Source organism: Streptomyces sp. NBC_00009 (genome assembly GCF_045040855.1).
GTDB classification, from domain to species: domain Bacteria; phylum Actinomycetota; class Actinomycetes; order Streptomycetales; family Streptomycetaceae; genus Streptomyces; species Streptomyces aureus.
The window spans coordinates 2469115-2698055 of sequence record NZ_CP108312.1 but is presented as its reverse complement, the minus strand read 5'-3'; the positions used below and the strand labels follow the sequence as shown (position 1 = coordinate 2698055).

Sequence of the window (228941 nt, the reverse complement as noted above, 5' to 3'; positions counted from 1 at the left end):
TGTACAGGGTGACGGTGATGCCGATCGTCGCGAGCGACTGGTTGAGCTCGCGGCCGCCCGAGGTCCGCAGCGGCTTCGCGTTGATCCGCTTCAGCAGCGCGGCGATCTTCCGGGACCCCTGATCCGGGTCCTGGCCGGTGGACTTGAGGTAGTTGTCGAGGGCCCGCTGGAAGCCCCTCGTCTGGTTCTCGGCGTGGCCCACGGTGTCCGCGGCCGGGTCGACCACGGCGTCCAGGACGAGCCTTCCCACCTTGCCGGGGAACAAGTGCGCGTACACACCGCCCAGTTGGGTCCCGTACGAGACGCCCATGTAGCGCAGCTTGTCGTCGCCGAGCGCCTGGCGCGCCAGGTCCATGTCGCGGGCTGTCTCGTCCGTCGACACGTGCCCGAGCAGCTTGCCGGCCTGCCGGGCGCAGCCCGCGCCGAAGTCGGCGGCGTCCTTGAAGTACGCCCGCTCCTCGGCGGGGGTGTCCGGCGTGAGGTCGACGGACTCGGCGGCCTGGATCGCCTTGTCGTCGCGGCAGCGCACTCCCTCACTCGCGCCGACGCCGCGCGGGTCGAAGCTCACCAGGTCGTAGCGCTCGCGCAGCTTCGCGTAGTCCGGTGCGAAGGCGGGCAGCATCGAGACCCCGGAGCCGCCCGGGCCGCCGAAGTTGAACAGGAGCGAGCCGGAACGTCCGCTCCCGCCCGTTGACCTGGCGCGGATGAGGGCGACGCCGATGGTCTCCCCGTCCGGCTTCGCGTAGTCGAGGGGCGCCTTCAGCGTCGCGCACTGCCAGTCGGAGCCGGGTGCGGGGCCGTCGTCGGTGGCCTTGCAGCGGCCCCAGTCGAGCCGCTGAGACGTGAGCGCGGCGGGCAGCGCGGGCAGCGTGCCGGCGCGGCCGGCCTTGTCCGAGCCTGGCGGTGACGACGGCGAGGGCGGCGACGAGCGCGGTGGCTGCGTGCGCCCCTTCCCCTCGCCGTGCCCGGCCTTGTCTCCCGGCCCGCCGCAGCCCGCGGCGGCACCGGCCACCAGCAGCCCCGCGGCCAGCAGCGCGAACGAACGAACATGACGCGACACAGGCACCCCCCTGGCGATCCCCCTCGCCTGCCTCCGATCCGAAGACAGCCAGACCATCCTAGGCAGCGCCACTGACAATCACCTGCGCCAGCGCGTCATCGACAACCGGGCGCGCGAGCCGAACGCACGTACCCCAGCCGCTACTTGCAGACCGAGCCCGCCGTCGGCATCGTCCCGTTCAGCAGATAGCCGTCCACAGCGCCTCGCACACACTTGTTCCCGCTGTCGTACGCGCCGTGGCCCTGGCCCTCGTATGTGAGTTCCACCCCGACACCCTTGCCGAGCGCGTCGACCATCTTCCTCGCACCTTCGTACGGGGTGGCCGGGTCGCCCGTGTTGCCCACGACGAGGATCGGCGCCGAGCCGGGCGCGCTCACGTCGGGGTGGTCCGCGGCGCCGGGGACCGCCCAGTCCGTGCAGCTGAGCATGCCCCATGCGAGGTAGTCGCCGAACAGGGGAGAGGCGGCGCGGAACTCGGGGAGCTTCGACTTGACGTATGCCGGCGTGTAGCGGGGCTTGTCGTCGGCGCAGTTGACGGAGATGTTGGCCGCTTGGATGTTGCTGTACGTGCCGTCCTCGTTACGGCCGTTCATGGAGTCCGAAAGCAGCATGAGGATCCTGCCGTCGCCCTCGTAGGCCTGGGCGAGGCCCTCGGTGAGGTACTCCCAGAAATCCTTGGAGTACAGCGACTGCGCGATGCCGCTCGTCGCGGCGGTCTGCGTCAGGTCGCGCGGGAAGACCCCGGGGATCGGCTTGGAGTCCAGGTCCTTGAGCAGCTTCGCGATCTTGGCCTTGACCTGCTCGGGGGTGTCGCCGACCGGGCAGTCCTCGACCTTGGAGGTGCAGTCCTTCGCGTAGTTGTCGAGGGCGAGCTGGAAGCCCTTGGCCTGGCCGAGCGAGCCCTCCTCAGAGTTCTGGGTGGGGTCGACGACACCGTCGAAGACGGCGCGGCCCACGTTCTTGGGGAACAAGTGGGCGTACACGCCACCCAGTTCGGTGCCGTACGAAATCCCGAAGTAGTGCAGCTCGTTGTCGCCGAGCACCTGCCACATCAGGTCCATGTCGCGCGCCGCATCCGTCGTCGCAACGTGCGGGATGACCTTCCCGGAGTTCTTCTCGCAGGCGTCGTTGAACTGGGTGATGTTGCCTACGAGCTCCTTCGTCTCGGCGGAGTTGTCGGGCATCGAGTCCTGCTGGAAGTACTTGTCGAGCTGCTTGTCGTTCTCGCACTCCACGCCGTCGCTGCGGCCGACGCCGCGCGGGTCGAAACTCACCAGGTCGTAGCGGGTGCGCAGCTTCGCGTACTCGTTCCCGAACGCGGGCAGCGTGGTGACTCCGGAGCCGCCCGGTCCGCCGAAGTTGAAGATGAGCGATCCGATGCGCTTGTCCTCGGCGCCGGAGGACTTGGCGCGGATGAGCGCGAGGCCGATCGTGTCGCCCTTGGGCTTGTCCCAGTCGAGGGGCACCTTCATGGTGGCGCACTGCCAGGTGGCGCCGCCGGGCAGTGGGGACGGCGCGGGGCCGCCGCCCTCCGACTCCGAGGGCGGGGGGCAGTCCTTCCAGCTGAGGGTCTGGGACGTCAGGTCCACGTCCTTGGAGTCGCTGCCGCAGGCCGCGAGGGCGGAGGTCATGAGGAGGGCGGCGGCGGCCAGGGCAGCGGCACGCGGCCGGGACGGATTGGGCATGAACCCATCCTGCGGCGACGGCTCACGGGGCGCTCGGGGCGGGGGCCGTGCGGGTGAGCGACGGCGGCTACGGGGGAGGGCTCTCCGAAGAGCCCTTCCGGAAACGCGTCCTTACGGGGAGCCCTTCCGGAAACGCGTCCCTACAGGGAGCGCTCCCGGAAACGTGCTCCTACAGGGAGCCCTTCCGGGAGAGGTGGTTGAAGAAGAGCCAGCCCGGCAGCACCGGGACCCACAGCGTCAGGAGCCGGTAGAGCAGCACGGCCGGGGCCGCGACCTCCTTGGGCAGTCCGACCGCGATGAGGCCGACCGTCAGGGTCGCCTCGACCGCGCCCACACCGCCCGGCGTCGGCGCGGCGGAACCGAGCGCGTTGCCCGCGAGGAAGACGACCGCGACGCTGGCCAGGCTGAGCGTCGTCGACTCGTCCCCGAAAGCGCGGATCGACGCGTCCAGGCACATCACGAAGCAGGCCGTCAGGAGGAGCATGCCGCCGATGCCGGTGATCAGCTTCTGAGGCCGCTGGAGTACGTCCAGCATGCGCGGTACGACGCCGGCGAACAGGGACCGTACGCGCGTGACGACGAACTTCCGCAGGAACGGGATCGACGTGACCACGAGCACGAGGACCGCGACGGTCAGCAGGCCCGCGATGACGGTCCGGGACGGCGACAGGGACGGGGTCTTCTCCGTCCCGGTCAGATAGCCGAAGGTCAGCAGCATCATGATGTGAGCGCCCAGGCCGAAGAGCTGGGAGGCGCCGACACTGGCCACCGCGAGCCCGGGGCGCACGCCCGCGCGTTGCAGGAAGCGGGTGTTGAGCGCCACACCGCCGACGGCGGCCGGTGCCACGATCTTCACGAACGAACCGGCGACCTGGGCGGCGACCGTACGCAGGAACGGCACCCGCTCCGGCACGAAGCCGAGCAGGCTCATCGCGGCGGCGAAGTAGCTCAGCGCAGAGAACAGGACGGCGGCGGCGACCCAGCCCCACTGGGCCTGGTCGAACAGCGTGCCGAACTCGATGTGGGTGAGCTGCGACAGCAGGAAGTACGCGCCGATGGCGCCCGCGATGAAGCTCACGAGGGTGCGCGGTTTGACGCGCTCCAGGCGGGCCGGTTCGACGGGTGCCTGCGGCCGGATGCGGAGCACCTGGTGGCGGATCTGGGTGAGGAGGTCCTCCTCGCGCGCTTCGTCCAGGGCCTCGTCGATGGCCTTCTTCTCGGCCTGTCGCTCGGCTTTCTCGGTCTGCCGTTCGACCTTCGCGGAGGTCTTGGCCGACGGGGGCGTGATCCGCTCGGCGACCGTCTTCGTAGCGGGCGTTTCCTCGGTGGCCCTCTCCGTAGGCGTCGATTCCTCGGCGGGAGAGGGCTCGGCAAGGGAGGCCTCGTCCAGGCGGGCCTGCTTCGCCCTGCGCGACGCCTCGAGCACGGCCTCGCGCTCGCGTTCGGAACGCTCCCTGCCGAGCTTGCGCAGTGTCGAGCGCGTCGTACGGCTCAGGGCGATGGGCTGGAGCAGCGGCAGGCAGTCGGCGATCGCGTCGGGGCCGAGCACTCCCACGGCGGACGCCACCGCACGCTCGGCGCCCACACGAAGGCCCAGCGTGGCCAGGAGCTGCGCGATGTCCATGCGCAGGATCAGATCGCCGGACGCGATCTCGCCGCCGCGCAGATCCGTCAGGATCACCGTGCCGGAACGATCCACCAGAATCGCGTCGCCGGTGAGCCGCCGATGGGCGATACGCCGCGACTGGAGCGCCTGCACCTGGTGCCAGGTGTCGCGCAGCAGCTCGTCGGTGATCTCCTCGTCCGGCACCGAGTCCAGCGAACGGCCGCCCGTGTGCTCGTACACGAGCATCACCGCGTCGGGGCCGAGCTCGGACGTCGCGATCAGCTTCGGTGCGTTGGCCCCGGCCGCGATCGCCGCGTACGCGAGGAGCGCCTCCTGCTCCAGCGCCTGGCGCAGGGACTGGAGGCTGCGACCCGTGGTGATCCCGCGCAGCGTCAGTCGGCGCCACACGCGGTAGAAGAAGCCCTGCGCCTGCTGTTCTCGGTCGACGATGGTGACGTCGAGAGGGGGGCCGTCCTCCAGGGTGACGAAGTAGCGCCGCCCCCTGTCGCCGTTCTCCGTAGCGCCCTCGTGTGCCTCTTCGCGGGCCGCGCTCACCGGGTGGAAGCCGACGTGCCGCAGGCCGGCGAGGAGCGTCTGGCCGGTGGGCCGCACATTCGGCGAACCGACCGCGTAGAGCGTGCCGTAGGCGACCGTCCAGCCGATGAGGACCGTCAGGATGATCGAGAACGGGGTCGTGTAGCCGGTGACCAGCATCGCGAACGCGTCGAGCAGCAGCACCACCCACAGCACCACGCGCCAGCGTGGTCTGCGGGACATCCCCACGGCCGTCATATAGGCGATGACGGGCGCCAGATAGCCGTGCACCGGATCGGTCAGCGCGTGGATGTCGCCCGGCGACGGGCGGGTGAGCGCCTCCTGGATCGACGACGGGGCGCCCTGGGCGACCCACAGGTCCGTCGCGAGCGTCACCCCGTGCGCGAGGACGGCCGCGAGAACACCGTCGGCGATCCGCAGCCCGTCGCGTTTGATCAGCCGCTCGATCGCGAAGGCGACCGGGACGAGGAGAATCGCGATGCTCGACGCGAGCCCCGCGAACTTGATCATGAGGTCGGGAGCGGCGCCCGTGCCCTTGCTGATGTCCTGCTGAAGACCCGAGGTCGTGCCGTGGGCGAAGGCGGCGATCGACAGGAGTACGGCGATCGCGAGAACGCCCACCAGGAGACGCATCAGGTCGGAGGGGCGGTGCACGCGCGCGGGGAGCAGTGGTTCGTCGCCGTCCACCCGCTCGGAGTGCGCGTCGGCGTCGATGCACGCCGGGTCGACGAGAGGGACCTCGGTCCGCTCGGGCCCGGCCCCCGCGGTCTTCTCGGGCGCGGCCTCCGCGGCCTCCGCGGCCTTCTCGGGCGCGGCAGCCAGGGGCGCCTCGGCCGGCTTGCCCAGGCGTTCGGTCACGGGGGAGTGGTCGGCCTCTTCACCGTCCGGGCGCGCCGAAGCCCCAGAGGTGCCCTCCGCCTTATCGGGATGCACGCCCTGCTGCTCCGTCGTTTCTTCTTGATCTCGTATCACCGGTCACCGCCCGCACGATGGTGGCACGTCCCACTGACACAGGGGGGCATCAGGGTGCGATGCGGGGGAGCAAAGTATCCCGCAATCGCGGATTCGTGCTTCTTCATGCGCCTCTCCACGCCCCGTGGCCGGGCCGTCACAGTGTCGGTGGGGTGCGGCAGGATGGGCCGGATGAGCGAGGAGAGCGGTGCGGCGGGAGAGCTGCCGGAGTACGCGGAGCGGGTGCTCGAGGTCGCGGACCTGATCCCGCCCGGACGCGTCATGACCTACGGGGACGTCGCCGAATGGCTCGGGGAGGGCGGCCCGCGCCAGGTCGGCCGCGTGATGGCCCTCTACGGGGGAGCCGTTCCGTGGTGGCGCGTCGTGCGCTCGGACGGCGTGCTGCTGCCCGGCCACGAACTGGACGCCATGGCGCACTACCGCGCGGAGAGCACCCCCCTTCGCGAGGCCTCCCGCTCGTCCGAGGGACACATCCCGCGCCTCGACATGAGGCACGCGCGATGGGACGGCGAGGAACGCGCGGAATCTCACACCTGACAGCCTCCGCCATCGCGTCCCCGCACGAGCGGCCTGCGGCCCGTACGGGGGAAACGGGGCGAGAGGGGCACTTCGCCGCCATCGCGTACGTTCGTGAATCGCGGCACACCCGTGCCGCACGGGACCCGGGGGACCCGGCGGAAGCCCGGCTTCCGCCACACTCGACGGCGTAGCGTCGACGGCGCGCACCTCCCTCACCCCGCAGCCACCGCCCCGCTCGGACGGTCGGCCGCCTCCCCGTCACCCCAGCACACCCACCAGGACCAGCGATCCACGTGAGCTCCTCTTCCTCCACCCGGAACCTGTCGCACCGCCAGGTACGACAGGGGACCCCCGGCGCGTACCGACTGGTGCGTACCCCGCCGGCCCCGGTGGACCCCCCTCGTCTGGACGCACGGCAGCGCGCGGTGGTTGACCACGTGCACGGCCCGCTGCTCGTCCTCGCGGGACCGGGCACGGGCAAGACGACCACGCTCGTCGAGGCCGTCGCCGCACGCATCGCCAAAGGCACCGACCCCGAGCGCATCCTGGTCCTCACCTTCAGCCGCAAGGCAGCCGTCGAACTCCGCGACCGCATGGCCCTGCGCATCGGCGCCGCCCATGCACCACAGGCCACCACGTTCCACTCGTTCTGCTACGCCCTCGTCCGCGCCCACCAGGACGCCGGCCTGTTCGCGGAACCCCTGCGCCTGCTGTCCGGACCCGAACAGGACGTCGCCGTACGCGAACTGCTCGCCGGCCAGATCGACCTGGAGCAGGTCGGCCTCGCCCACGTCCGCTGGCCCGACGAACTGCGGGCCTGCCTGACCACCCGAGGCTTCGCCGACGAGGTACGCGCCGTCCTCGCCCGCAGCCGCGAACTGGGCCTCGGACCGGCCGCACTCGACGCCTTCGCCCGCCGCATCGGCCGCCCCGACTGGAAGGCCGCCGCCACCTTCCTCGCCGATTACCTCGACGTCCTCGACCTGCACGGAGTCCTCGACTACGCCGAACTCGTCCACCGCGCGGTCCTCCTCGCCCACCGCAGCCCCGTCGCCGACGAACTCGCCACGCGCTACGACGCCGTGTTCGTCGACGAGTACCAGGACACCGACCCGGCGCAGGTGCGGCTGCTGCACGCCCTCGCGGGCGACGGCCGCACCCTGCTCGCCTTCGGAGACCCCGACCAGTCGATCTACACGTTCCGCGGCGCCGACGTGAACGGCATCCTCGAATTCCCCGACCAGTTCCCCCGCGCCGACAAAAGCCCCGCCCCCGTAGAGGTCCTCACGACGTCCCGCCGCTCCGGAGCACACCTCCTGGACGCCACCCGCCGCATCACCCGGCGCATGCCCCTGACCCGGCTGCCCGCCGACAAGGTCCGCGCCCACCGCGAGCTGACCCCCGCGCGGGACGGCGGCCGCGTCGAGGCCTACACGTACCCGACCTCCGGCACCGAACTCGACAACATCGCGGACATCCTGCGCCGCGCCCACCTCGAGGACGGCATCCCCTGGAACGACATGGCCGTCCTCGTCCGCGCCGGAACCCGCTCCATCCCCGCGATCCGCCGCACCCTCACCGCCGCGGGCGTCCCCCTCGACATCGACGGCGACGACCTGCCCCTGCGCCACGAACCGGCCGTCACGCCCCTGCTGACCGCGCTCAGGGCCGTCGCCCTCAGCGTCGCGCAGGACACCCCCGAACCCGACGACGACCAGGACCGGGAACCGCCCGTCTGGCTCGACACCGAGACCGCCCTCACCCTCCTCGCCTCACCCCTCGCCGGCATGGACGCCGCCGACCTGCGCCGCCTCGGCCGCGCCCTGCGCGAGGAGGAACGCGCCGCCGGCAACCACCTGCCGCCGCCCTCCGACGAACTCCTCGCACGCGCCCTGGCCCAGCCCGAACGCCTCACCGCCCACGACCCCGCCCACGCCCGCGGCGCCCAGCGCCTCGGCGCACTGCTGCGCGCGGCCCGCGAAACCCTCACCTGCGGAGGCACCGCCGAGGAAGCGCTCTGGCAGCTGTGGAACGGCACCTCCTGGCCCCAGCGCCTGGAACGCGCTGCCCGCCGCGGCGGCGCCGCAGGACGCAACGCGGACCGCGACCTCGACGCCGTATGCGCCCTGTTCGCGACCGCCTCCCGCGCCGAGGAACGCACCGGAGGCCGCGGCGCCCTCAACTTCCTCGAAGAGGTCGAAGCCCAGGACATCGCCGCCGACACCCTCGCCGGACGCGCCGTACGCCCCGACGCCGTACGCCTCATGACCGCCCACCGCTCCAAGGGCCTCGAATGGCGCCTCGTCGTCGTCGCCGGCGTACAGGAAGGCCTGTGGCCCGACCTGCGCCGCCGCGGCTCCCTCCTCGAGGCCGACCGCATCGGACGCGACGGCCTCGCCGAACCCCTCACCCCCGGAGCGCTCCTCTCCGAAGAGCGCCGCCTGTTCTACGTGGCCACCACGCGCGCGCGTGAACGCCTCGTCGTCACCGCGGTCAAGGCACCCGCCGACGACGGTGACCAGCCGTCCCGCTTCCTCACCGAACTCGGCGTCGACCCCCAGGACGTCACCGGCCGCCCGCGCCGCCCCCTGTCCGTCGCCGCGCTCGTCGCCGAACTGCGCGCCACGACCGTCGACCCCCGCGCCTCCGACACGCTGCGCGACGCCGCCGCCCGCCGCCTCGCCCGCCTCGCCGCCCTCACCGACGACGACGGACGCCCCCTCGTGCCGTCCGCGCACCCCTACCGCTGGTGGGGCATGGACGACCCCACCGAGAGCAGGATCCCCCTGCGCGACCGCGACCAGCCCGTCGTGCTCTCCGGAAGCGCCCTCGACCAGCTCGCCAACACCTGCTCCCTGCAGTGGTTCCTCGGCCGTGAGGTCAAGGCCGACGCCCCCGCCACCGCCGCCCAGGGCTTCGGGAACGTCGTCCACGTCCTCGCCGACGAGGTCGCCTCCGGACGCACCCCCGCCGACCTCGCCGTCCTCATGGAACGCCTCGACTCGGTCTGGGACGCCCTTGCCTTCGACGCCCCCTGGAAGTCGGCCCAGGAGAAGGAGCACGCGCGCGTGGCGCTCGAACGCTTCCTCCGCTGGCACGTCGACTCCGGCCGCGTGCGCACCCCCGTAGCCAGCGAACACGCCTTCGACGTCACCCTCGAAGCGGGCTCCTACGAAGTACGCATCCGTGGCTCCATGGACCGCGTCGAACGCGACACCGAAGGCCGCGCCTACGTAGTCGACTTCAAGACCGGCAAGCAGGCCCCCTCCGCCGCCGACGTCGCCCGCCACCCCCAGCTCGCCGTGTACCAGCTCGCCGTCCGCGAGGGCGCCGTCGACGAACCCTTCGACGGCGAACGCCCCGAACCCGGCGGCGCCGAACTCGTCCAGCTGCGCCAGGGCGCCGCCAAGAAGGACGGCGGCGACACCCTCCCCAAGGTGCAGGCACAGCAGCCCCTGGAAGGGGAGTGGGTCGGCGACCTCCTCGCCACCGCCGCAGGCAAGGTCCTCGACGAACGCTTCTCGCCCACCACCGGACAGCACTGCACCCACTGCGCGTTCCGCGCCTCGTGCAGCGCCCGCCCCGAGGGCAAGCACGTAGTGGAGTGATCCCTGTTTGCCGCATTCGTGGCGCACGGAGTGACGTACGCCTCCGCGGCGCCGGATCGGTCCGGTGCTGTCAGTGGGGCCGGTTAGCCTCGATGAGGTGACCACACGCCTCACCGACCCCGAGCAGCTCAAGGAGCTCCTCGGGATCCCGTTCACCCCGGAGCAGACGGCCTGCATCACCGCGCCGCCCGCCCCGCAGGTGATCGTGGCCGGAGCCGGCTCCGGCAAGACGACGGTCATGGCCGCCCGCGTCGTATGGCTCGTCGGCACCGGCCAGGTCGCCCCGGAACAGGTCCTCGGCCTCACCTTCACCAACAAGGCCGCCGGCGAACTCGCCGAGCGCGTCCGCAAGGCACTGATCAAGGCAGGCGTCACCGATCCCGACGCCATCGACCCGGACAACCCCCCGGGCGAGCCCGTGATCTCCACGTACCACGCCTTCGCCGGCCGCCTCCTGACCGACCACGGCCTGCGCATCGGCCTCGAACCCACCGCACGCCTCCTCGCCGACGCCACCCGCTTCCAGCTCGCCGCCCGCGTCCTGCGCGAGGCCCCCGGCCCCTACCCGGCCCTCACCCGCTCCTTCGCCGACCTCGTCAGCGACCTCCTCACCCTCGACGGCGAGCTCGCCGAACACCTCGTCCAGCCCGACGAACTGCGCGCCTACGACACCCGCCTCCTGCACACCCTCGAAGGCCGCAAACTCACCAACGCCGACCTGCGCAAGGTCCCCGAGGCCGCCGCCGCCCGCCTCGACCTCACCGGCCTCGTCACCCGGTACCGCGAAGCCAAGCGCGCCCGCGACCTCCTCGACTTCGGCGACCAGATCGCCCTCTCCGCCACCCTCGCCCGCACCCGCCCCGAGGCCGGCGCCATCCTCCGCGACGAGTTCCGCGTCGTCCTCCTCGACGAGTACCAGGACACCTCCGTCGCCCAGCGGATCCTCCTGGCCGGCCTCTTCGGAGCGGGCACCGGCCACCCCGTGACCGCCGTCGGCGACCCCTGCCAGGCGATCTACGGCTGGCGCGGCGCCTCCGTCGCCAACCTCGACGACTTCCCCGAACACTTCGCCGACAGCGGCGGCCGCCCCGCCACCCGCTTCTCCCTCAGCGAGAACCGCCGCAGCGGCGGCCGCCTCCTCGAACTCGCCAACGGTCTCGCCCAGCCGCTGCGCGCACTCCACGCGGGCGTGGAAGCCCTGCGCCCCGCCCCCGGCGCCGAACGCGACGGCATCGTCCGCTGCGCCCTCCTGCGCACCCACGCCGAGGAGATCGACTGGCTCGGCGACTCCCTCGCCCACCTCGTACGCACCGGCACCGCCCCCGGCGAGATCGCAGTCCTGTGCCGCACCGCGACCGACTTCGCCGCCATCCAGGGCGCCCTCGTCGCACGCGACATCCCCGTAGAGGTCGTCGGCCTCTCCGGCCTCCTCCACCTCCCCGAGGTCGCCGACCTGGTCGCTGTCTGCGAAGTCCTCCAGGACCCCGGCGCCAACGCCTCACTGGTCCGCCTCCTGACCGGCCCCCGCTGGCGCATCGGCCCCCGCGACCTCGCCCTCCTCGGCCGCCGCGCCCGCCTCCTCGTCGCCCATGCGCGCGGGGGCGACGACGACCCCGACCGCCGCCTCGCCGAAGCCGTCGAGGGGGTCGACCCCTCCGAAGTGATATCGCTCGCCGACGCCCTCGACACGTTCCTGGAAACCCCCCTCGACGAACCGGGCGACGACAGGCTGCCCTTCTCACCCGAGGCACGCGTACGTTTCGCGCGCCTCGCCACCGAGCTGCGCGACCTGCGCCGCTCACTCGCCGACCCGCTGATGGACGTACTCCACCGCGTCCTCGCCGTCACCGGCCTCGAAGTCGAACTCGCCGCCTCACCGCACGCCCTGGCCGCCCGCCGCCGCGAAACCCTCTCCAACTTCCTCGACATCGCCGCCTCGTTCGCCGCGAACGACAGCTCCGCGACCCTCCTCGCCTTCCTCGGCTTCCTGCGCACCGCCGCCCAGTACGAAAAGGGCCTCGACAACGCGCTGCCCGGCGGAGAGAACACCGTGAAGGTGCTCACCGCCCACAAGTCCAAGGGCCTGGAATGGGACGTCGTCGCCGTCCCCGGCCTCGTCACCGGGACGTTCCCCAGCGCCCAGGGCCGCGAGAAATGGACCGCCCAGAGCAAGGTCCTGCCGCACGAACTGCGCGGCGACGCCGCCACACTGCCCGACATCGAAGCGTGGGACTCCAAGGGCATGAAGGCCTTCCACGAAGAGATGAAGGAACACCAGCGCACCGAGGAACTCCGCCTCGGCTACGTCACGTACACCCGCCCCCGCACCCTCCTCCTCGGCTCGGGCCACTGGTGGGGCCCCGCCCAGAAGAAGCCCCGCGGCCCCTCCGACTTCCTCCAGGCGCTGTACGACCACTGCGCCGCCGGACACGGGGAGATCGACGCCTGGGCCGACGAACCGGAGGAGGACGAGGAGAACCCCGCGCTCCAGGAGGCATCCGCCGAGCACGCGTGGCCGCTCCCGCTCGACGACGAGGCCATGGCGCGCCGCCGCGCGGCTGCGGCCACGGTGCTGGCCCACCTCGAAACCCCGGCCGACGCCGACGCCCACTCCCATGAGATGGGCCACCCGGCCACGTACACCGACCCGGACTGGCCGGCCCCGCCGGACGAAGAGGCCCTCTATGAAGGCGAGCCCCCCTACGAAGACGGGCCCCTCTACGGAGACGAGCCTCTTGGAGACGAGCCTCTTTATGAAGGGGGCGATTTCGTCAGCTCACCGGAGGATGGCCCCGGACCGGACTGGGATGAGTGGGACGACTGGGACGCGCTGCCCCACGAACGCCCCACGCTCCCGCACCCGACCGGCCTCCCCGCACACGAGCAGCCCGCGGCCGATGCCCCGCACAACGACGCGCACCCACACCCACACCCGGACGACGCCCGACCCATGCGCGGCGCCCCGCACAAGCCCGCGCGCAACGCCCCGCACACGCCCACGGACGCGCACCCCCTGGGCGCCATCCCGCACCCCACCACGCCCCAGGACGCCGACACCCGCCCCCACCCCGACCCGGCACCCACCAGCACCGCCCCAACCGTCCCCCCGGAGCGCCACCGGCCAACTCCGGAGGAGACCCGCACACTCGCCTCCTGGGACCGCGACCTCGACGCCCTCACCGGCGAACTCCTGCGCTCCCGCCAGGCCGTCCGCGACGTCCCCCTCCCCACCACACTCACCGCCTCCCAGCTCCTGCGCCTGGCCGCCGACCCCGACGGCTTCGCCCAGGACCTGGCCCGCCCCATGCCTCGCCCGCCCCAGCCCGCCGCCCGCCGCGGCACCCGCTTCCACGCCTGGGTCGAATCCCGCTTCGAAGAGCTCCGCCTGCCCATGCTCGACCCCGAAGAGCTCCCCGGCAGCGAGGCCGACATCGCCGACGAACGCGACCTCGAAGCCCTCAAGGAAGCCTTCGACAGCACGCCCTACGCCCACCGCACCCCCCACCGCGTCGAAACGCCCTTCCAGCTCGCCATCGCCGGCCGCGTCATCCGCGGCCGCATCGACGCCGTCTACAAAGAAGGCGAAGGCGACGACACCACGTACGAGATCGTCGACTGGAAGACCACCCGCGGCCGCACCGCCGACCCCCTCCAGCTCGCCGTCTACCGACTCGCCTGGGCCGAGCAGCACGGCCTCGCGCCCGAGGCCGTCAAGGCGACGTTCGTCTACGTACGCGACGGCGAAACCGTCACCCCCCGCGACCTCCCCGGACGCGCCGAACTGGAACGCCTCCTCCTCGAAGACCCCACCCCCGGCCCCGGCGACCGGAGAGCACCGGAACCACCGCACGAGCACGCCCCGGCGGACGGATAGGCTCGGGACCATGAGCAAGCCCGTTGACAACGCCGTCAGCACCGTCCGTGCGTACATCGAGACCCACCACGACGCGTTCCTCCAGGACCTCGCCGAGTGGCTCCGAATCCCGTCCGTGTCGGCCCAGCCCGACCACGCACCCGACGTACGCCGCAGCGCCGACTGGCTCGCCGCGAAACTCCGGGAGACCGGCTTCCCGACCACCGAGATCTGGGAGACACCCGGCGCCCCCGCCGTCTTTGCCGACTGGCCCTCCGACGACCCGCACGCCCCCACCGTCCTCGTTTACGGGCACCACGACGTCCAGCCCGCAGCCCGCGAGGACGGCTGGAACACCGACCCCTTCGAACCCGTCGTCATCGGAAAGCGCCTCCACGCGCGCGGAGCAGCCGACGACAAGGGACAGGTGTTCTTCCACACACTCGGCGTCCGCGCCCACCTCGCCGCCACCGGCCGCACCACCCCCGCCGTCCACCTCAAGCTCCTCGTGGAGGGCGAAGAGGAATCCGGCTCCCCCCACTTCCGCGCGCTCGTCGAGCAGCACAGGGACCGCCTCACCGCAGACGCCGTGATCGTCTCCGACACCGGCATGTGGTCCGAGGACACCCCCACCGTCTGCACCGGAATGCGCGGCCTCGCCGACTGCGAGATCGAACTCCACGGCCCCGACCAGGACATCCACTCCGGATCCTTCGGCGGCGCCGTACCCAACCCCGCCACCGCCGCCGCGCGCCTCGTCGCAGCCCTCCACGACGACCACGCGCGCGTGGCCGTCCCCGGCTTCTACGACGGCATCACCCCCCTCACCGACCGCGAACGGGAACTCTTCGCCGAGCTCCCCTTCGACGAAGCCCAATGGCTGCGCACCGCCAAGTCGCACGCCACTCACGGAGAGGCCGGCCACACCACCCTCGAACGGATCTGGGCCCGCCCCACCGCCGAGGTCAACGGCATCGGAGGCGGCTACCAAGGCCCCGGCGGCAAAACCATCGTCCCCTCCTCAGCCACGCTGAAGCTGTCCTTCCGCCTCGTCGCCGGACAGGACCCCGACCACGTGGAAAAGGCCGTCACCGACTGGGTCGCCCAACAGCTCCCCGCCGGCATCCGCCACACCATCACCTTCGGCGCCGCCACCCGCCCCTGCCTCACCCCCCTCGACCACCCCGCCCTCCAGTCCGTCGTCCGCGCCATGAACCTCGCCTTCGACCAGAAGATCCGCTTCACGCGCGAAGGAGGCTCCGGCCCCGCCGCCGACCTCCAGGACGTCCTCGACGCACCCGTCCTCTTCCTCGGCATCTCCGTCCCCTCCGACGGCTGGCACGCCCCCAACGAGAAAGTCGAACTCGACCTCCTCAAAAAGGGCGTCGAAACAGCCGCCCACCTGTGGGGCGACCTCGCGGAGAACTGGCGCGATGCACACTGAGCCACCCCACCCGCCACACCCCGCACCCGCCCAGCCGAACCGTCCCGCCGAAACACCCATTCCACCGGGGGAGTTGGAAGCACCCGTGACCACCTGGACCGACCGCACAGCCGACCGTCCGCTCTCGCTCTCCGCACCCAGCGGCATCGACCGCGCCGCACACCACCGCCTCGACGAGGCCTGGCTCGCCGCAGCCTGGAGCCACCCCACCACCCGCGTCTTCGTGGTCTCCGGCGGACAGGTCCTCATCGACGAGACGCCGGACGGCGCCACCGAACTGGTCATGACCCCGTCCTTCGAAGCGCCCCTCACCGAAGCCCACCGCTACTTCCTGGGCACCGACGACGACGGCGTCAGCTACTTCGCCCTCCAGAAGGACACCCTCCCCGGCCGCATCGACCAGTCCGCGCGCCCCGCCGGCCTGCGCGAAGCCGGACTCCTCCTGTCCCCCCGGGACGCCGGCCTCATGGTGCACGCCGTCGCCCTCGAGAACTGGCAGCGACTGCACCGCTTCTGCTCCCGCTGCGGCGAACGCACCGTCATCGCCGCCGCGGGCCACATCCGCCGCTGCCAGGCCTGCGGAGCCGAGCACTACCCCCGCACCGACCCCGCAGTGATCATGCTCGTCACGGACGACGAGGACCGCGCACTCCTCGGCCGCCAGGTCCACTGGCCCGAAGGCCGCTTCTCCACCCTCGCCGGCTTCGTCGAACCCGGAGAGTCCATCGAGCAGTCCGTACGTCGCGAAGTCTTCGAAGAAGCCGGCGTCGTCGTCGGCCCCGACGTCGAATACGTCGCCAGCCAGCCCTGGCCGTTCCCCTCCAGCCTCATGCTCGGCTTCATGGCCCGCGCCACCTCGTCCGAGATCAACGTCGACGGCGAAGAAATCCACGAAGCCCGCTGGTTCTCCCGCGAAGACCTGCGCGCCGCATTCGAGTCCGGAGAGGTCATGCCCCCCTACGGAATCTCGATCGCGGCCCGCCTCATCGAACTCTGGTACGGCAAGCCCCTCCCCAAGCCCGGCGACGCCGTATAAGCCCCGCCCTGATCAGATCTGACTGGCCTGACCGGGCGCCCAACCCCGATCAGGCCAGTCAAAGGCATCCGCTTGGACGGGCCGCATGACCGAGCTGAACAGGACTGCCGAGCCCCAAGGGCTCGAACGCGTGAACGCGAAGTCACCAGGAATGCAGAAGACCCCCGCCGAAGCAGGGGCCAGTCCGTATGAAGGAGCGATCAGGCAGCGCCGCCGAGCGCCTGCTTGACCTGCGCCAGGCTCGGGTTCGTCATGACGACCTCAGCCCCACCGTTCGCGGGAACAATCTGAACGGTCGGAACCGTCTGGTTTCCGCCGTTCGCCTTCTCGACGAACGCCGCCGAATCCGGGTCGTGCTCGATGTTGACCTCGTTGTACTCGATGCCCTCGCGGTCCATCTGGCCCTTCAGCCGACGGCAGTAGCCGCACCACGTCGTGCTGTACATCGTCACAGTCCCCGGCATGTTCCTCATGCTCCTTCACGGCTCGGAATGCTTGTTCGCACTGAGTCGAACGTAAGCGACCCGGCCACCATTCCCGACCCCGCCCGAGCCCCCACCACCGCCCGCGCATGACGCCCATCACACCCGCAGACGTGACACGCACCGCATTAATACGACTGCACCCGCCCCCTGTGGACAACGCGACGCACCCGCCCCCACCGACCTGGCAGCATGGCGGGGTGACAGCAGCAACGCACTCCACCCTCTTCCCGCAGGTTCCGGACACGGCCGACGCGGTGCTCGACGGGCTCGACCCCGAACAGCGCGCCGTCGCCACCGCCCTGCACGGACCGGTGTGCGTCCTCGCCGGCGCGGGCACAGGCAAAACCCGCGCCATCACCCACCGCATCGCCTACGGCGTCCGCTCGGGCATCCTCCAGCCCAACAGCATCCTCGCCGTCACCTTCACCAACCGCGCAGCAGGCGAAATGCGCGGCCGCCTCCGCCACCTCGGCGCCGGCGGAGTCCAGGCCCGCACCTTCCACGCCGCAGCCCTGCGCCAGCTCCAGTTCTTCTGGCCCAAAGCAGTCGGCGGCGAGCTGCCCCGCATCGTCGACCGCAAGATCCAACTCGTCGCCGACGCGGCCGCCGCCTGCCGCATCCGCCTCGAGCGCGGCGAGCTCCGCGACGTCACGGCCGAAATCGAGTGGTCCAAAGTCACCCAGACCGTCCCCGCCGACTACGCCGCAGCAGCCGCCAAAACCGGACGCCTCACCCCCCGCAACAACGCCGAGACCGCCCAGATCTACGCCACCTACGAAACGCTCAAGCGCGACCGCACCCTCATCGACTTCGAAGACGTCCTCCTGCTCACCGTCGGCATCCTCCAGGACCGTCACGACATCGCCGAACAGGTCCGCTCCCAGTACCAGCACTTCGTGGTCGACGAATACCAGGACGTCAGCCCCCTCCAACAGCGACTCCTCGAACTCTGGCTCGGTGACCGCGACAACCTCTGCGTCGTCGGCGACGCCAGCCAGACCATCTACTCCTTCACCGGCGCCACCCCCGACCACCTCCTCAACTTCCGCACCCGCCACCCCAACGCCACCGTCGTCAAACTCGTCCGCGACTACCGCTCCACCCCCCAGGTCGTCCACCTCGCCAACACCCTCCTCTCCCACGCCCGAGGCCGCGCCGCCGAACACCGCCTCGAACTCATCTCCCAACGGGACCGAGGACCAGAACCCGCCTACACGGACTACGCCGACGAACCCACCGAAGCCGAAGGCACCGCCCGCCGCATCCGCGCCCTCATCGACAACGGCGTCTCCGCCGGCGAGATCGCCATCCTGTTCCGCACCAACGGACAGTCCGAGATCTACGAGCAAGCCCTCGCCGACGCAGGCATCCCCTACCAGCTCCGCGGCGCAGAACGCTTCTTCGAACGCGCGGAAGTACGCAAAGCCGGCCACGCCCTCCGCAGCGCCGCCCGCTTCGGAAACAACGACTCCCTCCTCGACGACGCCGTCGACCTGCCCTCCCAGGTCCGCGCCGTCCTCTCCGGCGAAGGCTGGACCAGCCAACCCCCCGACGGCTCCGGAGCCGTCCGCGAACGCTGGGAATCCCTCGCCGCCCTCGTACGCCTCGCCGAAGACTTCGCCCGCGCCAAACCCACCGCCACCCTCAACGACCTCGTCACCGAACTCGACGAACGCGCCGCCGCCCAGCACGCACCCACCGTCGAAGGCGTCACCCTCGCCTCCCTGCACGCCGCCAAGGGCCTCGAATGGGACGCCGTCTTCCTCGTCGGCCTCGCCGAAGGCATGATGCCGATCACGTACGCCAAGACCGACGAACAGATCGAGGAAGAACGCCGCCTCCTCTACGTCGGCGTCACCCGGGCCCGCCACCACCTCAGCCTGTCCTGGGCCCTCTCCCGCTCACCCGGCGGCCGCCCCAACCGCCGCCCCAGCCGCTTCCTCGACGGCATCCGGCCAGGCACCTCAGGAGCCACGGCCCGCAACACGAGCACCGGACAAGGCGGCATCGAACACGGCACACCGACGACGCCCCGCACCACCACCGGACCCGTCCGACGCCGCACCGCCCGAACCGTCGCCCGCTGCCACGTCTGCGGACGCACCCTCACCGACGCCGGCGAGATGAAACTCATGCGCTGCGAGGACTGCCCCTCCGACATGGACGAGGGCCTCTACGAGCGACTCCGCGACTGGCGCGCCGACCAGGCACAACAGCTCGGACAGCCCGCCTTCTGCGTCTTCACCGACAAGACCCTCGTCGCCATCGCCGAAGCCATGCCCGAAGACGCGGCCCAACTCGCCCGCATCCCCGGCGTCGGCATGCGCAAGCTCAACCGGTTCGGTACCGACGTGCTCACCATCTGCGCAGGTGGGGCCCCGGATGCGGGCGTTGGAGGAGTCGACGAGGACGACTGATGCAAACTCGTCGAAAAAATAGTTTGCGCATGCCCCAGCAATCCCCATAGGTTCTTAAGCACGGGAACAGCGCCTCTTCTCCGAGGCACTGGTTCCGTGCTGTACTAAAGCCGTCGGACCGGTTCACACCGGTCCCAGAGACGCCGAGAGGAGGCGAATTCCAGTGATCAGCATCAACGCCAGCTTCATCAGCACCGCCAAAATGACCGATCGCTCGGTCGTCGCTTCCTGCCTGCTCGGTTTCTCGAACCTGGGCACCGGTGCGTCCGGCATTCCCGCCGCCCGTCCGGAGTCCTTCCTGTCTCTCGCCGACCTTCCCGTCCGTGAGAGCAATGAGCGACCGACCAAGGCACCGGAAGCAGTAGCAACGGCACAGGCCCAGGCCTATGCCTTTGCGGCGGCCGGTGCCGGATCCCGGAAGCAGACGACGCACCACCACACGATGTGGGCCTTCCGTGGGCTCGAACCCTGGAGTGATCCAGCCTGATCTTCGATCAGGCCGGCGCCTTCAGGGCCGCGGAACCCCACCCGGGATCCGCGGCCCTTCTGTTTTGCCCGCACGGGACAACAGAACGAAGGGGCCTCGGGACAAGAAAAGACCCGGTACCACCGCCACCCGGCCCACAGGCCGGAACGACCAGACGAGGAAGACAACACCGTGCAACTCGAAGCGCACGCCCCGTCAGTACCGCCTTCAGACACTCTCCCCCCGCCCGGTCTCACGGAGGACTCCACCTTGAACCCCCTGACTGCGCTCACCGCGCTCGACGACGCCATCGAGAACCTCGGCGTACCCGTCCCCTGCCGTGCCTACGACCCCGAGGTCTTCTTCGCGGAGTCGCCGGCGGACGTCGAGTACGCCAAGTCCCTCTGCCGCACCTGCCCGCTCGTCGAGGCCTGCCTCGCCGGCGCCAAGGAGCGGCGTGAGCCCTGGGGCGTCTGGGGCGGCGAGCTGTTCGTCCAGGGCGTCGTCGTAGCCCGGAAGCGGCCGCGTGGCCGCCCGCGCAAGAACCCGGTCGCGGCATGAACGCACGAGGAACGATCGACCGCCCCCTGACGCACGACCCCCAGAAGCAGGCCCCGATGAAGCCGTCCACCAGCGAGCCCACCGGCTCTGCGACCCCAGACTTCACCACCACCGACGCGAACGACTCGCGCCAGAACAGGACCCGAGAGATGCAACTCATCCCAGAAGCGCTGGCTCGTGCGCATATGCACGAGCAGCTGCGCTCCGCCGAGGCCGAACGCCGCGCACTGCGCCTGGCAACGGCCCGCCGGATGCAGCGCCGCGCCGAGCGCGCATCACTGCGCGCCCGCCGCGCGCTCGCCATGGCGGTCATGCAGTGACCCACCCCGCGGGGGCCGATCCACAACGGACCGGCCCCCGCGGTGCGTTGCGCCACACCCTCGGAAGACGGAGATATCGTCACCACGTGACGTCTCATCCTGACGGCGACTCAGCGCAGCGACCCGAGCCCGAACCCGGCACCATCGTGTGCGCCCTCTGCGGCACCACTGCCCAGGGCACCCCGCCGACCTGGACCTACTCAGTGGAGAACGGGACCGGTCGGCACTACTGCGACCGCTGCGCCCGAGAGAACCTGCGGGCTATTGAGGGGCGGCTCGATTCGGAGTGGTGGTGAGCTTCGGCCGGACATTCCTTGGGGGGGCTTCCCTCCCCCCGCCCCCTCCCCACCCCACCCCACCCCGCCCCCAATTTTTGATCACGCCTCAGCAGCCGAGGCACCCTCGGTTGTTCCCGCGCTCGCGGCTGCTTCCGCGGCTATGTCTTCGACCGTGCCGACGGCCGTGCCCTCGACCGCGTCGTCGGTTGTGCTGCCGGTCGCGCCCTCGATCGTGCCGTGAGCCGTGGCGCCTGCCGTCTCGTCAACCCGCTCCTCGTCCGCCGCCAGGAAACCCGGTAGCCACCTCTCCAGTTCGTCCCGTAGCCGTACCGTCGCGCCGAGTTGGCACAGGACTCCGATGGTGCTGAGGGTCACGCGATGTATCAGGAGGTAGGAGGGCGGCAGGTTCAGCTGCTTGCCGAGCTGGTGGGCGGGGGAGCGGAGGTCGGCGATGCGTGCGGCCTGGCTGCGCATCCAGCCGCGGGTGAAGGTGAATTCGTCGACCAGGGCCGGCTCGATGATCGGCAGCAGGTACTCGAGCACCGCGTCGGGTTCGAGGTCGATCGTCTCCTTGACGAAGCCCTCTGCGCGCAGCAGTTCGTAGACCGCTTCCGCGTTGCCCGCCAGAGTCATACGCAGTGAGGTGCCGATGGTTTCGGGGAGGCCGCCGGGGAGCCGGTCCACGGTGCCGAAGTCGAGGACTCCCAGTTGCCAGCCGTTCTTCTCGTCGGGCAGCAGCCGGAAGTTTCCCGGGTGCGGATCGGCGTGGAGCAGGCTGGTGCGGGCCGGGCCCGAGAACAGGAAGCGGGCGAGGAGCTGTCCTGCCCGGTCCCGTTGTTCGTCGGTGCCGTCGATGATCACCTCGGAGAGCGGGGTTCCGTCTATCCATTCGGTGATGAGGACCTGGTCGCACTGGTGCACCACGTCGGGTACGTGCACATCGGGATCGTCGGCGAACTCTTCCGCGCAGGCCCGCTGGGCCTGTGCCTCCAGCCCGTAGTCGAGTTCCTCGGACACCCGGTCGCGTAGTTCCGTGATGAGCGGCTTGATGTCCATGCCGGGGATCAAGGGGCCGAGGAGGCGGGCGAAGCGGCCGAGTTGGTTCAGGTCGGAGAGCAGGGCCTCGCCGGCTCCCGGGTACTGCACCTTGACGGCGACCTCGCGGCCGTCGTGCCAGATGGCGCGGTGGACCTGCCCTATCGATGCGGCTGCCGCGGGCTTGTCCTCGAACTCCAGGAAGTTCTCCGGCCAGTCGTCGCCGAGCCGTTCCGCGAGGACGGCGTGGACCGTCCTGGTGGGCATCGGGGGCGCGGCTTCCTGGAGTTTGGTGAGCGCGGCGCGGTACGGGCCTGCGACCTCCTCGGGGAGGGCGGATTCGAAGACGGACATGGCCTGCCCGAACTTCATGGCGCCGCCCTTGAGCTCACCGAGAACCTTGAAGAGCTGGTCCGCCGTGCGCTGTTGCAGTTCCCGCCCGACGATCTCGGCCGACTTCCCGCCGATGCGTTTGCCGAGGCCCCAGGTCGCGCGCCCGGCGAAGCCGAGTGGCAGCGCGGCCAGTTTGGCGGTACGGGTTACCGCCTTCCGGGGAAGATCAGACATGCGCCCCTCCAAGTCCCAGCCTGCCGTGCCGCCAGTGGCGGTTACCCGGCCATTGTGTCGTGCTGCTCTCCACCCTCGGAGGTCTGCTCCCCCTTACTTCTCCCACCTGCTCCGCATGAGCAGTCTGGATGCGCCCATACCGGGCGGGCATGCCAGTCGAGTCCGGGAGTCGACGCCTCCCAGCGCGCGCCGGTGCTGGACGGCAGTTCGCCGTCGAGGAAGGCCAGTGCGTGTGCTGCCGTGAGTCCGGCGACGGCCGTGGCGAGCGCCAGGTCGCATGCGGGTACCTGGAGTTGACGTCCGGAACGCCATTGGGCGAGCAGCCGGGGCCAGGTCGGGTCGCGGTCCGTGCGGTCCAGCGAGAGGCAGCCGGCGCAGGCGGTGCCGCCGGGCAGTACCAAGGGGCCCACGACTCCGGTGGCCTCGACCACTCCGGCGTAGAGGTGGGGCGTGCCCGAGGCGATGAGTTCTTCGGCGGCCAGAGGGTCGGGGGTGTGGGCGGACAGACCGTCGCGCGGGGCGATGATCACGAGGGAGAGGGCCGGTTCCTCGGCTGGGGGCAGGGCTTGGATCTCTGAGGGGGATTGGGGCTGGGCTTGGGATGGGGGTGGGCCGGAGCGGCGGTCGGGGCGGGGTGGGCGGTCGGGTGCGGCCTTGCGTACGGCTCGGTACGCGGCCGTGTCGCGGCGTTCTCCGACGGATTCGACGGGGAGTCCGCCCGGGGCGACGTCCCACGGTTCGACGCAGCCTCCGTCGCGCACGTCGACGTGGCCGACGCCGGCGGCGGACAGGACGGACGCGATGACGGTCCCGACGCGGCCGGTTCCCCGGACCTGGATCCGCATGCTGCGGCGGGCCGCCAACTTCCTTGCTCCCGCAGCTGGTTCGGGGGACAAGACGGTGAGGGCCGCGAGGTCGGGGCGGAGTCGGTCGAGGACTCCTTGGCGCTTGCGGAGCGCGTCGAATGCTGGTCCGCCGCCGGTGGCGTCGTCGAGCAGTCCGGCCCTGGTCAGCCGATGGAGCAGGGCGTCGACATGACCGTCGGGCAGTCCCATCCGGCGGCCTTCGTCGCGCAGAAGGGCCACGCCGCGGGTTCCGTCGAGGAGGGTGAGGAAGGTGCCGGTCGCGGTGTCGACCGGGCCGAGTACGACGGCGTGAGCGGGTGCCACGCCGAACTGGACGGTATTGAGGTCGCGCCAGCCGCGTCGCAGCGCCGGTTTCAGGATCGGGTGCATGGCTGTCGGATGCATGGCTGTAGGCGGTGAAGTGCCCATCTGTTCCCCCGTGATGTGCCTGTGTTCTCGCTCTGGTGGTCAAGTTGATGAGGTTGGTGAACCTGGTGAAGTTGGTGACGTGACCGTGGTCCCGAATTCGGGTGGCGTCTCGGTCGATTGCCAGGATGCACGGCGGGGGGAATCCGTGTGAAAAGTTATCCACAGGGGGTGGGTGTTAGTCGTATAAATCGCGCGGGAGGGGTGCGGGGCCGCACCGAAGACTCCCGGAGGCGGGACTTCCCCTATGTGCAGCGGGTAACGTCGGGGCGTGCCCGCCGACCCACTGCACCGTGCCACGAACACGCAGCGCAGCACGACCAGTCCGCCGCCGAGCGGCCCGAGGGCGAGCGCGGTAGAGGTCCGCAGAAGCGCCCGGCGGCGCCGGACGGTCTCCGCGTATCGCGAGGGTGACCGGACCGTCGTCCTCATTCCGGCCCGCATGTCGGAGGCCGAGGAGAAGCGCTGGGTCAACGTCATGCTCGACAAGCTGGCCGCGCAGGAGAGCAAGCGGGTCCTGGGGGACGCGGAGCTCGCCGAGCGGGCGGAGCGGCTGTCCGAGCAGTGTTTCGAGGGCCGGGCCCGCCCCACGTCCGTGCGCTGGGTGACGAATCAGAACACGCGTTGGGGGTCGTGCACGCCGTCCGAGGGCAGTATCCGGCTGTCGCACCGGCTGCAGGGCATGCCGGAGTACGTCGTCGACTACGTACTCGTACACGAGTTGGCGCATCTGCTGGTGCCGGGGCACGGGCCGCGGTTCTGGCGTCTCCTTGAGGCGTATCCGCGCACGGAGCGGGCGCGGGGCTATCTCGAGGGTGTCGTCGCGGCCGACCGGCTGCCGCACCTGCCGGCCGCTCGCGAAGAGTGACCGCAGAGGAATGACCGCAGAGGAGTGAACGTCCAGGCCTGACCGTCCGTCGCCCCTTCGCTGATTCCGCCCGCCACGTGCGCGTTGTGTACCAGGGCTGTACCGGCCGCCGCCGCTGTCAGCGTTAGCGGTTAGCCTGACGCGACGTATTCACCTTCGGGATGGGGGACGGTCGTTACGCATGGCCAGGGAATTCCAACGCGGCCACAAGGCCAGGATCAGTGACCTCACCGCGGGCACCGATCTGTACGTAGGCGTGCAGATCACGGGGCCCGGGCTGACCTTCGACATCAGCTGCTTCGGACTTGACGCCGACGAACGGCTCTCGGACGACCGGTATTTCGTCTTCTTCAACCAGCCGAAATCGCCCGAGGAGTCGATTCAGCTTCTCGGTGCGCAGGCCGGCGACAGTGAGTCCTTCCGCGTCACCCTCGACCGGATCCCGGCGAACATCCAGAAGCTCTCGTTCACCGCGACGATCGACGGTGCGGGGCAGATGTCGCAGATCGCCCCCGGATACGTACGGATCGTCGCGGGCGGCGAAGAGGTCGCCCGCTATTCGTTCAACGGCACGGAGTTCTCGACCGAACGTGCCGTCATGCTGGGCGACTTCTACCTGAAGGACGTCTGGCGGTTCGCGGCCGTCGGGCAGGGGTTCGACGGTGGACTCGACGCGCTGCTGAAGAACTTCGGCGGTGAGGTCGCCGAGGAGGAGCCCGCCGCCGCGCCGCCGCAGCAGCAGTCCGGTGCGCCGTCGTTCGCGCCGCCCGCGCAGGCCACGGCGCCACCCGCGTTCGGCACGCCCGCGACGCCCGCGCCCGCCCAGCAGGGCTACGCGCCGCCGCAGGGAGCCACGCCGCCGCCCGCGCCCGCCCCGGCCCCGCCGTCGGTGCACGCCGCGCCGACGATCATCGCGCCGCTGGCCACACCGCCCGGCGCCATGCAGCCGCCGGCCGCGCCCACCCCGCACGCGCCGCCCATCGGACAGGTGCCCGGTCAGACCGCGCCCCCGGGCTACGGTCAGCCGACCGCGCCTCCCGGCTACGGGCAGCAGCCCCAGGCGCCGACCCCGCCCCCGGGCTACGGTCAGCCGACCCCGCCTCCCGGCTACGGGCAGCAGCCGCCCGGTCAGTTCCCCGGCCAGCAGGGCGCTCCGTCGCCGTACGGCGCACCTCAGGGTGTGCCGCAGGGCGGAGGTGCTCCCGGTGTTGCCGCCGCGCTCTCGGCGTTCCGCGAGGCGCCCACCGGTCAGCGGTGGACCCTGCAGAACAAGAAGCTGATCCGCGTCGACCTCGGCGCCAGCGACCAGCCGGTGCTCGCCCGTCAGGGCAGCATGGTGCTCTACCAGGGCAAGGTCGAGTTCAGCTACAAGGGCGCGGGCTTCGCCGGCCGGATCGTGGGCAACGCGACCGGCCAGGAGATGCAGCTGATGCGCTGCACCGGCCGCGGCCAGGTCTTCCTCGCGGAAGAGGCCACACATCTGCACCCCATCGAGCTCCAGGGCGACGCGATCTGCGTATCCGCGGAGAACGTGCTGGCGTTCGACGAGAGCCTCCAGCACGAGGTGCGCCGGATCGAGGGGCACGGCATTCCCGGCGGCGCCCTGTTCGTCATGCAGTTCCAGGGCACGGGCACGGTCGTCGTCAAGACGCACGGCACGCCCGTCGTGCTGCCCGTGACGCCGACGACGTTCGCCGACTGCAACGCGGTCGTCGCCTGGTCGGCCGCCGCGCAGGCGATCGTGTCCAGCCAGGTGCGCATGCGCTACAACGCCTACCCGGGACACAGCGGGGAGAGCGTGAACCTCCAGTTCCGGGGTGCGCCAGGGAACTTCATCGTCGTCCAGCCGTTTGAGGTCTGAGGGAGCCCGTCATGAACCAGCCGCTCGCGGGCTACGCCCCGACCCCGGTAGCCGCCCGCATGGAGAACCACGGCGCCAACATGCTCAAGGTCGCCATGCAGACCGGCAACGACCTCCTCGCGCGCGTGGGCTCGATGGTCGCCTACGAAGGGTTCGTCCAGTACGAGCCCAACCCGCCCGCCGTCCGCCAGATCGCCCGCGACTGGATCACCGGCGAGGGCGCGCCCCTGATGAAGGCCACCGGAGACGGCATCCTCTACCTCGCCGACTACGGCGCCGAGATCGTCGTCATCAACCTCGGCGGCGACTCGATCTCGGTGAACGGCACGAACCTGCTCGCCTTCGACGCGCACCTCCAGTGGGGCGTCGAGCGCGTCAAGGGCCTCGCCAAGTTCGCCGGCCAGGGCCTGTGGAACATCAAGATCTCCGGGCAGGGCTATGTCGCCCTCACGTCCCGGGGTACCCCCATCGTCGTCGACTGCGGCCGCGGCGAGGACGAGACGTACGTCGACCCGGACGCGCTGATCGCCTGGTCCCCGAACCTCAAGGTGAAGGGCAAGCGCAGCTTCAAGGCCGGCTCGCTCATCGGGCGCGGCAGCGGCGAGGCCTACCAGATGGGTTTCTCCGGGGAAGGCATTGTCGTCGTACAGCCCAGTGAGGACAGCACCGACCGCCTCCGAGTCCGGGGCTGAGGGGGAACGGAACACCATGCAGAGCCCGCTTTTCGCGCACTCCGAGCAGCAGACCCAGGAGCGCTACGCCGTCCAGAACCCGCAGCTGCTGCGGGTCACCCTGGAAGGCCACGACGACATCCTCGCCCGCAAGGGCGCCATGGTCGCCTACCAGGGGCTTGTCGAGTTCGACGGCGAGATCCAGACCTCCGGTCAGCGGCGCGCCCGTGCCAACACCGGTGAGGGCCTCGACCTGATGCGCTGCCACGGGCAGGGCACCGTCTACCTCGCCAACCTCGCCCAGTACATCCACGTGGTGGAGGTCGAGCAGGACGGTCTGACCGTGGACAGCAGTTACGTCCTCGCGCTCGACTCCTCGCTCAGCTACCAGGTCGTCGCCGTCGACAGCCAGTACGGCATCTCCGGCTCCGGCAAGTACCAGCTCAACATCACCGGGCGCGGCAAGGTCGCCCTGATGACGTCCGGGCAGCCGCTGATGCTCCAGGTCACCCCGGACCGTTACGTCAACGCCGACGCGGACGCGATCGTCGCCTGGTCCAACGGCCTGCGCGTGCAGATGCAGGCCCAGACGCACTCCTCCGGAGTGTGGCGGCGCCGCGGCAACACGGGCGAGGGCTGGGAGCTCAGCTTCATGGGCCAGGGCTACGCCCTCGTGCAGCCCAGCGAGCTGCTGCCCCCGCAGAACGCGGTGATCGGCCAGGGCCTCGGTGCCCAGTACGGCATGGGCCAGCAGGGCGCCCGCGGCCAGAACCAGGGCAACGTCTGGAGCTGACCCCGAAGGACGACCATGAGGCATGTGTAAGGGGCGGCCACCGTAGTGGCCGCCCCTTACACATGCCCGCTCACAGTCGGGCGCGCGTCGCCTCCACCAGGCGCACGACGGACTCGTCCGCCACGTCCGCGACCTGGTCGTACGGGAACCAGCGCAGATCGAGCGACTCGTCACTGATGGCGGCCACCGCGTCGGCGGGAGCGAGAGCCGCGTACTGCGTGTCGAGATGCCGCGTGCACGGTCCCGGGATGGGATGCCGGTCGAGCCGCACGGGGCCGCCCGGCAGGAGCGTAAGTCCAGGGATGCCGGACTCCTCGGTCGCCTCCCGCAGCGCGGCGTCGGCGAGCGTCAGGTCACCCGGCTCGCAGTGGCCGCCCATCTGCAGCCACATCTGGAGCTTTTTGTGCAGCGTCAGCAGCACCCGCCCGCGGGACGGGTCGACGACCAGTGCGCTGGCCGTCAGATGCCCGTCCGTGCAGGCCTTCCACATGCCGTCCTCGGGATGGGCCGAGAGGTGGTCCAGGTACGCCTGGCGCAGCTCGGGCTGGCCCTCGTAGGCCTTCAGTACGAGGACCGCGTCGTCGTGCAGCGTCACTTGCCCTCGTCGTCCTTGGAGCCGTCCGCGGGACCGTCGCCCTTGGAGTCGTCCTCCTTGGAGAGGCTCGGCTTGTCCAGGCCGCCGCGCGCCGCCTCTCCGAGCATCTTGTCGATCTCGGAGAAGTCCAGCTGCTCGCGGTGCACGAAGCCGTCCGGGTCGTCGAGGTCCGAGGCGGTCGGCAGCATGTCCGGGTGCGCCCACAGGCCGTCGCGCCCGTCCACACCGCGCGCGTCCGTCAGCGAGGCCCACAGCCGCGAGGCGTCCCGCAGACGGCGCGGACGCAGCTCCAGGCCGATCAGCGTGGCGAACGTCTGCTCGGCGGGGCCACCGGTCGCCCGGCGGCGGCGCAGCGTCTCACGGAGCGCGTCGGCCGACGACAGGCGCGGTTTCGCGGCCGCGTGGACCACGGCGTCGACCCAGCCCTCGACGAGCGCGAGAGCGGTCTCCAGGCGGGCCAGGGCGGCCTTCTGCTCCGGAGTGTCCTCCGGCTGGAACATGCCCTGCTGAAGGGCCTCCTGCAGCTGCTCCGGGTTCTGCGGGTCGAGCTGGCCGACCGCGTCCTCCAGCTTCGCCGTGTCGACCTTGATGCCGCGCGCATACCCCTCGACCGCGCCGAACAGGTGCGAGCGCAGCCACGGCACGTGCGAGAAGAGCCGCTGGTGGGCGGCCTCGCGCAGCGCCAGGTAGAGCCGCACCTCCTCCTTGGGGATGCCGAGGTCCTTGCCGAACGCCTCGATGTTCACCGGCAGGAGCGCCGCCTTGCCGGCCGGGCCGAGCGGCAGACCGATGTCGGTCGAGCCGACGACCTCGCCCGCGAGGACGCCCACGGCCTGCCCGATCTGCGAGCCGAACATGGCGCCGCCCATGGAGCGCATCATCCCGATGAGCGGGCCGGCCATGGCCTGCATCTCCTCGGGAAGGACGTCGCCCATGGCCAGGCCGACACGCTCGGCGACCGGGTCGACGAGTTCCTTCCACACCGGGAGGGTCGCCTCGACCCACTCGGCGCGACTCCACGCCACCGCGGACCCGGCGCCCGACGGCAGCGACGTCGCGTCATCGAGCCACAGGTCGGCGAGGCGCACGGCCTCCTCGACCTGCGAGCGTTCGGCGGGGCCGACACTCGCGTCCTTGGTGCCGTCGGCGGTGCCCTGGGAGACCGTCTGACGGGCGATGTCCTTGGCCATCTCCCAGTTCACCGGGCCGCCCTCGTACGAGAGCATCTGGCCGAGCTGCTGGAAGGCGGCTCCCAGGTCATTGGGGTTCAGGGAACCGAACATCGCGGCGAACGGGTTGTCCCCGCCGCCCGCGCCGGGCAGTCCTCCGAAACCGAAGGGGTTGGCAGGGCCCTGACCGCCACCGCCCTGCTGATCCTTCTTCTTGCCCTCGTCGCCGTCGTCCGGCTCCTCCGGCGGAAGGCCGAATCCGAATGGGGTGTCACTCACGGGATTCCTCGGCTGGTAAGGCCACCGGTTCTGTCCCGGCGGCGTTTGCCCGACTACACACCCAGCGTAGACACCGTGGCGCGATCGGGCCTCGGTGCTCCGCCGACTCATGGCCTGCGGCAGGATGGATGCCTCCTGGTACGTACGCGTCGTACACGTACGTACTGAATACAACCGCTGGAGACGCCCGGTGAGTTCCCCAGATCCACAGGTTCGCGCAGCGCGAAACCCTTCGACCAGTTCCGGGGGGCGCGGTCCTGTCGTCGCCGTCACCGGTGCCGCCTCCGGCGTCGGCGCGCTCCTTACCGAGCGCCTCGCCGCATCCGACGAGATCAAGCAGGTCCTGGCCATCGACGAGCGGCGCGGCGAGTGCGCGTCCGCGACCTGGCACATCCTTGACGTGCGCGACCCGGCGATCGCCGAGAAGCTGCGCGGCGCGGACGTCGTCGTGCACCTCGCGCTCGACCTCGACCTGGAGACCGACCCCGCCGCCCGTACGGCGTACAACGTGCGTGGCACCCAGACGGTGCTCACCGCCGCGGCCGCCGCCGGCGTCCACCGTGTCGTCCTGTGCACCTCGGCGATGGTCTACGGAGCGCTCGAGGACAACGAACTGCCGCTCTCCGAAGACGCCGAACTGCGGGCGACCGCGGAGGCCACCGGCGTCGGCGACCTCCTGGAGGTCGAGCGGCTTGCCCGACGCGCACCGCGCGCCCACCCGGGACTCAACGTGACCGTGGTCCGCCCCGCCACCCTCGTCGGCGGCACTGACACCGCCCTGACCAGGTACTTCGAGTCGCCACGGCTCCTCGTCGTGGCGGGATCCCGGCCCGCCTGGCAGTTCTGCCACGTCGAGGACCTGTGCAGCGCCCTGGAGTACGCCGTCCTGGAGCAGGTCGAAGGGGAACTCGCCGTCGGCTGCGACGGCTGGCTGGAGCAGGAGGAGGTCGAGGAGCTCAGCGGGATCCGCCGCATGGAGCTGCCCTCGGCGGTCGCCCTGGGCGCCGCGGCCAGGCTTCACCGGATCGGGCTCACCCCGTCTCCCGCCGGCGACCTCGCGTACACGATGTACCCCTGGGTGGTCAGCGTGAGCCGGCTGCACGACGCAGGATGGCGCCCCCAGTGGACCAACGAGGAGGTCCTCGCCGAACTCCTCGAAGAGGTCGCCGGACGGCACACCGTCGCGGGCCGCCGCCTCGGACGCAAGGACGCGACCGCCGCCGGAGCGGCCGGAGCCACCGTCGCCCTGCTCGGCGCGGCCGCCGTCGTGCGCCGGGCCCGCAAGGCCAGGCGCAGGATCTGACGGCCCGCCCCTGCCGGCTCCCGGACCGGCTCCCCCTGTAGGAGGCTCCAACCCACTACGCGCGCGTGCCGGTGGAAAGCGCTATTCCGTGCCGGTGGCCGCGTACGGCACGATGGCCTCATGGCACGCACCACGAATGACCACCCCGGAGAGCAGTCGGCGCAGGACCCCATCCGGCTCATCGCGATCCGAGACACGCCCTTGTCCGTGGACGAGGTGTTCCGGGCCGTCGGGGAGGACGCGGCGGGCGGTACGGCGCTGTTCGTGGGGACGGTGCGCAATCACGACGGCGGCGCCGACGTCGACGCGCTCGGGTACTCGTGCCACCCCTCCGCCGAGGCCGAGATGCGGACCGTCGCCGAGAAGGTCGTCGCCCAGTTCCCGGTGCGCGCGCTCGCGGCCGTCCACCGGGTGGGCGATCTGGCGGTCGGCGATATCGCGGTCGTCGTCGCCGTGTCCTGCCCGCACCGCGGCGAGGCCTTCGAGGCCTGCCGCAAGCTGATCGACGACCTCAAGCACGAGGTGCCCATCTGGAAGCACCAGAAGTTCTCGGACGGCACCGAGGAGTGGGTCGGCGCCTGCTGACCTCCCGGACCCCGGCCACGTTCACCGCGTTCGCCCACACGGGCGGTTCCGGTTGCGTAACCGCACCCCTGCGGCGAGCGTTGACGCAGCGGATGGTTAATCTGCTGATCAGTCAGTTGTAGTGGCTCATGGGGTCGGAGGTCCGGTATGGCGGCGCTCTTGTGGCTGCTCATTCCGCTTGTCGCAGCGGTCGGCGCCGGTTTGTGGGGCAGCTGGGCCGCACGGAACCGCAGGACCGGCGACGTGACGGAACTCAACGGGTACGCCCGCTTCCGCGAGGCCATGGAACGCACACACACCGGGACGGAAACGGATCCCCTCGCCCCGGCTGCCGGCTCGCTGCCCGGGGTCGAGTCCCGGACGGACGCCCCAGCGGTGCACTGACAGACCGGTCCCGTACTGTCGTTCCATGCCACGCCGCACCGCGACGATGCTCGCCTCGACCCTGATGCTGATCGCGCTGCTCTGCGCGGGAGTGCTCATCAAAGTTCCGTACGCGGAGATGACCCCGGGACCGACGGTCAACACGCTCGGGGACCACGACGGCGAGCCGGTGCTCCAGATCTCCGGCCGCAAGACGTACCCGACGAGCGGGCACCTCAACATGACGACGGTCCGGGTCACGAGCGCCGACTACAACATGAACCTCGTCTCGGCGGTCTACGGCTGGCTCGCACACGACAGCATCGTCGTACCGCACGCCACGCTCTACCCCGACGGCAAGACCGAGCAGCAGTCCTCGCAGGAGAACGCCGAGGAGTTCAGCCAGTCCCAGGAGAGCGCCAAGGTCGCCGCCCTGAACGAGCTGAAGATCCCCGTGAAGTCCTGGGTGATCGTCCAGTCGGTCATCAAGGGCAGCCCTTCCGAGGGACGGCTGCACGCCGGTGACGTGATCAAGGCCGTCGACGGCACCAAGGTCGAGAAGCCGGCCGACGTCGCGAAGCTCGTCACCCAGCACAAGCCGGGCGAGGACGTCTCCTTCACGATCGTGCCCGTCAAGGACGCGGCCGCCGCCGAGAAGGAGGGCAAGCAGGCCACCCGCACGCGGAACGTCACGGTCACCACGGAAAAGGCCAAGGACGGCCGCGCGATCGTCGGCATCCAGGCCGGCACCGATCACACGTTCCCGTTCGCCATCGACATCAAGCTCGCCGACGTCGGCGGCCCCAGCGCCGGACTGATGTTTGCGCTCGGCATTGTCGACAAGCTGACGCCCGAGGACCTCACCGGCGGCAAGTTCGTGGCCGGCACGGGCACCATCGACGACGACGGCAAGGTCGGCCCGATCGGCGGCATCCAGATGAAGACCGTCGGCGCCCGCGGCAAGGGCGCGCGCTACTTCCTGACCCCGAAGGACAACTGCGCCGAGGCGGCCAAGGACGTCCCGGGCGGACTCACCCTCGTCAAGGTCAACACCATCGACGACGCGATGAACGCTCTCAAGGACATCCGTTCGGGCAACACCGCCGACCTGCCGAAGTGCACGGTCAAGGGGTGACAAGAGGTTCATGAAGGGGGCGCCGCACACCGTGCGGCGCCCCCTTTCGTGCGGTGAGGGCGTTACTCCGCGAACGTCGCCGCGAGGGCCTCGGCCAGGCCCGGGACCAGGTCCGACCCGGTGAGGACCTCGGTGGGGGAGTCCTTCTCGCGCAGGCGCAGCGCCGACTCGCGCGCGCCGTCACGCAGCACCGCGACCGTCATCCGGACCTCCTGACGGCCCGGGTGCTTCGCCACCCACTCGGCGAGCTCCGCCTCACCGAGCCCCTCCGGAACGGACGCCTCCGCGGACGGCGGCAGCATCATCCGCTCCACCGTCAGGGCGCAGCCGACGACCGCGTCGGGCCAGGCGATGGTGCCGAGGAACTCGTCGAGCGGCTTGTCGGCGGGCACCTCGTCCTGCTCGATCGGGGTGAAGGCCGCGGCCTCCTGCTCGCCGTCCAGGCCGAGCTGGGCCGCGAGGCCGGGTTCCTGGGCCCGCAGACGGGCGGTGTCGACGAGGGCGAAGAGGCGGGCGGGCTGGTCCCAGCCGAGGCCGGAGGCGTACTCGTCGATCTCGAGTACGGCCCGGGTGAGCGGGCTGGCTGCCATGGGAGTGTTGGACATGGTCACAATCCTGCCTCGTTAGTACCCGGAACCGGGAACTGAGTAAAGCGTGAGTAAGTTGCATAGGTGATGGGTCCGCGATCACGGGGGCCTGACCGATCGATTTCGAACTTTTCGAGGTGCGCACCTTGGCTTTCCAGATGCCGGACCGCGGCGGAGGCCCGACGGGGCCACGGATGAGAGTGGGCCGACCGTCCCGGCGAGTCCGTTCCCTGCTCATGACGCTCGGCGTCCTTGCCGCACTGGGCATGGCGTTCGTCATGTTCGCAGGGTTCTGGACCGACTGGCTCTGGTACCGATCGGTCAACTACTCGTCCGTCTTCACGACCACCCTGTGGACGAAGATCGGGCTGTTCTTCGTCTTCGGACTGCTGATGGCGATCGCCGTCGGACTGAACGTCTGGCTCGCGCACCGGCTGCGGCCCCCGCTGAGCGCCATGTCGATGGAGCAGCAGAGCCTCGACCGGTACCGCATGAGCATCGCGCCCTACAAGAAGTGGCTGCTGGTCGGCATCACGGCGCTGGTCGGCCTCATCGCGGGCGCCTCCGCCGCCACCCAGTGGCGTACGTGGCTGATGTGGGTGAACGGCGTGCCGTTCCACCAGAAGGACCCCCAGTTCCACCTCGACGTGGCCTTCTACGCGTTCGACCTGCCGTGGTACCGGTTCCTGCTCGGCTTCGGCTTCGCGGCGACGATCCTCTCCCTGATCGCGGCCGCGCTGACCCACTACCTGTACGGCGGGCTGCGCATCACCAGCCCGGGCGCGCGCGCCACCGCCGCGGCCACCGGCCATCTCTCCGTGCTGCTCGGCGTGTTCGTGGCCCTCAAGGCGGTCGCCTACTGGCTCGACCGGTACGGGCTCGCGGTGAAGTCCAGCGACTTCAAGGCCACGGACAACTGGACGGGCCTGCGGTACGTCGACGCGAACGCGTATCTGCCCGCCAAGACCATCCTGTTCTGCATCGCCGCGATCTGCGCCGTGCTGTTCTTCGCGACGCTGTGGCGGCGCACCTGGCAGCTGCCCGTCATCGGCTTCGGCCTGATGGTGCTCTCCGCGATCCTGATCGGCGGCCTGTACCCGGCCATCGTCCAGAAGTTCCAGGTCCAGCCGAACGAGCAGTCCAAGGAAGCCCCGTACATCGAGAAGAACATCGAGGCGACCCGCAAGGCGTACGGGATCGCCGGGGTGTCCCCGGTGGACTACACCGGCAAGGGCACGGTCAAGGACTCCAAGAAGCAGCGCACGGACGCCGACTCGGCGGCCAGCTACCGGGTCAACGATCCGAACGTGGTCTCGCCGACGTTCCAGCAGCTGGAGCAGGAGCGGAAGTACTACCAGTTCCCGAAGACCCTCGACGTCGACCGCTACAAGGGCCAGGACACCGTCATCGGCCTGCGCGAGCTCAACCTCGCGGGCGTCGAGAAGCGGAACTGGATCAACGACCACTTCACCTACACGCACGGCTTCGGAGCGGTCGCGGCCAAGGGCACGCAGACCGACCCGGACTCCCCGGGCGCACCCCTGTTCACCGAGTCGGGCCTGCCCGCCGGCGGCACCCTGGGCTCGTACCAGCAGCGGATCTACTACGGCGAGAAGACGCGCCAGTACTCGATCGTCGGCGGGCCCCAGAAGGAGCTCGACTACGAGCAGGACGACGGCACCCAGAAGACCACGAGCTACAGCGGCAAGGGCGGCGTCGGACTCTCCAACCCGATCACCCGTGCCGCGTACGCGGTGTCCTTCAGCGAGCCGCAGATCCTGTACTCGGGAGCCATCGGCGACGGCTCGAAGATCCTGTACAACCGCACGCCCAAGGAGCGCGTCGAGGCGGTCGCCCCCTGGCTGACCATCGACGGCGACGCGTACCCGGCGATCGTCAAGGGCAAGATCAAGTGGGTCGTCGACGCGTACACGACGTCGAACGGATACCCGTACGCGTCCCGTACGACGCTCGGTGACACGACGGCCGACTCCCTCAACGAGGGCGACAACCAGCGCGCCGTGGTGGCCCAGCAGAACCAGGTCAACTACATCCGCAACTCGGTGAAGGCCACCGTCGACGCCTACGACGGCACGGTGAAGCTGTACACGTGGGACGACAAGGACCCGGTCCTCAAGACCTGGAAGAAGGCGTTCCCCGGCACGGTCGAGCCCAAGAGCGCGATCCCGCAGGAGCTCAAGGACCATCTGCGGTACCCGCAGGACATGTTCAAGGTGCAGCGCGAGCTGCTGTCCCTGTACCACGTCACGGACTCCGACCAGTTCTACAACGCGTCCGACGCGTGGCAGGTCCCGAACGACCCGACGAAGAGGGACAACAGCGCGGTCCCGCCGTACTACCTGTCCATGAAGATGCCGGGCCAGAGCGACCAGCAGTTCTCGCTGACGACGACGTTCACCCCGAGCGGGCGCCCCAACCTGCGCGCGTTCATGGCGGTCGACGCCGATGCCACCAGCAAGGACTACGGCACGATAAGACTGCTGCGGGTCACCGAGGACAAGGTCTACGGCCCGGAACAGGTGCAGAACAAGCTCAACTCCCTGTCGTCCGTGGCGAACTTCGTCCGCGACATGAAGGGCGCCGACTCGACGGTCCTGTACGGCAATCTGCTGACGGTGCCGCTCGACAAGGGCTTCCTGTACGTCGAGCCGATCTACGCACAGGGGCGCAACGCGGAGTATCCGCTGCTGCGCAAGGTCGCGGTCTCCTACGGCGACAGAACCGGATTCGCCGACAACCTCGGGGACGCCCTGAACCAGGCGTTCGGCGTGGACGGCGCGCAGCCGGCCGAGCCGGAGAAGCCCGGTGGCGACACCACGAAGCCATCGGAGAACTCCACCGTCAAGGAAGCCCTCGCGGACGCCGAGAAGGCCTTCGAGGAGGGCCAGGCCGCCATGAAGAAGGGCGACCTGCACGCCTACGCCGACGCGCAGGACAAGCTGGAGGAGGCCCTCCAGCGCGCCGAGAAGGCACAGTCCGCGGCCGACAAGGCGGCCGGCGACGGCAAGGGTGCGGACAAGAGCGCCGACAAGTCCAGCGACAAGAGCGCTGATCAGAGCGCCGACAAGGACAGTGGGGGCTCGAGCAGCTGAGCGAAGACCCACCTCGCGCCGTGGTACGGTTTGAACACAACGGCGCGGGGTGGAGCAGCTCGGTAGCTCGCTGGGCTCATAACCCAGAGGTCGCAGGTTCAAATCCTGTCCCCGCTACTGAAGACGAAGGCCCGGATCCTGATCTTTCAGGATCCGGGCCTTCGTCGTGTGCGCGGGAACCGTCTGTACGTGCGAAGCGTGCCTCTCCCGGGGGTAGTTGAGGTTTTTGTGTTTCACTTATCTCTCTGTGGGCATGTCGACAAAACGCTGTAGTGACCTCACTGGCTGCGGTATACCAGGTGTACCCAGGTTGCAGGTGGTGCGACGATGGACGTTATGGGGGACAAGGCAACTCTGTTGGAGACAGGGCGGTTTGTGCAGTCGGCCGACCGGGAGGAACCCGGGGCGGCCGCCGAGGAAGCACGCCATCGGCCGGCCGCCGAGTCCGGCGACGTCGAGGCGATGAGTGTCCTCGGGGCCATGCTGCTGCGCCGCGGTGACCTCGACGGAGCCGAGCCCCAGCTGCGCGCTGCCACCGCCGCGGGCGACCGCGCCGCCGCCAACAACCTCGGCGTCCTGCTGCACCAGCGCGGATACGCGGACGAGGCCGCCGGCTGGTGGCGCATCGCCGCCGTCGCCGGATCCGCCCCCGCCGCGCACGCGCTCGGCCGCCACCACCGCGAGCGCGGCGACGAGCCCGCCGCCGAGTACTGGCTGCGGCAGTCCGCCGAACAGGGCCACGCCCTCGGCGCGTACGCGCTCGCCGACCTCCTCGAACACCGCAGCGATGTCGGCGCCGAGCGCTGGATGCGCGCCGCCGCCGAGCACGGCCACCGCGAGGCCGCCTACCGGCTCGCCCGCACCCTCGACCGGCGCGCCGCACAGGAGCGCCCCGAGGGAGCGCTCCGTGGTGCGCCCGCGCCCGACGACGACAGCGGCGCCCCCGGCGACGCGACCGCGACCGGCGCCCGCAGGAAGCTGCCCGCGGCCGCGGAGGCCGAGCAGTGGTACCGGCAGGCCGCCGCGCGCGGACACCGCCGGGCCGCCCTGCACCTCGGCGCGATCCTGGAGAAGCGCGGCGAGCTCAAGGAGGCCGGCCGCTGGTACCTGAACTCCGCGAAGGACGGCGAGCCCCGCGCCGCCTGCGCGCTCGGCTTCCTGCTGCGCGACGCCGGTGACGAGGAGAGCGCCGGGGTCTGGTGGCTGCGCGCCGCCCAGGAGGGCGACGGCAACGCGGCCAACGCGCTCGGCGCCCTGCACGCCCAGCGCGGCGAGACCCAGACCGCCGAGCGCTGGTACCGCGCGGCCATGGACGCGGGCGACATCAACGGCGCGTACAACCTCGGCCTGCTCTGCGCCGAGCAGGGCCGCACCGCGCAGGCCGACCAGTGGTACCGGCGTGCCGCGTACGCGGGCCACCGCGAGGCGGCGAACGCGCTGGCCGTGCTGCTCCTCCAGGGCGGCGACGCGGCGGGCGCCGAACCGTGGTTCTCCAAGGCCGCCGAGGCGGGCAGTGTGGACGCCGCCTTCAACCTCGGCATCCTGTACGCGGGCCGGGACGACGAGGGCGCCGCCCTCCAGTGGTACGAGCGGGCCGCGGCGGGCGGGCACACCGAGGCCGCGCTCCAGGCCGGGATCGCCCGGCTGCGCGACGGCGACGAGCGGGACGCCGAGCGGCATCTGCGGTGCGCCGCCGGCGGGGGCAGCGCGGAGGGCGCGTACCGCCTGGCCACGGTGCTCGACGCGCGGCAGCCCCCGGTCGGGCCCCCCGCGCTCGGCGAGTGCGTCAGTGAGCGCGCCGAGTGCGAGGAGTGGTACGAGCGGGCCGCCGAGCAGGGGCACCGGCGCGCGCAGGTGCGCGTGGGGATGCTGGCCGCGGCGCGGGGCGATATCGTCCGCGCGGCGCGCTGGTACCGCGAGGCCGCGGAGGCGGGCTCGCGCAACGGTGCGTTCAACCTCGGGCTGCTGCTCGCCCGCGAGGGGAGCGAGCCGGAGGCCGCGCTGTGGTGGACGCGGGCGGCCGACGCCGGGCACGGGCGCGCGGCGCTGCGGCTCGCGCTGTTGTGCGCGCGCCGCGGCGACCTTGTCGAGGGGCAGCGGTGGGCGCACCGGGCCGTGGAGCTCGGTCCCGCCGAGGTGTCCGAGCGGGCCGGGCGGCTGCGGGACGCACTGCGGTCGGAGCTGTCCGCGTAGCGGAGGCATCTGGTAGCGGAGGCATCTGAGGGTGCAGCACAGGCCCGTCCGGGCTGTGCTGCACCCCGGTTCTCCCCCCTGTTCCGCCCCTTTTCGCCCGCGCAGGCCAGGCGCCGGAAGGGATTTGCGCTGGTCGGGGGCGCTCGCGTAGAGTCGTGTTTACCGACGCGGGGTGGAGCAGCTCGGTAGCTCGCTGGGCTCATAACCCAGAGGTCGCAGGTTCAAATCCTGTCCCCGCTACTGAAGGCCTGAGGCCCGGAACCATTGGTTCCGGGCCTCAGCTCTGTTTCCGGCCGGGTGAGCCGGCGTTACGGCTTGTGGCCCACCGCCTCCCCGTACAGCGCCCGGTCCACGACCTTGTCCTCCGGCAGCGGGTCCCCCTTGGAGACGCCAGCCGCGCGGTACGCGGCCTGGAGCCGGTCCGTCGTGCCCGCCCTGATCTCCCAGTCCATCCGCAGCGGCGGCGTCGACTCCAGTACGGCCTTGTCGGTCTTCAGGAGCCCGGCGAGGTCGGTGACGAACGCCGGGTCCTTCTTGTAGTCGCCCGCGAAGTACGTGTTGACCGTGCGGATGTACGCGCGCAGCAACGCGACCCCGGCGTCCGGGTCCTCCTCGAGGAGCTTCGGGCCGAACAGGAGACCGCCGAGGGGTTCGCCGAGCGGCTGGCCGCCGAGGAACGCGTACCGCTTGTCGCCGTCGACCTTGCGCCATACCGGGTCGAGCAGCCAGGCCGAGTCGACCCCGCCGTTCTGGAGCGCGGTCAGGACGTCGGCCGAGCCGAGCTGCTGGAACTGGATCTTGTCGAGGCCGCCGCCGTGCTTCTTCAGCGCCTTGTCCATGGGGTACGAGATGACCGAGCCCTTGCCGATCATCGTGCCGAGCCTGCGTCCCGCCATCGGGACGTGGTCCGGGCTCTGCCCCTTCTTCAGGCGCACCCACATACCGCTCTTGGACTTCGGGTCCGGGGAGAAGTTCCCGGCGACCCACTTGATGTCGAAGCCGCCGCTGATGCCGTTCATCACCGCGGCCTCGGGCGCCGCCCACTGCGCATCGATGTCTCCCTTGGCCAGCAGCGGGAGCGCGTCCGGGGTCGGCAGGACCTTCAGGGTGACGTCGAGACCCTCCTTCTTGAACTCGCCCTTCTGCACGGCCAGTTCGAGCGGGGCCACGTACTCGGCGCTCAGGGTGCCGGTCGCGATGGTGAGCTTGCGGGTCTTCGCGAGCTTCACCGGGGCCGGGGCGCCCTTGTCGCAGCGGGCGGGTGCGCGGTCGGCGGCCAGGTCCGACGGATCGGTCCAGCCGGTCGTCCCGCAGCCCGCCACCGCCTTGACCGTGCGGGGCTTCGCGGCCGTGTCCGACGAGGAGTTGCTGTTGTCCCCGCAGCCGGCCGAGGCGAGCAGGGCGCCGGTCAGGAGCAGGGTCGTACAGACGAGTCTGGTGCGCATGGATTCTCCGTACGGGAAGGGGCGGTGGAGGTCAGGACTGGCCGCGGCCGCGGTCGCGCGGCGCCCACGGGGTGAGCAGCCGGCCCGCGATGCGCACCAGTTCGGAGAAGACGACGCCGAGCACGGCGACACAGACGATGCCGACGAACATCACGTCGTTCTGGAAGAGGGCGCGGGCGTCGAAGATCAGGTGGCCGAGGCCGTTCGTGGCCGCGATCTGCTCGGAGGCGACGATCACGAGGACCGCGACGCCCGCGGCGATGCGGGCGCCGACCAGGACCGCGGGCAGCGACGCGGGAAGCAGGACGTGCCGGAACATCTGCCACGGCGAGGCGCCGAAGACCTGGCCGGCGTCCCGGTGGCCGGAGGGGACGGCGAGCACCGCCGCCATCGTCGAGATCCAGACGAAGAAGAAGACGGTCGTGGCGACCAGCGCGATCTGCGGGCCCTCACCGAGGCCGAACATGTTCAGGAAGATCGGCAGCAGGGCCAGCTTCGGGACGACGTAGAGCGCGTCCAGCATCGGTTCGAGGGCGGCGCGGACGACGGAGAGCGAGCCCATCAGGAGGCCGAGGGCGTATCCGGTGACGGTGCCGATCGCGTATCCGGCGAGTACGCGCTTGAGGGTGGCCCACACGTCCGGCCACAGGTCGCCGTCCGCGGCGCGGTGCCAGCCGTCGACGAGGATCGTGGACGGCGCCGGGTAGACGCGGTCGTCGATCCACGCCTGGGTGGCGGCGAGCTGCCACAGCAGGACCAGGACGAGAGGGACGGCGACGGCGAGCGAGAGTTCGAGGGCGCGGCGCCTGCGGTGGGTGCGGGCGGGGTGCAGCTCCTGTGGGCCCGGCCGTCTGACCAGGAGCGTCGTGTCTTCCTTCGGGGCGGTCGTCGTCATGCCGGGACCACCTCGTCGCGCCGTACCTCGCCCCGCAGCAGATCCCACAACTCGCCCTTCAGGGCGGTGAATTCGGGCGTCGAGCGGATGTCGCCGGTGCGCGGCCGGGCGAACGGCGGGCGGCGCTCGGCGATGATGCGGCCCGGCCGGGCCGACATCACGAGGACGCGGTCGCCCAGCACGATCGCTTCTTCCAGGCTGTGGGTGATGAAGAGGGTGGTGGTGCGGGTGGTCTGGGTGAGGTCGAGGAGCTCGTCCTGGAGGATCGTGCGCAGCTGGGCGTCGAGGGCCGCGAACGGCTCGTCCATGAGGAGGATCTCGGGCTCCACGGCGAGCGCGCGGGCGATGGCGACGCGCTGGCGCATGCCGCCGGACAGCGCGGACGGATAGGCGTCCGCGAAGTCGGCGAGGCCCATGCGGGTGAGCCAGTCGGTGGCGCGGGCGTCGGCCTCCCGGCGGGGGACCTTCTGGATGTCGAGGCCGAAGCGGACGTTGGCCAGGACCGTCTTCCAGTCGTAGATCCCGTAGTCCTGGAAGATCATCGCGGCCGGGCGGGCGCTGTCGGTGCGGATGGCCAGCTCGCCGGCGGTCGGGCGCAGCAGGCCGGCGGCGATGCGCAGGAGGGTGGACTTCCCGCAGCCGGAGGGGCCGACCACGCAGGTGAACTCGCCGGGGGCGATGGTGAGGTCGACAGGGCCGAGGGCCGCCACCGTGCGGTGGCCTCGGCCGAAGGACCGGGTGAGCGTACGGGCCTGGAGTTTGGGGTGCGGATCTCCCACGGTTTCCCTCCCGGGGTGCGGTGGAGGTGGGCGCCGCCGACGATATGACGGGTCGTCAGATTGGGGAAGGGGGCGGGTTGTTGAGATACGTACCAAAGGGGTGTGCGAGAGGGGCAAGCGAAGAGGGCCCGCACCGTTCGGTGCGGGCCCTCTTCGGAGGAGTCGTGTGCGCTACGCCGTCGCGCAGTTCGGGCAGACGCCCCGGTACGTCACCTCGACGTCCGAGACCGTGAAGCCGAAGCGTTCGGAGTCGGGGAGGTCGGTGAGCGGGTTGCCGCTCGGGTGGACGTCGCGGATCGCGCCGCACCGGGCGCAGACCAGGTGCTGGTGCGGGCGGTGCGCGTTCGGGTCGTAGCGCTTGGCGCGCTTGTCCGTGGCGACCTCGATGACCTCACCGAGGGAGACCATCTCGCCGAGCGTGTTGTACACGGTCGCCCGGGAGATCTCGGGGAGCTTGGTGACGGCGCGCGCATGCACCTCGTCGGCCGTCAGGTGTACATGGTCCCCGTCGAGGACCTCGGCCACGACGCGCCGCTGTGCGGTCATGCGCCAGCCGCGTCCGCGCAGTCGTTCCAGCAGGTCACTCATGAGGGCCAGCCTAACAGGCGAGGGGACCAGGTCCCGAACGGGTGTGACTTTGGAAGCCCACTTGACTTAGACATTGTCCATTGTAGGATCGGAAACGGCTTTGGCCAAGGGACAGGACTTGCAGCAGATGAGGGCGCGGCAACAGCCGCTCCAGTGGAGCCGGTGCTTGCACCGGGGCAGGAGGCGCACGTGACGTCGCAGGGACCGCTCACCACGGAGGCCGGCGCGCCGGTCGCCGACAACCAGAACAGCGAGACCGCGGGCGTCGGCGGGCCTGTACTGGTCCAGGACCAGGCGCTGCTCGAGAAGCTCGCGCACTTCAACCGCGAGCGCATCCCGGAGCGCATCGTGCACGCCCGCGGCGCCGGTGCGTACGGCACGTTCACGCTGACCCGGGACGTCTCGCAGTGGACGCGGGCCAAGTTCCTCTCCGAGGTCGGCAAGCAGACCGAGACGTTCCTGCGGTTCTCCACCGTCGCCGGCAGCCTCGGCTCCGCGGACGCCGTGCGTGACCCCCGCGGCTTTGCGCTGAAGTTCTACACCGAGGAGGGGAACTATGACCTCGTCGGCAACAACACCCCGGTGTTCTTCATCAAGGACGCCATCAAGTTCCCCGACTTCATCCACACGCAGAAGCGCGACCCCTACACGGGCTCGCAGGAGGCCGACAACGTGTGGGACTTCTGGGGCCTGAGCCCGGAGTCGACGCACCAGGTCACCTGGCTCTTCGGCGACCGCGGCATCCCGGCGACGCTGCGCCACATGAACGGGTACGGCTCGCACACGTACCAGTGGAACAACGAGGCCGGCGAGGTCTTCTGGGTCAAGTACCACTTCAAGACCGACCAGGGGATCAAGAGCCTCACGGCCGACGAGGCCGCGAAGCTCGCCGGTGAGGACCCGGACTCGCACCAGCGCGACCTGCGCGAGGCCATCGAGCGCGGCGAGTTCCCGTCCTGGACCGTGCAGGTGCAGATCATGCCGGCGGCCGACGCGGCGAACTACCGCTTCAACCCGTTCGACCTCACCAAGGTGTGGCCGCACGAGGACTACCCGGCGATCGAGATCGGCAAGCTGGAGCTCAACCGCAACCCGGAGAACATCTTCGCCGAGGTCGAGCAGTCCATCTTCAGCCCCGCGCACTTCGTGCCGGGCATCGGCCCCTCGCCCGACAAGATGCTCCAGGGCCGCCTCTTCGCGTACGGCGACGCGCACCGCTACCGCGTCGGCATCAACGCCGACCACCTGCCGGTGAACCGTCCGCACGCCACCGAGGCGCGCACCAACTCCCGTGACGGCTTCCTGTACGACGGCCGCCACAAGGGCGGGAAGAACTACGAGCCGAACTCCTTCGGCGGCCCGTTCCAGACGGACCGGCCGCTGTGGGTGTCGACGCCGGTCACCGGCGGCACCGGCAACCACGAGGCTCCCTCGCACGTCGAGGACGACGACTTCGTGCAGGCGGGCAACCTCTACCGCCTGATGTCCGAGGACGAGAAGGCCCGTCTGATCGAGAACCTCGCGGGCAACATCGCGGGCGTCTCCCGCGACGACATCGCCGAGCGCGCGATCGGCAACTTCCGCCAGGCGGACGGTGACTTCGGCAAGCGCCTCGAGGCCGCGGTCCAGGCCCTTCGCGGCTGACCGGGACGCTTGACGCAGGCAGAGGGCCGGCTCCCTTCGGGGGCCGGCCCTCTTGTGTGGCGAAGGCGAGGTCCTAGCTCACCAGCGTCGTCGAGTGGCGGCGGGCCGGGGCCCAGCAGCGGATGATGTCGCGGACCGACACGATGCCCACCGGCTCATGGTCGTCGAGCACGATCAGATGGCGGAACCCGCCGTGCGTCATGGCCTCGGCGGCCTCCAGGAGCGTCCACGCCGGGGCGGCGAAGACGACGTCGGTCGTGGTGTGGGTGCCGGCGATCTCGTGGTCCGGGTTCTGGCCGAGGCCGAGTGAGTTGAGGATGTCGCGCTCGGTCAGAATGCCGATTCCGCAGGTGTCGGGGTCGAGGACGACCGCCGCGCCGACGCGGCGCTCGGACATCAGCCGGGCCGACCTGCGCAGCGTGTGGGTGGGGCCGATGGTGAGGACCATCGTGCTCATGGCGTCGCGGACGAGCATGGGCGTGAGCCACCTCCTTGGTGAATCCGCGACCTCCGGGATGCCGAAGGATTGCCTCCGGTCCCGACCTGGAGAACGGATTCACAAGTTCACAAGTGGGGGACTCTCAGAGTCGCAGCCGTTCGGGCCGTCAACAAGGGGGCGCGGAAGGTCCGTTGCGCCGCTACGGTGCTTCCGCACGCCGTAGCGGCGCGACGCTCACGTCTGCAGGTAGCTCAGCAGCTCGCCGTGGAGCAGGCCGTTCGACGCCGCCGCGTTGCCGCTGTGCGGGCCGTGGCGCCCGTCGAGGCCGGTGAAGACGCCGCCCGCCTCCGTCACGATGATCGCGTTCGCCGCCATGTCCCACAGGGAGAGCTCCGGCTCCGCCGCCATGTCGACCGAGCCCTCGGCGACCATCATGTACGGCCAGAAGTCGCCGTAACCGCGCGTGCGCCACACCGCGCGCGTGAGGTCGAGGAAGCCGTCGAGCCGGCCCTGCTCCTCCCAGCCGCTCAGCGAGGAGTAGGCGAAGGACGCGTCCGCGAGGCGCCCGACCTTCGAGACGTGCAGGCGCGAGGCCGACGTCAGGCTGCGGCCCGTGTAGGCGCCCGCGCCCTTCGCCGCCCACCAGCGGCGGCCGAGCGCCGGCGCGGAGACGACGCCGACCACTGGCTGGTAGCCGCCCTCGCCCGCCTCCATCAGCGAGATGAGCGTCGCCCAGACCGGCACGCCGCGCACATAGTTCTTGGTGCCGTCGATCGGGTCGACGACCCAGCGGCGCGGGCCCGTGCCCTCGATCCCGTACTCCTCGCCGAGGATCGCGTCCCGTGGCCGTGCCCGCTTGAGCTGACCGCGGATGAGCTCCTCCGCGGCCTTGTCGGCCTCGCTCACCGGTGTCATGTCCGGCTTGGTCTCGACTTTCAGGTCGAGGGCCTTGAACCGGTCCATGGTCGCCGCGTCGGCGGCGTCCGCGAGGACGTGGGCGAGACGCAGATCATCGTGATAGTCGGGCATGAGTGAACAGTATCGATCGAGGTCGGTCCGGGGCCACAGGGCGCCCGGCCCGGCGGCCCGCGAGGGCTATTGACAGGGCACACGGGCGCGTCAACCCTGGCGGTTGAGCCGCTACGGCGTGGGGAGGCGACGATGCCCACAGCGCGGGAGTCCTTGCTCGACGCGGCCGGTACGGCGCTGGCCGGGCGCCCTTGGCCCCTGGTGCGGATGATCGACGTGGCGGCCGTCGCCGGGGTGTCCCGGCAGACCCTCTACAACGAGTTCGGTACCAAGGACGGGCTCGCGCGAGCCCTGGTCCGGCGCGAGGCGGACGCCTATCTGGCCGGCGTCGACCGGGCCCTGAAGGAGGCCGGGATCGAGGCCGTCGCCGAGTGGACCGTCACCGCGGCCCGCTCCAGCGCACTCGTACGGGCCGTGCTCACCGGCTGCTGGGGCGAGCGGTTGCCCGCCCCGGTGCCCGGCGGGGTGCCCTCGTCGTCCACCGTGCCCGCACAGCGGCGGGCCGACGGGCCGCTCCCTGGTCCCGGCGACCTGGTGAAGCTGGTCCGCGAGCGGGCCGCGGCCGCGCTCCGTTCGGCGGGGCGACCGAGGGCGGAGGCGGACCAGCTGGCCCGCGACTGCGAACTGGCCGTCCGGCTCGCCCTGTCCTGTCTGCTCGCCCCGCCGGGCGACGGTGGGGTGGGGCGCCTCTTGAGGGAGGCGCTGCCGCACCGGCGCCGGGACGCCACCGCCTGAAGTGACATGCGCGGTGAGCTACTTGAGCCAGCCGATCTTCGTGTAGTCGCTGCTGGCGAGGCCGTCGGCGCCGAAGTTCGCGAGGCTTGAGCGGACCGCGACGATCTGCGGCCGCTGGTACAGCTCGATGGAGTGGCCGAGCTTCCACAGCTCCTTGTCGGCCTCGTTGTAGAGCTTGTTCGCCTCGGTGGTGTCGGTGGTCCGCTGGGCCTTCTTCAGCAGACCGTCGATCTTCGGGGAGCCGATGGAGCCGTAGTTCTGGAAGAGGTTCTTGCCCTGCGGCTGGACGAAGGTCGGGACGACGACGCTCTTGAAGACGGCGTCGACGTTGCGGAAGCTCGTCAGGTCGAAGTTGCCGGTGTTCACGAACTTCGGGAAGTAGTCGTTCGCCGGGACCTTCTTCAGCGTGACCTTGATGCCGACGGCCGCCAGCTGCTGCTGCACCAGCTCCGCCTGGTCCACCTGGGCCGACGAACTGCCCGCGCTCAGCGTGTACTCGAGCGTGAGGTCCTTGCCGCCCTTGGTACGCGTCTTCCCCTCACCGGCCGACTTCCAGCCGGCCTCGTCGAGCAGCTTGTTCGCCCTCTCGGGGTCGTACTTCCCGTACTCGCCCGAGTTGTTCCGGTAGCCCTCCTGGTTGGGCATGAACAAGTGGTTGTCGAGCGGCTTCAGTTCGAAGGAGAGGTCCTTGCTGAAGGCGGCGTTGATGCCCTTGCGGTCGATCGCGTTGCCGAGCGCCTGGCGCACCCGGACGTCCTTCAGCGGGCCGTGCGCGCCGTTGAGCGCGATGTGCACCTCGTCCCAGCGCGCGCCGCGCCGGATGTCCGTGCCGCTCGACTTCACGAGGCGCTTGTAGTCCTCGGGCAGCAGCGCGGTGGCGGAGTCGATCTCCTTGTTGAGGTATGCCTCGGTGGTCGCGGTGAAGTCGACGATCCGGTAGACGACGGAGTCCAGCTTGGGCTTGGGGCCCCACCAGGCCGGGTCCGGCACGATGGTGATCGTCTGGGCCGTCTTGTCGATGTTCTTGATCTTGAAGGCGTTCCCGGTGACCGGGACCTTCTGCGTCCACCCCTTGTTGAACTTCTCCGGGGTGTCGATGTACGCCGCCGGGTACAGAGGGTCGAAGAGGTTCTGCCACTCCGCGTACGGCTTGTCGAAGGTGATCCTGACGCCGTGCTCGTCCTTGCCCTGCTCGACCTTGGATATCTGCTCGTAGCCGTCGGTGACGGCCGCCTCGTAGTCCTTGTCCGACCCGCTCAGGGCCTTCCACTGGGCCTGGAAGTCCTTCCAGCTCAGCGGCTTTCCGTCGGACCACTTGGCCTTCGGGTTCAGCTCGTACTCCACGACCTGGGGGTCGGTGGAGACGACCTTCGCCGAGACCAGGAAGTTCGGGTTGACGTGCTGGGCGCCCTTGGCGTCGTTGTCGAACAGGTCGGGCAGCACGGCCGCGTCGACCTCCTGGGCGTCGCCCATGAAGCCGTCGGGGGTGTTCCAGTTGAAGTTGGCGGGCCAGGTCGACAGGCCCATCTTCAGCGTCCCGCCCTGCCGGAGGTCGCTCACCGGATGCGCGTTGATGTCCTGACCGTCCACCGCCGGCGCGGCCTTCTTCCGTACCGGCTTGTCGTCGTCGGACGACCCGCAGCCCGCCAGCACCAGGGTGGCCGACAGGGCTGCGGCGACGGCGGTGACGGTGGATCTGCGCATGGCTCTTCCTTCGGTCCGGGCTGCGGCGGCGGAGCGGCCGCATGTCAGCCGAGACCGTAGACCCGCGGGAGTTGACGGCGGAAGAGTGCGGCGACCTTGACATGTGCTCTTCACAAAACAGCAACAACCCGCGATCATGCTGGAGTTGAAAGCCGATGACCTGCATCGATGGCAGCCGATGAGGTGAGCCGGGCAAGGTCCCCAGTTGTCATCGAGTGTGTTTCAGCGAGAGTTCGGCGCAATCCGCGAAGAGGGCAGGCACGGTGTCGGCATATCTGGCCAAGCGGCTCGGCTATTACGCGGTCCTGCTGCTCGTCGGCATCTGCCTGTCCTACCTGATCGCCTCGCTCGCGCTCGACCCGCGCGCGTACTACGAGGGCCGCCAGCCGCCCCTGTCGCCCTCGGCGGTCGACCACCACCTCACCGCGATGGGCGTCAACGACCACAAGCCGCTCCTCGAACGGTTCCTGGCCTGGGCCGGGCACGCCGTGCGCGGCGATCTCGGGCAGACCATCGACGGGTCGTCCGTCGCCGCCGAGTTCGGCCGGCGGATCGGGGTGAGCCTGCGCCTGCTGCTGCTCGGCACGATCGCCGGCACGGTGCTCGGAGTGATCGCCGGGGCGTGGACGGCGGTGCGCCAGTACCGGCTGTCCGACCGGGCCCTGACCCTCGCGTCGTTCGCGCTGCTCTCGACCCCGGTCTTCCTGCTGGCCGTACTGCTCAAGATCGGCGCCATCTGGTTCAACCAGCGGACCGGGACCGAGCTCATCCAGTTCACGGGCGAGAAGAGCCCGGGTGTCGACTCCGGCTTCTGGGCCGTCCTGAAGGACCGCTCGGTGCACCTGCTGCTGCCGACGATCTCCATCGCCCTCGGCGCCATCGCCGGGTACAGCCGCTACCAGCGCTCCGCCATGCTCGACGTGCTCGGCGCCGACTATCTGCGCACGGCGCAGGCGAAGGGGCTGACCCGGCGCACGGTGCTGCTCCGGCACGGGCTGCGCACGGCCCTCATCCCCATGTCCACGTTCTTCAGCTACGGCTTCCTCGCCCTGTTCACGGGCGCCACCTTCACCGAGACGATCTTCGGCTGGCACGGCATGGGCGAGTGGTTCGTCTCCTCCATCGGCAAGAACGACGTCAACTCCGTCGTCGCCGTCAATGTCTTCGCCGCCGTGGTCGTGCTGCTGTCCGGCTTCCTCGCCGACGCCCTGCACGCCGCACTCGACCCGCGCGTCCGGCGCGCCTGACGCCCGAGGACGTCCCCTGCCATGACCACCACCGCCAGCGCCGTGCTCGACCCGGTGCCCTCGGCCGTACGCCCCCGGGGCCGGGCCGGCGTCGTCGCACGCCGCTTCCTGGGCCACCGTGGCGCCCTCGCCGGGGCGACGGTCCTGCTGCTGCTCGTCGCCCTCGCCGTGCTCGGCCCATACCTCGCCGGGTGGACGTACAGCAAGGTCGACTACACGGCGCTGCGCGAGGGCCCGTCGGCCGACCACTGGTGGGGCACCAACCGCATCGGTCAGGACGTCTTCGCGCAGACCGTGCGCGGGCTCCAGAAGTCCCTGGTGATCGGGGTTCTGGTGGCCCTGTTCTCGACAGGGCTCGCGGCGCTCGTGGGCGCGTGCGCCGGGTATTTCGGCGGCTGGGCGGACCGGGCGCTGATGTTCGTCGTCGACCTGCTCCTCGTCTTCCCCTCGTTCCTCATCATCGCGATCGTCTCGCCGCGGCTGCGGGGCGGCGGCTGGTTCGCGTTCGTGGGACTGCTGGCCGTCTTCGGCTGGATGATCACCGCGCGGGTGGTGCGCTCGATGGCCGTGTCCCTCAAGGAACGCGAATTCGTGCGCGCCGCCCGCTACATGGGCGTCGGACCCTTCCGGATCATCTGGCGGCACGTCCTGCCCAACGTGGTGTCGTTCCTGATCATCGACGCCACGATCGCGGTCGGCGGCGCGGTGATGAGCGAGACCGCGCTGTCGTACTTCGGGTTCGGCGTGCAGGCGCCCGACGTCTCGTTGGGGACCCTGATCGCCTCGTCGACGGGCGCCGCCATCACCTACCCCTGGATGTTCTTCTTCCCCGCCGGGCTCCTGATCGTCTTCGTGCTCGCGGTGAACCTGGTGGGGGACGGGCTGCGCGACGCGTTCGATCCGACGAGCCCGACCCGTACGAGGAAGGGTGCGCGCCGTGCTGCTTGAGGTGTCCGGGCTCCAGGTCGACTTCGACGGGAAGCCTGCGGTACGCGGCGTGGACCTGGCGCTGGAGCGGGGAGAGGTCCTCGGCCTGGTGGGCGAGTCGGGGTCGGGGAAGTCCGCGACCGCGCTGGCTCTCCTCGGCCTGCTGCCCGCCGGCGCCGCCGTCCGTGGATCGGTGCGGCTCGACGGGCAGGAGCTGGTCGGTGCGTCCGACCGGGATCTCTCGCGGGTGCGCGGCAGCCGGATCGGGATGGTGTTCCAGGACCCCCTGTCGGCCTTCACGCCCGTGTACCGGATCGGGGACCAGATAGCCGAGGCCGTGCGGGCCCACCAGAACGTGTCCAGGGAAGCGGCGCGAGCACGCGCCGTCGAGCTGCTCGACCTCGTAGGGATCCCGGAACCGGCCGCGCGCGCCGACGCCTTCCCGCACGAGTTCTCCGGGGGCATGCGCCAGCGGGCCATGATCGCGATGGCCATGGCCAACGACCCCGACGTCATCGTGGCCGACGAGCCGACGACGGCGCTCGACGTGACGATCCAGGCGCAGGTGCTCGACGTACTGCGTACGGCTCAGCGGGAGACGGGTGCGGCCGTCGTGCTGGTCAGCCATGACCTGGGGGTCATCGCGGGGATGGCCGACCGGGTGGCTGTGATGTACGCGGGCCGTGTGGTCGAGAGCGGGCCCGTGGACGACGTGTTCCGGGACGCCCGGATGCCCTACACGCTGGGGCTGATGGGGGCAGTGCCGCGGCTCGACGGGGCGGCGGATGTGCTGGTGCCCGTGCCGGGGGCGCCGCCAGGGGCCGGGGAGTTGGGCGGAAGGTGTGCGTTTGCGCCCAGGTGCCCCTTGGCGGTGGAGGCGTGTCTGAGCGAGGTGCCTCCACTACGGGCCGCTGCGGGTTCGGCGGCGCCTCACCTTGCCGCCTGTGTGTGCGCCGACGAGGTCGGCGGGCTCACCCCACAAGACGTCTTCCCCGTGCCCGGGATCGCCGATCGCGGTGAACGCCCGGTGGGGGAAGCCGTGTTGAAGGTGCGCGGGCTTGCCAAGACGTTTCCCGTGTTCAAGGGGAGCGCCTTCAGGCGGCGGGTCGGGAGCGTCTACGCCGTCGACGGGGTGGACCTCGACATCCGCGGCGGAGAGACCCTCGCGCTCGTGGGCGAGTCCGGGTCGGGGAAGTCCACCACGCTCTTCGAACTCCTCGAACTGGCACGGCCCGAGGCCGGGGACGTCGAGCTGTTCGGGCAGTCCGTGGGCGGGCTCGGGAAGGCGGGGCGGGCGGCGTTGCGGCGGCGCGTGCAGATCGTGTTCCAGGACCCGATGGCCTCCCTGGATCCCAGGATGCCGGTCGGCGACATCATCAGCGAGCCGCTGCGCGCCCAGGGCGCGGACCGGGCGGCGATCGCGCGCCGGATCCCCGTGCTCCTGGAACAGGTCGGCCTCGACCCCGCCCACGCGGAGCGCTTTCCGCACGAGTTCTCCGGCGGCCAGCGCCAGCGCGTCGGGATCGCGCGGGCCCTGTCCGTCGAGCCGGAGCTGCTCGTCCTGGACGAACCCGTCTCCGCGCTCGACGTCTCCGTACAGGCAGGCGTCCTCAACCTGCTCCAGCGGCTCAAGGCGGAACTCGGCCTCGCCTACCTCTTCGTCTCGCACGACCTGTCCGTCGTACGGCACATCGCGGACCGTGTGAGCGTCGTGTACCTGGGGCGGACCGTCGAGTCCGGGCCCGTGGCCGATGTCTTCGAGGGGCCTCTGCACCCTTACACCCAGGCCCTGTTGTCCGCGGTGCCGCTGCCCGACCCCGAGCGGGAGCGGGCGCGGCAGCGGGACCGGATCCTGCTCGCCGGTGATCCGCCGAGCCCGACGCGGCGCTACGAAGGATGCCGTTTCCGGGCGCGCTGCCCCGTCTACGCGGACCTCGACGGGGTCGGCAAGGAACGCTGCGAGCGCGAGGTGCCCGCGAGCCCGGTGGCCGGGAAGCAGAGCGCTGCCTGTCACTTCCCGCGCGTACGGGACGTCGTGTGAGCGGGGCGGCTCAGTGCGCCGAGCCCGACAGCTGAAGCCCGATCACACCGACGATCACGAGCGAGATCGAGACGAGCTTGAGGGTGGAGACCAGGTCGTCGAGGAAGACCATGCCGTAGATCGCGGTGCCCGCAGCGCCGATGCCTGTCCACACCGCGTACGCGGGACCCACGTCGAGCTTGCGCAGGGCGAGCGTGAGGAGGCCGAAGCTGCCGAGGGCGAAGCACGAGAACGCGATCGTCGGCCAGAGCCGGGTGAAGCCGTGCGAGAGCTTCAGGCAGACCGCGAAGCCGGTCTCGAGAATCCCCGCCACGATGACCAGCAGCCACGCCATGTGCTTGCCTCCAGCATCTTCGACTTCCGTGACCGCTTCGTACGGTTTCGATCTTGCGTCCGGCTTGGTGCGATTATGCACTTACCGTCGCGGGGCGGTCGCAAACAACGCTGAGGTCAGTCGCCCTCGCGTCGCTCCCTCGTGGCGAGCAGCCGCCGCAGTGAGTACAGACGCGCGGGATCGGCGTGTCCCTGAGCGACCCACTCGTCGAGCGCGCAGTCCGGCTCGTCGTGGCTGCACGCGCGCGGACAGTTCTCCGTGCCCGGCTCCAGGTCGGGGAAGGCGTGGATGACGCGGGACGGGTCGACGTAGTGCAGTCCGAAGGAGCGCACGCCCGGGGTGTCGATCACCCAGCCGTTGTCGTCGGGCAGCGGCAGCGCGAGCGCGGACGTCGTGGTGTGCCGGCCGCGGCCCGTGACCGCGTTGACATGGCCCGTCGTACGCCGGCTGCCCTTCGGTACCAGCGCGTTCACCAGCGTCGTCTTGCCGACGCCGGAGTGGCCGACGAACACGGTGATCTTGCCGTCGAGCTGCTCGCGCACCCGGGCGACCGCCGCCCCGCTCTCCAGCTCGTCCCGGCTGGTGACGACATAGGGGACGCCCAGCGCCCCGTACATCTCCAGGAGTTTGTCCGGCGGGTCGAGGTCCGACTTGGTCAGGACGAGGAGCGGGTCGAGGCCGCTGTCGTACGCGGCGACGAGGCAGCGGTCGATCATGCGCGGGCGCGGCTCGGGGTCCGCGAGGGCGGTGACTATGGCGAGCTGGTCGGCGTTCGCGACGACCACGCGCTCGTACGGGTCGTCGTCGTCCGCCGTGCGGCGCAGCACGGAGGTGCGCTCCCCGATGCGGACGATGCGCGCGAGGGTGTCCTTCTTGCCGGACAGATCCCCGACGACGGAGACCTGGTCGCCGACCACGGCCGCCTTGCGGCCCAGCTCGCGGGCCTTCATCGCGGTGACGGGGATGTCGTCGATGAGGACGGTGAGGCGGCCCCGGTCCACGGTCAGGACCATGCCGTCAGCGGCGTCCTCGTGCTTCGGGCGGATGTTCGTGCGCGGGCGGTTGCCCTTGCGGTTGGGACGGACGCGGATGTCGTCCTCGTCGGGGTTCTTGCCGTAGCGGCGCATGATCTCGATCCGCCCGTCAGTTCCCCAGCATCCCGGCCCACAGGTCGGGGAAGTCGGGCAGGGTCTTGGCGGTCGTCCCCACGTTCTCGATCTCCACGCCCGGCACGGCGAGGCCGATGATCGCGCCCGCGGTGGCCATGCGGTGGTCGTCGTACGTGTGGAAGGTCCCGCCGTGCAGGCGGCGCGGCCGGATGTGCAGGCCGTCGGCGGTCTCGGTAACGTCGCCGCCGAGCTCGTTGATCTCCTTGGTGAGCGCGGCCAGGCGGTCCGTCTCGTGCAGACGCAGGTGCGCCACGCCCCGCAGCGTGGAGGGGGAGTCGGCGAGGGCCGCGACGGCCGCGATGCCGGGCGTCAGTTCCCCGACCTCGCTCAGGTCCACGTCGATGCCGTGGACAGAGCCGGAACCGGTGAACTCGAGCCCCTGCTCGGTCAGTTCGCAGGAGCCGCCCATCAGCGTGAAGATCTCGCGCAGCCGGTCGCCGGGCTGCGTCGTGCGCTCCGGCCAGTCGGGGACGATGACCTTGCCGCCGGTGACGAGGGCCGCGGCCAGGAACGGCTGGGCGTTCGACAGGTCGGGCTCCACCGTCAGATCGCGGCCGAGCAGGGCGCCCGACGTGACCCGCCAGACGTTCGGCTCGCCGCCGGACTCCGGGGTGTCGACCTGGGCGCCGACCGTGCGCAGCATGTCGACGGTCATCCGGATGTGCGGCATCGAGGGCAGCGGGCCGCCGACGTGGCGCACCTCCACCCCCTGGTTGAAGCGCGGCGCGGACAGCAGGAGGGCGCTGACGAACTGCGACGAGGAGGACGCGTCGATCTCGACCCGGCCGCCGTCGAGGGCGCCGCTGCCGTGCACGGTCATCGGGAGCGAGCCGCGGCTGTCGTCGTCGATCCGGGCGCCGAGCACGCGCAGCGCGTCGATCACGCCGTTCAGCGGCCGCTCGTACGAACGGGGGTCGCCGTCGAAGCGCACCGGGCCGTCGGCCAGCGCCGCGACCGGGGGCAGGAAGCGCATCACCGTACCGGCGTTGCCCACGTCCACCGTGGCCGGGCCGCGCAGCCCCGAGGGGATCACGCGCCAGGCCTCGCCGGAACCGTCCGGGCCCACGCCCTCCTCGATGCCGACGCCCATGGCGCGCAGGGAGGCCGCCATCAGGAGCGTGTCGCGCGAGCGCAGCGGGCGGCGCAGCCAGCCGGGCTCGGCGGCGAGCGCGGCCAGGACGAGCGCGCGGTTGGTGACCGACTTCGACCCCGGCACATGGACCGTCGCGAAGACGGGGCCGCTCGCGTGCGGGGCGGGCCAGAGAGAGGTGTGCGCGGGGATTTCGGTCATGCCTTTACTTTAGTGGGCTCAGGCGATCGGGCCGGATCACGAGCCCCCACCCGGGGACGCGGCCGCTCACAGGCCGAGCAGCCAGCGGCCCCCGCCGAGCAGTGAGCACAGTGAGACGGCGTGGAAGAAGAACAGCCACATCCCGGCCGGCACGTGCGTGAGCCGCGACAGCTGGTCCGCGTCCGAGTCACCGGCCCCGCCCCGCCTGCGCTTGCTCTGCAGTTCGAACGCGGGCCGTACGCCGCCCAGGAGCAGGAACCACACGACGACGTACGCGAACGCGGCCTGCACCTGCGGTCCCGCCAGCCAGGACACGAGCACGAAGGTGCCGCCGGTCAGGATCACGGTCAGCGCGCCGTACGCGTTCCTGATCATCACGAGCAGCGCCACGAGCAGGGCCGTCGCCAGCCACAGGAGGGCCGTGATGTGTCCTGCGGCGAGCAGCGCGGCGCCGCCGAGCCCGAGGAGCGGGGGAGCGGTGTAGCCGGCGGCCGCGGTCAGGATCATGCCGAGGCCCGACGGCTTGCCGCGGCTGACGGTGAGGCCGCTGGTGTCGGAGTGGAGCCTGATGCCGTCGAGACGGCGCCCGCTGACCAGGGCCACGATGCCGTGCCCGCCCTCGTGGGCGATGGTGATCGCGTTGCGGGAGAGCCGCCATATAGCGTGCGGGACGACCGCGGCGAGCGCGACCGCCGCTGTGGCGAACACCACCCACTGGTCGGGGTCGGACTGGCTGCCGAAGACCCGGTCCCACAGGTCGGCGGCGCCGGTACTCGCGGTGACGTACATGGTTGGAGCGGCTCCCTCTGGCGGGCCAGTATCTGGCACTGTGGCACGTATGTGCGGACGGTATGCATCGAGTCGTAGGCCCGAGGATCTCGCAGGAATCTTTGAGGTCGAAAAGTGGGAGCCCGAGGAGACCCTCGTGCCCGACTACAACGTGGCCCCGACCAAGGAGGTCTACGCGGTACTCGACCGCCCTGTGAAGGACGCAGAGGACCCGGCTCCGGTTCGCCAGCTGCGCACTCTCAAGTGGGGCCTCGTGCCGTCGTGGTCGAAGACCCCCGAGGGCGGCGCCCGGATGATCAACGCCCGCGCCGAGACGGTGTCCGAGAAGCCCTCGTACCGCCGCGCCTTCTCGAGCCGCCGCTGCATCCTGCCCGCGGACGGCTACTACGAGTGGGTCACCGGGGTCGGCGAGCGTGATCTGGAGGTCGAGGGCAAGAAGAAGCGGCCGCGCAAGCAGCCCTACTTCGTCACGCCCGCCGACGGCTCCGTCTTCGCGATGGCGGGCCTGTACGAGTTCTGGCGCGACCGCACCCTGCCCGACGAGCACCCCCTCGCCTGGTGGGTGACCTGCACCGTCATCACCACCGAGGCGGAGACCGCGCCGCTCGCCGTCGCGCCCGACGAGGGGCCCCGCTCGCTCTCCGACATCCACCCCCGGATGCCGCTCATGCTCACGCCGGACCGGTGGGACGCCTGGCTCGACCCGGCCCGCACCGACGCCGACGACCTGAAGTCCCTGCTCGCGCCGCCGCCGGAGGGCCTGATGCGGGCGTACCCCGTGTCGACGTCGGTCAGCAACGTGCGCAACAACGGGCCGGAGCTGCTCAAGGAGCTGGAGGGGCCCGAGGAGGGCACACTCTTCTGACGTGACCAAGAACGTGACCAAGAACACGACCACGAGCGCCGCCGGGCCCGCCGCGAAGACCGAGATCGTCGAGACCGGCGCAGGTGAGGCCCGCATCACCTGGCATCCGGCCCCCGCGAAGAAGGCCCGGCTCGTCCTGGCCCTCAGCCATGGCGCCGGTGGCGGCATCGAGGCGCGTGACCTGAAGGCCGTCGCCGCCGAGCTGCCCGCCCACGGTGTGACCGTCGCCCTCGTCGAGCAGCCGTGGCGGGTGGCCGGTAAGAAGGTGGCACCCGCACCGAAGACCCTGGACGTCGGCTGGCGCGGGGTGTGGCCCGCCCTGGAGCAGCCGGGGCTGCCGGTCGTCTCGGGCGGGCGCAGCGCGGGCGCGCGCGTGGCGTGCCGCACGGCGCAGGAGCTCGGCGCGGCCGCGGTCCTCGCCCTGAGCTTCCCGCTCCACCCGCCGGGCCGCCCCGAGAAGTCCCGCGCCGACGAACTGCTCGGCGCCGGGGTCCCCACCCTCGTCGTCCAGGGCGGCAACGACCCCTTCGGGAAGCCCGCCGAATTCCCCGGCTCCACCGCGTACGAGCTCGTCGAAATCCCTTACGGGGACCACGGATTCGCGGTGCCGAAGCGGGCGGACATCGGCCAGGACGAGGCCCTCGCGCTCATCGTGGACGCCGTCGTGAAGTGGGCCGGATCACTCGCGTGACCCCCGGGAATGTTGCGGCCCGGACGTCTGTTGTCCGGAACAGACGGTACGAGAGTGCTGTCGAAGACGTGCGAGAAGTCACGAATTGTCACGAGTGCTGACGAAAGGAAGTCCGCCGCATGGGTTCGACCATCTGCCCGAGCCGCAGCAGCGCCGCTGACCTGGAGTGGAGCGTGCTGCACGCGGCGAAGAGCGCCCCCATTCGGACGGCGGGCGGACAGGATCGCCAGGCCGCTCCGACCGAGGGTCGTCTATTCTCCGATTCGAGTGGGGTCTCCTTCGGCCCCGCCACGTCGTTGGAGGAGGTGGGTCCGGTCACTGGCACCGACGCAGGGACCGAACACGGGCAGGCGGAAGAGCCCGAGGAGACCGCCGCGGAGCGCAGTCTGCGCTTCGAGCGTGACGCGCTCACGTTCCTCGACCAGATGTACTCGGCCGCGCTGCGCATGACGCGGAACCCGGCCGACGCCGAGGACCTGGTGCAGGAGACCTACGCGAAGGCGTACGCGTCGTTCCACCAGTTCCGCGAGGGCACGAACCTCAAGGCGTGGCTGTACCGCATTCTCACGAACACCTTCATCAACTCGTACCGCAAGAAGCAGCGCGAGCCCCAGCGCAGTGCCGCCGAGGAGATTGAGGACTGGCAGCTGGCGCGCGCCGAGTCGCACATGTCGACCGGCCTGCGTTCCGCCGAGTCGCAGGCGCTCGACCACCTGCCCGACTCGGACGTGAAGTCGGCGCTCCAGGCGATCCCCGAGGAGTTCCGCATCGCGGTCTATCTCGCCGACGTAGAGGGCTTTGCGTACAAGGAGATCGCGGACATCATGGGGACACCCATCGGGACGGTGATGTCCCGCCTCCACCGGGGCCGTCGCCAGCTGCGCGGCATGCTCGAGGACTACGCCCGCGACCGCGGACTGGTCCCGGCCGGCGCCGGAGAGTCGAACGAAGCGAAAGGCTCGGGCTCATGAGCTGCGGAGAGCCGCACGAGACGGATTGCAGTGAAGTCCTCGACCATCTCTACGAGTTCCTCGATCACGAGATGCCGGACAGCGACTGCACGAAGTTCGAGACGCACTTCGAGGAGTGCTCTCCGTGCCTCGAGAAGTACGGCCTTGAGCAGGCCGTGAAGAAGCTGGTCAAGCGGTGCTGCGGCCAGGACGACGTACCGAGCGACCTGCGGTCGAAGGTCATGGGCCGCATCGACCTGATCCGGTCGGGGCAGGCCGTGCCCGACCAGGACGTGACGGCGTCGGCTCCCAAGCTGCGGGAAGCCTGAGACTGCGGCCGCGAGGCCGAGCGGTGATGAGCGGGACGTGACGGCGATACGTCACGTCCCGCCGCCGTTCCCCGCCCCCGTCACCCGAATGTGCTAATCCGCCATCGGGTGGCCCGGGGAATCCTCGCGATGCCGCCCGCGCGCCCTGCCCACCGCTCTATTCTCCGGAACCTGAAGCGGGATCACGGGGAGGGGGGTCGGTATGCGCACGGTTCCGCCAGTGGCCCTCGGCTATGTCCTGTGCGCGGCCGGCGGCGCCCTCGCGTGCCTGGCACCCGCCGCGGGTCCGGCCACACCGTGGCCCGCCGTCGGACTCCTCGCCGTCCTCTACACGGGATGCGAACACGCGGGCCAGTGCCGCGTGATCGGGCGGCGCGTCCCCCAGGGCATGGGCACCTTCTTCCCCGTCCTGCTCGCCGGAGCGTTCCTCCTGCCGCCCGCGGCGGCCGCACTCGTCGCCGTGCCCGGCGCGCTCGTCGCCAGGACGGACCGGCGCCCGGCCGGCCTGCGCCGCGTCTGGCGCGCCGCGCAGCTCGCCCTCGCCACCTGGGCCGCCGCCCGCGTCCACGGAGCGCTCGGCGGCACCGCGGCCGTGTCCGCGCCCCACTTCCCCTACGCGCTGGTGCCCGCAGGAGCGGCCGTCCTGGTCTTCTGCGCCGCCCTCGCCCTGCTCGACGGCGGCATCCTCGCCACCGCCGAACGCGTCCCGCTGCGCGCCGCCTGGCGCGGCCTCTTCCCGCGCGCCCTCGGGCCCGTCGCCGTGCACGGCCTCGCGGGCCTCATGATGGCCGTCCTGTGGCGCAGCCCGTACGGCCCCTTCGCCGCGCTTCTCGTGCTGCTGCCGATGTACATCTCCTGCTGGGTGTTCGCCCAGTACCACCGCGAGCGCGCCGCCCACCAGGAGACGATCCGGGCCCTCGTGCAGGCCGTCGACATCAAGGACGGATACACGCGCGGTCACAGCGAGCGGGTCGGCCAGGCGTCCATGATGATCGCCCGCGAACTCGGCATGGCGGACGAGCGCGCCGAGGTCCTGCGGTTCGCCGGGATCCTGCACGACGTCGGCAAACTCGGCGTACCGACCCGCCTGTTGCGCAAGGACGGCCCGCTGACGCCCGAGGAGCGGCGCATCATCGAACTGCACCCCGAGTACGGGCACGAGATGGTGCGCGGGATCGGGTTCCTGGGGGAGGCGCGGGCGGCGATCCTGCATCACCACGAGCGGATGGACGGCAGCGGGTACCCCTACGGGCTCACGGGGGCGCAGATCCCGGAGTTCGCGCGGGTCGTGGCGGTGGCGGACGCGTTCGACGCGATGACGTCCACGCGGTCCTACTCGCGGGCCCGGCCCGTCGACGTCGCGCTCGCCGAACTGTCCCGGTGTGCGGGCGCGCAGTTCGACCCGCAGATGGTCGGCGCGCTGGTGCGGGCGCTCGGGCGGCACGGCTGGCACCCCGCCGTGACCGCGGACGAGGCCGCCGCACAGGTGCCCGGGCCCCGCGTCGCGCGGCGGGCGGCCTCGCGGTGACGTGGACGCGGTCCCCGGGTCCGGGAAGCGGCCGGGCGCGCACCACGGTCGCGGCCGTCCGGGGCCTCGCCGTCGTGCTCACCGCCGTCTCCCTCGGCGGCACCCTCTGGGACGGCATCGAGGAACCCGGGACGGCGCTCGCCTTCGGCGTGCTCATCGCCGTCGGTGAACTCGCCCGCTGGGGGGCACCCGGAGGGGACCGGGAGCCCGCGCCTCTGGGGTCCGCCGGCGCGCTCGCGTACGCACTCCTCGGGGAGACGGCGGGACAGGCGACGCATCACGGAGCGCTCCAGGTCGTCGCCGTCTGCGTCGCGGCCGCGCTCGTCGGCTCCGTACCGCACCTCGCGCTCGGGCACGGCCCGTCCGCCGACCACATGGCGCGGCGCGTCCTGACCGTCGCCTTCGCCGCCGTCTGCTTCCAACCCCTGTACAACCAGGGCAGGTTCGGTGCCTGGCTCGGTGACGGCGCGGCCTACGCGCTGCTGCTCGTCGGGCTGCTCGTCCTGACCGCGCTGTGCGACGCCGTCCTCGCCGCGGCCATGGCGCACGCCCGTACCGGCTGGCCGTTCGGGCCGCTGCTCAGGGACGAGCTGCGCGCCATGATCGGCATCGGCTCCGCGGTGGGCGCCACCGGCGCCGTCATCGCCCTCGCCGTGGCCGTCGCCGGACTGTGGGCGCTGCCCGTCTTCTGCCTGCCCCTCCTGCTGACCCAGCTCGCGTTCCGCCGGTACGCCGCCGTGCGGACCACGTACCGGCAGACGATCACCTCGCTGGCCCGCGCCACCGAGATCGCCGGCTACACGCCCCAGGGCCATGCCCTGCGCGTCGCAGCGCTCAGCCGCGCCGTCGGCCGTGAGCTGGGACTCTCCGAGCCCGACCTCACCGTCCTGGAGTACGCGGCCCTCATGCACGACATCGGGCAGCTGTCCCTCGTCGACCCGGTGACCGACGGCGCCACCGCCGCCCTGCCCGCCCAGGAGCAGCGCCGCATCGCGCTGCTCGGCGGGGCCGTCGTGCGCCAGACGGGCGTGGACGCGGAGGTCGCCGTCGTCGTCGAGCGCCAGGCCGACCCCTACCGTGAGCAGCCCCTCACCGCGCGCATCGTCCGCACCGCCAACGCATACGACGAGATGGCCCGGGGAGAAGGCCCCCAGGGCCCCCTCACCGCCCTGGAGCGACTGCGTCTGGCCACGGGGCGCGACTACCAGCCCGATGTGGTGGAATCCCTGGCCAGGGTCGTGTCGAGGGGCGGGGTGACCCTGCCCCCGGCTGGGTAACCCATGGGTAATGAGCGGCTGTCCGGCCGTACGTGGTTGGATGCGAAGAAGAGGATGTCCGGGGGGCTCGGGCCCCGGCCGTGCTCCTTGGGGGAAGGCCCCCCGAGGGCACTGTCCCCCGGACCGACAGGCGGGAATGCAGGCGGGAATCGTGAGGATCTTCGGCAAGGGACGGCACCGGCCCTCCGCCTCATGGCGGCAGGCCACCGATCGGGCGTTCACGCTCATCGGCGACGGCCGGTACGAGGACGCCGGGGCCCTGCTCACCCGGGCCGCCGACCTCGAGCCGTGGCTGTCCGAGTCCTGGTTCAACCTCGCGCTGCTGCACAAGTTCCGGCACGACTGGGAGCAGGCGCGGGCCGCGGGCCTGCGCGCGGTGGCCCTCCTGGACCGCGAGGGCGGCGCCCCCGACTGGTGGAACGTGGGCATCGCGGCCACCGCCCTGCAGGACTGGCCGCTCGCGCGGCGGGCCTGGCAGGCGTACGGACTGAAGGTGCCGGGCGGCGCCACGGCCGCCGGTGAGCCGACCGGCATGGACCTGGGCAGTGCCGCCGTGCGTCTTTCGCCGGAGGGTGAGGCCGAGGTGGTGTGGGGGCGCAGGCTCGACCCCGCCCGCATGGAGGTCCTGTCCATCCCGCTGCCGTCCTCCGGGCGCCGCTGGGGCGAGGTCGTGCTGCACGACGGCGTGCCCCACGGGGAGCGGACGACGGCCGCCGGGTACTCGTACCCCGTCTTCGACGAGATCGAGCTGTGGGCCCCCTCGCCCGTCCCGACCTGGGTCGTCCTCCTGGAGGCGGCGACCGAGGACGACCGGGACGCCCTGGAGCAGCTCGCCTCCGACGCCGGTTTCGCCGCCGAGGACTGGTCGTCCTCCGTGCGGCTGCTGTGCCGGATGTGCTCCGAGTCGCGGATGCCGTCCGACGAGGGCGACGGCCGGCACCTGGACCCGCACGACCACAGCGAGCCCGGACATCCCGGGCCGCTCGGCCACCGCACGGACGGCCAGCTGTGGGTGCCCGAGCGCGAGTGCGGTGTCGCTGCGCCCGCGTCGCTCGTGCGGGGGCTGCTCGACGGCTGGGTCGCGGACAGCCCGGACTCCAGGGACTGGCGGGACCTTGAAGAGGTCTGCTGAGCGGTCCCCGTAGGCTGTACCCCGGAAAATTTGTCGCAGCAGGTACCGGAAGGCGTACGTCGGACATGGCGCAGCAGGACACCGAGCACGAGCACGCCGGAGTGCTCCCCGTGGACGACGAGGGCTTCGTCCTCGACACCGAGGACAACGCCGCCCGCGAGGAGGCCGCCGTCGCGCGCGGCACGTCGCGGCCGATCACCGTCGTCGGGAACCCCGTCCTGCACAAGGAGTGCAAGGACGTCACCGAGTTCGGCGACGAGCTCGCGCAGCTGGTCGACGACATGTTCGCCAGCCAGCGCACCGCGGAGGGCGTGGGCCTCGCCGCCAACCAGATCGGCGTCGACCTGAAGGTCTTCGTCTACGACTGCCCGGACGACGACGGTGCGCGCCACACCGGCGTGGTCTGCAACCCCGTGCTCCAGGAGCTGCCCGCGGACCAGCGCCGCCTCGACGACTCGAACGAGGGCTGCCTGTCCGTGCCGACGGCGTACGCGCCGCTCGCGCGTCCCGACTACGCGGTGGTGACCGGGCAGGACGAGAAGGGCAACCCGATCAAGGTCCGCGGCACCGGCTACTTCGCGCGCTGCCTCCAGCACGAGACGGACCATCTGTACGGGTACCTGTACATCGACCGCCTCTCCAAGCGCGAGCGCAAGGACGCCCTGAAGCAGATGGCCGAGGGCACCCCGCGCTACGAGGTCGTCCCCAACGACTGAGCGGGAAGGGCCCGTTGGGGCCCGAGCGCACCGAGTGACACACGAGCGGCGTCCGGCCGGATTTCCAACTGACCGGGCGCCGCTCGCGTGTTCGGGGCCCGGACCGCCCCGGCGGTCAGGTGTGCGAACCGGGCCGGCCGCAGATGATCCAGAATCAGTCACCTAAGGGGACTTTTCCGGCGCGTGGGGGTAGTGAGGGGAGCAAATCCGTTCCCAGAACGGTCAGTTGTAGTGCTGAATAGAAAGTGCGGGGATACGCAACGGCGCGCGCCCGGCACAGGACAGGGGCGCACGCCACCAGGCGGCTGAGAGGGGTTTGTTCGTGCCTGCTTTCTCACACAGCACTTCACGGACTCGGGTGCTGACACAGACACAGACACAGACGCAGACAGCGGTCCCACCGGCGCTGGCACTACCGGTGATCGAGGAGGCGTTTCCTCGCAACCTGCATCCGTATTGGCCAAAGCTTCAGGAGAAGACGCGGTCCTGGCTGCTCCAAAAGCGGCTCATGCCGGCCGACAAGGTGGAGAAATATGCCGATGGCCTTTGCTACACCGACCTCATGGCGGGCTACTACATAGGAGCCCCCGACGACCTCCTCTCCGCGATTTGCGACTACAGCGCGTGGTTCTTCGTCTGGGACGACCGCCACGACCGCGACGTGATCCACGGCCGGGCCGGTGCCTGGCAACGCCTCGCGGTCCAGCTCCACGCGGCACTCGAGGCGCCCCAGCTCCATCTGCACCACAAGGACCCGCTCGTGGCCGCGTTCGCCGACAGCATCGTCCGGCTGAACGGCTCCCTCACCCGTTCATGGAACGCCCGGTTCGCCCGCCACTTCCACGTGGTGATCGACGCATACGACCAGGAATTCCGGAACCGGACCTCGGGATCGGTGCCCACGGTCGAGGAGTACATCGAACTCCGAAGGAACACCTTCGCGCACTGGATATGGCTCGATCTCCTCGAGCCGACCGCGCAGTACGAGCTCCCGAAATGGGTGCTCGAAAGCCCCGCATACCGGCGGGCCGCGCTCGCGTGCCAGGATTTCGCGGCCTGGTACAACGACCTCTGCTCGCTGCCCAAGGAACTCGCGGGCGATGAACTCCACAACCTCGGGATAAGCCTCATCCAGCACGAGGGACTTTCCCTCGAAGAGGCCGTGGAAGAAGTCCGCCGAAGGGTCCGCGGATGCATTTCCGAATTCCTGGAAGCCGAGCCCGAAGTTCTGCGGATGGCGGACGAGGCGGCCGACGGGACTTTAGCGGGTGAGAGCCTCGCAGTGGCACTCAGGTCGTGCGTCTCCAATATGCGGAACTGGTTCAGTTCCGTGTACTGGTTCCACCACGAGTCGGGTCGCTATCAGGTGGACAGCTGGGACGACCGCGCCACTCCTCCGTACATCAGCGACCAGGCAGGTGACGAATGACCGTCGAATCGGCAGAATCCTCGGTTCCGGCCGTCGCGGAGCCCGGTGAGCGGCGCACACCGCCGTACGCCGGCGGCGGCGCGCCCCTTCTCGGGCACGCCTGGAACCTCGTGCGCGACCCCCTCGCCTTCGTCGCGGGACTGCGAGGCGACGGCGACCTGGTCCGCCTCAGGCTCGGCCCGAAGACGGCGTACGCGGTCTGCGACCCCGACCTCGTGGCCGCGCTCCTCAAGAGCCCCGACTACATGGTCGGCGGCCCCCTGTGGGAGACCCTCGGAGTCCTCCTCGGCAAGGGCGTGGCGACCAGCAACGGCCCCATGCACCGGCGCCAGCGGCGCACCATCCAGCCCGCGTTCAGGACCGACCGCATCGCCGACCACGCGACCGTGATGGAGGAGGAGGCGCGCGCCATGGCGGCGCGCTGGAAGCCCGGCGACACGGTCGACATCGGCGCCGAGGTGTTCCGCACCGCGGTCCGCATCGTCGCCCGCTCCGTCCTGCACGTCGACTCGGTCGACGAGCGCGCCGACCGGCTCGGCTCCTCGCTGCACACGGTCTTCAGCGGCCTGTACCGGCGCATGGTCCTGTCCGTCGGACCCTTCTACCGGCTGCCACTTCCGGCCAATCGCCGTTTCGAACGGGCGTTGGCCGATTTGCATCGGCTGGTGGACGAGATCATTGCCGAGCGTCGCGCATCCGGCGTCAATCCGGGTGATCTGCTCGCGGCATTGCTCGGCGCCGAGGACGAGAATGGCGAAACGGTCGGCGAGCAGGAGGTGCACGACCAAGTCGTCTCCCTCGTCGTGGCCGGCGCGGAGAATGTCGCGTCGACCCTCACGTGGACGTTCCAGCTCCTCGCGGAACACCCCGAGCAGGAAAGCCGGTTGCACGAGGAGGTTGAATCCGTGACGGATGGCCGCCCCGTCGCATTCGCCGACCTCAAGGGCCTAATCCACACGCGCAATGTCATCACGGAGGCGATGCGCATACGGCCCGCCGTATGGATATTGACGCGGCAGGCCGCCGTCGATACCGAGCTCGGCGGCTATCACATTCCGGCCGGTGCGGACATCGTCTACAGCCCGTATGCGATGCAGCGCGATCCGCGGTCCTTCCGTGACCATCTGGAGTTCGACCCCGACCGCTGGCTTCCGGAACGCGCCGCGGAAAGCCGGCAGAGCGCGATGATGCCGTTCAGCGTCGGCAACCGGAAGTGCCCCGGCGATCACTTCAGCATGGCCGAACTGGCCATCATCCTGGCCACGGTGACGCCCCGCTGGCGGCTGGTTCCGGTCGCGGAGACGGACAGCACGGCCCGCATCGGGATCACGCTCCAGCCCAAGCGGGCGCTGCTGCGGGTGGAGGCGCGCTGACCCGGAGACCCGGCTTTCCGGGGGCTGCTACCGGCCCCCGGAAAACCGGGAGCGGTACGTCAACGGGCTGCTGATACTGGCGCGATGAGCAGATACGTAGGGGTAGTGGTCATCGCCAGATGGGCTCAGGAGGTGATGGAGCCACTGACCCGTCCCGATGACGAGCGCGAGTGGCACCAGTGCTTCACCCCCGCCGAGGTGGGCATGTCGGACGCTTGGACCATCGAGTTCACGCGCCACAACTGGGATGGACTTCTCGCCCACCTGGAGTCCCTGCCCTGGCCGAACCCCGAGTCGGTGCAGGTGCTCATCGGCGGCGAGGACGACGATTGCTTCGGCCTGTGGATGATGTACGGCGGCAGGCTCGTCGAGGTCCCGCTGCCGCACACCCGGCGCGACCCTGACGGCCACGACGTCACCGGCTGGCTCACGCGGACCGACAGCTCGCCCGCGGAGCGCTGACGGCGGCGCGCACCCGGAACGTCCGCCGGAAGGCGTTCGGCGTCGTGCCCAGCGCCTTCATGAACTGATGCCGCATCGCCGCCGCGTTGCCGAAGCCGGTGCGGCCGGCGATCGACTCCACCGTCTCGTCCGTCTGCTCCAGCAACTCCTGGGCCAGCAGCACCCGTTGGCGAAGCAGCCAGCGGTACGGCGTCGTGCCCGTCTCCTGCTGGAAGCGGCGTGCGAAGGTGCGCGGCGACATATGGGCGCGCGCCGCGAGCTCCTCGACCGTGAGCGCCTCGTCCAGATGGGCCTCCATCCAGGCCAGTACGCCCCCCACGGTGTCGCAGGGAGTGACGGGGAGCGGCCGCTCCACGTACTGCGCCTGGCCGCCGTCGCGGTGCGGTGGGACCACCATGCGGCGGGCGATGGCGTTGGCGACCTCGGCGCCGTGCTCCGTGCGGACGATGTGCAGACAGGCGTCGATGCCGGCGGCGGTGCCCGCCGAGGTGATGACCGGCCCCTCGTCCACGTACAGGACGTCGGGGTCGACGCGGGTGCGCGGATACCGGACCGCGAGCTCGGCTGCGTAGCGCCAGTGCACCGCGCACCGCCGCCCGTCGAGCAGCCCGGCCGCGCCGAGCACGAAGACGCCCGAGCAGACGCTGAGCACCCGGGCGCCCCGGTCCACGGCCCGGCGCAGCGCGTCGAGAAGCTCGGGCGGATAGCTGTCCCGCATGCTCGCGGCCGGCACCGCGATGAGGTCGGCCTCCTCCAGGCGCTCCAGGCCGTGCGGCGTGGAGACGGTGAAGCCCGCGTGGGTCGAGAGGGTCGGCCCGTCGGCGGACGCCACCGCGAAGTCGTACACCGGCAGCCCCTCGTCCCCGCGGTCGAGGCCGAACACCTCGCAGACCACGCCGAGTTCGAAGGGGTGCACACCGTCGAGCAGCACTGCGGCCACGTTCTTCAGCATGGAGTCCAGTGTGCCGCAGAGTTGGCAGTAATTCGAGGGTCAGTGACAGTCCTGCCACTGCCGCGTGGGCCCGGGCGGCGGGAGAGTAGAGGACATGAACACAGCGATGAACTACCTCACCGTCCTGATCGTCTTCGTCCTCCTCGCCGCCCCGTCCCTCTACGGGATGGCCCACGACCGCCGGATCGACCGGGAGATCCGGCAGGCCCGGCGGAACGCCCCACACCCGTCCCGCCGAACCGATTTCACGACCGTCGCCTAGAGGCCCCGGCCTAGAAGTCCTCGTCGAACCCGACCGAGCCCTCGACCGCGACCTGGTACGCCGACGGCCTGCGCTCGAAGAAGTTCGTCAGCTCCTGGACGCCCTGGAGCTCCATGAAGGAGAAGGGGTTCTCCGAGCCGTAGACCGGGGCGAAGCCGAGGCGCTGGAGGCGCTGGTCGGCGACGCACTCCAGGTACTGGCGCATCGAGTCGGTGTTCATGCCGGGCAGGCCGTCACCGCACAGGTCGCGGCCGAACTGGAGCTCCGCCTCGACGGCCTCCCTCATCATGTCGGTGACCTGCCGCTGGAGTTCGTCGTCGAAGAGGTCCGGCTCCTCCTTGCGGACGGTGTCGACGACCTCGAACGCGAAGTTCATGTGCATGGTCTCGTCGCGGAACACCCAGTTGGTGCCGGTCGCCAGGCCGTGCAGCAGGCCGCGCGAGCGGAACCAGTAGACGTACGCGAAGGCGCCGTAGAAGAACAGGCCCTCGATGCAGGCCGCGAAGCAGATCAGGTTGAGCAGGAAGCGGCGGCGGTCGGCCTTCGTCTCCAGGCGCTCGATCTTCTCGACGGAGTCCATCCACTTGAAGCAGAACTGCGCCTTCTCGCGGATGGAGGGGATCTCCTCGACCGCGTCGAACGCGGCCGCCCGGTCCTCCGGGTTGGGCAGATACGTGTCCAGGAGCGTCAAGTAGAACTGGACGTGCACGGCCTCCTCGAACAGCTGGCGCGACAGGTACAGGCGCGCCTCGGGGGAGTTGATGTGCTTGTACAGCGTCAGGACCAGGTTGTTCGAGACGATCGAGTCACCCGTCGCGAAGAACGCGACCAGGCGGCCGATCATGTGCTGCTCGCCCGGCGACAGCTTCGCGAGGTCGGCGACGTCCGAGTGGAGGTCGACCTCCTCGACGGTCCAGGTGTTCTTGATCGCGTCCCGGTAGCGCTCGTAGAAGTCCGGGTAGCGCATGGGGCGCAGGGTCAGTTCGAAGCCCGGGTCGAGCAGGTTCTTCTCGGTCTTGTCGGTCGGGGTGGACATTACTGGCATGCCTCGCAGGACTCGGGGTTTTCGAGGGAGCAGGCGACGGCCTCGGGGTCGGCGGCCTGCTGTACGGGAATGGGGGCGGCGGACGCCGCGCGGGCGATCCGCGTCGCCGGGCGCGAGCGCAGGTAGTACGTCGTCTTCAGACCCGACTTCCAGGCGTACGCGTACATCGACGAGAGCTTGCCGATGGTGGGCGTCTCCAGGAACAGGTTCAGCGACTGCGCCTGGTCGAGGAACGGCGTACGGGCCGCCGCCATGTCGATGAGGCCGCGCTGCGGGATCTCCCACGCCGTGCGGTACAGCTCGCGCACCTCGGCCGGGATCCAGCCGAAGCCCTGCACGGAGCCGCTGGACTCGCGCAGCGCCTCGCGGGTCTGCGCGTCCCACACGCCGAGCCGCTTGAGCTCCTGGACCAGATAGGAGTTGACCTGGAGGAACTCGCCGGACAGTGTCTCGCGCTTGAACAGGTTGGAGACCTGCGGCTCGATGCACTCGTAGACGCCCGCGATGGAGGCGATCGTGGCGGTGGGCGCGATGGCGAGGAGCAGGGAGTTGCGCATGCCGGTGGCGGCGATGCGCTCGCGCAGCGCGGCCCAGCGCTCCGGCCAGGTCAGCTCGACGCCGTAGTGGTCGGGGTGCAGCACACCGCGCGCGGTGCGGGTCTTCTCCCAGGCGGGGAGCGGGCCGTTGCGCTCGGCGAGGTCGGCGGACGCCTCGTACGCGGCGAGCATGATGCGCTCGGCGATCCGCGTGGACAGGGCCTTCGCCTCGGGGGAGTCGAAGGGCAGCTTCAGCTGGAAGAAGACGTCCTGGAGGCCCATCGCGCCGAGGCCCACCGGGCGCCACTTGGCGTTGGAGCGGCCGGCCTGCTCGCTCGGGTAGAAGTTGATGTCGACGACGCGGTCGAGGAACGTGACGGCCGTGCGGACGGTCTCGTCGAGGCGCTCCCAGTCGATCTCCCCGCCGCCGGCTCCCTGCCGCACGAAGGCGCCGAGGTTGACCGAGCCCAGGTTGCAGACCGCGGTCTCGCCGTCGTCCGTGACCTCGAGGATCTCGGTGCACAGGTTCGACGAGTGGACGACGTTGCCGCGCTCTGCCGTCTGGTTGGCGGTGCGGTTGGCGGCGTCCTTGAAGGTCAGCCAGCCGTTGCCGGTCTGCGCCAGGGTGCGCATCATGCGGCCGTACAGCTCGCGGGCCGGCATCGTCTTCTGCGCGAGCCCGGCGGCCTCCGCCGCGCGGTACGCGGTGTCGAACTCCTCGCCCCACAGGTCGACGAGGTCGGGCACGTCGGACGGCGAGAAGAGCGACCAGGTGCCGTCGTCGGCGACGCGGCGCATGAACTCGTCCGGGATCCAGTGCGCGAGGTTGAGGTTGTGGGTGCGCCGGGCGTCCTCGCCGGTGTTGTCCCGCAGCTCCAGGAACTCCTCGATGTCGGAGTGCCACGTCTCCAGGTAGACGGCCGCGGCGCCCTTGCGCCGGCCGCCCTGGTTCACGGCCGCGACGGACGCGTCGAGGGTCTTCAGGAACGGCACGATGCCGTTGGAGTGCCCGTTCGTACCGCGGATCAGCGAACCGCGCGAGCGGATCCGCGAGTACGAGAGTCCGATGCCGCCCGCGTGCTTGGAGAGCCGCGCGACCTGGTGGTAGCGGTCGTAGATGGAGTCCAGCTCGTCGAGGGGCGAGTCGAGGAGGTAGCAGGACGACATCTGCGGGTGGCGGGTGCCGGAGTTGAAGAGCGTCGGTGACGACGGCAGATAGTCGAGGCGGCTCATCAGGCGGTACAGGGAGGCGACTTCGTCGAGCGCGCGGACCGAGGCGTCCTCGGCGAGGCCGCATGCGACGCGCAGCATGAAGTGCTGCGGGGTCTCGACGACCTGCCGGGTGATCGGGTGGCGCAGCAGATAGCGGCTGTGCAGGGTGCGCAGTCCGAAGTAGCCGAAGCGGTCGTCGGCGCCCTCGGTGACGGAGGCGGTGACGAGCGCGTCGAGGCGCTCGGCGTGCAGCGTCACGAAGTCGTACGTACGGTCGGCGATCAGGCCCTCGCGGTGGCCCACCGCGACGGACTCGGAGAACGAGGTGACGCCCTGCGACGCGGCCTCGTCGGCGATGCTGATCGTCAGGAGCCTGGCGGCGAGACGCGAGTACGCCGGGTCGTCGGAGATGAGGCCTGCGGCGGCCTCGGTGGCGAGGGAGCGCAGTTCGGCGGTGACGCCGGAGTCCGCCACCGCGGACCTGCCGCGCAGCGCGGCGGCGGCGACCTTGCCCGGGTCGGTGTCCGGGAGGTCGGCGGTCAGTTCGGTCAGGGTGCGCAGCAGCGCGGTTCCCGGAGCGTCGTGCTGCTCGGGGTTCCCTGCCAGCTCTGAGGCCGGTTCGGCGGGCGCGATGGTCACGTGGGGCTCTCCCTCGCTCGGCTCTGGGCCTGACGGGGAGGAGGGCACGGGGGCATGGCGGGGCCCGCGTCACCGGCCCACTCCACGAGACCCGGACGTCGTCATCCCGGGCCGGACGGCTCGGGCAGGCTGTCGACAGGTCTTCGGACTCTCGTATGCGTGCATACGTACACCGTTGCGGGACAGTTCCGGAATTGCACCGGATTCCCCTGCGGGACAGCGAGCACGAGCATACATCTTGTGCCGGCCTTGGATGACAGCCCCACATCTTGTGTCGACCAGGGTTGCGGCCGAACTGGTGGCCTAGCAGGGGGAAGTGCGGGTGCGAGGCCGGGGAGCGGGCTGTGCCGCCGTACTGCTGATGCTGCTCGCCGGGTGCGGGAACGGCGGGACGGTGGGGACGGGGAGTCCGGGCAGCGGGGCGAGGGTGGGAGCAAGAAGCCGTCGGCAAGGGCCTCTACGGAGCCTCGTGAACCCCCGAGTACGGCAACGGGCCGCCGGAGGGATCCGGCGGCCCGTTGCCGTACTCGGGGGGAAGTCGGGTCAGTGCCCGCCGGTTCCCGCCGTCGCCTCCGGCAGCTTCTTCAGGACGCCCGGGTCGCCGGCGTCCGCCGTGTAGTCCGCCGCGGACGTCTCGTCGACGCCCTCAGGGGCCTTCAGCGCCTTCAGGACGAAGGTGAGGACCACCGTGACCACCACGTTCATGACGAACGCCGTGAGGCCGATGTAGCCGATCTCGCCGATGCCCGGGATCTCCTTGGCGCTGCCGCCGAAGTGCTTCTGCGTCGGCGACGCGACCCCGTACGCGGCGAGCGTGCCGTAGACCATGCCGACCGCCCAGCCGGCGAGCAGCGCCCAGCGGTGGAACCAGCGCGTGAACAGGCCGCCGACGAGGGCCGGCATGGTCTGGAGGATCCAGATGCCGCCCAGGAGCTGGAAGTTGATCGCGACGGTCTTGTCCATGGTGAGGACGAAGGCGAGCGCGCCGACCTTCACGAGCAGCGACACCAGCTTGGAGACCTTGGTCTCCTGCTCGGGCGTCGCGTCCGGCTTGATGAAGTCCTTGTAGATGTTGCGCGTGAACAGGTTCGCCGCGGCGATGGACATGATCGCGGCGGGCACGAGCGCGCCGATGCCGATGGCCGCGAACGCGACGCCCGTGAACCAGTCGGGGAACATGTTCTCGAACAGCTGCGGGATCGCCAGCTGCCCGTTCTGCACCTTGATCCCGGCCGCGATCGCCATGAAGCCGAGCAGCGCGAGCAGGCCCAGCATCAGGGAGTACAGGGGCAGGATGGTGGTGTTGCGGCGGATCACGTTGCGGCTGCGCGAGGACAGCGTCGCCGTGATCGAGTGCGGGTACATGAAGAGCGCCAGCGCCGAGCCGAGGGCCAGCGTCGCGTACGTCCACTGCCCGGCCGGTGCCGGGGCGAGCGATCCGACCGGCTTGCCCGTCGCCGGGTTGGGCGTCGCGAACTTCTCGTTCGCCGCGTGGAAGATGGCGTCGAAGCCGCCCAGCTTGATCGGGATGTAGATGATCGCGACGGCGATGACGAGGTAGATCAGGCCGTCCTTGACGAACGCGATCAGGGCGGGGGCGCGCAGACCCGACGAGTACGTGTACGCGGCGAGCACCGCGAACGCGATGAGCAGCGGCAGGTCCTTGATGAACCAGTTGGTCGACTCGTCGCCGCCGACGCCCATGACGTCCAGGACGGCCTGGATGCCGACGAGTTGGAGCGCGATGTACGGCATCGTGGCGAGGATGCCGGTGACGGCGACGGCGAGGGACAGGCCCTTGGAGCCGAAGCGGCCGCGCACGAAGTCGGAGGTCGTCACATAGCCGTGCTTGTGCGACACCGACCACAGACGCGGCAGGAAGGTGAAGATCAGCGGGTAGACGAGGATCGTGTAGGGCACGGCGAAGAAGCCGGAGGCACCGGCCGCGTAGATCGCCGCCGGGACGGCCACGAAGGTGTACGCGGTGTAGAGGTCGCCGCCGAGCAGGAACCAGGTGACCCAGGTGCCGAACGACCGTCCGCCCAGGCCCCATTCGTCGAGGCTCTGCTCGTTGTCGGACCTGCGCCAGCGCGCGGCCAGGAAGCCCATGACCGTGACGGCGATGAAGAAGAAGATGAAGACGCCGAGTGCGACGCCGTTGACTCCGCCGTTCATGCCTGCCCACCCGTCTTCCGGGCGCGCTGGTCACGCTGCCACAGCTTGTACGCGATCATCGTCAGCGCCGTGGAGATGACGACCCACAGCATCTGGTACCAGTAGAAGAACGGAATACCGATGAAGGCCGGGTCGACCTTCGCGTAGGAGCCGACCCAGAGCATCGCCACGAACGGCGCGACGAGGCACAGGGCAATGACCACTCGCACCGGTGTGACCACCGGCCGTTTCACTTCAGGCACATCCGACATACGGCGGTCCGTCCCCTCGCTGATCCCGCTTATCTCATGCTTAACGTGGCGGAAATCTAGGCGACGATCTCGTCGTATGGAACCCCCGTCCGGATAACGGACAATGTGTGGGCCGACATGCCGTTCATGTGCCGACTCGTCGGTCGGCACAAGCGGATTCGCGTACGACGCCCGTCAGTCCGTCGGACGCTTGAGGCGGGCCACGAACTTGTAGCGGTCGCCCCGGTACACCGAGCGCACCCACTCGACGGGCTGCCCCGTGCCGTCCAGGGAGTGCCGCGACAGCATCAGCATGGGCAGGCCCACGTCCGTGCCGAGCAGGCCCGCCTCGCGCGGGGTGGCCAGGGACGTCTCGATGGTCTCCTCGGCCTCGGCCAGGCGCACGCCGTAGACCTCGGCCAGCGCCGTGTACAGGGACGTGTACTTGACCAGGGAGCGGCGCAGCGCGGGGAAGCGCTTGGCCGACAGATGCGTCGTCTCGATGGCCATCGGCTCGCCGCTCGCGAGGCGGAGCCGCTCGATGCGCAGGACGCGGCCGCCCGCCGTGATGTCGAGGAGCCCGGCGAGGGTGTCGTCGGCGGTGACGTAGCCGATGTCCAGGAGCTGCGACGTGGGTTCCAGGCCCTGGGCGCGCATGTCCTCGGTGTACGAGGTCAGTTGCAGCGCCTGCGAGACCTTGGGCTTGGCGACGAACGTCCCCTTGCCCTGGATGCGCTCGAGCCGGCCCTCGACGACCAGTTCCTGAAGGGCCTGGCGCACGGTCGTGCGGGAGGTGTCGAACTCGGCGGCGAGGGTGCGCTCGGGCGGGACCGGGGTGCCCGGGGGCAGCGTCTCGGTCATGTCCAGCAAGTGCCGCTTCAGGCGGTAGTACTTGGGCACACGCGCGGTGCGGCCCGCTGCGGGTGCCTCCGCCGTCGTGGCGCCGCCCGCATCGGTTCCGCTGCTGCCCGCATGGGTGCCCATGGTCCGCCTTCCCGGCTCCTGTGGTGCTGCCGTCACCGGCTCCTCCGTCTGTCGCGGCTCACATCGTGGCACGGCCCTCCCTGGGGTAGCCGTGCTCCCTCAGGTGTCGGTCCGATAACGGACGTGACAGCCCTTCTTATACACCCTTGACACCCCTAAAGGTCTAGGCCAAGCTCCGGGTACTGGTCTACACCATTAAAGACCAGGTCCCAGTCCCACGTGCAGTACCACGTCGAGTTTGTTGTGTTCGTCGTATCCGTCGTCGTGGGCGGGGGGGTTGCTGGCATCCCTGAGGAGGGTGACGTGAAGCGCAGGCTCATTGCGGCTATCGGTGTCGCGGGCATGTTGGTTTCGATCGCGGCTTGTGGCAGTGGTGATGACGGCGGCAAGGACAAGAAGGCCGGCGCCGACGGCTACAAGGGCCAGACGCTGACCGTGTGGGCCATGGACGGCTCGACGCCGGACACCTGGCAGAAGGACGTCACGGCGGCCTTCGAGAAGAAGACCGGCGCGAAGCTGAAGATCGAGATCCAGCAGTGGAACGGCATCCAGCAGAAACTGACCACCGCCCTGTCCGAGGAGAACCCGCCGGACGTCTTCGAGGTCGGCAACACGCAGACCCCCGCCTACGCAAAGACCGGCGGCCTCGCCGACCTCTCCGACCTCAAGTCCTCGGTCGGCGCCGACTGGGCCGAGTCGATGAACAAGTCCGCGGTCTCGGACGGCAAGCAGTACGCCGCCCCGTGGTTCGTCGTGAACCGCGTCGTCATCTACAACAAGAAGATCTGGGCCGACGCCGGCATCAAGGACACCCCCAAGACGCGCGACGAGTTCTACAAGGACCTCGAGACCATCGGCAAGAAGACGGACGCCGAGCCGATCTACCTGCCCGGTCAGAACTGGTACCACTTCGTCGGCCTGACCATCGGTGAGGGCGCCGAACTCGTCAAGAAGGACGGCGACAAGTACGTCTCCAACCTGGGTGACCCCAAGGTCGCCGCCGCCATGGAGACGTACAAGAAGTTCCAGGCCCTGTCCAAGGCCCCCAAGGACAAGGACGAGGCCACCCCGCAGCAGGCCGAGGTCTTCGCCAAGGGCAAGACCGGCTCCTTCATCGGCATGGGCTGGGAGTCCGCCCTCGCCATCAAGGCCAACCCGAAGATCGAGAAGGAGATCGGCTACTTCACCGTCCCGGGTGCCACGGCCGACAAGCCCGAGGGTGTCTTCCTCGGCGGCTCCAACCTCGCCGTCGCCGCGGGCAGCAAGAAGCAGGACCTCGCCAAGGAGTTCCTGAAGCTCGCGCTCTCCGACAAGTTCGAGGGCCAGCTCGCCAAGGAAGGCGGCGTGATCCCCAACAAGGAGGCGCTGCAGTCCAACCTCAAGGGCAACGCGGCCGCCGAGGCCGCCGCTCCCGCCGCGGCCGGCGGCGGCACCACCCCGCTGATCCCGGAGTGGGCCCCGGTCGAGAACGCGCCCAACCCGATCAAGACCTACATGACCGCGGTGCTGAAGGGTAAGTCCCCGGCCGCCGCCGCCAAGCAGGTCGAGGCCGAGTTCAACAAGCGCCTCTCGCAGAAGCAGTAAGGCAGCAACAGGCCCCGCCGGGTCGGAGAGCTACACGCTCTCTCCGCCCCGGCGGGGTTAGGTCCTGTCAGGCCCAGAAAAGAGATGGCGAGCATGACCGTGCAGACCGAACGGCCGCCCTCCGGTCCGGCGGAGGTCCGACAAGCGGACGGCGGGGGATCCGGCGGACCGAGAAAGCAGGCCCGCGCACGGGCCGGGGCCCTCGCGCCCTATCTGCTGCTGTTTCCCGCGGTCGCGGCCACCGTGCTGCTCCTCGGCTGGCCGCTGCTCAAGGACGGGCTCCTGTCGTTCCAGAACCTCAACATGGGGCAGCTGATCCAGCATGTCACCGAGTGGAACGGCTTCGACAACTACCAAGAGGTGCTGGCCAGTTCCGACTTCTGGCGGGTGACCGGACGCTCCATCGTCTTCACCCTCGTCAACGCCGTCCTGATCATGGTGATCGGCACCCTCGTCGGCCTGCTCCTCGCCCGGCTCGGCAAGCGCATGCGTGTCCTGCTCCTCGTCGGGCTCGTGCTCGCCTGGGCGATGCCCGTCGTCGCCGCGACCACCGTCTACCAGTGGCTGTTCGCGGAGCGATTCGGTGTCGTCAACTGGGTCCTCGACAAGCTCGGCTGGCACTCCATGGCCGACTACAGCTGGACCGGCAGCCAGATGTCGACGTTCTTCGTCGTCACCGTGCTGATCGTCTGGATGTCGATCCCGTTCGTCGCGATCAACCTCTACGCCGCGACGACCACCATCCCCAAGGAGCTCTACGAAGCCGCGTCCCTCGACGGCGCCGGCCCCTGGAAGAGCTTCCTCTCGGTCACCCTGCCGTATCTGCGGCCCTTCCTCTACGCGACGACGTTCCTCGAGATCATCTGGGTCTTCAAGGCATTCGTCCAGGTCTTCACGATCAACGGCGGCGGCCCCGACCGGCTCACGGAGATCCTGCCCGTGTACGCGTACATCGAGGGCGTCGGCAACCAGCACTTCGGCATGGGCGCGGCGATCGCCGTCCTGACGATCCTGATCCTGCTCGTGCTGACCGCCTACTACCTCCGGATCGTGCTCAAGCAAGAGGAGGACGAGCTGTGAAGCGCTCTGCTTCGTCGACGTTCCGCCGGGCCTGGCCCAATGTGACGGCCGTGATCCTGTTCATCGGCTTCGTCTTCCCCGTCTACTGGATGTTCGCCACGGCGCTCAAGCCGACCGGCGACATCATCAGCGAGAACCCCGTCTGGTTCCCGACCGACATCACGTTCGAGCACTTCAGGACGGCGTTCGGCGCCGACAACTTCTGGACGCTGGTGCGCAACTCGGTCACCGTGACCGTGCTCGCCGTCGTCTTCTCGCTGGTCATCGGCCTGGCCGCGTCGTTCGCCCTCGCGCGGATGCGGTTCAAGGGCCGCCGCGGTTTCATCATCGGGTTCATGCTGGCCCAGATGGCGCCGTGGGAAGTCATGGTCATCGCGATCTACATGATCGTGCGCGACGCGTCGATGCTGAACAGCCTCGTCCCGCTGACCCTCTTCTACATGGTGATGATCCTGCCCTTCACCCTCCTCACGCTGCGCGGCTTCGTCGCCGCCGTGCCCAGGGAGCTGGAGGAGTCCGCGATGGTCGACGGCTGCACCCGCATGCAGGCCTTCCGCAGGGTGATCCTGCCGCTGCTCGCGCCCGGCCTGATGTCGACCTCGATGTTCGGCTTCATCACCGCCTGGAACGAGTTCCCGATGGTCCTCGTCCTCAACAAGTCGCCCGAGGCGCAGACGCTGCCGCTGTGGCTCTCCAGTTTCCAGACCGCCTTCGGCGACGACTGGGGTGCGACCATGGCCGCGTCCTCGCTCTTCGCGATCCCGATCCTGATCCTCTTCGTCTTCCTGCAGCGCAGGGCCGTCAGCGGCCTCACCGACGGCGCCGTGAAGGGATAACACCGCCAGATGACGACACTCACCGCACGCGGCACCGACACCCTCACCCGTGACGCGCTCACCGTCCTCCAGCCCGGCTTCACCGGCACCAGCGCCCCCGACTGGCTGCTGCGCCGGCTCGGCGAAGGCCTCGCCTCCGTCGGCCTGTTCGGCCGCAACATCGCCTCGCCCGAGCAACTCGCCGCCCTGACCGCCCAGTTGCGCGCCGAGCGCGACGACGTCCTGGTCGCCATCGACGAGGAGGGCGGTGACGTCACCCGCCTGGAGGTACGCTCCGGCTCCTCGTTCCCCGGCAACCACGCCCTGGGCGCCGTCGACGACGTGGAGCTCACCCGGTCCGTCGCCGCCGAACTCGGCCGCCGCCTCGCCGCCTGCGGCGTCAACCTCAACTGGGCCCCGTCCGCGGACGTCAACTCCAACCCGGCCAACCCCGTCATCGGCGTACGGTCCTTCGGCGCCGACACCGGCCTCGTCTCCCGCCACACCGCTGCCTACGTCACCGGGCTCCAGTCCGCGGGCGTCGCCGCCTGCACCAAGCACTTCCCGGGCCACGGCGACACCGCCGTCGACTCGCACCACGACATGCCCCGCATCGACGTGGGCCTCGACGTGCTCCACGAGCGTGAACTCGCGCCGTTCCGCGCGGCGATCGCGGCCGGCACGCGCGCGGTGATGAGCGCCCACATCCTCGTCCCCGCCCTGGACCCGGACCGCCCCGCCACCCTCTCGCGCCGCATCCTGACCGGCCTGCTCCGCGAGGAACTGGGTTACGAGGGGCTGATCGTCACCGACGGCATGGAGATGCAGGCCATCTCCGCCACGTACGGCATCGAGCGCGGCAGCGTCCTCGCCATCGCGGCCGGCGCCGACGCCATCTGTGTCGGCGGCGGGCTCGCCGACGACGACACGGTCCTGCGACTGCGCGACGCTCTCGTCGCCGCGGTGCACGCGGGCGACCTGCCCGAGGAGCGGCTCGCCGACGCCGCGGCCAGGGTGCGTTCGCTCGCCCGATGGACCTCGGAGCCGGGCGCGGCCGAGCACCCGGGGGGCGCGCCCGACTCCGGGATCGGACTGGTCGCGGCGCGGCGGGCGGTGACCGTCACGCGCGGTGAGCACGCGGCCCCCGTCACCGAGGCGCCGTACGTCGCCGCCTTCACGCCCGTCGCCAACATCGCGGTCGGCGACGAGACGCCGTGGGGCGTCGCCGCCGAACTGGAGCGGCTCCTGCCCGGCACGGAGACCGGCAGCTTCTCCGGCGCGGACGCGGGCGCCGCCGCCCTGGCCGCGGCGGGGGAGCGGCGCATCGTGGCCGTGGTCCGCGACGCCCACCGCCACGCGTGGATGGCTCAGTCGCTGGACACGCTCCTCGCGGCCCGCCCCGACACGGTCGTGGTCGAGATGGGCGTACCGCAGGCGCCGCCGCAGGGCGCCCTGCATGTGGCGACACACGGAGCGGCCCGGGTGTGCGGTCTGGCTGCCGCCGAGGCCATCACCGGTAAGTGACCTGCCCACAAACCACCGACGGCCCGCAGACGCACGAAAACGCCGGCCACCCCAACACGGGGTGGCCGGCACGCGAGTTCAGGTCGCCCCTACAGCCCCTGCCAAGCGGGCTTGTTCGCGTACGTGTGCCGGAAGTACTCGGAGAGCTTGAGCTTCGACGCCGCCCCCTCGTCGACGACAACCGTCGCGTGCGGGTGCAGCTGAAGCGCCGACGCCGGCACCACGGAGGCCACCGGCCCCTCGACGGTCGCGGCCACGGCGTCCGCCTTGCCCTCGCCGGTGGCGAGCAGCACCAGATGCCGCGCCTCCAGGATCGTGCCGATGCCCTGCGTGATGACGTGGCGCGGCACCTGGCCGAGGTCGCCGTCGAAGAAGCGCGCGTTGTCCGCGATGGTCTGCTGCGTCAGCGTCTTGATCCGCGTACGGGAGGCGATCGACGAGCACGGCTCGTTGAACCCGATGTGTCCATCGGTGCCGATGCCGAGCAGCTGGAGGTCCACACCGCCGGCGGCAGCGAGCGCCTTGTCGTACGCCTCGCAGGCCGCCTGCACGTCCTCGGCGCTGCCGTCGGGGCCCATGAAGGAGCCCTCGCTCAGGCCGAGCGGCTCGACGACCTCGCGCAGCACGGTCGCCCGGTAGGACTCGGGGTGTCCGGTCGGCAGTCCCACGTACTCGTCGAGCTGGGCGATACGGGCCTTCGACGCGTCGACCTCGCCGCCGCCGACCTTGGCCGCCAGCGCCTCGTAGATGGGCAGCGGGGTCGAGCCGGTGGCCACGCCGAGCAGGGCGTCGGGCTTGCGGCGCAGCAGCTGGGCCATCGCCTCGGCGATGAGCTCGCCGCCTGCCTTGGCGTCCGGGACGATCACAACTTCCACGCTGGGCCTGCCGATCTGGTCGAGGGTGTGATGCTGGGCGTGTGGTATAGACCAATCTAGCAGAGGCGGCCCGGCCGGTCACGGGGCGTACGCCCGCCGTCCGACCATGCTCGGCGCTCCCCGTGCCGACGGCACCTCGAAGCCGGCGCGCCCGAACCGACTCGGCCGGGCGCGCGCCCGCGTCAGCCGCCAGAGTGGAAGGAAGCGTGCACAGGAGGAGCCCGGCCGGCCCCGCCCGCCGCACCCGCGACCGCCCCTGTGGAGGAGTCCGCATGACCGCCACCCCATCGGCCCCGAAGAGCGAGCAGCCGGGCCGGATCATGGCCCGCGAGATGGCCGAGCAGCCCGCGGTGCTGCGCCGCCTCCTGGACGCCGGCGCTCCCCGCATCCACGAGGTGGCCCGCCTGATCGCGGCGCAGGCACCCCGCTTCGTCCTGCTCACCGCCCGCGGCACCTCCGACAACGCCGCCCTCTACGCGAAGTACCTGCTGGAGATCCAGCTCGGGATGCCCTGCGGCCTGGCCTCCATGTCCACCACGACGGCGTACGGCGCCCGGCCCGACCTGCGCGACGTCCTGGCCGTCACCGTCAGTCAGTCGGGCGGCTCGCCCGACCTGGTGGCCTCCACGAAGGCGGCCCGCGCGGCCGGCGCGATCACCCTCGCGGTGACCAACAACCCGGACTCGCCGCTCGCCGCCGTCTCCGAGTATCACATCGACATCATGGCGGGCCCCGAGAAGGCGCTCCCGGCCACGAAGACGTACACCGCGTCCCTGCTCGCGCTCTACCTCTTCGTCGAGGGCCTGCGCGGCGGCGACGGCTCGCCCGCCAGGGTGCTGCCCGGCCTCGCCCAGCAGCTCCTGGACCGCCAGGACGAGGTGCGCACCCTCGCCTCCCGCTACCGCTTCGCGGACCGCATGGTGATCACCTCGCGCGGCTACGGCTATCCGACCGCCAAGGAGGCCGCCCTCAAACTCATGGAGACCAGCTACATCCCGGCCCTGTCCTACTCCGGCGCCGACCTGCTGCACGGCCCCCTCGCCATGGTCGACAACATCTCGCCGGTCATCGCCGTCGTCACGGACGGCCAGGGCGGCAGCATGCTCCAGCCCGTGCTCGACCGGCTGCGCGGCCGCGGCGCCGACCTCGTCGTCATCGGCCCCAAGGCCCAGGTGGACCAGGCGTCGGCCGGGTTCGTCCTGCCGACCGAGGGCGTCGCGGAGGAGGTCCAGCCGGTCCTGGAGATCATCCCGCTCCAGCTCCTCGCGTACGAGGTCACCATCGCCCGCGGCCAGGACCCGGACGCCCCGAGGGCGCTGGCGAAGGTGACGGAGACGCACTGACTCCCAACCGTCTTCTCTAGCGCCCGCTCTTCTCTAGCGCCCGCTATAGAATTCGCGGATGGCGACCAAGCAGCGCGGACGGCCCCGCTCCTTCGACCGGGACGCCGCCCTGGAGAAGGCGATGCGCGCCTTCTGGGAACACGGCTACGAGGCGACGACGGTCGCCGACCTCACCCGGGCCATGGACATCGGCGCCCCCAGCCTCTACGCGGCTTTCGGCGACAAGAAGACGCTGTTCGACGAGGTCGTCAGGTTCTACAGCGCCGCGCACGCCTCGTTCGGGGAGCGCGCCTGCGCCGAGGAACCCACGGCCCGCGCCGCGCTGGCCCGCCTGCTCCACGAGGCCGCGGCCGCGTTCACGCGCCCCGGCCTGCCGCACGGCTGCCTGGTCGTCCACGCGGCGACCAACTGCACCACACCCGGGATCGAGGACGCCCTGCGCGGCCGGCGGCAGGCGGATATCGCCGCTTTCGAGACCCGAATCCGGGCGGGTATCGCGGAAGGGGAGCTTCCACCCGACACGGACGCGGCGGCTCTGGCACGCTATGTAGGGGCGGTCTTCCAGGGGATGTCCCAGCAGGCCCGCGACGGCGCGAGCCGGAGCGATCTCGAGTCACTCGCCGGCCTGGCGATGGCGGCCTGGCCCGCGGCCGTGAAAGCGGATACGAAGAGACAACAACAAACATCGTCCAACGCGTAGACATGACAGAATGGTCTAGTCCACAATGCGATGGTAAAGCCTCCGCCCTCCCCGCACAGGAGGACGGACCGAGGAGCCGGCGCTCTCTGCCCTGACTGCGGCGGGTCCTCACATGGCCGACGGGACCGCACACCCGACGGCTGTTGCAACTCCGGGCTGCGGTGCCGGGAGGGCTGAGGGTCCCTCCCAGGCGCCGCGGCCCGCGGGTGTCCCAGGGCCTGGCGTCACATTCCCGTCTGCCCGGCGGTGTCTGGCACGCACTCCCCCAAGCTCTCGGCTTCGCTCGAGCAGGGGGGACCCCCATGCGGCGTTGCCGCAAAGTCCTAGTAGCTCCGCTACGAGGACTCTCCGGCGCCTTGCGATCGCACGCACCAGACACCGCCGGGCCCGCCCTTCGGGCGGACGACGGGAATGTGACGCCAGGCCCTGGGGGCCGAACCCGCCAGGTACCCTCGGCTCCGTGCCCTCCATGAACGACCTCGTACGCCAGCACACGGCCCTCGGTGACTCCGACCTCGAGTGGCTGCATCTGCTGGTCTCGGAGTGGCAGCTGCTCTCCGACCTCTCCTTCGCCGACCTCGTGCTGTGGGTCCCCACGCTCGACGGCACCCGCTACGTCTCCGTGGCACAGATGCGGCCCAACACCGGCCCCACCTCGTACCAGGACGACATGGTCGGCCATCTCGTCCCGCGCGGCCGCCGCCCCCTCCTGGACGCCGCCCTCGACGAGGGCCGCATCGTCCGCGAGGGCGACCCCGAGTGGCGCGAGGAGGTCCCGGTACGGGTCGAGTCCATCCCCGTACGCAGGGAAGGGCGCGTCCTCGGCGTGATCGCCCGCAACACGAACCTGCTCACGGTCCGTACCCCCTCCCGCCTCGAACTGACCTATCTCCAGTCGGCCTCCGACCTCGCCCAGATGATCGCGGCCGGGTCCTTCCCGTTCCCGGGCCAGCAGGTCGACATGGACGCTTCCCCGCGCGTCGGCGACGGCCTCATCCGCCTCGACGCGGACGGAGTCGTCCAGTACGCGTCGCCGAACGCGCTCTCCGCGTACCACCGGCTCGGCTTCTCCGCCGACCTGGTCGGGCACCACCTCGGCCGGACGACGGCCGAGCTCGCCCCGTCGCGCGGCCCGGTGGACGAGGCGCTCGCCAAGGTGGCCAGCGGCTGGGCACCGCGCGAGTTCGAGATCGAGGGGGAGGAGGGGTCGATCCAGCTCCGCGCGATCCCCCTCAAGCCCAAGGGCACCCGCATCGGTTCCCTCGTCCTCCTGCGCGACGTCACCGAACTGCGCCGCCGCGAGCGGGAGTTGATCACCAAGGACGCGACCATCCGGGAGATCCACCACCGGGTGAAGAACAACCTCCAGACCGTCGCCGCCCTGCTGCGCCTCCAGGCCCGCCGCATCGACTCCGACAGCGGCCGCGAGGCCCTGGAGGAAGCGGTGCGCCGCGTCGGCTCCATCGCCATCGTCCACGAGACGCTCTCCCAGAACCTGGACGAGCGCGTGGAGTTCGACGAGATCGCCGACCGGGTGCTCGCCATGGTCGCGGAGATCTCACCGGGCGTGGTCACGGGCCGGCGCACCGGCCGCTTCGGCATCCTGGACGCCGAGGTCGCCACCCCGCTGTCGATGGTCCTCACCGAGGTCCTGCAGAACGCCCTGGAACACGGATTCCGTCAGGGCGACACCGGCACGGTCGAGGTCTCCGCGGTGCGCGGCGGCACCACCAAGGACGCCCGCCTGCTGATCACCGTCACCGACGACGGCGTGGGCCTGCCCGAGGGCTTCGACCCGAAGCGCGCCGGCAACCTGGGCCTGCAGATCGTACGCACCCTGGTCGAGGGCGAGTTGAGCGGATCGTTCGACATGGTCCCGGCACCCGGCCGCGGCACACGGGTCGTCCTCGACATCCCGGTGACCGCCGACAAGTAGCCGGCCCGGCGCCGGGGGCGCCGCGCCGGAAAACCGACACAGCCGCAAACGCCAGTGAGCCCCGGACCGTTGGGTCCGGGGCTCACTGTTCGCGTTGCCCGGGTCTACATCCCGGGCGGAGCCTGGGTGGAGCATCGGGGGTACTGCGCGCTGCGGCTCGGGGGCGGGAGTTGCGTACTCGCTGTACGCGCCGCCGGGCTCAGGCTCGTGGGGGGCGTGGGCGTCAGGCGCTGGCCTGGCGAGCACGGTTGCGGGCGGCGCGACGCTTCATTGCGCGGCGCTCGTCCTCGCTGAGGCCACCCCAGACGCCGGAGTCCTGGCCGGACTCGAGCGCCCACTGCAGGCACTGCTCCATGACGGGGCAGCGGCGGCAGACGGCCTTGGCTTCCTCGATCTGCAGCAGCGCAGGACCGGTGTTGCCGATGGGGAAGAAGAGCTCGGGGTCTTCCTCGCGGCAAACGGCGTTGTGACGCCAGTCCATGGCTGCTACCTCTCTGGTTATTACGTGCGGGTTGCTTGTGAATGTGAACGCTTTCACGAATCCCCCGACAACGGAAGGGACTTTCGTCACATCTGCGACGATGTCCTGTGTGTTGAGGAGGGGGTTCGGGCTCTCTGTGGGGCCGATGTTGCGGGCCGTCCCGAGCGCCATGTAGAGATTCGCAAACCTCGGCGGCGGATACAACCCCTTCAGGAAAGTTTTTTTTGATTCCTCGGTGTCGGCTAGGTCACAGCCGTACTTCCATGGGGTGGATCCTGGCCCAAACGTTCGAGATAAAGGACTTTGGGCTCTTCCACTCACACAATCACACGCAGTGCACGGCGTACGCCTGTGAACGTCACGCTCGTTCGCAGCCCCAGGTGGTCACCGTCCATCTGGAGGGGCAGGGGGACCTTCGATTGCAAGGTGAAGTCGGTCAGGTCGTGCAGGGTCACGGCGTTCTTCCCGTGGGGTCCCCGGTCGGGTGACGAGGTGAGCAACTGGGTGCCGTAACGGGCCACCGAAGGGGCGGACAATTTCTTGAGTCCGAGCACGTCAAGGCCGGTGTCGAAGGACGCCTGAGGGGACGCGTAGAGCGGCCTGTTCCCCAGATATGACCATGGGGAGGTATTGCAGACTATGGACAGGACCAGATCGGTGACGGGGTCCTCACCCGGCCGGTCCAGTGTGATCGCGCCGTGCCGGCGGTCGTGCTCGCCGAGGAACTGGCGTACGACCTGACGCAAATAGAGCGCGTGTGTCGATCGCTTTCCGCGTTCGCGCTGCTGTTCGACCCGGCCGATGACGCCTCCGTCGAACCCGAGACCGGCACAGAACGTGAACCACCGGGACGGGGCGGCCTCGTCCGCCGTGCCCGGCGTGCCGCCCGCGCGGCCGAGACCCACCGTGCGCTCCCGGCCCTCGCGCAGAGCGTCGAGCAGGGCGCCCGTCGCCTCCACCGCGTCGTTCGGCAGGCCGAGGGCGCGGGCGAAGACATTGGTGGAGCCGCCGGGGACGACGGCGAGGCGGGGGAGTCGGTCCGGGTTGGGGCCGTGGTGCAGCAGGCCGTTCACGACCTCGTTGACCGTGCCGTCGCCGCCGAGGGCCACGACCAGCTCGATGTCCTTGCTCTCCGCGGCCTGCCGGCCGAGGTCCCTGGCGTGCCCGCGGTACTCCGTGGTGATCGCCTCGAGCTTCATCTCGCTCGCGAGCGCGTGGATCAGTACGTCACGCGTGCGCGCACTGGTGGTGGTTGCCGCCGGATTGACCACAAGAAGTGCACGCATGCGAAGCAGGGTACCTACCGGGTGGTACTCGGCCCAGACCGAGGTAGGAGTCGGGTAAGAAACCGGGGTCCCGCGGGCCCCACCCGGGGCGGCCGGGAGATACGGGCCGAGGGCTACCCTGCTTGGGTGACCTCAGAGCAGAACCCCAGCCCCGAAGACGCCGCGACCATCGACGACGGCCCGCGCCCCGGGCGGCTGACCGCGGCCGCCGCGCTGGCCGGTCTCGAGGGGGCCGCCCTGCTCGTCGGCGGCGTCTCCATGCTCGTCATGGGCCTCGCGGGTCACCCCGACAACCCCGAGCAGGCCGTGACCGGCGGTGTCACGCTCGCCGTCCTCGCGCTGCTGCCGCTGATCGCGGCGCGCGGGCTGCTGAAGCGGCGCAGCTGGAGCCGGGGGCCCGCGATCATTACGCAGATCATGGCGCTGCCGGTCGCCTACACGCTGCTCCAGGCCGACAGCGTGATGATCCCGGGCGGGATCGCGCTCGCCGTCGTCGCGGTGACGGCGCTGGTGCTCCTGGTGAACCCGGCCACGACCCGGGCGCTCGGCATCACGACCCCGGGCGCCGCGGGCGACGTACCGGGCCAGAAGTAGCCGGCCCGTACGTCTCGGGTCTCACCTCGGGGCTCACTCCTCGGGGCTCACTCCTCGACGAGGAGCTTCTCGCGCAGCTGGGCCAGGGTGCGGGCCAGCAGGCGCGAGACGTGCATCTGGGAGATGCCGACCTCCTGCGCGATCTGCGACTGCGTCATGTTCCCGAAGAAGCGAAGAAGCAGGATCCGCTTCTCGCGCGGCGGCAGGTCCTCCAGGAGCGGCTTGAGGGACTCGCGGTACTCGACGCCCTCCAGCGCCTCGTCCTCGGATCCCAGTGTGTCCGCCACGGCAGGCGACTCGTCGTCCGTGTCCGGGACGTCCAGGGACAGCGTGGAGTACGCGTTGGCCGACTCCAGGCCTTCCAGGACCTCCTCCTCCGAGATCGCCAGCTTCTCGGCGAGCTCGTGGACCGTGGGGGAGCGGCCGTGCAGCTGGGACAGCTCGGCCGTCGCCGTCGTCAGCGCGAGACGCAACTCCTGAAGACGCCGCGGGACGCGCACCGCCCAGCCCTTGTCGCGGAAGTGCCGCTTGATCTCACCGACGACCGTCGGCGTCGCGTACGTGGAGAACTCCACGCCGCGCTCCGGGTCGAAGCGGTCCACCGACTTGATCAGGCCGATCGTGGCGACCTGGGTCAGGTCGTCGAGCGGCTCGCCGCGGTTGCGGAAGCGGCGGGCCAGGTGCTCGACGAGCGGCAGATGCATGCGGACCAGCTGATTGCGCAGGTCTGCGTACTCCGGGCTGCCGTCCGTCAGGGTGCGCAGCTCGACGAACATCAGCCGTGCGCCGCTGCGGTCCCGCGGATCGTGCGTGCGCTGCTGGTCACCGTGTCGCTCGTGCTCGCTCATCCATCCCGCCCGTCGCGCGTCCGGTCCTGCGGAGATCTTCTCCCCGCCGGCCGGCTCTGCCTGCTCCGACGCATCGGCCACCGCCGGCGGACCCGGCCGTTCGAGGTCCGCGGGGTCCTCCGGGTGCGGCCGGGCCTGCTGTTCGGGGATGCCGTCGGCAAGCCGCCGCATCCCGTCCCCGCCGTCGGCCGGGAGGTCCTGTGTGCCGTGCTTCTCGTCCCGCACCGGCCCGTCCCCGTTCGTCACGCCGGCCCGGGACCCGCGCCGCGCTGTTTGTAGAGGCTGATCGAGACGGTGTTGTCGTCGGCGACCGTGGAGTCCACCTTGCCCGCGAGGGCCGACAGCACAGTCCAGGCGAAGGTGTCGCGCTCCGGGGCACGGCCGTCGGTGGTGGGCGCCGAGACCGTCACCTCCAGCGAGTCGTCGACGAGCCGGAAGACGCAGCTGAGCACCGAGCCGGGCACGGCCTGCTGGAGCAGGATCGCGCACGCCTCGTCGACCGCGATGCGGAGGTCCTCGATCTCGTCGAGGGTGAAGTCCAAACGCGCCGCGAGGCCGGCCGTGGCCGTCCGCAGCACCGACAGGTAGGCACCCGCAGCCGGCAGCCGGACTTCTACGAAGTCCTGATTCCCGGGCTCGCCTGCGATCTGGGACACCCTCACCTCCATGGTGGTACAAGCACTTTCGGGCTCCGGAGGGTACGTCCCCCGGGTGACGCGCTATGTGTTCAGCGGTGACGCTACCGCGCGCCCAAGTCTTCTGTCCCGGGGACCCCCGGCCCGTTGGTGTCACTCATAGTAAGCCTATGAGTACGGACAGTGGCTAGAGGGTGTGCGGGCTCAATTGGAAAGAGCGGGCGCCGGGTTGACGTACCCAGGCCTCGCACGGTCGAACCGCAAACCGGCGCGGTCCTCAGACGAGCAGGCTGTCCACGAAGCACCAGCGCCAGCTCTCGCCGGGCTCGAACGTCCGGATCACCGCGTGGCCCGACTCCTTGAAGTGCTGCGTCGCGTGCTTCATGGGCGAGGAGTCGCAGCAGCCCACATGCCCGCATTCCAGACAGAGCCGCAGCTGCACCGGGTGGCTGCCGGCCGCGAGGCACTCCAGACAGGTGTCGCTCAGGGGCGCGGGTTCGGGGTGAGGCAGCGCGTCGACGTGCGGGCACTCGTTCATGATGGCCAGGTTACGACGGGCGGCGGCGTGGCGGATGGCGGAGGGACGGGCTGATGGACGTATTGCCCCTGGTGGCACTGATCGCGGCGAGCGCGGCGGTCGCGGGGGCCGCGCGCCGGACCCCGGTCCCCGCGCCGCTGCTGCTCGTCGCGGTCGGACTCGTGGCGTCGTACCTGCCCGGGGTGCCGCAGTACACGCTCGACCCGCACATCGTGCTGCCGCTCATCCTGCCGCCGCTGCTGCACACCGCGGCCCTGGAGAGCTCGTACCTCGACCTGCGGGCCAATGTCAGGCCGGTCGCGCTGCTCTCCGTCGGGTACGTGCTGTTCGCGACCGTCGCCGTCGGCTGGCTCGCGTACGAGCTGATCCCCGATCTGCCGCTGACGGCCGCGCTGGTCCTGGGTGCGGTGATCGCCCCGCCGGACGCGGTCGCCGCGACGGCCATCGCGCGCAAGGTGGGGCTGCCCGCGCGGATCACGACGATCCTCCAGGGCGAGTCCCTGGTGAACGACGCCACCGCGATCACCGCCTACAAGGTGGCGCTCGCCGCCGCGGTCGGGGAGGGCGCGAGCTGGGCGGGCGGGATCAGGGAGTTCCTGGTGGCGTCGGTCGGCGGCGTCGGCGTCGGCCTGGTCCTGATGGTGCCGCTGCACTGGCTGCGGACGCACCTGAAGGAGGCGATCCTCCAGAACACGCTCTCCCTGCTCATCCCGTTCGTCGCCTACGCGGCCGCCGAGCAGGTCGGCGCCTCCGGAGTGCTCGCCGTGGTCACGGTCGGCCTCTACCTGGGGCACCGCTCCTGGCAGGTCGACTTCGAGACACGGCTCCAGGAGGCCGCCGTGTGGAAGGTGGTCGCCTTCATCCTGGAGTCGGCGGTCTTCGCGCTCATCGGACTCCAGCTGCCCTTCGTCCTGAAGGACCTCGGCGAGTACAGCGTCGGGGAGGCCCTCGGGTACGCCGTCGCGGTCTTCGTGCTCGTCGTGGTGATGCGCTTCGTGTGGTCGTATCCGGCCACCTATCTGCCCTGGTGGCTGTCGGCGCGGATCAGGGAGCGGGAACGGGACACCGACTGGCGGCGGCCGCTCGTGGTGAGCTGGGCCGGCATGCGCGGCGTCGTGTCGCTCGCGATCGCCTTCTCGATCCCTTTGTACGTCGACGACGGGAGCCGTTTCCCCGCTCGCAACCTGGTCCTGTTCCTGACGTTCACGACCGTGATCGGCACCCTCGTCGTGCAGGGGCTCTCGCTGCCCTGGCTGATCAGGATCCTGAAGCTTCCGGGACGCGACACGCAGGCCGAGACGCTCGCCGAGGCGCAGGCGCAGAACGCCGCCTCGCGGGCCGCCGAGGAGCGCGTGAACGAGCTGATGGAGGACGAGCGCAACTGTCTGCCCGAGCCCCTGGAGGACCGGCTGCGGACCGTCCTGGAGCGCCGCCGCAACTCCGTGTGGGAGCGGCTCGGCCACGCCAATCCGGTGACGGGGGAGTCCGCCGACGACACCTATCGCCGGCTCACGCGGGAGGCCATCGCGGCCGAGCGCGAGGTCTTCGTACGGATGCGGGACGAGCGGCGGATCGACGACGAGATGATGCGCACGCTGCTGCGCAAGCTCGACCTGGAGGAGGCGGCGGCCTACCGGGAGGTCGGCGACTGACCGGCCGCTACGGAGAGGGCGTTCCCGTGACGACGGCCATGAGCCGGGTGCCCGGCGCGAACGCGCCCTCCTCGGTGAGGGTGAGCAGCCCGTACAGGAGTTTGGCCACGTAGAGGCGCTCGACGGGCAGGCCGTGACGCTGCTCGAAGTCCTCGGCGAAGGCGAGGAGGGCGGTGGTGGTGCGGCCGTAGCCGCCGCAGTGGAAGCGCTCGTCCAGGGACCAGTCGCCCCGCGGACCGCCGAACGCCGCCTCCTGGAGGGTGCGTATCTCGTCGCCGAGGAAGCCGCCCTTCAGGACGGGTATGCCGAGCGCTCGCTGCCCCTCGCCGAGCCCGGCGGCGAGTCCGGCGAGCGTGCCGCCCGTGCCGCAGGCGACGCCCACCACGCCGGCGGCGCCTTGCAGTTCCTGCCCGAGCTCCGCGCAGCCGCGGACGGCCTCGGCGTTGCTGCCGCCCTCCGGGACGACGTAGGGCGTGTTTCTGTCACCGTCGGGCGGCGCCACCTCGCGCAGGATGCGCGCGAGTGTGGCCGGATCCCGCTTCTCCCGGTACGTCGTCCGGTCGACGAAGTGCAGGCGCATGCCGTCGTCCGCGCAGCGCGCGAGAGAGGCATTCAGGGGCTGCCCCGCGAGCTCCTGGCCCCGGACGACGCCGATGGTCCGCAGGCCCAGGAGGCGGCCCGCGGCCGCCGTGGCGCGCAGGTGGTTGGAGTAGGCACCGCCGAACGTGAGCAGCGTGCCGTGGCCCGCGGCGGTTGCCGCTGCCAGGTTCGGTGCCAGCTTGCGCCACTTGTTGCCGGGCAGGTCGGGGTGGATGAGGTCGTCGCGCTTGAGCAGGAGCCGCACCCCGTGACGGTGGAACCGGTCGTCGGCGACCGGCTCCACCGGCGAGGGCAGCCGGGGGTGCAGGAGCGGGCGCGGGAGGTGCGGGGTCACCTGCTCATTGTGCAAGCGGGAGGGCGCGGGCCGCGTGCGAAGGGTGGCTGCTAGAGCCGGTCGCGGATGCGCCCCCGCATGGAGGCCATCGTGAAGCCGCGCGGGTCGACCTTGCCCGGCTGCCACTCCAGGTGGCCGATCACCGAGCGCTCCGTCCAGCCGTGATGGCGGCACACCGCGCCCGCCGCCCTCTCGATGGCCTCCAGCTGTGCGGCGGGCCAGGGGTCCTCGCCGTCGCCGAGGTTCTCGCACTCGAAGCCGTAGAAGTGGCGGTTGCCGTCCGTGTTCGCCTCGTTGTCGTGGGGCAGCGCCTCCTCCGCGATGACCGCCCGCAGCACGTCGTCGTCGCCGAGACCCGCGTGGTTGGCCCGGCCGTAGCCGACGAGGTGGACGCGGCCGTCCTTCGTGATGACGCCGTGGCACAACGGCCCCGGCAGGTCCGCGCGCCCCTTCCGGCAGAGGTCGACGGTCTGCTTGCTGCCGGACGTCACGGTGTGGTGGATCATCACGCCGTTCACCGGGCCCCAGGGTCCCTTGTGGTTGCGGTTGTGGTGTCTCCAGTCGCCGACCTCGACCACCGTCAGGCCTTCGCGCCTGAGGGCGTCCAGGAAGCTGCTCGCGGACATGGGTGGGGCCATGGCCGCCTCCTTCGCGGGGTGCGACGGAAGCGGGGCGCGTCCGTCTCGTACGCCGCTTGTACCCGAACCGGCTCACCGGGACTACTTGTTCGCATCACGTGCGAGCCGTTCCGGTCATCGCGGGCTGTTCCGGGCAGGGAGAAGTGCAGGCGCGCAGGCCTACGTGCCTACGTGCGGTCGGGTGGGAGGCGGTGCGGCGGCCTCAGCTCTGCAGGAAGCCGTCCCCGTGTTCCGCGACGTGGTGCTCCAGGGCTCCGAGCGCGGCCTGGGTCGCCTCGGGGGTGCCCGTGCCCTTCCGCTCCGCGTAGTAGGCGGCGCCCAGCTTCTTCAGGAGGTCGCCGCCCGCCCGCTGGGCCTGCACCTCGTCCAGCTTCTGCTTGCCCTGCGTGAGCCCTCGCTGCGCCTGCTCCTTGGCGCGGTCCAGGAAGCCTGTCATTGCTGTCTCCTGTCATCAGTGCCTCGGTGTACCGGTTGAACGGCCGCCGGGATCTTGAAGTTCCGCCGTCCGGAAGTTCCCTACCCGGAAAAACGGGCATCGTGCCCCGTCCACTCTCACCCAACCCCGCTCGTTTGTGTAATGGCGCGGCCACAGTGCGTGCTGGAAGTCTTGTCGCCGCAGGTCAGTTCTTGATCGGGAGGCATAGCCCATGTCGGTAGGCGAAGAAGTCCGCACGGAGCAGGCAGGGCCGCAGCAGAGTCTCGGCACATCCGCCGCGCGGAATCTGGCCACCACCACCAAGTCCGCGCCACAGATGCAGGAGATCAGCTCCCGGTGGCTGCTGCGGATGCTGCCCTGGGTGAACGTGCAGGGCGGCACGTACCGGGTGAACCGGCGGCTCAGCTACTCGGTCGGCGACGGACGCGTGACGTTCGTGAAGACCGGAGACCAGGTGCGGGTCATCCCCGCGGAGCTCGGCGAACTGCCGGTGCTGCGGGACTACGGGGACCAGGAGGTGCTCGAGGAGCTCGCGGTGCGGTGCCGGCAGCGGGAGTACGCGCCGGGTGAGCTGCTCGCCTCGTTCGGCAGCTCCGCGGACGAGGTGTTCCTGCTGGCCCACGGCAAGGTCGAGAAGATCGGCACCGGCCCCTACGGGGACGACGCGGTCCTCGGGGTCCTGGCCGACGGGGCGTACTTCGGCGAGCAGGCGCTGCTCGACCCGGAGGCCATCTGGGAGTACACGGCGCGCGCCGTGACCGCGTGCACCGTGCTCGCGCTGCCCCGCCAGGACCTGGAGCAGGTCGCGGAGCGCTCCGAGAGCCTCGCCGGGCACCTGGGAGCGCTGCGGTCCATCCCGGAGCAGCGGGCGAACAAGTTCGGCGAGAAGCAGATCGACGTCTCCGCCGGTCACGTCGGCGAGGCGGTCCTCCCGGGTACGTACGTCGACTACGACGCGGCGCCCCGCGAGTACGAGCTGAGCGTCGCCCAGACCGTCCTGCGCATCCACTCGCGCGTGGCGGACCTGTACAACCAGCCGATGAACCAGACGGAGCACCAGCTCCGGCTCACCGTCGAGGCGTTGAAGGAGCGCCAGGAGCACGAGCTCATCAACAACCGGGAGTTCGGCCTGCTCAACAACTGCGAGTACGAGCAGCGGCTCCAGCCGCACGACGGCGTGCCCGGCCCGGACGACATGGACGAGCTGCTCAGCCGCCGCCGGGGATCGAAGCTGTTCCTCGCCCACCCGCGCGCCATCGCCGCGTTCGGGCGCGAGTGCAACAAGCGGGGGCTCGTCCCGGAGTCCATCGACGTGGGGGGCAACCGCATCCCGACCTGGCGCGGGGTGCCGATCTTCCCGAGCAACAAGATCCCCGTGTCCGACGCGCGCACGACGTCGATCATCTGCATGCGTACCGGCGAGGAGGAGCAGGGCGTCATCGGCCTCCAGCAGGCGGGCATCCCGGACGAGATCGAGCCGAGCCTGTCGGTGCGGTTCATGGGCATCAGCGAGCAGGCGATCATCTCGTACCTGGTGACGACGTACTACTCGGCTGCGGTGCTCGTGCCGGACGCGCTCGGCGTCCTGGAGAACGTCGAGATCGGCAGGTGGCGTTGAAGCTCAAGACACACACGAAGCAGTCCATAGCGCCGCAGCAGCAAGGGGGACCGGGCGGACGGGACGCAGAGGTGGCCGTGGACGGCCAGGAAGCGGCGGTGATCCTGGCGCAGGCGAGGGCGCAGGTCGACCCGGAGCTGCGCAGGGCCGTGGAGACCCTGCCCACGTCGCTGCGCCGCATCGCGCGCTACCACTTCGGGTGGGAGCAGGCGGACGGCACCGCGGCCGCGGGGCACGCGGGCAAGGCCATCAGGCCGGCGCTCGTCCTCGCCGCGGTACGGGCGCTGGGGGGCGCTCCGGAGCTAGCGGTACGGGCGGCGGCGGCCGTGGAACTCGTCCACAACTTCACACTCCTGCACGACGACGTCATGGACCGGGACACCACGCGCAGGCACCGGCCGACCGCGTGGACCGTCTTCGGGGACGCCGACGCGATCCTGGCGGGCGACGCGCTCCAGGCGCTCGGGCAGCGGCTGCTCGCCGAGGACCCGCACCCGGCGGCCCGCCCGGCGGCGGCCCGGATCGCGGCCTGTGTGATGGAGCTGTGCGAGGGCCAGGTCACCGATGTCGCCCTGGAGAGGCGCGAACCGGACCAGGTCACGCTGGACGAGTGCCTCGTCATGGCGGAGGCGAAGACGGGCGCGCTGCTCGGCTGCGCCTGCGCGGTCGGAGGGCTGTACGCGGGGGCTGGGGAGGAGGAGGTCGCGGCCCTCGACGGGTTCGGCAGACAGGCCGGGCTCGCGTTCCAGCTGATCGACGACGTCATAGGGATCTGGGGGGATCCGGCCCGTACGGGCAAGGCGGCGGGCGCCGATCTCGCGGTGCGCAAGAAGTCGCTGCCGGTGGTGGCGGCGCTGGCCTCGGGTACGCCCGAAGCCGGTGAACTGGCCGCGCTCTACGGGGTGGTGGGACCGGAGGACGGCCCGCCGAAGGAGGGGGAGCTGGAGGCCATGGCGCTGGTCGTCGAGCGCGCCGGGGGGCGCGACTGGGCGCAGCTGCACGCGGCGGACCGAATGTCCCGGGCGGTGCACCAGCTGTCCAGGGCGGTCCCGGCGCCGGAGGCCGCGGACGGACTGCTGTCGCTGGCGGAGTTCGTGACGCGGCGTAGCCACTAGGGGGAATCCACCAGCAGGGGAGGGGAGGGGAGTTGAGCTGACGGCGGGCCCCGCGCTCCGGGAGGAGCGCGGGGCCCGTACGCGCGTGCGGAACCGATCGCCTAGGCTGCAGCGGGCCGGCGCGTGGCGGCCGACCGGCGCAGGGACACGGCCCGTTGAGGCGGGCCGCGACGTGACGTGAGGGGGCGGGGTCATGGGCGTGGCGATCAGGAGGGCCACGGAGGGCGATCGGGCTGACCTTGTGCGGCTGCTCGACGAGGCGTTCATGGACGACCCGGTGAGCGGCTGGGTCTTCCCTGGCCTGGCGCACCGGCGCCGCAGGCACGCCGGACTCATGGCGGCCTTCATCGACATCTCGCTGAGCGAGGGATATGTCGACATCACCGAGGACGGCGCCGCGGCCGCGCTCTGGCTGTCGGTGCCCGCCCGGCCGCGCGGGACGGGCGGCCCGGACGAGGGCGACGACGGCCCTGCGCAGCTGCGCGCCGCCGTGGACCCGGACAACGAACGGGTCGAGGAGATCGGCCGGTTGACCGCCGGGATCCACCCGCGCGAGCGCGCGCACGAATACCTGTGGATGATCGCCGTGGACCCGGCGCGACAGGGTCAGGGCCTCGGCACCGCGCTGATGGAGCCCGTCCTCGACCGCTGCGACCGCGAGGGCGTGGCGTCGTATCTGGAGGCGAGCAGCGACCGTAGCCGTGTGCTGTACGAGCGGCTCGGCTTCGCGTGCACCGGCAGCGGGATCGCGCTGCCGGACGGGCCGACGATGTGGCCCATGTGGCGGGATCCGCAGGTGAGTTGAGCCCTGGCCATCAGGGTGGCGGCGGCTACTCCTGCGGCACGATCGTGCGGACGATCCGGTCCATGAGCCCCTCGGGGACGCTCACGCCGGGCACGGCGCCGTCCAGCATCCCCGGCATCGTCAGGTGTTCCAGGATGAGCCCCAGCGTGGCGAGGTAGAGCACGGTCACCGTCTCCGCGCCGCCGGGGAGTCCGGATTCGGTGTGGAACGAGATGCCGAAGTCCAGGTCGCCGCGGAGCGATTTCATGAGGGACGCCCGCAGTTCGGGCCTGCGCCCCGCCTCCAGGCGCATCTCCATCATGGCCAGATAGCCGGTGCGGTCGCGCTGGGCGCGGCCCAGCAGATCGTGCATGAACGCGGCGACCAGCTCGCGGTCCCGCGGCCGCTGAAGGAGTTCCGCGACCACCGCCGGGTCCGGGGCCAGCCGCTCGTGCAGCCATGCGTCGATCTGGTGCAGCAGGTCGTCCCGGCTGGTGAAGTAGTTCGACGACGTGCCCGTGGGGACGGCCGCCGCCGCGTCCACCGCGCGGAAGGTCAGGCCGCGCGCGCCCTCGGCCGCGAGCACTTCCACCGCGGCGTTCACCAGGGCCACCCTGCGCTCCGCGTTCCGCGCCATCTGTGTGCTCCTTCTGACCGGAGATCCGGAAACCCACCGAACCGGATTCCCGAATCCTCTTGTAACCACTACAGATGAAGCACTATAACTGAAGTTGTTCGAGCGGGTCAGGGAGCCGAAACGGCACAACGGCCCGCCCGAACGCCCTTGTCACCTGCGGAAAGAGACCCACTTGCGAAAGCTCACGTACTTCGTCGCCGTGTCGATCGACGGTTTCATCGGCGGTCCCGACGGAGACGCGAACGCCTTCATGCCCTTCGTGAACGAGGAGTTCCTCGAGTTCCTCACGACCGAGTACCCCGAGACCATCTCGGCGGAGGGCCGGCGGATGCTCGGCCTGGAGCACCTGGCCAACAAGCGGTTCGACACCGTCATCCAGGGCCGGGCCAGCTATCAGCTCGGCCTCGACGCCGGGATGACCAGCCCGTACGGGCACCTGCGCGAGTACGTCGCGGCGCGCTCGATCGAGAAGTCCCCCGACCCGAACGTGGAGATCGTCGCCGATGACGTCGTCGGCAAGGTCCGCGAACTGAAGGCGGAGGACGGCGAGTTCGGCATCTGGCTGTGCGGCGGCGCGACGCTCGCCGGTGTGCTTGCCGACGAGGTGGACGAGCTGGTGATCAAGACGTACCCGCTGGTGTTCGGCTCGGGCATGCCGATGTTCGGGTCCGGCTTCGCGATCGGCGAGTTCGCCCTGGAGGAGAACCGGACGTTCGGCAACGGGGTGATCGTGCGGACGTACAGCAGGAAGAGGCAGGGCCTCCCCGGCTAGAATTTTTCTCCGGGCGGTGTCGAGAACGCTGCTGCCGCTCCGACGTCTCCAGTGAAGCCGCCCGCGCCCGGCGGGCGGCTTGGCCGAAGGAGCGCAGAGCCATGAAGTACCTGATGATGGTGACCGGCACCCAGCTCGACTACGAGGCCATGGCGGGCAAGGCGTCCGAGGGCAATCCGGCCTGGGGCGAGAAGGACATCCAGACGATGTTCGCCCACATGCAGAAGATCAACGACGACCTCGCCGAGACCGGCGAGATGCTCGCCGGCGAAGGTCTGGCGGAGCCCGCGAAGACCCGGTTCGTCACGCCGGACGTGCAGGGGCGGCCCGTCGTCAGTGACGGCCCCTACGGGGAGACGAAGGAACTGCTCGCCGGTTTCTGGATCCTCGAGTGCGAGAACCTCGACCGGGTCACCGAGATCGCCAAGCGCGTGGCCGAGTGCCCCGCCCCCGCCGGCGCACCCGCCCGCCCCGTCGTGATCCGCCCCATCCTGGACAGCGGTGGCGACCTTTGCTGACCGCGTCGACCGAGGACCTGCTGCGCCGCCACGCGCCGCAGGTCCTCGGCGCGCTGGTCCGCCGCTACGGACACTTCGACGCCGCCGAGGACGCCGTGCAGGAGGCGCTGCTCGCCGCCGCACGCCAGTGGCCCGACGCCGGGGTGCCCGACAACCCGCGAGGCTGGCTCATCAAGGTCGCGTCCCGCCGCCTCGTCGACACCCTGCGCAGTGACGACGCGCGGCGCAGGCGCGAGGAGGCGGACGCCGCGCTCACCCCGCGCGACGCGTTCACGGCCCCGCCGCCCGGCGAGAGCCGCGCCCCCTCCGAGGACGACACCCTCACCCTGCTCTACCTGTGCTGCCACCCGGAGCTGACGCCCGCCGCCCAGGTCGCCCTCACCCTGCGCGCCGTCGGCGGCCTCACGACCGCCGAGATCGCCCGCGCCCACCTAGTCCCCGAGCCGACGATGGCGCAGCGCATCAGCCGCGCCAAGCAGCGCGTACGCGGCGTGCGGTTCCGCCTGCCCGAGGACTGGCGCGAGCGGCTGCCCGCCGTGCTCCAGATCCTCTACCTGATCTTCAACGAGGGGTATACGGCCACGTCGGGGCCCCAGTTGCAGCGCGCCGACCTGGCCCGCGAGGCGATCCGGCTGACCCGGGCCGTGCGGGCGCTGCTGCCCGGCGACGGCGAGGTCGCGGGGCTGCTCGCCCTCATGCTGCTGACCGACGCGCGCCGCGCCGCCCGCACCGACGCGGCGGGCGAACTGGTCCGACTCGACGAACAGGACCGCACCCTGTGGGACCGCGCCGAGATCGACGAAGGCGTCGCACTGGTCACCCTCGCCCTCCCGCGCGGACCGGTCGGCCCGTATCAACTCCAGGCGGCGATCGCAGCGTTGCACGACGAGGCAGACAGTGCCGAGGACACCGACTGGCCGCAGATTCTCGCCCTCTACGACCTGCTCGTGCGGGTCGTGCCCGAGGGGGAGGTGATGGCCGCGCTCGGCCGGGCCGTCGCCGTCGCCATGGTGCACGGTCCCGAGGCGGGCCTGACGGAGACGGACAAGCTGGCGGACGCCCTCGGCGGGCACCACCGGCTCGCTGCCGTCCGGGGCCACCTCCTGGAGCTGGCCGGGGACCGCGACGCAGCGCGGGCGGCCTATCAGGAGGCGGCGGGCGGCACGCTCAGCCGCCCGGAGCAGCGCTACCTCCAGCTGCGGGCGGCCCGGCTCGGCTGAGGCGGGCCGCGTCGGCCGATGGGCGATACCGGCCCGAGCGATCAGCTCGTAGTTTGGTGCGCATGACCGAACTCCTGCACATCACCGAGCGCTCCCTGTGGGACGCGGCCCGCGCGTCCGGCGCCTACGAGATGTCCACGCGCGGCAAGACCCTCGCCGAGGAGGGCTTCATCCACTGCTCGCTGGCGCACCAGGTCCAGAAGGTCGCCGACTTCCTGTACGGCGGGTACGACGGGCCCGACGAGCTGGTGGTGCTGGTCATCGACAGCGAGCGGGTGCCCGTGCCGGTCAGGTTCGAGGCGCCGGAGCCGGGTGCCGACGAATTCCCGCACATCTACGGGCCGTTGCCGGTCGAGGCCGTCACCGAGGTGCGGGTCTGGGGCGGCGGGCAGGTCCGCTAAGGTCCCCTCGGTCCGCCCGTCAGTCGGACGGGCGTTCGGATCCGGGGGCGGCTCGCCCCCGGACGGGGACGGGCCGGTGCGAGCCGGCCGAGGGGGTTCGGTGCGCGTACGGCGAGGGGGCGGCCCTGTGGGGGTCGCGGCGGCGATGGCGGTGGTCCTGCTGGCGGGGTGCGACGGTGCGCCGTCCGGCGGGCGGTGGACGGCGGACGGAGTCCCGATCGTCCGCGAGGCGAAGGACGTGCCCGAACTGCCTCTGCACCGTTACCAGTTCACCGCCGAGAACGACGAGGCGTACGGCACGCTCGAGCGCGCCCGGACCCTCCTCGCCCAGCGGTGCATGCGCGACTTCGGCTTCGCCGACTTCCCGCGCGACCCGAAGAGCCCGAATCCCGGCGCCTTGGCCATCGTGGCCGTGAACCAGGATCCCGCGGGGGAGTTCGACCTGGAGAAGGCGCGGCGCTGGGGGTACGGCTGGGACCCGAAGCGGGACGTCGATGTCGAGCCCGGGGGCCGTCGTATGACGGTCGACGAGTCGTACGTCTACTGGGGGCGCCGGACGGGCGGGAGGCCGACGATCCTCGGCAAACGGGTCCCCGAGGAGGGCTGCCTGGGCCGCGCGGACAAGCGCCTCTACCGCGGCGTGCGAGACCTGCGCCGCACGTGGGCGTACGTCTCGCAGCGGGAGGTCGTCCTGGAGAAGGCGGCCATGAAGGACGAGCGGATGCGGCGCGTGCTCAAGGCCTGGTCGCAGTGCGTCGTGGACAAGGGGCTCAAGCGGTACGCCACCCCCGACGACGCCTTCCGTGACAAGGCGTGGAAGCGCGACGACGGTGGCAACACCTCGCATTCGCGGCGCGAGCTGAACACGGCCGTCGCCGACGTCGAGTGCAAGCGCGAGCACAACACGGCCGGGGTGTGGTGGTCCGTGCTGTCCGGGGAGCAGCGGGCCGACCTCGCGGGCCACAGGTCCGCGTACGAGTCGGTGCGGCGGGGCCAGGAGACGGTGCGGGACAACATGCGCGAGGTGCTCGTCACCATGTAACGGGACTGTGGTTCCCTTAAGGCTCTCCACTCTGCTACGTTTGGCGTGCCTTAACGGGAACATGGAACCATTTAAGGAGTGCCCCATGTCGGCGCCCACGCAGACCGCCCCCGCCCCGGCCGTCGCACCATCCCCGCGCATGACGGCCCGCCAGAAGCTCGTCCTCACTCTTCTCCTCGGCGCCCAGTTCATGATCGCCGTGGACTTCTCGATCCTGAACGTCGCGCTGCCCGTCGTCGGCGAAGGGCTCGGCTTCTCGCTCTCCCGTCTCCAGTGGATCGCCACGGCGTTCGCGCTCGCCGCCGCGGGGTTCACGCTCCTCTTCGGCCGCGTGGCCGACCTCGTGGGCCGCAAGCGGCTGTTCCTCGCCGGCATGGCGGTCCTCGGCGCCTCGTCCCTCCTGGGCGGCCTCGCCACCTCGCCCGAAGTCCTGCTCGTGGCACGGGTGTTGCAGGGACTCGCGACCGCGGCCGTCACCCCGGCCGGACTCGCCCTCCTGACCACCGCCTTCAAGGAGGGGCCGCTGCGCGAACGCGCCCTCGGCCTCAACGGCGCCCTGATGTCCGCCGGGTTCACCGCGGGCGCCATCCTCGGCGGGCTCCTCACCGACCTGCTCTCCTGGCGCTGGGCCTTCTTCGTCAACGTCCCCGTCGCCGCCCTCGTCCTCGCCCTCGCCCCGTCCGTCATCACCGACTCGCGCCCGGACCGCCGCCCGCGCCTCGACGTACCGGGCGCCGCAACCGTCACCGGCGGACTCCTGCTCCTCGTCTACGGGCTCACGCAGGCCGGCGAGACCGGCTGGGGCGCCCCCGCGACCCTGGCCGCGCTCCTTTCCGGAGCCGCGCTCCTCGTCGCCTTCCGGTTCGTCGAGAAGCGGGCCGCCGCGCCCCTCGTCCCGCTCCACATCCTCAAGCGGCGCACCGTGATCTGGGGCAACGCGGCCGGGCTCATCGCCTTCGTCACCGAGACGTCCCTCGTCTTCCTGCTCACGCTCTACCTCCAGGAAGTCCTCGGCTACTCGCCGCTCGCGACCGGGCTCGCCTTCGGCGTCCTCGGGCTCGGCACCGTGATCGGCGGCACGCTCGGCGGCCGCGCCGTCGGACGCCTCGGCAACCGGTCCGCGATCGTCGTCGGCGGCGCCGTCCAGGCCGTCGCGACGCTCGCCCTGGTGGCGCTCGGCACGTCGGGGGCCTGGATCTGGCTGCTCCTCGCGGCCACGTTCGTCGGGGGCGTCGGCAACATGCTGGTGATCGTCGGCTTCATGGTGACGGCCACGTCCGGGCTGCCCGACGAGGAGCAGGGCCTCGCCACCGGCCTCGCGACCATGACCCAGCAGGTCGGCATCACCCTGGGCATCCCGGTGATGAGCGCGATCGCCACGGCCCGCATGGGCGGGGCGAGCGGTCCGGACGCGGTCCTGTCCGGCGTCTCCACGGCCGTACTCGTCAACTCCCTCCTGGTGGCCGCGGGTTCGGCGCTCGCCGCACTGTTCCTCGCACCCCGGCGACCGCGTGACAGGGCGGACGCCTGAGCCTCCGGCCCTGCATGATGGGGCCATGTCCGACCACACGGAGAACGCAGCCGCAGCACCGGCCCTCCCGGTGGCCGTCGACCAGGACGCGCTCCTCGCCCTCGCCGACGGCCACCACGCGCGCGCCGTACGCCCGTTGGGCAGCGGTGAGCACGGCGGTCACCTCGTCAAGACGTACGCCATCGAGGCGCCGGGGCGCGCGGTGACGGAGCGGGACGTCGCCGCGGTCATGCCGCTCGTCGACGCCCACCTGACGCTCGGCGCCGTCCGGGGCTCGCTCGGACTCGCCGTGGTCCTGCTGCACGCCGGGGGAGACGGGGACTACGTCCTCGTCCACACCTGGATCGAGGGCCACATGTCCGACCTCGCGGTCTTCACCGGGCCCGCGGGCCACCCGGAACTGCTGCGGCCCGGCCGCACCGGCCTCGCCCCCTGCGTCTGGGAGGCGGCCGTACTCGCCCACGAGCGCACCGCGTTCACCCGCCACGTCCTCGACGGCGCAGGCCCCCTCGCGGACCGCCTCGCCGCCTGGTCCGGGGACGTCACGAAGGAGGACGCCCGGTGACCGACGCACAGGTGAGCGTGCGGCACACCCGCCCCGGCGACCTGCATGGACGCCGTGGAACGACGGGGCGATCCGCTTCTACCGGCGCCTGGGCGCCCGCGAGAAGGACAAGCTCCGCTTCAGCCGGCCGTCCTCCTCAGCCCCCGTCGGCCAGTAGCCCCCGCAGCGAGTCCGCCATCGCCGCCACGAACGTGTCCCGTGTGCCCGCGTCGACCAGATCCAGGGACAGATACGGATTGAGGTCCTCCAGCTCGACCAGGAGCAGCTCGCCCTCCGGCGTGCGGCACGCGTCCACGCGCTGGATGCCGTGACCGATGGTGTTCCAGTCGACGAACTTCTGCGCGAACTCCCGGTCCGCGTCAGTGGGTTCGTACCGTTCGAGGACCCACCGCTCGTCCGGCCGGGGCGCGTACAGGGCGTACTGGAGAGTGCGGTCGACGAAGTAGAACGACACCTCGTACCGGAAGCGGATCCGCGGCTGGACGAGGATGCCGTCGAACTCCAGGCCGGGCAGCGCCTCGCGGCCGACGAACGCCAGACCGATGGAGTCGGCGCCGAGCAGCGGCTTGACCACGTACTCGTCCGCTTCGGGCAGCAGAGGGAGATCGGCCGCGCGGGAGACCGTCGGGATGACGGGATAACCGGCCGCGGTCAGGTCGAGCAGATACCCCTTGCCCGCCATGTCGGCCTTCCCGGACAGCGCGTTGTAGACCCGCACCCCGCGCGCGAGCGCCTGCTCACGGAACGCGTCGTAGGCGGCCTGGTAGTGCAGCACGGGCCCGCTGTTGCGCACGACGACCGCGTCGAAGCCGTCCATCAGCGCGGCGGCGTCCAGCGGATGGCACAGCGCCACGTCGAAGTCCTCGCGCAGCCGCGCCGAGAGGGCTATGTCCTCGTCGCAGTAGCGGCGGCCACGGGCCGGGTACGCGAGATCGGTGACGTAGAGGATGCGGGGGCGACGCGAGTGGTCCATCCGGGCGACGCTACCCGAGCGGGCCGAAGACGCCGACAGCACCCGGCTCCGCGCGGACGCCGGGTGCTGTCGGACAGGTGACGCGAAGGCGTCAGGCCTTCTTGGTCTCCCAGAAGATCTTGTCGATCTGGGCGATGTAGTCCAGAGCCTTCTGGCCCGTCGCCGGGTCGTTCGACGCCTTGGCGGCCGAGAGGGCCTTCAGGGTGTCGTTGACCAGCTGGCTGAGCTCCGGGTACTTCTCGAAGTGCGGGGGCTTGAAGTAGTCGCTCCACAGCACCGACACGTGGTGCTTGGCGAGCTCGGCGCGCTGCTCCTTGATGATGATGGCGCGCGTCTGGAACTGCGGGTCGTCGTTGGCGGCCATCTTGTCCTGGACGGCCTTGACCGACTCCGCCTCGATGCGGGCCTGGGCCGGGTCGTACACGCCGCAGGGCAGGTCGCAGTGCGCGCTGGCCTTCACCTTGGGGGCAAACAGGCGGGAAAGCATGTAGCTGTCCTTCCTCGTGATCGTCTTCTCAGGTGGGACATTACTCCGTGGCAGAGGGGTTTTCTCGGGTGCCCCCATGGGCTTAGGACAAAAGTCCAGGGCCAGACTGGGACTGGTGGAGGATGGGACCGCAGGACCGGCGGGCGGAACCGGGGAGGATGTCTGATGCCTGAGACGGCAGAGGAGACGCGGGAGGCCAGGGTGCCGTTTCAAATCATCGAGGTGGACGGGCCGTCCATGGTGCCCACGCTGTATCCCGGCGACTGGATGCTCGTGCAGCACGGCGCCCGGGTACGGCCGGGGGACGTGGTCATCCTGCGGCACCCCTTCCAGCAGGATCTGCTCGTGGTGAAGCGGATCTCCGGGCGGCGGGACGGGGGTTGGTGGGTGCTCGGCGACAACCCCGACGCCGGCGGCGACAGCGAGGTGTACGGGGCGGTGCCCGACGACCTCGTGCTCGCCAAGGTGCGCGGGCGCCTGCGCCGCCGCAAGCCGTGGGTGGAGGGCGAGCGTCAGCGGTCCGTGATGGCCGTGGCCTCGTGGGCCTTCTCGGCGCTGCGCCCCGTGCTGTCCGACCGGTCCGCCTCGGCGCGCTTGCGGGCGCGGTAGGCGGCGACGTTGGCGCGGGTCGCGCAGCGGTCCGAGCAGTAGCGCCGGGAGCGGTTCGTCGACGTGTCCAGATAGGCGTTGCGGCACGGCGACGCCTCGCACAGGCCGAGGCGGTCCACGCCGTACTCCGTGAGATGGAAGGCGAGGCCCATCGCGGCGATCGCCGCGTATCCCGCTGTCGCGTTCGACGGGTGGTCCGCGAGGTGCATGTGCCACAACGGGCGGTCGTCGTCGTCCCGGTGGTCGTGCCCGGAGATCTGCGGGCTCACCGGGAACTCCAGGAGGAGCGAGTTCAGGAGGTCGACCGCGAGCGTCTCGTCGCCGCCGTCCGCCGCCTCGAACACCGAGCGCAGGCGCGCCCGTACGCCGCGGAAGCGGGTCAGGTCGGCGTCCGTGGCGCGCCGGGCCGCCGACTGGTTCGCGCCGAACAGGTCGCGCACGGCCTCGACCGTGGTCAGGGAGTCCTTGCCACGCCCCGGCTCCTCGCTGTTGACCAGACGTACGGCGTAGTCCGAGTAATAGGCCAGTTCCACTTGTAGTCCTTACCGGGGCGGTCTATCTTCGTCAGTGACGGGAGTAATGGCTGCTCTTGCTTCGAGGGTATTACGTACGGGAGGGTTCTCGATGACGGGATCTACGGAAACCGCCGGAGTCACCGCCGACTGGCGCGCCTGGCAGGACAGCTGGGACCGGCAGCAGGAGTGGTACATGCCCGACCGCGAGGAGCGGCTGCGGGTCATGCTCGACATGGTGGAGGCCTTCGCCGGGCCCACGCCGCGCGTGCTCGACCTCGCGTGCGGTACGGGAAGTATTACGGACCGGCTCCTGAAGAGGTTCCCCGGAGCCGCCAGTGTCGGCGTCGACCTCGACCCCGCGCTGCTCGCCATCGCCGAGGGCACCTTCGCGGGCGACGACCGCGTCACCTTCGTGACCGCCGACCTCAAGGACCCGCACTGGGCCGCGCGGCTGCCGCACACCTCGTACGACGCCGTCCTCACCGCCACCGCCCTGCACTGGCTGCACAACGAACCGCTCGCCACCCTCTACGGACAGATCGCCGGCCTCGTCCGCGACGGCGGTGTCTTCATGAACGCCGACCACATGATCGACGACACCACGCCCCGGATCAACGCCGCCGAACGCGCCCACCGCCACGCGCAGATGGACCGCGCCAAGACGTCCGGCGCGCTCGACTGGGCCGAGTGGTGGGCCCTCGCCGCCAAGGACCCGGTACTCGCCGGACCCACCGCGAAGCGCTTCGAGATCTACGGGGAGCACGCCGACGGCGAGACCCCGTCGGCCGACTGGCACGCCCGCACCCTGCGCGCCGCCGGGTTCGCCGAGGCCCGCCCCGTGTGGCGCTCGCCCTCGGACGCACTGGTGCTCGCGGTCAAGTAGCCCCGCGCATGCGGAAGGGGGCGGTGCGGACTCCACGTCCGTACCGCCCCCTCCGTCTGCCCGTCTGCGTGTGCGGAGCTACAGCACCTTCGACAGGAAGGACTGCGTGCGCTCGTGCTGCGGGTTCGTCAGGACGTCGCGCGGGTGGCCCGACTCGACGACCACGCCGCCGTCCATGAAGACGAGGCTGTCGCCGACCTCGCGCGCGAAGCCCATCTCGTGCGTGACGACGATCATCGTCATGCCGGACTCGGCGAGGTCACGCATGACGTCGAGGACGTCGCCGACGAGCTCCGGGTCGAGGGCCGACGTCGGCTCGTCGAAGAGCATCAGCTTCGGGTCCATCGCGAGGGCCCGGGCGATGGCGACGCGCTGCTGCTGGCCGCCGGACAGCTGCGAGGGGTAGTTCCCCGCCTTGTCGGCGAGACCCACGCGCTCCAGGAGCTCACCCGCCCGCTGCCGCGCCTGCGACCGGGACTGGCGCTTGACCTGGACCGGCGCCTCCATGACGTTCTCGAGAGCCGTCAGGTGCGGGAAGAGGTTGAAGCGCTGGAACACCATGCCGATGTCCCGGCGCTTGAGCGCGACCTCGCTGTCCTTCAGCTCATAGAGCTTGTCGCCCTTCTGCCGGTAGCCGACCAGTTCGCCGTCGACGTAGAGCCGGCCGGCGTTGATCTGCTCCAGGTGGTTGATGCACCGCAGGAAGGTCGACTTGCCGGAGCCGGAGGGGCCGATGAGGCAGAAGACCTCGCCCTCCTTGACCTCCAGGTCGATGCCCTTGAGGACCTCGACGTTGCCGAAGGACTTGTGGACGCCTTCGGACTTCACCATGGCGGTCATGCCGTGACCCCATTACGGTTCGAGAGCGACAGCAGGTTCGCCTTGATCTTCTGGAACGGTGTCGGGGGAAGCGAGCGGCTGGAGCCGCGGGCGTAGTAACGCTCCAGGTAGTACTGGCCGACGCTCAGGATCGACGTCATGATCAGGTACCAGGCGGCGGCGAGGAAGAGCATTTCCACCGGGGAGCCGGAGGTCTGGCCGATGTCCTGGGCGTACTTCAGTAGTTCGTAGTACTGGACCGCAGAGACCAGCGAGGTCGTCTTCAGCATGTTGATGACCTCGTTGCCCGTGGGCGGCACGATCACGCGCATCGCCTGCGGGATCACGATCCGGCGCAGGGTTTTGGCGTGGCTCATGCCGAGGGCGTGCGAGGCCTCCGTCTGGCCCTCGTCGACCGAGAGCAGGCCGGCGCGGCAGATCTCCGCCATGTAGGCGGCCTCGTTCAGGCCGAGTCCGAGCAGCGCCGTCAGGAACGGCGTCATGAAGCTGGACCAGTAGTCCTTGTAGATCGGTCCGAGATTGATGTACTCGAAGACCAGGCCCAGGTTGAACCAGACGAACAGCTGGACCAGGACCGGCGTACCGCGGAAGAACCAGATGTAGAACCAGGCGATCGATGAGGTCACGGGGTTCTTCGACAGGCGCATCACGGCGAGCAGGACGCCTCCGACTACGCCGATCGTCATGGACAGGGCGGTCAGCAGCAATGTCTGGCCGACGCCCTTCATGATGCGCTGATCAAAGAAGTAGTCCGGGACCGCGCCCCAGTTGATCTTGCCCTGGGCGAATGCGTAGACGATCGCGGCGAGGGCGGCGATCGCGACGACGGCGGCCACATAGCGGCCGTAGTGCCGGACCGGGATGGCCTTGATGGCCTCGGGGCCCGCCTTGGGCGGCGGCGGGACGTCCTCGGGCCCGTCCGTCTTGTCGATGTCAACAGACACGGGTGTTGCCTTTCAAACGGCTGGGTGACGAAAGGGACGCGGTCACTTGCCGCCGTTGACGGTGGCTTCCTTGACCGCGCCGGCCTCGACGCCCCACTTAGCGATGATCTTCTCGTACTCGCCGTTCTTGATGACGGCGTCGAGCGCCGCATTCAGGGCGTCCCGCAGCTGGGTGTTGCCCTTGGCGACCGCGATGCCGTACGGGGCGGCCTCGACCTGGTCACCGACGATCTCGAAGTCCTTGCCGCCGCCCGAGGTCTTCACCGCGTACGCGGCGACCGGGAAGTCGGAGGAGCCGGCGTCGGCGCCGCCCGAACGCAGTCGGGTCTGGGCCTGCTGGTCGTTGTCGAAGGCCTCGATGGAGAGCTTCTTGCCGGAGGGGCACTTCTTCGCCTCCGCCTTGGCCAGGTCGTGCGAGACCGTGCCGCGCTGGACGACGACCTTCTTGCCGCACAGGTCGGACCAGGTCTTGATGCCCTGGGTCTTGCCCTTCGGCGTGTAGATCGAGACGCCCGCGTTGAAGTAGTCCACGAAGTCGACGCCCTCGCCGACCTTCTTGCCGGTGTCGGAGTCGACACCGTTCTGCCGGTCCTTGGTGTCCGTCATGGCCGACATCGCGATGTCGTAGCGCTTGGAGCGCAGACCCGTGATGAGGGTGTCGAACGTGCCGTTCTGGAACTCGAACTTCACGCCGAGCTGCTTGCCCATGGCGGCCGCGAGGTCGGGGTCGATACCCGCCGTGTTGCCGGACTTGTCCTTGAACTCGACCGGCGCGTACGCGATGTCCGAACCGACCATGATGACGCCCTTGTCGCGGATCTCCTTGGGGAGCTTGCTCGCGAGCGGGGCGCCCTTGGTGGAGTCGGCGGGCGCGTTCTTGTCCTTGGTCTGGTCACCGCAGCCGGACAGCAGCAGAGTGCCGGCGACCGCGATCGCGCCGACCACGGCAATCCGGGACTTCGCGGACTTCGCAGCGGTCGAACGACGGGTGGTGCTTGCGGTCATTTCTGGTTCCTCCGGCAGGGTGAGGGAGTAGCCGATGCAGAGATCCGGCACACACCTTCGAGTGTCGCGACCTCGTGTGATTACGGCATCTTGCCATTCGGACCCGGCCATTCAGGGCCCCTGCTATGTCAAAATCGGATAACGGGTTACCCCCGTACCGCTCCCGGACCCCGACAGGTCGGTACATCCCGCCAACGGGCGAGCGAATATCTGCGGCGACAGCGCCGTCCGGCCGGAAGATCTGCGGCCCCACGGCTCGCGTCTCACCATGTGAGCGACGCTCCATCGGCTTTGAGCTCGGCTTGAGGTCCGGCCCCTAATATCCGGATCCTCGGCTATGAGTCATGTCACCGCGCTGTGATCGATCACAAATGGACTCGTCCGGGGTGGCGTCCGTCAGGTAAGAAGGTTCTTTACACCCCTCATCCGGGGCTCAGGGCGCGCGTGCGGCGCGCCCATCGCGTACTGACCCGTACGAGTGCAAGACACCCGACATGTGGGTCATACGCGGTGCCCGCCCGTTCCTCAACCAGGAGCGGACCCACCCTCAACTGATGATTAAGACTTAAGGGGTCATACAAGTGGCAGCGGAGATCGTCAATCCTCGCAGCGACGCCGGTTCCGGCCAGGCCAGTGCGGGCCAGGCGCATACCGGCAACGAAAGCACCGAAGAGCCCTTCGATCCGGCCTTCGCACTGCACCGAGGCGGCAAGATGGCCGTGCAGGCCACCGTGCCGGTGCGTAACAAGGACGACCTGTCCCTGGCGTACACGCCGGGCGTCGCGAAGGTCTGCTCCGCGATCGCGGAGAATCCCGAGCTCGTCCACGACTACACGTGGAAGTCGTCCGTCGTGGCCGTCGTCACCGACGGCACCGCGGTGCTCGGCCTCGGGGACATCGGTCCCGAGGCGTCCCTCCCGGTGATGGAGGGCAAAGCGATCCTGTTCAAGCAGTTCGGCGGCGTCGACGCGGTGCCGATCGCGCTCGGCACGACCGACACGGACGAGATCATCGAGACCGTCGTCCGCCTCGCTCCCTCGTTCGGCGGTGTGAACCTCGAGGACATCTCGGCGCCGCGCTGCTTCGAGATCGAGCGCAGGCTCCAGGAGCGGCTCGACATCCCGGTCTTCCACGACGACCAGCACGGCACCGCCGTGGTCACGCTGGCGGCGCTGAAGAACGCGGCCAAGCTCAGCGGGCGCACGCTGGGCGAGCTGCGCGCCGTGATCTCGGGCGCCGGTGCGGCCGGTGTCGCCATCGCCAAGTTCCTCCTCGAGGCGGGGCTCGGCGACGTGGCGGTCGCGGACCGCAAGGGCATCGTCAGCCGGGACCGCGAGGACCTCACGGACGTCAAGCGCGAGCTGGCCGAGCTCACCAACAAGGCCAACATCACGGGTTCGCTCGAGACCGCGCTCGCCGGCGCGGACGTCTTCATCGGCGTCTCCGGCGGTACGGTCCCGGAGCCCGCGGTCGCCTCGATGGCGCCCGGCGCCTTCGTCTTCGCGATGGCCAACCCGAACCCCGAGGTTCACCCGGACGTGGCCCACAAGTACGCGGCGGTCGTCGCGACCGGGCGCTCCGACTACCCGAACCAGATCAACAACGTCCTCGCCTTCCCCGGCATCTTCGCCGGTGCGCTCCAGGTGCGGGCGTCGCGGATCACCGAGGGCATGAAGATCGCGGCTGCGGACGCGCTCGCCGACGTGGTCGGTGACGACCTGGACGCCGGGTACGTCATCCCCTCGCCGTTCGACGAGCGGGTCGCTCCCGCGGTGACCGCGGCCGTCGCCGCCGCCGCGCGCGCCGAGGGTGTCGCCCGACGCTGACCACGCCGCAGGCCCCGACCGCGCCCCGTGCGCCACGGATCGACTCCGTGGGGCGCGGGGCGCGGCGCGTGTCACAGCCCTACGGTGTTCCGCACGGCACCCGGCGGACCTAGGGTCAAGGTCATGTTCGCTGCCTACGCCGCCCGAATCGACCGTGACCAGCCGCTGAACGGCCTTGAGTTGGGGGATCGCCCGGCCCCCGAGGCCCGCCCCGGCTGGACGACCGTGAACGTCAAGGCCGCCTCCCTCAACCACCATGACCTGTGGTCCCTGCGCGGGGTCGGACTCGGTGAGGACAAGCTCCCGATGATCCTCGGCTGCGACGCGGCCGGGATCGACCAGGACGGCAACGAGGTCGTCCTGCACTCCGTCATCGGCCAGGCCGGTTACGGGGTCGGGCCCCGGGAGGGCCGGTCCATCCTCACCGAGAAGTACCAGGGCACCTTCGCCGAGCAGGTGACCGTGCCCGAGTGGAACGTACTGCCCAAGCCGAAGGAGCTCAGCTTCGAGGAGGCGGCCTGCCTGCCGACCGCGTGGCTGACGGCGTACCGGATGCTGTTCACCAACGCCGGTGTGCGGCCCGGTGACTCCGTGCTCGTGCAGGGCGCCGGCGGCGGGGTCGCCACGGCCGCGATCGTCCTCGGCAAGGCGGCCGGTCTCAAGGTCTTCGCGACCAGCCGCGACGAGGCCAAGCGCAAGCGCGCCCTGGAGCTCGGCGCCGTCGAGGCCGTGGAGTCGGGTGCGCGGCTGCCGCAGCGCGTGGACGCCGTCATCGAGACGGTCGGCGCGGCCACCTGGTCGCACTCCATCAAGTCGCTCAAGCCCGGCGGCACGGTCGTCATCTCCGGCGCCACCAGCGGCGACCGTCCCTCGCACGCCGAGCTGACCCGCGTCTTCTTCCTGGAGCTGAAGATCGTCGGCTCGACGATGGGCTCGAAGGACGAGCTGGAGGACCTGCTGTCCTTCTGCGCGGCCACCGGCGTGCGCCCGGTAATCGACGAGACCCTCCCGCTGGACCGCGCCCGCGAGGGCTTCGAGCGGATGGAGGCCGGCGGTCAGTTCGGCAAGATCGTGCTGACGGTCTGACCCAGGCGCACCTTGTCTGACCTTGCTGGATCCTGCCTGACCTTGGGATCTGTGAGGGTCGGGGGCGGTGCCCCTCGACCCTCCCCGCCCCCGGCCGTCGCGCGGGTCAGCCCTTGGGTGTCCGCAGGGACGCCCCGATGTGCGCCGCCGCCTCCGACAACCGGCGCCGGGCCTCGCGGAGTTGATCCTCCGTCACCCCGTGGTCCCTGGCCGTGTCGCGGATGTCGTCGCGGAAGCGGTCGAGGAGGCGGTCCAGATCACGGGCCGGGTCGCCGGTCGAGTCCTCATGGCTCCACGACGGCAGATACTCCGCGGGGATGTCGCCATGGGTGACCCGCACCTCGGGCCCGGCGCCGTCCGAACGGGCCGCGCCGCCCGCCTCCTTGCCGAAGTGCTTGCCCAAGTCGCCGAACTCCTTGGCCAGTTCGGTCAGGCCCTCCCGGACCCCCGTGGGCCAGTCGCCCTGCGCGAAGTGGTCCTGGACCTGGTCCTGCACCCGCTTCGCCAGACGCTGCACCTGCTCCTGCGCCTGCTCGCGCGCCTGCTCCTGCGCCTCCTTGGCCTGCCGTCGCGCCCGCTGGGCCTCCTCGCGGGCCCGGCGGCTCTCGTCCTTCGCACGCCGTGCCTGCTCCTTCCACTCCTGCCGGGCGCGGCGCAGCTCCTCCTTGGCCGCGCGCCACGCCTCCTTGTCCCCGAAGTCCTGGAAGTCACCGAACGCGCCCGGCCGCTCGCTCTTGCGCGTGGTCGTCCCCGACCCGTTCCTCGCCTCCGAGGCGGCCGCGCGCATCTCTCGGCGCAGATCGCCCGCCGCGCCCCGCACGTCGTCCCGGATCTCGGCGGCGAGCTCCGCCACGGACTCGCGGATCTCCAGCTCCAGGTCGGCCAGCTCACCGCTGCGGTCGGCCAGCTCGGCGCGGCCCGCGTCGGTGATCGAATAGACCTTTCTGCCGCCCTCCGTGGTGTGCGTGACCAGCCCTTCGGCCTCCAGCTTCGCCAGGCGCGGGTACACCGTGCCCGCCGAGGGCGCGTACAGGCCCTGGAAGCGCTCCTCCAGGAGCCGGATCACCTCGTACCCGTGGCGCGGGGCCTCGTCGAGCAGCTTCAGGAGGTACAGGCGCAGGCGGCCGTGGGCGAAGACGGGGGGCATGTCAGAGCACCTTCTTGTCGGCCGGGCCGCCGGCGGCGGCGTCAGGGGCGGTGGGGGAGTCGGCGGCGGGGGAGTGCTCGACGGGGGCGTCCGCGGCGGGAGTATGGGCGTCGTCCTCTGCCAGAGGTCGCCGCAGGAGCGCGATCGATCCGGAGACCGTCGTCGCCTTCAGCTTTCCGCGGCCCGTGCCGAGCCTGCCCGTGATGCTCTTGGCGCCCCAGTGGCCGCCGACCCGCAGATCCTCGAAGGCGTTCGACACGGATCCGCTCGCCGTGTTCGCCTCGACCTCCGCGTCCGCGGGGTGCGGGAGGCGGATCGCGATCTCGCCCGAGACGCTCGTCAGGTTCACATCTGTCGCCCGGTCGGCCGGGTCGAGGTCCACGATCATCGAGCCGCTCACCGAGTCGGCCCGCACGGAGGGGCCCGCGCCCTCGACGACGGTCAGGTCCCCGGAGACGGAGTTGAAGCGCAGATCCCCTGTCACCGCCTGGGCCTCGACATTCCCGGAGACCGTGTCCGTGCGCACATCGCCCGCGACGCCGACCAGTGTCGTGTCGCCGGTGACGCCCTTGACCTCCGTACGCCCCTGTATCCCGGACACGACCGCGCCGGCGCCGACGACGCCGACCTCGACTCCGGTACCTGCCGGGACCGCCAGGGACACGACCGCGCTGCGGCGCCAGCCCTTGGGGTCGAGCCACTTGAGGAAGCCCTTCCAGGGCAGATCGTCGTACGCGACGGTCAGCACGCCGTCCGCCAGGGTCACCTGGAGCGGTGGGCCTTCGATCCCGGACACCTCCAGGCGGGCGGAACCTTCGTCGGTGCCCACGACGTTCACCGTTCCGTTGACGATGCGTACGTGGAGCGTCGTCACGGGCTCGTCGAAGGCGAGCTTCTGCGGCTCTGCCACGGACCACTCGGGCATGGTGCGACCTCCTCGGCGGGACGGATCGGGAGCGGACGCGTTGTATCGCACCCTTGCGAGACACGATATATCGCGGATACGGAAAGTCAAGACAGTCGCGACTCGATTCCGTCGTATCGGTCACCTCGCACAGGGGCATTCATGGGCCAAACCCCACAAACTGACCTAGCGTTGAGTCCATGCCGTCCGACGCCACCGCCGACTCCGCCGGCACCCCCGCCCCGCAGGCCAGGGCCGCGGGAGCGCTGCTGCTGTGTCGCGCCGACCCCGCCACCGTCGGTCCCGCCGCCCAGCTCCTGCGCGAACGCATGCTCCTCGCCCAGGCGGGACCCGACTGGAGCGTCCTGGTCCCCGAGGGCAAGCCCTGGCTGCACGGCGGCGAACGGGTCGACAGCGTCCTCGCGGGCTGGGCCGCGGCCCTCGCCGTCAGCGCCCCCTGGCCGGTGCTCGCCCTGTGGTGGGACGCCGAACACAGCGGCTACACCCTCGCCTCGGGGTTCCGCCGCCCCGTCGGCTACGTATGGCTGGCGAACGGCACACCCGTCGGCGAGGACGAAGCGACGCGCACGTTCGCCGCGCGCCTCGGCCTCGACCCGGTCCTGGACATGCAGTCCCTGGAGGAGCTCACACGGTCCGACAGCGGGGCGGACGCCCGTGCCCGTCTGCTCGGCCTGCTCGCCGTCCTCACGCGCGCGGGGCTGATCCTCCCGGCCGGTCTGACCCCCGGCGAGCCCGCCGACCGGCTGCGCGAGGTCGCGCGCGTGCAGCCCGGCGCCGAACACATCGAGTGGTCCGGCTGGCGCGACGCCGTCCGCGCGGAACTCGACGTCGTCGAACGCAGCGCCATCGGACCCTGGCTGCGCGGCCCCACGGCGCGCACAGCGGCGGCGGTCCAGCTCGCCGTGGGCATCCCGCTCACCGTGTGGGGCCTGCGCCGGCGCGGCATTGGCCGGGCGGCCGCGGGCGCGCTCCTCGTCGTACACGGCGCGCTCGGCCTCGCCTACGACCGGCTGCGCGCCTGGGACTGAGGTCTGCTCCCGGGACGGGGCCTGCTACTCGTCGTCATCCTCGTCGTCGAGCCGTGCCAGCCATGTCGCCAGCCGCTCGACCGGCACCTCGAAATCCGGGTTCAGGTCGACGAACGTGCGCAGCTGCTCGGCGAGCCACTCGAAGGTGACCTCCTCCTCGCCGCGCCGCTTCTCCAGTTCCTCGATGCCGCGGTCGGTGAAGTACATGGGCCAGTCGCTCCTGGGGTGATACGGACGTGGGGCCCGGAACAACGTTCCGGGCCCCACAATCGTACGTACGAGGTCAGGCTGCTCAGGCCTCGAAGACCTCGCGCACCAGCTGCTCCTGCTCCGCCTGGTGACGCTTCGCCGAGCCGACCGCCGGGGACGAGCTGTGCGGCCGCGAGATGCGGCGCAGGCGCTCACCGTGCGGGACGTCGGCGCCGACCGCCAGGTCCAGGTGGTCGATCAGGTTGAGGGCGATGAAGGGCCACGCGCCCTGGTTCGCCGGCTCCTCCTGGGCCCACAGGTACTTCTCGGCGTTCGGGTACTTGGAGATCTCCGCCTGGAGCTCGGCACCCGGCAGCGGGTACAGGCGCTCGAGGCGGATGATCGCCGTTTCGGCAGCCGCAGCGTCCGTGACGCCGCGCTTCTTCCGCTCGGCCTCGAGGTCGTAGTAGACCTTGCCCGCGCAGAAGACGACCTTGCGGACCGCGGCCGGGTCCACCGTGCTGTCGCCGATGACGGGACGGAAGCCGCCCGTCGTGAACTCCTCCGCCTTCGACGCGGCGGCCTTGAGACGCAGCATCGACTTCGGCGTGAAGACCACCAGCGGCTTGTGGTGCGGGTTGTGCACCTGCCACCGCAGGAGGTGGAAGTAGTTCGACGGGAGCGTCGGCATGGCGACCGTCATGTTGTTCTGCGCGCACAGCTGGAGGAAGCGCTCCGGGCGGGCGGACGAGTGGTCCGGGCCCTGGCCCTCGTAGCCGTGCGGCAGGAGCAGCGTGACGCCGGAGGTCTGGCCCCACTTCTGCTCGGCGGCCGAGATGTACTCGTCCACCACCGTCTGCGCGCCGTTGACGAAGTCGCCGAACTGCGCCTCCCACATCACGAGCGACTCGGGACGGGCCAGCGAGTAGCCGTACTCGAAGCCCATGACCGCGTACTCGGAGAGCAGGGAGTCGTAGACGTTGTAACGCGCCTGGTCGTCCGAGAGGTACAGCAGCGGGGTGAAGTCCTCGCCCGTCTCACGGTCGATCAGGACCCCGTGGCGCTGGCCGAACGTGCCGCGGCGCGAGTCCTGGCCCGAGAGGCGCACCGGGGTGCCCTCGAGGAGCAGGGAGCCGATGGCGAGCGTCTCGCCCATGCCCCAGTCGATCGTGCCGTCCTCGATCATCGCCGCGCGGCGCTGCAGCTGCGGCAGCAGACGCGGGTGGACGGTGACGCGGTCGGGGATGTTGACCTGCGACTCGGCGATCCGCTTCACGGTCTCCTGGGAGATCGCGGTGCTGACGGCGACCGGGAACTCGGCCTGCGGGTCGACCGCGGGGGCCGGGGCCGGAAGCGACGTGGCCTCGCGGACCTCGGCGAACACCTTCTCCAGCTGCCCCTGGAAGTCCTGCAGGGCCTGCTCGGCCTCTTCCAGGGTGATGTCGCCACGACCGATGAGGGACTCGGTGTAGAGCTTGCGCACCGAGCGCTTCTTGTCGATCAGGTCGTACATCAGCGGCTGTGTGAACGCCGGGTTGTCCGACTCGTTGTGACCGCGGCGGCGGTAGCAGATCAGGTCGATGACGACGTCCTTGTTGAACGCCTGGCGGAACTCGAAGGCCAGTCGGGCAACGCGGACGACGGCCTCGGGGTCGTCGCCGTTCACGTGGAAGATCGGCGCCTCGATCATGCGGGCCACGTCCGTGGCGTACATGGAGGAGCGCGACGACTCCGGGGCGGCGGTGAAGCCGACCTGGTTGTTGATGACGATGTGGACCGTGCCGCCCGTGCGGTAGCCGCGCAGCTGCGACATGTTGAGCGTCTCGGCGACCACACCCTGGCCAGCGAAGGCCGCGTCACCGTGCAGGGCGACCGGCAGGACCGTGAAGTCCGTGCCGCCCTTGTTGATGATGTCCTGCTTGGCGCGGACGATGCCCTCGATGACCGGGTCGACCGTCTCCAGGTGGGACGGGTTCGCGGCCAGCGAGACCTTGATCTGCTCGCCGTCCAGGCCGGTGAAGGTGCCCTGGGCGCCCAGGTGGTACTTCACGTCGCCGGAGCCGTGCATCGACTTCGGGTCGAGGTTGCCCTCGAACTCGCGGAAGATCTGCGCGTACGACTTGCCGACGATGTTCGCCAGGACGTTCAGGCGGCCGCGGTGGGCCATGCCGATGACGACCTCGTCGAGGCGCGACTCGGCGGCGGAGTCGATGACCGCGTCGAGCAGCGGGATGACGGACTCGCCGCCCTCCAGGGAGAAGCGCTTCTGGCCGACGTACTTCGTCTGCAGGAACGTCTCGAACGCCTCGGCCGCGTTCAGCCGGCGCAGGATGCGCAGCTGCTCCTCGCGCTCCGGCTTGGTGTGCGGGCGCTCGACGCGGTCCTGGAGCCACTTGCGCTGCTTCGGGTCCTGGATGTGCATGTACTCGATGCCGGTGGTGCGGCAGTACGAGTCACGCAGGACGCCGAGGATGTCGCGCAGCTTCATCATCGACTTGCCGGCGAAGCCGCCGACCGCGAACTCGCGCTCCAGGTCCCACAGGGTGAGGCCGTGCTCGGCGATGTCCAGGTCGGGGTGCTTGCGCTGGCGGTACTCCAGCGGGTCGGTGTCGGCCATGACGTGGCCGCGGACCCGGAAGGAGTGGATCAGCTCGAAGACGCGGGCGGCCTTCGTGACGTCGTCGTCGTGCGAGGCGTCGATGTCCTTGAACCAGCGGACCGGCTCGTAGGGGATGCGCAGCGCCTTGAAGATCTCGTCGTAGAACTCGCCCTCGCCGAGGAGGAGGTTCGCCACGACGCGCAGGAACTCGCCGGAGGCGGCGCCCTGGATGACCCGGTGGTCGTAGGTCGACGTGAGCGTCATGACCTTCGAGATGCCGAGCTTGTTCAGGGTGTCCTGGGACGTGCCCTGGAACTCCGCGGGGTAGTCCATCGAGCCGACGCCCATGATGACCGACTGTCCGGGCATCAGACGCGGCACGGAGTGGACGGTGCCGAGGCCGCCGGGGTTGGTCAGCGAGACCGTGACACCGGTGAAGTCGTCCATGCCGAGCTTGCCGTCGCGGGCGCGGCGGACGATGTCCTCGTAGGCCTGCCAGAACTCGAAGAAGTTCAGCGTCTCGGCCTTCTTGATGCCCGCGACGACCAGCTGGCGGTCGCCGTTGGGCTTCACCAGGTCGATGGCGAGGCCGAAGTTCACGTGCTCCGGCTTGACCAGCGTCGGCTTGCCGTCCTTCTCCGCGAAGGAGTAGTTCATCGACGGCATGGCCTTGATGGCCTGCACCATCGCGTAGCCGATGAGGTGGGTGAAGGAGATCTTCCCGCCCCGGGCGCGCTTCAGGTGGTTGTTGATGACGATGCGGTTGTCGAACAGCAGCTTCACCGGGACCGCGCGCACGGACGTCGCCGTGGGGACCTCGATGGAGGCGTTCATGTTCTTCGCGACGGCGGCGCTCGGGCCGCGCAGCGTCACGAACTCGGGGCCGCCGACGGCCTCGGTCGCGGGCTGCGCCTTGGCGGGAGCGGGGGCCTTCACGGCAGCGGCGGCCGGCTTCGCGGGCGCCGCGGCGGCGGGCTTGGCCACCGGGGCGGCCGGAGCCGCCTTGGCCGGAGCCGGAGCCGGAGCTGCGGCCGGAGCCGGGGCTGCCGGGGCCGGGGCTGCCGGGGCCGGGGCTGCCGGAGCGGCGGGCGCCGCGGCAGTGCCCGCAGCCCCCGCGGCTGCGGTACCGGCGGTGCCGGGACCGGAACCCTGTGCGGGGGCTCCGGTCGTCGGCTGGGCCGGGGCACCCGGCTTGTAGTCGGCGAAGAAGTCCCACCAGGCTCGGTCAACCGAATTCGGGTCCTGGAGGTACTGCTGATAGATCTCGTCGACGAGCCACTCATTGGGACCGAAAGCGGCGGCAGGGCTCTTGCCCTGCCCCTCTTGGTCGGTCGAGGTGCTCGAGTTACTGGGGGACTGTGGCGACACGGCGGTAACCGCCCTCTTCCGCTTCTCACAAGGTGATGGACAGCGGGAATAAAGGCTACGCCTCCAACACCGGGACTTGCAGACCGGGCCGGTCATCCGTCGCGTAAGTCACACCGGAAGCCGTGTTTCGGCGCTGGAAATGGCGGGAAACAAGCGGGGTTCCGGTTCACCTTGGGTACGTCCTTGTACGAGTGCGGCCCATCGGCCCGCACCCCGTGACGAATGGCACGGCGATCTTGTGCTTCCGGTTCGAACCCTACGTCAACTCTGAGCTCGGGGCAGGCCCGGAAGAGTGACCTGGATCCGGCAGCCGCGAGCCGATTCGGCCACGCCGATCCGGCCGCCGTGCAGGTCCACGGCCCACCGGGCGATGGCGAGGCCGAGACCGGTGCCGCCGTCGCTGCCGGGGCCGTGCGCGGCGCCCTTCACATGGCCGCCCCGGTTGAAGCGCTCGAAGACGCGGTGCCACTCGGAGCGGGGGATGCCGGGGCCCTCGTCGAGGACCTCCAGATCGAGCGACTCCGGATAGAGGCCGCGCCGTGCGAGCACGGTCACCCGGCCGTGCGGCGGGCTGTGTTTCACGGCGTTGTCGATGAGGTTGGCCACCACCTGGTGGATCCGCTCGGGGTCCGCGTGCGCGGTCAGCTCGGGCGGGGACACGTCCAGGTGCAGATGCACGTCCGTACGCGTGTGGGTGCCGGAGCCCGAGGCGATGCCGGCGCGCTGCGAGGCGACCATGTTGGCCTCCTTCAGAACGCCCGACAGATAGGGCCATACCTCGAAGCGGCGCGCCTTGAGCGGGACCACGCCGTTGTCGAGCCGCGAGAGGTCGAGCAGCGTCTCGACCAGCCGGCCCAGGCGCTCGGTCTGTTTCAGGGCGGTGCGCATGGTCTCGGGGTCGGCGGCCGAGACCCCGTCCACGACGTTCTCCAGGACGGCGCGCAGGCCCGCGATCGGGGTGCGCAGCTCGTGCGAGACGTTCGCCACGAGCTCCTTGCGCTGCTGGTCCTGGGCCTCCAGGTCGTCGGCCATGCGGTTGATGGTCGCGGCCAGGTCGCCCAGCTCGTCGCGCCGGTCGGCGCCACGGACCCGGCGCGTGTAGTCGCCGTGCGAGATGGAGCGGGCGACGGTGTTCATCTCGTCGAGCGGCGCGGTCAGCGAGTGCGCCACGAACTGGGTGATGAGGAGCGTCGCGATGACCGAGAAGACCGTGATGAAACGGAGCTCGGTCTGAGTGCGGACGGCGACCATCAGCAGTCCGGTCGTGATGAACACCGAGACGACGACCAGCGTGCCGAGCTTGGTCTTGATGGAGAACGGCCGCAGACCGCCCTGCACCCAGTGGCCCGCGAGGGGCCGGGCGGCCGGGGGAGCGCCGGGCGGGAGGCCCGGCGGCCCAGGCTCGTACCCGTCCGAGTCCCGTACGTCGGATGCGCCGCCGCTGCCGGTCATGGCGTCGGCGTCTCCAGCGCGTAGCCCACACCGTGGACGGTGCGGATCCGCTCGGCGCCGATCTTCCGGCGCAGCGCCTTGATGTGGCTGTCGACGGTCCGGGTGCCCGACGCGTCCGCCCAGTCCCACACCTCGGCGAGCAGCTGCTCACGCGAGAGGACGGCGCGGGGCGTGTTGGCCAGGCAGACCAGGAGGTCGAACTCCGTGGGCGTCAGATGGACGTCCTCGGAGCGCACCCGCACCCGGCGCTGTGCGTGGTCGATCTCCAGCTCGCCGAGCCGCAGGATGCCGCTCCTGGGCGTGGCCGCCGCGAGCGCCGCGCGCTCGACCCTCCGCAGCAGGACGTGCACGCGCGCCGCGAGCTCCCGCATCGAGAAGGGCTTCGTCATGTAGTCGTCGGCACCCACGCCGAGCCCGACGAGCATGTCCGTCTCGTCGTCGCGCGCCGTGAGCATCATCACCGGCACCGGCCGCTGCGCCTGCACACGGCGGCAGACCTCGAGCCCGTCGAAGCCGGGCAGCATGATGTCGAGGATCAGCAGGTCCGGCTGCCATGCCTCGGCCGTGTCGACCGCCGCCGGACCGTCCTGTGCCGTTTGCACGAGGAATCCCTCGGCACGCAGCCGCGCGGCGATGGCGTCGACGATCGTGGGGTCGTCCTCGACCACCAGGACCCGTCGCTGGGCACCCGGCGTCGCCGTGCTGCCATTGTGGGAGGTGTGTGTCTGCTCCATCGCCCCGCCCCTGAATGCGCACATCCGTGTGCGCTTGACGCTTGAATGATCTGGGTTTCGGCAGTCAGCGTACGGGGAGTTACCGCGAGTCGGCTACGCAGGCCTGACCCCGAGATGTACGACGTCCGGAACGCCCCGGACAACCGGGATCTCTTCGGTGCGGACCGACTGGAATCCGGCATTCCGCAAGGTTCCTTCAAAATTTGCGGAGGGCTGTGCGGACCACACGGCGAGCACGCCACCAGGCGTGAGTCGCGCCCGGCAGGCCGCAAGACCTACCGGTGAGTAGAGATTGTCATTACCCTCCGTTACCGTCCAGCCGGGGCCGTTGTCGATATCGAGGCACAGTGCGTCGTACGTCTCGGTCGATTCCTGGACGTACGAGACAAGGTCCGCCTCCACAATCTCCGTGCGCGGATCGGCGAGCGCTGACCGTGACAACTCGGACAGCGGGCCCTCCCGGTGCCAGTCGACGATCGCCGGCTCGCGCTCGACGACGGCGATGCGGCCCCAGCGGGAATTCGCAGCCGCGTGCGTGAGGGAGAATCCGACACCGAGTCCGCCGATGAGAATTCCGGGCGCCGGGCGGTCGTCGAGAGCGTCGAGCGCCGCGTCGACCAGCAGGCGCTCGGAGCGGCCGTCGGACGTGTCCATCAGGAAGCAGCCGTTGGCGATGATCTGGAGCAGCGCGCCGTGGCGCCGCAGTACGACCTCTCCGAAAGGCCCTTCGCGCCGGTCGAGGACGACGGGGGCGGTGTGGTCGGTGTCGTACGGGATGGGGTACGAGGTGGACATGGCGTCCATCCTGCCGCAACCGGCGCGACGCCTGGCCGTCCCTGGAAACGGAGTTGGGGACGCTCGTGCGCGGGTCCTGGGGATCGTGTCCCACGTGACGTCGGTCATGGACAGCGCGGTGCGGGTCGCGAAGTGTGGGCCGGGCCGGAATGGGAAGGGTGCCGCAGGTGGAGCGTGGCGTGACGGTCGAGGCCGACGGGGCGGATGTTACTTCGGGGACTGTTTCCTCGAGGACTGTTTCTTCGGGGACGCTGCCTGAGGCTTCGCGCCCCCTGCTCGATGCCGTCCCGGCTCAGCCGGCGGCCTGTGACATGACGCCTGCCGCTCCCGGATCCGTGACCGGCGAGCGCACCCCGCCCGAGACCGCCGGCCCCCGTCGCCCGATGCGCCCCTGGCGGTTGCTGCCGACGCCCACGGGGACGCCGTTCACCTTCGTCTACGCCGCCGTGCTCGTCGGCACGTCCCTGTTCGCGCTGTTCGCCGACCCCGGCGTCGTCGCGTCCGCGCTGCGGGGTTCCAGCACCGACGTGGCGCACCTCGCGCACGCGCCCGTGTTCGTGCTGGTCGCCAGTGCGCTGTGGATCGCCGGCGGGATCACGTCCCCGTTCGCGATCGGCTTCCTGGTCGTCCTCACGGCCCTGGAGCGCCGGATCGGCGGCCGGCGCACCGCCGGTGTCTTCGTCCTCGGCCACACCGTGGCGACGCTCGCCACCGAGGTGCCTGTCGGGCTCTCCGTGATGGCCGGGCATCTGCCCGAGAGCTCGCTGCACCGCCTCGACTACGGGATCAGCTTCGGCGTGGCCGCGAGCATCGGGGCGCTCGCCGGTCTCCTCACGCCCTGGCTGCGCTGGGCCGCGCTCGCCGTCGTCGGCGGAATGATGGTCGAGGACCTCATCGCGTTCGCGGACCCGATGACGAGCTGGGGTCACCTCATGGCGCTGGCCATCGGCGTCGGGACCTGGCCGCTGGTGCGCCGGTGGCGCCGCGCACCGGGACCGTCCGCAGTCTGACGCGTCACCCATCCCCCGGCCGCCCCATGGTCGTACACGTCACACACCCCCTCTGAGCTGCGACTTTCCCCTGCCCATCCACTGATCGCCGAGAGCGAACAGAGCCGGGGGAACATTCGGAGGCTCACGTGCATTGAGTCTCCATAGCTCAACTTGACTGCTTAAGGGGAGATCATGGCATCGACGTCCACACCGCTCACCCTGCCCGTGCTGCCGCTCGACGACGAGGTCGTGCTGCCCGGAATGGTGGTGCCCCTCGACCTCAACGACAACGACGTACGCGCCGCGGTGGAGGCCGCCCAGGCGGCGGCCCGTTCCAGCGGATCTGTGGGCGGCAGCAAGCCGAAGGTGCTTCTTGTTCCCCGGATCGACGGCACGTACGCGAACACCGGCGTGCTCGGCACCGTCGAGCAGGTGGGCCGGCTCGCCGACGGCGACCCCGGCGCCCTGATCCGCGGCCGCAGCCGCGTGCGGATCGGCGCGGGCACGACCGGCCCCGGCGCCGCCCTGTGGGTGGAGGGCCTCGCGGTCGAGGAGACCGTGCCGGAGCCGCTGCCCGGCTCCGTGACCGAGCTGGTCACCGAATACAAGGCACTCGCCACGAACTGGCTGAAGAAGCGTGGCGCCTGGCAGGTCGTGGACCGCGTCCAGCAGATCGACGACGTCTCCGCGCTCGCCGACAACTCCGGCTACTCGCCCTTCCTGAGCACCCCGCAGAAGGTGGAGCTTCTGGAGACTGCCGACCCGGTCGCCCGGCTCAAGCTGGCCACCGAGCAGCTGCGCGAGCACCTCGCCGAGCAGGACGTGGCCGAATCCATCGCCAAGGACGTGCAGGAAGGCGTCGACAAGCAGCAGCGCGAGTTCCTGCTGCGGCGCCAGCTGGACGCCGTACGCAAGGAGCTGCGTGAGCTGAACGGCGAGATCGGCAAGGACGCTGCCGAGGAGTCCGACGACTACCGCACGCGGGTCGAGGCCGCCGACCTTCCCGAGAAGGTCCGCGAGGCCGCGCTCAAGGAGGTCGAGAAGCTGGAGCGGTCCAGCGACCAGTCCCCCGAGGGCTCGTGGATCCGCACCTGGCTCGACACGGTCCTCGAACTGCCGTGGAACGAGCGCACCGAGGACGAGTACGACATCCAGGGCGCGCAGCGCGTCCTGGACGCCGAGCACTCCGGCCTGGAGGACGTGAAGGAACGCATCACCGAGTACCTGGCGGTGCGCAAGCGGCGCTCCGAGCGCGGGCTCGGCGTCGTCGGCGGCCGCAGGGGCGGCGCGGTCCTCGCGCTCGTCGGCCCGCCCGGCGTCGGCAAGACCTCGCTCGGCGAGTCCGTGGCGCACGCCATGGGCCGCAAGTTCGTCCGCGTCGCCCTCGGTGGCGTACGGGACGAGGCGGAGATCCGCGGACACCGGCGTACGTACGTGGGTGCTCTGCCGGGCCGCATCGTGCGCGCGATCAAGGAGGCCGGGTCGATGAACCCGGTCGTGCTGCTGGACGAGATCGACAAGGTGGGGTCCGACTTCCGGGGCGACCCGGCGGCCGCCCTGCTCGAAGTCCTCGACCCGGCGCAGAACCACACGTTCCGCGACCACTACCTGGAGGTCGAACTCGACCTCAGCGACGTCGTGTTCCTCGCGACGGCGAACGTCCTGGAGGCCATCCCGGAGGCCCTGCTCGACCGTATGGAGCTGGTCCGCCTCGACGGCTACACCGAGGACGAGAAGGTCGTCATCGCCCGCGACCACCTGCTCCCGCGCCAGCTGGAGCGGGCCGGTCTCGATAAGGATGAGGTCACCCTCGGCGAGAGCGCGCTGCGCAAGCTCGCGGGGGAGTACACGCGGGAAGCCGGCGTGCGCAACCTGGAGCGGTCCGTCGCACGGCTGCTGAGGAAGGTCGCGGCCCAGCACGAACTGGGCGAGCGCGAGCTGCCGTTCACCGTCGAGGACACCGACCTGCGGAGCCTCATCGGGCGTCCGCACCACGTGCCCGAGGCGGCGCAGGACCCGGCCGAGCGCCGTACGGCGGTGCCGGGCGTGGCCACCGGACTCGCGGTCACCGGAGCGGGCGGCGACGTCCTCTACGTGGAGGCGTCCCTCGCCGACCCGGAGACGGGCGCGGCCGGCCTGACCCTGACCGGTCAGCTCGGTGACGTGATGAAGGAGTCCGCGCAGATCGCGCTCTCCTTCCTGCGCTCGCACGGAGCCGAACTGGAGCTGCCCGTCGCCGACCTGAAGGACCGGGGCGTGCACATCCACTTCCCGGCGGGCGCGGTGCCGAAGGACGGTCCGAGCGCGGGTGTCACCATGACGACCGCTCTCGCGTCGCTGCTCAGCGGGCGCCAGGTCCGTACGGACGTGGCGATGACCGGTGAGGTGTCGCTGACCGGGCGCGTGCTGCCGATCGGTGGCGTCAAGCAGAAGCTGCTCGCCGCGCACCGGGCCGGCATCACCACGGTCGTCATCCCGAAGCGGAACGAGGCGGACCTGGACGACGTCCCCGCCGAGGTCCTGGAGAAGCTGGACGTGCACCCGGTGACGGATGTGCGGCAGGTGCTCGAACTGGCACTGGCGCCGGCCGCCCTGGAGGTTCCGGTCGCGGCGTGACGACTGTGTCCTTCAGCGGGCTCCGCCCACTGGGGCCGGATGACGAAGGCCCGGGTCCCCTCACGGGGCCCGGGCCTTCCGCGTCCTTCGGACCGGACGCGAGCATGGTGAGCAACTCCCGGTCCTCGTCCGAGATCTGACGAGCCCGCGCGAGGGCGCCCTGCGCGACCTCAACGACGGCGCCACCATGTCGAAGAACTTCGTGAAGCGGGACCGCCCGGCGGGCAGCTGCTGACCTCCCCCCGCACGAGCGGCCGGATCCCTGGGGGAGTCCGGCCGCTCTTCGCTCGCTCGCAGACTCAGCCGTTGGCCAGCGCCTGGAGCCTGTCGTAGGCGCCGTTGAACTTGCTGTGGTCGCCGACCGTCGGGCCGGACGACGTGTACTGCCACATCGTGTAGAAGCCCCAGCCGGCCGGGAGCGTGCCCGGGTCGGTGTTGTAGCGGGCGATCCAGAGCGGGTTGGTCGCCCCGAACGCGCTGGAGTTGCCGGTGCACTCGGTCCACCAGCTCGTCGCCGTGTAGATGACGGCGTCACGGCCCGTGCGGGCCTTGTACTGGTTCACGAAGTCACGGATCCAGCTGACCATCCCGGCCGCGGTCTTGCCGTAGCAGGACGCGCCGTACGGGTTCCACTCGATGTCGAGCGCGCCCGGCAGGGTCCTGCCGTCCTTGGACCAGCCGCCGCCGTGGTCCACGAAGTAGTTGGCCTGGGCGGCGCCGGTCGTCGTGTCCGGGGTCGCGAAGTGGTACGCGCCGCGGATCATGCCCACGTTGTAGGAGCCGTTGTACTGCTGCGCGAAGTACGGGTTGGTGTAGTACGTGCCCTCCGTGGCCTTGACGTAGGCCCACTTCACGCCGCTGTTCCAGAGCGTCGACCAGGCCACGTTGCCGTTGTGGCTGCTGGTGTCCACGCCCTCGGTCTGGACCGCCTTGTTGTCGGTGGGCAGACCGCCTTGACCGTCGTGCTCGGCGACGCCCATGCCCATCGTGGCGGAGCCACGGGCGGGGACGTCGGCAGCCTGGGCCGCGGTGGGCAGGGTGAACAGCAGCGAGAGCGCTGCGAGGATGACTCCGGCCGCCGGGAAGCGCTTGAGACGCGGGCGGCGGACGGTTCCGGATCTGTGCACGGGCATTGCGTGCCTCCGAAGGCCTCGTTGAGCTTCTGTGAGCTCGGTGGGGGGACCTTTCGACATGTCACTGGTGTGGACATGTCACCAATGAAGCTACGCACGTAGACCGCCGGGAGGGAAGGGGGCCCGGATGCTGCCGTTGGTCTACTCCTGCGAAATACTGGCGGAGCTGCGGCAATGGCCGCGAATGGCGGAAACTTTCAGAAACGGGAAACCCTGGCATGGGTGCTGACGTGCACGAGGACGGGAACGGTGAGCGGCCGGGCGCCGAATTCGACGCGACGGAGCGTGGTGTGGACCACGAATTCTTGTCCCTGGAAAGGGAGTTGACGGTCTTCCTCAGGCGAGCCCGCGCGTCCTCCGGCGAGATGGCGCGCGCCGTCCACCCGGACCTCGAACCCGCCGCCTACGGACTCCTCGCGCGCCTGGAGGAGTGCGGCCGGCAGCGGGCCACCGAACTCGCCGCGTACGTCGGCGTCGGCAAGGCCACCATGAGCCGGCAGCTGCGCGCCCTGGAGGACCTCGGTCTCGTCGCGCGCGAGCCCGACCCCGCCGACGGCCGCGCCTGGCTCGTCCACCTCACCGACGAGGGCCGCGCCAACTTCCGGCAGGTCCGCGACGCCCGCCGCGCCACGTACGTACGCCAGCTCGCGGGCTGGGACCGCAGCGAGGTGGCGGAACTGGCTCGGCTGCTCCACCAGTTGAACGCGGGCGCGGAGAGCTAGGGCCTCTCGTTTGGATCACGCTGGGCTCGCGGGGTGTGGCACGCACATCTGCCGCGTTGTCGTCAATCACCGACGCTCCGCGTCGCCTCGATCCTCCGCCTTGCAGCTGCACGCACCACACCCCGCTCCCTGATCCAGCCTGATCCAAACGAAAGACCCTAGGGGCCTTTCGGGGTTCGGCCCTACAGCTCCACGTACACCGCCGTCGCGTCGTCGTGGGTCTTGCTGCGCCGCAGGAAGACCCGGTCCCGCTCGTCCGCGGCCTCCAGGGCCCGTACGCGCGCGACCACCGCCTCGGCACCCTCCTTGCGTACGAGCGCGAACAGGTCCGCCCAGTCGCCCTCGCGGAACTTCTCGACCCAGCGCGTGACTCCGTCGGTCAGCGCCACGAGCGTGCGCGCCCGCGTGCGGGGGAGTTCGCCCGTGACCGCCCGGGCGGCGACCGAGGGATCGGCGGCGGCCGTGAAGAAGCCGCCCTCCTTGTTGCGTACGGTCGCGTCGGCCACCTCGTCCGAGACGAGGGAGGAGCGCGGCACGCGGTCGAGCCGGTCGTCCACCAGCGCCGTGACCGATCCGGACGGGTCCTCGACCAGCAACACCGAGTCGGAAAGGACCAGATACTCGACCCGCTCCGCGTCCCACCGCGCCAGGACCACGGTTGCCTGAGGCGTACGCGGGTGAGAAAGGTCACAGGCGTGCCGATGGGTGTCAGCGGTGCGGCGAATTGCCTCGGCGAGGACGGCGGTCAACGTCATATCCCGCCGCGAAACAGACAGTTCGCCCAATGCGCCGCCGAGCCGGGCCGTGAACCAGGGGACGGAATGCAGACAGCCGCTCTCGCCCCGGGGTGGTGTGACCCCGTCCAGGACCACCAGCGTTCCCCCCTGTCCGGAGGCGGGTACGGCCGCCGAGGCGAAGTCCTCGTTGGGCCGGTCGGGGTTTCCGGGCTCCGTCGCGAGTTCGATGCGCATCCGGCCAGTCTGCACGAGGCCTTCACAAGAGGCCCGTTGGGCTGGGAGTTGAGCCGCATCGGCAGGTCAGACGCCTGGTTTCGACCGGAATGATCAACTCCGTCGGGGAGTGGCGGGGCATCTTGCCAAAGCCTGTGAGAGACGTCCAACCGGCGCCCCGTTCGGGCCCCGTGCCCATGCCACCGGGACTTGCTCCCCAACTCCCGCTCGATGTTCACTCCTTCGGGTGGCTGGCTAGGTGATGCGCGACCACTGCTCACCGGCACTGGAATGGTCTGGAGCCATACCAGGGGGCGCGCGTGTTGACAGATCGTCACCCGGGCCCATGGGTAGACGAGTCAGGAATGCGAGCACCGGTGCGGAAGATGCGGCCTCGACGCAAGGGCAAGCAAGCGGCCTCCGAAGCGGACGAGGGGCGCACGACGGTTCCCGCGGGATCCGCCGCGCACGCCCCGGCGGGCACCCCCGCCGACCCCAAAGGACGACGCACCGCGCGGGTGCGCAACCGGCTCATCATCGCCGTAGCGGTCGTCGCCGCGGCGATCGCCGGATCTGCCGCCCCCGCCCTCATGGCCGCGTCCGGGCAGGTCAGCGACTCGCAGGAGCTCGTCGACCTCGCGGCACGGACCCAGCAGACCGTCACGCTCTCCCACTCCCTGGCCGACGAGCGCGACGAGGTCACCGCCTTCATCGCCGCCGGGCGGCCCAAGGGACAGGGGCTCTCCGAGAGCCGCAGCGCCCGCGTCGACCGGCAGCTCGAAGAGCTCCGCACCGACGCCCCGGCCCCCCTGCGACGCGACCTCGCCGGCATCGCGGCCGTCCGCCGGGCCGCGCTCACCGGCAAGGGCAGCGCCCTCGAGGCGCACAAGGCGTACTCCGGCGCGATCAACGAGCTGCACAGCACCGCCGAGCAGCTCGCCGAGAGCACCCCGCCCCGCGCGGGCTCCGGGGCGCACGCCTTCGCCGACCTCGACCGGGCCGTCGAGCAGGCCTCCGCCGCGCGCGGGCTCCTGCTCGCCGCGTTCGCCGTGCCCCGCACCGACCAGACGTCCACGGTCATCGACCCGGTCACCGGACTCCCGAAGACGGTCGTCTCCCAGGACTCCGCCGACGGCAAGCAGCGCGACGCCCTGAGCGCCGCCGCCCAGCAGGCCCACGTACGCGAACAGGCCGCGCTCGCCGACTTCGAGGACGCCGCCCCGGCCGCGTCCGTCGCCTCCTACGGCGCCACGGTCACCGGGCCCGACGTCACCAAGGCCGACAAGTACCTGGCCGCCCTCACGGACGAGCCCACGCTGTCCGCCGACGACCTCGCCGCCAGCCCCAAGAGCATCGACGCCGCGCTCTCCGCCCGTATCGACCTGATGCGCGGCGCCGAGTCGTCCCTCTACGACCGGCGCACCAAGGACCTCGCGCTGCTGCGCGACGACGACGTCACCGCGCTCGAGGTCCGTATCGCGCTGGCCGGTCTGTGCCTGCTCGTCGCCGTCGGCGTCTCGATGGCCATGGCCCGCACGCTGACCAGGCCGCTCGCGGTGCTCCGCCTCGGCTCGGCCCGGCTCGCCGGAGACCCGGCGAGCGAGGAGCCGGTCAAGTTCACCGGCCGCAACGACGAGTTCGCCCAGGTCGTACGGTCCGTCAACGCACTGCACGCGCACGCACTCGGCCTCCATGAGCGCCTCACCACGCTGGAGGCCGACCGCAAGCACCTGATCGGCCAGCGCGCGACCATGGCCGACGAGCGGGAGAAGCTGCGCGCCGAACTCGCCTCGGCCGCGGCCCACCTGGGCCGGGTCCGGCACAGCATCCACGGCACGTTCGTGAACCTCGCCCTGCGCACCCTCGGCCTCGTGGAGCGCCAGCTCGGCGTCATCGAGAACCTGGAGGAGCGCGAGCAGGACCCCGAGCGCCTCGCGACCCTCTTCAAGCTCGACCACTTCGCCACCGTCATGCGGCGGCACAGCGAGAACCTCCTCGTCCTCGCCGGCGCCGAGCACGGCCACGGAAACCCCGGCGCCGTCCCGCTGGTCGACGTCGTGCGCGCCGCGGTCAGCGAGATCGAGCGCTACGAGCGGGTCCGGATCTCCGCGCTCCCGCCGCACGCGCACCTCGCCGGTTTCGCCGCCGACGACCTCAGCCACCTCGTCGCCGAAGTCCTGGAGAACGCCACCTCGTTCTCGCCGCCCGACGCCTTCGTCGAGGTGTCCGGCTGGCTCCTGGAGAGCGGCGAGGTCATGCTCTCCGTCCAGGACGAGGGCATCGGCATGACCGACGAGCGGATGAAGGAGCTCAACACCCGCCTCGCCGCCTTCGCGGACGACGAGATGTTCGACCCCGAGGACGGTGACGGACTCGGCCTCGGGCTGTACGTCGTGGCCCGCCTCGCCGCGCGCCACGGCGTGCGGGTGCAGCTGCGCGAGCAGAAGCAGGGCGGGATCGCCGTCGTCATCGTGCTGCCCAGGGCGCTCCTCGCGGCGGCCCCCGCGGCAGCCGCGCCCCCGCGGGTCCCGGTGGCGGGCGCAGCGCCCGCCGTGCACCTGCCCGGATCCGAGGCCGAGGCCAACTCCAATGTCCTGAGCAGCCGTTCCAAGGACGGCCACGACCCGCTGATCGCCGCGGCGGAGCACGCCGTACGGGAAGCGGGGACGGACGCCGAAGCGCCACGGGCGCCCGAGGCGGACCCCGAACCGGAGCCCACGGTCCCGGTCGAGTCGCCCGCCGAGACGACCATGACCCTGACCACGCCGATCCCGGCCGTCGACCCGGAGCCGGTACGCGCCGTCGCCCCGGAACCCGTACCGGCGGCGGCCCCCGAGCCCGCGCCGCAGCCCCTGCACCTCGACGACGAGCCCGCGCACGAGCGGGTCGCCGACGAGACGGGCACTGCGGAGACCAGCGGCACCTCGGGCCTGCCCACCCGGCCCAAGGCCGACACGCCTCCCGCCCCCGAGGCGGCGGGCGAGCCCGTGATCCCCGCGGCCCGCACCCCCCAGTGGGAGCGCGTCACGGACAAGGGCCTGCCCAAGAGGACTCCCAAGATCTCGGCCCCCGCGCCCGCCGCGGCGCCGCGCACCGGATCCGTCGACGCCGACGCCCTGCGACGCCGCCTCGGCGGATTCCACCAGGGGGCCAACAAAGGCCGGCGGGACGTCGAGGCCGAGATCGGCGGAACGGATCCGACCGCAGAACCCAAGGGGGACACAGTCGAGGAGGCAAGCAGTTGACTGCGCCCAGTCGCACGCCGAGTGCGTCCACCCCTGGATTCGGACTCAGCACCGAAGCCCGCAACCTGCACTGGCTGCTGACCAATCTGGTGGAGGAGGTGCCAGGGCTCCTCTCGGTCGCGGTCGTCTCCTCCGACGGGCTGCTCCTGCTCTCCTCCGACCCCGGCAGGAACAGTGAGCGCCCTGCCGACCACAGCGGCGGACCCAAGGGGTCCAGCGCCGACCTGGCCACGATCGTGTCCGGCGTCGGCAGCCTCACCATCGGCGCCGCCAAGCTGATGGACGGCGGCAGCGTCAAGCAGACCATGGTCGCGATGGAGGAAGGCAGCCTCTTCGTCATGTCCATCAGCGACGGCTCACTGCTCGGCGTGCACGCCACCCCGGACTGCGACATGAGCGTCGTCGCCTATCACATGGCGCTCTTCGTCGGCCGTGCCGGGCACGTCCTCACGCCCGAACTCCGCAGTGAACTGCGCCAGTCGATGGAGAACGCCAAGTGAGCAGCAGCATCACGAATCTCAGTACCGGCGGCCCGAAACTTCCCACCCGGGGCGGCGAGCGCAAGCCGGCCCGGGTGCGCCCCTACTCGCTCACCGGCGGCCGCACCCGCTTCGGCCATGTGCTGCTCGTCGAGACGTTCGTCGCCGCGCTCGAAGCGCCCGAGGAACGCCTCGAGATAGGCCAGGGCACGCTCTCGACGCGGATCATGCCGGAGATGCGGGCGATCGTGGAGCTGTGCCGCCGCATGCGCACGGTCGCCGAGATCGCCGCGCTCCTGAAGATGCCCCTCGGTGTGGTCCGCGTACTGCTCAGCGACCTCGCCGACCAGGGAAAGATCCGCGTTTACGGAACCGGCCACGGCCCGGGCCAGCCGGACCGCGCACTGCTTGAAAGGGTGCTGAGTGGACTCCGTCGTCTCTGAAGGCGTCACCGAGGGCGTCACGCCCGCCTTCGTACCTGCCCAGCCGTCGTCCGGCCGTGATGCCATCGCCTTCGAGCCCCAGGAGGAGCTCCAGGCCTGGCAGACGGACCGCACCCGCGCCCCGATCGCCACGAAGATAGTGGTGGCCGGCGGCTTCGGCGTCGGCAAGACCACCCTCGTCACCGCCGTCTCGGAGATCCAGCCCCTCCAGACCGAGGCGCTGATGACCCAGGCGAGCGAGGAGACCGACGACCTCACCGCCACCCCCGACAAGACCACGACCACGGTCGCCATGGACTTCGGGCGGATCACGCTCGACGACGACCTGGTGCTCTACCTCTTCGGCACGCCGGGGCAGCAGCGCTTCTGGTTCATGTGGGACGACCTGGTGCGCGGCGCGATCGGCGCGGTCGTGCTCGCCGACACCCGGCGGCTGCCCGACTGCTTCCCGGCCCTCGACTACTTCGAGAGCTGCGGGCTCCCGTACGTCGTCGCCGTCAACCACTTCGACGGCTCCGACGAGTTCGACGCCGCCGATGTGCGCGAGGCGCTGACGGTGCCGCCGCACATCCCTGTCCTCATCATGGACGCGCGGCAGCGCATCTCGGTCGTCGAGACCCTCCTGGCCCTCGTCGGCCACGCACTCGCCGCCACCCCCGAATAGCAAATCCCCTCAGCAGCAGTAGAAGAGGCACCCGCATGCGGAAGATACTCGTCGTCGGAGCCGGCCAGTCCGGTCTCCAGCTCGCCCTCGGCCTCCAGTCGAACGGGTACGAGGTCACCCTGATGTCCAACCGCACCGCGGACGAGATCCGGTCCGGCCGGGTCATGTCCACGCAGTGCATGTTCGACACGGCGCTCCAGCACGAGCGCGACCTCCAGGTGAACTTCTGGGAGTCCCAGGCCCCGAAGATCGAGGGCCTCGGCGTCTCCGTCGCCGCCCCCGGCTCCTTCGACCCGGGCCCCTCGCAGCGCGCCATCGACTGGGTGGGCAAGCTCGACGGCTACGCGCAGTCCGTCGACCAGCGCGTGAAGATGGCCGGCTGGATGGAGACGTTCGCGCAGCGCGGCGGGCAGCTCGTCATCCACGGCGCCGCGGTCTCCGACCTCGACTACTTCGCCCGCACCTACGACCTGGTGCTCGTCTCCGCCGGCAAGGGCGAGCTGGTCTCGATGTTCGGCCGCGACGCCTCGCGCTCCCCGTACGCCGAGCCGCAGCGCGCGCTGGCCGTCGCATACGTGCACGGCATGGGCCCCCGCCCCGAGCACCCGGACTTCGACGCGGTGCGCTGCAACCTGGTGCCCGGCGTCGGCGAGCTGTTCGTGATGCCGACCCTCACCACCTCGGGCCGCGCGGACATCCTGTTCTGGGAGGGCATCCCCGGTGGTCCGCTGGACGCCTTCACGGGCGTCAAGGACCCCTCGGAGCACCTGGCCCTCACCCTGGAGCTGATGGAGAAGTTCACGCCCTGGGAGTACGCGCGCGCCACGAAGGTCGAGCTGACCGACGCCAACGCGACCCTCGCGGGCCGTTACGCGCCGACCGTCCGCAACCCGATCGGGCGGCTGCCCGGCGGCGGCGCGGTCCTCGGTGTCGCCGACGTCGTCGTCGCCAACGACCCGATCACGGGCCAGGGTTCGAACTCGGCGTCCAAGTGCGCCGCCTCGTACCTCGACTCCATCGTCGAGCACGGCGACAAGCCGTTCGACGAGGAGTGGATGCAGTCCATCTTCGACCGCTACTGGGACACCGCGCAGCACGTCGTGAAGTGGACCAACGCGATGCTGGGCGTCCCGCCGGAGCACGTCCTCAACCTGATCGGCGCCGCCGGCCAGCTCCAGCCGGTCGCCGACCGCTTCGCGAACGGCTTCAACAACCCGGCCGACTTCGAGAACTTCTTCTATGAGCCGGAGAAGACGAACGCCTACCTGGCCTCCGTCTCCGGCTGATCCGCGGCGGGGCGCGCACCGGTCAGCCGGTGGGCGCCCCCGCGGCGCCGTATCCGGTGTCGTCACCGCCCGTCGCGCCCTCGGGCAGCTCCGGCGGGGTGTAGTCCTTCATCGACGTGTCGCCCTGATCGGGGCGGACGGCGCCGAGCAGCGGATTGGCCGCGATCGGCGACACCTTGACCTTCGCGCCCGGCCGTGGCGCCTGCACCACCATGCCGTCGCCCAGGTACATCGCCACGTGCGTGGCCTCGGGGAAGTACACGACGAGGTCCCCGGGCCGCAGCTCGTTCAGCGGGACGCGGGGCAGTCGCGCCCACTGCTCCTGTGACGTGCGGGGGATGTCCTCGCCCGCGTGCTCCCACGCCTTCGACGTGAGCCCCGAGCAGTCGAACGCCGCGGGCCCTTCCGCGCCCCACACGTACGGCTTCCCGATCTGTTCCACCGCGTACGCGAGTGCCGTGTCCCCGGCCCGCGACGGCGCCCGCCGCGAACTGAGCGCGCCCGACGCCATGAACGTCTTCTGGGCCTTCGCCATCCCCGTGTCCTCCAGGCGGGTCAGCTCGGCGAGCTGGTCCGGGCTGAGCGAGGCGAGCAGCTTCTCGACGGCCTTGAGGCGGGTCTGGACCGCGTCCCGGTTCTTCTTCTGCCGCTCCGCGAGCCGGGTCTGCTCGGCGAGCGTCTTGCGTGCCTGGGCCGCCAGGTCGTCGGCGCGCTTCTCGCCGCCGACGAGCCGGTCCACGGTCGCGATGCGCTCCTGGGCCACGCGCCGGATCACATGGCCCTGGTCGAGGGCGTGCTGCGGGTCGCGGGCGAGGAGCAGGCGCAGGTAGGGGGAGATGTTGCTGCTGCCCTGGTACTGCTCGCGGGCGAGGCGGCCTGCCGCGTCGCGGCTGTCGTGGAGCGAGGTGCGGGCCCCGGCCAGCTTGCGGGCCAGGTCACCGGCCGTCTTCCGGCGCTTCTTGAGCTTCTCCGCGGTCGCGTTGTACGTCTCGGTGGCCTTCTCGGCCTCCCGGTACAGACGCTGAAGATCCGTCAGAAGTGTGGCGACGGACTTGCTGCCGGCCGCTGGAAGGGGGCCGGGGTCCGGTGCGGCTGCGGCGGTCGCGGGTCCCGGCGCCGCGAGCACTGAGGCCACGGTCGCGGCACAGGCCCATCGCAGAAGGCTTCCTGACACGTCATCACCTCCGGTGCGGGACAGCCCGTCCGTCCCGCACCGTGAGCATCAACACGTCCGCCTGCCCGCGCGCCTCCTGTTGGGCGGTTCGGCCCAAGGACCTCACCCGGCCGGGGGACTCCACCAAGGTGATCCGCAAAGGTGATCTACGAAGTCGACGGCTACGGACGCGGCTTGGACCAGGGCCACCGGAGCCCGCTGTCGTCGCGCCCCGAGGGGTCGTACTCGTACTTCCAGCGGCGGGTGAACCGGATCTTGCCGGGGACCATCGGCACCCGGCGGTAGATGAGCACCGTGCCCGCGGAGCCGTCGGGGCCCGGCATGGGGATGCGGTACACCTTCGGCGGATGCCCCGTGGGCCCGAGCAGCACGGGCAGCACCCGCCCGTCCATCGGCCCGCCGACGAACGGCGTCTCTTCGCTCTTCACGGCACCAGTGTCACAAGAGGTGTGCCGCGTCGCTCACCACGGGGAGCACCAGGCGCGCCAGCCGGCCCACGGGCCCGTCCGGCGTCTCCATGGCCAGCGCGTGCCGCACCGCTCCGGCGGTCTGCGGGTCGCGGCCCGCCGTCGCGGTGAGGACCGCCATGAACTGGTCGACGAGCCCGTCGCGCAGCTCGTCCAGCGGCGGCTTCTTGTCCTCGTCGAGCCAGATCAGCGAGGCCGCCTCCACCGCCGTGATCCACATACGTACGGTCATCCGCAACCGGGGGCCCGGGTCCGCCACGGCGAGATGGCTCAGGATGTGCTCGGCCGCCGCCCTGCGCACGCCGTCCACGATCGACGTCGTGCGCGACGTCTCCACGACGCTGCCGCCCTGGAGCAGGGCGGCGAACCCCATGTCGTGCTGGTCCACGAACCCGAGGTAGCGGTCGAGCGCCCGCGTGAGCCGGCCGCTCAGCGGCCCTTCCTGCGGCTCCGCGAAGCACTTCTCCAGCTCGTCGGCCGCGGAGCGCAGCGCGGCCTCGTACAACTGCTGCTTGCCGCCGGGGAAGTACCGGTAGACGAGCGGCCGTGAGACACCGGCCGCCTCCGCCACGTCGTCGAGGGACACCTCCTCGGGTGCCCGGTGCGCGAAGAGGGACAGCGCGGCGACGAGGAGCTGACTGCGACGCTCCTCGACGCTGAGCCGTCGGTACGCGCGGGTGCCGGGTGCCGAGGTCATGTCCCGCAGCGTAACCGGCTTTTCGTGCGGAGGTCCTGCACGGAGGCGCTCCGCACGGCCCCGTGCGCAGCCCTAGGCGAGCAGGCCCGAGGACTTCCACAGCCTGCGTCCGACGCCGCGCATGACCCCGATGTCGTCCAGGCTGTGTCGATGTGCGGCTCCGCCGCGTGGCGGTCAGGCGAGCAGGCCCGAGGACTTCCACAGCCTGCGTCCGACGCCCCGCATGACCCCGATGTCGTCCAGGAAGTCAGTCAGGCGCTTGGCGCCGGTCTGCATGATCTCGCGGCGGTGGCCGCTGGCCTTGACCTGCGCCAGCGCCTCCTTCGGGTCGAGCCCCGCCCGCTCGTAGGCCGCCGGGTTGTGGAAGGCCGTGTAGATCACGCGGGCCGCCTCGCCGCACACGATCCGGGTGTACGCCGCCTCGGCCGGGCCGCACGTCACCATCTGGCGGCGCAGCTCCTCACGGGCGTAGCGCACGTGCCGGGCCTCCTCGATGACGTGGATGCGGGTGATGCCGCGCACCAGCGGCTGGACGCGCTCGTCCGGGAACGTCATCCGCTGCATCCAGTCGATGATCTCCTCGCCGAGCAGCGTGGCCGCGAAGGATCCCGGCGTCGTGGAGATCGTCTTGAGCACGCGCCCCAGGTTGTGGTGGACGCGCGGCATGGGGAAGCTCTCGCCGACGCTCCGCTTGATCATGCGGGCGAACATCATGGAGTGCCGGCACTCGTCGGCGATCTCCGTGAGGGCGTAGCGCACATGGCTGCTGGTCAACGACTTGTCGTAGATGTGCCGTACAAGGAGCTGCATCAGGATGATCTCGAACCAGACGCCCATGGACGCCATGGAGGCGGCTTCGTACTTGGAGAGCTCGATGCGCTGTTCCTGCGGCATCCGCTTCCACATGGGGGTGTCGTAGAGCGAGCAGAGCTCCGGGGGCCAGTACCACATGCCCTCGACGTCGGGGGCGTCCCAGTCGAGCTCCTTGTCCGGGTCGAAGGAGTGCTTGGCGGAGGAGTCCAGTAGGCGCTCGGCCACCTGCTCGCGGTCCTTGAGCAGCCCGAGCGCGTCGCGCAGACCCTCGAACGCGTCGGCTTCCGTCACGGTCGTCATGGCTGTCCCACCTCGTCGTACGGGAAACGGGCGCCGCGGCACAGGAGTTACCGGCGGTCACGTCTTATGAGACTGCCTGTCAGCAAGGCCGTCAATCCCTTGTGCGCGACTTGTTGACCCGGTGTCCACGAGCGTGTGAGCCTGCCTGTATGTCGACGCATGAGCTGTACACCAGGGCGCCCGAGGAGCTCAGCTGGCAGATACCGGCGGCCGGCGCGGCAAGATTCAGCTGGGAGTACGACGAGGGCAGGGACCGCCTCCTCGCGCTCTACCAGAAGGGCAAGGACAAGCAGTGGGACGGCGCCAAGCGCATCGACTGGGGCCTGGAGGTCGACCCCCACAACCCGCTCGGCACCCCCGACGAGGCGCTCACCCTCTACGGCACCCGGCACTGGGCGAAGATGACGGACCGGGACAAGGGCGAGCTGCGCAAGCACTACGCGTCCTGGCAGTTCAGCCAGTTCCTGCACGGTGAGCAGGGCGCCATGGTGTGCGCCGCCCGCATCGTCGAGTCCGTCCCCGACATGGACGCCAAGTTCTACTCGGCGACCCAGACCATGGACGAGGCCCGGCACGCGGAGATCTTCAGCCGCTTCCTGCACGAGAAGATCGGGATGCTCTACCCGATCAACGACAACCTCCAGTCGCTCCTCGGCGACACCTTGCGCGACTCCCGCTGGGACATGCCCTACCTCGGCATGCAGGTCCTCATCGAGGGCCTGGCGCTCGCCGCGTTCGGCATGATCCGCGACACCACGGACAAGCCGCTGCCCCAGCAGATCCTCGCGTACGTCATGCAGGACGAGGCCCGCCACGTGGCCTTCGGGCGGATGGCCCTGCGCGACTACTACAAGCAGCTCACCGACGCCGAACTGCGCGAGCGCGAGGAGTTCGTCATCGAGGGCTGCTACCTGATGCGCGACCGGCTGCGCGGCGTCGAGGTCCTGGAGAACTTCGGCATCTCCAAGGCGGAGGCCGAGGAGTACAGCGAGCAGTCCGAGTTCCTGGCTCTCTTCCGCCAGCTGCTCTTCTCCCGGATCGTGCCCTGCGTCAAGGACATCGGCCTGTGGGGCAAGCGCCTCCAGCAGGCGTACGTCGACATGGGCGTCTTCGAGATGGGCAACTCGAACCTCGACCAGCTGATGGCCCAGGACGAGGAGATCGCCGAGAAGCTCGACGCGGAACGCTTCGCGGCGGAGGAGCTGGAGCGCGTCGCGGAGGTGGAGTCGACGATCGGGGAGGGCGAGCAGCTGCCCTAGGGCATGCCCGTGGTGCCCGTGGTGCCCGGGGGTGCCCGTGGTGTCCGGGGCGTGTGGGCATGTCACCCGCATGCAGTAGTTTGCTGACGTGTCCACGCCTCAGCCGCCCCAGCCCAACCCGTACGGCCAGCAGCCCCCGGCCGCGCCCTACGGCCAGCCCGGCCCCTACGGGCCGCCGCAGCAGCCCGGCCAGCCCGGTCCCTACGGCCCGCCGCAGCAGCCCGGCCAGCCCGGTCCGTACGGTCAGCCGGGCCAGCCCGGCCCGTACGCCCAGCAGCCCTACCCGGGCGGTGCCCCCTACCCCGGTTGGGGCGGTGCCCCCATGGGCCCGCCGCCCAAGAAGCGGCGGGTCGGGATGATCCTCGGCATCGTCGGCGGCGCGCTCGCCGTCGTCGTCGTCGGGATCGTCGCGGTCGCCATGCTCGGCTCGGAGGTCGACAAGAGCTTCCCGAAGGCCGAGTACAAGCTGACCATCCCGAAGACCGTCCTCGACGGGAGGTACACCCTCACCCAGGACCTGTCCGGCACCCAGGGCAAGCAGATCGAGGACGAGGCGGACGGCGCCTGGGACGCGCGTGACACCAAGGCGGCCGTCGGCCAGTACGCCGCGACCGACCCCGCCAAGAAGAACGCGGGTGTGGTGATCTCCGGCATGTACGGCCGGTTCAAGAACACCGACCTCGCCCGCAAGAACATGATGCAGGGCGCCGCCAAGAGCGACGGCGCCGAAGTCGCCGTGCCCGCCAAGGACTTCAAGCCGGCCGGCTCCGACGTCACCATCACCTGCCAGGTGCTCACCAAGCAGCAGGCGACCATCCCGATGTGCGCCTGGGTCGACGGGAACACCGGCGCCACCGTCGCCGAGATCACCCCCGAGATCGCTCTTCAGGACCCCTCCGACGTGGACCTCGACGCGGCGGCCGCGACCGCGGCGAAGATCCGCTCGGAGATCAGGAAGCCGATCGGCTGACGGACTCCGGCTCCGGCTCCGGCTCGGGGCCGGCTCCGCCCGCCGGGAACGCCGTACGCAGATTGAACGCGTACGGCGTCGGGCCGTGCGCCCGCAGATGGACCAGGCGTTCCTCCGCCTCCGCGACGGTGGGCCGGTGCCCGGCCGGCACCCACCACAGGGCGGTCACCGCCTCGTCGAGCCGCTCGAAGAACTCCCGGCGGCGGGCGAGCAGTTCACGGTGCAGGCCCTGGTACATGAACGCCGTCAGAGCATTCGTGTCCCGCCACACCGACATGTTCACCAGCAGCCACGCGTCGTCGAAGATCCGGATGTCCGTCGCGTCGCCCGTGTCGCCCTTGAGGCGCCACACGAACCCGTCCGACGCGTCGGCGACGGCGTTCACCGGATCGAGTCCCTCCGCGAAGTCCCTCAGCTGCTCCGAGTCGAGCGGGGCGGTCAGGCGGCCGATGTTCACCTGGGCGAGTTCGTGGCGAGTCCCGTTTTCCGTCGTCTTCGCAGTCCCGTAGTCAGTCATGGACTGCACGATAGGCAGGGGGCGCGGCGCCGTAGAGGGCCATTTCACCTGTTGGTATCAGGACCACTTGCGGGCCGGTTCCCTTACCGCTCCGCTGAGTTGAGTGCCGCTTCCATCACGTCCCGCGCGATCGGCGCCGCGCTCCCGCCGCCGCTGATGTCCGTACGGTTCGCCGACGCGTCCTCGACGACCACCGCGACCGCGACCTCCGCATTGCCCGCCTCCGGGGACCGCGCCCAGGAGATGAACCACGCGTACGGGGTGCCCTTGTTGCCCACGCCGTGCTGCGCCGTGCCGGTCTTGCCGCCGACGGTCACATCGGGGATCTGCGCGTTCGTGCCCGTGCCGTACTCCACGGCGTCCTGCATCATCTGCTGGAGCTGCACCGCCGTGGCCGGGTTCATCGCCTGGCGGTACGCCTTCGAACCGGTCTGCGCCACGGTGTTGCCGTGCTCGTCCGTCGTCCGCTCCACCAGATGCGGCGCCAACAGGACCCCGCCGTTGGCGACGGCGGCCGAGACCATCGCCATCTGCAGCGGCGTCGCCGTCGTGTTGAACTGGCCGATGGACGAGAGAGCCAGCTGCGAACGGTCCATGTCCGTGTCGAAGTTGCTCCGCGAGACGCCCGACGGGATCCTCACCCCCGCATCGTTGAAGCCGAACCTCCTGGCCGCCGACACCATCCCCTTCAGCCCCACCTGGACACCGAGTTTCGCCATCACCGTGTTGCAGGAGACCCGGATCGCGTCCGCGAGCGACGCGTCCTCACAGCCGTGGGCCTCGTTCCGCAGCAAGGTCGACGTGTCGGGCAGGCGCCAGGGGCTCGGCGTCTCCGTCGGCTCGTCCACATCCGTCACGACGCCCGAGTCGAGGGCCGCCGCCGCGGTGACGATCTTGAAGGTCGAGCCGGGTGGATACGTCTGCCGGATCGCCCGGTTGAGCATCGGCTGACTCGGCGCGCCGTTCAGGCGCTTCCACGCCGACGTCGTCGCCGAATCCGTCCCCGCGATCGCCCCCGGATCGTACGAGGGGCTGCTCACCAGGGCGAGGATCTCCCCGGTCGCCGGATCGAGCGCCGCGACCGCGCCCCGGCGCCCGGCCAGCCCGGAGTACGCCGCCTTCTGCGCCGCCGCGTTGATCGTGGTCGCCACCTTGCCGCCCGGCTGCTGCGAGCGCGTCAGGTCGTTGAACAGGGGGAGCGGGGCGAGCATCGGGTCCGTGCCGGAGAGGATGTCGTCCTCGGCGTTCTCCAGCAGTGAGGTGCCGTACACCTGGGACGCGTACCCGGTCACCGGCGCGTACAACGGACCGTCCTTGTACGTCCGTTCGTAACGGAGCTGCTCGCCGGTGTTCTTCGAGCCGGTGACGGCCTTGCCGTCGACGAGGATGTTGCCGCGCGGCTGGTCGTAGCGCGCGATGGTGTTGCGGCGGTTGGCCGGGTTGTCGTCGAGAGAGTCCGCCTCGAAGATCATTACGCGGGCCGAGTTGACCAGCAGTGCGACGAGCAGCACCAGACAGAAGACCGAGGCGCGGCGGATGTAGCGGGTCACCGATGCGCCTCCAGCGCGTCGTCCGGCAGGAGTTGGCCGCGCGCGGAGTCACTGATCCGTACGAGCAGCGCCACGATGATCCAGTTCGTGACGACGGACGAGCCGCCCTGCGCGAGGAACGGCATCGCCATGCCGGTCAGCGGGATCAGGCCCATCACCCCGCCCGCGATCACGAACACCTGGAGCGCGACGATCGACGCGATGCCGATCGCGAGGAGCCGGCCGAACGGGTCGCGCAGCGCCAGCCCGGCACGGTAGCCGCGCTCCACGAGCAGCGCGTACAGCAGGAAGATCGCCGTCAGGCCGACGAGCCCCAGCTCCTCGCCCGCGGTCGCCAGGATGAAGTCCGACTTGGCGGCGAACCCGATGAGGATCGAGTGCCCCGCCCCGAGCCCCTCGCCGAGCATGCCGCCCGCCGCGAACGCGAACAGCGACTGCGCGAGCTGGCCGGGACCCTCGCCCGCGTCGATCGAGGCGAACGGGTGCAGCCAGTCATGGACACGGCTGTTCACATGCGGTTCGAGCATGCCGACGAAGACCGCGCCGCCCGCCGCGAGGAGGAGCCCGATCGCGATCCAGCTGACGCGGCCCGTCGCCACGTACAGCATCACGATGAAGAGGCCGAAGAACAGCAGCGAGGTCCCCAGGTCACGCTCCAGGACCAGGACGCCCACGCTGATCAGCCAGAAGACCAGGATCGGCGCGAAGACCCGCATGGTGGGGAGCTGGAAGCGCCAGATCTTCTTTCCCGTGTACGAGAGCGCGTTGCGGTTCGCCGCGAGATAGCTGGCGAAGAAGATCGCGAGCAGCACCTTGGCGAACTCGCCCGGCTGGATGGAGAATCCGCCGATCCTGAGCCAGATGCGGGCGCCGTTCACCGCCGGGAAGAAGATCGGCAGGACCATCAGGAGCAGCGCGGCGACGGCCGACAGATACGCGTACCGCTGGAGCACCCGGTGGTCGCGCACGAACACCACGACCGCGATGAACAGGGCCACGCCGAGCGTGGACCAGATGAGCTGGATCGGCGCCGCCTGGTCGTCGGGCGTCTCCAGGTCGAGCCGGTAGATCAGGACCAGGCCGAGGCCGTTGAGCAGCACACCGATGGGCAGCAGGAGCGGGTCCGCGTACGGGGCGCGCAGGCGGATCGCGCCGTGCGCCACGAGCGCGAGCACGCCGAGCCCGGCGCCGTAACCGGCGGCGCCGGGCGGTACGGAGCCGTTCTTGGCGAGTCCTACGGCGCAGTATCCGTAGACGCTGAGCAGGACGGCCAGAACGATCAGGACGAGTTCGGTGCCACGGCGCCGCGGGAGGCGGACAGCGGGGACAGCGGGAGGGCTGACGCCGGCTCTGGTGCCTGCCGGGCCCATGGGTCCCGTCGCTCCCGTCGGTCCCGTCGGGCCCGTCGATCCGGTCGATCCGGTCATGGCGGGAACGTAACAAGCGATCGCCCAGAAATCCCGCTATGTCTCTTTAATCTGACTGGGTGTGTGTCCGGCGGGGGTTTCGGGCGGGGGTTTCGGCGGGGGTTTCGGGCGGGGGTTTTGGGAGGGGTTTCGGGAGGGTTCTGTTCGGGGGTTCCGTGTGGGGGTGGTGCGTCAGGGCTGGTGGTCGTCGTACGGCAACGTCAGCGTCGCCAGCGCTCCGCCGTCCTCCGCGTTCGTGAACCTGAGCGAGGCGCCGAGCACCTTCGCCTGGCCCAGCGCGATCGTCAGGCCGAGGCCGTGGCCCTTCGCGCCGCCCTCCGTCCTGAACCGCTGCGGACCGCCCTCCACCAGGTAGTCCGGGTAGCCCTCCCCGTGATCCCGCACCGTGATCACCGGGCCGTCCACCGTGAGGACCACCGGCGGGCTGCCGTGCCGGTGCGCGTTCGCGACGAGGTTGCCCAGCACCCGCTCCAGGCGTCGGCGGTCCGTCACTACGCAGACGTCGCGCACCACGGCCACCTCCGTCTCCGTGCCGGACCCCCGCACCACCCGCTCGGTGAGCGGGCCGAGCCAGTTGTCGTCCAGGTCCACGCGCTCACTGCGCGCGTCCAGGCGCGAGATCTCCAGCAGGTCCTCGGTGAGGGTCCGCAGTGCGGCGACCCGGTCCCGTACCAGCTCCGTCGGGCGGCCCGGCGGGAGGAGTTCGGCCGCCGCGTGCAGGCCCGTCAGCGGTGTCCGCAGTTCGTGCGCCACGTCCGCCGTGAACCGTTGCTCGCTGAGCAGCTTGCGCTGCAACGACGACGCCATGCTGTCCAGCGCGCTCGCGACCGCGGCCACCTCGTCCTGGTGCCTGGCCGGATCTCTCGTCCTCGGATCGCCCACGCGCGCGTCCAGGTCCCCGCCGCTGATCCGCCGGGCCACCCTCGCCGTCGCGTGCAGGCGCCGCGTCACGCGGGTCACCGCGAACGCTCCCACCAGCAGCGTCGCGCCGATCGCCAGCACGGACGAGCCGACGATCGCCTGGTCCAGGCCGTCGATCGTGCGGGCGCCCTGCGAGTAGTCGACCTCCACGGCCAGTACGCGGTTCCTGTCGACCGGACCCGCCGCCCACATCGTGGGTGCCTTCGCGTGGCTGCTCACCATGGTGCCGCGATTTCCGCCCGCGGCGAGCCTGCGCAGCGAGTCGGGCAGGCCAGGGGGGTCGACCCCCGCGAGCGGGCCCAGTCTCGCTCCGGCCTCGTACGCCTCGGTGGCCTCGTCGAGCCGGCCCAGTGCGCGGTCACGGGCCTGGCCGACGGTCTGATTGGCGACCGATACGTGGACCAGGGCGCCCAGGAGTGCGGCGAGTGCGCAGCACATCACCGTGATGAAGACCGCGGCCTTCCAGGTGAGGGTGGCGGTCCAGGCGGGGAGCAGGGGTTTGGGCCTGGCGGGGCTCGGGTCGGCGCGGGAGGTGGTGGGGGTCATGGGCGGCTCTCGGGGGGCTGCCGCTGCCGCTGCCGGGGGCGCGGGTGTTCTGGGCCGGTGTTCTCGCGCCGGGCTGTGGGGGTGGGTGCTGGGCCGGTGCCGGTGCCGGTGCCGGTGGCCGTGCTGGTGCTGGTGCTGGTGCTGGTGCTGGTGCTGGCGTCGGGGTCGGGGTTCTGCGCCCTGCGTGTGTGGGTGGGTGCGGGGCCGGTCCGGTATGTCCGTCCTCGCTTGGATGGTTCGGCGTCGGATTTCGTGCGCGTCAGTTGTGTGTGCCGGCTCCGGGCGGACATACCGGCCCGTCCCCTCCCGCTCGGTCGCGGGTGCGGCTGTGTGGGGGGCGGTGTCTGTCGGGCCGTGTACGTGGGCCGGTGCGGGCCGGGTGTGTGGTGCCGTGGTCCCGGGGTCGTGTGTGTCGTCATCGCGTCGGGGCCGATGGGGTTGTTGTCGGGGTTTCCGGCGGGGAGGTGGTGGGGCTGGGCTTGGGGGTCTGGGTTGGGGCTGCGGGTGGGCCTGTGCGGAGGATTTCGTCTCGGGTGGGGAGCATCGCGCGCTGGTGCGGGTCCCAGGACCACGCCGTGCGGTACTCGTAGCCCGGCAGGTCCGCCACCGCCCGCAGGATTACGTCGCGGCCCGCGATCTCCACGCTCACGACCGCGTCCGACGTTCCCATGATCTGCGTCAGTTTGTGGCCCTCGAACGTGTAGCAGCGCACCGCGAGTTGGCCTTTCGGCAGGCGGATCCCCACGACCAGTTCGTCCTTGCCGTCGCCGGTCAGGTCCCGGTAGTACGCCTTCAGCACCGGGCACTTGGTACGGGCCTCCGTGCCGCAATCGTCCAGCCCTACGACCTTGTCCGGGCTCGGGGACGGGCTCGGCGATGCCGCGGCGGCCGCCGCCTGGGTGCGGACGACTTCGACCGGGTTCACGCGGTGAATGTCGTCACCCTTGGCGGTGATGCCCTTCACGACCTCGGTGTGGCCCGAGCCGTAGTTGTCGGCCGCGGCGGACGCCGGCGGCAGTGTGGGCCACAGCCGGGCCGGCCCCACCGCCGTGGACGTCGGACCCGCGCTGCGCAGCTCGCCCGAGTCGCCGCACCCTGCGAGCAGCAGTACCGACGCCGACACGGCGGCGGCCGCGGTACAGGTGCGCCTGGAATTCACTGCACTCCTGCCTGTCCGCGTGCCGGTAGGTCACTCCACTGACACCTTATTGGTGAGGAAGTCCTTTTTATTGACCCACGGGACCGTGCGCACCTCGAACCCTCAGTCGTCGGTGCGCCCGCGCCGGTACATCGAGAACGCGAGTCCCCCCGCGCCCGCCGCCGCCATTCCGCCGCCCGCCGCCACGAACAGCGGGTTCGAGTCGGGTGTGTCGTGGATCCCCTCCGGTGAGCTTTCCGGAGCGGGGGTCGCGTGCCGGTCGGGCTGGGCGTGCGCGAACGCGGCCGTCGGGACCAGGAGCGCGCCGCCGAGAACGGCGGCGACGAAGGTGCCACGGGCCAGCAGGCCTGCTCGACGGGTGGTGCTCACGGAACGTCTCCTCTGCTCTACTCCCGGTGCTGTGCGCTCCACCAGGTGGCGTAAACGCGGACGTCTTTACCGTAAAGAACCCTCATCACGGCAATTCGGCAGCTGTGTAACAGCGGGCCGAAACTCTTCGGGCGGTGGTGTCGCCGAGGGGCCGGACGGCATATTGCCGTGCGGCTCCGGGGCTGTTCCCATGGTCGTGGGGTGATGGTGCATGAGCGGTCTGCGCGTCGTACCGACCTGGCGGCACGGTCGGGAGCGGCTCTACGTCTGCGGCGACGACGGCAGGAACGTCGCCTGGTACGACCGTGAGGCCGGCCGCGTCAATCTGATCAGCGAGGCCCGCCGGGACGCCGTGCTCGACGCCCTCGGGCCCTTCCTGACCGGCCAGGTCACGGTCGGCCCGCCCCCGGTGCCCACCCCGGCCGAACTCGCCCGGCTCGCCCTCCACCCGGACGACGACCTCGCGCCGAACCGGCCCGGCGAGGCGCTCCTTATCGCCGTCGACCGCGACCCGGGCCCGCCGCGGCGGCTGCGCGGGGATCCGCGGCGCCGGGCCCTGGAGGCCGAGCAGTCCGTCGGCGGAGCGCTCGACGCGTTCGAGCGGGCGGGCTGGCGTGCGCTGCACTCCGTGCCGCTGCCCGGCGGCGCCCGCATCCACCACCTCCTCATCGGACCCGGCGGTCTCTACGCCCTGCACACGCTTCCGGCCCGCAAGCAGCGCGTCCGCGTCGCCGACCCGATGGTGATGACCGGCCGCTCGGAGCCGCACCCGCTCCTGCGCCGCGTCCGCGCGGACGCGTCCCGCGCGTCCTTCGCCCTGACCGCGGAGGTCCGCCCGGTCCTGGCCGTGGCGGGCGCCACGACCGTCGAGGTGGCGGCACCCCCACGGGACGTACGCATCGTCCTGGACACGGAACTCCAGTCACTCGCGCGCACGGGCGGCGTCCTGAAACCGGCCGACGTCGAGGCCCTGCACGCGATGGCCCGCGACCGCCACACGTGGCTGCGGGTCTGAGGCCGCTTTACCGGGCTTGCCGGCGGCGCACCATCTCGGTGATCCAGACAGGTGCGAACGGGGACGTGCAGCCGGGGGACGTCGGGTAGTCCTTGAGTACCTGGAGGCGCTCGCCGATGTCCATCGCTCGGGTGCGGCGGTCGGCGTGGTCGATCCCGATCTGGGCCAGGCAGTGGTTCATCGCCCACTGCAGGCGGTCCGGGGCGTCCTTCATCTCCGCCTCGATGACGTCGAGGAGCCCTGAGAGGTCGAGGCCCTCCGGCTTTTTCGCCACGCGTTCCGTGGTCAGCGCCCAGCCGGCGCTCGCGACCACTGGATCCGGGTCGGCCGACCAGGCCAGACGCAGCTCTTCGGCGTGCGGGTTCTTCTTCACCACGTAGTTCACGAGCCAGTCGTGCACCTTGGGCGTGCGCGCCTCGCGCACCATGGCGTCCAGCTCGTCCCGCCCGAACGCCTTCGGGCGGCAGATGAGGAGGGCGAGGAGTCTTGCCGCGGTGTCGTCGGTTTCCCAGAGCCCGCTCGCGAGTTCCTGCTGCGTTTTCAGCCGCTTCGCGAGCGCGCGCAGCTTGCTGAGGTTCACGCCGTGATCGTCGCCGTGCTTCTCGTTCACGGCGCGTGCCTTCGGGTCCTCGAGCTCGGCCAGCTCGGCCATCACCTCGGCGACCGTCGTCCCGGTCAGCGTCGTCTCGGCCACCTCGGCCCTCCCGTCCGTCCCCGCGCGAGATTTCACCCTATGACGACGGAAGGACATCTCATCCGTCGGACCGCACCCGTACGAAACGGATGGTCTCGTGGCGTCCGGCCGCTTGGCGCAGTTCGATGAGGAGGGGGGCGGTGAGCATGCGCACCGGCCCGTGTTCCGGGTGGTGCGTCAGCTGTCCCAAGCGGCCGCGTACCAGCTCGCCGACCTGCCGTGACTGCGTCGGGGTCAAGCGAGGCGACGTCTTCACGGTTCGATCATCCGGGAGTTGTACGAGAAGTGCCTGCGGTCTGTCCAACGGGCCGAAAACGCCGAGGAGTTCCCCGTCCGTCGTGTCCGCATGCCTGATCTTTCTCCATGCCTGGGTTCCTCCTGCCCGATAGGCCGAGCGCAGTTCCTTCGCCACAATTCCTTCGACACCGGCAGCTCTTATGTCACGGAACCAGATATGGGCGGTTTCCTCGTCGAGCGTCGCCAGTACGCGCTGAAGGGGCGGGCCGACGTTTTGCAGCGCGGCACCGAGCAGCTCCCAGCGCTTTTTCAGCGGCAGGGCTCTGACATCGCGGCCTGGGACGGCGAGGATGTCGAACGCCACGTAGGACACCGGGATGCCCGATCGCTCGCGATCGGCGTGGGACCGGAGGAGATCGGCGAAGCTCAGACGCCCGTCGCGATAGGCGCACAGTTCGCCGTCCAGCACGGTTCCTGCGGGCAGACGCTCTCCAAGATATGCGGTAATTTCGGGAAACTCCCGGGCCAGGTCCCTTTGTGAGCGTGACTGCAGGAAGACCCGGCCGCCTTCGAGGATGAAGGCGAGGGCGCGGAATCCGTCGAGTTTGAGGGAGTACTGGAGACTCTCCGGCGTGCCTGTTTGTTCAGGGATTTCGTCCACAGCCTGGGGACGCATTACGTCGACGGGCGGTCGCAGGGCTACTGCCGGCGCGTTTTCGTCCATTCCGTCAGGGTCTGCCCGGCCGACGTGCCGGGTGGGGAGAGGCTCGCCCTTCGCGTCGGACTGTCACCGGGACAGCCCCGGCGCCGCCGCTCACGGCACCCTCCCCGCGCGGTTCAGGTTGATCAGGGGGCCGAGCAGGTCCCCGTAGCGTTCGAGGCGGGGGGCGATGTCGTCGGCCAGGAACGTCAGCTTCCGTGCGTCGGTGCAGGCCTCGACCTCCTCCCACGTCACCGGCGCCGACACGGTCGGCTCCGGGCGGGCGCGCAGCGTGTACGGGGTCGCCGTCGTCTTCGCGGCGGCGTTCTGGCTGAAGTCGACGAATACCTTGCCGGGGCGCAGGCTGCGGGTCATGCGGTGGACGACCAGCTCCGGATGCTCCGCCTCCGCCTCCACCGCGAGGGTCTTCGCGTACGCGCTCACCCGATCGGACGGCGTCGGTTCCAGCGGCACGAGCACGTGCAGCCCCTTGGCGCCGGAGGTCTTCACGTACGAGTGAAGCCCGTCGGCCCTCAGCCGCTCCTGAAGCCAGAGCGCGACCGCGCAGCACTCCACCACGTCCGCCGGTTCCCCGGGATCCAGGTCCAGGATCAGCCGGTCGGCCTGTCCGGGCGCGTCCGCCTGCCACTGCGGCGTATGGAACTCCGTCACCAGATTGGCCGCCCACATGAGTGACGCCAGATCCTGTACGAGGACCTGGCGGGACGGGGCACTCCTCGAATGCGGCACGTCCGCCGTCCGTACCCACGCCGGCATGCCCGGCGGCACGTTCTTGGTGAAGAACCGCTGGCCCTCGGGCCCGTCCGGGTAGCGCAGGAAGGACACGGGCCGGTCGTGCAGGTGTGCGAGCAGGGGCCCGGCGACGGTCGCGTAGTAGTGCAGCAGCTCGCCCTTGGTGAACCCGGCCGCCGGGTACAGCACTTTGTCGAGGTTGCTGAGCGCGAGCCTCCGCCCCTCCACCTCTGTGATGGGCGTCATACGATGAGAATCCCACGGAAATCGATACGACCTGTCCCAAAGGGTTACGGCGGAGGCGCGACGGAGGCGGCGACGGCGGTGGCGGTGGCGGTGGTGGGTGGCCGACGGGTTCGGCTACGGCAGGGCACTACGGGCGGCACGCAGCAGAGCACTACGCAGGGCACACGGCAGAGCACTACGCAGAGAGGGACACCGTGCGATCCATATGGAACGGCGCCATCTCGTTCGGCCTGGTCAGCATCCCGATCAAGCTGGTCAACGCCACTGAGAGCCACTCGATCTCCTTCCGGCAGATCCATCTCGAGGACGGCGGCCGCATCCGCTACCGCAAGTTCTGCGAGCTGGAGGAGAAGGAGGTCACGTCTGCGGAGATCGGCAAGGGGTACGAGGCGGCGGACGGCGCGATCATCCCCATAACGGAGGAGGATCTGGCCTCCCTGCCGATCCCGACCGCGCGGACCATCGAGATCGTGGCCTTCGTCCCCGCCGACCGGATCGACCCCCTCCAGATGGACGCCGCCTACTACCTCTCCGCGAACGGCGTCCCCGCGGCGAAGCCGTACACCCTGCTGCGCGAGGCGCTCAAGCGGAACAAGAAGGTCGCCATCGCCAAGTTCGCCCTCCGGGGGCGGGAGCGGCTCGGCATGCTGCGCGTCGTCGACGACGTGATCGCGATGCACGGTCTGCTGTGGCCCGACGAGGTGCGCGCCCCGGAGGAGGCGGCGCCCGAGACCCAGGTGACCGTGCGCGAGGCCGAACTCGACCTGGCGGACGCGCTGATGGACACCCTCGGCGAGGTCGACATGGAGTCGCTGCACGACGACTACCGTTCCGCGGTCGAGGAGATGATCGAGGCGAAGGCGTCCGGCGAGGGCGTGGTGGAGGCGCCTGCTGCCCCCGAGGGCGGCGGCAAGGTCATCGACCTGATGGCGGCCCTGAAGAGCAGCGTCAAGGCGGCCAGGGAGGCCCGGGGTGACGCGGCCGCACCGGAGCGGGAGGCGAAGGTGAGCCCGGTGACCCCGCTGAAGTCCCGTACGGCCCCGAAGGAGGTCGGCGGGAAGAAGTCGACCTCGACGAAGGCGAAGCCGGCAGCGTCCGGGAGCGGCACGGCGAGGAAGACCACGGCCAGGAAGTCGGCCGCCTCGTCGCGGACGACGGCCGCAGACAAGGCGAGCGCGTCGAAGGCGAGCACGTCGAAGGCGAGTACTTCCAGGGCCGGTACATCGTCCAGGGCCGGTACGTCGAAGGCGAGCGGCTCGAAGGCGGGCGCCTCGAAGGCCACGGCCAAGAAGACGACCGCCAAGAAGTCACCGGCGAAGAAGACGGCGTCGCGCAGGCGGGCGTCTTAGGGGGAGGGCTTCTTAGGAGGAGGGCGGTGGGCCGGCACCTTCGTGCGTGGATACGCATACGTACGAAGGTGCCGCCGCCAGGCCACTGTTGTGGCTGCTGTGCCTAGCGGGCCACGAACTGCGTCAGGATCGCCTGCACCTCGTAGATGTCGACGCCCTTGCTGAACGTCTTCTGGACGGGCGCCGCCGTGCCGGAGATCCAGACCTTGAGCTCACCGTCGAGGTCGAAGTGGCCGGCGGTCTCGACGGAGAAGTGTGTGATGCTGCGGTAGGGGATGGAGTGGTACTCCACCTTCTTGCCGGTGATCCCCTGCTTGTCGACGAAGATCAGGCGCCGGTCGGTGAAGAGGATGGTGTCGCGGATGAGCAGGTACGCGGCCTGCACCTGCTCGCCCTGACCGAACAGCTTGGCGTACTCCTGCTGCGCGCCGACGGGGTCGACGGTGTGCGCGTTTCCGAACAGTGCCATGAGGCCCCCCAGATGGTGAACTCCTGCGTAGGCACAGGATCTTCACACTGTAGGTGAGGTCTTGGCCAGGGGGCGGGCGACCTCTTCCGGATTGTGTGCGGTGACGAGGAATCCGACGCTCTTCATCCGCACCTCGCTGTCACCGTCCGCATCCCCGTCGCCGGCGCGCTCGTACGCGTGCAGGGTGTCCGTGAGGGCGCGATGCGCCAACTCCCTTACCTCGCCGTCGACTTGTTCGGTCAGGTGCCTTCCGGGCCCGGAGCCGAGCAGGAACGCGGCGGCGTCACCGGCGTCCCGCCCCCACAGCCCGTACCCCTCCACGCGCCGTACCTCGACGCCCGCGAACCCGGCGCCGGACAGCACGCCGCGCGTGGCGTCGGGGTCGGCCAGGGAGAACATCCCCGGGCTGCGCGAAGTGTCCCGCTCGCCCGGAGCCCCGAAGTCGCCGACGGGCAGGATGCCGCGCAGCCCGGCGATGGCCCGGAGCCAGTCGTTGCGCTCGGGCTCGGCGGCACAGATGAACGCCAGCCTCCCGCCCGGCCGGAGGGCGCGCCGGATGTTGGCGAAGGCGGCGACGGGGTCGGCGAAGAACATCACCCCGAACCGGCTGATGGCGACGTCGAAGGCCCCGGCGGGGAAGGGGTGGATCTGGGCGTCGCCCCGCTCGAAGCTGACGTCGACCGCCCCTTCCTGCCGAGCAGTCTCCTCCCGAGCAGTCTCCTCGGCCCGGGCCAGCATGGGCCCCGACAGATCGACCCCCAGTGCCCGCCCGTCCGGGCCCGCGCGCCGGGCGGCGAGGCGGGTGGTGGCCCCGGCGCCGCAGCCGACGTCGAGGACCCGCTCGCCTGGGCGGACTGCGGCGGCGTCGAGGAGAGGCTCGTTGAACCCTGCGTTCACGGCGTCCCAGCGGTCCTGGTTGCGGGCCCAGTGCTCACCTTCGTACCCGTTCCAGGCCTGGGACTGATCGACGTTCACGATGTGCGGCACAGCGCTACCCCCTCGTTGCGGCGGACGGGCCGGGTCTAGAATGGGCACCCGCCCATACCAAGTATGGGCACACGCCCAAACTGATGACAAGGGCGTGATCCGGGACGGTCGGCATACGGTCGTACCGAAACCGGACCTGATGGCCGGGCCTGCTGATGGCCGGACCCGGACCTGATGGCGAACCTGATGGGAAGAGGCAGCATGTCCCCGCGCGGAGTGGCGATCCCCGACGTAAGAGAGCGGCTCTTCGACGCGGCGGAGCGGATCCTGGCGCGGGAGGGCCCGTCGGGCCTGACGAGCAGGGCGATCACGACCGAGGCCGGCTGCGCGAAAGGCCTGCTGCACAAGCACTTCGCGGGCCTGGACGAACTCGTCGCGGAACTGGTCCTGGCCCGCTTCGCCGGCACGGCGCGCCTTGCGGAGGATCTCCCGGGCCGCGCGGGCGAGTCCACGGTGGCGGCCAACCTGAAGACGATCGGCTATGCGCTCCTGACGTCCCTGAACCCCACGACGGCGGGCCTGGCGGTCTCGACCCCGGCGGCGTCGCTCCGTATCCGCGAGGCTCTGGAGGCGGGCGCCCCTGGCTTCGACGCGATCCAGCAGTCGATCGCGGACTACTTGAACGCGGAAGTGGAACGGGGCCGCCTCTCCCCGGCCACGGACACGACGGCGACGGCGCTGGCGCTGGTCGGGACGGTCCACCACCTGTTGATGACGACATGGGGAGACACGGCGCGCGATCCGGGCGAACAGACGGAAAGACTGGTGACGATGCTGCTGGGCCCGACGACCGGAGGATCAATCGGCCATGGAGAACGTTGAAGATGTTGACAATCTTGACAATGTTGACGACGTGATCCGGAGCAACGCCCCCGGATCATTCCCGTACAGCGTGCTGCGCGAACGGCACCCGGCGCTCATCCAGCGGGTGCGGGAGGCGTTCCCGTACGACCCGGAGCGGCAGCGGGCACTGGACGCGCTCCTGAGGGAGAGCACGGATCCGGCCGGCGTGATGGAACCGCTGCCGCCGGACGCCCGGGACCGCGAACAGTGGGAGGAGTGGGGGAGCGGCGAGCATGTGGGCGGGTCGTGGTTCGACGCGCCGTTCCTGTGGGCGGAGAGCTACTTCTACCGCAGACTCCTGGACGCGGTCGGTTACTTCGACGCCGCCGGACCGTGGCAGGGCATCGACCCGTTCCGCCCCTTCAAGCAGGCGGAGCTACGGGGTCCGGAGGCGCAGGCGGAACTGACGGCCCTGGACCGCCTCGCGCAGGAACCACCGGAAACCCAAGCCCGGGCCCTGCTCCACGGCTCCCTCTGGGGCAACAGAGCGGACCTCGGCTTCCAACTCACCGCGAACGCCACCGACACCCCCACCACCCCCCTCCTGGCGGACGACTCGGAACATCTGTGGTCGCTGCTGCCGCCGGGGGCCGGGAACACGGTCCACGTGGTGGCGGACAACGCGGGCCGCGAACTGGTCCCCGACCTCCTCCTCATCGACCACTTCCTACGCCACGCACACGCGGAACAAGTCGTCCTCCACGTAAAGCCACACCCGTACTACGTCTCCGACGCGACCCCCATGGACGTAATCGACGCCCTACACCACCTGAAGCAAGCCCCGGGCGAGGCGGGCAATGCGGGCGAACGCCTATGGCACGCAACCTCAACAGGCCACCTGCAACTCCGCACGCACCCTTTCTCCTGCGCCCCACTGCCGTACGCCGCAATGCCGGACGACCTGAAGAAGTCATTCGAGACAGCCACCCTCACGATCCTGAAGGGCGACCTGAACTACCGCCGCCTGGTAGGCGACCAACTCCGTCCCCCCACAACCCCATTCCCCGCGTGCACGTCCTACTTCCCGACCCCCGTAGCGGCCCTGCGCACCCTCAAATCAGACGTAATCGTGGGCCTGGACGAACAAACGGAGCGCACGCTGAACGAATCGGAACCCGAATCCTGGCGAACAACGGGAACGCATGCGGTGATCCAGGTACGGGCTGGTGACGACGGCAGGCGTGCGAGCGGAGCGAGCCTCGATGAAGTGATGAAGTAGGGAATCCCTTTCCGCGCATGCTCGGGTGGGCTGTTGCCGGGTGTTGGCGCGGCTGTTCACCGGCTCTGTGGCCTCTGGTGTTCGGCTGATCTTCAGGGCGTGCGGCACGTACTCGGGGCCTACCGAGACGGGGTCCTGGGCCTCGCCGTAGACGAAGTACTCCCCGTCAGCGACCCATGCGTCGGCAGTCCTGTATGCGTCGATCCAAACCGTCACGCTGTGCGACTCCGCTGTCGTTGAGGTCGGGCGTAGATGTCAGCACGTCACAACTATCAACCTCCGCCGAACGGGGTTCGGCGAAGCGACATCTTCGACGGGCACCGCAACGGGTGCGATCTCCCTCTTTGGATACCGAGGGCTCGCGGCGTACGCGTGTGAAGCGCTGCTGGAGAGGATGAATGAGTGATCGGGAGGCACGACACGGGCGCCTGGCGGAAGGTCCATCCCGTGCGCATGTACGTTAAGTAGTCATTGCATTGCAATAGGTAATGCAGCTCTGCACTGCAGACGCACGGAGGGCAAGATTTCATGCGCATGCTCCAGAAGGTCATGATCGCCGCTGCAGCGGTCGGTGGTCTGGTCGCTCTCTGCTCGGGAAGCGCCTATGCCGCCAACTACAGCGACTCCGGCTACGGAGGAACTCAGCCATTCGTCGCTGGTTTGTTGGGCGACGTCACCCCGCAAGCGCAGCAATCGGCGGAAAAGAAGAGAGATGCGCGGGAGAAGAAGGCGTCGAAGGGTGTAAGCCGGACGGCCGCGTGGCAGGCGAACGCGCAGACGGGGCACATCCTCCGCACCGTCAGCCTGCTGGACGGGCACTTGGAAGTGCCGCGCCAGCTGGGCGGGACCACCGACGGGACGAACCAGAACAACCAGGTAATTAGTGCCTTTGGTGGCGTCAACCAAAACAATCAGGTAATTAGCGCCTCCGGTGCCGTAAATCAAAACAATCAGGCAATTAGCGCCTCCGGTGGCGTCAACCAGAACAACCAGGCAAATGGCGGTTCCGGTGGCGTCAACCAGAACAATCAGGCAAATGGCAGCTCCGGTGGCATCAACCAGAACAATCAGGCAAATGGTGGCTCTGGTGGCGTCAACCAGAACAATCAGGCAAATGGTGGTTCTGGTGGCGTCAACCAGAACAATCAGGCAAATGGCAGCTCCGGTGGCATCAACCAGAACAATCAGGCAAATGGTGGCTCTGGTGGCGTCAACCAGAACAACCAGGCAAATGGCGGTTCTGGTGGCATCAACCAGAACAACCAGGTAAACGGGCCCAGGATCGCGTTCGCGCCGGCCATCCGGCAGTCGTATCTGCAGCAGACGCAGACTGTGCCGGGCAGCTGAAGACGCCGGCCCTGCCGATCGGCTTCGGCAACGCGAACCCGTCACGGTCTCGTGGCGGGTTCCGTCGGTTTCGGGGTGGGATCTGGCGAATGGGCCTCGGCCCTGCCCCCCCGGGGGGGCACGTGGCATCGAGCGTAAGCATGGCGCTGATGTGAGGCGATGCGGTGGGGCTAAGCCGTGAGAGCCGGCTGCAGCAGATGCTTGTCGGCGAAGGCCACCAGTCCCGTCACGCCGGCGTCACGCGACGGTGATGCCCGGCGCCCCACGATGACTGGGACAGGCAAGCGCAACCCCGCTTTCACATGTAAGGAAGCCACCATGGTGACAAGCATCCGGCGTCGCATTCCTCGCCTGATCGGCGCATCCGGCCTGGCCGCGACACTTGCCCTCGGGGCAGGCGCGGCGACCGCCACAGCAGCACATCAGGCGGCACCGAAGGCAAAGGCCTCGACTGCGGCACCGAATCTCTGCGGCAAGCAACCCAGGCCGAACGTCTGCCCCTCGCGGGTTAACCAGGGCAACCAGGCCGTCGGGAACACCGGCAGGGTGAACCAGGGTAACCAGGCTGTCGGGAACACCGGCAGGGTGAACCAGGGTAACCAGGCTGTCGGGAACACCGGCAGGGTGAACCAGGGTAACCAGGCTGTCGGGAACACCGGCAGGGTGAACCAGGGTAACCAGGCTGTCGGAGGCACCGGCACGGTGAACCAGGGTAACCAGGCGATCGGGGGCACTGGCGGCACCAACCAGGGCAACCAGGCGATCGGGAACACCGGCGGGACGAACCAGGGTAACCAGGCTGTCGGAGGCACCGGCACGGTGAACCAGGGTAACCAGGCGATCGGGGGCACTGGCGGCACCAACCAGGGCAACCAGGCGATCGGGAACACCGGCGGGACGAACCAGGGTAACCAGGCTGTCGGAGGCACCGGCACGGTGAACCAGGGTAACCAGGCGATCGGGGGCACTGGCGGCACCAACCAGGGCAACCAGGCGATCGGGAACACCGGCGGGACGAACCAGGGTAACCAGGCGATCGGGGGCACTGGCGGCACCAACCAGGGCAACCAGGCGATCGGGAACACCGGCGGGACGAACCAGGGTAACCAGGCTGTCGGAGGCACCGGCACGGTGAACCAGGGTAACCAGGCCGTCGGGGGCACTGGCGGCACCAACCAGGGCAACCAGGCGATCGGGAACACCGGCGGGACGAACCAGGGTAACCAGGCTGTCGGAGGCACCGGCACGGTGAACCAGGGCAACCAGGCGATCGGGGGCACTGGCGGCACCAACCAGGGCAACCAGGCGATCGGGAACACCGGCGGGACGAACCAGGGTAACCAGGCCGTCGGAGGCACTGGCGAGACGAACCAGGGCAACCAAGCCATCGGATAGTAGTAACCCCGGCTGCGGGCTGAACACACCACACATGTGCCGACCCGCTTCGACAACGCGAACCCGCCATGGGCAACAGCGGCGGGTTCGCAGAAATTCACCACCGAGCACGTCGCGGACATCATGGGTTCGCGACCCGGAGATCGTCGAGGTCGCCCGGCACGAGGGTTCCACGGACGAGCATCACCCGCCGCAGGAGGCCAAGACATGTGATCCGGCCGTGCCCCTCGCGGTCCCTAATGCAAGTATCCGCCACCGGGGTGTGACTGCTGCAGTTCGGCCACTAGCTGACGCAGCTGCTGTGTGGGGCGGAGTCCCAACTCGTTGCGCAGACGCTGCGCGTAGCGTTCGAAGTGGTCCAGCGCCTCGACCAGGTTGCCTTCCGCCAGGTAGGCGCGGATCAGCGAGACCTGGCTGCTCTCCCGCAGTGGATCTGCCTGGGCGGCCGTATGGGCGGCCGTCACCGCCCCGGCGAACTGCTCAGCGTCGATGAGCTCTCCCGCCAGTTTCTCGAGGGCATGGAGTCGAAGCTGGCGCCAATGCTCCGCCTCGAGCAAGGCCCACTCGTCGTACCAGCCGGGCAGCAGATCGGCGGAGAGCTGGTCGACGGTCGCCGCGTTGAGGCCGAGGTCCTCGGCCGGGACGCGGGGGTCGAGTATGCGTTCGGCCAACGACCGGGCGCGGTACAGGTCGACGGTGGCCTCCCGCGCGAGACGCACCTCGCTGGGAGAGACGTCCAGTGCTTGCCGGCCGAGGTCGGGCAGGCGTGACAACGCCGCCCGAAGGTTCGTGTTCGCCCTCTGCTCGGATGCTTCGGGCCAAAGACTTCCGGCGATCAAGGTCCGAGGGACAGAGGCGCGGTAGTTGAGCGCGATTGACGCCAGGAGTCGCTTCGAGCCGAGCGGGACTGTCACCGGGACGTCGCCGACCAAGAGGTCGAAACCACCGAGAAGGGCTATGTGTACGGACGGTCGGCTCTTCACGATCAGAGAAGAGAAAGCGAGATCATCTGAGCTCATGGCCGTGTGATCGCTTAGGGATCGGCCCACCCGGTCGCCTGCCGACCAGTGGCACCACCATTCCCCAAGGATTCGCGATCTTCACCTCCCGACAGATCCATGGTGCTCTGCCCGCTGAGGGTTGTCTAATCGTCCAAATTGCGCTAATGAGTGCCCTCTGGTCGTGGGCAGCTCACCCCGGGCGAGCGCCGCGCGCATGCCGGGACGGCGTCTGACGAGGTGGAACCGGCGAAGGCTGCGCGACACGACCGGGCCGTCACTGAATGACTTCCCCTGCCGCGAGCCGGTGATCCGCAGAGCGAGGCGGCCCTTGTCGAGAAGTACGGGGTATCGCGTGGCACGGTTCGTCGCGCCGTGCGTGAGCTGGAGACCGCCGGCCACGTCGAGGCGCGACACGGGGTTGGCCGGTTCGTCAGCTCTCGTCCCTGAGCTCCCGATTGCCTCGGCGGCATTGGGCAATGCAGCTGGCCTGGTGGGCACATGACCTTGCCGAGTCGCTGTCGGCTGACAGGCTGCCGCCGGCGGTGGGCCCACTCTCAGCGGGTCTAGTCCCAGGCGCTGAACCTGGCGCCGACGTTGGGCGAGGACGCCGCGCTGTTGGCGGCCGCAGCCATTTCGCACGACATCGGGTATGCCCGCGCCGCGGTGGACACCGGACAGCAAATGATCGGCGGGGAGCGGTACTTGCGCGCCGTCGTTGGGGCTGACCCGCGGCTGTGCAGCATCGTGGCCTTCCCCACGTCCTCCTCATGGGAGCCATCCGAACTCGGGTTGGACCACGTGCTCGACCTCGGCACCGCCGACAGGTCTCATATGAGCTAGCCGTCCGCACCATCCGCATGTCGCGCTCGCCATGACCGAAGACTGGTGCGCGACGCCTTGCCTGGCATGGGATTTGTGACTGTATGGCGCTGATGTGAGGCGGTGCGGTGGGGCTGAACCATGAGAGCCGGCTGCAGCAGATGCTTGTCGGCGAAGGCCACCAGCCCTGTCACGCCGATGTCACGCGACGGTGATGCCCGGCGCCCCACGATGACTGGCACAGGCATGCGCATACCCGCTTTCACATGTAAGGAAGCCATCATGGTGACAAGCATCCGGCGTCGCATACCTCGCCTGATAGGCGCGTCCGGCCTGGCCGCGACGCTTGCTCTCGGGGCAGGCGCGGCGACCGCCACAGCAGCACATCAGGAGGCACCCAAGGCAAAGGCCGCGCCAACAGCGCCGTGCAGCAAGCAAAACCCCTGCACCGGCAGTAATCAGAACAACCAGTCGTCCGGCAATGCGGGCGGTAATCAGAACAACCAGCCGTCCGGCAACACTCGCGGGAAGCTTCCGCCGGGCACGCGCTATGACATAGACCCTGGCTACAACGACACTCGCGGGAAGCTTCCGTCGGGCACGCGCTATGACATAGACCCTGGCTACAACGACACTCGCGGGAAGCTTCCGTCGGGCACGCCCTATGACATAGACCCTGGCTACAACGACACCCGCGGCAAGCTTCCGCCGGGCACGCCCTATGACATTGACCCTGGCTACAACGACACTCGCGGGAAGCTTCCGTCGGGCACGCCCTATGACATTGACCCTGGCTACAACGACACCCGCGGCAAGCTTCCGCCGGGCTACGAGCTGCCCGATTGTGGCCATAGCTACTGCCCCGACGGCATGACTCATGACAACAGGAATGTCCCGCCGGGCACGCCCATATGACCCCGGCCCTCAGGGCTTGGGCGTAGTCGCGTGATGTCCGGTTCGTGATCATGTGGGGCCGAGTAGGGCGAACGGGCGTTTCGGGTCACGGGAGTTGGCCCGGAGTGCGGCGGCGATGTTCTGGATGCCGGCGAGGCGCAGGGCGCCGATGGTCTGGTTGCGCCAGGTCGCCATGGTGCGGGGCGCATTGCCGGTCCGAAGATGCGAAGATGCGAGGCGTCCTCGGCGAAGGTGGTGTCCCGCACGTGGTGCAGAGCCTCGATCTGTCAGTGCGGGCGGCTCATGTTGGCGAGCTGGGCGGGAGTCTGCCGAGACGGTGCGGCGCAAACGGCGCACACTCGTGAACTCCCTGAACTACGCCGTCGACCTGGGGGAGTTCTCAGAGAATCCACTCGCTTCCGTGCGCTGGCAGAAGCCCAGGGTGTCCGGTGAGGTAGCCCCCGCGTTGTCGCAAACCTGGAGCAAGCCCGGTCCCTGCTCCACGCTGTCTCGTACGTCGGTGGCTACCGGCGCGCTCGTGGTCGGCGGCTTGTGGGCCTCTGCGCGGGCATGTACTTCGGCGGCTTCCGGCCCGCTGAGGTGGTCGGCTTGGTCGAGTCGGATCTGACACTGCCCGCATCGGGATGGGGCTCGGCGCTCCTGCACCGGACCCGCCCGAGCGTGGGGAAGCAGTGGACGGATACGGGGGAGAGCCGCGACGACCGCGGGCTGAAGAACCGCCCGACCGAAGACGTCCGTCGGGTGCCGATTCCTCCCCAGCTGGTGGCCATCCTCCGGGGGCACATCGAGACTTTCGGGACGGCCGACGACGGTCGCCTGTTCCTCAGCGAGAGCGGGGGAGTGGTCTCCTCCTCGACCTATTACCGGGCCTGGCAGGAAGCCCGACACCTTGCTCTACCGCCGGCCGTCGTCGCTTCCCCGCCCGTACGACCTTCGGCACTCCGCGCTCTCCGCCTGGCTCAACGCCGGCGTGGACGCCACCGAGGTTGCCGAGCGCGCCGGCAACAGCGTCGAGGTGCTGCTGAGTCGGTACGCCAAGTGCCTCGACGGGCGTCAGGAGGTGGCGAATCGGCGGATCGAGGACCTGCTCGACGAGTACGAGTGAGTGGTGAGTGAGACCCTCCGCGAGGCCCCGGGACCTGTTCCGGGGCCTTCCTCGTTTCAGGCCTCTTACCTGGGTAAAACGGCCCCACGGCTCAGGTCGCGAATAGGCCGCAGCCGCTGTCATGCGGCGGCATACCGCGACACACGCCTGCACATACGCGAAGACCCCGTTCTCAGCGAAACCGCTGATGGCGGGGTCTTTGGGCACCTCATAAAGGGTGCCCCCGGCAGGATTCGAACCCTGAAGGGCCTGCCGGAAACGGTCACGGCGAACTGGCCAAAGGCCCGTTCCGATCATGCAGGCCGCTACAGCAGCAGTAATGATTCGTAGGGGCATCTTGACCATGCTGTCACCCCAAAGCGCGGAAAGGAACTGGGTCGCACCCTGCTGCATTGGTAAAGGGGTCCATTGATAAATCAATTGAATGTTTCGACTTCCCTTTCGCGCTCAAGAATATAACCGACCTACACAGTGCCAACTTCAACTTTGAGGACATCGAAGGAATTTAATGCGGATCAGTTGCCAGGGAGGTCGGCTCGTCACTCATTCGAGAGCAGGTCGGAACGGTCAGAGGGTATGGTCCGAAGTCGCGGAAATAATTGAATGAAGTCAGGGTAGTGCGCACCGCTAATGCTCGCAACTCTAGATGCGTCAGTGGAATAGGAATAGTAGAGTTGGCGTGCTGTTGTCTGCACGAACACGTCCCCATTTGCCGGGGTGAAGTACAGACAAAGGAGAGTTTCATGCGAGGGAAAACAGTACTGAGCGCTGCCGCGATGACTGCGGTAGTCGGAGGAATGGCTGTCGGTATAGTGGAGCCGGCCTCCGCAGCCCCGAATCAAACATGCCAGGTCGCCGGAGGGAACCTGACGGGCCAGGGTTTCGCTCCCAACGGAACATTCACCGTTTCGCCCGGAGGGGCGAGCGTGCCTTCCTCTTCTGACGGCCGTATCGGACCGACGGCTGTCACAGGCGCAGGGCCTTTCTCCGTAGGTTCCGCGTCCTGCGCAGGAGGAGGGGGTTCCACAGGAAATGCAGCCGGGGCGGCCGCTGTCGCAGCGGCCGGAACGAGCGCAGCAAAAGCGGCCATAAGCGGAGGCGCCTCCCCGGCACAGGCGAGGGCGCAGGGCACAGCGGCTGCACAAGCCAAGGCGCAGAGCCTCGGTCTGCCGGCAACGGTGGTCAACCAGACAATCAACCAAATCAACAACATCATTGGTTCAACAATCAACGGGCCAGTCTGTCAGGGCAATCAGCAGGGTGGCGGCAACCAGACGTGCGGGACTCCCACGGGTACGGGTGCGCCGACGGGTACGGGTGCGCCGACGGGTACGGGTGCGCCGACGGGTACGGGTGCGCCGACGGGTACGGGTGCGCCGACGGGTACGGGTGCGCCGACGGGTACGGGTGCGCCGACGGGTACGGGTGCGCCGACGGGTACGGGTGCGCCGACGGGTACGGGTGCGCCGACGGGTACGGGTGCGCCGACGGGTACGGGTGCGCCCACGGATACGGGTACGCCCACGGGTACGGGTACGCCCACGGGTACGGGTACGCCCACGGGTACGGGTACGCCCACGGGTACGGGTACGCCCACGGGCGGGACCTCCACGGGCGGTATGTGAGACAGGAATGACTCGAGGGCTGACGCCCGGGCCTGCGCCGGATCGCGCAGGTCCGGGCCAGCCTCCTCGCAACCAGCGCGCTCAGCCTGAAAGGGAGCCAGCGATGATTGTGCAGCCGTCCATTTGCCTATGCATGATCGTAAAGAACGAGTCCGCCGTCATCGAACGCTGCCTCGCGTCGGTCCGTGACCTCATCACCACGTGGGTGATCTCCGACACCGGGTCCACGGACGGCACGCAGAAGATCATCCGCAACGCACTCAGGGACATCCCCGGCGAGCTCCACGAGGAGCCGTGGGGCAATTTCGGTCAGAACCGCAGCCTGAACATCAGTCACGCACGCGGGAAGGCCGACTACTTGCTCCTGATCGATGCCGACCATGAGATCCGGCAGGACGATGCGCTGCCGCCGCTGACCGCCGACGCCTACATGTTGCGGCATGAAGGCGCTTTCGAGTACTGGATCAGTCGGTTGGTCAGGGGGGACATCGCCTGGCGCTACGAAGGTGTCACCCACGAATACCTCACCAGCGACGAGCCGGCCGATCAGTCGAAACTCGACGCTCTGGTCATCGTGGACCATGCCGACGGAGGATCGCGTCACGACAAGTCCGAGCGTGACGCACGTCTGCTGAGCGCCGAACTCAAGCGAGACCCAGACAACCCCCGCACCGTCTTCTACCTGGCTCAGACCTTGCGAGACATGGACAGGAAGGAAGAGGCCATCGCCCTGTTCGAGGGGCGCGCCGCCATGGGTGGCTGGCCGGAAGAGGTATACATCTCTCAGTTCCAGGCCGGTGTCCTCAAGGCCGAGACGGGCGACTGGCCAGGCGCCATGGCTGCGCTTGTGCAAGCCTGGGAGACACGGCCCCAGCGGCTGGAAGCCTGTTACCAACTGTGCTCAAGGCTGCGTGCCATGGGCCACTACCGGACCGCACACGCCTTCGCCTCCGCCGGCCTCAACCGGCCTGTTCCGGACGACCTGCTGTTCGTCAGCCCCTGGGTGTACCGATGGGGACTGCTGTTCGAGTTCTCGATCACTGCGTACTGCGTCGGGGACTGGGCGGGTTCCTACCAAGCATGCGACCGGCTCCTTGCCATGCCCGATCTGCCTGAGGCCATTCGCAAACAGACGCTTGCCAACCGGGAGTTCCCCGCCCAGCACCTCTCCAAGATGTGGGGGTCCTTTTGGTCCACGGCACGCACCAGCGGGAGCCTGGCGTGAAGTTCCCCCCTGACTTTCATACGACGACGATGGTTTCGGCCGGTTCATCACCGGGGTCTTCGACCGCGCGGGCGCCTTCCTGCTCGAGCTTGCCGTACGTACCGTACGGAAAGCTCGAGCCGCCCTGGGGTGAAGCCGCCGCTGGTGTCCTCCTGGGGACCGCGGGTGCCGGTCAGCGAATGACGCGGATCATCACTGTGAGGACCGGGGAGGCCGGTGACGGCTGGCTCTGCCCTATGTCCTCGTACCCCCATGACTCGTAGCGCGCGCGGACCTTTCCGTCGCCAGCCGCCGGGTCGACCATGAGCGTGAAGTACGGCTCGTCGCGTGTGGCGAGGAGGGCGTCGTCGAGCGACGTCAGTCCGAACTTGTTCTCTTCGTTTCGGTACAGCGCGGGCGGCTTAGCGGCTTAGCGGCTTTGGGCGGGAGCCTGCGGGCGCCCGCTTCGAACTCGTCGAGTTGGCGGAGCGTGGCTTCCGGGTCGAGCATCTGTTTCCGGCTGGGTGGTGAGCCAACTGGCCTTGTTGCGTTCGTAGTCGATCTCCGAGTAACCGCAGATCTCACGGCTGCGCTGCTCCGCCTCGTGCAGGCGCTCTGGCAGAAGCCCAAGGTGTCCAACCAGGTGGATCCGCGTGTGGTGGCCAATCCGGAGCAGGCCCGCAACCTGCTCACGGCCGTCTCCTACGTTGGTGGTTATCGGCGCGCTCGTGGCCGGCGCCTCGTCGGCCTTTTCGCTTGCATGTACTTCGGTGGCTTCCGCCCGGCTGAGGCGGTCGGCCTCGCTGAGACAGACCTCGTCCTGCCGGACGCAGGTTGGGGCTCTGCGCTTCTCCATCGCACGCGTCCTTCGGTCGGCAGACAGTGGACCGACACGGGGGAGACCCACGACGACCGCGGGCTCAAGAACCGCCCCACCGAGGACGTCCGCCGCGTGCCGATCCCGCCCCAACTCGTCGTCGTGCTCCGAGAGCATCTGGTCACCTTCCGCACGGCCGCTGACGGGCGGCTCTTCTTCAGCGAGAAGGGGGCCGTCGTGCCGTCCTCGACCTACTACCGCGTATGGCAGGAGGCCCGCTTCCTGGCGCTCCCCACCGCGGTAGCAGCCTCGCCGCTCGCCAGCCGGCCCTACGACCTCCGGCACTCCGCCCTCTCCACGTGGCTCAACGCCGGCGTCGACCCCACCGAGGTTGCAGAGCGTGCCGGCAACAGTGTGGAGGTCCTGCTCACCCGCTACGCGAAGTGCCTCGACGGCCGTCACGAGGTCGCCAACAGGCGCATTGAGGACCTGCTTCGCGAGTACGAGTGAGGCGAGCGCCGCATCACCCTGGCCCCCGGCATTCCGCCCAGGGGCTTTGTGGTGTGCGCCCTCACCGGCGGTGAAAGTTCAACCTGTCAGGGCTGGTCAACCGATCCAGTGGCCTGACGACGTTCCGCTTCCAACTGCTGTGCGAGTGCGTCCCGCGCGTTATCCAGAGCGGTCACCATCCCCAGGCGCCACTGCTCGAACTCGGCCTCACTCTCGACGCCTAGGTCTTGCCGCAGAGCGACTCGGAGCAGGTACACGCCGTCGGACAGGGGGCCCTTGAACCATGCAGTCGCTCGCCGGTAAGCCGCTTCATGGTCTGAGCTGCTTGGCAGCCGCTTGGCGACGGAGTATCCGATTCCGAGAGCCCTGTTCAGGCTGGAAGCAACTTCCAGAACATCGCTGGCCAATGTCATCTGCGCTTGTGAGTAATGCTCGGCCCAGGTCTCCTTAGCGGCATCAAGGAGCACTGGATCCAGGGTCTCCCCGCGGGCGACGGCCTCGACGACGTCCCTGCCGGCGATTCGGTAAGCGCGAGCCGTGGTGTTCAGGCGAGCATAGAGATCGCGCGTGGCCTGCACTGCTTGCTCGGCGCGTACCTGCTCCTGCTGACGGTCGGCGCGCAGGTTCTGTTCCCGAGCTTCGGCCCGACTGGCGCGTTGGCTGAGTACTGCTCCGCCCAGAGTGCCGCCTAACGTGCCTGCGACGCTGATGAGCCCGACGGCAAGCGTGGTCACATCCACGAGACCCCCAACTCGTCCACGAGGTAGCCGACAACCCGTACCCGGGACAGGCCTGACAGCTCCTGGCGGGTCACATCATGCTTTGTCTTCGGTGCGGTCCGATAGCGGGAACGGCAGTCGTGACCGGAGAATGGTTGGCATCACCTGCGGAGACGCTCCAAGATCCCGTCCACAGGTCGTCCACGGACCCCGACATACGGCCGCTTTGGGCGGCGCAGAGCTGCGCACGTCCGTAGATACACGAAGACCCCGTCTTCAGCGGAAGCGCTGATGGCGGGGTCTTTGGGCACCTAATTCAAGGTGCCCCCGGCAGGATTCGAACCTGCGCACACGGCTCCGGAGGCCGTTGCTCTATCCCCTGAGCTACGGGGGCGTGTTCGCCGCGGCTGGCGTGGCGACGGGTAGAACCCTACCAGCTCCGTCAGGGTCCCCATGAACAGTTAATTCGCTGCTGAGGCGGCGTCCCGGGAGGGCTGTGCAGGGGGCGCGGGAGGGTGGTAGTCCCCTGTACGGGGCGGAAGTGGGGAAAACCCGGACGCGGTGGCGCCGGCGGACCTACTCTCGAGTTGTGTCAGGCGCGTCCGGCCGAGTGCTTGTTGTGGACGACAACAAGGTGATTCGGCAGCTGATCAGGGTCAATCTCGAGCTGGAGGGCTTCGAGGTCGTGACCGCGGCTGATGGTGCCGAGTGTCTGGATGTGGTGCATCAGGTTCGGCCTGATGTGATCACTCTGGACGTCGTGATGCCCCGACTCGACGGGCTGCGGACCACCGCGCGGCTTCGTTCCGACACCCATACGCGCGGTGTCCCTATCGTGATCGTCAGTGCTTGCACCATTCAAGAGGTTGATACCGGACTCGATGTCGGGGTCGACGCCTTCCTCGCCAAGCCCTTCGAGCCCAGTGAACTCGTACGGGTCGTACGGCAGTTGAGTGAGCGCGGGCGCGACAGCGGTCGCGGTGCCGAAGAGGCCGAGCGCGCCGGGCGCACCGGAGGCTAGGCGGTACGGGGGAGCCGAGCGTGTCCGTATGCCGGACCATCCCGTAAACCGGGTCGCTCACCCACCCCCCTCCTCCCATACGCTTGTCCCGTGACCCCCGTCGAGCTCTCCCGTACCGTCCTGCGCGCCGTGCGCCGCGCGGTCGACGATGGTGAGCTGAGCGTGGCCGTGCCGGCACGCGTCGTGGTCGAGCGGCCGCGGCCCGGTGGGTGCGGGGACTACTCCACGAACGTCGCGCTGCAACTCGCAGGACCCGCCGGACGCCCGCCCCGGCACGTCGCCGAGCTCCTTTCGCGGCGCCTCTCCGACAGCCCCGGCATCGCCGGCGTCGAGGTCACCGGCCCCGGATTCCTCAATCTCACCCTCGCTGACGACGACCCCGGCGCCCTCGCCCGCGAGATTCTCGCCCGGGGCGGGAGGTATGGGGACAGCGATGTTCTTGCAGGTCAGCGCTTTGAGATCCGTATTCCGTACGAGGTCAGGGCCGAGGTCGTCGCCGATTCGCTCCGCCGCATCCTCGCCACGCAGGGCGCCCAGGCCCACGTCGTCCATGGGGAGACGGCCGAGCCGAGTGCCGCGCACGTCGTGAATCTGCGGCCCGTGCCCGCTCCCTGCGACCCCGCAGTCCTCGGCCGCGACGCGTCCCGCTGGGCCCTGCTCCTGCCCGCCGCGCACGACCGGCCTCGTATCGGCGACGAGCATCTCGCCCAGCGCGAGAGCAACCCCCTCTTCCGCGTCCGGTACGCCCACGCCCGCACTCGCGCCCTCACCCGCAACGCCGCCGCCCTCGGCTTCACCGCCGAACCCGGCGACGTAGGCGACAACGACGCGGCGACCGGCCCGGGGGACGCCACCCGCGCCCCGGCGAACGCTGCGGCCGCCCCCCTCCGTGCCGCCCTGTCCACCCACCCCCAGACCCTCACCCTCGCTGCCACCCACCACGCCCCCGACCGGCTTGCCCGGCACCTTGTCGTGGTGGCCGATGCGTTGCTCGGGTTTCAGCACACCGTGCTGCCGCAGGGGGAGGAGAAACCCTCGGCCGCCCACCGTGCCCGGCTCGCGCTTGCCGAAGCCGCCGGGGCGGTGCTCGCCGGCGGCCTGTCCCTGCTCGGTATCGACGCACCCGAACATCTCTGAGAGAGCGCAGAAGACAGTCATGAGCCGTTCCGCACACCCCGCCGGGCCCCGCCACGCCGATGTCCTGACCGAGGGGCACTACTCCGCCCCGCCCGCCGATCTCAACGCCCTCGACCCGAAGGTGTGGTCGCGGACCGTCACCCGTGCGGGCGACGGCGCGGTCCGTGTCGGCGGCATCGAAGTGGCCCGGCTCGCCGAGGAGTTCGGCACCCCCGCCTACTTCCTCGACGAGGACGACTTCCGGGCCCGCTGCCGCGCCTGGCGTGACGCCTTCGGGGCCGACGCCGACGTCTTCTACGCCGGCAAGGCGTTCCTCTCCCGCGCCGTGGTGCGCTGGCTGCACGAGGAGGGGCTCAATCTCGATGTCTGCTCCGGTGGAGAGCTGGCCACCGCGCTGTCCGCCGGAATGCCCGCGGAGCGCATCGCCTTCCACGGCAACAACAAGTCCGAGGAAGAGATCGAGCGGGCCGTCGAGGTCGGGGTCGGGCGGATCGTGCTCGACTCGTTCCAGGAGATCGTGCGGGTGTCGCACATCGCCGAGCGGCTCGGCAGGCGCCAGCCCGTGCAGATCCGCGTGACGGTCGGCGTCGAGGCCCACACGCACGAGTTCATCGCCACCGCGCACGAGGACCAGAAGTTCGGGATCGCGCTCGCCGGGGGACAGGCCGCCGAGGCCGTACGGCGTGCGCTCAAGCTCGACGGAATCGAGCTCATCGGCATCCACAGCCACATCGGCTCGCAGATCTTCGACATGGCCGGCTTCGAGGTCGCCGCGCGCCGCGTCGTCGCGCTGCTCGCCGAGGTGCGGGACGAGCACGGCATCGAGCTGCCCGAGATCGACCTCGGCGGCGGCCTCGGCATCGCGTACACCTCGGACGACGACCCCAGCGAGCCGCACCAGATCGCCAAGGCGCTCAACGAGATCGTGACCAGGGAGTGCGAGGCCGCGGGGTTGCGCACGCCGCGCATCTCCGTCGAGCCGGGCCGCGCCATCGTCGGCCCGACCGCCTTCACGCTCTACACGGTCGGCACCATCAAGCCGCTCGAAACCCTCCGTACGTACGTGTCCGTGGACGGCGGCATGTCGGACAACATCCGCACCGCTCTCTACGACGCCGAGTACACGGTCGCCCTCGTCTCGCGGACCTCCGACGCCGAGCCCATGCTCGTCCGCGTGGTGGGCAAGCACTGTGAGAGTGGCGACATCGTGGTCAAGGACGCCTTCCTGCCCGCCGACCTCGCGCCCGGTGACCTGATCGCCGTGCCGGCGACCGGCGCGTACTGCCGGTCCATGGCCAGCAACTACAACCACGCACTTCGCCCGCCCGTCGTCGCCGTGCGCGACGGTGAGGCGCGGGTGATCGTCCGGCGTGAGACGGAGGAAGATCTCCTGCGTCTCGACGTCGGATAAATGAAATACACGTCTCAGGATTCGGACCGGGGGCAGAAACCCCGGTCCGGTGGGTGAGACTGGTCCACTGAAGCAGTATCAAGCAGGCTGAGCTCTCTGAGCTGGGTTCAATGAAAGGCGTAGGTCGATGATGCGTACGCGTCCGCTGAAGGTGGCGCTCCTTGGCTGTGGGGTAGTCGGCTCAGAGGTGGCGCGCATCATGACGACGCACGCCGAGGACCTCGCGGCCCGGATCGGCGCCCCCGTGGAACTGGCCGGGGTCGCCGTCCGGCGCCCGTCGAAGGTGCGCGAGGGCATCGATCCCGCGCTCGTCACCACGGACGCGACCGCCCTCGTCAAACGGGGCGACATCGACGTCGTCGTCGAGGTCATCGGAGGCATCGAGCCGGCCCGCGGCCTCATCATGACGGCGTTCGAGCACGGCGCCTCCGTCGTCTCCGCCAACAAGGCGCTCATCGCCCAGGACGGCGCGGCCCTGCACGCCGCCGCAGAGGAGCACGGCCGCGACCTGTATTACGAGGCCGCCGTCGCCGGCGCGATCCCGCTGATCAGGCCGCTGCGCGAGTCTCTCGTGGGCGACAAGATCAACCGTGTCATGGGCATCGTCAACGGCACGACCAACTTCATCCTCGACAAGATGGACACGACGGGCGCCGGGTATCAGGAGGCCCTCGACGAGGCCACCGCGCTCGGTTACGCCGAGGCCGACCCCACCGCCGACGTCGAGGGCTTCGACGCCGCCGCCAAGGCCGCCATCCTCGCCGGGATCTCCTTCCACACCCGCGTACGTCTCGACGACGTCTACCGCGAGGGCATGACCGAGGTGACCGCCGCCGACTTCGCTTCCGCGAAGGAGATGGGCTGCACCATCAAGCTGCTCGCCATCTGTGAGCGGGCGGCGCACGGCGGTTCCGTCACCGCGCGCGTGCACCCCGCGATGATCCCGCTCGACCACCCGCTGGCCTCCGTGCGCGGCGCGTACAACGCCGTGTTCGTCGAGGCCGAGGCCGCCGGCCAGCTCATGTTCTACGGGCCCGGAGCCGGCGGCGCGCCCACCGCGTCGGCCGTGCTCGGCGACCTCGTGGCCGTGTGCCGCAACAAGCTCGGCGAGGCCACCGGACCCGGTGACTCCGCCTACACCCAGCTGCCCGTCTCGCCCATGGGCGAGGTCGTGACGCGCTACCACATCAGCCTCGACGTAGCCGACAAGCCGGGCGTCCTCGCCCAGGTCGCGACGGTCTTCGCCGAGCACGGCGTATCCATTGACACGGTGCGCCAATCGGTCAAGGACGGCGAGGCCTCCCTCGTCGTGGTCACCCACCGTGCGGCGGACGCGGCCCTCACCGGGACCGTCGACGCGCTGCGCAAGCTCGACACCGTGCGTGGTGTCGCCAGCATCATGCGTGTTGAAGGGGAGTAACGAGCAATGACCCACCAGTGGCGCGGAATCATCGAGGAGTACCGCGACCGGCTTCCGGTGTCCGACACCACGCCGGTCGTCACGCTGCGCGAGGGCGGCACGCCGCTCGTGCCCGCCCAGGTGCTCTCCGAGCGCACGGGCTGCGAGGTCCACCTCAAGGTCGAGGGTGCCAACCCGACCGGGTCCTTCAAGGACCGCGGCATGACGATGGCGATCACGAAGGCCAAGGAGGAGGGCGCGCAGGCCGTCATCTGCGCCTCCACCGGCAACACCTCCGCCTCGGCCGCGGCCTACGCCGTGCGCGCCGGGATGGTCTGCGCCGTACTCGTCCCGCAGGGCAAGATCGCGCTCGGCAAGATGGGCCAGGCGCTGGTCTACGGCTCGAAGATCCTCCAGGTCGACGGCAACTTCGACGACTGCCTGAACCTGGCCCGCGCCCTCTCCGAGAACTACCCGGTGGCGCTGGTCAATTCGGTCAACCCGTTCCGTATCGAGGGCCAGAAGACCGCCTCGTTCGAGATCGTCGACGCGCTCGGCGACGCACCCGACATCCACGTCCTGCCCGTCGGTAACGCCGGCAACATCACGGCGTACTGGAAGGGTTACAAGGAGTACGCGGCGGACGGCATCGCCACGCACACGCCGCGCATGTGGGGCTTCCAGGCCTCCGGGTCCGCGCCCATCGTGCGCGGCGAGATCGTCAAGGACCCGTCGACGATCGCCACCGCGATTCGCATCGGCAACCCCGCGTCCTGGGACTTCGCGCTGGCCGCCCGTGACGAGTCCGGCGGCTTCATCGACGAAGTGACGGACCGTGAAATCCTGCGCGCCTACAAGCTGTTGGCGTCCCAGGAGGGTGTCTTCGTGGAGCCCGCGTCGGCCGCCTCCGTCGCCGGTCTGCTCAAGGCCGCCGAGCAGGGCAAGGTCGACAAGGGACAGAAGATTGTCTGCACCGTCACGGGCAACGGCCTCAAGGACCCCGACTGGGCCGTCGCGGGCGCCCCGCAGCCCGTCACCGTCCCGGTCGACGCGGTCACCGCGGCCGAGCGCCTCGGCCTGGTGTAAGCGGACCGGACCGGTCAACTCCGCACAGGGGGTGCACAGGGGGCTTACGACACGCATCGTGCGCCTCCTGTGCGCCCTATGTCGCCACTGAACCTTCCTTCGATAGGCTGTACCGAACCCACCCCGCCGCATATGCATATGCCGCGGTGCCGCAGGCGTCGTCGTAGCCCTCGCGGCCTTCGGGTTCTCACACGGGCAGCAATCATCGGATCTCTACCGCAGTCACCTCGTTCATCACGCAAGAACCGCAGCTCAAGGAGTGTCATCGAGCGATGGCCGGTCCCGCCTTCCGCGCCGCCGCCGTCAGGGTGCGCGTCCCCGCCTCCAGCGCCAACCTCGGCCCGGGCTTCGATGCCTTCGGCCTGTCGCTGGGTCTCTACGACGACGTGGTCGTCCGGGTCGCCGACTCCGGGCTGAACATCGACATCGCAGGTGAGGGCTCCGAAACCCTTCCGCGCGACGAGTCCCATCTGCTCGTACGTTCCCTGCGCACCGCCTTCGACCTGCTCGGCGGACAGCCGCGCGGCCTGGAGGTCGTCTGTGCCAACCGGATCCCGCACGGCCGCGGCCTCGGCTCCTCGTCGGCCGCCATCTGCGCCGGCATCGTCGCCGCGCGCGCCGTGACGATAGGCGGCGACGCCCGCCTCGACGACGCGGCTCTGCTGGAGCTCGCGACCGAGATCGAGGGGCACCCGGACAATGTCGCGGCCTGCCTGCTCGGCGGCTTCACGCTCTCCTGGATGGACGGCGGCGCGGCCCGGGCGATCAGGATGGACCCCGCGGGTTCCATCGTTCCGGTGGTTTTCGTACCGGGAAAGCCGGTACTCACCGAGACCGCGCGCGGTCTCCTGCCGCGCAGCGTCCCGCATGTGGACGCCGCGGTGAACGCGGGCCGAGCGGCCCTGCTCGTAGAGGCCCTCACGAGGCGCCCCGAGCTGCTGCTGCCCGCCACCGAGGACCGGCTCCACCAGGAATACCGGGCTCCCGCGATGCCGGAGAGCCTCGCACTCGTGGAGCGGCTGCGGGCCGACGGCGTTCCCGCGGTGATCTCAGGGGCGGGCCCCACGGTCCTTGCCCTTGTGGAGGAGTCAGCGGCCGACAAGGTCGCCCGGCTGGCCGGTGAGGGATGGGCGGCGAACCGCCTCGACCTCGATGTCGACGGAGCGAGCGTGCTGCCGCTTGCTCACTGACACACGGTTGCCGGAATTCGAGAGGGGGAATATTTGTTGGATCCGGTAGTGTTAACCTCAAGTCTGCACCCGACCCCACCATGGCGAGGTGCTGTGTGTCCCCCTCCGGGACAACCATTCTTCCGGGAGCCCCGCAAATTGCTCTGTGCCGTGCACTGAGCCGTTTCGAGCATGCTCCGGAACCGGTGTGATCGAGCCGGGTGACACAGACATTCCAGTGGAACCCGCGGCTTCGGGAATCGCCGTCACCAATGAATTCTTCCGCCGCGTTGGCGGACCACCGCCCCGGCACGGTCCATACCGACAGGACCACCGCCGGACAGCACAACCGGTCGCCGAGCCAGACAGGCCGACGTCCGCTCCAGGGAAGGACCCTTCGTGAGCGACACCACCGATCTGATGGGCGTGAGCGCCGACAGCTCCGCTGCCGCGCCCTCCGCCGCTGCGGATGCCCCTGCTGCCGGTGCTTCGGGCTCCCGGCGGCGCCGCGGTACCGGCCTTGAGGGCATGGTGCTGGCCGAGCTCCAGCAGGTCGCATCGGGCCTCGGCATCAGGGGCACCGCGCGTATGCGCAAGAGCCAGCTGATCGAGGTCATCAAGGAGGCGCAGGCCGGGGGAGGCGCTCCCGCGAAGAGCGCCGACACCACCGAGACCAAGCCGAAGCGCCGCGCCACCTCCAAGGCGCGCACCGGCGACGAGGCCGCGGCGAACGGCACCGAGGCCCCCGCCGCCAAGGCGACCAAGGCCGAAGACGCCAAGGCCGCGAAGGCCGCCGCTCAGCAGCAGATCGACATCCCCGGTCAGCCGGCGAGCGACGAAAAGGGCGGCGAGCGTCGCCGCCGCCGTGCCACCTCCGAGGCCGGCAGCCCCGAGACCGTCACGGCCGAGGCGAAGACCGAGACCAAGACGGACGCCCAGGGCGAGGCCAAGGGCGACGCCGGTGACAACGGCGCCGAGGGCCGTCGTGAGCGCCGTGACCGTCGTGACCGCGGTGACCGTGGCGGCGACCGCGGTGAGCGCGGTGGCCGTGACCGCGGCGACCGTGACCGTGGCGACCGCCGCGGCAAGGGCGACGAGCAGGGCAAGGAGCAGGGCGGCCAGCGTCAGCCGCAGGGCGGCGGACGCCAGGACCGTCAGCGGGACAGCGGTCCGCAGGACGACGACGACTTCGAGGGTGGCCGCCGCGGACGCCGTGGCCGCTACCGCGACCGCCGTGGCCGTCGTGGCCGCGACGAGGCCGGCTTCGGCAACGAGCCGCAGGTCTCCGAGGACGACGTCCTGATCCCCGTCGCGGGCATCCTGGACATCCTCGACAACTACGCGTTCATCCGGACCTCGGGCTACCTGCCCGGTCCGAACGACGTGTACGTGTCCCTCGCCCAGGTCCGCAAGAACGGCCTGCGCAAGGGTGACCACGTCACCGGCGCCGTCCGCCAGCCCAAGGACGGCGAGCGCCGCGAGAAGTTCAACGCGCTCGTCCGCCTCGACTCGGCGAACGGCATGGCGGCCGAATCCGGGCGTGGGCGGCCGGAGTTCAACAAGCTGACGCCCCTTTACCCGCAGGACCGCCTCCGTCTGGAGACCGACCCGGGCATCCTGACCACCCGCATCATCGACCTCGTGTCGCCGATCGGTAAGGGCCAGCGAGGCCTGATCGTGGCCCCGCCGAAGACCGGCAAGACCATGATCCTGCAGGCGGTCGCCAACGCGATCACCGTCAACAGCCCCGAGTGCCACCTGATGGTCGTCCTGGTCGACGAGCGTCCGGAAGAGGTCACCGACATGCAGCGGTCGGTGAAGGGCGAGGTCATCTCCTCGACCTTCGACCGCCCGGCCGAGGACCACACCACGGTCGCCGAGCTGGCCATCGAGCGCGCCAAGCGTCTCGTGGAGCTGGGTCACGACGTGGTCGTCCTGCTCGACTCGATCACGCGTCTGGGCCGTGCCTACAACCTGGCGGCGCCGGCCTCCGGCCGCATCCTGTCCGGTGGTGTCGACTCGACCGCGCTCTACCCGCCGAAGCGCTTCTTCGGTGCGGCGCGCAACATCGAGGACGGCGGCTCGCTGACCATTCTCGCCACCGCGCTGGTCGACACCGGCTCGCGCATGGACGAGGTGATCTTCGAGGAGTTCAAGGGCACCGGCAACATGGAGCTCAAGCTCGACCGCAAGCTCTCCGACAAGCGCATCTTCCCGGCGGTGGACGTCGACGCGTCCTCCACCCGTAAGGAAGAGATCCTGCTCAACGCGGAAGAGCTGGCGATCGTCTGGAAGCTGCGCCGGGTGCTGCACGCGCTCGACTCGCAGCAGGCCATCGAGCTGCTTCTCGACAAGATGAAGCAGACGAAGTCGAACGCCGAGTTCCTGATGCAGATCGCGAAGACGACGCCGACGCCGGGCAACGGCAACGACTAAGAGCTTCGCTCAGCGGTAACACCGCTCAAGGGCCGCCCCCGTCACGGATGTGACGGGGGCGGCCCTTTGTGCGCTCCGGGGCGGGTTGTACGATCGCGCTCTTCATCCAACGTTCAACTCATCACTCCCTGGGGGGACTTGCGTGGACATATCTGTATCCGGCTCCGGCCGGCACCGCCGAAGACTCGGCAAGGTGCTGCCGGCCGCCGCGGCCGGGCTCGCCCTGATCGGCGCGGGCGCGTTCGCCGTCACCTCTTACGCGGGGGAGTCCGACACCGGCCGGGTCGTACAGCCGCCGCCCGGCACGAAGACCGCGGAGCCCGCGGTGTCATCGCCGTCGCCGAGCGGTGACCGGACGGTCACGCCCCGCATCATCGGCGGCACCGGAAGCGCCGCCTCCTGGATGGTGCAGCTCGTCTACAACGACCCCGCCGGCGGCTCCTACTTCGTCTGCGGTGGCACGCTGGTCGCGCCGAACAAGGTGCTCACCGCCGCGCACTGCCTGCACGACGAGAACGGCAACCGGCAGGACTGGGGCAAGTACGGCGAAGTCGCCGTCGGCACCAGCAAGAGCGTCACCGTCCCGGACAACGGCGCCCAGTACATCGACGTCACCCGTAGCTGGGTCCGCGACGGCTACGACCCCGACGCCATCACGAACGACGTCGCCCTGCTCACCCTCGCCAAGCCGGTCGCCCAGACCACGCTGGAGCTGGCCGGACCGGCTGACAGCGCGCTGTACGCCGCCGGCACGAACGCCACCGTGTACGGCTGGGGTCTCACCAGCTCGAACGAAGACACCGCCGACATCGCGTCCCAGCTGCAGAAGGTCACCCTGCCGCTGAACTCCGACGACGCCTGCACCCAGAACCTGGACCCGTACTTCCAGGCCGGGAAGATGATCTGCGCCGGACAGCTCGGCACCGGCGACGACAGCACCGGCAAGACCACGTGCCCCGGCGACTCGGGCGGCCCGCTCATCGTGGGCAACAAGGTCGTCGGCATCGTCTCCTGGGGCATCAGCCAGGGCAAGCAGCTCTGCAACGTCGCCGGCACGTACGAGGCCTTCACCAAGGTCTCCACGTACCAGCCCAAGGTCCGTCCGCGCATCGACGACACCGACATCAGCCGCAACGGCAAGGCCGACCTCTTCGTCCGGGCCTCCTCCGGCGGCAAGGGCTACGTCAAGGAGTCCACGGGCAGCGGGTTCGCCACGCGCAAGACGCTGAGCGGGTCCTGGAGCGCGTACAACCTCGTCCTCCAGGCCGACATGAACCGCGACGGCTACCAGGACTTCATCATCCGCCGCCGGTCCGACGGTGCCGTCTACTGGCGGCACCGGTCCGCGTCCAGCTCGACGTACACGGACACGAAGATCGCGAGCGACTGGTCGACGCGGAAGTTCATCGTGGCGCCCGGCGACGTGACCGGGGACCGCTTCCCCGACCTGCTGTCCGCCACCTCCGGCGGCTCGCTCTACCTGTACCCGGGCAAGGGCGACGGGACGTACGGCACCCGCACCACCGTCGGCAGCGGCTACCAGGCCTTCAACTCCCTGCGCGGCAAGGGCGACTTCACCGGTGACGGGCAGAGCGACCTGATCGCGCGCGGCAGCGGCGGCAAGCTGTACCTCCTCAAGGGCACCGGCAAGGCGTCCGCGCCCTTCGAGACCGGAGTGCAGGTGCGCACCTGGGACGGGTACAACGCGTTCGCGGCGCCGGGTGACGTGACCGGCGACGGCAAGGCCGACTACGTGGCCCGCACGCCCGGCGGAACGCTCTACCTGTACCCGGGCACGGGGACCGCCTCCTCGGAGATCTTTGCCACACGCATCAAGATCGGGACCGGCTACACGCAGTACAACATCTTCGGATAAAGCCGCAGGTGAGAGCCGGACGACCGGCTCTCGTCGCACTCTCTGTGCCCGTCGCGAGCCCCGCGGCGGGCACAGCGCGTTGTGCAACCCTTCTTCCCGGTTTCCACGTCTCGCGAAGAGACGGACGAAGAGACAGACGAAGAGACGGACGAAAAGACGTCCGTCCGCGCCTGGCCCTGCAAACAGGGGGTACCCGGCCAACCGAGCAGTTGAGGACTGAGGAGCACATGCCCGACGAGAGCAGCCCCGCGACCACCGATCCGAGCCGCCCCACCCGCGGCGGCGGAAGCGGCGGCCGACGGCGCAAGCCGCGCGCCCAGCGCAGCAAGGCCCTCGTCATCACGGCCTGCACCGCGGCGGGACTCGTCGTCCTGGCGGGCGCGGGCGCCGGCTTCCTGTACTTCAAGCTCAACGGGAACATCAAGGGCGTCGACATCAACGCCGCGCTCGGCACCAACCGGCCCGCGAACGTCGACAACGGCTCGATGGACATCCTCGTCCTCGGCTCGGACTCGCGCTCCGGCGCGAACGCCAAGTACGGGCAGGACGGCGGCGGCGCCCGCTCCGACACCGCGATGGTCGTCCACGTGTACGAGGGCCACAAGAAGGCCAGCGTGGTCTCCATACCGCGCGACACCCTCGTCACCCGCCCGACCTGCACCGACAGCGCCGGCAACACGGTCGCGGGCGGCAACCAGCAGATGTTCAACACGGCGTACGAGGTCGGCGGCCCGGCCTGCGCCGTCAAGACGGTCGAGAAGATGTCCGGGATCCGCATGGACCACTACGTCGAGGTCGACTTCTCGGGCTTCAAGAAGCTCATCAACACCCTCGGTGGCGTCGACATCACCACGAAGCAGGCCATAGACGACAGCAAGAGTCATCTGCATCTGGCGGCCGGGAAGCACACCCTCACCGGCGAGCAGGCGCTCGGCCTCGTCCGCACCCGGCACGCCGTCGGCGACGGCAGCGACCTGGGCCGAATACAGCTCCAGCAGGACTTCATGAAGGCGCTGATCAACCAGATCAAGGACGTCGGCGTCTTCACCAGCCCCAAGAAGCTCTACGACCTCGCGGACACCGCCACCAGCGCCGTCACCACCGACTCCGAGCTCAACTCGGTCAAGGAACTGGCCGGTTTCGCGGGCGGCCTCAAGGGCATCGGCGCGGGCGACATGAAGATGGTGACGCTCCCCGTCCAGTACGACCCCGCCGACCCGAACCGCGTACTCCCGCTGGGGAAGGCGGGCGCGAAGGTCTGGGCGGCGCTCAAGACGGACCAGCCCGTTCCGGCCTCCGCGCTCAAGGGCTCCGCCGGTGGCAAGGGCTCCGCGGGCTCCGTCGTGACCAGCCACTAGCCGGCCACCGGACGCCGGTCACCACTTGCCGGTGACCCTTCGGGAATAGTTCCGCCCCGACCCCGGTTTTGGGGGATACGGCCAGTCCTGGCAGACTGGTACGTCGGCCCCGGTTCACGCCCCCGCAATCCGCGGAAGCGACCCGGAGCCCTCCGAGATCATAGGAGACACCTTGAAGCGCGACATCCACCCCGAGTACGTCGAGACGCAGGTCAGCTGCACCTGTGGCGCGTCGTTCACCACCCGCAGCACGATCTCCAGCGGCACCGTCCGTGCCGAGGTCTGCTCCGAGTGCCACCCGTTCTACACGGGCAAGCAGAAGATCCTCGACACCGGTGGCCGCGTGGCCCGCTTCGAGGCCCGCTTCGGCAAGGCTGCTGCCGCCAACAAGTAGCGAGCCACTTGCGCCGGTCCACGGCCGCCCTTCGGGGCGGGCCGGGACCGGCGTGCTTGTTTTTGGTTGGCCGGGGACCCGGGGGTCTTCCCCGGCCGGCCGGTGGCCGTTCCCTTTCGCTGTACCTCACTTCAGGAGCCGGAGATGTTCGAGGCCGTCGAGGACCTCATCGGTGAGCACGCCGATCTCGAGACGAAGCTCGCGGACCCCGCGGTCCACGCCGACCAGGCGAACGCGCGCAAGCTCAACAAGCGCTACGCCGAGCTGACCCCGATCGTCGCCACCTACCGCTCCTGGAAGCAGACCGGTGACGACATCGAGACCGCGCGCGAATTCGCCGCGGACGACCCGGACTTCGCCGCCGAGGTCAAGGACCTCGAGAAGCAGCGCGAGGAGATCACCGAGAAGCTGCGGCTCCTGCTGGTCCCCCGGGACCCCAACGACGACAAGGACGTCATCCTCGAGGTCAAGGCGGGCGCGGGCGGCGACGAGTCGGCCCTCTTCGCCGGCGACCTGCTGCGCATGTATCTGCGGTACGCGGAGCGCGTCGGCTGGAAGACCGAGATCATCGACGCCACCGAGTCCGAGCTGGGCGGCTACAAGGACGTCCAGGTCGCCGTGAAGACCAAGGGCGGCAACGGCGCGACCGAGCCCGGCCAGGGCGTCTGGGCCCGTCTGAAGTACGAGGGCGGTGTGCACCGCGTGCAGCGTGTGCCGTCGACCGAGTCGCAGGGCCGTATCCACACCTCCGCGGCCGGCGTCCTCGTGACGCCCGAGGCCGAGGATGTCGACGTCGAGATCCACGCGAACGACCTCCGCATCGACGTCTACCGCTCGTCGGGCCCCGGCGGCCAGTCCGTCAACACGACGGACTCCGCGGTGCGCATCACGCACCTGCCCACCGGAGTGGTCGCTTCCTGCCAGAACGAGAAGAGCCAGCTCCAGAACAAGGAGCAGGCGATGCGTATCCTGCGCTCCAGGCTTCTCGCGGCAGCAGTCGAGAAGGCCGAGGCCGAGGCCGCGGACGCGCGCCGCAGCCAGGTCCGCACCGTCGACCGCTCCGAGAAGATCCGTACGTACAACTTCCCGGAGAACCGCATCTCGGACCACCGCGTCGGTTTCAAGGCGTACAACTTGGACCAGGTGCTCGACGGTGAGCTCGACCCGGTGATCCAGGCCTGCGTCGACGCCGACTCGGCCGCCAAGCTCGCCGCCGCCTAAGCCACACCAAAAAAAGACCAGCTCAGCCCCGGAGGACCAGCGTGCAGCAACATCTTGGGGGGCGACCCCCAAACCCCCGCAGCGTGCTGCTCGCGGAAGTCGCCCAGGCCACCCAGCGCCTCGCCGACGCGGGCGTGCCCTCGCCCCGCAACGACGCGGAGGAGCTCGCCGCCTTCGTGCACGGCGTGAAGCGGGGCGAGCTGCATCTGGTCAAGGACGCGGACTTCGACGCCCGTTACTGGGAGGTCACCGCGCGTCGCGAGGCCCGTGAGCCGCTCCAGCACATCACCGGGCGCGCCTACTTCCGCTACCTCGAACTCCAGGTGGGGCCGGGCGTGTTCGTGCCGCGGCCCGAGACGGAGTCCGTGGTCGGCTGGGCCATAGACGCCGTACGGGCCATGGACGTCGTCGAGCCGCTCATCGTCGACCTGTGCACGGGCTCGGGCGCCATCGCGCTCGCCCTCGCGCAGGAGGTCCCGCGCTCCCGTGTGCACGCCGTGGAGCTGTCCGAGGACGCCCTGAGGTGGACGCGCAAGAACGTCGAGGGGTCCAGGGTCGACCTGCGCCAGGGAGACGCCCTGGAGGCCTTCCCCGAGCTCGACGGCCAGGTCGACCTGGTGGTCTCCAACCCGCCGTACATCCCGCTCACCGAGTGGGAGTACGTCGCCCCCGAGGCCCGCGACCACGACCCCGAACTCGCGCTGTTCTCCGGCGAGGACGGGCTCCACCTGATCCGCGGCATCGAGCGGACCGCGCACCGCCTGCTGCGCCCTGGTGGCGTCGTCGTCGTGGAGCACGCCGACACCCAGGGCGGCCAGGTCCCGTGGATCTTCACCGAGGAACGGGGCTGGGCCGACGCCGCCGACCACCCCGACCTGAACAACCGCCCGCGCTTCGCGACCGCCCGCAAGGCGATGCCGTGACGCGACAGAATCAGCGCAGCAACAGCAGCAACAGCAGCAACAGCACCAGCAGTTCCCGCATCTCTCGCATGGACTACGTGTACTTCGTGTACGAGGAGGCCCGCTAAATGGCTCGGCGATACGACACCAACGACGCGTCGGACCGTACGACCGGTCTGCGTGAAGCCGCGTCCGCCGTCCGCCGCGGTGAGCTGGTCGTGCTGCCCACCGACACCGTGTACGGCATCGGCGCCGACGCCTTCACCTCCGAGGCCGTCGCCGACCTGCTGGACGCCAAGGGGCGCGGCCGCAACATGCCGACCCCTGTCCTCATCGGCTCCCCGAACACGCTGCACGGCCTCGTCACGGACTTCTCCGAGATGGCCTGGGAACTCGTCGACGCGTTCTGGCCGGGCGCCCTCACGCTCGTCGCCAAGCACCAGCCGTCCCTGGCGTGGGACCTCGGCGACACCCGTGGCACCGTCGCCGTCCGCATGCCCCTGCACCCGGTCGCGATCGAGCTGCTCACCGAGGTCGGCCCCATGGCCGTATCCTCCGCGAACCTCACGGGGCACCCCGCCCCCGAGGACTGCGACGCCGCGCAGGACATGCTCGGCGACTCCGTCTCCGTCTACCTCGACGGCGGCCCCACGCCCGGCATCGTCCCGTCCTCGATCGTCGACGTGACCGGGAAGGTTCCGGTGCTCCTGCGCGCGGGTGCCCTGACCGCGGACGAGCTGCGCAAGGTCGTACCTGACCTCGAGGTGGCGAATTGACAGCCCCTGAGACGGGGCGTGGCATAGGCACCGGGGACTCCTTCCGCATCCTCCATGTCAGCACCGGCAACGTGTGCCGCTCGCCGATCACCGAGCGGCTGACCCGGCATGCCCTGGTGGGCAGGCTCGGGGACCCCCTCGTACGCGGTCTGATCGTCGAGAGCGCGGGCACCTGGGGCCACGAGGGCGCGCCCATGGAGGCCAACGCCGAGACCGTCCTCGCGGACTTCGGTGCGGACGCCTCCGGCTTCGTGGGGCGCGAGCTCCTCGACGACCACGTGATCCGCGCGGACCTGGTCCTCACGGCCACCCGCGACCACCGCGCCCAGGTCATCTCCATGGGCCACAGCGCGGGCCTGCGCACCTTCACGCTGAAGGAGTTCACGCGCCTCGTCCAGGCCATCGATCCGGCCACGCTGCCCGACCCGCTGGACGGCGGCGTGGTGGAGCGCGCACGCGCACTGGTGCGCGCCGCGGCGGCTCTACGCGGGTGGCTTCTCGCCCCGAACGCCGAGGCCGACGAGGTCTACGACCCGTACGGCGCACCTCTGCCGTTCTTCCGCTCGGTCGGCGAGGAGATCAGCGAGGCGCTGGATCCCGTGGTGACGGCGCTGACGGGTGTTCCGGCCTGCCGTTGAACCGGCGGACGGAGTCCGGCGCAGCGCTGCGAAGCCGGGGAGGCCCTTTGGGGCCGAGCGGTGCGAGTGGCGCGTTGGGGATGGGGTTCAGCGAGGCGCTGGATCCCGTGGTGACGGCATTGACGGGCGTTCCGGCCTGCCGCCGAACGTAGTGACAGCGTCTGCCGGATTACCCGCTCGTACCTGAGTTTCGGGCGCCGCGGGCGGTGCGGGCCTACATTGGTTTTGAGGTCACCCCCGCGAGGCCCGGAGCCCAAGATGCCGGTCACCACTGAACAAGCCCCCGCCGGTGCGACGTACGCGCACGCCGGCTTCGACGTGCTGCGCAGGCAGGACCCCGAGATCGCCGAGATCATGCTCGGCGAGGCGGCCCGGCAGGCCACGTCGCTGCAACTGATCGCCGCCGAGAACTTCACGTCGCCGGCCGTCCTCGCGGCCCTCGGCTCCCCGCTCGCCAACAAGTACGCCGAGGGCTACCCCGGCGCCCGCCACCACGGCGGCTGCGAGCTCGTCGACATGGCGGAGCGCATCGCCGTCGACCGGGCCAGAGCGCTCTTCGGGGCCGAGCACGCCAATGTGCAGCCCCACTCCGGCTCCTCCGCGGTCCTCGCCGCGTACGCCGCCCTGCTGCGCCCCGGCGACACCGTCCTCGCGATGGGGCTCTCGTACGGCGGCCACCTCACCCATGGGTCGCCCGCGAACTTCTCGGGCCGCTGGTTCGACTTCGTGCCCTACGGCGTCGACCCGGAGACCGGCCTCATCGACCACGACCAGGTCCGCGCGCTGGCCCGCGCCCACCGCCCCAAGGCGATCGTCTGCGGCTCGATCGCCTATCCCCGGCACATCGACTACGCGGCCTTCCGCGACATCGCCGACGACGTGGGCGCCTACCTAATCGCCGACGCCGCGCACCCCATCGGCCTGGTCGCCGGGGGAGCGGCACCGAACCCCGTGCCGTACGCCGATGTCGTCTGCGCCACCACGCACAAGGTGCTGCGCGGCCCCCGCGGCGGCATGGTCCTGTGCGGGGCCGAGCTCGCCGGACGCATCGACCGGGCGGTCTTCCCCTTCACGCAGGGCGGCGCCCAGATGCACACGATCGCCGCCAAGGCCGTCGCGTTCGGCGAGGCGGCGACCCCGGCCTTCGCCGCGTACACCCATCAGGTGGTCGCCAACGCGAGGGTCCTCGCGGCCGCGCTCGACGCCGAGGGCCTCGCGATCACCACCGGCGGCACGGACACCCATCTGCTGACCGCCGACCCCACGTCGCTGGGCGTCGACGGCCCGACCGCCCGGGGGCGGCTCGCCTCGGCCGGCATGGTCCTCGACACGTGCGCGCTGCCCTTCGGGGACGGGCGCGGCCTGCGCCTCGGCACCGCCGCCGTCACCACCCAGGGCATGGGCGAGCCGGAGATGGCGCGCATCGCGGTGCTCTTCTCGGGGGTGCTGCGGGACGGGGTCGATCCGCGTACGGCGCGTGCGGAAGTGCGCGATCTCACCGGAAGATTTCCGCCGTATCCGGACTAGACAGGGGTAGGCGGGCATGGGTGGTCCGTCACTCGTGCAACCATCATCGCTACCCGGCAGTCCTTCACCACATGCGCGCGAAGCTAGGGTGTGGGGCTGAGATGGCCAGCGATATCTGTGGGGAAGCCCGTGCGTGAATACCTGCTGACGCTCTGCATCACGGCCGCGGTGACATACCTGTTGACCGGCCCGGTGCGGAAGTTCGCGATCGTGGCCGGCGCCATGCCGGAGATCCGCGCCCGCGACGTGCACCGGGAGCCCACGCCCCGGCTCGGCGGGATCGCCATGTTCTTCGGCCTGTGCGCGGGTCTCCTCGTCGCGGACCACCTGACGAACCTCAGCCCCGTCTTCGAGATGTCGAACGAGCCGCGGGCGTTGCTCTCCGGAGCCGCCCTGATCTGGCTGATCGGTGTCCTGGACGACAAGTTCGAGATCGACGCCCTGATCAAGCTGGGCGGCCAGATGATCGCCGCCGGCGTCATGGTCATGCAGGGTCTGACGATCCTGTGGCTGCCGATCCCGGGCGTGGGCACCGTCTCCCTCACCCAGTGGCAGGGCACGCTCCTCACGGTCGCCCTGGTGGTCATCAGCATCAACGCGGTCAACTTCGTGGACGGCCTCGACGGCCTGGCGGCGGGCATGGTCTGCATCGCCGCCACCGCGTTCTTCCTGTACGCGTACCGCCTCTGGTACGGCTACGGCATCGAGGCGGCCGCCCCCGCGACGCTGTTCTCGGCGATCCTGATCGGCATGTGTGTGGGCTTCCTGCCGCACAACATGCACCCCGCCCGGATCTTCATGGGCGACTCCGGGTCGATGCTCATCGGCCTTGTCCTGTCCGCCGGCGCCATCTCCATCACCGGCCAGGTCGACCCGAGCCTGATGAAGCTGAACTTCGGCGGCACCCGTGACGCCACCCACGCGATGGTCCCGGTCTTCATCCCGCTGCTGATGCCGCTGACGATCATCGCGGTGCCGTTCGCGGACCTGGTCCTCGCGATCGTGCGGCGCACCTGGAAGGGCCAGTCGCCGTTCGCGGCCGACCGCGGACACCTGCACCACCGGCTCCTGGAGATCGGCCACTCCCACAGCCGCGCGGTCCTGATCATGTACTTCTGGGCTGCTCTGCTGTCCTTCGGCGCGGTCGCCTACTCCGTCCACTCGACGTCGATGTGGCTCGTGTTCGCGATCGTCGCGCTGAGCTTCGTCGGTCTCGTACTGCTTCTGCTGCCGCGCTTCACGCCGCGCGCCCCGCGCTGGGCGGAGGCCTTCGTGCCGCCGCGCTACCGGCGCAGGCGGGCCGCGCAGGCGGCTGACCAGGTGCCTGAGACGTCGCCGTCGTACGCGGCTCGGGCAGCGGCCGGGCCGGCCGAGGAGGCGGCCGGGTCAGGTGTGGCCGCACAGGCCCCCGAGGACGAGGGTGCGCGCACGCCGATGCCCGCAGGAGTCAACGGGGCGACGGCCATTGGCCCCCGTTCGCGCTTCCTGGATCGGCGCAAGGCGCACTCGTCGCGCTGACGCGAGAGACGAAAACGCCTCATTACCAGACAAGTTGGCCGCTTTTCTGCACAGACGCGCGGAGTAACTCTCACGTGTGACAGTGAGCACACTACACAGGTAAAGACCTCATCAAATAGTTTGTGATACCGTTCACGAGACCCGGGGATAGAGCCGAAGGACCGTAGTGCGACGGCCCATTGGCCCGAAGTTCCCTCTCGGCCCCGGTCTACGCTCGTCCATGACGACACCCTGCCCCCACCCAGTAAAGGGAGCTGCCGCCATGCCCTCCAACGACGCACGGATCCTCCTTCAGGCCGTTGTGCCCACAGCCATTGCCGGCGCGCTTGCCGCCGTGATCAGTGGTGTGGTCGCCGGCGGCAAGGGGGCCCTCGGTGCAGTCATCGGCACGGTGGTCGTCATCGCTTTCATGGGCCTCGGGCAGGTCGTCCTCCAGCGGACGGCAAAATCGCTTCCGCAGCTCTTCCAGGCGATGGGGCTGATGCTCTACGTCGCCCAGTTGCTGCTGCTTCTGATCTTCGTCGCCGTCTTCAAGGACACGACACTGTTCAACCCCAAGGCCTTCGCCGCTTCACTCGTCGCCGCCACCGTCGTATGGATGGCCGCGCAGGCGCGTGCGCACATGAAGGCCAAGATTTTCTATATCGATCCCGACTCGGCGAACGACTCCGAGAAGAGCGACAAGCCCAATAAATCGGGGTCGTCATCGTGAGGGGTAGGGGCGGGATAAGTGGCGGTTCGTGTAACTGCTATCGTCCGGTGCCAACTGCGGCACTGCGGGCGCGGGCATCTGAGCTGACGCCTGCTCGACTGCGAGGCTCACTGCCTGCCTGCCGCCCCCACATCCGAAACACCAGACCAGTGCCGATCCGCGGCTGCGCGCCGCAACGACACAACGAGGTTGCCGTACCTATGCGTCACGCCGAAGGAGCCCGTGGTGAGTGCTGACCAGACTGAGCTCGCCTTTGACTGGAGCTGTCGGATCATGTCCGACAACGGCTGCGGCTTTCCGGCTCCCGGTCTGCACTCGTTCCTCTTCAAGCCGATCTTCACCGTCGGCGGGTTCGAGTTCAACAAGGTGATGCTGCTCGCCCTCCTGACGACCCTCGTCGTCGTCAGTGTTTTCTACGCGGCGTTCGGCAAGGCCAAGGTCGTCCCGGGCAAGCTCCAGATGGCCGTGGAGGCGGGGTACGACTTCGTACGCCGCGGAATCGTCTACGAGACGATGGGCAAGAAGGAGGGCGAGAAGTACGTCCCCTTCATGGTGTCGCTGTTCTTCTTCATCTGGATCATGAACATCTGGTCCGTGATCCCGCTGACTCAGTTCCCGGTCGCGTCGGTGTTCGCGTACCCGGTCGTGCTCGCGGTCCTCGTCTACCTGATCTGGGTGCCGCTGACCTTCAAGCGCCATGGTTTCGTGGGCGGTTGGAAGAACATCACGGGCTACGACAGCTCGCTCGGCCCGATCAAGTGGCTCGTCTCGTTCATCGAGTTCTTCTCGAACCTGCTCGTCCGGCCGTTCACGCACGCGGTGCGACTGTTCGCCAACATGTTCGCCGGTCACCTGATGCTGGTGATGTTCACCGTCGCCTCCTGGTACCTGCTGAACAGCTGGATGATCCCGGCCGCGGGCGTCTCCTTCGTGATGACCATGGCCATGATCCTCTTCGAGCTTTTCGTGCAGGCGGTCCAGGCGTACGTCTTCGTGCTCCTCGCCAGCACCTACATTCAGGGCGCTCTCGCAGAGCACCACTGAGTACCCGTCCCGTCATACCCCCTGTCGTCCGGTGGCCAACCCCCACCGGTTCGTTGAAGAGAAGGAAGTAACGGCATGTCCGCGACCATCGAACTCGCCGCTGGCGTCTCCGGCTCCCTCGGTTCCATCGGCTATGGTCTCGCCGCCATCGGCCCCGGCATCGGCGTCGGCATCGTCTTCGGTAACGGCACCCAGGCCCTGGCCCGTCAGCCCGAGGCCGCCGGTCTGATCCGTGCCAACCAGATTCTCGGCTTCGCCTTCTGTGAGGCGCTCGCCCTCATCGGCATCGTTATGCCGTTCGTTTACGGCCAGTGATCTAACTCCTCACTGACCATATTTCGACGAAAGGCACTGATGTGATCGCCAACCTGGTGCAGCTGGCGGCCGAGGAGAAGCAGAACCCGCTTGTCCCGGCCGGTCCCGAGCTGCTCGTCGGCACCATCGCCTTCGCCATCGTTTTCTTCTTCTTCGCCACGAAGCTCCTCCCGCGCATCAACAAGGTGCTGGAAGAGCGTCGCGAGCTGATCGAAGGCGGTATCGAGAAGGCCGAAGCCGCACAGACCGAGGCCCAGAGCGTTCTTGAGCAGTACAAGGCTCAGCTGGCCGAGGCTCGTCACGAGGCCGCGCGTCTGCGCCAGGAGGCGCAGGAGCAGGGCGCCACGCTCATCGCCGAGATGCGCGCGGAAGGCCAGCGGCAGCGTGAGGAAATCATCGCCGCCGGCCACTCGCAGATCGAGGCCGACCGCAAGGCCGCCGCTCAGGCGCTGCGCCAGGACGTGGGCCAGCTGGCCACCACCCTGGCCGGCAAGCTGGTCGGTGAGTCCCTCGAGGACCACGCCCGGCAGTCGCGCACGATCGACCGCTTCCTCGACGGCCTCGACGAGACCGCGACGAAGGCCGAGGCTGTTCGATGACTGCCCACGGAGCGAGCCGCGAGGCACTCGCCTCCGCACGTGAGCGTCTCGACGCGCTGACCGACAGCACCTCGGTCGACGCCCGACAGCTGGCCTCGGAGCTTGCCGCGGTCACCGCGCTGCTCCAGCGCGAGGTGTCGCTGCGACGGGTCCTGACCGACCCGGCGCAGTCCGGTGAGGCCAAGGCCGAGCTCGCGGGACGCCTGCTGAGCGGCCAGGTCAGCGGTACGACCGCCGACCTGGTGGCCGGCCTGGTCCGCTCCCGCTGGTCCGCCCCGCGCGACCTGGTCGACTCCGTCGAGGAGCTGTCCAACATCGCCGAGCTGACCGCGGCGCAGAAGGCCGGCGAGCTGGACGACGTCGAGGACGAGCTGTTCCGGTTCGGCCGGATCGTCGCCTCGAGCACCGAGCTGCGCGCCGCGCTCACCGACCGTAACGCCACCGGCACGGCCAAGAGCGAGCTGCTGCGCAGCCTGCTCGGCGGTCGCGCCAAGGTCTCCACCGAGCGTCTCGTCGAGCGCCTTGTGACCCAGCCGCGTGGACGTAGCCTGGAGACGGGACTCGAGTCTCTGTCCAAGCTCGCCGCGCACCGCCGGGACCGCATGGTCGCCGTCGTCACCTCGGCGGTTCCGCTGAGTGATGCGCAGAAGCAGCGCCTGGGCGCCGCCCTGGCAAAGCTCTACGGGCGTCAGATGCACCTGAACCTCGACGTGGACCCCGAGGTCCTCGGCGGGATCAACGTGCAGGTGGGCGACGAGCTCATCAACGGAAGCATCGCGGACCGCATTGAGGACGCCAGCCGCCGTATGGCCGGCTAGCCGACTCGCACAACGTAGTAGTACCTACGGCCCTAGTTGGGCCGTGCAGAGGATTCCTGGGGGCTGACCCCAGACCCCCAAGAAAACTTTCGGGCCCAACAAGGAGAGCAGGGAACCCAGATGGCGGAGCTCACGATCCGGCCGGAGGAGATCCGGGACGCGCTGGAGAACTTTGTCCAGGCGTACAAGCCGGACGCGGCCTCGCGCGAGGAGGTCGGTACGGTCACCCTTGCCGGCGACGGCATCGCGAAGGTCGAGGGCCTGCCCTCGGCCATGGCCAACGAACTGCTGAAGTTCGAGGACGGCACCCTCGGCCTCGCCCTCAACCTCGAGGAGCGCGAGATCGGTGCGATCGTGCTCGGCGAGTTCACGGGTATCGAGGAGGGCCAGCCGGTGCAGCGCACCGGTGAGGTGCTCTCCGTCGCCGTAGGCGAGGGCTACCTGGGTCGCGTCGTCGACCCGCTCGGCAACCCGATCGACGGCCTCGGCGAGATCGAGACCAGCGCGCGTCGTGCCCTTGAGCTGCAGGCCCCCACGGTCATGCAGCGCAAGTCGGTGCACGAGCCGATGGAGACCGGCTACAAGGCCGTCGACGCGATGACCCCGATCGGCCGCGGTCAGCGTCAGCTGATCATCGGCGACCGCCAGACGGGCAAGACCGCCCTGGCTGTCGACACGATCATCAACCAGCGCGACAACTGGCGCACCGGCGACCCGAAGAAGCAGGTCCGCTGCATCTACGTCGCCATCGGCCAGAAGGGCTCGACCATCGCCTCCGTGCGTGGCGCCCTGGAAGAGGCCGGCGCGCTGGAGTACACGACCATCGTCGCCGCCCCGGCGTCCGACCCGGCCGGCTTCAAGTACCTGGCGCCGTACACCGGTTCGGCCATCGGTCAGCAGTGGATGTACGAGGGCAAGCACGTCCTCATCATCTTCGACGACCTCTCGAAGCAGGCCGACGCCTACCGCGCCGTGTCCCTGCTGCTCCGCCGCCCGCCGGGGCGCGAGGCCTACCCGGGTGACGTCTTCTACCTGCACTCCCGCCTCCTCGAGCGCTGCGCGAAGCTCTCGGACGAGATGGGCTCGGGTTCGATGACCGGTCTGCCGATCGTCGAGACCAAGGCGAACGACGTGTCGGCGTTCATCCCGACCAACGTCATCTCCATCACCGACGGCCAGTGCTTCCTGGAGTCGGACCTGTTCAATGCCGGTCAGCGCCCCGCGCTGAACGTCGGTATCTCCGTCTCCCGAGTCGGTGGTTCCGCGCAGCACAAGGCGATGAAGCAGGTCTCCGGGCGCCTCCGCGTGGACCTCGCCCAGTTCCGTGAGCTCGAGGCGTTCGCCGCCTTCGGTTCCGACCTGGACGCCGCGTCGAAGGCCCAGCTGGAGCGCGGTCAGCGCATGGTGGAGCTGCTCAAGCAGCCCCAGTACCAGCCGATGGCGACCGAGGACCAGGTTGTCTCCGTCTGGGCCGGCACCACCGGCAAGATGGATGACGTCCCGGTCGTGGACATCCGGCGCTTCGAGCGCGAGCTGCTCGACTACCTGCACCGCAAGGAGCAGGGCCTGATGACCTCCATCAAGGAGGGCGGCAAGATGTCGGACGACACCCTGACCGCCGCCGCCGACGCCATCGCGGACTTCAAGAAGCAGTTCGAGACCTCGGACGGGAAGCTTCTCGGCGAGGACGCTCCGGCCGCCGCCGGTAAGTGACGACGGAAGGGACCTGACTCATGGGAGCCCAGCTCCGGGTCTACAAGCGTCGCATCAAATCCGTCACCGCGACCAAGAAGATCACCAAGGCGATGGAGATGATCGCCGCCTCGCGCGTCGTCAAGGCGCAGCGCAAGGTGACGGCCTCAACGCCGTACGCGACCGAGCTCACCCGCGCGGTCACGGCCGTCGGCACCGGTTCGAACACGAACCACCCGCTGACGACGGAGCCGGAGACGGCGACGCGCTCCGCGGTGCTGCTCCTCACGAGCGACCGCGGTCTGGCCGGCGCCTTCAACTCGAACGCCATCAAGGCCGCGGAGAAGCTGACCGCGCGTCTCGAGGCCGAGGGCAGGGAGGTCGAGATCTACATCGTCGGCCGCCGTGGTGTCGCCCACTACAACTTCCGTGAGCGCAAGATCGCGGAGCAGTGGACGGGCTTCACCGACGAGCCCACGTACGCGGACGCCAAGAAGGTCGCGGGCCCGCTGATCGAGGCGATCGAGAAGGACTCGGCGGAGGGCGGCGTGGATGAACTCCACATCGTCTACACGGAGTTCATCTCGATGATGACGCAGTCGGCCATCGACGGCCGTCTGCTTCCGCTCAGCCTCGAAGAGGTGGCGGAGGAGTCGAAGTCCAAGGGCGAGATCCTTCCGCTGTACGACTTCGAACCGTCGGCGGAGGACGTCCTCGACGCCCTGCTGCCGCGCTACGTCGAGAGCCGTATCTACAACGCGCTGCTCCAGTCGGCTGCTTCCAAGCACGCCGCCACGCGCCGCGCGATGAAGTCGGCGACCGACAACGCGGGAGACTTGATCAACTCGCTCTCCCGACTTGCCAACGCGGCCCGCCAGGCCGAAATCACCCAGGAAATCAGCGAGATCGTCGGCGGCACTGCAGCCCTGTCCGACGCGACCGCGGGGAGTGACAAGTAATGACGACCACTGTTGAGACGGCCGTTGCCACGGGCCGCGTCGCCCGGGTCATCGGCCCGGTCGTCGACGTGGAGTTCCCCGTCGACGCAATGCCGGAGATCTACAACGCCCTGCACGTCGAGGTCGACGACCCGGCCACCGCGGGCGCGAAGAAGACGCTGACCCTCGAGGTCGCCCAGCACCTGGGTGACGGCGTGGTCCGCACGGTCTCGATGCAGCCCACGGACGGCCTGGTCCGCCAGGCTCCCGTGACGAACACCGGCGCCGGCATCTCGGTGCCCGTCGGTGACCTGACCAAGGGCCGGGTGTTCAACACCCTCGGCGACGTCCTGAACGACGACGCGTCCTCGGTCGCCGACGCCCCGCGCTGGACGATCCACCGCAAGGCCCCGGCCTTCGACCAGCTCGAGTCCAAGACCGAGATGTTCGAGACCGGCCTGAAGGTCGTCGACCTTCTCACCCCGTACGTCAAGGGTGGAAAGATCGGTCTGTTCGGTGGTGCCGGTGTCGGCAAGACCGTTCTGATCCAGGAAATGATCGTCCGTGTGGCCAAGCTGCACGACGGTGTCTCCGTCTTCGCCGGTGTCGGCGAGCGCACCCGTGAGGGCAACGACCTCATGGTCGAGATGGAGGAAGCCGGCGTTCTGGACAAGACCGCGCTGGTCTTCGGCCAGATGGACGAGCCGCCGGGCACGCGTCTTCGCGTCGCCCTGGCCGGTCTGACCATGGCGGAGTACTTCCGCGATGTGCAGAAGCAGGACGTGCTGTTCTTCATCGACAACATCTTCCGCTTCACGCAGGCCGGTTCCGAGGTCTCGACCCTGCTCGGCCGCATGCCCTCCGCGGTGGGTTACCAGCCGACCCTCGCCGACGAGATGGGTCTCCTCCAGGAGCGCATCACGTCGACCCGTGGTCACTCGATCACCTCGATGCAGGCGATCTACGTCCCCGCGGACGACCTGACCGACCCGGCCCCGGCCACCACGTTCGCCCACCTCGACGCGACGACGGTTCTCTCCCGTCCGATCTCCGAGAAGGGCATCTACCCGGCCGTGGACCCGCTGGACTCCACGTCCCGCATCCTGGACCCGCGCTACATCGCGCAGGACCACTACGACGCCGCGATGCGCGTCAAGACGATCCTGCAGAAGTACAAGGATCTCCAGGACATCATCGCGATCCTCGGTATCGACGAGCTGGGCGAGGAGGACAAGCTCGTTGTCCACCGTGCCCGTCGCGTCGAGCGCTTCCTGTCGCAGAACACCCACGCCGCCAAGCAGTTCACCGGCGTGGACGGTTCGGACGTGTCGCTCGAGGAGTCGATCACCGCGTTCAACGCGATCTGCGACGGCGAGTACGACCACTTCCCCGAGCAGGCGTTCTTCATGTGCGGTGGCATCGAGGACCTCAAGGCCAACGCCAAGGAGCTCGGCGTCTCCTGATTCTGGCTTCTTAGGAAGCACAGACTCGTGGGAGAGGGGCGGGGGATACCCGCAGGGTGTGTCCCGCCCCTCTCCGTACGCCGACTAGACTTTGACCCAACACCCGGCAGCAACCGCCGGGTGGTGACCCGAGGAGCCCACCTTGGCTGCTGAGCTGCATGTCGAGCTCGTCGCCGCGGACCGCAGTGTCTGGTCCGGCGAGGCCACCCTGGTCGTCGCGCGCACCGCGTCCGGCGACATCGGCGTCATGCCCGGTCACCAGCCGCTTCTCGGTGTGCTGGAGTCGGGCCCGGTGATGATCCGCACGAGCGACGGCGGGACGGTTGTCGCCGCTGTGCACGGCGGTTTCGTCTCGTTCGCCGACAACAAGCTGTCCCTGCTCGCCGAGATCGCCGAGCTGTCGGACGAGATCGATGTCCAGCGTGCGGAGCGGGCGCTCGAGCGCGCGAAGTCGGATGCCGACGCATCCGCCGAGCGTCGCGCGGACGTCCGACTGCGTGCGGTGGCGACGCGCTGAGCCCTGGGGGTACCTCCCATGCCCTTTAGGCTATGGGGGAGCGCGGAGTGACATGACTCAGCCGCGGCCAGGTCCGGAGAACCTCTCCGGACCAGGTCGCGGCTGAGGCGATCCTTGGTCAATTTTGCAGTTCCGTTATCGGATCCGCTGTCGGGCCCGTTATCAGATGAGGCGAGGAGGTCGGTACGAATGGTCCTCGTTCTCGTGCTGTGCGTGGTCGCGGTCGTCGTACTCGTATTGCTGGGGTTGTTCGTCTTCGGCCTGAGGCGCCGGCTGATCCAGCGCTCCGGGGGCACCTTTGACTGCTCCCTGCGGTGGGATGTGCCCGAGGGGGGCGACGCCTCCGGCAAGGGCTGGGGCTACGGCGTGGCCCGCTACAACGGCGACCGGATCGAGTGGTTCCGGGTCTTCTCCTACGCGATCAGGCCGCGTCGCACCCTGGAGCGCTCTGCGATCGAGGTGACGGGGCGGCGCGCGCCTGAGGGCGAGGAGGAGCTCGCCCTGCTCTCGGACGCGATCGTCCTCGCGTGCTCGCACCGCGGCTCGCGTCTCGAGCTGGCGATGAGCGAGGACGCGCTGACCGGCTTCCTGGCGTGGCTGGAGGCGGCGCCTCCGGGACAGCGGGTGAACGTCGCGTAGCGGCGTTCAGGGCCCCGCTGGTTGGGGGTCCCCCCTGGCGCGGAGCGCAGCGGAGCTCCTTGGGGGAGGGTGAACGTCGCGTAGCGGCGTTCAGGGCCCCGCTGGTTGGGGGTCCCCCCTGGCGCGGAGCTCCTTGGGGGAGGGTAAATGTGGCCTGAGGTTTCGCATGGAGAAGCCGGGTGAACAGGGGGCGGCCCCGTTCACCCGGCTTCCGTCATGTGCGGCCCGGTGCTGTTACCTCAGGCCGCCGTCGATGGCGGTCACCAGCTCGCCGTTGGTGGTGTCACCGCTGAACTCCCAGAAGAAGGCGCCGCCGAGGTTCTGGCTCTTGGCCCAGGCCATCTTGGAGTTGATGGTCGCGGGGGTGTCGTAGGACCACCAGTCGCTGCCGCAGTACGCGTAGGCCGTGCCGGCGACGGTGCCGTTGGCGGGGCACTTGGTCTTGAGGACCTTGTAGTCCTCGATGCCCTGCTCGTAGGTGCCGGCGGCGGGGCCGGTGGCGGTGCCGCCCGGCTCCTTCTGTGTGACACCGGTCCAGCCGCGGCCGTAGAAGCCGATGCCGAGCAGGAGCTTGCTCGACGGGACGCCCTGGGCCTTCAACTTGGCAATGGCGTCAGCGGAGTTGAAACCCTGCTGCGGGATGCCGGGGTACGAGGTGAGCGGGGAGTGCGGGGCTGTCGGGCCCTGGGCGTTGAACGCGCCGAAGAAGTCGTAGGTCATGACGTTGTACCAGTCGAAGGACTGGGACGCGCCCGCGTAGTCGTTCTTCTCGATCTTGCCGCCGGTGGACGCGTCGGCCGTGATCGCCGCCGTCACCAGGTTGTTGGAGCCGAACTTGGCGCGCAGCGCGGTCGCCAGCTTCTTCAGTGCGTCCTGGCCCGAGGTGTCGCAGGACAGACCGCAGGCGTTGGGGTACTCCCAGTCGATGTCGATGCCGTCGAAGACGTCGGCCCAGCGCGGGTCCTCGACGAGTTTGTAGCAGGAGTCGGCGAACGCTGCCGGGTTCTGCGCCGCCTGCGGGAAGCCGCCGGACCAGGTCCAGCCGCCGAACGACCAGAGGACCTTCAGGTTCGGGTGCTTGGCCTTGAGCTGGCGCAGCTGGTTGATGGCGCCGCGCAGTGGCTGGTCCCAGGTGTCGGCGACGCCGGAGACGGAGTTGGCCGCGGTGTACGCCATGTCCGTGTCGGCGTAGGAGTCACCCATGGTGCACTGGCCGTTCTGCACGTTGCCGAAGGCGTAGTTGATGTGGGTGACCTTCGCGGCGGAGCCGGAGGTCTCCAGGTTCTTCGGGAAGTACTGGCGGCCGTAGACGCCCCAGTCGGTGAAGTACCCCAGCTTGACCTTGCCACCGGGGCCCGGGTCGGTGCCGCCGCCGGTCGTGTGCACCCGGACGGAGCCGGAGGCCGGGCCGGTTTGGTCGGCGGTGTCGCGGGCCTGCACGGTGTACGAGTAGTCGGTGCCGGCGGTGAGGCCGGTGTTGGTGTACGAAGTCCCGGTCACCGTCGCGACCTTGGCGCCGTCGCGCAGGACGTCGTGGTTCTTGACGCCGTTGTCGTCCGTGGCCGCGGTCCAGTCGAGCTTGACCGAGGTGTCCGTGACCGAGGAGGCGGTGGGGGTGCCGGGCGCGGAGGGGGCCGCGTCGCCGGGGACGTCACCGCCGTCACAGGAGGCGCCGTTGAGCTTGCAGCTGGAGGGGGCGCCGGGGCCCGAGCCGTTGAACCCGAAGGAGACCGAGGCGCCGGGGGCGAGCGACCCGTTCCAGGAGACGTTCTTGGCGGTCCAGTGGTCGGCGGAGTTGGTGACGGTGGCGTCCCAGGCGGAGGTCACCTTGGTGCCGGCGGGGAAGTCCCACTCGACGGTCCATGAACTGAGGGCCGTGGTACCGGTGTTCTTGACGGTCCACTTGCCTTCGAAGCCGGTGCCCCAGTCCTGGGTCTTGGCGTAGGTCGCGGTGGCGGTGCTCGCGGCGGCGGCCGCGTGGGAGGGGGTGGCGAGGCCGACGAGGGCGGCGGCCGGGAGCAGCAGGGTGGTGAGGCCTGCCACGGCTCTCTGTCTGAGTCTCAAGCGCAAGGGGTGCTCCTCGGGTGGTATCCGGGGGACATGACGGGGGTAAATCCCTGCGCCGCCCGTGAGCATCGCCGTGCTGGTCATGTGCATGGCTGCGCTCACCGCAGTGCCGTGAGAATAGAAAGGTCTGGACCAGCGGTCAAGGTCTAAACCAATTACAGGAATCGGCCCCTCACAGTCCCAACTCCTGTGCCAGGACGGCCGCTTGCACCCTGCTGCGCAGCTCCAGCTTCCCGAGCAACCTGCTGACGTGCGTCTTCACCGTCGCCGACGCCATCCCGAGACGCATCGCGATCTCCGCGTTCGACAACCCGTCACCGAGGCAGGAAAGCACCTCCCGCTCCCGGCGCGTGAGGGCGTCGAGCCCCGCGGGCGCGGGCCCCGGCTCCGGGCGTACGGGCTTCGCCGCGAACTCGGCGATGAGCTTGCGGGTCACCGCCGGAGCGATCAGCCCCTCACCGCGCGCAACCGTGCGGACCCCCTCGATCAGGTCCTTCGCCTCGGTGTTCTTCAGCAGGAACCCGCCGGCGCCCGCGCGCAGCGCCCCGAAGACGTACTCGTCGAGATCGAACGTCGTCAGGACGAGCACGTCCGCGAGCCCCTCGGAGACCACCTGACGGGTCGCCGAGACGCCGTCGAGGCGCGGCATCTGGATGTCCATGAGGACGAGATCCGGCCGAAGTGCGCGCGCCATCGCCACCGCCTGCTCGCCGTCCGCCGCCTCCCCGACGACCTCGATGTCGGGGGCGCTGCCCAGGATCAGGACCAGCCCCGCCCGCACGGCGGACTGGTCCTCGGCGACAAGTACCCGGATCACCCGGTTCACTCGGACACTCCTTCGTCAGCCGGGTCGACGGGCAGCTCGGCCCTGACCTGCCAGATCTTGCCGTCGGGCCCGCTCTCGGGACCCGCCTCGAACGTGCCGTGCAGCAGAGCGGTGCGCTCGCGCATCCCGATGAGCCCGGCGCCCGAGCCGGGTGCGCGCGGGCCGTCCAGATCCCCGTACGGGCTGGTCACCCACACGGTCAGGGCCCCGTCGGTGCGGTGGACAGCCACGGAGGCGGTGCCGTGCGACGCGTGCTTGAGCGCGTTCGTGAGGGATTCCTGCACGATGCGGTACGCGGCGAGCTCGATCGGCGCGGGCAGGCCGCCGACGCCGTCGCCGACGGTGAGCGCGACGTCGAGGCCGTTGGTGCGGGACTGCTCGACGAGGGCGCCGAGGCCGTCCAGTGTGGGCGCGGCGACGGGCTCGCGCTGGGAGTCGCCGCTGTCGTCCCGCAGGATGCCGATGAGGCGTCGCATCTCGGCGAGGCCCTCCACGCTGTTCTCGCGGATGACGGTCAGTGCCTGCTGCGTGGTCCTCGGATCGTCGAGCGAGATCGCGGCCGTGGAGTGGATGGCGATCGCGGACAAATGGTTGGCGACCATGTCGTGCAGCTCGCGGGCCATCCGCGCCCGCTCGGCGACGACCGCCTGCGTGCGGTCCATCTCCGCGAGCAGCGCGGTCTGTTCGGCGCGCAGCCGCGCGGACTCGGCGGCCTCCCGGTGGTTGCGTACGAGGACACCGGTGGCCGCGGGCGCGAACGACACGAGGCCGGTCACGACTCCGATCAGGAGCGCCTCCGGCCTGCGGAACCAGGCGAGGAACCCCAGGGTCACCGCGATGGTGATCAGGGCCGTCGTCACCGGGATCCGGCGGGCGGCGGCCGGGGTGCCGTACAGGACGGCCGCATAGACGAGGTCCGTGAACATCAGCGTCGTCGCGAGGCTGCCCAGCGTGAACTGGTCCGCGATCACGACGAGGGTGCCGAGGACCAGGGCGGCCTGGGGCGCCGTCCTGCGCAGCAGTTCCAGGCCCGCCATCGCGCAGAGCGGCACAAGCAGCCAGCCGTCGCCGAGGACCCGCCCGCCCTGGCTGTTGGTCAGGCCGAGCGCCCACAGCAGGAGACCGCCGAGCAGGCCGACCGCCGCGATACGGACGTCGTCGCGGTGCGGGCGGGACAGGGGCAGGGGCATGCCCCCATTGAATACGGCCGGACGAGGCGGCGCCTGCACCTGGCGGGCGGGCCCGCGCGGCCGACGTACATCGAAGGATGCAGTCCCGATTCGTCACCGCCGACGACGATCGGCGGCCGTACCGACGGGACGCTGGAAGGAGACCACAAGCCCGTCCCGAGGAGCCCGCCGTGATCGTCACGCTGATCGTCGCCTGCGAGATCGGCTTCTGGGTGCTGCTCGCCGCGGGACTCGCCCTGCGCTACGTGGCGAAGATGCCGCGCACGAGCGTCGGCGTCCTGCTGTGCGAGCCGCTCCTGGAGGTCGTCCTGTTCGTCGTCACCGCGATGGACCTCAAGAACGGGGCCGAACCGGACTGGAAACACGGCCTCGCCGCCGTCTACATCGGCTTCTCCGTGGGGCTCGGCCACTCCACCGTCAAGTGGGTGGACGCCCGCGTCGCCCACCGGTTCGCCGGGGGACCGCCCCCGGCGAAGCCGCCGAGGTACGGGGCCGCGCGCGCCGCCCACGAGTGGCGGACGGCCGCGCGCTGGATCCTCGCCTGCGCCGTCGCGCTCGCCCTGCTCCAGGGCGCCGTCTGGTACGTGGGCGCCGACGGGAATATCGGCTCGCTGCGGATGTGGCAGCAGAAGATGCTCTTCGTGATCGGTCTCAACCTCGTGATCGCGCTGAGCTACACGCTGTTCCCGAAGAAGGCGCCCGCCCTCGACCGCTAGCGCTCGCCGCCCGGGACCCAGAGCACGTCCCCGACCTCCTTGTTCGCCGTGCGCGCCAGGATGAACAGGAGGTCGGAGAGGCGGTTCAGATACGTCGCGGTCAGCGGGTTCATCGACTCGCCGTGCACCTCGAGCGCCGCCCAGGTGGAGCGCTCGGCCCTGCGGACCACGGTGCACGCCTGGTGCAGCAGCGCCGCACCCGGCGTGCCCCCGGGCAGGATGAAGGACCGGAGCTTGTCCAGCTGCTCGTTGAAGCGGTCGCAGTCCGCCTCCAGCTTGTCGACGTAGAACTGCTCTACACGCAGCGGCGGGTACTTCGGTTCTTCGACCACGGGCGTCGACAGGTCGGCGCCCACGTCGAACAGGTCGTTCTGGACCCGTACGAGGACCTGGACGACCTCCTCGTCGAGCCCGCCGAGCGCGACCGCCGTGCCGATGACGGCATTGGCCTCGTTGGCGTCGGCGTAGGCGGAGATCCGCAGATCGGTCTTGGCGGTCCGGCTCATGTCGCCGAGGGCGGTCGTGCCCTGGTCGCCGGTCCTGGTGTAGATACGCGTCAGATTGACCATGGGGTCAGCGTAGTTACGCGGCAGCCCTGCGGAAGCCACGTGTGCCGACCGTCACGGCGAGCGCCGCCAGGGCGAGGGCGACCAGGACCCCGTACAGCATGTGCGCCGTCGCGTAGTGGCCGACGTACGCGTCGCGCATCGCGTCGACCGCATAGCGGATGGGCATGAAGTGCGACAGGACGTCGAGCCAGCCGGGCGCGAGCGCCATCGGCAGCATCAGCCCGGACAGGAGCATCGACGGCATCGACACGGCGTTGACGATCGGGCCGAACTCCTGCGGCCGGTCGACCTTCATGGCCACCGTGTACGACATCGAGCCGAGGGCGACGGTCAGGAGCGCGACGAACGCGAACCCGATGAGCACGCCGGCCAGTGGCGCCCGCAGTCCCATCACCAGTGCGGCGAGGACGAGGAGTACCGACTGGAGGACGAAGAGCGCGGCGTCGCGCAGCACCCGTCCGAGCAGCAGCGCGAGACGGCTGACCGGGGTGACGCGCATGCGCTCCACCACGCCGTAGTTCTTCTCGATGATGATCGCGAAACCGGAGAACAGGCCGCCGAACAGGGCGAGTTGGAGCAGCAGCCCGGGGACGAGTACCTGCCAGGAGCTGCCGGCCGAGCCCAGCGGCACATCGGTGAGCAGCGGCCCGAAGAACAGCAGGTACAGCAGTGGCATCAGGACGCCGAAGAGCATCTGGAACTTGGAGTTGAGGGTCTGGCGGGCATAGCGCCCGAAGATCAGCGCGGTGTCGGAGAGCAGGGTCCTCATGCGTCACACCGCCACGGGGGTCGTCGGTGCGGTCGCCGGGCCGCGCCCGGTGATCGCGAGGAAGGTGTCCTGGAGCGTGGCGTCGAGTGATCCGCCGTACGCCAGCCTGAGCGCGCCCGGGGTGCCCTCCGCTGCCACAACTCCCTTGTCCACGACGGCGATCCGGTCGGCGAGCGCGTCGGCCTCGTCGAGGTAGTGCGTGGTGAGGAAGACCGTCGTGCCGTGCTCGTCGCGCAGTCGCCGCACGACGTCCCACAGGTCGGCGCGGCCGGCCGGGTCGAGCCCGGTCGTCGGCTCGTCGAGGAAGAGCACCTGCGGGCGGTGCACGAGTCCCATCGCGATGTCGAGCCGCCGCCGCTGCCCGCCGGAGAGCGCGGCGGTCCTGCGGTCCATGAGCTCCGTGAGGCCGAGGTCCCCGGCCAGCTCGTCGGCGCGCGCCACCGCCCGCGCCTTGGGCAGCCGGTACAGCCGCCCCTGGGTGACCAGCTCCTCCCGTACGGAGATGTTCGGGTCGACGCCGCCGGACTGGGCGACGTAACCGACCGCGCGGCGCACGCCCGCCGGATCGGTCGCCAGGTCGCAGCCCGCGACGGTGGCGGCGCCCCCGGTCGGCGGCAGGAGTGTCGTGAGCATGCGCAGGGTCGTCGTCTTGCCCGCGCCGTTCGGGCCGAGGAGGCCGAGGATCTCGCCCGGTCGCACGGTCAGGTCGATGCCGCGCACCGCCTCGACGGGGCCGCGTGGGGTGCTGAAGGTCCGGGCCAGGCCGGACGCGCTGATGACTGCCATGCACCCAGAAAAACAGAGTGACTGAAATTTTGCAATGTCCCCAAAATTCAAGTGAGCGCAACAAAAGCTAGACTGGCCGCATGGCAGAGGGACTGCGTGAGCGCAAGAAACGGCTGGCCAGGCAGCACATCTCCGATGTGGCCACGGGCCTGTTCCTGGAGCGCGGCTTCGACGAGGTGACGATCGCCGAGGTCGCCGAGGCGGCCGACGTCTCCGTCAACACCGTCTACAACTACTTCCAGGCCAAGGAAGACCTGTTCCTCGACCGCGCCAAGGGCAGCGTGGCCCGCCTCTCCCGCTTCGTGCGCGCCCGTGACCGGGGCGAGTCCGCGGCCGAAGCCGTCCTGCGCGAACTGCGCAACGAGGTCGTCGCCGTGTCGCCCGAGGTCGGCCTGATCGAGGGCTACGACCGCTTCATGAAGGTCATCGAGGGCGCGGCCGGACTGCGCGCCCGGCTCTGGTACATGCAGCAGGAGTCGCTCACGCTGCTCGAGGCGACGCTGCGCGAGGAGACCGGAGCGGACGGCGATGACCCGCTGCCCGCCCTGATGGCCGGACAGATCAACTGGATCCACACGACGCTGCTTTCCCGTATCGCCGCCGGGATGATCAAGGCCAGGCCGGCCGGGGAGGTGTCCCGCGAAGCACTGGGCCTGCTCGACGAGATGGAGGGTCTCCTGGGCGAGCCGGTGCTCAACTACGCCGTACGCGACGCCTGATGGCCCGTCCGGTGTGATGTCCGTCATTCGAGACGTGACGCGCATTACTTCGCGGCCCCACGACCCCTCACGGACGCTAATGTCCGCCGGAGAGATACGTGAACAGCGGTTAGCGGTCAGTCGCAAGTGGTACGCGGTCAGCGGGTAAGGGGAGTCGCACAGTGGCAGGGAAGCTCGCCGTCATCGGAGCCGGACTCATGGGGTCCGGAATCGCCCAGGTCTCGGCGCAGGCGGGCTGGGACGTCGTCCTGCGCGACGTCACCGACGCCGCCCTGGCCCGTGGCACCGACGGCATCAAGGCCTCGTACGACAAGTTCGTGAGCAAGGGCAAGCTGGCCGCGCAGGACGCGGAGGCCGCGCTCGGGCGCATCACCACGACCACCGACCTGGACGCGGTCGCCGACGCCGACATCGTCGTCGAGGCCGTCTTCGAGAAGCTCGAGGTCAAGCACGAGATCTTCCGGGCGCTCGACAAGATCGTCCGCGAGGACGCCGTGCTCGCCTCGAACACCTCTGCCATCCCGATCACGAAGATCGCGGCTGTCACGGAGCGCCCGGAGCGCGTCGTCGGCGCCCACTTCTTCTCGCCGGTCCCGATGATGCAGCTGTGCGAGCTGGTCCGCGGCTACAAGACGAGCGACGAAACGCTCGCCACCACGCGGGAGTTCGCCGAGTCGGTCGGCAAGACCTGCATCGTCGTCAACCGCGACGTCGCCGGCTTCGTGACCACGCGGCTGATCTCGGCCCTCGTCGTCGAGGCCGCCAAGCTGTACGAGTCGGGCGTCGCCACCGCCGAGGACATCGACATCGCCTGCAAACTGGGCTTCGGCCACGCCATGGGGCCGCTCGCCACCGCCGACCTCACGGGCGTCGACATCCTGCTGCACGCCACCGACAACATCTACACCGAGTCCCAGGACGAGAAGTTCGCCCCGCCCGAGCTGATGCGCCGGATGGTTGACGCCGGTGACATCGGGCGCAAGAGCGGGCAGGGGTTCTACAAGCACTGATCCCTCGTCACCCCGTGGGTAACCCCACGGGGTGAATTCGGTATCGGTTCGCTTACAGACGGCAACTTCTGCGCCCCCGCGCCAGTCAGTTGCAGTGACATACCAAGAATCGCCGTACGGCACAGAGACCACTGGAATCACGGCACACAAGCACTCTCGGGGAGCGCATATGTACATCAGGGGCGACCACGCCGGGCTGGTCGTCGGGGGCCGCCTCGACGTCCGCAGCGCGGCGGACGCCCGTACGGTCCTGCACACGGCCCTCGACGACGGCGTCGGCGACCTGGTGCTCGATCTGTCAGAGCTGGACTCGTGGGACGCGACGGGTCTCGGCGTCATCATGGGTGCCCACCGGCGGGCCGGACGCTGCGGCCGCAGGCTCGTGCTGCGGGGTGTGCCGCCCCAGATGCAGCGCCTCCTGGTGGCGACGCGACTGCACCGGATCCTCGCCATCGAGGGCGGCATCGGGGTCGAATCGCTGCCCAGGGTGTGAATCGGGCGTTCCGGTATGCAGCGCCCACAATCCTCACGAGACTGTGACGTCTCGGACGGCGCGGTACCCCGGCTGTTCGTAGATACTGACCCAGGTCTAGGGTTCGGTCGCCCGCGGATTGACGGACCCACTCGCGGGCACCGGACCAGAAGCGACAGCGCAGTGTGCACAGGCCGGGAGGGGCATCGGCACACCACGCTTTTGGGGGGCTTTGACCATGGACCCGATGAACCGGGGACCGGAAGACTTCGGGCACGATCCGTACGGCGGGGATCCCCACGCTCGCCCGGACCGTGGCCACCACGACGACGAGAGCGACGCCCAGGCGAGCCGCCCGCGCCCGCCCAGGGATCCCCTCACTCCTGACTTCGGCCAGCCCTCACCAGGGCTCGCCCGCACCGTGCAGCTCGTGTCCGGCGACTTCCTGCTCACCGTCAACCCCGTCGACGGCAGCGAGATCGAGCCCTGCCCGCCGGGGGAGCGGCCGGGACGGCCCGTCAAGTACGCACCGGCGGAACGCGCCGAGATGGCCCGCGCCGCCCGTCCGCCGCTGCCGGCCGGACCCCCGCTGCCCCGGCTGCCGCTCCTGGAGCGCCAGGAGGAGCGCGACCGGCTCGTCCGGCTCCTCGCGCGCGGGCGCTCCGTGCGGCTCACCGGACCCTCGGGCTCCGGGCGCACCGCGCTGCTCGACAGCGTCGCCGAGGACTGCGCGGACATCGCGCCCGACGGCGTCGTCCGGCTCTCCGGACACCGCCGCTCGTCGAACGACCTGCTGTACGACCTCTTCGCGGCCGTGTACAGCGCGCCGCTGCACCGCCCCGACCGCGCCCTGCTCCTCGAACTCGTCCACGACATCGGTGCCGTCGTCGTCCTCGACGATCTCGAGTTCGGCGGCGCCGCGCTCGACGAGCTCCTCGAAGCGACGCCCGAGTGCGCCTTCCTGGTCGCGGCCACACCCGATGTCGCCGCGCCGTCCGCCGACTCGCACCTCGAAGAGGTCTTCCTCGGCGGCCTCGGCCGCGGCGGCGGCCTCGAACTCCTGGAGCGGTCCGTCGGCCGCGTCCTCACGGACGAGGAGGCGAACTGGGCCGGCGACCTCTGGTTCGAGTCGGAGGGGCTCCCGCTGCGCTTCGTGCAGGCCGGCGCGCTCCTGCGCCAGCGCGACCAGCTGCGCGCCGACCCGAACGCCTTCGACGAGTTCGGCTACTTCGGAGGCCCCGGCGCCCCGCCCGTCGACGCGCCCTTCAACGCCGAGGACGGCCACGACGTGCCGCTCCCCTCGCTCGCTGACGGCGCCGCGCCCGCGGCCCTGCTCGCGTCCCGGCTCAGCGAATCGGCCCGCGCCACCCTGAGGTTCGCGGTCGCGCTGGGCGGCGAGATTCCGCACCAGGCCCACCTGCCCGCCCTCGTGGGCGACACCCACGCCGACGCGGCCCTCGCCGAACTCGCCGGCTGCGCCCTCGTCACCCCGGTCGGCGGCCGCTACCGCCTGGCCTCCGGCGTGCAGGAGCAGCTGGCGGCCGCGGGATACGCCGACGACACCGGCGGCCAGGCGCACACCGCCGCCCAGCACTACGCGTGGTGGGCCGGACATCCCTCGGTCGGGCCCGAGCGGGTCGCGGCCGAGGCCGACGCGCTGCTCGCCGCGCTGACCGTACTCGTCCCCGTCACGACGCCGGCCGGTCCGGACGAGGAGGTCAGCGTCGCGGTGCTGCTCGCCCGTACCGCCGCGCCCGCGTTCGCCGCCGGGCTCAGCTGGACCGTGTGGGAGCGGTGCCTGCGGGCCGGCCAGGAGGCCGCGCGGCTCTCCGGCGAAGTGGCCGAAGAGGCCTATTTCCACCATGAGTTGGGCATCCTCGCGCTCCTCGGCGGGCAGCTCGACCGGGCCCGCGCCGAGCTGGAGGCCTCCATCGCCCTGCGCGGCGCGCTGGCCGACAAGCGGGGCACCATCGCGGGCCGCCGCGCCCTCGCCCTGGTCGCGGACCGCTCCGGCGGCGCGCTCCCCGGCGGGCGTACGGCGGCGGGCGAAGAGGTCCCCGCCGCGCGCTACGAGGAGTCGGCGTCGCCCCCCGGCGGGGTGCCGGCCGCGTTCGCGCCGCCCGCGCCGCCGCTCCCGGAGCCCGACACGCTGGTTTCCCGGCAGGCCGGGCCCGGACCCGGCGCCAAGCCCGGCGGGGCCCGTCGTGCCGTCCTCACCGGCACGCGGCGCAACCTCGTGGCCGCGGGCGCCGGAGCGCTCCTCGCGGCGGTCCTCGGCACCGTCGTGACGCTCGGCGCCACGTCGAACAAGGACACCCCGTCCGACAGCGTCAACGTGAACCCTTCGGCCTCGCAGGGCGAGGACGGCGGCGGCATCGGCGCGGACAAGGCGGACCAGGGCGGCGGCGACGCGGGCTCCACCCGGCGTCCCGCCGACCCGGGCAAGGACGGCATCCCTAACACATCGGACGACCCGACGCCGAGCACCGGGCCGTCGTCCGAGAGCGGCAAGCCGTCGGACAAGCCGAGCGAGTCGCCGTCGAAGTCGCCGAGCAAGTCGCCGTCCAAGTCGCCCAGCAAGACGCCGAAGCCAGACCCGACGCCGACGACGCCGAAACCGACGACGCCGACGCCGACCACCCCGGACCCGACGCCGTCCAGCTCGGATCCCACGACTCCGTCGTCGACCCCGGACACGTCGGATTCGGCCAGTGGTCCGGCGCCGAGCGGCAGCTCCGCGATGAGCAGCCCGGCGGACAGCGGGCCGGGTTCGCCCAGCGCGCCGGGCGCCTCGTCGACGATCTGACGGCCGTACGTACGCAGCACATGACTGAGGGCCGGGTTCCTGTGGACCCGGCCCTCAGCCATGCCTGACGGATCAGAACAGGCGGAGCTTGTCGTCCTCGATGCCGCGCAGGGCGTCGTAGTCCAGGACCGTGCAGCCGATGCCGCGGTCCGTGGCCAGGACGCGGGCCTGCGGCTTGATCTCCTGGGCGGCGAAGATGCCGCGCACCGGGGCGAGGTGCGGGTCCCGGTTCAACAGCTCGAGATAGCGCGTGAGTTGCTCCACGCCGTCGATCTCGCCACGCCGCTTGATCTCGATGGCCACGGTCGCGCCGTCACCGTCGCGGCACAGGATGTCGACGGGCCCGATCGCCGTCGGGTACTCGCGGCGGATGAGCGTGTAGCCCTCGCCGAGCGTGTCGATCCTGTCGGCGAGGAGCTCCTGGAGGTGCGCTTCCACGCCGTCCTTGATGAGGCCCGGGTCCACGCCCAGTTCGTGCGAGGAGTCGTGGAGGACTTCCTCCATCGTGATGATGAGTTTCTCGCCCGCCTTGTTGATGACGGTCCAGGTACCGCTGTCGTCGCCCGTGCCCTCCTTCAGGGTGCAGGGCGGGGACATCCAGTTGAGAGGTTTGTAGGCCCTGTCGTCCGCGTGGATCGAGACGCTGCCGTCCGCCTTCACGAGGATCAGGCGAGGAGCCGACGGGAGATGGGCTGTGAGCCTGCCCGCGTAGTCCACGGAGCAGCGGGCGATGACGAGACGCATGGTCGGCAACGCTACTCGACGACCAGTGGTCCACGCGATTCCCCCACCCGTCGCCCGCCACCACCCTTATGCAGAGACCCTCCGGGTCGCCCTGATTTGTCGCTGTTCGTTATTGGCCGGTTGTGGACCGACTGTGCCTGCGATCCCCTGTTGCGGGCCCCGGACGTTGCTTACCGTATAAGCGGGAGGTCGCGACGCCTGTACGCAGCGTGTTCGTGGTCGTACGTCGTCGCGCGCTCCTTACCTGCCCGTCAGCCCCCGCTCCCCGTGGGGGTGCGAGAGGAGAACCCATGTCGCTCGACGTCTCACCGGCACTGTTGGAACAGGCCGAGCGAGGCGAGGTCGACGAAGCTGACTTCGTCGACTGCGTCCGGACCTCCCTGCCTTACGCATGGGGGATGATCAGCTCCCTGGTGGCCCAGCTGAAGGTCGACGGCGGAGACTTCGCCGACAACCAGACGCCTCCGCCGGACGAGCAGGCACGTGGGCAGCTGCTGCGTGCGCTCGCGAGTGACGCGATTCGTGGCGCGCTGCAGCGGCACTTCGGTGTACGGCTGGCCTTCCAGAACTGTCACCGTCTGGCGGTGTTCCCGCAGGACCCGTCGGTGGACGGCACGCTGGCCCGCTTCACCTCGGCCCGCAATCAGCTGTTGAACCAGTCCCCTGAACTCAGGGACTGCTGACGGCCGGTTGAAGGCGGAATCGGATGGTCTGCCGCTCCGTACGCGGGAGGTGCACAAGTACGGAGCGGTGGACTACGCGCCGCACGGCCGTTACGCGTCTCAGCGGAGCCGGGGGAGTACCTCGGCGCCCAGCCTGCGCACGTTCTCCTCGGTGGCCGCGAGATCTCCGGAGCCCTCGACGAGCAGCGCGAACCGCGTGATGCCCGTGCGCTCCGAGGTCGCCGCGAGCCGGTCGGCGCACTGCCCGGGAGTCCCCACCGGGTGCAGCCCGCACAGCAGTTCCGTGTACGCGACCGGGTCCCGCATGGACCGCGTGCGGCCGTCCACCGTCACATGGGCGTCGAGTCCCTGTTTCAGCCAGCCGGGCATCGCCTTGAGGAGCGTCTCCCGCGCCTGCGCCCCGCGGTCGCCGATCTGGGCCACCCCGGCCGAGACGTGCGCCGCGGCGCGGATCTCCTCCGGGCTGCGGCCGGCGGCCCGCGCGTGCGTGCGCCACAGGGAGACCATCTCGGCCTTCTCCTCGTCCCCGGCGTGCATGCCGAGCAGCATCGGAAGGCCGCGCTCCGCGGCGAGGCGCACGCTCTTCGGCGAGGTGCAGGCGACCACCACCTCGGGACCGTCGGGGGAGTTCAGCGCCTCGTCTGGGCGCGGGACCACGGCGACCTCGCGGAAGCCGAACCGTTCCCCCTCGGCCTCGACGCGGGGCTCGCGCAGCCAGCGCAGCAGCAGGTCCAGGGACTCCGGGAACCCCTTCTCGTACGCCTCGATGCCCGAGCCGAAGACCTCCAGGTCCACCCAGGGGCCGCCGCGGCCGACGCCGAGCGAGAAGCGGCCGCCGGACGTCACGTGCAGCAGCGCCGCCTGCTCGCCGAGGGCGACCGGGTGGGCGGTCGGCAGCACGCTGACCGCCGTGCCGACGCGGATGCGACGGGTGCGGCCGAGCAGTAACGCGGCGAGCGTCACCGCGGACGGACAGGTGCCGTACGGCACGAAGTGGTGCTCCGCCAGCCAGACCGAGTCGAGCCCGGCCTCCTCGGCCACCTCGGCGGACCGCACCGCCCGGTGCAGTGCCTCCCCCTGCCCCTGGCCGGGGAACTGGGCCGCCAGTACAAAAGTTCCTACGCGCATCGCACTCCTGCCTTTCTTGGCGCCGACGCGGCACTCCCCCTACGGGCATTAACGGCTGACAAGTGCCAAGGGCACGGCTTGCCATGGGGATTGGCAGATTTTCCGGAAAACTCATGGGGGTGATGGTGTGCGGGTACCCGAGAGGCGTCCGCGTACGCTGGATGCGACCCCCAGTCCCCGTACAGGCACCTGTACAAGTCCTCGAGGAGAGCCGGTGTCCCCGCGCCGTAACCAGTCGTCGCCCCGTCGCGGCGGCCGACCGTCCAGCAGTGCACGGGACGAGGAGCAGGGGGACCGCTACGGCGGTTTCCAGCGTACGGAGAGCTGGCAGGGCGAGGAGTGGAGCGTGCGCCAGGTGGCGGGCGCGAGCGCCGCGGGCAAGACGTACCGGTGCCCCGGCTGCGACCAGGAGATCCCCTCCGGGGTCGCGCACGTCGTGGCCTGGCCCGAGCACTCGGGCGTCGACGAGCGCCGGCACTGGCACAAGGCCTGCTGGAACGCGAAGGACCGCCGCACCACACGGGTGCAGCGGTCCAGGAACGCGCCTCGTTACTAAGGACTCACAGCGCTACACGTCGCGCCGCTCCAGCAGCGCGAACGCGCCGACCACGGCCGCGGCCGTGACGCCGACCAGCAGCCACACCTGGGACCCGCCCGAGCTGCCGCCGTCCGCGCCGAAGATCTTGGCGAGGGCGTTGATGGCGTTGTACTCCTGCATCTTCTCGCCGAGCGTCCGCGTGCTGTGCGAGATCATCAGGAAGACCGGCAGGATCGACGGCAGCAGCACGATGCCGAGCATCGCGGTGATCGCGCCCGCCGAGTGCCGCAGCATGGAGCCCACGGCGAGGCCGAGGACGCCGAGCAGGGACACGTAGAGCCCGCCCTTGAGGACCGTGCCGCCCCAGCTCAGGTCGCCCGCGTCGGGGCCGCTGTGCATCGACGACGTGAGCAGGCCCACCAGAAGGATGGAGCCCGCGGAGATGATGAACGAGACCGCGAAGAACACCAGGATCTTGGCGGCGAACACCCGGTAGCGCTGCGGCGACGCGGTGAACGTCGTGCGGATCATGCCGGTGCCGTACTCCGACGACGTCACCAGAACGCCCAGCGTGATCAGGCAGATCTGGCCGAGGAGCAGGCCGATGAAGGCCGGGAACGTGAACGGCACGTCCTGGTAGTTGAGGTCCTCGGTCTGGGCGGAGACGAACAGGCCGCCGCCGAGGACCAGGAACAGGAAGATGCCGAGCGTCCAGAGCGTGGAGCGCACGGACTTGATCTTCGTCCACTCCGAGGCGAGTGCGTGCCCCAGATGTGTGCGCGTGACCGGGATGGGCGAGGTGTACGAAGTGCCGGGCGCGCCCTGCCAGTTGGGCGCGCTCTGCTGGGCGTAGGCCTGCGGAGCCGGCTGCGGGGGCGGCGTCGTCATCGGGGGTCCTCGGGCTTGTTCAGGTCGGCGGGGGCAGGGGCTGCGGGGGCCGCGGGCGCGGCCGGCGGCTGCTGCGGCGCGGCGTACGGGTTCGGCCCGCCGGGGGCGGCCTGCGGCGGGGCGAACGGCTGACCGCCCTGCTGGGGCGGCGGCGGGGCGTACCAGTCCGGCTGGCCCTGGCCGGGCGCGGGGAACTGCTGCTGCGGCATCGCGCCCGGCGGGAGCTGCTGCTGAAGACCGGCCCGCTGGTCGACGGTCGAGCGGTAGTCGACGGCGCCCTGCGTCATCCGCATGTACGCCTCCTCCAGCGAGGCCTGGTGCGGCGAGAGCTCCCACAGCCGTACGTCGGCGCCGTGCGCCAGGTCGCTGATGCGGGGGAGCGGCAGGCCCATGACGCGCAGTGCGCCGTCCTGCTCGGGCAGCACCTGGCCGCCCGCCTCGGTCAGCGCGGCCGTCAGCTTCTCGCGCTGCTGCGGCTCCGTCTCCGGCGTGCGCACCCGCGCGAAGTCGGCCGAGTTGTGCGAGATGAAGTCCCGCACGCTCATGTCGGCGAGGAGCTGCCCGCGGCCGATGACGATCAGATGCTCGGCGGTCAGCGCCATCTCGCTCATCAGGTGCGAGGAGACGAAGACGGTGCGGCCCTCGGCGGCGAGCGACTTCATCAGGTTCCTGACCCAGAGGATGCCCTCCGGGTCGAGGCCGTTGACCGGCTCGTCGAAGAGGAGCACCTGCGGGTCGCCGAGCAGCGCGGCCGCGATGCCGAGGCGCTGGCCCATGCCGAGCGAGAAGCCCTTGGAGCGCTTCTTCGCCACGTCCTGGAGGCCGACGACGCCGAGCACCTCGTCCACGCGGCGGGCCGGGATGCCGGACAGCTGCGCGAGGCAGAGCAGGTGGTTACGGGCGTGCCGGCCGCCGTGTACCGCCTTGGCGTCGAGCAGGGCGCCGACCTGGCGCGGGGCGTTGGGGAGCTTGCGGTACGGGTAGCCGCCGATGGTCACCTGGCCTGTCGTCGGCTGGTCGAGACCCAGGATCATGCGCATGGTCGTCGACTTGCCGGACCCGTTCGGACCCAGGAAGCCGGTCACCGTACCCGGCCGGACCTGGAAGGAAAGGTTGTACACGGCTGTCTTGGCGCCGTAGCGCTTCGTCAGGCCGACTGCCTCGATCATTCTCCGCACCCATCGAAAGGTTCAGGACATCGGGGCACACGCCCCCGTAAGGGTTAGGAGGATATCGGGGCGCTGACGGTTCCGGCCAAGACGAGGCAAAGCCCCTGGAGCTGCCCGGGACCCTTATGCGTCCCGCTTCTTGAGGAGCACATATCCGAAGAACAGGGCCAGGATCACCCAGATCACCATGATGCCCAGGCCGCCCCACGGCCCGTACGGGGTGTCGTCGTCGATCGGCGTCACCACCTGCATGATCTTGCTGCCGGCCTGGTCGGGCAGGAACCGGCCGATCTTCTTCGTCGCCGAGACGTTGCCCAGGATGTTCGAGATCAGGAAGAAGAACGGCATCAGGATGCCGAGCGACAGCATTGGGCTGCGCAGCATCGACGCGACGCCCATCGAGAACATGGCGATGAGCGTCATGTAGAGGCCGCCGCCGATGACCGCGCGCAGCACGCCCGGGTCACCGATCTGCGCCCGGTGCACGCCGAGGACCGCCTGCCCGAGGAAGAAGGAGATGAAGCTCGTGGCGAGGCCCACGACGAACGCCAGGACGGTGGCCACGGCGACCTTGCTGAACAGGAACGTGCCGCGCTGGGGGACCGCGGCGAGTGAGGTGCGGATCATCCCGGTGCTGTACTCGTTCGAGACGACGAGGACACCGAAGACGATCATCGCGAGCTGACCGAGACTCATCCCGGCGAAGCTGATGAACGTGGGGTCGAAGGACAGCCGGTCCCTCGTGTTCATGTTCTTGAACTCGTTCCTGGACAGGATCGAGATCAGCACGCCGAGCGCGATCGTCAGGACCGCCGCGAGGCTGAGCGTCCACACCGTCGAAGCGACGGACCTGATCTTGGTCCACTCGGACCGGAGAACCTGGGTCGTGGCCATCGGTCAGGCTCCCTTGTTCTTCGTACGGTCCCAGCTCTCGCCCCAGCCCTGCTGCTGTGTCGGTGGTGGCAGCTGGGCGGGCGGCGGCACCCCGAGCTCGTCCGTGTGCGCGTGGTACTCCACCGACTCCGCGGTGAGCTGCATGAACGCCTCCTCGAGCGAGGCCTGCTGGGGGCTCAGCTCGTGCAGGGCGAGATGGTGGGCGGCCGCGAGGTCACCGAGCTGCTCGGGGCTGCCGCCGTCCACTTCGAGCGTGCCGTTGCCCGCCTCGACGACCGTGATCCCGGCCTCGTGCAGCACATCGAGGAGCCGCTCCTGCTGCGGCGAGCGCAGACGCACGTACGAGCGGGAGTTCTGCTGGATGAAGTCGGACATCGAGGTGTCGGCGAGGAGATGGCCCTGGCCGATGACGACGAGGTGGTCCGCGGTCAGCGCCATCTCGCTCATCAGGTGTGAGGAGACGAAGACGGTACGGCCCTGCGCCGCGAGGGACTTCATCAGATTGCGGATCCAGTGGATGCCCTCGGGGTCGAGCCCGTTGACCGGCTCGTCGAACATCAGGATCCGCGGGTCGCCGAGGAGCGCGCCCGCGATGCCGAGGCGCTGGCCCATGCCCAGCGAGAACCCCTTCGCCTTCTTCCTGGCGACGGGTGTCAGACCCACCGTGTCGAGGACCTCGACGACGCGGGTGCGCGGGATGCCGTTGCTCTGTGCCAGGCACAGCAGGTGGTTGTAGGCGCTGCGGCCGCCGTGCATGGCCTTCGCGTCGAGGAGTGCGCCGATGTACCGCAGCGGGTCCTTCAGCTGCGCGTAGTGCTTCCCGTCGATGCGCACATCGCCGGCTGACGGGTTGTCGAGCCCGAGCATCATCCGCATCGTCGTGGACTTGCCGGCGCCGTTGGGGCCGAGGAACCCCGTGACGATGCCCGGTCTGACGGTGAAGGTGAGGTTGTTGACGGCCAGCTTCTCGCCGTAGTGCTTGGTCAGCCCCTCGAGCTCGATCATGCGGCAACGCTAGAACGGGACAAAGCCCCCTGCCACTGGAGCGGCAAGGGGCTTCGGCGTCCGACTGCGGTTGCTCAGCGGGTCTGCTGGGCGGGAACCCCACGCGAGATCGGCTCGTCCTCCGCGGGCGCACCCGCGGCGGCGACGGCCGCACCGGTGAGCGTCGCCAGCATCTCGCGCACGTTGGTGAGCTGCGCGTTGATGGAGTCGCGGCGGTTCGTCAGCGCGGCGAGCTCGCGCTCCGATTCCGAGCGGATCCGGTCGGCCTTGGCGTTGGCGTCGGCGACGATGTCCTCGGCCTGGCGCTGCGCGGTCTCCACCGTCTGGCGGGCGCGGCGCTCGGCGTCGGTCCGCAGCTTCTCGGCCTCCAGGCGGAGCTGCTCCGCGCGGTGCTCGATCTCCGCGAGACGCTTCTCGGCCTTCGCCTGACGCGAGGCCAGGTCGCGCTCGGACTGATCGCGGCGCTTCGCCAGGTTCGTCTCGAAGTCCGCGGCGGCCTGGGCGGCCTTGGCGCGGGTCTCCTCGAAGAGAGCGTCCGCCTCCTCACGCTTCGACTGAGCGTCCTTCTGGGCCTCGGCGCGCAGCGTGCCCGCTTCGCTCTTGGCCTTCTCGACGATCCGGACGCCCTCGTCCTCGGCCTTGGACTTGCGCTCCGCAGCGAACGATTCTGCGTCGTTGCGCACCTGCTGGGCCGCCGACTCGGCGAGCTCGCGGTGCTGCTCGGCGGCGCGCCGGGCCTCCTCGCGCAGGTCCTTCGCCTCCTCCTCGGCGAGGCGGAGGATCTTCTCGACGCGCGCGCCGAGACCGGCGTACGACGGCTCGGCGTCGTTCACCTGCGCCTGGGCGTTCTGCGTCTCGAGGTGGAGCTCTTCGATGCGCTTTTCCAGAGCAGTGATACGAGCAAGAGCGCTGTCACGGTCGGAGACGAGCTTGGAAATGCGTTCGTCCACCTGAGCGCGGTCGTACCCACGCCGCACAAGCTCGAAGCCGTAGGGGGAAGTGTCGCTCATGGGGTTCCTGTCGAATGAGACCGGTGAGGTGATAGGGGGAATCCTAGGGGTCAAAGCGGCGTGTCATCGAGCAGATGCCCGTTTGATCTGGAGAATGACACCCCTTTTGAGTGGCTAACCGCAGGATGGCTTGCCAGCGGCAGCGCCGAAGGTCCTTACCAAGCACGCCCGTTGCTGTCTTGGCTACCCTTCCGACCCCTTGCCACCCGATCGGGTAGCGCCCGCTGCGGCTCCCGCCTTGACGGCGCCCTCCTTGCTCCCGCCGCCGGCGGACGGGGCCTCGAAGGACTCCAACGCCTCCAGGACGTCCTGGACGCGGGAGATCTCGACGTTGATGTCCTCGCGGCGCCGGACCAGGACCTCCAGCTCGCGCTTGCCCTCGGCCACCGTGCGCTCCGCCTCCGCCTGTGCCTCGGACAGGACGCGCTCGGCCTCGCGGGTCAGCTCGGTCTTCTTCGCCCCGGCCTCCTTGAGCAGGCCCTCGGCCTTCTTCACGGCGGCGATCCGGACCTTGCTCGCCTCCGAACCCGCCTCCGAGACCATCTCCTTGGCCTTCGCCTGCGCCTCGGTGAGCTGCTCCTCGGCGGCCTTCACCAGCGCGTCGCACCGCTCGCCGGCCGTCTTCATGGCCTCGGCGGACTCACGCCGCGCCCGCTCGTGCAGTTCGTCGATCTCGCCGGTGATGCGCTCGCGCAGCTCCTCGGCGCGCTCCCTGATCGCCGTCGCGTCGCGACGCGCGCCGACGAGCAACTCGTCCGCGTCCGTACGGGACTTCTCCACCAGGGAGTTGCCCTCGACGGTCGCCTCGGAGACCAGCCGGTCGGCCTCCTTGCGGGCCGCGCCGACCATCATGTCGGCCTGCGACTCGGCGTCCGCGGTCGCCTTCAGCGCGGCCTGCTGCGCCTCGGACGTCAGCTTCTCGGCCTCCGCGCTCGCCTCCGTGATGAGCTTGTCGACCTGCTCGGCGGCCTCCGAGCGGCGCTTGTTGGCGTCCTTGCGGGTCTCGTCGAGGGTCCGCTCGGCCTCGGCGCGCGCCGCGGACGTGAGCCGCTCGGCCTCCTGAGCCGCTTCCGCATTGACGCGCTCCGACTCGCTGCGGATCCGCTCGGCGTGCTGCTGCGCGGACCCGACGGTCTCGGCCGCCTCGGCGCGCAGCCGCTCGGCGTCCCCGGTCGCGTCCGCGATGAGCTTCTCGGCCCTGGCGACCGACTCGGCGCGCACCCGCTCGGCCTCGGTGAGGGTCTCGTTCGTGAGCTGATCGGCCGCGGCGGTGGACTCCGCGTGCAGCCTGGCGGCCTCGGTCGTGGCGTCGCCGACGAGCTGCTCGGCGCGGGCGACGGACTCCGAACGGACGCGCTCCGCCTCGGCGTTGGTCTCGTTCGTGAGGTGCTCGGCGGCCTCCGTGGCGTCGCCGACGCGCTTCTCGGCCGCGGCCGTCGACTCGGCGCGGACGCGCTCCGCCTCGGTGTTCGTCTCGTGGGTGAGGCGCTCGGCCTCGCTCGTGGCCTCCGTGATGAGGGTGTCCGCCTGCGTGGCGGCGTCCGAACGGATCCGGTTGGCGTCCTCGCGGGCATCGGCCCGGGCACGGGACGCGTCCTGCTCGGCGGACGCGAGCCGCTCGGAGACCTCCGTACGGACCCGCTGGGCGTGCTCCGACGCCTCGGACCGCATCCGCTCCGACTCGGCGATCGCGTCCGAAACCGTGCGCTCCGCAAGGGACTTGGCGGCCTCCGACTCGACGGCGGCCTCGCCGCGCACGCGGTTGGCGTCGTCGGTGGCACGCTCGCGCTCCGCGTAGGCGTCGGCGCGGACCCGGTCGGCCTCCTCCTGCGCCTCGTGCCTGGTGCGCTCGGCCGCGTGCTCCGCGGCGCTCCGAAGGCCCGCGATCTCCTCCTGCGCCTGCTCCTGGAGCCCGGACACGGAGTCGCGCACCTGCTGCGCGGTCTGCTCGGCGGCGCCGACCATCTCGGTGGAGCGCCGGTCGGCCTCCTCCACGAGACGTACGGCCTCTGCCTGCGCCTCCTCGACACGGGCGCGGGCGACCGCGAGGAGTTCCTCGCTCTGCTCGCGGGCCCGCTCGCGCTCCTGGTCGGCCTCCTGGCGCGCGGAACCGAGGGTCTCCTCGGCCTCGCGGCGGCGCCTGGCGGCCTCCTCCTGGGCGGCGGACAGCGCCTCCGCGGCCTCCGTGGCGACCCGCTCGGCCGCGGCCGCGGCCTCCGCGCGCACCCGGTCCGCGCTCTCCTGCGCCTCCGACTTGAGCCGCTCGGCCTCGGCCGCGGCCTCGGACCGCAGCCGTACGGCGACGTTCTCCGCCTCGGCGCGGGTCCCGGACGCGTCCGACGCGGCCTCGGTGCGCAGCCGGTCGGCCTCCGTCTCGGCCTGCGCCTGGAGCGTACGGATCCGCTCGGCGGCCTCGGCGCGCAGCCGCTCCGTCTCGTCCGCGGTCTCGCGGCGGATGCGCTCCGACTCGGCCCGCGCGTCGGTGAGCGTGGTCTCGGACGCCGTCAGGCGCTGCTCGGCCTCGGTGTGCAGCCGGGTCAGCTCGTCGGCGGCCTCCGCCTGCCGGGCCGCGACCGCGCGCTCCGTCTCCTCGCGCAGCTCCTGCGCGGCCCGCTCGGCCTCCGCCTTGGTGGCCTCGGCCTGCTCGCCGGCCTCCTCGCGGTGCCGCTCGGCCTCGGCGCGGGTGCGCTCCAGGGTCTCCTCGGCCTGCTTGCGCAGGTTCGTGGCGCGCTCGATGGCCTCGGTGCGGACCCGCTCGCTCTCGGTCTGCGCGCCGGCCCGCAGCTCGTCCGCGTCCGCCTTCGCCTTGGCGAGCAGCTCCTCGGCGGTCCTGGCCGCCTCCTCGATCTGCTGGACGGCCTCGCGGCGCGCCTCGCTGCGGATCCGCTCGCCCTCGTCGACCGACTCGGCCCGCAGCTGCTCGGCCTCGCCGCGCAGCCGGCGGGCCTCCTCCTGGAGCTCGACGGTCTTGGCGCGGTATTCCTTGGTGTCGTCCTTCGCGGCGCCCTTGAGCTGCTCGGCGATGTCGTGCGCCTCGCCGCGCAGCCGGTCCGCCTCGGCCTCGGCCTCGCTGCGCAGCCGCTCGGCCTCCTCGGAGGCGGCCTTCGTGGTGGCCTTGGCGTCCTCGGACGCCTTGTTGAGTACCTCTTCGGCCGTACGGGCGGCCTTGGCGAGCTGGGAGGCGGTCTCCTCGGCCGTGACGTTGCGTGCCTTCTCGCCGGCCTCGGCGAGGATCTTCTCCGCCTGCTCCTTGGCGTCGGTGACGACCTGCTCGGCCTCCGACTTGGTGGACTCGGCCTCCTTGGTGGCCTCCGAGACGAGCCGGGCGACCTGCTCCTTGGCGGTGCGCGTGCGCTGCTCGTTCGCCGACTCGGCGTTCGCGAGCTGCTTGGCCGCGGCGTCCTTCGCCTCGGTGAGGACCTTCTCCGCCGACGCGCGCGCCTCGCGCAGCGCCGTGTCGGCCTCGGACAGGCGCTGCTCGGCGGCGCGGCTGAGCTCGGCGGACTGGCGGCGGGCCGTGTCCGACTCGGTGGCCGTGGACGAGCGCAGCTGCTCGGCGTGATCGGTGGCTTCCTGCGCCTGCGTCGACGCGGCGTTCAGGAGGCGCTCGGCGTCGGTGCGGGCACGGCGCAGCAGGGCCTCGGCCTCGGCGCGGGCCGTCTCGGCCTCCGACGTCAGGCGCTGGCGGGCCTCGGTGGCGACCCGCTCGGCCTCGGCGCGGGCGGCGGCGAGCGCCTGGTCGGCCTCGGCGCGGGACTCGTCGACGAGCCGGCGGGCCTGCTGCTCGCTGCGGGAGCGCAGCTGCTCGGCCCACGCCACGTTCTCGTTGACGTGCGCCTCGACGGTCTGGCGGCGCTCGGCCAGCTCCTGGTCGAGCTGCTGGCGGCGCGAGACGGCCTCGGCGTGCAGCTCGGACTGGAGCCGGGACTGCTGCTCGGCGTGCTCCTGGAGGATGCGCTGTGTCTGGGCGCGGGCGTCGCGCAGCTCGCGCTCGGCATCGGCGCGCAGCTGGTCGGCCTGGATCTGCGCGTTACGCAGCAGCTGCTCGGCCTGGTACCCGATGTCCCCGCCGTCGTAGGCAGGACGGGACGCGAGGTTGCGGCGCGCCTCGTGCAGCTTGGCGCGCAACACCTCGACCTGGTAGCCCAGGTCTTCGGCGTGCTGGACCGCCTTCTCCCGCTCGGTCTTCAGCCGGTCCATCTCGGCCTCGAACCGCGAGAGATGGTCGGTCTCAGCCGGCTGCCGGCTGTCCTGGCTCTCGTAGCCCCGCACTGCGCGGTCCCATCCTTCCCCAAGCTCTCAACTTTGTTCGAGCAGGGGAGACCCCACTGGTCGCAAAGTCTCTCCGAACGAGCACCGTCCATCCGCCGAACGGGGCCCCCGGGGAATGGTGTCAGATCAACGGCGGAGCATGGGCTGCTGCCCCGTCGCCCGCCCCCCGAAACCCGGACCCCGGCCCGCGGCCGTCCGTGTGACGGACGGCCGCCCCCAACCCTACCGGCCCAGATATACGGAGGTCAGTGCTCAGGTGACTCAACCGGAGCGGAAGTGACGAGTTCGGTCAGTACGCCGTGGCAGTCCTTGGGGTGCAGGAAGGTGATGCGCGACCCCATCGAACCGATGCGCGGCTCGTCGTACAGGACGCGTACGCCCTTGCCCCTGATGTCCGCGGAGTCGGCGTCGACGTCCGCCGTGCCGAAGGCGATGTGGTGGACGCCCTCGCCGTTCTTGGCCAGCCACTTCCCGACCGCGGAGTCCTCCCGGGTGGGCTCGAGGAGCTGGAGGTAGGAGGCCCCGCCGTCACTCGTCTCATTGATCTTGAGCATGGCCTCGCGCACGCCCTGCTCCTCGTTCACCTCGGAGTGGAACACTTCGAAGCCATAGGTAGCGCGGTAGAACTCAACGGTCTTGTCGAGGTCGAAACAGGCGATTCCGATGTGGTCGATTCGCGTCAGCATGCTGTAAGTGCAGCGTGGTCGGAGGTGGTTACGCAACGTGCGCGCGATCACACCGTTCGGCCGGTGACGTGGGGGGTACTGCTCAGTACATTCGAGTAAACCCTCGTTCACTCCTCATCTCCAAGGGGCCGTGCCTCATGTCTGGAACGACCGGTACCACCTCAGTGATCGTCGCGGGCGCCCGTACGCCCATGGGCCGGCTCCTCGGCTCGCTGAAGTCCTTCTCCGGAGCCGACCTCGGAGGGGTCGCCATCAAGGCGGCGCTCGACCGGGCCGGGATCGGCGGAGATCAGGTGCAGTACGTGATCATGGGCCAGGTGCTCCAGGCGGGGACTGGGCAGATCCCCGCGCGCCAGGCGGCCGTCAAGGCCGGCATCCCCATGAACGTGCCCGCGCTGACCATCAACAAGGTCTGTCTCTCGGGCCTCGACGCCATCGCGCTCGCCGACCAGCTGATCCGCGCCGGCGAGTTCGACGTCGTCGTCGCGGGCGGCCAGGAGTCCATGACGAACGCGCCCCACCTGCTCCCCAAGTCCCGTGAGGGCTACAAGTACGGCGCCGTCGAGATGCTCGACGCGATGGCGTACGACGGCCTGACCGACTCCTTCGAGAACATCCCGATGGGTGAGTCGACGGAGAAGCACAACACCCGCCTCGGCATCAAGCGCCCCGAGCAGGACGAGATCGCCGCCCAGTCGCACCAGCGCGCCGCCGCCGCCCAGAAGAACGGCCTCTTCGAGGCCGAGATCACCCCGGTCGAGATCCCGCAGCGCAAGGGCGACCCGGTCCTGTTCAGCAAGGACGAGGGCATCCGCGCCGAGACGACCGCCGAGTCGCTCGGCAAGCTGCGGCCCGCGTTCACCAAGGACGGCACGATCACGGCCGGCACGTCCTCGCAGATCTCCGACGGCGCCGCCGCGGTCGTCGTCATGAGCAAGGCGAAGGCGCAGGAGCTCGGCCTGGAGTGGATCGCCGAGATCGGCGCCCACGGGAACGTGGCGGGCCCCGACAACTCGCTCCAGTCGCAGCCGTCGAATGCCATCCTGCACGCCCTCAAGAAGGAGGGCCTGGGCGTCGAGGACCTCGATCTCGTCGAGATCAACGAGGCCTTCGCGGCTGTCGCCGTGCAGTCAATGAAGGACCTCGGCGTGTCCTCGGAAAAGGTGAACGTCAACGGCGGCGCGATTGCCCTCGGTCACCCGATCGGGATGTCCGGCGCCCGTGTCGTCCTGCACCTCGCCCTCGAGCTGAAGCGGCGCGGCGGCGGCGTCGGCGCGGCCGCGCTGTGCGGTGGCGGTGGCCAGGGTGACGCGCTGATCGTGCGGGTACCCAAGGCGTAACCCGTCTGCATTTCTGTAGGTCGGTACGGAACTCACTGAACGGAGCTGTGATGCAGGACGTCTCCACCCTGGTGGCCCAGGCCAGGGAAGGCCGGCCCAGGGCCGTGGCCCGGCTGATCTCCCTGGTGGAGGGGGCGTCCCCGCAGCTGCGCGAGGTGATGGCGGCGCTGGCCCCGCTCGCGGGGCACGCGTACGTCGTCGGGCTGACCGGGTCGCCGGGCGTGGGCAAGTCCACGTCCACGTCCGCCCTGGTCAGCGCCTACCGGCGGGCCGGGAAGCGGGTCGGTGTGCTCGCCGTCGACCCGTCGTCGCCGTTCAGCGGCGGCGCCCTGCTCGGTGACCGTGTCCGCATGTCGGAGCACGCGTCCGACCCCGGCGTGTACATCCGTTCCATGGCCACGCGCGGGCACCTGGGCGGGCTCGCGTGGGCCGCGCCGCAGGCGATCCGCGTGCTCGACGCGGCCGGCTGCGACGTCGTCCTCGTGGAGACGGTCGGCGTCGGCCAGTCCGAGGTCGAGATCGCCTCGCAGGCCGACACGTCCGTGGTCCTGCTCGCCCCCGGCATGGGCGACGGGATCCAGGCGGCCAAGGCCGGAATCCTGGAGATCGGCGACGTCTACGTCGTCAACAAGGCCGACCGCGACGGCGCCGACGCGACCGCCCGCGAGCTCAACCACATGCTGGGCCTCGGCGAGTCCCGGGGCGCCGGTGACTGGCGCCCGCCCATCGTGAAGACCGTCGCCGCGCGCGGCGAGGGCATCGACGAGGTCGTCGAGGCGCTCGAGAAGCACCGGGCGTGGATGGAGGAGCACGGTGTCCTCCAGGAGCGCCGCCTCGCCCGCGCCACCCACGAGGTCGAGACGATCGCCGTCACAGCCCTGCGCGAGCGCATCGCGGACCTCCACGGCGACCGCCGCCTCAGCACGCTCGCGGAGCGCATCGTGGCGGGCGAGCTCGACCCGTACCGGGCCGCGGACTCCCTGGTGGAGGGCCTGACGGAGGCCTGAGCGGACGGTGGGGCGGGACCGTGCCGCGGTTCCGCCCATCGCCAACTCCCGCCCCCCGCTGGTACGTTGGACGCATGTTCCTTCTCTGTGCGTAGGGCACGACCCGACCGCGACCACCGTCGAACGGTGACGTCGCGGCCCTCGGCGTCCGTGTGCCCTTCGTTCTGAGGAACTTCCACCCATGTCGTACGCAGCCCTGCTGCGGGTTCCGCATGCCCGCCGCACCTTCGGTGCCGCCCTGCTCGGGCGGCTGTCCTACGGGACCGTGTCCCTGTCCCTGATGCTCGCGGTGAAGTCCGCCACCGGCTCGTACGCCGTCGCGGGCACGGCCATGGCGCTCTTCGGCGCCGCGAGCGTCTTCCTCTCCCCCCTGAGAGCGCTCCTCATCGACCGGTACGGGCCGCGCCGCGCGCTCCCGCCGATGACAGGGGCGTACGCCGTCCTGCTCGGCGTGCTCGCGGCGCTGACCTGGCGGCCGGGGGCCTCCGGGCTCCTGCTCGGTGTCGCCGCCCTCGCCGCCGGCGCGTGCACCCCGCCCCTCGGCCCGACCATGCGGACCGTGTGGAGCGAACTCGTCGGCAAGCGCGAGGGGTTGCTCCAGCGCGCGTACAGCCTCGACGGGGTGGCCGAGGAACTGCTGCTCGTGTCGGGCCCGCTCATCGTGGGCGTGGTCGTGCAGTTCGCCCCTGCGGCGTTCGGCGTCGCCGTCAGCGCGGTGCTGGTGGCCGTGGGAACCGCCGCGTTCGTGGCGTCCCCGGCCGTACGGGGCCTCGCGGGCCGGGACGCGGGGCGGCGCGGGCCCTCCGGCGGGATCTCGCCGGTGCGCGGCCTCGCGCAGCCGGTGGTCGTCGCCGTGGGGGTCGGTCTGGCCCTCGGCGCCCTCGACCTGCTCGTCCTCGCCTTCGCCGACGCCCGTCAGCACGCCGACGCCGTGGCCTGGGTGATGGCCGCGCTCTCGGCGGGCAGCGCGGTCGGCGGCCTCGCGAACGGCGCCCTCACCTGGTCCACTCCCGCCCGCGTCCGGCTGCCGTTCCTCGCCGCCGGGCTCGCCGGCGCGTTGGGGGCGGCGGCGCTCGCGCCCGGCCTGGTGACGCTCGGGGTGGCGGTCGTGTGTGCGGGCCTCTTCGTCGCGCCCGCCCTGACGACCGCGTATCTCGTGGCGGACGAGACGGCCGGGCCGGCGTTCCGCACCCAGGCAGGGGCCTGGGTCAACACGGCGGTGAACGCCGGGATTTCGGCCGGCACGGCAGGAGCGGGCCTCCTGGTGGCCCGCCTCCCGCTCGCGGCCTGCTTCGCCGTGGCCGCGGCGGCGCCGGTCGCGGCGGCGGTGTGGGGGGTACGGGGTGTGCGCGCCGCCCGTACGAAGGCGGAAGCCGCGCCCGGGGACGGTGTCCCGGACGCGGCTCAGGAGACGGGCACGGCGGCGCGATGAGCCGATCCGCGCCGAGCTGGGCTTGTCGGCGCCGATGTCAGTCGTCGTCGCCGTGGTGGCCGTGGTCGTCACCGGCGTCGTGACCGCGGCCGTGGTCGCCGTGGTCGTCACCGGCGTCGTGCGTGGCGCGTGTGGCGTCGTCGTCGCCGTCGTCGTGGGTCGAGCGGTCCGGGGTCACCGCGCCGGTCCGGAGGTCGACGCGCCAGTCGGCGTCGGTGCCGTTCGCCGCCATGGTCTCGGCCTCCCAGGCGTGGGCCGTGCCGTCGTCGTCGAGGTCGATCTCGGTGACCGTCCCCTTCACGGCGGCGGCCCGTGCCGCGTCCTGCGCCGTCGTCGTCGCGCCCTTCAGGACGGCGGTGACGCGGGCCGTGTCGTCGTGGCGCGAGGCGTGCGAGCCGGTGACCTTGCCCGTGGCGGGGTCGACGAGGACGTCGTGCCACGTCGTGCCGTTCAGGACCTCGACCTCCCAGACCACATGGTCGTTCTCGTCGTCGAGCTCGGCGGAGACCGCCGTGCCGGGCACCGACTTGAGGGCGGCGGCGATGGCGTCCGAGGCCGTCACCTTCGCGGTCTTCAGTTCGGTGACGTGCTCCGCGCGGTCGTCGTCGTGCCCCGTGCCCCGCGACGCGGTCGACGTGCCCGCCGACGTGGTGTCGTCGTCGCCCGAGACCGCGACGGCGGTCGCGGTGCCGCCGCCGATCAGGGCCACGGCGGCGATGGTGGCGATCACGATGTTGCGCTTCATGAGGGTCCTCCCCGAGACGATTCCCGGCCCACCGGACATCCGGTGCGCTTCGACGAGGACCACAGTGGCCGACCGATGCTGAAGCCCCGCTGAAGGACCCTGAAGACTTCTTCAGCTTCGCTTTGCGACCCTTGCCCGTATGCGCCCACCCGCCTCCCACCACCACCCTGCCCGAGACGCTTCGCGCCGCCCCCCTCGATTCTTGATCGTGGAAGACGAAAAGCGTCTAGCCCTGTCCCTCGCCCGGGGCCTGACCGCGGAGGGGTTCGCCGTCGACGTCGTCCACGACGGCCTCGAAGGGCTCCACCGGGCGGGCGAGGGCGCGTACGACTTGGTCGTCCTCGACATCATGCTGCCGGGCATGAACGGCTACCGCGTCTGCGCCGCCCTGCGCGCCGCAGGCCACGACGTGCCGATCCTCATGCTCACCGCCAAGGACGGCGAGTACGACGAGGCGGAGGGGCTCGACACGGGCGCCGACGACTACCTCACCAAGCCGTTCTCGTACGTCGTCCTCGTCGCACGCGTGAAGGCGCTCCTGCGGCGGCGCGGCACCGGCGGAGGCTCGTCCGTCCGCACGCTCGGCCCGCTGCGGGTCGACACCGGGGCGCGCCGCGTCCTGCACGGCGAGACCGAAGTGCCGCTCACCGCAAAGGAGTTCGCGGTCCTCGAGCAGCTGGTGGTGCGGACCGGCGAGGTCGTCTCGAAGGCGGAGATCCTGGAGCACGTCTGGGACTTCGCGTACGACGGCGACCCGAACATCGTCGAGGTGTACGTCAGCACCCTGCGCAAGAAGCTGGGCGCGGAGCTGATCAGGACCGTGCGCGGCGCGGGCTACCGCCTGGAGGCGCCGCGATGAGGCGGCGGCTGTTCGGTTCCGTACGGGCCAGAGCCACGCTCGGCGCGACCCTCGTCGTCGCCGTGGCGCTCCTCGCCGCCGGCGCGTCCGTACTGCTCGCGCTGCGGTCCAACCTCACCGACCAGGCGTCGAGCGAGGCGGAGTCCTCCGCCCGCAAGGTCGCCGTGTCGATCGCGACGGGCACCGCGCCCGCCGCCCTCGAACTCCCGGACGGGGATGACACCCCGGTGCAGGTCGTGGACGGTGACGGCCGGCTCCTGGCCGCCAGTGAGGACCTGGAGCGGATCAGCGGGACCGGCTCGTCCGCCGTCAAGCCGGTGACCCCGCCGGTCGACGACGACGGTGGCGATGACGACGGAGGAGACGACGACGGCGGCTCCGACCGTCATGGGGGCAAGGGCGGGGACGACGACTCGTACGCGTACGGGGAGATCGCCGACGACGCCGAGGGCGGCAAGGGCTCGGCCACCGTCGACGGGGAGACCCGGGACTACCGGTTCGCCGCACTGGAGGTGAAGAACACCCGGCAGGGCGACCTCACTGTGTACGCGGGCGCAGCACTAGCCGCCGAGCAGAGCGCCGTCGGCACCGCGCTGACCGTCATGCTGATCGGCTTCCCGGTGCTGCTCGGCGTCGTCGGCGCGGTCACCTGGCTGGTGACCCGCAGGGCGCTGCGCCCCGTCGAGGGCATCCGGAGCGAGATGTCCGCGATCACGGCGTCGCAGGACCTGGCGCGTCGGGTGCCGGAGCCGGCCACGCACGACGAGGTGGCGCGCCTCGCGCGGACCACGAACGAGACGCTCGCCGCGCTGGAGACGTCCGTGGAGCGCCAGCGCCGGTTCGTCGCCGACGCCTCGCACGAGCTGCGCAGCCCCATCGCGTCGCTGCGCACCCAGCTCGAAGTGGGCGCCGCCCACCCCGAACTGCTCGACGTGGACGGGGCGGTGGCCGACACGGTGCGGCTCCAGGAGCTCGCCTCGGGGCTTCTGCTGCTCGCTCGGCTCGACGCGGGGGAGCGGCCGGGGGAGGCGCGGGTCGATCTGGCCACGCTGGCCGGCGAGGAGCTGTCGCAGCGCCCGGCGGGCCGGGTCGCGGTCCGGACGCACCTCGAACCCGTCGAAGTGGCGGGCTCGCGCAGCCAGTTGGCGCGGGTGGTCGGGAATCTGCTGGACAACGCGCAGCGTCACGCCCGGTCCCGCGTGGACATCGCCGTGCGGGCCGAGGGGCCGTGGGCGGTCGTCGAGGTCGCGGACGACGGCGCGGGCCGTGCCGGAGGCGGAGCGGGAGCGGATCTTCGAGAGGTTCGTGCGCCTGGACGACGCGCGGGCCCGGGACGACGGCGGGGCGGGTCTGGGACTCGCCATCGCCAGGGACGTCGCCGTGCGGCACGGCGGCGCCCTGACGGTCCGCTCGTCGCCCGCGGGCGGAGCGCTCTTCGAACTCAGGCTGCCGGTGGCACCGGGGGCCTGAGGCCGGCGGACGGGGAAGGTCGGCGTTCCCCGTTCGCAATGGTCACGGTTTGCCGCGCTGCGAACGCAGGTGTTCGGCGATCGGGGTCAGGGCCTTGTGGAGGGCGTCGAGCTCCTCCGGGGAGATCAGGTCGACGAAGTGCCGCCGTACGGACGCCACGTGGTGTGGGGCGACCTTTTTCATGGTCTCCATGCCGTCCTCGGTCAGGACGGTGTAGAGGCCGCGGCGGTCGGACTCGCAGTTCTCGCGGCGGACGAGGCCGGCGTTCTCCATGCGGGTGATCTGATGGGAGAGCCGGCTCTTGGACTGCAGGGTGGCGGTCGCGAGATCGCTCATGCGCATCCGGCGGTCGTCCGTCTCGGAGAGATGCACGAGGATGTCGTAGTCGTTCATCGTCAGGCCGAACGGCTGGAGGTCCTTCTCGAGCTGATACGTCAGCATCCTGTTGACCTCTACGTGCGTGCGCCAGGCGCACTGTTCCTCGTCGGTCAGCCAGCGTGTGGCCGTCTCGGTCTCCATGTATTGATTCTACCTAAGAAGTTGAAATGCGAACGAAAGTGGGGGGTGTGGCGGGTGTGACGCCTCCCACCCCTCGTGGCACAAAGGGGTCACGCGTTCGACGTCACACTCCGCAGATTACCGCTCACAGTCCGAAGCGACGTTGGAGGTCGCCGAGCTGTCCGGGAAGACGCGGTACCCCCGGCTGCTGTCCGGGCACCCCCTGGCCACCCGGCACCCCCGCCTGCTGCGGCATGGCGCCCGTCGCCTGTTCAGCCATCAACGTCTCCGTGGACTGCAGCAATACCGTCCCGGCGCCCACGAACTCGAACTGGTGCTCCTCCCCGGAGACGCCTCCGATGCCCGTCATCGCACGTAGACCGCCGATCACGCCCGTCAGATAGGAGTGGTCGTAGTGGTGGCAAGGTGACGGGCAGTCAGCCCAGCCGACCAGCGCCTGTGGATCTACGCGGATCGGCGGCTCCATGAAGACGACCGGGCCGTTCGAGGCCGCCACGAATTTGCCCGTGCCAATGAGTGTCAGGAAGCCGGGAACGATCGACTGCTTCAGCGCGAGAGTTGGCTGAAAAGCGAGCAGGTTACCCGAGCGGATGGTCAGGTTCCCGTTCTCCAGGTCGTACGAGTTCACGTCGAAGGCCCGGTCGGCGAGCAGCATCTTGCCCGAGCCCTCCGCCACGACCCAGTCGCTCGCGTGCAGCGGCGAGTGGAAGGACGTCCGTACGAGGCGGTCGAGGCGGCCGTGCCC

203 protein-coding genes, 3 tRNA genes, 6 pseudogenes and 1 riboswitch (2 of these 213 only partly in view) are annotated in these 228941 nt (G+C 70.2%); of the genes and pseudogenes, 122 read left to right on the top strand and 90 right to left on the bottom strand.

The features are described from left to right. From OHA58_RS11900 to OHA58_RS11890, 3 genes are all read right to left on the bottom strand, one after another. Positions 1-1060 carry the 5' portion of an alpha/beta hydrolase gene (locus tag OHA58_RS11900; protein WP_405478669.1) on the bottom strand. Its footprint begins 542 nt before the window's first position, so the window shows 1060 of its 1602 coding nt (coding positions 1-1060); its start codon is at positions 1058-1060; its stop codon lies off the left edge, out of view. Positions 1061-1200: 140 nt separating this feature from the next. Continuing rightward, complete coding sequence (locus tag OHA58_RS11895) at positions 1201-2745, bottom strand: alpha/beta hydrolase (RefSeq protein WP_405478668.1); 1545 nt, start codon at positions 2743-2745, stop codon at positions 1201-1203. Between the two features lie 169 nt (positions 2746-2914). Continuing rightward, entirely contained in the window at positions 2915-5878 is a 2964-nt protein-coding gene (locus tag OHA58_RS11890; protein ID WP_405478667.1) for a lysylphosphatidylglycerol synthase domain-containing protein, read from the bottom strand. A 162-nt stretch (positions 5879-6040) separates the two neighbouring features. On the opposite strand from OHA58_RS11890, the gene OHA58_RS11885 reads away from it, so the two are divergent. The 5 genes from OHA58_RS11885 (at position 6041) to nudC (ending at position 16338) form a co-directional block, all read left to right on the top strand. Next, positions 6041-6415, top strand: coding sequence for an MGMT family protein (locus OHA58_RS11885; protein ID WP_405478666.1), 375 nt, complete (start codon positions 6041-6043; stop codon positions 6413-6415). 275 nt (positions 6416-6690) lie between these two features. Further along, the gene (locus tag OHA58_RS11880) at positions 6691-10005 is read left to right on the top strand and encodes an ATP-dependent helicase (RefSeq protein WP_405478665.1); all 3315 of its coding nucleotides are present in this window, start codon (positions 6691-6693) and stop codon (positions 10003-10005) included. 97 nt (positions 10006-10102) lie between these two features. Continuing rightward, positions 10103-13879, top strand: coding sequence for a UvrD-helicase domain-containing protein (locus OHA58_RS11875; protein ID WP_405478664.1), 3777 nt, complete (start codon positions 10103-10105; stop codon positions 13877-13879). 10 nt (positions 13880-13889) lie between these two features. Beyond that, on the top strand, positions 13890-15302 hold the full coding sequence (locus OHA58_RS11870; RefSeq protein WP_405478663.1) for a dipeptidase: 1413 nt from the start codon (positions 13890-13892) through the stop codon (positions 15300-15302). Positions 15303-15387: 85 nt separating this feature from the next. Continuing rightward, a complete protein-coding gene (gene nudC / locus OHA58_RS11865) occupies positions 15388-16338 on the top strand; it encodes an NAD(+) diphosphatase (RefSeq protein ID WP_165914633.1) in 951 nt (316 codons plus the stop codon). A 200-nt stretch (positions 16339-16538) separates the two neighbouring features. On the opposite strand, the gene OHA58_RS11860 is transcribed toward nudC, so the two are convergent. Further along, the gene (locus OHA58_RS11860; RefSeq protein WP_116510243.1) at positions 16539-16802 is read right to left on the bottom strand and encodes a glutaredoxin domain-containing protein; all 264 of its coding nucleotides are present in this window, start codon (positions 16800-16802) and stop codon (positions 16539-16541) included. A 218-nt stretch (positions 16803-17020) separates the two neighbouring features. Here OHA58_RS11860 and OHA58_RS11855 point away from each other — a divergent pair, with 218 nt between their 5' ends. The 5 genes from OHA58_RS11855 to OHA58_RS11835 all read left to right on the top strand — a co-directional run bounded on the left by OHA58_RS11855 (position 17021) and on the right by OHA58_RS11835 (position 20883). Next, positions 17021-19240, top strand: coding sequence for an ATP-dependent DNA helicase UvrD2 (locus OHA58_RS11855; RefSeq protein WP_405478662.1), 2220 nt, complete (start codon positions 17021-17023; stop codon positions 19238-19240). Between the two features lie 163 nt (positions 19241-19403). Next, the gene (locus OHA58_RS11850; RefSeq protein ID WP_100596669.1) at positions 19404-19727 is read left to right on the top strand and encodes a hypothetical protein; all 324 of its coding nucleotides are present in this window, start codon (positions 19404-19406) and stop codon (positions 19725-19727) included. A gap of 171 nt (positions 19728-19898) precedes the next feature. Next, positions 19899-20267 carry a WhiB family transcriptional regulator gene (locus OHA58_RS11845; protein WP_266560352.1) on the top strand — a complete coding sequence of 123 codons (369 nt, stop codon included), beginning with the start codon at positions 19899-19901 and terminating at the stop codon, positions 20265-20267. Beyond that, positions 20264-20587 (top strand): hypothetical protein, encoded by a 324-nt coding sequence (locus OHA58_RS11840; RefSeq protein ID WP_116510236.1) that lies wholly within the window; start codon positions 20264-20266, stop codon positions 20585-20587. The genes OHA58_RS11845 and OHA58_RS11840 overlap by 4 nt, the downstream gene beginning before the upstream one ends. A gap of 86 nt (positions 20588-20673) precedes the next feature. Continuing rightward, entirely contained in the window at positions 20674-20883 is a 210-nt protein-coding gene (locus OHA58_RS11835; RefSeq protein ID WP_382995462.1) for a hypothetical protein, read from the top strand. A gap of 81 nt (positions 20884-20964) precedes the next feature. Here the strand turns inward: OHA58_RS11835 and OHA58_RS11830 are convergent, their stop codons facing one another. Together OHA58_RS11830 and OHA58_RS11825 are read right to left on the bottom strand one after the other, a co-directional pair. Then, a complete protein-coding gene (locus OHA58_RS11830; RefSeq protein ID WP_405478661.1) occupies positions 20965-22467 on the bottom strand; it encodes an ABC1 kinase family protein in 1503 nt (500 codons plus the stop codon). Between the two features lie 41 nt (positions 22468-22508). Then, entirely contained in the window at positions 22509-23702 is a 1194-nt protein-coding gene (locus OHA58_RS11825; protein WP_405484920.1) for a ThiF family adenylyltransferase, read from the bottom strand. Positions 23703-24009: 307 nt separating this feature from the next. On the opposite strand from OHA58_RS11825, the gene OHA58_RS11820 reads away from it, so the two are divergent. The 4 genes from OHA58_RS11820 (at position 24010) to OHA58_RS11805 (ending at position 27931) form a co-directional block, all read left to right on the top strand. Next, on the top strand, positions 24010-24606 hold the full coding sequence (locus tag OHA58_RS11820) for a M48 family metallopeptidase (protein ID WP_116510229.1): 597 nt from the start codon (positions 24010-24012) through the stop codon (positions 24604-24606). A 181-nt stretch (positions 24607-24787) separates the two neighbouring features. Then, on the top strand, positions 24788-26467 hold the full coding sequence (locus OHA58_RS11815; protein ID WP_405478660.1) for a TerD family protein: 1680 nt from the start codon (positions 24788-24790) through the stop codon (positions 26465-26467). Between the two features lie 11 nt (positions 26468-26478). Continuing rightward, positions 26479-27159, top strand: coding sequence for an AIM24 family protein (locus OHA58_RS11810; protein WP_266673918.1), 681 nt, complete (start codon positions 26479-26481; stop codon positions 27157-27159). 16 nt (positions 27160-27175) lie between these two features. Continuing rightward, positions 27176-27931, top strand: coding sequence for an AIM24 family protein (locus OHA58_RS11805; RefSeq protein ID WP_405478659.1), 756 nt, complete (start codon positions 27176-27178; stop codon positions 27929-27931). 70 nt (positions 27932-28001) lie between these two features. Here the strand turns inward: OHA58_RS11805 and OHA58_RS11800 are convergent, their stop codons facing one another. Together OHA58_RS11800 and OHA58_RS11795 are read right to left on the bottom strand one after the other, a co-directional pair. After that, entirely contained in the window at positions 28002-28526 is a 525-nt protein-coding gene (locus tag OHA58_RS11800; RefSeq protein ID WP_227297121.1) for an NUDIX hydrolase, read from the bottom strand. Next, positions 28523-29974: a zinc-dependent metalloprotease gene (locus OHA58_RS11795; protein WP_405478658.1), complete on the bottom strand. Its 1452-nt coding sequence runs from the start codon at positions 29972-29974 to the stop codon at positions 28523-28525. Before OHA58_RS11795 ends, OHA58_RS11800 begins: the two co-directional genes overlap by 4 nt. Before the next feature lie 190 nt (positions 29975-30164). Here OHA58_RS11795 and OHA58_RS11790 point away from each other — a divergent pair, with 190 nt between their 5' ends. The 4 genes from OHA58_RS11790 to OHA58_RS11775 all read left to right on the top strand — a co-directional run bounded on the left by OHA58_RS11790 (position 30165) and on the right by OHA58_RS11775 (position 33360). Next, entirely contained in the window at positions 30165-31277 is a 1113-nt protein-coding gene (locus OHA58_RS11790; RefSeq protein WP_405478657.1) for an SDR family oxidoreductase, read from the top strand. A 120-nt stretch (positions 31278-31397) separates the two neighbouring features. Next, positions 31398-31862 carry a molybdenum cofactor biosynthesis protein MoaE gene (locus OHA58_RS11785; RefSeq protein WP_116510215.1) on the top strand — a complete coding sequence of 155 codons (465 nt, stop codon included), beginning with the start codon at positions 31398-31400 and terminating at the stop codon, positions 31860-31862. Between the two features lie 147 nt (positions 31863-32009). Further along, positions 32010-32246, top strand: coding sequence for a hypothetical protein (locus OHA58_RS11780; RefSeq protein WP_405485427.1), 237 nt, complete (start codon positions 32010-32012; stop codon positions 32244-32246). Positions 32247-32271: 25 nt separating this feature from the next. Beyond that, entirely contained in the window at positions 32272-33360 is a 1089-nt protein-coding gene (locus OHA58_RS11775) for a PDZ domain-containing protein (protein WP_405478656.1), read from the top strand. Between the two features lie 62 nt (positions 33361-33422). On the opposite strand, the gene OHA58_RS11770 is transcribed toward OHA58_RS11775, so the two are convergent. After that, complete coding sequence (locus OHA58_RS11770; protein ID WP_405478655.1) at positions 33423-33965, bottom strand: PPA1309 family protein; 543 nt, start codon at positions 33963-33965, stop codon at positions 33423-33425. 140 nt (positions 33966-34105) lie between these two features. On the opposite strand from OHA58_RS11770, the gene OHA58_RS11765 reads away from it, so the two are divergent. The 4 genes from OHA58_RS11765 (at position 34106) to OHA58_RS11750 (ending at position 39493) form a co-directional block, all read left to right on the top strand. Further along, a complete protein-coding gene (locus OHA58_RS11765; protein ID WP_405484918.1) occupies positions 34106-37060 on the top strand; it encodes a UPF0182 family protein in 2955 nt (984 codons plus the stop codon). A gap of 43 nt (positions 37061-37103) precedes the next feature. Next, positions 37104-37177: transfer RNA gene (locus OHA58_RS11760), tRNA-Met, on the top strand. Between the two features lie 210 nt (positions 37178-37387). Further along, the gene (locus tag OHA58_RS11755; protein ID WP_405478654.1) at positions 37388-39253 is read left to right on the top strand and encodes a sel1 repeat family protein; all 1866 of its coding nucleotides are present in this window, start codon (positions 37388-37390) and stop codon (positions 39251-39253) included. A 166-nt stretch (positions 39254-39419) separates the two neighbouring features. Next, positions 39420-39493 (top strand) — tRNA-Met (locus tag OHA58_RS11750). Positions 39494-39561: 68 nt separating this feature from the next. Here OHA58_RS11750 and OHA58_RS11745 read toward each other — a convergent pair. The 4 genes from OHA58_RS11745 to OHA58_RS11730 form a co-directional block, all read right to left on the bottom strand. Continuing rightward, complete coding sequence (locus tag OHA58_RS11745; RefSeq protein WP_405478653.1) at positions 39562-40698, bottom strand: ABC transporter substrate-binding protein; 1137 nt, start codon at positions 40696-40698, stop codon at positions 39562-39564. A 31-nt stretch (positions 40699-40729) separates the two neighbouring features. Beyond that, positions 40730-41593: an ABC transporter permease gene (locus OHA58_RS11740; RefSeq protein ID WP_405478652.1), complete on the bottom strand. Its 864-nt coding sequence runs from the start codon at positions 41591-41593 to the stop codon at positions 40730-40732. Beyond that, positions 41590-42372, bottom strand: coding sequence for an ABC transporter ATP-binding protein (locus OHA58_RS11735; RefSeq protein WP_405478651.1), 783 nt, complete (start codon positions 42370-42372; stop codon positions 41590-41592). Before OHA58_RS11735 ends, OHA58_RS11740 begins: the two co-directional genes overlap by 4 nt. A gap of 171 nt (positions 42373-42543) precedes the next feature. Further along, on the bottom strand, positions 42544-42960 hold the full coding sequence (locus OHA58_RS11730) for a Fur family transcriptional regulator (RefSeq protein ID WP_405478650.1): 417 nt from the start codon (positions 42958-42960) through the stop codon (positions 42544-42546). A gap of 162 nt (positions 42961-43122) precedes the next feature. Here OHA58_RS11730 and OHA58_RS11725 point away from each other — a divergent pair, with 162 nt between their 5' ends. Beyond that, positions 43123-44604: a catalase gene (locus tag OHA58_RS11725; RefSeq protein WP_405478649.1), complete on the top strand. Its 1482-nt coding sequence runs from the start codon at positions 43123-43125 to the stop codon at positions 44602-44604. Between the two features lie 73 nt (positions 44605-44677). On the opposite strand, the gene OHA58_RS11720 is transcribed toward OHA58_RS11725, so the two are convergent. Together OHA58_RS11720 and hisN are read right to left on the bottom strand one after the other, a co-directional pair. Next, positions 44678-45079: a cyclic nucleotide-binding/CBS domain-containing protein gene (locus tag OHA58_RS11720; RefSeq protein ID WP_405478648.1), complete on the bottom strand. Its 402-nt coding sequence runs from the start codon at positions 45077-45079 to the stop codon at positions 44678-44680. A gap of 198 nt (positions 45080-45277) precedes the next feature. Then, positions 45278-46072 (bottom strand): histidinol-phosphatase, encoded by a 795-nt coding sequence (hisN, locus tag OHA58_RS11715; protein ID WP_116510193.1) that lies wholly within the window; start codon positions 46070-46072, stop codon positions 45278-45280. 132 nt (positions 46073-46204) lie between these two features. Between hisN and OHA58_RS11710 the strand changes: the two genes are divergently transcribed. Continuing rightward, positions 46205-46807, top strand: coding sequence for a TetR/AcrR family transcriptional regulator (locus tag OHA58_RS11710; protein ID WP_405478647.1), 603 nt, complete (start codon positions 46205-46207; stop codon positions 46805-46807). Between the two features lie 18 nt (positions 46808-46825). Here the strand turns inward: OHA58_RS11710 and OHA58_RS11705 are convergent, their stop codons facing one another. Then, positions 46826-48511: an ABC transporter substrate-binding protein gene (locus OHA58_RS11705; protein WP_405478646.1), complete on the bottom strand. Its 1686-nt coding sequence runs from the start codon at positions 48509-48511 to the stop codon at positions 46826-46828. 263 nt (positions 48512-48774) lie between these two features. On the opposite strand from OHA58_RS11705, the gene OHA58_RS11700 reads away from it, so the two are divergent. The 3 genes from OHA58_RS11700 to OHA58_RS11690 are packed head-to-tail and all read left to right on the top strand — an operon-like array spanning position 48775 to position 52726. Next, positions 48775-49758, top strand: a complete 984-nt coding sequence (locus tag OHA58_RS11700; protein WP_405478645.1) for an ABC transporter permease — start codon at positions 48775-48777, stop codon at positions 49756-49758. A 21-nt stretch (positions 49759-49779) separates the two neighbouring features. Next, positions 49780-50706: an ABC transporter permease gene (locus OHA58_RS11695; RefSeq protein ID WP_405478644.1), complete on the top strand. Its 927-nt coding sequence runs from the start codon at positions 49780-49782 to the stop codon at positions 50704-50706. Further along, on the top strand, positions 50687-52726 hold the full coding sequence (locus tag OHA58_RS11690) for a dipeptide ABC transporter ATP-binding protein (protein WP_405478643.1): 2040 nt from the start codon (positions 50687-50689) through the stop codon (positions 52724-52726). Before OHA58_RS11695 ends, OHA58_RS11690 begins: the two co-directional genes overlap by 20 nt. Before the next feature lie 10 nt (positions 52727-52736). On the opposite strand, the gene OHA58_RS11685 is transcribed toward OHA58_RS11690, so the two are convergent. The 4 genes from OHA58_RS11685 to OHA58_RS11670 form a co-directional block, all read right to left on the bottom strand. Beyond that, entirely contained in the window at positions 52737-53060 is a 324-nt protein-coding gene (locus OHA58_RS11685) for a multidrug efflux SMR transporter (RefSeq protein ID WP_116510189.1), read from the bottom strand. Positions 53061-53176: 116 nt separating this feature from the next. Beyond that, positions 53177-54187: a ribosome small subunit-dependent GTPase A gene (gene rsgA / locus OHA58_RS11680; RefSeq protein ID WP_405478642.1), complete on the bottom strand. Its 1011-nt coding sequence runs from the start codon at positions 54185-54187 to the stop codon at positions 53177-53179. Between the two features lie 16 nt (positions 54188-54203). Further along, positions 54204-55520: a 3-phosphoshikimate 1-carboxyvinyltransferase gene (gene aroA, locus OHA58_RS11675; RefSeq protein ID WP_405478641.1), complete on the bottom strand. Its 1317-nt coding sequence runs from the start codon at positions 55518-55520 to the stop codon at positions 54204-54206. Positions 55521-55586: 66 nt separating this feature from the next. Beyond that, positions 55587-56309 (bottom strand): M50 family metallopeptidase, encoded by a 723-nt coding sequence (locus tag OHA58_RS11670; protein ID WP_405478640.1) that lies wholly within the window; start codon positions 56307-56309, stop codon positions 55587-55589. Between the two features lie 49 nt (positions 56310-56358). Here OHA58_RS11670 and OHA58_RS11665 point away from each other — a divergent pair, with 49 nt between their 5' ends. The 11 genes from OHA58_RS11665 to OHA58_RS11615 all read left to right on the top strand — a co-directional run bounded on the left by OHA58_RS11665 (position 56359) and on the right by OHA58_RS11615 (position 67061). Beyond that, a complete protein-coding gene (locus OHA58_RS11665) occupies positions 56359-57174 on the top strand; it encodes an SOS response-associated peptidase (protein WP_405478639.1) in 816 nt (271 codons plus the stop codon). 1 nt (position 57175) lies between these two features. Continuing rightward, entirely contained in the window at positions 57176-57865 is a 690-nt protein-coding gene (locus OHA58_RS11660) for an alpha/beta family hydrolase (protein WP_405478638.1), read from the top strand. 305 nt (positions 57866-58170) lie between these two features. Then, the gene (sigR, locus tag OHA58_RS11655) at positions 58171-58836 is read left to right on the top strand and encodes an RNA polymerase sigma factor SigR (protein ID WP_199841903.1); all 666 of its coding nucleotides are present in this window, start codon (positions 58171-58173) and stop codon (positions 58834-58836) included. Beyond that, the gene (gene rsrA / locus OHA58_RS11650) at positions 58833-59144 is read left to right on the top strand and encodes a mycothiol system anti-sigma-R factor (RefSeq protein ID WP_116510175.1); all 312 of its coding nucleotides are present in this window, start codon (positions 58833-58835) and stop codon (positions 59142-59144) included. The genes sigR and rsrA overlap by 4 nt, the downstream gene beginning before the upstream one ends. Positions 59145-59346: 202 nt before the next feature. Next, positions 59347-60672, top strand: a complete 1326-nt coding sequence (locus OHA58_RS11645; protein WP_405478637.1) for an HD-GYP domain-containing protein — start codon at positions 59347-59349, stop codon at positions 60670-60672. Positions 60673-60746: 74 nt separating this feature from the next. Next, positions 60747-61949, top strand: coding sequence for an HD-GYP domain-containing protein (locus OHA58_RS11640; protein WP_405484916.1), 1203 nt, complete (start codon positions 60747-60749; stop codon positions 61947-61949). A gap of 151 nt (positions 61950-62100) precedes the next feature. Beyond that, positions 62101-63081, top strand: a complete 981-nt coding sequence (locus OHA58_RS11635; protein WP_405478636.1) for a tetratricopeptide repeat protein — start codon at positions 62101-62103, stop codon at positions 63079-63081. Positions 63082-63146: 65 nt separating this feature from the next. Then, positions 63147-63797: a peptide deformylase gene (gene def, locus OHA58_RS11630; RefSeq protein ID WP_116510169.1), complete on the top strand. Its 651-nt coding sequence runs from the start codon at positions 63147-63149 to the stop codon at positions 63795-63797. A 322-nt stretch (positions 63798-64119) separates the two neighbouring features. After that, on the top strand, positions 64120-65226 hold the full coding sequence (gene cyc1, locus OHA58_RS11625) for an epi-isozizaene synthase (protein WP_405484914.1): 1107 nt from the start codon (positions 64120-64122) through the stop codon (positions 65224-65226). Next, positions 65223-66599, top strand: coding sequence for a cytochrome P450 (locus OHA58_RS11620; protein WP_405478635.1), 1377 nt, complete (start codon positions 65223-65225; stop codon positions 66597-66599). The genes cyc1 and OHA58_RS11620 overlap by 4 nt, the downstream gene beginning before the upstream one ends. Positions 66600-66683: 84 nt before the next feature. Then, positions 66684-67061, top strand: a complete 378-nt coding sequence (locus tag OHA58_RS11615; protein ID WP_405478634.1) for a hypothetical protein — start codon at positions 66684-66686, stop codon at positions 67059-67061. Here the strand turns inward: OHA58_RS11615 and OHA58_RS11610 are convergent. Beyond that, entirely contained in the window at positions 67027-68013 is a 987-nt protein-coding gene (locus OHA58_RS11610) for a helix-turn-helix domain-containing protein (RefSeq protein WP_405478633.1), read from the bottom strand. The genes OHA58_RS11615 and OHA58_RS11610 overlap by 35 nt on opposite strands. 94 nt (positions 68014-68107) lie before the next feature. Between OHA58_RS11610 and OHA58_RS11605 the strand changes: the two genes are divergently transcribed. Continuing rightward, on the top strand, positions 68108-68275 hold the full coding sequence (locus tag OHA58_RS11605; RefSeq protein WP_405478632.1) for a hypothetical protein: 168 nt from the start codon (positions 68108-68110) through the stop codon (positions 68273-68275). A gap of 10 nt (positions 68276-68285) precedes the next feature. Here the strand turns inward: OHA58_RS11605 and OHA58_RS11600 are convergent, their stop codons facing one another. The 5 genes from OHA58_RS11600 to OHA58_RS11580 all read right to left on the bottom strand — a co-directional run bounded on the left by OHA58_RS11600 (position 68286) and on the right by OHA58_RS11580 (position 75096). Further along, complete coding sequence (locus tag OHA58_RS11600; RefSeq protein ID WP_405478631.1) at positions 68286-69311, bottom strand: ribonucleotide-diphosphate reductase subunit beta; 1026 nt, start codon at positions 69309-69311, stop codon at positions 68286-68288. Continuing rightward, positions 69311-71707, bottom strand: a complete 2397-nt coding sequence (locus OHA58_RS11595) for a ribonucleoside-diphosphate reductase subunit alpha (protein WP_405478630.1) — start codon at positions 71705-71707, stop codon at positions 69311-69313. The genes OHA58_RS11600 and OHA58_RS11595 overlap by 1 nt, the downstream gene beginning before the upstream one ends. Before the next feature lie 138 nt (positions 71708-71845). Next, positions 71846-71916: riboswitch (cobalamin riboswitch) on the bottom strand. 334 nt (positions 71917-72250) lie between these two features. After that, positions 72251-73882: a monocarboxylate uptake permease MctP gene (gene mctP / locus OHA58_RS11590; protein ID WP_405478629.1), complete on the bottom strand. Its 1632-nt coding sequence runs from the start codon at positions 73880-73882 to the stop codon at positions 72251-72253. Further along, positions 73879-74133 carry a DUF3311 domain-containing protein gene (locus OHA58_RS11585; protein ID WP_405478628.1) on the bottom strand — a complete coding sequence of 85 codons (255 nt, stop codon included), beginning with the start codon at positions 74131-74133 and terminating at the stop codon, positions 73879-73881. Before OHA58_RS11585 ends, mctP begins: the two co-directional genes overlap by 4 nt. Before the next feature lie 174 nt (positions 74134-74307). Next, complete coding sequence (locus OHA58_RS11580; RefSeq protein WP_116510148.1) at positions 74308-75096, bottom strand: GntR family transcriptional regulator; 789 nt, start codon at positions 75094-75096, stop codon at positions 74308-74310. A gap of 303 nt (positions 75097-75399) precedes the next feature. Between OHA58_RS11580 and OHA58_RS11575 the strand changes: the two genes are divergently transcribed. From OHA58_RS11575 to OHA58_RS11560, 4 genes are all read left to right on the top strand, one after another. Further along, complete coding sequence (locus OHA58_RS11575; protein ID WP_405478627.1) at positions 75400-76680, top strand: extracellular solute-binding protein; 1281 nt, start codon at positions 75400-75402, stop codon at positions 76678-76680. 93 nt (positions 76681-76773) lie between these two features. After that, a complete protein-coding gene (locus OHA58_RS11570) occupies positions 76774-77760 on the top strand; it encodes a carbohydrate ABC transporter permease (RefSeq protein WP_405478626.1) in 987 nt (328 codons plus the stop codon). Further along, positions 77757-78596, top strand: coding sequence for a carbohydrate ABC transporter permease (locus tag OHA58_RS11565; protein WP_405478625.1), 840 nt, complete (start codon positions 77757-77759; stop codon positions 78594-78596). The genes OHA58_RS11570 and OHA58_RS11565 overlap by 4 nt, the downstream gene beginning before the upstream one ends. Before the next feature lie 9 nt (positions 78597-78605). Next, positions 78606-80099, top strand: coding sequence for a glycoside hydrolase family 3 protein (locus OHA58_RS11560; RefSeq protein ID WP_405478624.1), 1494 nt, complete (start codon positions 78606-78608; stop codon positions 80097-80099). Between the two features lie 89 nt (positions 80100-80188). Here the strand turns inward: OHA58_RS11560 and nagB are convergent, their stop codons facing one another. Next, positions 80189-80974, bottom strand: coding sequence for a glucosamine-6-phosphate deaminase (gene nagB / locus OHA58_RS11555; RefSeq protein WP_382603228.1), 786 nt, complete (start codon positions 80972-80974; stop codon positions 80189-80191). Positions 80975-81246: 272 nt separating this feature from the next. Here nagB and OHA58_RS11550 point away from each other — a divergent pair, with 272 nt between their 5' ends. The 3 genes from OHA58_RS11550 (at position 81247) to OHA58_RS11540 (ending at position 84953) form a co-directional block, all read left to right on the top strand. Continuing rightward, positions 81247-82317 (top strand): SIS domain-containing protein, encoded by a 1071-nt coding sequence (locus OHA58_RS11550; protein WP_405478623.1) that lies wholly within the window; start codon positions 81247-81249, stop codon positions 82315-82317. A gap of 58 nt (positions 82318-82375) precedes the next feature. Next, entirely contained in the window at positions 82376-83017 is a 642-nt protein-coding gene (locus OHA58_RS11545) for a TetR/AcrR family transcriptional regulator (protein ID WP_405478622.1), read from the top strand. A gap of 469 nt (positions 83018-83486) precedes the next feature. After that, positions 83487-84953 carry a sensor histidine kinase gene (locus tag OHA58_RS11540; protein ID WP_165914730.1) on the top strand — a complete coding sequence of 489 codons (1467 nt, stop codon included), beginning with the start codon at positions 83487-83489 and terminating at the stop codon, positions 84951-84953. 223 nt (positions 84954-85176) lie between these two features. On the opposite strand, the gene OHA58_RS11535 is transcribed toward OHA58_RS11540, so the two are convergent. Both OHA58_RS11535 and OHA58_RS11530 read right to left on the bottom strand, forming a co-directional pair. After that, entirely contained in the window at positions 85177-85434 is a 258-nt protein-coding gene (locus tag OHA58_RS11535; RefSeq protein WP_016639615.1) for a WhiB family transcriptional regulator, read from the bottom strand. A gap of 317 nt (positions 85435-85751) precedes the next feature. Continuing rightward, positions 85752-86720, bottom strand: coding sequence for a diacylglycerol/lipid kinase family protein (locus OHA58_RS11530; RefSeq protein ID WP_405478621.1), 969 nt, complete (start codon positions 86718-86720; stop codon positions 85752-85754). Between the two features lie 126 nt (positions 86721-86846). Between OHA58_RS11530 and OHA58_RS11525 the strand changes: the two genes are divergently transcribed. After that, positions 86847-87314 (top strand): hypothetical protein, encoded by a 468-nt coding sequence (locus OHA58_RS11525; protein ID WP_405478620.1) that lies wholly within the window; start codon positions 86847-86849, stop codon positions 87312-87314. 47 nt (positions 87315-87361) lie between these two features. Here OHA58_RS11525 and OHA58_RS11520 read toward each other — a convergent pair whose 3' ends face one another. The 3 genes from OHA58_RS11520 to OHA58_RS11510 all read right to left on the bottom strand — a co-directional run bounded on the left by OHA58_RS11520 (position 87362) and on the right by OHA58_RS11510 (position 89335). Beyond that, positions 87362-88408 carry an RNA polymerase sigma factor SigF gene (locus tag OHA58_RS11520; protein WP_405478619.1) on the bottom strand — a complete coding sequence of 349 codons (1047 nt, stop codon included), beginning with the start codon at positions 88406-88408 and terminating at the stop codon, positions 87362-87364. Next, entirely contained in the window at positions 88405-88818 is a 414-nt protein-coding gene (locus tag OHA58_RS11515; RefSeq protein ID WP_100595936.1) for an anti-sigma regulatory factor, read from the bottom strand. The genes OHA58_RS11520 and OHA58_RS11515 overlap by 4 nt, the downstream gene beginning before the upstream one ends. Before the next feature lie 256 nt (positions 88819-89074). Then, positions 89075-89335, bottom strand: a complete 261-nt coding sequence (locus OHA58_RS11510; protein WP_405478618.1) for a UBP-type zinc finger domain-containing protein — start codon at positions 89333-89335, stop codon at positions 89075-89077. A 53-nt stretch (positions 89336-89388) separates the two neighbouring features. On the opposite strand from OHA58_RS11510, the gene OHA58_RS11505 reads away from it, so the two are divergent. Then, on the top strand, positions 89389-90987 hold the full coding sequence (locus OHA58_RS11505) for a Na+/H+ antiporter (protein WP_405478617.1): 1599 nt from the start codon (positions 89389-89391) through the stop codon (positions 90985-90987). Positions 90988-90994: 7 nt separating this feature from the next. Here OHA58_RS11505 and OHA58_RS11500 read toward each other — a convergent pair whose 3' ends face one another. From OHA58_RS11500 to OHA58_RS11490, 3 genes are all read right to left on the bottom strand, one after another. After that, positions 90995-91921 (bottom strand): 1-aminocyclopropane-1-carboxylate deaminase/D-cysteine desulfhydrase, encoded by a 927-nt coding sequence (locus OHA58_RS11500; RefSeq protein ID WP_405478616.1) that lies wholly within the window; start codon positions 91919-91921, stop codon positions 90995-90997. Positions 91922-91971: 50 nt separating this feature from the next. Next, positions 91972-92559, bottom strand: a complete 588-nt coding sequence (locus OHA58_RS11495) for an N-acetylmuramoyl-L-alanine amidase (protein ID WP_405478615.1) — start codon at positions 92557-92559, stop codon at positions 91972-91974. 202 nt (positions 92560-92761) lie between these two features. Continuing rightward, positions 92762-92995, bottom strand: a complete 234-nt coding sequence (locus OHA58_RS11490) for a hypothetical protein (RefSeq protein WP_355691412.1) — start codon at positions 92993-92995, stop codon at positions 92762-92764. Positions 92996-93206: 211 nt separating this feature from the next. On the opposite strand from OHA58_RS11490, the gene OHA58_RS11485 reads away from it, so the two are divergent. The 3 genes from OHA58_RS11485 to OHA58_RS11475 all read left to right on the top strand — a co-directional run bounded on the left by OHA58_RS11485 (position 93207) and on the right by OHA58_RS11475 (position 96533). Continuing rightward, on the top strand, positions 93207-94613 hold the full coding sequence (locus tag OHA58_RS11485) for a family 2B encapsulin nanocompartment shell protein (protein ID WP_405478614.1): 1407 nt from the start codon (positions 93207-93209) through the stop codon (positions 94611-94613). 26 nt (positions 94614-94639) lie between these two features. Beyond that, the gene (locus OHA58_RS11480) at positions 94640-95728 is read left to right on the top strand and encodes a family 2 encapsulin nanocompartment cargo protein polyprenyl transferase (RefSeq protein ID WP_405484911.1); all 1089 of its coding nucleotides are present in this window, start codon (positions 94640-94642) and stop codon (positions 95726-95728) included. Between the two features lie 193 nt (positions 95729-95921). Continuing rightward, positions 95922-96533, top strand: a complete 612-nt coding sequence (locus tag OHA58_RS11475; RefSeq protein WP_405478613.1) for a GNAT family N-acetyltransferase — start codon at positions 95922-95924, stop codon at positions 96531-96533. Positions 96534-96558: 25 nt separating this feature from the next. Here OHA58_RS11475 and OHA58_RS11470 read toward each other — a convergent pair whose 3' ends face one another. Then, entirely contained in the window at positions 96559-97149 is a 591-nt protein-coding gene (locus OHA58_RS11470; protein WP_405478612.1) for a TetR/AcrR family transcriptional regulator, read from the bottom strand. A gap of 172 nt (positions 97150-97321) precedes the next feature. On the opposite strand from OHA58_RS11470, the gene OHA58_RS11465 reads away from it, so the two are divergent. The 7 genes from OHA58_RS11465 (at position 97322) to OHA58_RS11435 (ending at position 103198) form a co-directional block, all read left to right on the top strand. Beyond that, positions 97322-97921 carry a dihydrofolate reductase family protein gene (locus OHA58_RS11465; RefSeq protein WP_405478611.1) on the top strand — a complete coding sequence of 200 codons (600 nt, stop codon included), beginning with the start codon at positions 97322-97324 and terminating at the stop codon, positions 97919-97921. Positions 97922-98022: 101 nt separating this feature from the next. Further along, on the top strand, positions 98023-98439 hold the full coding sequence (locus OHA58_RS11460) for a YciI family protein (protein ID WP_405478610.1): 417 nt from the start codon (positions 98023-98025) through the stop codon (positions 98437-98439). Beyond that, a complete protein-coding gene (locus OHA58_RS11455) occupies positions 98433-99659 on the top strand; it encodes an RNA polymerase sigma factor (protein ID WP_405478609.1) in 1227 nt (408 codons plus the stop codon). Before OHA58_RS11460 ends, OHA58_RS11455 begins: the two co-directional genes overlap by 7 nt. A 62-nt stretch (positions 99660-99721) precedes the next feature. Next, positions 99722-100060: a DUF952 domain-containing protein gene (locus OHA58_RS11450; protein ID WP_405478608.1), complete on the top strand. Its 339-nt coding sequence runs from the start codon at positions 99722-99724 to the stop codon at positions 100058-100060. Between the two features lie 127 nt (positions 100061-100187). After that, positions 100188-101102, top strand: coding sequence for a hypothetical protein (locus tag OHA58_RS11445; RefSeq protein WP_405478607.1), 915 nt, complete (start codon positions 100188-100190; stop codon positions 101100-101102). Between the two features lie 85 nt (positions 101103-101187). After that, the gene (locus tag OHA58_RS11440) at positions 101188-102633 is read left to right on the top strand and encodes an MFS transporter (protein ID WP_405478606.1); all 1446 of its coding nucleotides are present in this window, start codon (positions 101188-101190) and stop codon (positions 102631-102633) included. A 25-nt stretch (positions 102634-102658) separates the two neighbouring features. Then, positions 102659-103198, top strand: a complete 540-nt coding sequence (locus tag OHA58_RS11435; protein ID WP_405478605.1) for a hypothetical protein — start codon at positions 102659-102661, stop codon at positions 103196-103198. A 136-nt stretch (positions 103199-103334) separates the two neighbouring features. Here OHA58_RS11435 and OHA58_RS11430 read toward each other — a convergent pair whose 3' ends face one another. Both OHA58_RS11430 and sodN read right to left on the bottom strand, forming a co-directional pair. Further along, positions 103335-104171, bottom strand: a complete 837-nt coding sequence (locus OHA58_RS11430; RefSeq protein WP_405478604.1) for a hypothetical protein — start codon at positions 104169-104171, stop codon at positions 103335-103337. Between the two features lie 91 nt (positions 104172-104262). Beyond that, positions 104263-104658, bottom strand: coding sequence for a superoxide dismutase, Ni (gene sodN, locus OHA58_RS11425; RefSeq protein ID WP_405478603.1), 396 nt, complete (start codon positions 104656-104658; stop codon positions 104263-104265). A 165-nt stretch (positions 104659-104823) separates the two neighbouring features. On the opposite strand from sodN, the gene sodX reads away from it, so the two are divergent. Continuing rightward, the gene (sodX, locus tag OHA58_RS11420) at positions 104824-105267 is read left to right on the top strand and encodes a nickel-type superoxide dismutase maturation protease (RefSeq protein WP_405478602.1); all 444 of its coding nucleotides are present in this window, start codon (positions 104824-104826) and stop codon (positions 105265-105267) included. Here the strand turns inward: sodX and OHA58_RS11415 are convergent. Then, positions 105171-105800, bottom strand: a complete 630-nt coding sequence (locus OHA58_RS11415; RefSeq protein WP_405478601.1) for a CGNR zinc finger domain-containing protein — start codon at positions 105798-105800, stop codon at positions 105171-105173. The two genes, sodX and OHA58_RS11415, sit on opposite strands and share 97 nt — an antisense overlap. Before the next feature lie 91 nt (positions 105801-105891). Here OHA58_RS11415 and OHA58_RS11410 point away from each other — a divergent pair, with 91 nt between their 5' ends. After that, on the top strand, positions 105892-106665 hold the full coding sequence (locus OHA58_RS11410) for a class I SAM-dependent methyltransferase (protein WP_405478600.1): 774 nt from the start codon (positions 105892-105894) through the stop codon (positions 106663-106665). A 78-nt stretch (positions 106666-106743) separates the two neighbouring features. Here the strand turns inward: OHA58_RS11410 and OHA58_RS11405 are convergent, their stop codons facing one another. From OHA58_RS11405 to OHA58_RS11395, 3 genes are read right to left on the bottom strand one after another with little or no spacing between them, the layout of a single operon-like run. Then, positions 106744-107505, bottom strand: a complete 762-nt coding sequence (locus OHA58_RS11405) for an amino acid ABC transporter ATP-binding protein (RefSeq protein WP_405478599.1) — start codon at positions 107503-107505, stop codon at positions 106744-106746. Further along, positions 107502-108449 carry an amino acid ABC transporter permease gene (locus OHA58_RS11400; RefSeq protein WP_405478598.1) on the bottom strand — a complete coding sequence of 316 codons (948 nt, stop codon included), beginning with the start codon at positions 108447-108449 and terminating at the stop codon, positions 107502-107504. The genes OHA58_RS11405 and OHA58_RS11400 overlap by 4 nt, the downstream gene beginning before the upstream one ends. Before the next feature lie 42 nt (positions 108450-108491). After that, positions 108492-109454 carry an ABC transporter substrate-binding protein gene (locus OHA58_RS11395; RefSeq protein WP_405478597.1) on the bottom strand — a complete coding sequence of 321 codons (963 nt, stop codon included), beginning with the start codon at positions 109452-109454 and terminating at the stop codon, positions 108492-108494. Between the two features lie 581 nt (positions 109455-110035). Here OHA58_RS11395 and OHA58_RS11390 point away from each other — a divergent pair. After that, positions 110036-111280 carry an NADP-dependent malic enzyme gene (locus OHA58_RS11390; protein ID WP_383095557.1) on the top strand — a complete coding sequence of 415 codons (1245 nt, stop codon included), beginning with the start codon at positions 110036-110038 and terminating at the stop codon, positions 111278-111280. Positions 111281-111403: 123 nt separating this feature from the next. Next, positions 111404-112366 (top strand): zinc-binding dehydrogenase, encoded by a 963-nt coding sequence (locus OHA58_RS11385; RefSeq protein ID WP_100595910.1) that lies wholly within the window; start codon positions 111404-111406, stop codon positions 112364-112366. A gap of 106 nt (positions 112367-112472) precedes the next feature. Here OHA58_RS11385 and OHA58_RS11380 read toward each other — a convergent pair whose 3' ends face one another. Together OHA58_RS11380 and OHA58_RS11375 are read right to left on the bottom strand one after the other, a co-directional pair. Then, positions 112473-113513 (bottom strand): helix-turn-helix transcriptional regulator, encoded by a 1041-nt coding sequence (locus OHA58_RS11380; protein ID WP_405478596.1) that lies wholly within the window; start codon positions 113511-113513, stop codon positions 112473-112475. A gap of 1 nt (position 113514) precedes the next feature. Continuing rightward, on the bottom strand, positions 113515-114438 hold the full coding sequence (locus tag OHA58_RS11375) for a DUF4097 family beta strand repeat-containing protein (protein WP_405478595.1): 924 nt from the start codon (positions 114436-114438) through the stop codon (positions 113515-113517). Between the two features lie 179 nt (positions 114439-114617). On the opposite strand from OHA58_RS11375, the gene OHA58_RS11370 reads away from it, so the two are divergent. Continuing rightward, a complete protein-coding gene (locus tag OHA58_RS11370; protein WP_405478594.1) occupies positions 114618-115466 on the top strand; it encodes a hypothetical protein in 849 nt (282 codons plus the stop codon). A gap of 24 nt (positions 115467-115490) precedes the next feature. Here the strand turns inward: OHA58_RS11370 and OHA58_RS11365 are convergent, their stop codons facing one another. The 5 genes and pseudogenes from OHA58_RS11365 to OHA58_RS11345 form a co-directional block, all read right to left on the bottom strand. Beyond that, positions 115491-115673, bottom strand: a complete 183-nt coding sequence (locus tag OHA58_RS11365) for a DUF6104 family protein (RefSeq protein WP_019075209.1) — start codon at positions 115671-115673, stop codon at positions 115491-115493. An 85-nt stretch (positions 115674-115758) separates the two neighbouring features. Then, positions 115759-119622 (bottom strand): multifunctional oxoglutarate decarboxylase/oxoglutarate dehydrogenase thiamine pyrophosphate-binding subunit/dihydrolipoyllysine-residue succinyltransferase subunit, encoded by a 3864-nt coding sequence (locus tag OHA58_RS11360; protein ID WP_405478593.1) that lies wholly within the window; start codon positions 119620-119622, stop codon positions 115759-115761. A 261-nt stretch (positions 119623-119883) separates the two neighbouring features. Next, a pseudogene (locus tag OHA58_RS11355) lies at positions 119884-121054 on the bottom strand (ATP-binding protein). Positions 121055-121070: 16 nt separating this feature from the next. After that, positions 121071-121808 (bottom strand): response regulator transcription factor, encoded by a 738-nt coding sequence (locus tag OHA58_RS11350; RefSeq protein WP_116510033.1) that lies wholly within the window; start codon positions 121806-121808, stop codon positions 121071-121073. Positions 121809-121901: 93 nt separating this feature from the next. Further along, complete coding sequence (locus OHA58_RS11345) at positions 121902-122603, bottom strand: spermidine synthase (protein WP_405478592.1); 702 nt, start codon at positions 122601-122603, stop codon at positions 121902-121904. A gap of 149 nt (positions 122604-122752) precedes the next feature. Between OHA58_RS11345 and OHA58_RS11340 the strand changes: the two genes are divergently transcribed. Continuing rightward, entirely contained in the window at positions 122753-123613 is an 861-nt protein-coding gene (locus OHA58_RS11340) for a rhomboid-like protein (RefSeq protein WP_405478591.1), read from the top strand. A gap of 174 nt (positions 123614-123787) precedes the next feature. Then, positions 123788-126211: an endopeptidase La gene (lon, locus tag OHA58_RS11335; RefSeq protein ID WP_405478590.1), complete on the top strand. Its 2424-nt coding sequence runs from the start codon at positions 123788-123790 to the stop codon at positions 126209-126211. A 299-nt stretch (positions 126212-126510) separates the two neighbouring features. On the opposite strand, the gene OHA58_RS11330 is transcribed toward lon, so the two are convergent. Beyond that, on the bottom strand, positions 126511-127344 hold the full coding sequence (locus OHA58_RS11330) for a lysozyme (RefSeq protein ID WP_405478589.1): 834 nt from the start codon (positions 127342-127344) through the stop codon (positions 126511-126513). A 218-nt stretch (positions 127345-127562) separates the two neighbouring features. On the opposite strand from OHA58_RS11330, the gene OHA58_RS11325 reads away from it, so the two are divergent. Beyond that, on the top strand, positions 127563-128066 hold the full coding sequence (locus tag OHA58_RS11325; RefSeq protein WP_405478588.1) for a MarR family winged helix-turn-helix transcriptional regulator: 504 nt from the start codon (positions 127563-127565) through the stop codon (positions 128064-128066). 182 nt (positions 128067-128248) lie between these two features. Here the strand turns inward: OHA58_RS11325 and OHA58_RS11320 are convergent, their stop codons facing one another. Continuing rightward, positions 128249-129037, bottom strand: a complete 789-nt coding sequence (locus tag OHA58_RS11320) for a protein phosphatase 2C domain-containing protein (protein WP_405478587.1) — start codon at positions 129035-129037, stop codon at positions 128249-128251. Positions 129038-129393: 356 nt separating this feature from the next. Between OHA58_RS11320 and OHA58_RS11315 the strand changes: the two genes are divergently transcribed. The 5 genes from OHA58_RS11315 (at position 129394) to OHA58_RS11295 (ending at position 135133) form a co-directional block, all read left to right on the top strand. Next, positions 129394-132261, top strand: coding sequence for a nitrate- and nitrite sensing domain-containing protein (locus tag OHA58_RS11315; protein WP_405484909.1), 2868 nt, complete (start codon positions 129394-129396; stop codon positions 132259-132261). After that, complete coding sequence (locus OHA58_RS11310; protein ID WP_116510014.1) at positions 132258-132761, top strand: roadblock/LC7 domain-containing protein; 504 nt, start codon at positions 132258-132260, stop codon at positions 132759-132761. Before OHA58_RS11315 ends, OHA58_RS11310 begins: the two co-directional genes overlap by 4 nt. After that, complete coding sequence (locus tag OHA58_RS11305; protein WP_356282569.1) at positions 132758-133183, top strand: DUF742 domain-containing protein; 426 nt, start codon at positions 132758-132760, stop codon at positions 133181-133183. Before OHA58_RS11310 ends, OHA58_RS11305 begins: the two co-directional genes overlap by 4 nt. A 64-nt stretch (positions 133184-133247) precedes the next feature. Then, positions 133248-133847 (top strand): GTP-binding protein, encoded by a 600-nt coding sequence (locus OHA58_RS11300; RefSeq protein ID WP_405484907.1) that lies wholly within the window; start codon positions 133248-133250, stop codon positions 133845-133847. Between the two features lie 35 nt (positions 133848-133882). After that, entirely contained in the window at positions 133883-135133 is a 1251-nt protein-coding gene (locus tag OHA58_RS11295) for a styrene monooxygenase/indole monooxygenase family protein (protein ID WP_405478586.1), read from the top strand. 22 nt (positions 135134-135155) lie between these two features. On the opposite strand, the gene OHA58_RS11290 is transcribed toward OHA58_RS11295, so the two are convergent. The 4 genes from OHA58_RS11290 to OHA58_RS11275 all read right to left on the bottom strand — a co-directional run bounded on the left by OHA58_RS11290 (position 135156) and on the right by OHA58_RS11275 (position 138584). Then, on the bottom strand, positions 135156-136307 hold the full coding sequence (locus OHA58_RS11290; RefSeq protein WP_405478585.1) for an NlpC/P60 family protein: 1152 nt from the start codon (positions 136305-136307) through the stop codon (positions 135156-135158). 161 nt (positions 136308-136468) lie between these two features. Continuing rightward, entirely contained in the window at positions 136469-136735 is a 267-nt protein-coding gene (locus OHA58_RS11285) for a hypothetical protein (protein WP_405478584.1), read from the bottom strand. Positions 136736-136745: 10 nt separating this feature from the next. Further along, positions 136746-137471: a TetR/AcrR family transcriptional regulator gene (locus OHA58_RS11280; RefSeq protein WP_405478583.1), complete on the bottom strand. Its 726-nt coding sequence runs from the start codon at positions 137469-137471 to the stop codon at positions 136746-136748. 174 nt (positions 137472-137645) lie between these two features. Beyond that, a complete protein-coding gene (locus tag OHA58_RS11275; RefSeq protein ID WP_116510004.1) occupies positions 137646-138584 on the bottom strand; it encodes a diiron oxygenase in 939 nt (312 codons plus the stop codon). A gap of 149 nt (positions 138585-138733) precedes the next feature. Here OHA58_RS11275 and OHA58_RS11270 point away from each other — a divergent pair, with 149 nt between their 5' ends. Together OHA58_RS11270 and OHA58_RS11265 are read left to right on the top strand one after the other, a co-directional pair. Beyond that, positions 138734-139843, top strand: coding sequence for a ferritin-like domain-containing protein (locus OHA58_RS11270; protein WP_405478582.1), 1110 nt, complete (start codon positions 138734-138736; stop codon positions 139841-139843). A gap of 88 nt (positions 139844-139931) precedes the next feature. Continuing rightward, entirely contained in the window at positions 139932-140813 is an 882-nt protein-coding gene (locus OHA58_RS11265; RefSeq protein WP_405478581.1) for a hypothetical protein, read from the top strand. On the opposite strand, the gene OHA58_RS11260 is transcribed toward OHA58_RS11265, so the two are convergent. The 6 genes from OHA58_RS11260 to OHA58_RS11235 form a co-directional block, all read right to left on the bottom strand. Further along, positions 140794-141330, bottom strand: a complete 537-nt coding sequence (locus tag OHA58_RS11260; RefSeq protein ID WP_405478580.1) for a DUF3291 domain-containing protein — start codon at positions 141328-141330, stop codon at positions 140794-140796. The two genes, OHA58_RS11265 and OHA58_RS11260, sit on opposite strands and share 20 nt — an antisense overlap. Positions 141331-141413: 83 nt before the next feature. Continuing rightward, positions 141414-142880, bottom strand: coding sequence for a peptidoglycan D,D-transpeptidase FtsI family protein (locus OHA58_RS11255; RefSeq protein WP_405478579.1), 1467 nt, complete (start codon positions 142878-142880; stop codon positions 141414-141416). Beyond that, positions 142877-144250 carry an FtsW/RodA/SpoVE family cell cycle protein gene (locus OHA58_RS11250; RefSeq protein ID WP_405484905.1) on the bottom strand — a complete coding sequence of 458 codons (1374 nt, stop codon included), beginning with the start codon at positions 144248-144250 and terminating at the stop codon, positions 142877-142879. The genes OHA58_RS11255 and OHA58_RS11250 overlap by 4 nt, the downstream gene beginning before the upstream one ends. A 228-nt stretch (positions 144251-144478) precedes the next feature. Next, positions 144479-145774 (bottom strand): ATP-binding protein, encoded by a 1296-nt coding sequence (locus tag OHA58_RS11245; protein WP_405478578.1) that lies wholly within the window; start codon positions 145772-145774, stop codon positions 144479-144481. Positions 145775-146189: 415 nt separating this feature from the next. After that, positions 146190-146933, bottom strand: a complete 744-nt coding sequence (locus tag OHA58_RS11240) for a hypothetical protein (RefSeq protein ID WP_405478577.1) — start codon at positions 146931-146933, stop codon at positions 146190-146192. Between the two features lie 102 nt (positions 146934-147035). Next, positions 147036-147302 (bottom strand): hypothetical protein, encoded by a 267-nt coding sequence (locus OHA58_RS11235; protein ID WP_405478576.1) that lies wholly within the window; start codon positions 147300-147302, stop codon positions 147036-147038. A gap of 211 nt (positions 147303-147513) precedes the next feature. On the opposite strand from OHA58_RS11235, the gene OHA58_RS11230 reads away from it, so the two are divergent. After that, complete coding sequence (locus OHA58_RS11230; RefSeq protein WP_405478575.1) at positions 147514-148317, top strand: nuclease-related domain-containing protein; 804 nt, start codon at positions 147514-147516, stop codon at positions 148315-148317. A gap of 7 nt (positions 148318-148324) precedes the next feature. Here the strand turns inward: OHA58_RS11230 and OHA58_RS11225 are convergent, their stop codons facing one another. The 3 genes from OHA58_RS11225 to ligD all read right to left on the bottom strand — a co-directional run bounded on the left by OHA58_RS11225 (position 148325) and on the right by ligD (position 150947). Then, positions 148325-148969, bottom strand: coding sequence for a DNA alkylation repair protein (locus tag OHA58_RS11225; RefSeq protein WP_405484903.1), 645 nt, complete (start codon positions 148967-148969; stop codon positions 148325-148327). Between the two features lie 100 nt (positions 148970-149069). Continuing rightward, positions 149070-149972, bottom strand: a complete 903-nt coding sequence (locus tag OHA58_RS11220; protein ID WP_405478574.1) for a DNA ligase — start codon at positions 149970-149972, stop codon at positions 149070-149072. Positions 149973-150062: 90 nt separating this feature from the next. Beyond that, complete coding sequence (gene ligD / locus OHA58_RS11215) at positions 150063-150947, bottom strand: non-homologous end-joining DNA ligase (protein WP_405478573.1); 885 nt, start codon at positions 150945-150947, stop codon at positions 150063-150065. 194 nt (positions 150948-151141) lie between these two features. On the opposite strand from ligD, the gene OHA58_RS11210 reads away from it, so the two are divergent. Then, the gene (locus OHA58_RS11210; RefSeq protein ID WP_405478572.1) at positions 151142-152296 is read left to right on the top strand and encodes a Ku protein; all 1155 of its coding nucleotides are present in this window, start codon (positions 151142-151144) and stop codon (positions 152294-152296) included. A 103-nt stretch (positions 152297-152399) separates the two neighbouring features. Here OHA58_RS11210 and OHA58_RS11205 read toward each other — a convergent pair whose 3' ends face one another. Then, the gene (locus OHA58_RS11205) at positions 152400-152765 is read right to left on the bottom strand and encodes a PH domain-containing protein (RefSeq protein WP_405478571.1); all 366 of its coding nucleotides are present in this window, start codon (positions 152763-152765) and stop codon (positions 152400-152402) included. Between the two features lie 42 nt (positions 152766-152807). Next, a complete protein-coding gene (locus OHA58_RS11200) occupies positions 152808-153752 on the bottom strand; it encodes a class I SAM-dependent methyltransferase (RefSeq protein ID WP_405478570.1) in 945 nt (314 codons plus the stop codon). A gap of 201 nt (positions 153753-153953) precedes the next feature. On the opposite strand from OHA58_RS11200, the gene OHA58_RS11195 reads away from it, so the two are divergent. The 4 genes from OHA58_RS11195 (at position 153954) to OHA58_RS11180 (ending at position 158556) form a co-directional block, all read left to right on the top strand. Beyond that, positions 153954-154574: a TetR/AcrR family transcriptional regulator gene (locus OHA58_RS11195; protein WP_405478569.1), complete on the top strand. Its 621-nt coding sequence runs from the start codon at positions 153954-153956 to the stop codon at positions 154572-154574. After that, positions 154561-155814 carry a damage-control phosphatase ARMT1 family protein gene (locus tag OHA58_RS11190; RefSeq protein WP_405478568.1) on the top strand — a complete coding sequence of 418 codons (1254 nt, stop codon included), beginning with the start codon at positions 154561-154563 and terminating at the stop codon, positions 155812-155814. The genes OHA58_RS11195 and OHA58_RS11190 overlap by 14 nt, the downstream gene beginning before the upstream one ends. 528 nt (positions 155815-156342) lie before the next feature. Next, a complete protein-coding gene (locus OHA58_RS11185) occupies positions 156343-157161 on the top strand; it encodes a hypothetical protein (protein WP_405478567.1) in 819 nt (272 codons plus the stop codon). Between the two features lie 318 nt (positions 157162-157479). Then, the gene (locus OHA58_RS11180; RefSeq protein WP_405478566.1) at positions 157480-158556 is read left to right on the top strand and encodes a hypothetical protein; all 1077 of its coding nucleotides are present in this window, start codon (positions 157480-157482) and stop codon (positions 158554-158556) included. A 236-nt stretch (positions 158557-158792) separates the two neighbouring features. On the opposite strand, the gene OHA58_RS11175 is transcribed toward OHA58_RS11180, so the two are convergent. Further along, positions 158793-159329 (bottom strand): BTAD domain-containing putative transcriptional regulator, encoded by a 537-nt coding sequence (locus OHA58_RS11175; RefSeq protein WP_405478565.1) that lies wholly within the window; start codon positions 159327-159329, stop codon positions 158793-158795. Positions 159330-159848: 519 nt separating this feature from the next. Between OHA58_RS11175 and OHA58_RS11170 the strand changes: the two genes are divergently transcribed. Next, entirely contained in the window at positions 159849-160004 is a 156-nt protein-coding gene (locus OHA58_RS11170) for a GntR family transcriptional regulator (protein WP_405484901.1), read from the top strand. Positions 160005-160658: 654 nt separating this feature from the next. Then, positions 160659-161291: a hypothetical protein gene (locus OHA58_RS11165; protein ID WP_405478564.1), complete on the top strand. Its 633-nt coding sequence runs from the start codon at positions 160659-160661 to the stop codon at positions 161289-161291. A gap of 48 nt (positions 161292-161339) precedes the next feature. Here OHA58_RS11165 and OHA58_RS11160 read toward each other — a convergent pair whose 3' ends face one another. Beyond that, positions 161340-161465, bottom strand: a complete 126-nt coding sequence (locus OHA58_RS11160) for a hypothetical protein (protein WP_405478563.1) — start codon at positions 161463-161465, stop codon at positions 161340-161342. A gap of 130 nt (positions 161466-161595) precedes the next feature. On the opposite strand from OHA58_RS11160, the pseudogene OHA58_RS11155 reads away from it, so the two are divergent. After that, positions 161596-162396 (top strand): annotated as a pseudogene (locus OHA58_RS11155) (tyrosine-type recombinase/integrase); the annotation flags it as partial. A gap of 1252 nt (positions 162397-163648) precedes the next feature. Here OHA58_RS11155 and OHA58_RS11150 read toward each other — a convergent pair. Further along, positions 163649-163993 (bottom strand): hypothetical protein, encoded by a 345-nt coding sequence (locus OHA58_RS11150; protein WP_405478562.1) that lies wholly within the window; start codon positions 163991-163993, stop codon positions 163649-163651. 131 nt (positions 163994-164124) lie between these two features. On the opposite strand from OHA58_RS11150, the gene OHA58_RS11145 reads away from it, so the two are divergent. Next, positions 164125-165246: a glycosyltransferase gene (locus tag OHA58_RS11145; protein WP_405478561.1), complete on the top strand. Its 1122-nt coding sequence runs from the start codon at positions 164125-164127 to the stop codon at positions 165244-165246. A gap of 172 nt (positions 165247-165418) precedes the next feature. On the opposite strand, the pseudogene OHA58_RS11140 reads toward OHA58_RS11145, so the two are convergent. After that, positions 165419-165598 (bottom strand): annotated as a pseudogene (locus OHA58_RS11140) (GNAT family N-acetyltransferase); the annotation flags it as partial. A 243-nt stretch (positions 165599-165841) separates the two neighbouring features. On the opposite strand from OHA58_RS11140, the pseudogene OHA58_RS11135 reads away from it, so the two are divergent. Beyond that, positions 165842-166552: pseudogene (locus OHA58_RS11135) on the top strand (site-specific integrase); the annotation flags it as partial. A gap of 86 nt (positions 166553-166638) precedes the next feature. Here OHA58_RS11135 and OHA58_RS11130 read toward each other — a convergent pair. Both OHA58_RS11130 and OHA58_RS11125 read right to left on the bottom strand, forming a co-directional pair. Continuing rightward, on the bottom strand, positions 166639-167292 hold the full coding sequence (locus tag OHA58_RS11130) for a hypothetical protein (RefSeq protein ID WP_405478560.1): 654 nt from the start codon (positions 167290-167292) through the stop codon (positions 166639-166641). Positions 167293-167593: 301 nt separating this feature from the next. Continuing rightward, positions 167594-167665 (bottom strand) — tRNA-Arg (locus OHA58_RS11125). Between the two features lie 147 nt (positions 167666-167812). Between OHA58_RS11125 and OHA58_RS11120 the strand changes: the two genes are divergently transcribed. The 26 genes from OHA58_RS11120 (at position 167813) to OHA58_RS10995 (ending at position 195877) form a co-directional block, all read left to right on the top strand. Next, entirely contained in the window at positions 167813-168292 is a 480-nt protein-coding gene (locus OHA58_RS11120) for a response regulator (protein WP_405478559.1), read from the top strand. A gap of 90 nt (positions 168293-168382) precedes the next feature. Further along, on the top strand, positions 168383-169429 hold the full coding sequence (gene nrtL / locus OHA58_RS11115) for an ArgS-related anticodon-binding protein NrtL (RefSeq protein WP_405478558.1): 1047 nt from the start codon (positions 168383-168385) through the stop codon (positions 169427-169429). A gap of 19 nt (positions 169430-169448) precedes the next feature. After that, on the top strand, positions 169449-170840 hold the full coding sequence (lysA, locus tag OHA58_RS11110) for a diaminopimelate decarboxylase (protein WP_405478557.1): 1392 nt from the start codon (positions 169449-169451) through the stop codon (positions 170838-170840). Positions 170841-170970: 130 nt separating this feature from the next. Beyond that, positions 170971-172260 (top strand): homoserine dehydrogenase, encoded by a 1290-nt coding sequence (locus OHA58_RS11105; protein ID WP_405484899.1) that lies wholly within the window; start codon positions 170971-170973, stop codon positions 172258-172260. A gap of 6 nt (positions 172261-172266) precedes the next feature. After that, positions 172267-173325: a threonine synthase gene (gene thrC / locus OHA58_RS11100; RefSeq protein WP_405478556.1), complete on the top strand. Its 1059-nt coding sequence runs from the start codon at positions 172267-172269 to the stop codon at positions 173323-173325. A gap of 272 nt (positions 173326-173597) precedes the next feature. Continuing rightward, positions 173598-174515 carry a homoserine kinase gene (thrB, locus tag OHA58_RS11095; RefSeq protein ID WP_266560063.1) on the top strand — a complete coding sequence of 306 codons (918 nt, stop codon included), beginning with the start codon at positions 173598-173600 and terminating at the stop codon, positions 174513-174515. A 378-nt stretch (positions 174516-174893) separates the two neighbouring features. Then, entirely contained in the window at positions 174894-176930 is a 2037-nt protein-coding gene (gene rho / locus OHA58_RS11090) for a transcription termination factor Rho (protein WP_405478555.1), read from the top strand. A 142-nt stretch (positions 176931-177072) separates the two neighbouring features. Continuing rightward, positions 177073-178806, top strand: a complete 1734-nt coding sequence (locus OHA58_RS11085; protein ID WP_405478554.1) for a trypsin-like serine protease — start codon at positions 177073-177075, stop codon at positions 178804-178806. A gap of 227 nt (positions 178807-179033) precedes the next feature. Beyond that, positions 179034-180164 carry an LCP family protein gene (locus OHA58_RS11080; protein ID WP_405478553.1) on the top strand — a complete coding sequence of 377 codons (1131 nt, stop codon included), beginning with the start codon at positions 179034-179036 and terminating at the stop codon, positions 180162-180164. Between the two features lie 172 nt (positions 180165-180336). Then, complete coding sequence (gene rpmE, locus OHA58_RS11075; RefSeq protein WP_100595864.1) at positions 180337-180558, top strand: 50S ribosomal protein L31; 222 nt, start codon at positions 180337-180339, stop codon at positions 180556-180558. Between the two features lie 144 nt (positions 180559-180702). Next, on the top strand, positions 180703-181779 hold the full coding sequence (prfA, locus tag OHA58_RS11070; RefSeq protein WP_405478552.1) for a peptide chain release factor 1: 1077 nt from the start codon (positions 180703-180705) through the stop codon (positions 181777-181779). An 83-nt stretch (positions 181780-181862) separates the two neighbouring features. After that, positions 181863-182702 (top strand): peptide chain release factor N(5)-glutamine methyltransferase, encoded by an 840-nt coding sequence (prmC, locus tag OHA58_RS11065; RefSeq protein ID WP_100595862.1) that lies wholly within the window; start codon positions 181863-181865, stop codon positions 182700-182702. A 107-nt stretch (positions 182703-182809) separates the two neighbouring features. Next, positions 182810-183457 (top strand): L-threonylcarbamoyladenylate synthase, encoded by a 648-nt coding sequence (locus OHA58_RS11060; RefSeq protein ID WP_100595861.1) that lies wholly within the window; start codon positions 182810-182812, stop codon positions 183455-183457. Continuing rightward, positions 183454-184095: a protein-tyrosine-phosphatase gene (locus OHA58_RS11055; RefSeq protein ID WP_116509886.1), complete on the top strand. Its 642-nt coding sequence runs from the start codon at positions 183454-183456 to the stop codon at positions 184093-184095. The genes OHA58_RS11060 and OHA58_RS11055 overlap by 4 nt, the downstream gene beginning before the upstream one ends. Positions 184096-184353: 258 nt before the next feature. Continuing rightward, positions 184354-185622, top strand: coding sequence for a serine hydroxymethyltransferase (glyA, locus tag OHA58_RS11050; RefSeq protein WP_405478551.1), 1269 nt, complete (start codon positions 184354-184356; stop codon positions 185620-185622). Positions 185623-185751: 129 nt separating this feature from the next. Continuing rightward, positions 185752-187140 carry an MraY family glycosyltransferase gene (locus OHA58_RS11045; protein WP_405478550.1) on the top strand — a complete coding sequence of 463 codons (1389 nt, stop codon included), beginning with the start codon at positions 185752-185754 and terminating at the stop codon, positions 187138-187140. 262 nt (positions 187141-187402) lie between these two features. Further along, positions 187403-187852, top strand: a complete 450-nt coding sequence (locus OHA58_RS11040) for a hypothetical protein (RefSeq protein WP_405478549.1) — start codon at positions 187403-187405, stop codon at positions 187850-187852. 273 nt (positions 187853-188125) lie between these two features. After that, entirely contained in the window at positions 188126-188896 is a 771-nt protein-coding gene (gene atpB / locus OHA58_RS11035; protein ID WP_329581583.1) for a F0F1 ATP synthase subunit A, read from the top strand. 75 nt (positions 188897-188971) lie between these two features. After that, entirely contained in the window at positions 188972-189211 is a 240-nt protein-coding gene (gene atpE, locus OHA58_RS11030; RefSeq protein ID WP_329570280.1) for an ATP synthase F0 subunit C, read from the top strand. A 41-nt stretch (positions 189212-189252) separates the two neighbouring features. After that, positions 189253-189810 carry a F0F1 ATP synthase subunit B gene (locus OHA58_RS11025; RefSeq protein ID WP_405478548.1) on the top strand — a complete coding sequence of 186 codons (558 nt, stop codon included), beginning with the start codon at positions 189253-189255 and terminating at the stop codon, positions 189808-189810. Beyond that, positions 189807-190628, top strand: coding sequence for a F0F1 ATP synthase subunit delta (locus tag OHA58_RS11020; protein ID WP_405478547.1), 822 nt, complete (start codon positions 189807-189809; stop codon positions 190626-190628). The genes OHA58_RS11025 and OHA58_RS11020 overlap by 4 nt, the downstream gene beginning before the upstream one ends. A gap of 120 nt (positions 190629-190748) precedes the next feature. Next, complete coding sequence (gene atpA, locus OHA58_RS11015; RefSeq protein ID WP_326774077.1) at positions 190749-192341, top strand: F0F1 ATP synthase subunit alpha; 1593 nt, start codon at positions 190749-190751, stop codon at positions 192339-192341. A gap of 20 nt (positions 192342-192361) precedes the next feature. Next, positions 192362-193279 carry a F0F1 ATP synthase subunit gamma gene (locus OHA58_RS11010; RefSeq protein ID WP_362908218.1) on the top strand — a complete coding sequence of 306 codons (918 nt, stop codon included), beginning with the start codon at positions 192362-192364 and terminating at the stop codon, positions 193277-193279. Continuing rightward, positions 193279-194721, top strand: coding sequence for a F0F1 ATP synthase subunit beta (atpD, locus tag OHA58_RS11005; RefSeq protein ID WP_383092280.1), 1443 nt, complete (start codon positions 193279-193281; stop codon positions 194719-194721). The genes OHA58_RS11010 and atpD overlap by 1 nt, the downstream gene beginning before the upstream one ends. 142 nt (positions 194722-194863) lie before the next feature. Continuing rightward, a complete protein-coding gene (locus OHA58_RS11000) occupies positions 194864-195238 on the top strand; it encodes a F0F1 ATP synthase subunit epsilon (RefSeq protein ID WP_116509861.1) in 375 nt (124 codons plus the stop codon). 189 nt (positions 195239-195427) lie between these two features. Further along, on the top strand, positions 195428-195877 hold the full coding sequence (locus OHA58_RS10995; RefSeq protein WP_116509859.1) for a DUF2550 domain-containing protein: 450 nt from the start codon (positions 195428-195430) through the stop codon (positions 195875-195877). A 234-nt stretch (positions 195878-196111) separates the two neighbouring features. On the opposite strand, the gene OHA58_RS10990 is transcribed toward OHA58_RS10995, so the two are convergent. From OHA58_RS10990 to OHA58_RS10980, 3 genes are all read right to left on the bottom strand, one after another. Then, positions 196112-197920 carry a glycosyl hydrolase family 18 protein gene (locus OHA58_RS10990; RefSeq protein WP_405478546.1) on the bottom strand — a complete coding sequence of 603 codons (1809 nt, stop codon included), beginning with the start codon at positions 197918-197920 and terminating at the stop codon, positions 196112-196114. A 196-nt stretch (positions 197921-198116) separates the two neighbouring features. Continuing rightward, entirely contained in the window at positions 198117-198761 is a 645-nt protein-coding gene (locus OHA58_RS10985; RefSeq protein ID WP_405484897.1) for a response regulator, read from the bottom strand. Positions 198762-198766: 5 nt separating this feature from the next. Continuing rightward, positions 198767-199960 carry a sensor histidine kinase gene (locus OHA58_RS10980; RefSeq protein WP_405478545.1) on the bottom strand — a complete coding sequence of 398 codons (1194 nt, stop codon included), beginning with the start codon at positions 199958-199960 and terminating at the stop codon, positions 198767-198769. Positions 199961-200130: 170 nt separating this feature from the next. Between OHA58_RS10980 and OHA58_RS10975 the strand changes: the two genes are divergently transcribed. After that, positions 200131-200676 (top strand): hypothetical protein, encoded by a 546-nt coding sequence (locus OHA58_RS10975; RefSeq protein WP_405478544.1) that lies wholly within the window; start codon positions 200131-200133, stop codon positions 200674-200676. On the opposite strand, the gene OHA58_RS10970 is transcribed toward OHA58_RS10975, so the two are convergent. From OHA58_RS10970 to OHA58_RS10960, 3 genes and pseudogenes are all read right to left on the bottom strand, one after another. Next, positions 200673-201245, bottom strand: a complete 573-nt coding sequence (locus OHA58_RS10970) for a cob(I)yrinic acid a,c-diamide adenosyltransferase (RefSeq protein WP_405478543.1) — start codon at positions 201243-201245, stop codon at positions 200673-200675. The two genes, OHA58_RS10975 and OHA58_RS10970, sit on opposite strands and share 4 nt — an antisense overlap. A 13-nt stretch (positions 201246-201258) precedes the next feature. Continuing rightward, a complete protein-coding gene (locus OHA58_RS10965; RefSeq protein ID WP_405478542.1) occupies positions 201259-202014 on the bottom strand; it encodes an ABC transporter permease in 756 nt (251 codons plus the stop codon). A 3-nt stretch (positions 202015-202017) separates the two neighbouring features. After that, positions 202018-202719 (bottom strand): annotated as a pseudogene (locus tag OHA58_RS10960) (ABC transporter ATP-binding protein); the annotation flags it as partial. A 161-nt stretch (positions 202720-202880) separates the two neighbouring features. Between OHA58_RS10960 and OHA58_RS10955 the strand changes: the two are divergent. The 4 genes from OHA58_RS10955 to OHA58_RS10940 all read left to right on the top strand — a co-directional run bounded on the left by OHA58_RS10955 (position 202881) and on the right by OHA58_RS10940 (position 207807). Further along, positions 202881-203519 (top strand): TetR/AcrR family transcriptional regulator, encoded by a 639-nt coding sequence (locus OHA58_RS10955; protein ID WP_405478541.1) that lies wholly within the window; start codon positions 202881-202883, stop codon positions 203517-203519. Positions 203520-203680: 161 nt separating this feature from the next. Further along, on the top strand, positions 203681-204529 hold the full coding sequence (locus OHA58_RS10950) for a 3-hydroxyacyl-CoA dehydrogenase family protein (protein WP_405478540.1): 849 nt from the start codon (positions 203681-203683) through the stop codon (positions 204527-204529). Positions 204530-204698: 169 nt separating this feature from the next. Next, entirely contained in the window at positions 204699-205022 is a 324-nt protein-coding gene (locus tag OHA58_RS10945; RefSeq protein WP_227297244.1) for an STAS domain-containing protein, read from the top strand. A gap of 217 nt (positions 205023-205239) precedes the next feature. After that, the gene (locus OHA58_RS10940; protein ID WP_405478539.1) at positions 205240-207807 is read left to right on the top strand and encodes an ATP-binding protein; all 2568 of its coding nucleotides are present in this window, start codon (positions 205240-205242) and stop codon (positions 207805-207807) included. A gap of 72 nt (positions 207808-207879) precedes the next feature. Here the strand turns inward: OHA58_RS10940 and nucS are convergent, their stop codons facing one another. After that, complete coding sequence (gene nucS / locus OHA58_RS10935; RefSeq protein ID WP_189492137.1) at positions 207880-208551, bottom strand: endonuclease NucS; 672 nt, start codon at positions 208549-208551, stop codon at positions 207880-207882. Between the two features lie 290 nt (positions 208552-208841). Here nucS and OHA58_RS10930 point away from each other — a divergent pair, with 290 nt between their 5' ends. Continuing rightward, the gene (locus tag OHA58_RS10930) at positions 208842-209234 is read left to right on the top strand and encodes an SCO5389 family protein (RefSeq protein WP_405478538.1); all 393 of its coding nucleotides are present in this window, start codon (positions 208842-208844) and stop codon (positions 209232-209234) included. A 99-nt stretch (positions 209235-209333) separates the two neighbouring features. Here OHA58_RS10930 and OHA58_RS10925 read toward each other — a convergent pair whose 3' ends face one another. Beyond that, positions 209334-210362: an LLM class flavin-dependent oxidoreductase gene (locus OHA58_RS10925; protein WP_405478537.1), complete on the bottom strand. Its 1029-nt coding sequence runs from the start codon at positions 210360-210362 to the stop codon at positions 209334-209336. 214 nt (positions 210363-210576) lie between these two features. Here OHA58_RS10925 and OHA58_RS10920 point away from each other — a divergent pair, with 214 nt between their 5' ends. After that, entirely contained in the window at positions 210577-210918 is a 342-nt protein-coding gene (locus OHA58_RS10920) for an ATP/GTP-binding protein (protein WP_389538962.1), read from the top strand. Between the two features lie 12 nt (positions 210919-210930). Here OHA58_RS10920 and OHA58_RS10915 read toward each other — a convergent pair whose 3' ends face one another. The 7 genes from OHA58_RS10915 to mce form a co-directional block, all read right to left on the bottom strand. After that, positions 210931-211788 carry an ABC transporter permease gene (locus tag OHA58_RS10915; protein ID WP_405478536.1) on the bottom strand — a complete coding sequence of 286 codons (858 nt, stop codon included), beginning with the start codon at positions 211786-211788 and terminating at the stop codon, positions 210931-210933. Next, a complete protein-coding gene (locus OHA58_RS10910; protein ID WP_384676371.1) occupies positions 211785-212957 on the bottom strand; it encodes an ABC transporter ATP-binding protein in 1173 nt (390 codons plus the stop codon). Before OHA58_RS10910 ends, OHA58_RS10915 begins: the two co-directional genes overlap by 4 nt. Before the next feature lie 123 nt (positions 212958-213080). Beyond that, positions 213081-213851, bottom strand: coding sequence for an ABC transporter permease (locus tag OHA58_RS10905; RefSeq protein ID WP_405478535.1), 771 nt, complete (start codon positions 213849-213851; stop codon positions 213081-213083). Positions 213852-213854: 3 nt separating this feature from the next. Then, the gene (locus tag OHA58_RS10900; protein ID WP_405478534.1) at positions 213855-214856 is read right to left on the bottom strand and encodes an ABC transporter ATP-binding protein; all 1002 of its coding nucleotides are present in this window, start codon (positions 214854-214856) and stop codon (positions 213855-213857) included. 74 nt (positions 214857-214930) lie between these two features. Then, entirely contained in the window at positions 214931-215866 is a 936-nt protein-coding gene (locus tag OHA58_RS10895; RefSeq protein ID WP_266559998.1) for a cellulose-binding protein, read from the bottom strand. Between the two features lie 183 nt (positions 215867-216049). Next, positions 216050-220138, bottom strand: a complete 4089-nt coding sequence (gene scy, locus OHA58_RS10890) for a polarized growth protein Scy (protein ID WP_405478533.1) — start codon at positions 220136-220138, stop codon at positions 216050-216052. A gap of 245 nt (positions 220139-220383) precedes the next feature. Further along, entirely contained in the window at positions 220384-220824 is a 441-nt protein-coding gene (mce, locus tag OHA58_RS10885) for a methylmalonyl-CoA epimerase (protein WP_100595983.1), read from the bottom strand. A 137-nt stretch (positions 220825-220961) separates the two neighbouring features. On the opposite strand from mce, the gene OHA58_RS10880 reads away from it, so the two are divergent. The 3 genes from OHA58_RS10880 (at position 220962) to OHA58_RS10870 (ending at position 224603) form a co-directional block, all read left to right on the top strand. Continuing rightward, positions 220962-222164, top strand: a complete 1203-nt coding sequence (locus OHA58_RS10880) for an acetyl-CoA C-acetyltransferase (protein ID WP_405478532.1) — start codon at positions 220962-220964, stop codon at positions 222162-222164. A gap of 50 nt (positions 222165-222214) precedes the next feature. After that, complete coding sequence (gene meaB, locus OHA58_RS10875; RefSeq protein WP_405478531.1) at positions 222215-223171, top strand: methylmalonyl Co-A mutase-associated GTPase MeaB; 957 nt, start codon at positions 222215-222217, stop codon at positions 223169-223171. A 181-nt stretch (positions 223172-223352) separates the two neighbouring features. Next, complete coding sequence (locus tag OHA58_RS10870; protein WP_405478530.1) at positions 223353-224603, top strand: MFS transporter; 1251 nt, start codon at positions 223353-223355, stop codon at positions 224601-224603. Positions 224604-224640: 37 nt separating this feature from the next. On the opposite strand, the gene OHA58_RS10865 is transcribed toward OHA58_RS10870, so the two are convergent. Next, a complete protein-coding gene (locus OHA58_RS10865) occupies positions 224641-225348 on the bottom strand; it encodes a PepSY domain-containing protein (protein ID WP_405478529.1) in 708 nt (235 codons plus the stop codon). A 139-nt stretch (positions 225349-225487) separates the two neighbouring features. On the opposite strand from OHA58_RS10865, the gene OHA58_RS10860 reads away from it, so the two are divergent. Together OHA58_RS10860 and OHA58_RS10855 are read left to right on the top strand one after the other, a co-directional pair. Next, positions 225488-226207 (top strand): response regulator transcription factor, encoded by a 720-nt coding sequence (locus OHA58_RS10860; RefSeq protein WP_405478528.1) that lies wholly within the window; start codon positions 225488-225490, stop codon positions 226205-226207. Further along, positions 226204-227677: pseudogene (locus OHA58_RS10855) on the top strand (ATP-binding protein). The gene OHA58_RS10860 and the pseudogene OHA58_RS10855 overlap by 4 nt, the downstream one beginning before the upstream one ends. 42 nt (positions 227678-227719) lie before the next feature. Here the strand turns inward: OHA58_RS10855 and OHA58_RS10850 are convergent. Both OHA58_RS10850 and OHA58_RS10845 read right to left on the bottom strand, forming a co-directional pair. Continuing rightward, positions 227720-228196 (bottom strand): MarR family winged helix-turn-helix transcriptional regulator, encoded by a 477-nt coding sequence (locus OHA58_RS10850; RefSeq protein ID WP_405478527.1) that lies wholly within the window; start codon positions 228194-228196, stop codon positions 227720-227722. A 124-nt stretch (positions 228197-228320) separates the two neighbouring features. Further along, a protein-coding gene (locus OHA58_RS10845; protein WP_405478526.1) for an AIM24 family protein crosses the window boundary here: on the bottom strand, positions 228321-228941 show its 3' portion. Its footprint extends 153 nt past the window's final position; the window shows 621 of its 774 coding nt (coding positions 154-774); its start codon lies off the right edge, out of view; its stop codon occupies positions 228321-228323.

Bases quoted from the DNA above. Each gene is read 5' to 3' on its own strand.
- OHA58_RS11145 (WP_405478561.1), top strand. From the start codon at position 164,125: ATGATTGTGCAGCCGTCCATTTGCCTATGCATGATCGTAAAGAACGAG.
- OHA58_RS10925 (WP_405478537.1), bottom strand. From the start codon at position 210,362: ATGCGCGTAGGAACTTTTGTACTGGCGGCCCAGTTCCCCGGCCAGGGG.
- meaB (WP_405478531.1), top strand. From the start codon at position 222,215: ATGCAGGACGTCTCCACCCTGGTGGCCCAGGCCAGGGAAGGCCGGCCC.
- OHA58_RS11245 (WP_405478578.1), bottom strand. From the start codon at position 145,774: ATGACCCCCACCACCTCCCGCGCCGACCCGAGCCCCGCCAGGCCCAAA.
- OHA58_RS11495 (WP_405478615.1), bottom strand. From the start codon at position 92,559: ATGGCCCCACCCATGTCCGCGAGCAGCTTCCTGGACGCCCTCAGGCGC.
- OHA58_RS11405 (WP_405478599.1), bottom strand. From the start codon at position 107,505: ATGACCGCCATGGTGAAGTCCGAAGGCGTCCACAAGTCCTTCGGCAAC.
- OHA58_RS10965 (WP_405478542.1), bottom strand. From the start codon at position 202,014: ATGAGGACCCTGCTCTCCGACACCGCGCTGATCTTCGGGCGCTATGCC.
- OHA58_RS11610 (WP_405478633.1), bottom strand. From the start codon at position 68,013: ATGCTGAAGAACGTGGCCGCAGTGCTGCTCGACGGTGTGCACCCCTTC.
- OHA58_RS11470 (WP_405478612.1), bottom strand. From the start codon at position 97,149: ATGGCGCGGAACGCGGAGCGCAGGGTGGCCCTGGTGAACGCCGCGGTG.
- OHA58_RS11805 (WP_405478659.1), top strand. From the start codon at position 27,176: ATGCAGAGCCCGCTTTTCGCGCACTCCGAGCAGCAGACCCAGGAGCGC.
- OHA58_RS10905 (WP_405478535.1), bottom strand. From the start codon at position 213,851: ATGGCCACGACCCAGGTTCTCCGGTCCGAGTGGACCAAGATCAGGTCC.
- OHA58_RS10995 (WP_116509859.1), top strand. From the start codon at position 195,428: ATGGTCCTCGTTCTCGTGCTGTGCGTGGTCGCGGTCGTCGTACTCGTA.
- OHA58_RS11620 (WP_405478635.1), top strand. From the start codon at position 65,223: ATGACCGTCGAATCGGCAGAATCCTCGGTTCCGGCCGTCGCGGAGCCC.
- OHA58_RS10860 (WP_405478528.1), top strand. From the start codon at position 225,488: ATGCGCCCACCCGCCTCCCACCACCACCCTGCCCGAGACGCTTCGCGC.
- OHA58_RS11280 (WP_405478583.1), bottom strand. From the start codon at position 137,471: ATGACCTCGGCACCCGGCACCCGCGCGTACCGACGGCTCAGCGTCGAG.
- OHA58_RS11440 (WP_405478606.1), top strand. From the start codon at position 101,188: ATGTCGGCGCCCACGCAGACCGCCCCCGCCCCGGCCGTCGCACCATCC.
- ligD (WP_405478573.1), bottom strand. From the start codon at position 150,947: ATGACGCCCATCACAGAGGTGGAGGGGCGGAGGCTCGCGCTCAGCAAC.
- OHA58_RS11370 (WP_405478594.1), top strand. From the start codon at position 114,618: ATGCCGTCCGACGCCACCGCCGACTCCGCCGGCACCCCCGCCCCGCAG.
- OHA58_RS11545 (WP_405478622.1), top strand. From the start codon at position 82,376: ATGGCGACCAAGCAGCGCGGACGGCCCCGCTCCTTCGACCGGGACGCC.
- thrC (WP_405478556.1), top strand. From the start codon at position 172,267: ATGACCCACCAGTGGCGCGGAATCATCGAGGAGTACCGCGACCGGCTT.
- OHA58_RS11815 (WP_405478660.1), top strand. From the start codon at position 24,788: ATGGCCAGGGAATTCCAACGCGGCCACAAGGCCAGGATCAGTGACCTC.
- OHA58_RS11585 (WP_405478628.1), bottom strand. From the start codon at position 74,133: ATGTCGGATGTGCCTGAAGTGAAACGGCCGGTGGTCACACCGGTGCGA.
- OHA58_RS11180 (WP_405478566.1), top strand. From the start codon at position 157,480: ATGGTGACAAGCATCCGGCGTCGCATTCCTCGCCTGATCGGCGCATCC.
- OHA58_RS10910 (WP_384676371.1), bottom strand. From the start codon at position 212,957: ATGATCGAGGCAGTCGGCCTGACGAAGCGCTACGGCGCCAAGACAGCC.
- OHA58_RS11330 (WP_405478589.1), bottom strand. From the start codon at position 127,344: ATGCCCGTGCACAGATCCGGAACCGTCCGCCGCCCGCGTCTCAAGCGC.
- OHA58_RS11580 (WP_116510148.1), bottom strand. From the start codon at position 75,096: ATGGGCACCCATGCGGGCAGCAGCGGAACCGATGCGGGCGGCGCCACG.
- mctP (WP_405478629.1), bottom strand. From the start codon at position 73,882: ATGAACGGCGGAGTCAACGGCGTCGCACTCGGCGTCTTCATCTTCTTC.
- OHA58_RS11475 (WP_405478613.1), top strand. From the start codon at position 95,922: ATGGGCGTGGCGATCAGGAGGGCCACGGAGGGCGATCGGGCTGACCTT.
- OHA58_RS11895 (WP_405478668.1), bottom strand. From the start codon at position 2,745: ATGCCCAATCCGTCCCGGCCGCGTGCCGCTGCCCTGGCCGCCGCCGCC.
- OHA58_RS11450 (WP_405478608.1), top strand. From the start codon at position 99,722: ATGACCGAACTCCTGCACATCACCGAGCGCTCCCTGTGGGACGCGGCC.
- OHA58_RS11775 (WP_405478656.1), top strand. From the start codon at position 32,272: ATGCCACGCCGCACCGCGACGATGCTCGCCTCGACCCTGATGCTGATC.
- OHA58_RS11410 (WP_405478600.1), top strand. From the start codon at position 105,892: ATGACGGGATCTACGGAAACCGCCGGAGTCACCGCCGACTGGCGCGCC.
- OHA58_RS11615 (WP_405478634.1), top strand. From the start codon at position 66,684: ATGAGCAGATACGTAGGGGTAGTGGTCATCGCCAGATGGGCTCAGGAG.
- OHA58_RS11840 (WP_116510236.1), top strand. From the start codon at position 20,264: ATGAACGCACGAGGAACGATCGACCGCCCCCTGACGCACGACCCCCAG.
- OHA58_RS11020 (WP_405478547.1), top strand. From the start codon at position 189,807: ATGACTGCCCACGGAGCGAGCCGCGAGGCACTCGCCTCCGCACGTGAG.
- OHA58_RS11250 (WP_405484905.1), bottom strand. From the start codon at position 144,250: ATGGGCCCGGCAGGCACCAGAGCCGGCGTCAGCCCTCCCGCTGTCCCC.
- rsrA (WP_116510175.1), top strand. From the start codon at position 58,833: ATGAGCTGCGGAGAGCCGCACGAGACGGATTGCAGTGAAGTCCTCGAC.
- glyA (WP_405478551.1), top strand. From the start codon at position 184,354: ATGCCGGTCACCACTGAACAAGCCCCCGCCGGTGCGACGTACGCGCAC.
- OHA58_RS11730 (WP_405478650.1), bottom strand. From the start codon at position 42,960: ATGAGTGACCTGCTGGAACGACTGCGCGGACGCGGCTGGCGCATGACC.
- prfA (WP_405478552.1), top strand. From the start codon at position 180,703: ATGTTCGAGGCCGTCGAGGACCTCATCGGTGAGCACGCCGATCTCGAG.
- atpE (WP_329570280.1), top strand. From the start codon at position 188,972: ATGTCCGCGACCATCGAACTCGCCGCTGGCGTCTCCGGCTCCCTCGGT.
- OHA58_RS11755 (WP_405478654.1), top strand. From the start codon at position 37,388: ATGGACGTTATGGGGGACAAGGCAACTCTGTTGGAGACAGGGCGGTTT.
- OHA58_RS11810 (WP_266673918.1), top strand. From the start codon at position 26,479: ATGAACCAGCCGCTCGCGGGCTACGCCCCGACCCCGGTAGCCGCCCGC.
- OHA58_RS11560 (WP_405478624.1), top strand. From the start codon at position 78,606: ATGACGACACTCACCGCACGCGGCACCGACACCCTCACCCGTGACGCG.
- OHA58_RS11205 (WP_405478571.1), bottom strand. From the start codon at position 152,765: ATGGCACTGTTCGGAAACGCGCACACCGTCGACCCCGTCGGCGCGCAG.
- OHA58_RS11870 (WP_405478663.1), top strand. From the start codon at position 13,890: ATGAGCAAGCCCGTTGACAACGCCGTCAGCACCGTCCGTGCGTACATC.
- mce (WP_100595983.1), bottom strand. From the start codon at position 220,824: ATGCTGACGCGAATCGACCACATCGGAATCGCCTGTTTCGACCTCGAC.
- OHA58_RS11570 (WP_405478626.1), top strand. From the start codon at position 76,774: ATGACCGTGCAGACCGAACGGCCGCCCTCCGGTCCGGCGGAGGTCCGA.
- OHA58_RS11230 (WP_405478575.1), top strand. From the start codon at position 147,514: ATGAGCGGTCTGCGCGTCGTACCGACCTGGCGGCACGGTCGGGAGCGG.
- OHA58_RS11780 (WP_405485427.1), top strand. From the start codon at position 32,010: ATGGCGGCGCTCTTGTGGCTGCTCATTCCGCTTGTCGCAGCGGTCGGC.
- OHA58_RS11295 (WP_405478586.1), top strand. From the start codon at position 133,883: ATGCGGAAGATACTCGTCGTCGGAGCCGGCCAGTCCGGTCTCCAGCTC.
- OHA58_RS11080 (WP_405478553.1), top strand. From the start codon at position 179,034: ATGCCCGACGAGAGCAGCCCCGCGACCACCGATCCGAGCCGCCCCACC.
- OHA58_RS11395 (WP_405478597.1), bottom strand. From the start codon at position 109,454: ATGACCGCAAGCACCACCCGTCGTTCGACCGCTGCGAAGTCCGCGAAG.
- OHA58_RS11535 (WP_016639615.1), bottom strand. From the start codon at position 85,434: ATGGACTGGCGTCACAACGCCGTTTGCCGCGAGGAAGACCCCGAGCTC.
- atpA (WP_326774077.1), top strand. From the start codon at position 190,749: ATGGCGGAGCTCACGATCCGGCCGGAGGAGATCCGGGACGCGCTGGAG.
- OHA58_RS10880 (WP_405478532.1), top strand. From the start codon at position 220,962: ATGTCTGGAACGACCGGTACCACCTCAGTGATCGTCGCGGGCGCCCGT.
- OHA58_RS11195 (WP_405478569.1), top strand. From the start codon at position 153,954: ATGTCCCCGCGCGGAGTGGCGATCCCCGACGTAAGAGAGCGGCTCTTC.
- OHA58_RS11345 (WP_405478592.1), bottom strand. From the start codon at position 122,603: ATGTCCACCTCGTACCCCATCCCGTACGACACCGACCACACCGCCCCC.
- OHA58_RS11375 (WP_405478595.1), bottom strand. From the start codon at position 114,438: ATGCCCGAGTGGTCCGTGGCAGAGCCGCAGAAGCTCGCCTTCGACGAG.
- OHA58_RS11605 (WP_405478632.1), top strand. From the start codon at position 68,108: ATGAACACAGCGATGAACTACCTCACCGTCCTGATCGTCTTCGTCCTC.
- OHA58_RS11540 (WP_165914730.1), top strand. From the start codon at position 83,487: ATGAACGACCTCGTACGCCAGCACACGGCCCTCGGTGACTCCGACCTC.
- OHA58_RS10945 (WP_227297244.1), top strand. From the start codon at position 204,699: ATGTACATCAGGGGCGACCACGCCGGGCTGGTCGTCGGGGGCCGCCTC.
- OHA58_RS11530 (WP_405478621.1), bottom strand. From the start codon at position 86,720: ATGCGTGCACTTCTTGTGGTCAATCCGGCGGCAACCACCACCAGTGCG.
- OHA58_RS11550 (WP_405478623.1), top strand. From the start codon at position 81,247: ATGACCGCCACCCCATCGGCCCCGAAGAGCGAGCAGCCGGGCCGGATC.
- OHA58_RS10895 (WP_266559998.1), bottom strand. From the start codon at position 215,866: ATGAGCGACACTTCCCCCTACGGCTTCGAGCTTGTGCGGCGTGGGTAC.
- OHA58_RS11665 (WP_405478639.1), top strand. From the start codon at position 56,359: ATGTGCGGACGGTATGCATCGAGTCGTAGGCCCGAGGATCTCGCAGGA.
- OHA58_RS11485 (WP_405478614.1), top strand. From the start codon at position 93,207: ATGTCGGTAGGCGAAGAAGTCCGCACGGAGCAGGCAGGGCCGCAGCAG.
- OHA58_RS11685 (WP_116510189.1), bottom strand. From the start codon at position 53,060: ATGGCGTGGCTGCTGGTCATCGTGGCGGGGATTCTCGAGACCGGCTTC.
- OHA58_RS10980 (WP_405478545.1), bottom strand. From the start codon at position 199,960: ATGCCCCTGCCCCTGTCCCGCCCGCACCGCGACGACGTCCGTATCGCG.
- OHA58_RS11510 (WP_405478618.1), bottom strand. From the start codon at position 89,335: ATGAACGAGTGCCCGCACGTCGACGCGCTGCCTCACCCCGAACCCGCG.
- OHA58_RS11710 (WP_405478647.1), top strand. From the start codon at position 46,205: ATGCCCACAGCGCGGGAGTCCTTGCTCGACGCGGCCGGTACGGCGCTG.
- OHA58_RS11260 (WP_405478580.1), bottom strand. From the start codon at position 141,330: ATGACTGACTACGGGACTGCGAAGACGACGGAAAACGGGACTCGCCAC.
- OHA58_RS11340 (WP_405478591.1), top strand. From the start codon at position 122,753: ATGGGAAGGGTGCCGCAGGTGGAGCGTGGCGTGACGGTCGAGGCCGAC.
- OHA58_RS10850 (WP_405478527.1), bottom strand. From the start codon at position 228,196: ATGGAGACCGAGACGGCCACACGCTGGCTGACCGACGAGGAACAGTGC.
- OHA58_RS11830 (WP_405478661.1), bottom strand. From the start codon at position 22,467: ATGTCTGATCTTCCCCGGAAGGCGGTAACCCGTACCGCCAAACTGGCC.
- OHA58_RS11695 (WP_405478644.1), top strand. From the start codon at position 49,780: ATGACCACCACCGCCAGCGCCGTGCTCGACCCGGTGCCCTCGGCCGTA.
- OHA58_RS11365 (WP_019075209.1), bottom strand. From the start codon at position 115,673: ATGTACTTCACCGACCGCGGCATCGAGGAACTGGAGAAGCGGCGCGGC.
- OHA58_RS11705 (WP_405478646.1), bottom strand. From the start codon at position 48,511: ATGCGCAGATCCACCGTCACCGCCGTCGCCGCAGCCCTGTCGGCCACC.
- lon (WP_405478590.1), top strand. From the start codon at position 123,788: ATGGCATCGACGTCCACACCGCTCACCCTGCCCGTGCTGCCGCTCGAC.
- OHA58_RS11010 (WP_362908218.1), top strand. From the start codon at position 192,362: ATGGGAGCCCAGCTCCGGGTCTACAAGCGTCGCATCAAATCCGTCACC.
- OHA58_RS11645 (WP_405478637.1), top strand. From the start codon at position 59,347: ATGCGCACGGTTCCGCCAGTGGCCCTCGGCTATGTCCTGTGCGCGGCC.
- OHA58_RS10970 (WP_405478543.1), bottom strand. From the start codon at position 201,245: ATGGTCAATCTGACGCGTATCTACACCAGGACCGGCGACCAGGGCACG.
- OHA58_RS11745 (WP_405478653.1), bottom strand. From the start codon at position 40,698: ATGCGCACCAGACTCGTCTGTACGACCCTGCTCCTGACCGGCGCCCTG.
- OHA58_RS11720 (WP_405478648.1), bottom strand. From the start codon at position 45,079: ATGCTCGTCCGCGACGCCATGAGCACGATGGTCCTCACCATCGGCCCC.
- OHA58_RS11060 (WP_100595861.1), top strand. From the start codon at position 182,810: ATGGCTCGGCGATACGACACCAACGACGCGTCGGACCGTACGACCGGT.
- OHA58_RS10900 (WP_405478534.1), bottom strand. From the start codon at position 214,856: ATGATCGAGCTCGAGGGGCTGACCAAGCACTACGGCGAGAAGCTGGCC.
- OHA58_RS10870 (WP_405478530.1), top strand. From the start codon at position 223,353: ATGTCGTACGCAGCCCTGCTGCGGGTTCCGCATGCCCGCCGCACCTTC.
- OHA58_RS11165 (WP_405478564.1), top strand. From the start codon at position 160,659: ATGGTGACAAGCATCCGGCGTCGCATACCTCGCCTGATAGGCGCGTCC.
- OHA58_RS11350 (WP_116510033.1), bottom strand. From the start codon at position 121,808: ATGGAGCAGACACACACCTCCCACAATGGCAGCACGGCGACGCCGGGT.
- OHA58_RS11670 (WP_405478640.1), bottom strand. From the start codon at position 56,309: ATGTACGTCACCGCGAGTACCGGCGCCGCCGACCTGTGGGACCGGGTC.
- OHA58_RS11380 (WP_405478596.1), bottom strand. From the start codon at position 113,513: ATGCCCCCCGTCTTCGCCCACGGCCGCCTGCGCCTGTACCTCCTGAAG.
- OHA58_RS11275 (WP_116510004.1), bottom strand. From the start codon at position 138,584: ATGACGACCGTGACGGAAGCCGACGCGTTCGAGGGTCTGCGCGACGCG.
- OHA58_RS11325 (WP_405478588.1), top strand. From the start codon at position 127,563: ATGGGTGCTGACGTGCACGAGGACGGGAACGGTGAGCGGCCGGGCGCC.
- OHA58_RS11490 (WP_355691412.1), bottom strand. From the start codon at position 92,995: ATGACAGGCTTCCTGGACCGCGCCAAGGAGCAGGCGCAGCGAGGGCTC.
- OHA58_RS11430 (WP_405478604.1), bottom strand. From the start codon at position 104,171: ATGGACCACTCGCGTCGCCCCCGCATCCTCTACGTCACCGATCTCGCG.
- OHA58_RS11320 (WP_405478587.1), bottom strand. From the start codon at position 129,037: ATGCGCATCGAACTCGCGACGGAGCCCGGAAACCCCGACCGGCCCAAC.
- aroA (WP_405478641.1), bottom strand. From the start codon at position 55,520: ATGACCGAAATCCCCGCGCACACCTCTCTCTGGCCCGCCCCGCACGCG.
- OHA58_RS11220 (WP_405478574.1), bottom strand. From the start codon at position 149,972: ATGGACGAAAACGCGCCGGCAGTAGCCCTGCGACCGCCCGTCGACGTA.
- OHA58_RS11885 (WP_405478666.1), top strand. From the start codon at position 6,041: ATGGGCCGGATGAGCGAGGAGAGCGGTGCGGCGGGAGAGCTGCCGGAG.
- OHA58_RS11190 (WP_405478568.1), top strand. From the start codon at position 154,561: ATGGAGAACGTTGAAGATGTTGACAATCTTGACAATGTTGACGACGTG.
- OHA58_RS11460 (WP_405478610.1), top strand. From the start codon at position 98,023: ATGAAGTACCTGATGATGGTGACCGGCACCCAGCTCGACTACGAGGCC.
- sodX (WP_405478602.1), top strand. From the start codon at position 104,824: ATGCCTGAGACGGCAGAGGAGACGCGGGAGGCCAGGGTGCCGTTTCAA.
- OHA58_RS11600 (WP_405478631.1), bottom strand. From the start codon at position 69,311: ATGTCCACCCCGACCGACAAGACCGAGAAGAACCTGCTCGACCCGGGC.
- OHA58_RS11825 (WP_405484920.1), bottom strand. From the start codon at position 23,702: ATGCACCCGATCCTGAAACCGGCGCTGCGACGCGGCTGGCGCGACCTC.
- def (WP_116510169.1), top strand. From the start codon at position 63,147: ATGGCGCAGCAGGACACCGAGCACGAGCACGCCGGAGTGCTCCCCGTG.
- OHA58_RS11385 (WP_100595910.1), top strand. From the start codon at position 111,404: ATGTTCGCTGCCTACGCCGCCCGAATCGACCGTGACCAGCCGCTGAAC.
- OHA58_RS11785 (WP_116510215.1), top strand. From the start codon at position 31,398: ATGGCACGCACCACGAATGACCACCCCGGAGAGCAGTCGGCGCAGGAC.
- OHA58_RS11185 (WP_405478567.1), top strand. From the start codon at position 156,343: ATGCGCATGCTCCAGAAGGTCATGATCGCCGCTGCAGCGGTCGGTGGT.
- OHA58_RS11160 (WP_405478563.1), bottom strand. From the start codon at position 161,465: ATGGCGACCTGGCGCAACCAGACCATCGGCGCCCTGCGCCTCGCCGGC.
- OHA58_RS11765 (WP_405484918.1), top strand. From the start codon at position 34,106: ATGCCGGACCGCGGCGGAGGCCCGACGGGGCCACGGATGAGAGTGGGC.
- OHA58_RS11505 (WP_405478617.1), top strand. From the start codon at position 89,389: ATGGACGTATTGCCCCTGGTGGCACTGATCGCGGCGAGCGCGGCGGTC.
- OHA58_RS11740 (WP_405478652.1), bottom strand. From the start codon at position 41,593: ATGACGACGACCGCCCCGAAGGAAGACACGACGCTCCTGGTCAGACGG.
- OHA58_RS11770 (WP_405478655.1), bottom strand. From the start codon at position 33,965: ATGTCCAACACTCCCATGGCAGCCAGCCCGCTCACCCGGGCCGTACTC.
- OHA58_RS10865 (WP_405478529.1), bottom strand. From the start codon at position 225,348: ATGAAGCGCAACATCGTGATCGCCACCATCGCCGCCGTGGCCCTGATC.
- OHA58_RS10940 (WP_405478539.1), top strand. From the start codon at position 205,240: ATGGACCCGATGAACCGGGGACCGGAAGACTTCGGGCACGATCCGTAC.
- rsgA (WP_405478642.1), bottom strand. From the start codon at position 54,187: ATGCGCCGCTACGGCAAGAACCCCGACGAGGACGACATCCGCGTCCGT.
- OHA58_RS10915 (WP_405478536.1), bottom strand. From the start codon at position 211,788: ATGACGACGCCGCCCCCGCAGCCGGCTCCGCAGGCCTACGCCCAGCAG.
- OHA58_RS11860 (WP_116510243.1), bottom strand. From the start codon at position 16,802: ATGCCGGGGACTGTGACGATGTACAGCACGACGTGGTGCGGCTACTGC.
- OHA58_RS11225 (WP_405484903.1), bottom strand. From the start codon at position 148,969: ATGGCCGAGCTGGCCGAGCTCGAGGACCCGAAGGCACGCGCCGTGAAC.
- hisN (WP_116510193.1), bottom strand. From the start codon at position 46,072: ATGCCCGACTATCACGATGATCTGCGTCTCGCCCACGTCCTCGCGGAC.
- OHA58_RS11105 (WP_405484899.1), top strand. From the start codon at position 170,971: ATGCGTACGCGTCCGCTGAAGGTGGCGCTCCTTGGCTGTGGGGTAGTC.
- OHA58_RS11270 (WP_405478582.1), top strand. From the start codon at position 138,734: ATGTCGACGCATGAGCTGTACACCAGGGCGCCCGAGGAGCTCAGCTGG.
- OHA58_RS10955 (WP_405478541.1), top strand. From the start codon at position 202,881: ATGGCAGAGGGACTGCGTGAGCGCAAGAAACGGCTGGCCAGGCAGCAC.
- OHA58_RS11040 (WP_405478549.1), top strand. From the start codon at position 187,403: ATGCCCTCCAACGACGCACGGATCCTCCTTCAGGCCGTTGTGCCCACA.
- atpB (WP_329581583.1), top strand. From the start codon at position 188,126: ATGTCCGACAACGGCTGCGGCTTTCCGGCTCCCGGTCTGCACTCGTTC.
- lysA (WP_405478557.1), top strand. From the start codon at position 169,449: ATGAGCCGTTCCGCACACCCCGCCGGGCCCCGCCACGCCGATGTCCTG.
- atpD (WP_383092280.1), top strand. From the start codon at position 193,279: ATGACGACCACTGTTGAGACGGCCGTTGCCACGGGCCGCGTCGCCCGG.
- sodN (WP_405478603.1), bottom strand. From the start codon at position 104,658: ATGCTTTCCCGCCTGTTTGCCCCCAAGGTGAAGGCCAGCGCGCACTGC.
- OHA58_RS10930 (WP_405478538.1), top strand. From the start codon at position 208,842: ATGTCGCTCGACGTCTCACCGGCACTGTTGGAACAGGCCGAGCGAGGC.
- OHA58_RS11435 (WP_405478605.1), top strand. From the start codon at position 102,659: ATGTCCGACCACACGGAGAACGCAGCCGCAGCACCGGCCCTCCCGGTG.
- thrB (WP_266560063.1), top strand. From the start codon at position 173,598: ATGGCCGGTCCCGCCTTCCGCGCCGCCGCCGTCAGGGTGCGCGTCCCC.
- nucS (WP_189492137.1), bottom strand. From the start codon at position 208,551: ATGCGTCTCGTCATCGCCCGCTGCTCCGTGGACTACGCGGGCAGGCTC.